General features: G+C 68.5%; 171 protein-coding genes, 2 tRNA genes, 2 pseudogenes and 1 riboswitch (1 of these 176 cut by a window edge). Of the genes and pseudogenes, 110 read left to right on the forward strand and 65 right to left on the reverse strand.

Features of this window, described 5'->3' with window-relative positions:
- Together IG75_RS0119960 and IG75_RS0119965 are read right to left on the reverse strand one after the other, a co-directional pair.
- A protein-coding gene (locus IG75_RS0119960; RefSeq protein WP_051714737.1) for an STM4014 family protein crosses the window boundary here: on the reverse strand, nt 1–1,078 show its 5' portion. 68 nt of this gene lie to the left of the window's left edge; only the first 1,078 of its 1,146 coding nucleotides appear in the window; it begins with the start codon at nt 1,076–1,078; the stop codon falls past the left edge of the window.
- On the reverse strand, nt 1,075–2,058 hold the full coding sequence (locus IG75_RS0119965; protein WP_030522556.1) for an STM4015 family protein: 984 nt from the start codon (nt 2,056–2,058) through the stop codon (nt 1,075–1,077). Before IG75_RS0119965 ends, IG75_RS0119960 begins: the two co-directional genes overlap by 4 nt.
- A gap of 308 nt (nt 2,059–2,366) precedes the next feature.
- Here IG75_RS0119965 and IG75_RS0119970 point away from each other — a divergent pair, with 308 nt between their 5' ends.
- The 3 genes from IG75_RS0119970 to IG75_RS0119980 all read left to right on the forward strand — a co-directional run bounded on the left by IG75_RS0119970 (nt 2,367) and on the right by IG75_RS0119980 (nt 4,148).
- The gene (locus IG75_RS0119970) at nt 2,367–2,693 is read left to right on the forward strand and encodes a hypothetical protein (RefSeq protein ID WP_030522555.1); all 327 of its coding nucleotides are present in this window, start codon (nt 2,367–2,369) and stop codon (nt 2,691–2,693) included.
- A gap of 45 nt (nt 2,694–2,738) precedes the next feature.
- Entirely contained in the window at nt 2,739–3,794 is a 1,056-nt protein-coding gene (locus IG75_RS0119975; RefSeq protein ID WP_030522554.1) for a DUF6745 domain-containing protein, read from the forward strand.
- 108 nt (nt 3,795–3,902) lie between these two features.
- Nucleotides 3,903–4,148 (forward strand): DUF3017 domain-containing protein, encoded by a 246-nt coding sequence (locus IG75_RS0119980; RefSeq protein ID WP_081877005.1) that lies wholly within the window; start codon nt 3,903–3,905, stop codon nt 4,146–4,148.
- 25 nt (nt 4,149–4,173) lie between these two features.
- Here IG75_RS0119980 and metX read toward each other — a convergent pair whose 3' ends face one another.
- A complete protein-coding gene (gene metX, locus IG75_RS0119985; protein WP_030522552.1) occupies nt 4,174–5,319 on the reverse strand; it encodes a homoserine O-acetyltransferase MetX in 1,146 nt (381 codons plus the stop codon).
- A gap of 251 nt (nt 5,320–5,570) precedes the next feature.
- Nucleotides 5,571–5,681, reverse strand: a riboswitch (SAM riboswitch).
- Nucleotides 5,682–5,956: 275 nt separating this feature from the next.
- Here metX and IG75_RS0119990 point away from each other — a divergent pair.
- A complete protein-coding gene (locus tag IG75_RS0119990) occupies nt 5,957–7,174 on the forward strand; it encodes an NADP-dependent isocitrate dehydrogenase (RefSeq protein WP_030522551.1) in 1,218 nt (405 codons plus the stop codon).
- A 302-nt stretch (nt 7,175–7,476) separates the two neighbouring features.
- The gene (locus IG75_RS0119995) at nt 7,477–8,724 is read left to right on the forward strand and encodes an acyl-CoA dehydrogenase family protein (RefSeq protein ID WP_030522550.1); all 1,248 of its coding nucleotides are present in this window, start codon (nt 7,477–7,479) and stop codon (nt 8,722–8,724) included.
- A gap of 17 nt (nt 8,725–8,741) precedes the next feature.
- On the opposite strand, the gene IG75_RS0120000 is transcribed toward IG75_RS0119995, so the two are convergent.
- Nucleotides 8,742–9,566 (reverse strand): alpha/beta fold hydrolase, encoded by an 825-nt coding sequence (locus IG75_RS0120000; RefSeq protein ID WP_030522549.1) that lies wholly within the window; start codon nt 9,564–9,566, stop codon nt 8,742–8,744.
- Nucleotides 9,567–9,647: 81 nt separating this feature from the next.
- Between IG75_RS0120000 and IG75_RS0120005 the strand changes: the two genes are divergently transcribed.
- From IG75_RS0120005 to IG75_RS0120015, 3 genes are read left to right on the forward strand one after another with little or no spacing between them, the layout of a single operon-like run.
- Nucleotides 9,648–10,430 (forward strand): exodeoxyribonuclease III, encoded by a 783-nt coding sequence (locus IG75_RS0120005; RefSeq protein ID WP_030522548.1) that lies wholly within the window; start codon nt 9,648–9,650, stop codon nt 10,428–10,430.
- Between the two features lie 10 nt (nt 10,431–10,440).
- Entirely contained in the window at nt 10,441–10,935 is a 495-nt protein-coding gene (locus tag IG75_RS0120010) for a guanyl-specific ribonuclease (protein WP_030522547.1), read from the forward strand.
- The gene (locus IG75_RS0120015; protein ID WP_030522546.1) at nt 10,935–11,414 is read left to right on the forward strand and encodes a barstar family protein; all 480 of its coding nucleotides are present in this window, start codon (nt 10,935–10,937) and stop codon (nt 11,412–11,414) included. Before IG75_RS0120010 ends, IG75_RS0120015 begins: the two co-directional genes overlap by 1 nt.
- A gap of 19 nt (nt 11,415–11,433) precedes the next feature.
- Here IG75_RS0120015 and IG75_RS0120020 read toward each other — a convergent pair whose 3' ends face one another.
- The gene (locus tag IG75_RS0120020; protein WP_030522545.1) at nt 11,434–12,069 is read right to left on the reverse strand and encodes a TetR/AcrR family transcriptional regulator; all 636 of its coding nucleotides are present in this window, start codon (nt 12,067–12,069) and stop codon (nt 11,434–11,436) included.
- A gap of 210 nt (nt 12,070–12,279) precedes the next feature.
- Between IG75_RS0120020 and IG75_RS0120025 the strand changes: the two genes are divergently transcribed.
- From IG75_RS0120025 to IG75_RS0120045, 5 genes are all read left to right on the forward strand, one after another.
- Complete coding sequence (locus IG75_RS0120025; protein ID WP_051714740.1) at nt 12,280–13,233, forward strand: oxygenase MpaB family protein; 954 nt, start codon at nt 12,280–12,282, stop codon at nt 13,231–13,233.
- Nucleotides 13,234–13,315: 82 nt separating this feature from the next.
- The gene (gene trpS, locus IG75_RS0120030) at nt 13,316–14,350 is read left to right on the forward strand and encodes a tryptophan--tRNA ligase (protein ID WP_030522543.1); all 1,035 of its coding nucleotides are present in this window, start codon (nt 13,316–13,318) and stop codon (nt 14,348–14,350) included.
- A 43-nt stretch (nt 14,351–14,393) separates the two neighbouring features.
- Nucleotides 14,394–15,422, forward strand: a complete 1,029-nt coding sequence (yhjD, locus tag IG75_RS0120035) for an inner membrane protein YhjD (RefSeq protein ID WP_030522542.1) — start codon at nt 14,394–14,396, stop codon at nt 15,420–15,422.
- A gap of 428 nt (nt 15,423–15,850) precedes the next feature.
- A complete protein-coding gene (locus IG75_RS0120040; RefSeq protein WP_030522541.1) occupies nt 15,851–17,092 on the forward strand; it encodes an MFS transporter in 1,242 nt (413 codons plus the stop codon).
- Nucleotides 17,082–18,350: an ATP-grasp domain-containing protein gene (locus IG75_RS0120045; protein WP_030522540.1), complete on the forward strand. Its 1,269-nt coding sequence runs from the start codon at nt 17,082–17,084 to the stop codon at nt 18,348–18,350. The genes IG75_RS0120040 and IG75_RS0120045 overlap by 11 nt, the downstream gene beginning before the upstream one ends.
- 60 nt (nt 18,351–18,410) lie before the next feature.
- On the opposite strand, the gene IG75_RS0120050 is transcribed toward IG75_RS0120045, so the two are convergent.
- From IG75_RS0120050 to IG75_RS0120070, 5 genes are all read right to left on the reverse strand, one after another.
- Nucleotides 18,411–19,712, reverse strand: a complete 1,302-nt coding sequence (locus IG75_RS0120050) for a D-alanyl-D-alanine carboxypeptidase family protein (RefSeq protein ID WP_036514487.1) — start codon at nt 19,710–19,712, stop codon at nt 18,411–18,413.
- 223 nt (nt 19,713–19,935) lie between these two features.
- Entirely contained in the window at nt 19,936–21,033 is a 1,098-nt protein-coding gene (locus tag IG75_RS0120055) for an adenosine deaminase (RefSeq protein WP_030522538.1), read from the reverse strand.
- Nucleotides 21,034–21,106: 73 nt separating this feature from the next.
- Nucleotides 21,107–22,528: a thymidine phosphorylase gene (locus tag IG75_RS0120060; protein ID WP_081876975.1), complete on the reverse strand. Its 1,422-nt coding sequence runs from the start codon at nt 22,526–22,528 to the stop codon at nt 21,107–21,109.
- 223 nt (nt 22,529–22,751) lie between these two features.
- Nucleotides 22,752–23,753, reverse strand: coding sequence for an LLM class flavin-dependent oxidoreductase (locus IG75_RS0120065; RefSeq protein WP_030522536.1), 1,002 nt, complete (start codon nt 23,751–23,753; stop codon nt 22,752–22,754).
- A gap of 64 nt (nt 23,754–23,817) precedes the next feature.
- Nucleotides 23,818–24,213: a cytidine deaminase gene (locus IG75_RS0120070; protein WP_030522535.1), complete on the reverse strand. Its 396-nt coding sequence runs from the start codon at nt 24,211–24,213 to the stop codon at nt 23,818–23,820.
- 179 nt (nt 24,214–24,392) lie between these two features.
- On the opposite strand from IG75_RS0120070, the gene IG75_RS0120075 reads away from it, so the two are divergent.
- The 8 genes from IG75_RS0120075 to IG75_RS0120110 all read left to right on the forward strand — a co-directional run bounded on the left by IG75_RS0120075 (nt 24,393) and on the right by IG75_RS0120110 (nt 31,433).
- Complete coding sequence (locus tag IG75_RS0120075; protein ID WP_030522534.1) at nt 24,393–24,653, forward strand: GreA/GreB family elongation factor; 261 nt, start codon at nt 24,393–24,395, stop codon at nt 24,651–24,653.
- Between the two features lie 652 nt (nt 24,654–25,305).
- Nucleotides 25,306–25,704, forward strand: a complete 399-nt coding sequence (gene sdhC / locus IG75_RS0120080) for a succinate dehydrogenase, cytochrome b556 subunit (RefSeq protein WP_081876974.1) — start codon at nt 25,306–25,308, stop codon at nt 25,702–25,704.
- 3 nt (nt 25,705–25,707) lie between these two features.
- Complete coding sequence (locus IG75_RS0120085; RefSeq protein ID WP_030522532.1) at nt 25,708–26,139, forward strand: succinate dehydrogenase hydrophobic membrane anchor subunit; 432 nt, start codon at nt 25,708–25,710, stop codon at nt 26,137–26,139.
- A 16-nt stretch (nt 26,140–26,155) separates the two neighbouring features.
- Nucleotides 26,156–27,955: a succinate dehydrogenase flavoprotein subunit gene (gene sdhA / locus IG75_RS0120090; RefSeq protein WP_051714741.1), complete on the forward strand. Its 1,800-nt coding sequence runs from the start codon at nt 26,156–26,158 to the stop codon at nt 27,953–27,955.
- Nucleotides 27,955–28,728 (forward strand): succinate dehydrogenase iron-sulfur subunit, encoded by a 774-nt coding sequence (locus tag IG75_RS0120095; RefSeq protein WP_030522530.1) that lies wholly within the window; start codon nt 27,955–27,957, stop codon nt 28,726–28,728. The genes sdhA and IG75_RS0120095 overlap by 1 nt, the downstream gene beginning before the upstream one ends.
- A 142-nt stretch (nt 28,729–28,870) precedes the next feature.
- The gene (locus IG75_RS0120100; RefSeq protein WP_030522529.1) at nt 28,871–29,788 is read left to right on the forward strand and encodes a metal ABC transporter substrate-binding protein; all 918 of its coding nucleotides are present in this window, start codon (nt 28,871–28,873) and stop codon (nt 29,786–29,788) included.
- Nucleotides 29,785–30,519, forward strand: a complete 735-nt coding sequence (locus IG75_RS0120105; RefSeq protein ID WP_030522528.1) for a metal ABC transporter ATP-binding protein — start codon at nt 29,785–29,787, stop codon at nt 30,517–30,519. Before IG75_RS0120100 ends, IG75_RS0120105 begins: the two co-directional genes overlap by 4 nt.
- A gap of 5 nt (nt 30,520–30,524) precedes the next feature.
- Nucleotides 30,525–31,433, forward strand: coding sequence for a metal ABC transporter permease (locus tag IG75_RS0120110; RefSeq protein WP_030522527.1), 909 nt, complete (start codon nt 30,525–30,527; stop codon nt 31,431–31,433).
- 114 nt (nt 31,434–31,547) lie between these two features.
- On the opposite strand, the gene IG75_RS0120115 is transcribed toward IG75_RS0120110, so the two are convergent.
- The 8 genes from IG75_RS0120115 to IG75_RS0120150 all read right to left on the reverse strand — a co-directional run bounded on the left by IG75_RS0120115 (nt 31,548) and on the right by IG75_RS0120150 (nt 37,649).
- On the reverse strand, nt 31,548–32,231 hold the full coding sequence (locus IG75_RS0120115) for a JAB domain-containing protein (RefSeq protein ID WP_030522526.1): 684 nt from the start codon (nt 32,229–32,231) through the stop codon (nt 31,548–31,550).
- 91 nt (nt 32,232–32,322) lie between these two features.
- Nucleotides 32,323–32,520 (reverse strand): type II toxin-antitoxin system VapB family antitoxin, encoded by a 198-nt coding sequence (locus IG75_RS0120120; RefSeq protein WP_030522525.1) that lies wholly within the window; start codon nt 32,518–32,520, stop codon nt 32,323–32,325.
- A 186-nt stretch (nt 32,521–32,706) separates the two neighbouring features.
- The gene (locus tag IG75_RS0120125; protein ID WP_030522524.1) at nt 32,707–33,957 is read right to left on the reverse strand and encodes a hypothetical protein; all 1,251 of its coding nucleotides are present in this window, start codon (nt 33,955–33,957) and stop codon (nt 32,707–32,709) included.
- Between the two features lie 138 nt (nt 33,958–34,095).
- Nucleotides 34,096–34,443 carry a hypothetical protein gene (locus tag IG75_RS0120130; protein ID WP_030522523.1) on the reverse strand — a complete coding sequence of 116 codons (348 nt, stop codon included), beginning with the start codon at nt 34,441–34,443 and terminating at the stop codon, nt 34,096–34,098.
- 58 nt (nt 34,444–34,501) lie between these two features.
- Nucleotides 34,502–34,858 (reverse strand): hypothetical protein, encoded by a 357-nt coding sequence (locus IG75_RS0120135; protein ID WP_245713333.1) that lies wholly within the window; start codon nt 34,856–34,858, stop codon nt 34,502–34,504.
- 95 nt (nt 34,859–34,953) lie between these two features.
- Complete coding sequence (locus IG75_RS0120140) at nt 34,954–36,099, reverse strand: RNA-guided endonuclease InsQ/TnpB family protein (RefSeq protein WP_030522521.1); 1,146 nt, start codon at nt 36,097–36,099, stop codon at nt 34,954–34,956.
- 139 nt (nt 36,100–36,238) lie between these two features.
- Nucleotides 36,239–37,330 (reverse strand): C40 family peptidase, encoded by a 1,092-nt coding sequence (locus tag IG75_RS0120145; protein WP_030522520.1) that lies wholly within the window; start codon nt 37,328–37,330, stop codon nt 36,239–36,241.
- A gap of 4 nt (nt 37,331–37,334) precedes the next feature.
- Nucleotides 37,335–37,649 (reverse strand): type VII secretion target, encoded by a 315-nt coding sequence (locus tag IG75_RS0120150; RefSeq protein ID WP_030522519.1) that lies wholly within the window; start codon nt 37,647–37,649, stop codon nt 37,335–37,337.
- Between the two features lie 152 nt (nt 37,650–37,801).
- Between IG75_RS0120150 and upp the strand changes: the two genes are divergently transcribed.
- Nucleotides 37,802–38,425 carry a uracil phosphoribosyltransferase gene (gene upp / locus IG75_RS0120155; protein WP_030522518.1) on the forward strand — a complete coding sequence of 208 codons (624 nt, stop codon included), beginning with the start codon at nt 37,802–37,804 and terminating at the stop codon, nt 38,423–38,425.
- Between the two features lie 7 nt (nt 38,426–38,432).
- On the opposite strand, the gene IG75_RS0120160 is transcribed toward upp, so the two are convergent.
- Both IG75_RS0120160 and IG75_RS40320 read right to left on the reverse strand, forming a co-directional pair.
- Nucleotides 38,433–39,932, reverse strand: a complete 1,500-nt coding sequence (locus IG75_RS0120160; protein ID WP_030522517.1) for a phospho-sugar mutase — start codon at nt 39,930–39,932, stop codon at nt 38,433–38,435.
- Nucleotides 39,933–40,712 carry a purine-nucleoside phosphorylase gene (locus tag IG75_RS40320; RefSeq protein ID WP_030522516.1) on the reverse strand — a complete coding sequence of 260 codons (780 nt, stop codon included), beginning with the start codon at nt 40,710–40,712 and terminating at the stop codon, nt 39,933–39,935.
- A 103-nt stretch (nt 40,713–40,815) separates the two neighbouring features.
- Between IG75_RS40320 and IG75_RS0120170 the strand changes: the two genes are divergently transcribed.
- Together IG75_RS0120170 and IG75_RS0120175 are read left to right on the forward strand one after the other, a co-directional pair.
- A complete protein-coding gene (locus IG75_RS0120170; RefSeq protein ID WP_030522515.1) occupies nt 40,816–41,520 on the forward strand; it encodes an enoyl-CoA hydratase-related protein in 705 nt (234 codons plus the stop codon).
- 246 nt (nt 41,521–41,766) lie between these two features.
- Nucleotides 41,767–42,963 carry a M20 family metallopeptidase gene (locus tag IG75_RS0120175; protein WP_245713327.1) on the forward strand — a complete coding sequence of 399 codons (1,197 nt, stop codon included), beginning with the start codon at nt 41,767–41,769 and terminating at the stop codon, nt 42,961–42,963.
- Between the two features lie 451 nt (nt 42,964–43,414).
- On the opposite strand, the gene IG75_RS0120180 is transcribed toward IG75_RS0120175, so the two are convergent.
- Entirely contained in the window at nt 43,415–43,894 is a 480-nt protein-coding gene (locus IG75_RS0120180; RefSeq protein WP_030522513.1) for a gamma-glutamylcyclotransferase family protein, read from the reverse strand.
- 265 nt (nt 43,895–44,159) lie between these two features.
- Between IG75_RS0120180 and IG75_RS0120185 the strand changes: the two genes are divergently transcribed.
- From IG75_RS0120185 to IG75_RS0120200, 4 genes are all read left to right on the forward strand, one after another.
- Nucleotides 44,160–45,563 (forward strand): NAD(P)H-quinone dehydrogenase, encoded by a 1,404-nt coding sequence (locus tag IG75_RS0120185; RefSeq protein WP_030522512.1) that lies wholly within the window; start codon nt 44,160–44,162, stop codon nt 45,561–45,563.
- A 520-nt stretch (nt 45,564–46,083) separates the two neighbouring features.
- Nucleotides 46,084–46,989, forward strand: coding sequence for a hypothetical protein (locus IG75_RS0120190; protein WP_245713409.1), 906 nt, complete (start codon nt 46,084–46,086; stop codon nt 46,987–46,989).
- A 73-nt stretch (nt 46,990–47,062) separates the two neighbouring features.
- Nucleotides 47,063–48,163, forward strand: coding sequence for a DUF8176 domain-containing protein (locus IG75_RS0120195; RefSeq protein WP_030525864.1), 1,101 nt, complete (start codon nt 47,063–47,065; stop codon nt 48,161–48,163).
- An 84-nt stretch (nt 48,164–48,247) separates the two neighbouring features.
- Nucleotides 48,248–49,453, forward strand: coding sequence for an aminotransferase-like domain-containing protein (locus IG75_RS0120200; RefSeq protein ID WP_030522509.1), 1,206 nt, complete (start codon nt 48,248–48,250; stop codon nt 49,451–49,453).
- On the opposite strand, the gene glpK is transcribed toward IG75_RS0120200, so the two are convergent.
- The gene (gene glpK / locus IG75_RS0120205) at nt 49,435–50,931 is read right to left on the reverse strand and encodes a glycerol kinase GlpK (protein ID WP_030522508.1); all 1,497 of its coding nucleotides are present in this window, start codon (nt 50,929–50,931) and stop codon (nt 49,435–49,437) included. The two genes, IG75_RS0120200 and glpK, sit on opposite strands and share 19 nt — an antisense overlap.
- Before the next feature lie 357 nt (nt 50,932–51,288).
- On the opposite strand from glpK, the gene glpD reads away from it, so the two are divergent.
- Nucleotides 51,289–53,019, forward strand: coding sequence for a glycerol-3-phosphate dehydrogenase (gene glpD / locus IG75_RS0120210; RefSeq protein ID WP_030522507.1), 1,731 nt, complete (start codon nt 51,289–51,291; stop codon nt 53,017–53,019).
- 28 nt (nt 53,020–53,047) lie between these two features.
- On the opposite strand, the gene IG75_RS0120215 is transcribed toward glpD, so the two are convergent.
- The 4 genes from IG75_RS0120215 to vapB all read right to left on the reverse strand — a co-directional run bounded on the left by IG75_RS0120215 (nt 53,048) and on the right by vapB (nt 59,155).
- Complete coding sequence (locus IG75_RS0120215; protein WP_030522506.1) at nt 53,048–53,236, reverse strand: hypothetical protein; 189 nt, start codon at nt 53,234–53,236, stop codon at nt 53,048–53,050.
- Between the two features lie 113 nt (nt 53,237–53,349).
- Nucleotides 53,350–54,129: a DNA-formamidopyrimidine glycosylase family protein gene (locus IG75_RS0120220; RefSeq protein WP_030522505.1), complete on the reverse strand. Its 780-nt coding sequence runs from the start codon at nt 54,127–54,129 to the stop codon at nt 53,350–53,352.
- A gap of 120 nt (nt 54,130–54,249) precedes the next feature.
- Entirely contained in the window at nt 54,250–58,797 is a 4,548-nt protein-coding gene (locus tag IG75_RS0120225) for an ATP-dependent helicase (protein ID WP_156058977.1), read from the reverse strand.
- Nucleotides 58,798–58,876: 79 nt separating this feature from the next.
- Nucleotides 58,877–59,155 (reverse strand): type II toxin-antitoxin system VapB family antitoxin, encoded by a 279-nt coding sequence (gene vapB / locus IG75_RS0120230; RefSeq protein ID WP_051714743.1) that lies wholly within the window; start codon nt 59,153–59,155, stop codon nt 58,877–58,879.
- 104 nt (nt 59,156–59,259) lie between these two features.
- On the opposite strand from vapB, the gene IG75_RS0120235 reads away from it, so the two are divergent.
- Complete coding sequence (locus IG75_RS0120235) at nt 59,260–59,811, forward strand: histidine phosphatase family protein (RefSeq protein ID WP_030522502.1); 552 nt, start codon at nt 59,260–59,262, stop codon at nt 59,809–59,811.
- Between the two features lie 10 nt (nt 59,812–59,821).
- Here the strand turns inward: IG75_RS0120235 and IG75_RS37425 are convergent, their stop codons facing one another.
- Complete coding sequence (locus IG75_RS37425; RefSeq protein WP_051714744.1) at nt 59,822–61,666, reverse strand: serine/threonine-protein kinase; 1,845 nt, start codon at nt 61,664–61,666, stop codon at nt 59,822–59,824.
- Between the two features lie 203 nt (nt 61,667–61,869).
- On the opposite strand from IG75_RS37425, the gene IG75_RS0120245 reads away from it, so the two are divergent.
- Entirely contained in the window at nt 61,870–62,214 is a 345-nt protein-coding gene (locus IG75_RS0120245) for a hypothetical protein (RefSeq protein ID WP_030522500.1), read from the forward strand.
- 18 nt (nt 62,215–62,232) lie between these two features.
- Here IG75_RS0120245 and lat read toward each other — a convergent pair whose 3' ends face one another.
- On the reverse strand, nt 62,233–63,591 hold the full coding sequence (gene lat / locus IG75_RS0120250) for an L-lysine 6-transaminase (protein WP_030522499.1): 1,359 nt from the start codon (nt 63,589–63,591) through the stop codon (nt 62,233–62,235).
- An 85-nt stretch (nt 63,592–63,676) separates the two neighbouring features.
- On the reverse strand, nt 63,677–64,129 hold the full coding sequence (locus IG75_RS0120255; protein WP_030522498.1) for an Lrp/AsnC family transcriptional regulator: 453 nt from the start codon (nt 64,127–64,129) through the stop codon (nt 63,677–63,679).
- A gap of 112 nt (nt 64,130–64,241) precedes the next feature.
- Here IG75_RS0120255 and amaB point away from each other — a divergent pair, with 112 nt between their 5' ends.
- Nucleotides 64,242–65,777: an L-piperidine-6-carboxylate dehydrogenase gene (gene amaB / locus IG75_RS0120260; RefSeq protein ID WP_030522497.1), complete on the forward strand. Its 1,536-nt coding sequence runs from the start codon at nt 64,242–64,244 to the stop codon at nt 65,775–65,777.
- A gap of 12 nt (nt 65,778–65,789) precedes the next feature.
- Here amaB and IG75_RS0120265 read toward each other — a convergent pair whose 3' ends face one another.
- From IG75_RS0120265 to IG75_RS0120275, 3 genes are all read right to left on the reverse strand, one after another.
- Nucleotides 65,790–66,734, reverse strand: a complete 945-nt coding sequence (locus IG75_RS0120265) for a patatin-like phospholipase family protein (RefSeq protein ID WP_051714745.1) — start codon at nt 66,732–66,734, stop codon at nt 65,790–65,792.
- A gap of 127 nt (nt 66,735–66,861) precedes the next feature.
- Nucleotides 66,862–68,649 (reverse strand): acetyl/propionyl/methylcrotonyl-CoA carboxylase subunit alpha, encoded by a 1,788-nt coding sequence (locus IG75_RS0120270; RefSeq protein ID WP_030522495.1) that lies wholly within the window; start codon nt 68,647–68,649, stop codon nt 66,862–66,864.
- A 645-nt stretch (nt 68,650–69,294) separates the two neighbouring features.
- Nucleotides 69,295–70,152 (reverse strand): sulfurtransferase, encoded by an 858-nt coding sequence (locus IG75_RS0120275; RefSeq protein ID WP_030522494.1) that lies wholly within the window; start codon nt 70,150–70,152, stop codon nt 69,295–69,297.
- Between the two features lie 166 nt (nt 70,153–70,318).
- On the opposite strand from IG75_RS0120275, the gene IG75_RS40325 reads away from it, so the two are divergent.
- Nucleotides 70,319–71,299: a helix-turn-helix transcriptional regulator gene (locus IG75_RS40325; protein ID WP_030522493.1), complete on the forward strand. Its 981-nt coding sequence runs from the start codon at nt 70,319–70,321 to the stop codon at nt 71,297–71,299.
- Here the strand turns inward: IG75_RS40325 and IG75_RS0120285 are convergent.
- From IG75_RS0120285 to IG75_RS0120295, 3 genes are all read right to left on the reverse strand, one after another.
- On the reverse strand, nt 71,228–71,866 hold the full coding sequence (locus tag IG75_RS0120285) for a Maf family protein (RefSeq protein WP_030522492.1): 639 nt from the start codon (nt 71,864–71,866) through the stop codon (nt 71,228–71,230). The two genes, IG75_RS40325 and IG75_RS0120285, sit on opposite strands and share 72 nt — an antisense overlap.
- 25 nt (nt 71,867–71,891) lie before the next feature.
- Nucleotides 71,892–72,221 carry an acyl-CoA carboxylase subunit epsilon gene (locus tag IG75_RS0120290; protein ID WP_030522491.1) on the reverse strand — a complete coding sequence of 110 codons (330 nt, stop codon included), beginning with the start codon at nt 72,219–72,221 and terminating at the stop codon, nt 71,892–71,894.
- Between the two features lie 120 nt (nt 72,222–72,341).
- Nucleotides 72,342–73,982 carry an acyl-CoA carboxylase subunit beta gene (locus tag IG75_RS0120295; protein WP_030522490.1) on the reverse strand — a complete coding sequence of 547 codons (1,641 nt, stop codon included), beginning with the start codon at nt 73,980–73,982 and terminating at the stop codon, nt 72,342–72,344.
- Between the two features lie 284 nt (nt 73,983–74,266).
- Between IG75_RS0120295 and IG75_RS39205 the strand changes: the two genes are divergently transcribed.
- The 5 genes from IG75_RS39205 to IG75_RS0120320 all read left to right on the forward strand — a co-directional run bounded on the left by IG75_RS39205 (nt 74,267) and on the right by IG75_RS0120320 (nt 78,309).
- Nucleotides 74,267–74,449, forward strand: coding sequence for a hypothetical protein (locus tag IG75_RS39205; protein ID WP_156058976.1), 183 nt, complete (start codon nt 74,267–74,269; stop codon nt 74,447–74,449).
- 61 nt (nt 74,450–74,510) lie between these two features.
- On the forward strand, nt 74,511–75,311 hold the full coding sequence (locus IG75_RS0120305; RefSeq protein WP_030522489.1) for a biotin--[acetyl-CoA-carboxylase] ligase: 801 nt from the start codon (nt 74,511–74,513) through the stop codon (nt 75,309–75,311).
- Nucleotides 75,312–75,735: 424 nt separating this feature from the next.
- The gene (locus tag IG75_RS0120310) at nt 75,736–76,248 is read left to right on the forward strand and encodes a PH domain-containing protein (protein ID WP_036514478.1); all 513 of its coding nucleotides are present in this window, start codon (nt 75,736–75,738) and stop codon (nt 76,246–76,248) included.
- A 71-nt stretch (nt 76,249–76,319) separates the two neighbouring features.
- Entirely contained in the window at nt 76,320–76,997 is a 678-nt protein-coding gene (locus IG75_RS0120315; protein ID WP_030522487.1) for a response regulator transcription factor, read from the forward strand.
- A gap of 1 nt (nt 76,998) precedes the next feature.
- Complete coding sequence (locus tag IG75_RS0120320; RefSeq protein ID WP_030522486.1) at nt 76,999–78,309, forward strand: sensor histidine kinase; 1,311 nt, start codon at nt 76,999–77,001, stop codon at nt 78,307–78,309.
- Between the two features lie 18 nt (nt 78,310–78,327).
- On the opposite strand, the gene IG75_RS0120325 is transcribed toward IG75_RS0120320, so the two are convergent.
- Complete coding sequence (locus tag IG75_RS0120325) at nt 78,328–78,879, reverse strand: GtrA family protein (protein WP_030522485.1); 552 nt, start codon at nt 78,877–78,879, stop codon at nt 78,328–78,330.
- A gap of 87 nt (nt 78,880–78,966) precedes the next feature.
- Here IG75_RS0120325 and IG75_RS0120330 point away from each other — a divergent pair, with 87 nt between their 5' ends.
- The 8 genes from IG75_RS0120330 to IG75_RS39215 all read left to right on the forward strand — a co-directional run bounded on the left by IG75_RS0120330 (nt 78,967) and on the right by IG75_RS39215 (nt 85,229).
- Nucleotides 78,967–80,139, forward strand: a complete 1,173-nt coding sequence (locus IG75_RS0120330; RefSeq protein WP_030522484.1) for a 5-(carboxyamino)imidazole ribonucleotide synthase — start codon at nt 78,967–78,969, stop codon at nt 80,137–80,139.
- Complete coding sequence (purE, locus tag IG75_RS0120335) at nt 80,132–80,659, forward strand: 5-(carboxyamino)imidazole ribonucleotide mutase (RefSeq protein WP_232330484.1); 528 nt, start codon at nt 80,132–80,134, stop codon at nt 80,657–80,659. Before IG75_RS0120330 ends, purE begins: the two co-directional genes overlap by 8 nt.
- A 77-nt stretch (nt 80,660–80,736) precedes the next feature.
- Nucleotides 80,737–82,017, forward strand: coding sequence for a cytochrome P450 family protein (locus IG75_RS0120340; RefSeq protein WP_156058974.1), 1,281 nt, complete (start codon nt 80,737–80,739; stop codon nt 82,015–82,017).
- A gap of 33 nt (nt 82,018–82,050) precedes the next feature.
- Nucleotides 82,051–82,755: a TetR family transcriptional regulator gene (locus IG75_RS0120345; RefSeq protein WP_030525868.1), complete on the forward strand. Its 705-nt coding sequence runs from the start codon at nt 82,051–82,053 to the stop codon at nt 82,753–82,755.
- Between the two features lie 117 nt (nt 82,756–82,872).
- Nucleotides 82,873–84,033 (forward strand): acyl-CoA dehydrogenase, encoded by a 1,161-nt coding sequence (locus IG75_RS0120350; protein ID WP_030522480.1) that lies wholly within the window; start codon nt 82,873–82,875, stop codon nt 84,031–84,033.
- A 301-nt stretch (nt 84,034–84,334) separates the two neighbouring features.
- A complete protein-coding gene (locus tag IG75_RS0120355) occupies nt 84,335–84,640 on the forward strand; it encodes a hypothetical protein (RefSeq protein WP_030522479.1) in 306 nt (101 codons plus the stop codon).
- A 247-nt stretch (nt 84,641–84,887) separates the two neighbouring features.
- The gene (locus IG75_RS39210; RefSeq protein ID WP_156058972.1) at nt 84,888–85,040 is read left to right on the forward strand and encodes a hypothetical protein; all 153 of its coding nucleotides are present in this window, start codon (nt 84,888–84,890) and stop codon (nt 85,038–85,040) included.
- Between the two features lie 6 nt (nt 85,041–85,046).
- Nucleotides 85,047–85,229: a hypothetical protein gene (locus IG75_RS39215; RefSeq protein WP_051746262.1), complete on the forward strand. Its 183-nt coding sequence runs from the start codon at nt 85,047–85,049 to the stop codon at nt 85,227–85,229.
- A gap of 224 nt (nt 85,230–85,453) precedes the next feature.
- Here the strand turns inward: IG75_RS39215 and IG75_RS0120365 are convergent, their stop codons facing one another.
- Nucleotides 85,454–86,293: a hypothetical protein gene (locus tag IG75_RS0120365; protein ID WP_030522478.1), complete on the reverse strand. Its 840-nt coding sequence runs from the start codon at nt 86,291–86,293 to the stop codon at nt 85,454–85,456.
- Nucleotides 86,294–86,762: 469 nt separating this feature from the next.
- Between IG75_RS0120365 and IG75_RS0120370 the strand changes: the two are divergent.
- Nucleotides 86,763–87,014, forward strand: a pseudogene (locus IG75_RS0120370) (alpha/beta hydrolase); the annotation flags it as partial.
- A gap of 152 nt (nt 87,015–87,166) precedes the next feature.
- On the opposite strand, the gene IG75_RS0120375 reads toward IG75_RS0120370, so the two are convergent.
- Nucleotides 87,167–87,994: an SDR family NAD(P)-dependent oxidoreductase gene (locus tag IG75_RS0120375; protein WP_030522476.1), complete on the reverse strand. Its 828-nt coding sequence runs from the start codon at nt 87,992–87,994 to the stop codon at nt 87,167–87,169.
- Nucleotides 87,995–88,065: 71 nt separating this feature from the next.
- On the opposite strand from IG75_RS0120375, the gene IG75_RS0120380 reads away from it, so the two are divergent.
- Complete coding sequence (locus IG75_RS0120380; protein ID WP_051714747.1) at nt 88,066–88,500, forward strand: winged helix-turn-helix transcriptional regulator; 435 nt, start codon at nt 88,066–88,068, stop codon at nt 88,498–88,500.
- Nucleotides 88,501–88,761: 261 nt separating this feature from the next.
- Here IG75_RS0120380 and IG75_RS38365 read toward each other — a convergent pair.
- A pseudogene (locus IG75_RS38365) lies at nt 88,762–89,271 on the reverse strand (oxidoreductase); the annotation flags it as partial.
- Between the two features lie 156 nt (nt 89,272–89,427).
- Between IG75_RS38365 and IG75_RS0120390 the strand changes: the two are divergent.
- Nucleotides 89,428–89,811 (forward strand): MerR family transcriptional regulator, encoded by a 384-nt coding sequence (locus IG75_RS0120390; protein ID WP_245713407.1) that lies wholly within the window; start codon nt 89,428–89,430, stop codon nt 89,809–89,811.
- Here IG75_RS0120390 and IG75_RS0120395 read toward each other — a convergent pair.
- Nucleotides 89,765–90,994 carry an MFS transporter gene (locus tag IG75_RS0120395; RefSeq protein ID WP_030525869.1) on the reverse strand — a complete coding sequence of 410 codons (1,230 nt, stop codon included), beginning with the start codon at nt 90,992–90,994 and terminating at the stop codon, nt 89,765–89,767. The genes IG75_RS0120390 and IG75_RS0120395 overlap by 47 nt on opposite strands.
- A gap of 87 nt (nt 90,995–91,081) precedes the next feature.
- Between IG75_RS0120395 and IG75_RS0120400 the strand changes: the two genes are divergently transcribed.
- Nucleotides 91,082–91,531: a winged helix-turn-helix transcriptional regulator gene (locus IG75_RS0120400; protein ID WP_030522472.1), complete on the forward strand. Its 450-nt coding sequence runs from the start codon at nt 91,082–91,084 to the stop codon at nt 91,529–91,531.
- Between the two features lie 202 nt (nt 91,532–91,733).
- A complete protein-coding gene (locus tag IG75_RS0120405; protein WP_030522471.1) occupies nt 91,734–92,609 on the forward strand; it encodes a hypothetical protein in 876 nt (291 codons plus the stop codon).
- Between the two features lie 16 nt (nt 92,610–92,625).
- Here the strand turns inward: IG75_RS0120405 and IG75_RS0120410 are convergent, their stop codons facing one another.
- Entirely contained in the window at nt 92,626–93,102 is a 477-nt protein-coding gene (locus IG75_RS0120410; RefSeq protein ID WP_030522470.1) for a hypothetical protein, read from the reverse strand.
- Nucleotides 93,103–93,204: 102 nt separating this feature from the next.
- Entirely contained in the window at nt 93,205–93,804 is a 600-nt protein-coding gene (locus IG75_RS0120415; protein WP_030522469.1) for a TetR/AcrR family transcriptional regulator, read from the reverse strand.
- Between the two features lie 63 nt (nt 93,805–93,867).
- Between IG75_RS0120415 and IG75_RS0120420 the strand changes: the two genes are divergently transcribed.
- On the forward strand, nt 93,868–94,326 hold the full coding sequence (locus IG75_RS0120420; protein WP_307689097.1) for a VOC family protein: 459 nt from the start codon (nt 93,868–93,870) through the stop codon (nt 94,324–94,326).
- A 3-nt stretch (nt 94,327–94,329) separates the two neighbouring features.
- Here the strand turns inward: IG75_RS0120420 and IG75_RS0120425 are convergent, their stop codons facing one another.
- Nucleotides 94,330–94,764, reverse strand: coding sequence for a hypothetical protein (locus IG75_RS0120425; RefSeq protein WP_030522467.1), 435 nt, complete (start codon nt 94,762–94,764; stop codon nt 94,330–94,332).
- A gap of 111 nt (nt 94,765–94,875) precedes the next feature.
- On the opposite strand from IG75_RS0120425, the gene IG75_RS0120430 reads away from it, so the two are divergent.
- The gene (locus IG75_RS0120430; protein ID WP_030525870.1) at nt 94,876–95,529 is read left to right on the forward strand and encodes a hypothetical protein; all 654 of its coding nucleotides are present in this window, start codon (nt 94,876–94,878) and stop codon (nt 95,527–95,529) included.
- Nucleotides 95,530–95,543: 14 nt separating this feature from the next.
- Here IG75_RS0120430 and IG75_RS0120435 read toward each other — a convergent pair whose 3' ends face one another.
- Complete coding sequence (locus tag IG75_RS0120435; RefSeq protein ID WP_030522465.1) at nt 95,544–96,110, reverse strand: Uma2 family endonuclease; 567 nt, start codon at nt 96,108–96,110, stop codon at nt 95,544–95,546.
- A 230-nt stretch (nt 96,111–96,340) separates the two neighbouring features.
- Here IG75_RS0120435 and cutA point away from each other — a divergent pair, with 230 nt between their 5' ends.
- Nucleotides 96,341–96,667, forward strand: a complete 327-nt coding sequence (cutA, locus tag IG75_RS0120440) for a divalent-cation tolerance protein CutA (protein ID WP_245713406.1) — start codon at nt 96,341–96,343, stop codon at nt 96,665–96,667.
- Nucleotides 96,668–96,714: 47 nt separating this feature from the next.
- On the opposite strand, the gene IG75_RS0120445 is transcribed toward cutA, so the two are convergent.
- The 3 genes from IG75_RS0120445 to IG75_RS0120455 form a co-directional block, all read right to left on the reverse strand.
- Nucleotides 96,715–97,002 (reverse strand): GNAT family N-acetyltransferase, encoded by a 288-nt coding sequence (locus IG75_RS0120445; RefSeq protein WP_030522463.1) that lies wholly within the window; start codon nt 97,000–97,002, stop codon nt 96,715–96,717.
- Between the two features lie 41 nt (nt 97,003–97,043).
- Nucleotides 97,044–98,402, reverse strand: a complete 1,359-nt coding sequence (locus IG75_RS0120450) for an FAD-binding oxidoreductase (RefSeq protein ID WP_030522462.1) — start codon at nt 98,400–98,402, stop codon at nt 97,044–97,046.
- Between the two features lie 63 nt (nt 98,403–98,465).
- Nucleotides 98,466–99,485 (reverse strand): NAD(P)/FAD-dependent oxidoreductase, encoded by a 1,020-nt coding sequence (locus IG75_RS0120455; RefSeq protein WP_030522461.1) that lies wholly within the window; start codon nt 99,483–99,485, stop codon nt 98,466–98,468.
- Between the two features lie 206 nt (nt 99,486–99,691).
- On the opposite strand from IG75_RS0120455, the gene IG75_RS0120460 reads away from it, so the two are divergent.
- On the forward strand, nt 99,692–100,138 hold the full coding sequence (locus IG75_RS0120460) for a GtrA family protein (RefSeq protein WP_030522460.1): 447 nt from the start codon (nt 99,692–99,694) through the stop codon (nt 100,136–100,138).
- A gap of 7 nt (nt 100,139–100,145) precedes the next feature.
- Here the strand turns inward: IG75_RS0120460 and IG75_RS0120465 are convergent, their stop codons facing one another.
- From IG75_RS0120465 to IG75_RS0120475, 3 genes are all read right to left on the reverse strand, one after another.
- Nucleotides 100,146–100,787, reverse strand: coding sequence for a Type 1 glutamine amidotransferase-like domain-containing protein (locus IG75_RS0120465; protein ID WP_030522459.1), 642 nt, complete (start codon nt 100,785–100,787; stop codon nt 100,146–100,148).
- Between the two features lies 1 nt (nt 100,788).
- A complete protein-coding gene (locus IG75_RS0120470) occupies nt 100,789–101,625 on the reverse strand; it encodes a maleylpyruvate isomerase family mycothiol-dependent enzyme (RefSeq protein ID WP_030522458.1) in 837 nt (278 codons plus the stop codon).
- A gap of 148 nt (nt 101,626–101,773) precedes the next feature.
- Nucleotides 101,774–102,229: an HIT family protein gene (locus IG75_RS0120475; RefSeq protein ID WP_030522457.1), complete on the reverse strand. Its 456-nt coding sequence runs from the start codon at nt 102,227–102,229 to the stop codon at nt 101,774–101,776.
- A 279-nt stretch (nt 102,230–102,508) separates the two neighbouring features.
- Between IG75_RS0120475 and IG75_RS0120480 the strand changes: the two genes are divergently transcribed.
- From IG75_RS0120480 to IG75_RS0120520, 8 genes are all read left to right on the forward strand, one after another.
- Nucleotides 102,509–103,642, forward strand: a complete 1,134-nt coding sequence (locus IG75_RS0120480; RefSeq protein WP_030522456.1) for a Re/Si-specific NAD(P)(+) transhydrogenase subunit alpha — start codon at nt 102,509–102,511, stop codon at nt 103,640–103,642.
- Nucleotides 103,642–103,962: an NAD(P) transhydrogenase subunit alpha part 2 gene (locus tag IG75_RS0120485; RefSeq protein WP_030522455.1), complete on the forward strand. Its 321-nt coding sequence runs from the start codon at nt 103,642–103,644 to the stop codon at nt 103,960–103,962. The genes IG75_RS0120480 and IG75_RS0120485 overlap by 1 nt, the downstream gene beginning before the upstream one ends.
- A 3-nt stretch (nt 103,963–103,965) precedes the next feature.
- Nucleotides 103,966–105,384 (forward strand): NAD(P)(+) transhydrogenase (Re/Si-specific) subunit beta, encoded by a 1,419-nt coding sequence (locus tag IG75_RS0120490; protein WP_030522454.1) that lies wholly within the window; start codon nt 103,966–103,968, stop codon nt 105,382–105,384.
- A gap of 76 nt (nt 105,385–105,460) precedes the next feature.
- Nucleotides 105,461–105,910 carry a nitroreductase family deazaflavin-dependent oxidoreductase gene (locus tag IG75_RS0120495; protein ID WP_030522453.1) on the forward strand — a complete coding sequence of 150 codons (450 nt, stop codon included), beginning with the start codon at nt 105,461–105,463 and terminating at the stop codon, nt 105,908–105,910.
- 93 nt (nt 105,911–106,003) lie between these two features.
- Complete coding sequence (locus tag IG75_RS0120500; protein ID WP_030522452.1) at nt 106,004–107,143, forward strand: DUF5925 domain-containing protein; 1,140 nt, start codon at nt 106,004–106,006, stop codon at nt 107,141–107,143.
- 111 nt (nt 107,144–107,254) lie between these two features.
- A complete protein-coding gene (locus IG75_RS0120505) occupies nt 107,255–108,202 on the forward strand; it encodes an AraC family transcriptional regulator (protein WP_030522451.1) in 948 nt (315 codons plus the stop codon).
- A 19-nt stretch (nt 108,203–108,221) separates the two neighbouring features.
- Nucleotides 108,222–108,656, forward strand: a complete 435-nt coding sequence (locus IG75_RS0120510; protein WP_245713405.1) for an acyl-CoA thioesterase — start codon at nt 108,222–108,224, stop codon at nt 108,654–108,656.
- A gap of 536 nt (nt 108,657–109,192) precedes the next feature.
- Nucleotides 109,193–109,759 (forward strand): hypothetical protein, encoded by a 567-nt coding sequence (locus IG75_RS0120520; RefSeq protein ID WP_051714748.1) that lies wholly within the window; start codon nt 109,193–109,195, stop codon nt 109,757–109,759.
- Between the two features lie 49 nt (nt 109,760–109,808).
- Here IG75_RS0120520 and IG75_RS0120525 read toward each other — a convergent pair whose 3' ends face one another.
- The gene (locus IG75_RS0120525; RefSeq protein WP_245713404.1) at nt 109,809–110,846 is read right to left on the reverse strand and encodes a glycoside hydrolase family 113 protein; all 1,038 of its coding nucleotides are present in this window, start codon (nt 110,844–110,846) and stop codon (nt 109,809–109,811) included.
- Nucleotides 110,847–110,966: 120 nt separating this feature from the next.
- Between IG75_RS0120525 and IG75_RS0120530 the strand changes: the two genes are divergently transcribed.
- Complete coding sequence (locus tag IG75_RS0120530; protein WP_030522446.1) at nt 110,967–111,623, forward strand: TetR/AcrR family transcriptional regulator; 657 nt, start codon at nt 110,967–110,969, stop codon at nt 111,621–111,623.
- Between the two features lie 169 nt (nt 111,624–111,792).
- Here the strand turns inward: IG75_RS0120530 and IG75_RS0120535 are convergent, their stop codons facing one another.
- The 3 genes from IG75_RS0120535 to IG75_RS0120545 form a co-directional block, all read right to left on the reverse strand.
- Nucleotides 111,793–112,509 (reverse strand): TetR/AcrR family transcriptional regulator, encoded by a 717-nt coding sequence (locus IG75_RS0120535; RefSeq protein WP_081877002.1) that lies wholly within the window; start codon nt 112,507–112,509, stop codon nt 111,793–111,795.
- A 153-nt stretch (nt 112,510–112,662) separates the two neighbouring features.
- A complete protein-coding gene (locus IG75_RS0120540; protein ID WP_030522444.1) occupies nt 112,663–113,508 on the reverse strand; it encodes an SDR family oxidoreductase in 846 nt (281 codons plus the stop codon).
- A 35-nt stretch (nt 113,509–113,543) separates the two neighbouring features.
- A complete protein-coding gene (locus IG75_RS0120545; protein WP_051714749.1) occupies nt 113,544–114,071 on the reverse strand; it encodes an Lrp/AsnC family transcriptional regulator in 528 nt (175 codons plus the stop codon).
- A gap of 144 nt (nt 114,072–114,215) precedes the next feature.
- On the opposite strand from IG75_RS0120545, the gene pdhA reads away from it, so the two are divergent.
- The 4 genes from pdhA to IG75_RS0120565 all read left to right on the forward strand — a co-directional run bounded on the left by pdhA (nt 114,216) and on the right by IG75_RS0120565 (nt 118,720).
- Nucleotides 114,216–115,346, forward strand: coding sequence for a pyruvate dehydrogenase (acetyl-transferring) E1 component subunit alpha (gene pdhA, locus IG75_RS0120550; RefSeq protein WP_051714750.1), 1,131 nt, complete (start codon nt 114,216–114,218; stop codon nt 115,344–115,346).
- On the forward strand, nt 115,343–116,317 hold the full coding sequence (locus IG75_RS0120555) for an alpha-ketoacid dehydrogenase subunit beta (RefSeq protein ID WP_030522441.1): 975 nt from the start codon (nt 115,343–115,345) through the stop codon (nt 116,315–116,317). The genes pdhA and IG75_RS0120555 overlap by 4 nt, the downstream gene beginning before the upstream one ends.
- Before the next feature lie 93 nt (nt 116,318–116,410).
- Nucleotides 116,411–117,802, forward strand: coding sequence for a dihydrolipoamide acetyltransferase family protein (locus IG75_RS0120560; RefSeq protein WP_030522440.1), 1,392 nt, complete (start codon nt 116,411–116,413; stop codon nt 117,800–117,802).
- A 102-nt stretch (nt 117,803–117,904) separates the two neighbouring features.
- The gene (locus tag IG75_RS0120565) at nt 117,905–118,720 is read left to right on the forward strand and encodes a sulfurtransferase (RefSeq protein ID WP_063045409.1); all 816 of its coding nucleotides are present in this window, start codon (nt 117,905–117,907) and stop codon (nt 118,718–118,720) included.
- A gap of 9 nt (nt 118,721–118,729) precedes the next feature.
- Here the strand turns inward: IG75_RS0120565 and IG75_RS0120570 are convergent, their stop codons facing one another.
- Nucleotides 118,730–119,440 (reverse strand): HNH endonuclease family protein, encoded by a 711-nt coding sequence (locus IG75_RS0120570; RefSeq protein WP_030522438.1) that lies wholly within the window; start codon nt 119,438–119,440, stop codon nt 118,730–118,732.
- Nucleotides 119,441–119,490: 50 nt separating this feature from the next.
- A complete protein-coding gene (locus IG75_RS0120575) occupies nt 119,491–119,853 on the reverse strand; it encodes a hypothetical protein (protein WP_030522437.1) in 363 nt (120 codons plus the stop codon).
- Nucleotides 119,854–120,172: 319 nt separating this feature from the next.
- Between IG75_RS0120575 and IG75_RS0120580 the strand changes: the two genes are divergently transcribed.
- The gene (locus tag IG75_RS0120580; protein ID WP_030522436.1) at nt 120,173–122,980 is read left to right on the forward strand and encodes a DEAD/DEAH box helicase; all 2,808 of its coding nucleotides are present in this window, start codon (nt 120,173–120,175) and stop codon (nt 122,978–122,980) included.
- Nucleotides 122,980–123,744 (forward strand): SWIM zinc finger family protein, encoded by a 765-nt coding sequence (locus IG75_RS0120585; protein WP_030522435.1) that lies wholly within the window; start codon nt 122,980–122,982, stop codon nt 123,742–123,744. The genes IG75_RS0120580 and IG75_RS0120585 overlap by 1 nt, the downstream gene beginning before the upstream one ends.
- Here the strand turns inward: IG75_RS0120585 and IG75_RS0120590 are convergent.
- Nucleotides 123,741–124,364 (reverse strand): isochorismatase family protein, encoded by a 624-nt coding sequence (locus IG75_RS0120590; protein WP_051714751.1) that lies wholly within the window; start codon nt 124,362–124,364, stop codon nt 123,741–123,743. The two genes, IG75_RS0120585 and IG75_RS0120590, sit on opposite strands and share 4 nt — an antisense overlap.
- A gap of 134 nt (nt 124,365–124,498) precedes the next feature.
- Between IG75_RS0120590 and IG75_RS0120595 the strand changes: the two genes are divergently transcribed.
- Nucleotides 124,499–125,491 carry a GlxA family transcriptional regulator gene (locus IG75_RS0120595; protein WP_245713403.1) on the forward strand — a complete coding sequence of 331 codons (993 nt, stop codon included), beginning with the start codon at nt 124,499–124,501 and terminating at the stop codon, nt 125,489–125,491.
- An 80-nt stretch (nt 125,492–125,571) separates the two neighbouring features.
- Here the strand turns inward: IG75_RS0120595 and IG75_RS0120600 are convergent, their stop codons facing one another.
- The gene (locus IG75_RS0120600) at nt 125,572–126,630 is read right to left on the reverse strand and encodes an amidohydrolase family protein (RefSeq protein ID WP_030522432.1); all 1,059 of its coding nucleotides are present in this window, start codon (nt 126,628–126,630) and stop codon (nt 125,572–125,574) included.
- A gap of 124 nt (nt 126,631–126,754) precedes the next feature.
- Here IG75_RS0120600 and IG75_RS37430 point away from each other — a divergent pair, with 124 nt between their 5' ends.
- From IG75_RS37430 to IG75_RS0120660, 12 genes are all read left to right on the forward strand, one after another.
- The gene (locus IG75_RS37430; protein WP_051714752.1) at nt 126,755–127,888 is read left to right on the forward strand and encodes a DUF2157 domain-containing protein; all 1,134 of its coding nucleotides are present in this window, start codon (nt 126,755–126,757) and stop codon (nt 127,886–127,888) included.
- A 183-nt stretch (nt 127,889–128,071) separates the two neighbouring features.
- Nucleotides 128,072–129,571, forward strand: a complete 1,500-nt coding sequence (locus IG75_RS0120610; RefSeq protein WP_030522430.1) for a CoA-acylating methylmalonate-semialdehyde dehydrogenase — start codon at nt 128,072–128,074, stop codon at nt 129,569–129,571.
- Between the two features lie 5 nt (nt 129,572–129,576).
- Entirely contained in the window at nt 129,577–130,728 is a 1,152-nt protein-coding gene (locus tag IG75_RS0120615) for an acyl-CoA dehydrogenase family protein (protein ID WP_030522429.1), read from the forward strand.
- A 37-nt stretch (nt 130,729–130,765) separates the two neighbouring features.
- Nucleotides 130,766–131,854 carry an enoyl-CoA hydratase/isomerase family protein gene (locus IG75_RS0120620; protein WP_030522428.1) on the forward strand — a complete coding sequence of 363 codons (1,089 nt, stop codon included), beginning with the start codon at nt 130,766–130,768 and terminating at the stop codon, nt 131,852–131,854.
- Nucleotides 131,851–132,753 carry a 3-hydroxyisobutyrate dehydrogenase gene (gene mmsB, locus IG75_RS0120625; protein ID WP_030522427.1) on the forward strand — a complete coding sequence of 301 codons (903 nt, stop codon included), beginning with the start codon at nt 131,851–131,853 and terminating at the stop codon, nt 132,751–132,753. Before IG75_RS0120620 ends, mmsB begins: the two co-directional genes overlap by 4 nt.
- Before the next feature lie 348 nt (nt 132,754–133,101).
- Complete coding sequence (locus tag IG75_RS36440; RefSeq protein ID WP_036514472.1) at nt 133,102–136,701, forward strand: WXG100-like domain-containing protein; 3,600 nt, start codon at nt 133,102–133,104, stop codon at nt 136,699–136,701.
- 34 nt (nt 136,702–136,735) lie between these two features.
- Nucleotides 136,736–137,056, forward strand: coding sequence for a hypothetical protein (locus tag IG75_RS0120635; protein ID WP_030522426.1), 321 nt, complete (start codon nt 136,736–136,738; stop codon nt 137,054–137,056).
- Between the two features lie 205 nt (nt 137,057–137,261).
- The gene (locus IG75_RS0120640) at nt 137,262–137,741 is read left to right on the forward strand and encodes a YbaB/EbfC family nucleoid-associated protein (protein ID WP_051714753.1); all 480 of its coding nucleotides are present in this window, start codon (nt 137,262–137,264) and stop codon (nt 137,739–137,741) included.
- A 78-nt stretch (nt 137,742–137,819) separates the two neighbouring features.
- The gene (locus IG75_RS39900; RefSeq protein ID WP_051714754.1) at nt 137,820–140,366 is read left to right on the forward strand and encodes a WXG100 family type VII secretion target; all 2,547 of its coding nucleotides are present in this window, start codon (nt 137,820–137,822) and stop codon (nt 140,364–140,366) included.
- Nucleotides 140,363–141,190 (forward strand): ESX secretion-associated protein EspG, encoded by an 828-nt coding sequence (locus IG75_RS0120650; RefSeq protein WP_030522424.1) that lies wholly within the window; start codon nt 140,363–140,365, stop codon nt 141,188–141,190. Before IG75_RS39900 ends, IG75_RS0120650 begins: the two co-directional genes overlap by 4 nt.
- 6 nt (nt 141,191–141,196) lie before the next feature.
- Nucleotides 141,197–141,943 (forward strand): ESX secretion-associated protein EspG, encoded by a 747-nt coding sequence (locus tag IG75_RS0120655; RefSeq protein WP_030522423.1) that lies wholly within the window; start codon nt 141,197–141,199, stop codon nt 141,941–141,943.
- A gap of 107 nt (nt 141,944–142,050) precedes the next feature.
- Nucleotides 142,051–142,827, forward strand: a complete 777-nt coding sequence (locus IG75_RS0120660; protein ID WP_030522422.1) for an enoyl-CoA hydratase — start codon at nt 142,051–142,053, stop codon at nt 142,825–142,827.
- Nucleotides 142,828–142,932: 105 nt separating this feature from the next.
- On the opposite strand, the gene IG75_RS0120665 is transcribed toward IG75_RS0120660, so the two are convergent.
- Together IG75_RS0120665 and IG75_RS0120670 are read right to left on the reverse strand one after the other, a co-directional pair.
- Nucleotides 142,933–143,931 (reverse strand): DUF7159 family protein, encoded by a 999-nt coding sequence (locus IG75_RS0120665; RefSeq protein ID WP_051746257.1) that lies wholly within the window; start codon nt 143,929–143,931, stop codon nt 142,933–142,935.
- A gap of 217 nt (nt 143,932–144,148) precedes the next feature.
- Complete coding sequence (locus IG75_RS0120670) at nt 144,149–144,691, reverse strand: MarR family winged helix-turn-helix transcriptional regulator (protein WP_036514564.1); 543 nt, start codon at nt 144,689–144,691, stop codon at nt 144,149–144,151.
- A 179-nt stretch (nt 144,692–144,870) separates the two neighbouring features.
- Here IG75_RS0120670 and IG75_RS0120675 point away from each other — a divergent pair.
- Nucleotides 144,871–144,942, forward strand: a tRNA-Cys gene (locus IG75_RS0120675).
- 64 nt (nt 144,943–145,006) lie between these two features.
- Here the strand turns inward: IG75_RS0120675 and IG75_RS0120680 are convergent.
- Together IG75_RS0120680 and IG75_RS0120685 are read right to left on the reverse strand one after the other, a co-directional pair.
- Nucleotides 145,007–146,419, reverse strand: coding sequence for a metallophosphoesterase (locus IG75_RS0120680; RefSeq protein ID WP_030522419.1), 1,413 nt, complete (start codon nt 146,417–146,419; stop codon nt 145,007–145,009).
- A gap of 16 nt (nt 146,420–146,435) precedes the next feature.
- Complete coding sequence (locus tag IG75_RS0120685) at nt 146,436–146,975, reverse strand: Rv0361 family membrane protein (RefSeq protein WP_081876969.1); 540 nt, start codon at nt 146,973–146,975, stop codon at nt 146,436–146,438.
- 161 nt (nt 146,976–147,136) lie between these two features.
- Between IG75_RS0120685 and IG75_RS0120690 the strand changes: the two genes are divergently transcribed.
- The 3 genes from IG75_RS0120690 to IG75_RS0120700 all read left to right on the forward strand — a co-directional run bounded on the left by IG75_RS0120690 (nt 147,137) and on the right by IG75_RS0120700 (nt 149,793).
- Nucleotides 147,137–148,168 carry a hypothetical protein gene (locus IG75_RS0120690; RefSeq protein ID WP_030522417.1) on the forward strand — a complete coding sequence of 344 codons (1,032 nt, stop codon included), beginning with the start codon at nt 147,137–147,139 and terminating at the stop codon, nt 148,166–148,168.
- A 25-nt stretch (nt 148,169–148,193) separates the two neighbouring features.
- A complete protein-coding gene (locus tag IG75_RS0120695) occupies nt 148,194–148,493 on the forward strand; it encodes a hypothetical protein (protein WP_030522416.1) in 300 nt (99 codons plus the stop codon).
- Between the two features lie 91 nt (nt 148,494–148,584).
- Nucleotides 148,585–149,793 (forward strand): FAD-dependent oxidoreductase, encoded by a 1,209-nt coding sequence (locus IG75_RS0120700; protein ID WP_245713402.1) that lies wholly within the window; start codon nt 148,585–148,587, stop codon nt 149,791–149,793.
- A gap of 576 nt (nt 149,794–150,369) precedes the next feature.
- On the opposite strand, the gene IG75_RS0120715 is transcribed toward IG75_RS0120700, so the two are convergent.
- The 3 genes from IG75_RS0120715 to IG75_RS0120725 all read right to left on the reverse strand — a co-directional run bounded on the left by IG75_RS0120715 (nt 150,370) and on the right by IG75_RS0120725 (nt 152,220).
- Nucleotides 150,370–150,442, reverse strand: a tRNA-Arg gene (locus IG75_RS0120715).
- A 93-nt stretch (nt 150,443–150,535) separates the two neighbouring features.
- Nucleotides 150,536–151,267 carry a DUF305 domain-containing protein gene (locus IG75_RS0120720; RefSeq protein WP_081876967.1) on the reverse strand — a complete coding sequence of 244 codons (732 nt, stop codon included), beginning with the start codon at nt 151,265–151,267 and terminating at the stop codon, nt 150,536–150,538.
- Nucleotides 151,267–152,220 (reverse strand): thioredoxin-like domain-containing protein, encoded by a 954-nt coding sequence (locus tag IG75_RS0120725; protein WP_030525879.1) that lies wholly within the window; start codon nt 152,218–152,220, stop codon nt 151,267–151,269. The genes IG75_RS0120720 and IG75_RS0120725 overlap by 1 nt, the downstream gene beginning before the upstream one ends.
- Before the next feature lie 92 nt (nt 152,221–152,312).
- On the opposite strand from IG75_RS0120725, the gene argS reads away from it, so the two are divergent.
- The 23 genes from argS to murA all read left to right on the forward strand — a co-directional run bounded on the left by argS (nt 152,313) and on the right by murA (nt 177,545).
- The gene (gene argS, locus IG75_RS0120730; RefSeq protein WP_030522411.1) at nt 152,313–153,971 is read left to right on the forward strand and encodes an arginine--tRNA ligase; all 1,659 of its coding nucleotides are present in this window, start codon (nt 152,313–152,315) and stop codon (nt 153,969–153,971) included.
- A 58-nt stretch (nt 153,972–154,029) separates the two neighbouring features.
- Complete coding sequence (gene lysA, locus IG75_RS0120735; protein WP_030522410.1) at nt 154,030–155,445, forward strand: diaminopimelate decarboxylase; 1,416 nt, start codon at nt 154,030–154,032, stop codon at nt 155,443–155,445.
- A gap of 24 nt (nt 155,446–155,469) precedes the next feature.
- Nucleotides 155,470–156,831 carry a homoserine dehydrogenase gene (locus tag IG75_RS0120740; RefSeq protein ID WP_051714774.1) on the forward strand — a complete coding sequence of 454 codons (1,362 nt, stop codon included), beginning with the start codon at nt 155,470–155,472 and terminating at the stop codon, nt 156,829–156,831.
- A 131-nt stretch (nt 156,832–156,962) separates the two neighbouring features.
- Nucleotides 156,963–158,024, forward strand: coding sequence for a threonine synthase (thrC, locus tag IG75_RS0120745; protein ID WP_030522408.1), 1,062 nt, complete (start codon nt 156,963–156,965; stop codon nt 158,022–158,024).
- Nucleotides 158,025–158,050: 26 nt separating this feature from the next.
- Entirely contained in the window at nt 158,051–158,998 is a 948-nt protein-coding gene (gene thrB / locus IG75_RS0120750) for a homoserine kinase (protein WP_156059035.1), read from the forward strand.
- A gap of 312 nt (nt 158,999–159,310) precedes the next feature.
- Complete coding sequence (rho, locus tag IG75_RS0120755) at nt 159,311–161,386, forward strand: transcription termination factor Rho (protein ID WP_036514468.1); 2,076 nt, start codon at nt 159,311–159,313, stop codon at nt 161,384–161,386.
- A gap of 556 nt (nt 161,387–161,942) precedes the next feature.
- Entirely contained in the window at nt 161,943–162,173 is a 231-nt protein-coding gene (gene rpmE / locus IG75_RS0120760) for a 50S ribosomal protein L31 (RefSeq protein WP_030522405.1), read from the forward strand.
- A gap of 99 nt (nt 162,174–162,272) precedes the next feature.
- On the forward strand, nt 162,273–163,349 hold the full coding sequence (gene prfA / locus IG75_RS0120765) for a peptide chain release factor 1 (protein WP_030522404.1): 1,077 nt from the start codon (nt 162,273–162,275) through the stop codon (nt 163,347–163,349).
- 318 nt (nt 163,350–163,667) lie between these two features.
- Nucleotides 163,668–164,555: a peptide chain release factor N(5)-glutamine methyltransferase gene (gene prmC / locus IG75_RS0120770; RefSeq protein ID WP_030522403.1), complete on the forward strand. Its 888-nt coding sequence runs from the start codon at nt 163,668–163,670 to the stop codon at nt 164,553–164,555.
- Nucleotides 164,556–164,884: 329 nt separating this feature from the next.
- On the forward strand, nt 164,885–165,550 hold the full coding sequence (locus IG75_RS0120775; protein ID WP_030522402.1) for an L-threonylcarbamoyladenylate synthase: 666 nt from the start codon (nt 164,885–164,887) through the stop codon (nt 165,548–165,550).
- A gap of 61 nt (nt 165,551–165,611) precedes the next feature.
- Nucleotides 165,612–166,778 (forward strand): MraY family glycosyltransferase, encoded by a 1,167-nt coding sequence (locus IG75_RS0120780; protein ID WP_030522401.1) that lies wholly within the window; start codon nt 165,612–165,614, stop codon nt 166,776–166,778.
- A gap of 10 nt (nt 166,779–166,788) precedes the next feature.
- On the forward strand, nt 166,789–167,256 hold the full coding sequence (locus IG75_RS0120785) for a Cg1360 family ATP-synthase-associated protein (protein WP_030522400.1): 468 nt from the start codon (nt 166,789–166,791) through the stop codon (nt 167,254–167,256).
- Nucleotides 167,257–167,600: 344 nt separating this feature from the next.
- A complete protein-coding gene (gene atpB, locus IG75_RS0120790) occupies nt 167,601–168,377 on the forward strand; it encodes a F0F1 ATP synthase subunit A (RefSeq protein WP_157106330.1) in 777 nt (258 codons plus the stop codon).
- A 77-nt stretch (nt 168,378–168,454) separates the two neighbouring features.
- Nucleotides 168,455–168,703 carry an ATP synthase F0 subunit C gene (locus IG75_RS0120795; protein WP_030522398.1) on the forward strand — a complete coding sequence of 83 codons (249 nt, stop codon included), beginning with the start codon at nt 168,455–168,457 and terminating at the stop codon, nt 168,701–168,703.
- Between the two features lie 5 nt (nt 168,704–168,708).
- A complete protein-coding gene (locus IG75_RS0120800) occupies nt 168,709–169,269 on the forward strand; it encodes a F0F1 ATP synthase subunit B (RefSeq protein WP_030522397.1) in 561 nt (186 codons plus the stop codon).
- Between the two features lie 19 nt (nt 169,270–169,288).
- A complete protein-coding gene (locus IG75_RS0120805; protein WP_030522396.1) occupies nt 169,289–170,098 on the forward strand; it encodes a F0F1 ATP synthase subunit delta in 810 nt (269 codons plus the stop codon).
- Nucleotides 170,099–170,180: 82 nt separating this feature from the next.
- On the forward strand, nt 170,181–171,818 hold the full coding sequence (gene atpA / locus IG75_RS0120810; RefSeq protein WP_030522395.1) for a F0F1 ATP synthase subunit alpha: 1,638 nt from the start codon (nt 170,181–170,183) through the stop codon (nt 171,816–171,818).
- Between the two features lie 58 nt (nt 171,819–171,876).
- On the forward strand, nt 171,877–172,848 hold the full coding sequence (locus tag IG75_RS0120815) for a F0F1 ATP synthase subunit gamma (RefSeq protein ID WP_030522394.1): 972 nt from the start codon (nt 171,877–171,879) through the stop codon (nt 172,846–172,848).
- Between the two features lie 24 nt (nt 172,849–172,872).
- On the forward strand, nt 172,873–174,321 hold the full coding sequence (atpD, locus tag IG75_RS0120820) for a F0F1 ATP synthase subunit beta (RefSeq protein ID WP_030522393.1): 1,449 nt from the start codon (nt 172,873–172,875) through the stop codon (nt 174,319–174,321).
- Between the two features lie 6 nt (nt 174,322–174,327).
- Nucleotides 174,328–174,708 (forward strand): F0F1 ATP synthase subunit epsilon, encoded by a 381-nt coding sequence (locus tag IG75_RS0120825; protein ID WP_030522392.1) that lies wholly within the window; start codon nt 174,328–174,330, stop codon nt 174,706–174,708.
- Nucleotides 174,709–174,969: 261 nt separating this feature from the next.
- Nucleotides 174,970–175,392, forward strand: a complete 423-nt coding sequence (locus IG75_RS0120830) for a DUF2550 domain-containing protein (protein ID WP_030522391.1) — start codon at nt 174,970–174,972, stop codon at nt 175,390–175,392.
- Nucleotides 175,393–175,498: 106 nt separating this feature from the next.
- Nucleotides 175,499–176,131, forward strand: coding sequence for a cob(I)yrinic acid a,c-diamide adenosyltransferase (locus tag IG75_RS0120835; RefSeq protein WP_051714758.1), 633 nt, complete (start codon nt 175,499–175,501; stop codon nt 176,129–176,131).
- A 154-nt stretch (nt 176,132–176,285) separates the two neighbouring features.
- Nucleotides 176,286–177,545: a UDP-N-acetylglucosamine 1-carboxyvinyltransferase gene (gene murA / locus IG75_RS0120840; protein ID WP_030522389.1), complete on the forward strand. Its 1,260-nt coding sequence runs from the start codon at nt 176,286–176,288 to the stop codon at nt 177,543–177,545.
- The last annotated feature ends 408 nt before the right edge of the window (nt 177,546–177,953 follow it).

The following is a 177,953-nucleotide window of genomic DNA, read 5'->3' on the forward strand; positions in this document are numbered from 1 at the left end:
CCGCGATCTGGGCCGCGTAGGTGTCCATCCCGACCGCGGGCGAACCGGGTAGACCGGTGACCCGGGGCAGCAGATCGCCGAACGCGTTCACCTCGCCGACCACGAATTCCCGCCAGTGCGCGGTGGGCAGCAGATCCACTCCGACACAGAGGGTGCGCGGAAAACACGCGGCCGTCCGCTCCGCCAGTTCGAGCGCCCGGGCCCAGTACTCGCCGGCCGCGGCACGCACCGCATCCGGATCGCCGCGCTCACCGCCGAGGTGCAGATTGGTGATGGGCACCGCCGAACACCGCGCGACCAGATGCGTCGCCCGCCCGGCCACGACCAGGATCCGCAGATCACACGACCGGCCCCGCAGCGCGGACTTCGGTATCCACTGTTCGATGTGCAGGCCGTCCGGGGCGAGCCGGTCCACGATCGCGGCGATTTCGGACTCGGCGTGGTAGCGGCGCACGCGCAACGAATTGTGCAGGGCGCCGGAGGGACCGACCTCGACCGAGGTCGTGGCGCGGAGCCGCCCCGCGGAGTGTGTTTCCAGGGCGAGCACCCCGGAGGCCGACGAACCGTGCGCGATCTTCACGAACACGCGCGCCAGGCCGGCCGCCCGCATCCGTGCCCGCAGATCGCCCCAATCACGTACCGGTGTGCCGGGCCCCGAGGTGGGTGAGGCCGGCACGGGCAGGCCCGCGGCCGCCAGCCGCGCGTGGCACAGTCGTTTGTCGAAGAGCACGCCCAGTTCCGCGGGATCGTCGAGCGGGCAGCCGCCGCGCAGCGACGCGACCGCCGCCGCGAAACCGGCGTACCAGCGTCCGGTTCCCTCCACCCGGGTCGGATCGGTGACCCCGCGCAGGACGCGATCCACCTCGGCGTGTTCGCCGGGTGAATCCAGCCGTACCAGTTCGTCGTCGGCGAAGCCGTGCCCGCCCTCGCGCAGTACGTCGAGCCACTCCACCACGCGCGGTGCGGGCAGCCCGGCCGCCACCACTGCCGCCCGGAACGACCGGACCCGCCGGTTCTCCCCGTTACCGACCACTACCCAGCGGTACCCGCCGGAGCGTGCCGGTGCCGCGGAGGTCATTCGCCGATGGAGACGTAGCGCCACACTTCGCCGTTGTGTGCGTGGGTCTCGGCGCCCCCGGAATCCAGATCGAGTCGGACCTTCGGGGACAGGGTGTCGCGCAACCGGTCGCGAATCTCCTCGCTGAGGTAGTTGTGGTGCAGGTCCAGCCGTTCCAGGTGGGTGAGCGGCTGTCCGCCGAGCAGGGCGGCGGCACCCGCATCGGTGAGGATCCCCAGCGACAGATCCAGGCTCTCCAGCCGCGCCACCACCGGGGCGGCGGCCAGGGCGGCGCAGATGTCGTCCTGGATCTCGCTGTTGCGCAGGCCCAGATGCCGCAGCGCGGGCAGCCGGTCGCCCGCCAGGACCGGCGCCAGATCGGCGACCTCGGCATCGCCGTTGTAGTTGGGTGTACCCAGCCACAGCTCGAGGTGGGTGAGGGCCGGGAAGTCGCCCGCCGCCACTCCCCGCACCACCGTCGCCGGCAGGCCACCGGTCTGGATGGTCAGCTTTTCCAGCCGTTCGTGCCGGACGGCCGGGAAACTCAGCTCTTCCGAACCCCGCACCACGAATTCGGTGAGCTCGGGGAAGGCGTCCAGTAGATCGGTGACGCGGCCCTGGCAGATCCAGGAGATCTCGTTCTCCTCCTGGGTGATATCGCCGAGGAACAGCGCGCGCAGCGCCGGGAACCGATCGCGGGCGGCAACGAGCCGTTCTATCACCGCGTCCACCGGCTCCGCGCTGTCCTCTTCGATGTCCACCCAGGACCCGACCACGAAGGCCCGGACGCGGGTGGTGTCCACGAGATCCAGGAAGCGGTCGAACAAGTCGGCCCAGGATGCCTCCGAATCCCAGCCGATCCGGCCCACCCGCCAGGCCACCGAATCCACCGCGGGGTGGTCGAAGCTCGTGGCGTCCGCGTGCTCCGGTGCCACGAGGCGCTCGGGGAAGTCGAATACCGGCAGGCCGCCGAATTCGGACAGGTGGTCGTCGTTGATCATCGAGTGTGCCTTTCCGCGACCGGGTCGTCCCCGGGTGTCGCGATCGTTCTACCAAGACCGGCCGACACCCGCGGGCCGGGTGCGCCGCTCACTCGCGGCGGGCAGTCCGCCGAGTTCCGCGAGATGCTTTCCGATTGCCATGACGCCCTCTCGGCCGTGTCGATGACGAGAAGTACCAGCGTCCGATGACCTGTGGGCGACAGCGCCGGCCCGGGCGCCCGGGTGGCGGGCGCGCCGAACCTGTCGGTCCGCGGCGCTATGGTCCCGGCATCACACGGCGCGAGATCGCCGTCACGGGAGGAAATCACATGTATCGCCAGGGAGATGTCCTGATCGTTCCGGTCGCCGGGGGCGCGGTCGCCGAGGCCGCGGCCACGTGGCGGCCGGCCCGCCGGGACGCCCGCGGCCGGATGGTGCTCGCGCTCGGCGAGGTGACCGGTCACGCGCACGCCATCGCCGCCCCCGGCACGCTGTTCCCCGACCCGCACCGCTCGGACGGCATGGTCCTGCACCTGCCCGAGGGCGCCCGGCTGGTGCACGAGGAGCATTCCGCGATCACGTTGCCCAAGGGCTGGTACCGCGTGGTGCGCCAGCGCGAATACGTACCGGGGTCGGTGCGCATCGTCGCGGATTGATTCCGGCCGCCGAAACCACGACACGAGAACAGGATCGAGACAACTGTGACCGAATACGCCGAGTGGCGGGCTCTTTCCGCCGCGACCGGTCCGGGCGATCGGGCAGCCGCCGAACGAGGGGTGCGGCTCGCCTACGAACGGGCCGGTCTGCGCGCACCCGAACGAATCCGCTGGGCCCGCTCGCCGTGGGAAGCGGTGCGCATGCTGTCGGAGGAGGTCTTGCCGGGGGAGGCGGGCGCCTCGGTCCGGGAGCGGGTACGCAGTGCTCCTTGGGCCGCCGAACGCGACCGGTTGCACACCGAACTGGGCGCCCGCGAATTCGCCCGGCACTGGCAGGCCACCGGTGCGAGGCTGTGGGATCTCACCGAACCTGTCGTGAGCCGCATCCGAGACGGCGTGGTCGCCGCGATATCCCCAGAATCGGCAGCATCCGCCGGGGAGCCGGGAACCGCCCGTCCGGCGGGACGGGAAGAACTGCGGGCCCGGCTGTTGCTACTGGACGCGGTGCTGGGGCAGCACGACGCGGCCTGGTTGTGTGCCTTCGACACCGGTGCCGGTACCCCGTTGGAAGGGCTTGCCGCGGTGGCGCGCGAGGCAGGCTGGTGGTGGCCGTACGAGAAGCTCGCGGTCATCAGTGAACGGCCCACCGCGCTGTCTCGCGACGAGGCCGGCCGGCTGGACCGCGGCGACGGGCCGGCGGTGGGTTACTCCGATGATTTCGCCCTGTACGCCTGGCGGGGGATGCCGGTACCCGGCGAATTCATCGCCGAGCTCGCCGCGCTCACCGCCGACCGCATCCGCGACGAGGAGAACGCGGAGCTGCGCCGGGTGATGCTCGAGTTCTACGGGTACGACCGGTACCTGTCGGAATCGGGTGCCGAACCCGTCCAACGCGACGAGACCGGAATCCTGTGGCGGATCCCGCTGACCGGCGACGAGGACGTCGTCATGGTCGAGGTGGTCAATTCGACGCCCGAACCGGACGGCACCAGCCGCACCTATTGGCTCCGGGTGCCCCCGGCGACCCGCACCGCCCGCGAGGGCGTCGCGTGGACATTCGGCGTCTCCGCGGCGGACTACGAACCGCTCGTGCAGACCTGATCGGCCGGATCTGGAACAATCGCCCCCGTGACCGACGCCGCGACCCCGACCCACGACGATCCCGGCACCGGCAGCCGATGGGCCGGTTTCCTACGCTGCCATCTGCCGATGGTCGTGGTGGCGGTGGTGGTGCTGATCGCCGTGGTGTTCGTCGCGCAGGATCGCTGGCGCCGTGGCGCCTTCTTCTTCGGCGGCGCGACCCTCATCGCGGCCGCGTTCCGGCTGTGCCTGCCGACCGCCCGGGTCGGCCTGCTCGCGGTCCGCGGCAAACCGTTCGATGTGGGCGCGCTGACCCTGCTGGGCGGCGCCGTGATCTTCCTCGCTGCCACCATCAACACCCTCGGCGTGGGCTGACCGGGCCGGCCGCCCCGGCCGGCGCTCAGCGTCCGGCGCGGGCCAGGTTCATCGTCTGGGCCAGCAGTTTGCCGATGGCCGCAGCCTCGGTGAGGAAGGCATCGTGGCCGTCCCGCGAGGAGATCACCTCGAAATGCCGGCAGCCGGCCAGCCCGTCGGCCAGTTCCTGCTGGGTGTGCAGCGGGTACAGCCGGTCGGAATCGATACCGCCCACGATGCACGGCACCTCGGCGGCGGCCATCGCCGCCGCGATCCCGCCGCGGCCACGGCCGATATCGTGCCGGTTCATCGCCTCGCTCAACAGCACATAGGTCGCCGGGTCGAAACGCCGGCCCAGTTTCTCGGCCTGGTACTCGAGATAGCTCTGCACCGCGTACCGGCCGCCGTCCCAGGGGTCCTCGCCCTCCTGCGGGCTGTTGGCGAACCGGCTGTCCAGTTCGACCTCGGTGCGGTAGGTGAGGTGCGCGATCCGGCGCGCGATACCCATTCCGGCCATCGGCGCGCGCCCGGTGCCGTGGTAGTCGCCGCCCTGCCAGTCCGGGTCGCTGGTGATCGCCGCGATCTGGGTGCTCTGGGTGCCGATCTGGTCGGCGGTGGCCCGCGGGCCCACCGCGAGGACCAGTGCGGCGGCCAGGCGCTGCGGCGCGAGCAGCATCCATTCGAGGACGCGCATACCGCCCATCGAACCGCCGATCGCCGCGGCCAGCCGGGGCACACCGAGCCGGTCGAACAACTTCAGTTCGGCCGCGACCTGGTCGCGGATGGAGATCCCCGGGAACCGCGAACCCCAGGGTGCGCCATCCGGTGCGAGCGAGGCCGGGCCGGTGCTGCCCTGGCAGCCGCCGAGGACATTGGTCGCCACCACACACCACTCGTCGGTATCGATCGGCGCCCCCGGGCCGACCATCCCGTTCCACCATCCGGCCTGGGGGTGGTCGTCGTCCGGGTCGCCCGAGACGTGGGAGTCACCGGTCAGCGCGTGCTCGATCAGGACGATGTTGTCCAGGGCCGGGGACAGTTCCCCCCAGCGCTGCACGGCCAGCCGGACCTGCGGCAGCCGAGCGCCGTTCTCGAGGGTGAGTTCGCCGATATCGACGTATCCGAGGGTGCCGTCGGGCGGCGGTAACTGGGCCACCGGCCGAGCGGTGGTCGATTCGGTGCCCACGTTCACGTGAGCGATTCCGCTGAACCGGCGAACGGTACTGATGCCCGGAGCGTATGAATCGCCGCTGTGGATCCGGCGGTGCGGGCGCGGAGACCGCCGGAGGCGTCCGCCGGTCGCCGGCGGATAGCTCCGGCAGCGGTCGCACCACGGATACTGTGATCGCTCATATCGTGCTCCAGAAAATGGGGGATTTCTCGTCGAGTCGTGAGAACGCCGCGGTCAACGCGACCAGTACCGGCACAAATCGACGACCTCCTGACGTGCGCTTGCTCCCGGCTCCCGGGAGCCAGGTCATCACCCGGAGCACCCCACCGCAGCAGGAGGGTTGCCGGCCAGCGAGCCGGGGCTTGGTGCTGACACTCATGACCTGCCGAACATCGTAACCGGGCACCGATTCGGATCGAAATCGGCATACGTGCCGACCAGGTAATCTTGTGGCGTGTCTCACCTATGTGAGATCTCACGAACGGGGCTGGCTGCACCGTGAGACCGCCACAAGCAGTACGCTCGTCTTGGTTACACCAGACGTCTCGTGGACAACGCGGGATGTATACGTTGTCTGTTGAACAGCTGGGGTCCGCTCACAAGCGTGTTCGCCTGGCCGTGCAATGAGGGCACCAGTCTTAGGAGGACACGAAGATCCATGTCCAAGATCAAGGTTGAAGGCACCGTCGTTGAACTCGACGGCGACGAGATGACCCGGATCATCTGGCAGTTCATCAAGGACAAGCTGATCCACCCGTACCTCGATGTGAACCTCGAGTACTACGACCTCGGCATCGAATACCGCGACAAAACCGACGACCAGGTCACCGTCGACGCCGCCAACGCCATCAAGCAGCACGGTGTCGGCGTCAAATGCGCGACGATCACCCCCGACGAGGCCCGCGTCGAGGAATTCGGCCTCAAGAAGATGTGGCGGTCGCCCAACGGCACCATCCGCAACATTCTCGGCGGCACCATCTTCCGCGCGCCGATCATCATCTCCAACGTTCCGCGCCTGGTACCGGGCTGGACCAAGCCGATCATCATCGGCCGTCACGCCTTCGGCGACCAGTACCGCGCCACCGACTTCAAGGTTTTCCAGGCCGGCACCGTCACCCTCACCTTCACCCCCGAGGACGGCAGCGAGCCCATCGTGCACGAGGTCGTGCAGATGCCGGAGGACGGCGGCGTCGTGATGGGTATGTACAACTTCAAGAAGTCCATCGAAGACTTCGCGCGCGCCTCGTTCAACTACGGGCTGCAGCAGAACTACCCCGTCTACATGTCGACGAAGAACACCATCCTCAAGGCCTACGACGGCATGTTCAAGGACACCTTCGAGGCGGTCTTCGAAGCCGAGTTCAAGAGCCAGTTCGCGGCGGCCGGGCTCACCTACGAGCACCGGCTGATCGACGATATGGTCGCCTCCTCCATGAAGTGGGAGGGCGGCTACGTCTGGGCCTGCAAGAACTACGACGGCGACGTGCAGTCCGACACGGTCGCGCAGGGCTTCGGATCGCTCGGCCTGATGACCTCGGTGCTGCTGACCCCGGACGGCCGGACCTGTGAAGCCGAGGCCGCGCACGGCACGGTCACCCGGCACTACCGCCAGCACCAGCAGGGCAAGCCGACCTCGACCAACCCGATCGCGTCGATCTTCGCCTGGACCCGCGGCCTCGAGCACCGGGGCAAGCTGGACAACACCCCCGAGGTCATCGGTTTCGCCCAGACCCTGGAAGATGTGGTCATCAAGACCGTCGAGGGCGGGCAGATGACCAAGGACCTCGCGGCGCTGGTCGGCGGGGACCAGGGCTACCTCACCACCGAGGAGTTCCTGGCCGCGCTGGACGCCAACCTGGCCCGCGCCCTGAGGTAGGACGCCCCACCTTGTCGATGCCCCTGCCCGTGATGGGTGGGGGCATCGCCATGTGTGGCGGGGTGGCCCAGGGCGGGGCGGGGTGGATTCACGTTGGGACTCGGGTGGGGGCTCGCTCGCCAAGGCGGGACGTGGGGGCTTGTCCGTGAACGGTCGAGGGAGTGCCTGGGTCCGGAGTCGTGATTTCCCGGTTTCGGTGCCGTGTTCGCCGAGAACTGGCAGGGTGTCAACAAGGCGGATGCGACGGTGTGTCCGCTCGGTGGTTTACACCGTAATGCTGCTGGTGATTCCGGAGGACGACGATGTTCGAATGGTCCGATACCGACCTGATGGTCCGCGACGCTGTACGGACGTTCATCGATAAGGAAGTGCGACCCCACCTGGACGCATTGGACAGCGGGGAAATGCTGCCCTATCCGATCCTGCGCAAGCTGTACGCGGATTTCGGTATCGGCGCCATGGCCGAAGAGGCCCTGAACAAGCAGCTGGCGGCTAGGCAGGCGGCTGCCGACGGGGCGGAGAAGCCGGCCGCGGCGGACAAGGACGGGTCCGGCGGCGGTTTCGATCAGCAGACGATGATGGCCGTGCTGACCAGCGAACTCTCCGGCGTCTGTATGGGTCTGTGTAGCTCGCTCGGGGTGAGCACCGGACTCGGCGGCGCCACCATCCTCTCCCGGGGCACGCTCGCCCAGCAGCAGCGATGGGTGCCCGATATCGTCAGTCTCCGCAAGATCGCGTGCTGGGCCATCACCGAACCCGATTCCGGATCGGACGCGTTCGGCGGGATGAAGACCTACGTGCGACGTGACGGTGAGGACTACATCCTCAATGGTCAGAAGACGTTCATCACCAACGGTCCCTTCGCCGACACCTTGGTCGTCTACGCGAAACTGGACGAGGGCGACGGCACCCCGTCCCGCGACCGCAAGGTGCTCACCTTTGTGCTCGACGCGGGGATGGAGGGGCTCACCCAGGGCAAACCCTTCAAGAAGATGGGCCTGCACGCCTCGCCCACCGGGGAGCTCTTCTTCGACAACGTCCGTCTCGGCCGCGACCGGTTGCTCGGCGAAACCGAGGAGCACCGCGGCGGCGACGGCCGGGAGAGCGCCAAATCCAGTTTCGTGGCCGAGCGGGTCGGCATCGGGTTCATGGCCCTGGGTGTGATCAACGAATGCCTGCGCTTGTGCACCGATTACGCCCGCAACCGGAAACTGTGGGGCCAGGAGATCGGCCGCTTCCAGCTCATCCAGCTCAAACTTGCGAAGATGGAGGTCGCCCGGATCAATGTGCAGAACATGGTGTTCAACATCATCGAGCGCGGGCGGGCCGGTAAACCGCTGAGCCTTTCGGAGGCCTCGGCCGTGAAGCTGTACTCGTCCGAGATCGCGACCGAGGTGGCGATGGAGGCGGTGCAGCTGTTCGGCGGTAACGGCTACATGTCGGAATACCGGGTGGAGCAGCTGGCTCGCGACGCGAAATCACTCATGATCTACGCGGGCAGCAACGAGATCCAGGTGACGCACGTGGCGAAGGGCCTCCTCGGAAACTGAGACTCGACCGGCGCCGATTACACAGCGCGCAGGTGGTCGCGGCTGGCGTAGATGTGTTCGGCTATGAGATTCGCGATCCGGTCGGGCGCCTCCAGCATGGGCACATGCCCTGCCCGGTTGAGCATGATCCGGTCCGCGGCCGGCGGCAGCTCACGGAGGAACCGGCCACCGTGGGCCCGGGCCGGAAGAACCCGATCGGAATCGGCGAGGATCAGCCGGACAGGGGTCGTGATGTCGGACATATCCGCCAGCGACGGCCCGCGCAGCGTGCCGAGGGTGAGTGCGGGTAGCGCCGGGCAGTGCAGCGCGGCCAGGATCACCGCCGTGATATCCGCCCGGGAGACCGCCCGGGTGTCCTTGGTCAGCAGCTGGGCCATGGCCCACCGCAGGATCCGGCTCTCGGTCGGGAAATCGCCCAGCCGCCGGAGGATTTCGGCGAGCGGGATCATCGGCGCGATCTTGGCGGCGGCGCGGATCTGGAGCGGCGACGGGGTCTTCCAGCCGCCGGCCGGGGCGATCGCGGTGAGTGTGCGCGCCCGGCCGCGGCGGGCCAGTTCGAACCCCACCCAGCCACCCAGCGAATTGCCGGCGATATGGCAGGTCCGCCAGCCCAGATCGTCCAGCTGCGCTTCGACCCGGTCGGCCAGGGTGGCGGCGGAGTACCCGCCATCGGAGAACTCCGGCCCGCCCCAGTGCCCGGCCAGGGCGGGAGTGAAGACCTCACAGCGGGCGGCCAGGAGGGTGGCGGTCCGCTCCCAGCAGTGCGGTGAGAGCAAAACGCCGTGGAGCAGCAGCAGCGGAGCGCCTGAGCCCAGGTGCAGAGCCTCGACCGGCTCGGGCATTGCGGTTGCGGAGGTGCCTGACATCGATGTCGTCACCCCTTCCTGGCAAGTAGCGGTGACTAGTCATTGTACGGTCGATCGGTGCCGTACATCCTTTCCACTGTCAATGTCAACGGGGTCCGGGCGGCCGCGGGCAAGGGGCTGCTCGCCTGGCTGGCCCGAACCGAGGCCGATATCGTCTGCCTGCAGGAAACGCGTGCCGACGATGCCCAGGTGGCCGCCGCGCTCGCGCCCGCACTGGACGACGGGTGGTCGCTGGCCCACGCCGAACCCGGTGCCAAAGGGCGGGCGGGGGTGGGGGTGCTGGCGCGGCGTCCGATGCGATCGGTGCGGATCGGGATCGAACCGGACAGCGAGTTCGTCACCACCGGCCGCTACCTCGAGGTCGAGTTCGACGAGGTGACCGTCGCGAGCGTGTACGTCCATACCGGAGAGGCGGATACGCCCCGGCAGGACGAGAAGTACCGGTTCCTCGACGAACTCGCCGCCCGGATGTCCACCCGCACCGATGCTTTCGTCATCGCGGGCGATTGGAATATCGCGCACACCGAACGAGACCTGAAGAACTGGAAGGGAAACCTGAAGAAATCCGGTTTCCTGCCCGCCGAACGGGCCTGGCTGGATCGGCAATTGGCGGCCGGATACGTCGATGTCGTCCGGGAACTTCACCCGGAGGGCGACGGTCCGTTCAGCTGGTGGTCGTATCGTGGGCGCGCGTTCGACAACGACACCGGCTGGCGGATCGATTACCAGCTGGCGACACCGCAGGCCGCCGAACGGGCGAAGCAGGCGGTGGTCGAACGTGCCGCGACCTACGCGGAACGCTGGTCGGACCATGCTCCGGTGACAGTCCAGTATCGATGAAGGGGTAGTCGTGCGTGCGAAAGTTGTGAAGGTCCTGTCGGCGGTGGGCGCGGTGCTGGTGGCCGTCGTGGTCGCTCTGCTCAGCAGTCAGGGCGGGGACGACAGCGGTTCCACCGCCGCGGCGGCACGGTCGGAGACGGCGGCGGCCGCCACATCGGTCGCGCCGAAGCCCGCACCGGGCCGGACCACGGCGTCCGATGCCCCGGTGGTGTCGAAGGTGGCCGGGGTCCCCGACCGTGCCTACACCACACTCACGGAGATCGATGCCGGACGCTGGCCCGATTCGGCGAACGCGCCGGGCACCAAAGGCGGTGTCCCCTTCGGAAACCGGGAGGGCCGGCTGCCCGTCGCGGACTCCGTGGGCAAGGGGATCGAATACCAGGAGTGGGATGTGAACCCGAAGAAACCGGGGCAGTCCCGCGATGCCGAACGCATCGTCACCGGCAGCGACGGCTCGGCCTGGTACACCGGTGACCACTACGACACCTTCACCAGGATGCGCTGATGGCCGAATCCGTGCTGCTGGCCGATTTCCTCACCCTTGCGCACCACGAATCGTCGGCCGGCGCCGCACCGCCGGCCGTGGGAGTGGCGACCGTGGACGCCGCCGAGTTCAGCCGGGTGCGCTACGGCGCGCCCGCCGGCTACCGGGTGCGCGAAGTCCGCGGCAGCCGGATGCGCACGGTGGCGGCGTTGTTCGACGAATTCGCGGCGGCGCTGCAGTTCCCGTACTACTTCCGGCCGAACAAGGACGCGTTCGACGAATGCCTGTTCAACCTCGAGGACCTGCTCGGGGACGCCACCGGCTATGTGGTGGCCGTCCGAGAGGCCGAGCAGTTGCTCGCGGACGCACCTGGGGAGCGGGAGTGGTTCGATTCGGTGCTCGCCGAATGCGCGGAATTCTGGACCTCGCGAGAGGTGGCGTTCCGGGTCGTGCTGCAGGGGGCGCCGGAGGGGCTGACCGCGGTTCCAGTCCGCGTCTGATTGCCTCGCGGCGGCAGGTTCAGTTGCCGCGGTGCGCGAAATCCTCACCGAGCAGGACGAAGACGTCGGTGGTGTAATCGATCAGCTCGTCCCGGCCGATCGGCAGATCACCGCGCACCCAGCCGGTCAGCGTCTGGACCAGCCCGCCCACCAGATAGGTGGCCCGGAAATCGATCACCGGGTCCGGCGCCGGGTCGGTGACCCCGTAGAACTCGATCCCCTCACTGGCCACCAGCCGGGCGAAAACCCGGATCGTCTCGGTGGTGCGCGCCCGTAACTGCGGGGTCGCCATCGCGGCGACCATGGTGACCTCGGTTTTGCGGGGATCGTCGGTGAGCAGATGGATACCGGCGGTGATGGCCGCGTGCGCCTTGGCCCGCGAATCGTCACCGGCGGTCTGCAGGGCCGCCGCGATCGCGATCACCAGTTCCTCGGCGATACCGTCGACCAGCGCGGTGAGCACATCGTCCCGGCTGCTGAAACTCTCGTAGTAGTAGCGCTCGTTGAGCCCCGCCGCCGAGCACATCCCGGACACGGTGAGCTTGTCCAGTCCCTGGGTTCCGATGATCTCCAGCGCCGCGTCCAGGAGCGCGGACCGTCGTTGGGCCTGCCGTTCCTCCGCGGACAAACCGCCATAGGTGCGCTGCGCTGCCATAGCCCGAGTTTATTGGTCCGCGCCGGGTGAGCAGGTGCCGGTCGTGCGGTGCAATCGGCTCACCGCAACCCCCCGCCGGCGCCGCCTCCTCACCGCCACGGAAACCGCCGCAATTTGGGAACACCTCTTGCCAGAAATGCTCGAACTGGTGGATGCTATTGCCAGATGCGGGTGCGCAGTGCTCGACGTGGAGCGGACCAGGAGGCTGAGATGGCCGTGGACACCGGATACTTTTCCGACGACTCGATGATCAGGCGGGTGATGCGGAAACGCGCTGTAGGCCTCACCTACGGGCTGCGGGCGCTGGTGATCGGCGCGGTGAACCCCCTGCTCTATGTGGGGACCGCCGAATCGACCGAGCATCGCGACACCCCCTACACCCGGCTCGCACTCACCGGGAAACTCTTCGAAGCCGTCTTCTTCGGCAGCCGGGAGGACGCCGACCGGGCGCTGGAGTTCACCGGGAAGAAGCACGCGAAGGTGCGGGGCCGGCTACCCGAGGACGCGGGGGCGCACCACCCGGCGGGGTCGGCCTACTCCGCCTACGACCCGCATCTGAGCTTCATGACCATGGCGTTCACCTTCGAATCGGCCGAGGTCATGTACGACCTGCTGGTCCGGCGGCTCAGCGATACCGAACGCGAGGACCTGTACCAGGACTATGTGCGCTGGGGTGAGCTGTTCGGCATGCCGCGGGAGGCGGCGCCGGCGGATTACCGGGCGTTCCGGGCGTACTTCGACAGCTACCTGGCCTCCGACGAGCTGTTCCTCACCGACGAGGCCCGCAAGGTGGGCAACTATCTGTCCGGGCACACGGTGCCCTACCCGCAGCGTGCGCCGGGCCGGCAGGTGAGCTCGGCGTACTACCTGCTGGTCCAGGGCAGCCTGCCGGGGCGGATCCGCGAAATGTACGGGATCGAGTGGAAACGTACCGACGAGATCGCCTACCGCGGGCTGGCGCAGTCGGTGCGCAATGCGCACAGCGTGCCTTCGGTGCTGGTACCGCGGCCGGTGAAAACCGCGCTCAACGGGCCGAGCGCACCGGTGTACCGGCTGATCACGAAGCAGGAGCAGCGGCTGGCCCGAGAGGGGAAGCGCAGTATGCCCGGGATCGATCCGCGTCCGCACGGGCGAGTCAGGCCCGGAGGCGGTAGCGCAGCGTAACCACGTAGGGCCCTCGCCAGTGCCCGATGGATACAGCGGGCGGAGCGAAATTCGGCTTGAGCCACATGCCAAAATCATGGGCATGTCCAGTCCTGCGCAGACCCCGGCCGCCGGGGAACGTAAACAGCGGGTGCTTTCCGGTATCCAGCCGACCAGTGCCTCGTTCCACCTCGGGAACTATCTCGGTGCCCTGCAGTACTGGGTCAATATGCAGGACGAATACGACACGCTGTACTTCATCCCGAATATGCACGCGATCACGGTGGCGCAGGATCCCAAAGAACTGCGCCGCCGCACCCGGGTCGCCGCGGCGCAGCTGCTGGCGCTGGGTATCGACCCCCAGCGCTCGACCCTGTTCGTGCAATCGCAGGTGCCCGAGCACGCCGAACTGACCTGGGTGCTGAATTGCCTCACCGGCTTCGGCGAGGCGAGCCGGATGACCCAGTTCAAGGACAAGTCGGTGAAACAGGGGTCGGAGAACACCACCGTCGGCCTGTTCACCTATCCGGTGCTGATGGCGGCCGATATCCTGCTCTACCGGGCCCACCAGGTGCCGGTGGGGGAGGATCAGCGTCAGCATCTCGAGCTCACCCGCAACCTCGCCCAGCGGTTCAACACCCGGTTCAAGAAGACCTTCGTGGTCCCGGAGGCCCATATCGTCAAGGGCACCGCGAAGATCTACGACCTGCAGGATCCAACCGCGAAGATGAGCAAGTCCGCGAGTACGGACGCGGGTCTGATCAATCTCCTCGACGATCCCAAGGTGACGGCGAAGAAGGTGCGCTCGGCGGTCACCGATACCGAGCGCGAAATCCGCTACGACGTCGAGCACAAGCCGGGTGTCAGCAATCTGCTGGTGATCCTGTCGGCGCTGACCGAGACGCCGATCGTGACGCTGGAGAAGGATTACGCCGGCCGCGGGTACGGCGATCTGAAAGTCGACGTCGCCGACGCACTGGTCGAATTCGTCACGCCGCTTCGTGCGAAAGTGGAAGAGTACATGGCGGATCAGGGTGAACTCGATCGCATACTCGCCACGGGAGCCGAGCGTGCGCGCGAGATCGCCGGCAACACTCTCGCACAGGTTTACGACCGGGTCGGGTTCCTGACCCACTGATATCGGTCCGCGGCCGTGCGTGTGGCGATGAGGGGCGCGAACAGTGCAGGTGATCGACAACGGCAAGGCCGCAGTCCAGCGCATGATCGGACAGCGGCCGTGGCTCGACCATCTGGTGCGCGCGGCCGGTAGATATCAGAGTCAGCGCGGCGACTACTACGCGGCGGGCATCACGTATTTCACTGTGCTGTCCCTGTTCCCGCTGCTCATGATCGCCTTCGCCATCGCGGGCTTCGTGCTCGCGGGCAACGCCGACCTGCTGGGCGAACTGCAGGAGAAGGTCGTCGAGAACATCCCGGGCGAGATGGGGGATCAGCTCAACGATCTGATCGACCAGGCGGTGAACTCGCGCGGGACGGTGGGTGTGCTGGGTCTGCTCACCGGGTTGTACTCCGGTCTCGGCTGGATGGCGAACCTGCGCAAGGCGCTCACCGAACAGTGGGAGCAGCCCTCGGACGAGGACAACTGGCTGCGCACCAAACTGTCGGACCTGGGTGCGCTGCTGGGTCTCTTCCTCGCCCTGGTGGTGTCGCTCGGGTTGTCGGCGGTGGCGTCGAGCCGGCTCGGCGTGCAACTGCTCGAACTGGTGGGGCTCGACGAGATGCCCGGGGTGCGCTGGCTGCTGTGGCTGCTGTCCACGGTGCTCGCCATGGTGTCCTCGTGGGCGCTGTTCGCCTGGATCATCGCCCGGCTGCCGCGGGAGCCGGTCACCCTGCGCAGTGCATTGAAGGCGGCGGCGCTGGCGGCGGTGGGCTTCGAGATCTTCAAGAACATCGCCGGGATCTATATGCGGTCGGTGTTGAACAGCCCGGCCGGTGCCGCCTTCGGCTCGATTATCGGCATCATGGTGTTCAGTTATGTGGTCTATCGGATCATTCTGTTCGCCACGGCCTGGGCGGCGACCGCGCGCGAGAACGAGCAACTGGCCTCGGTGCCGGTCCCCGCGCCGGCGCTGATCCGGCCGCGAATGGACAGCGGCCGGCCGGGGTTCGCCGGCGGTGCCGCGCTGTTCGGCGCGGGCGCGCTCGCCACATTGGGAATAACCCGGTTGCGTCGCCGCCGGCGCGACTGAGCGGCGCGCCCGGACGCGTGTGGCGCGCGTGAGTCGGCGGAGCACCAGCTGTTCGGCCGTATTTCACCTCGGCGGCCCGGGCCCGAACGGCGGGCGGCCGGTGGGCGACCTATGCGAATACGCCGACGCAGAACCGCCTCTTTTGCGCGGGATCACGCGGTCATAATCGCCCGGGGAAGGTACGTACGTATATCCGGGGATAAGTGCCTACGCACCGGAATGCGGATATTTCGGCTCGCGTGACGGATGTTCCGGGGCGGCCCTTGTCTTATGGTCCGATTCGAGGCAGCTCGATACTCGGAAATTTACCGGGGCGCAGAGCATTTGGCATGCTGCCGAGTAGAGGAGGACCCGGTGGATTCCGAGGCGTCGACCCGGCATCCCGCACCAGAGGTGGTGCGCCCGGCGGATTCGAGGCGGAGTACCCGTTGGCCGTCGCGTTAGCAGGCAAGCGGAAACCACCGACGTTTCCCGCGGAAGTATGGATCATTTCGATCACCACCTTTCTGAGCAGGTCGGTCGGCTTTCTGGCGCTGTTCTCCACGGTGTTCTACAAATCGATGGGGTTGAGTCCCTCGGCGCTGACCCTCGCATTGTTCGCGGGGGGTTTCGCCGGTGTACTCGGCTCGGTCGCCGGCGGCTGGTTCGCCGCCCGTTTCGGATCCACCGATGTGCTCATCGCCGGGTCCTTGCTCAATGTTCCGCTGCTGTACATGCTCGGTATGTCGACGAATGATCCGGTACCGGCCATTGTGTTGGCCTCGCTGAGTGTGGCGTTGACGCAATCGTTCTCGGGGCCGGCGGCGGCGCTGGTGACGGGATCGGCCTACGAGGGAAATACCGTCACGGTGGTCGCTTTCCACCGCATTTTCCTCAGCAGCGGTGTCACGGTGGCTCCGATCATGGTTTCCGCGGTGGGCGAGCACAACTTCTCGATGCTGTTCTTTCTGTCCGCGCTCGGTTCGGCGGGTACTGCCGCGTTCCTGTTCTCCGAGCGCGCCAGACTCCGGGGTGCCGAGGCACTGGCGGCGGCCCGGGAACGAAACGCACCCGCGCCCGATCTCGTCTCCGATTCCGCCACGGCGGTATCGTACGACCCGTCCCGCGTATCGCGGCTGTGGGCGGTGGTCGTGGTATTCGGCGCGGCCATGGCGGTCTACGCGCAGAGTATGAGTGGAATTCCCCTGTCGGTCGGGAAGATTTCCGACGGTGGTCAGCTCTACAGCGTGCTGCTCGTCATCAATTCACTCTTCATCATCTTCTTCGAGCTGCCGATCAGTACGTTGACGGCCAGGCTGAAGTGGAACTACGCGCTGGGGCTGGGGATCTTCGTCACCGGGCTCGGGCTCGCCGTCTGCGGCGCCGGCTCGAGCTGGACCGTGTGCATTGTCGGATTCGTGCTCTTCTCCCTGGGCGAGGCCATATTCATCCCGCAGGCGAGCGCTTCGATAGCCAATATCTCGACACCTTCGGAGAACCCCAGATACCAGGGATACCTGTCGGCCGCCCAGTCCTTCGGTTTCGCGGTGGGCCCGGGCCTCGGCGCCTTCGGGGTGCTGCACGACAGCGCGCTGTACTGGACGCTCGTCATCCAGATCTCGTTCGCCGCGGGTGCGGTGGCGGTAGTTGCAGGAATGTCCAAGGACAGGAGTTCGGTTCATGTCGGATAATTCGGTATTGATCGTGGATCCCGTGAGCTCGGGGAAGCTGTATCCCCGCGTGCTCCAGCGGTACGGGATCGAACCCATCCTCCTGGATACCGATCATGCGCTGGTATCGGAATTCCGTACCGTCCCCACTCCGGGGGCCCTGGATTTCGCCGCCGATCTCGGTAATTCGTATGAGGCGCTGCTGCGTATGTGCACGGAGCGGTCGGTCGCCTATGTCATCGCCGGGTCCGAACCCGGTGTCGAATTGGCCGAGCGGCTACGCGCCGATATTCCGGGTTGTCCGGGCGGTGAGACGGTGCTGCCGCAGCGAAGATGGGACAAGCAGTACATGTTCGAGGCACTGGCCGCCGCCGGGGTGCCGACACTGACCACCCGGGCCGTCCCCGCGGGTCACACCGCCGTACCGGCCGAAGCGGTGGCCGAGCTACGCGCGGGCCGCAAGCTGGTGGTGAAACCGGCCCGGGGCGCGGCCTCTGTCGGCGTCCGGCTGGTCGAGACCCCTGGCCAGCTGACCGAAGCGGTCACCGCGATTACCGACAACGCCGGACTGTTCGGCGGTGCCTCGGCCGCTCTCATCCAGGAGATGTATCCGGGCCCCCGGGTGGAATACGCCGTGGACACCTTCTCCACCCCGGCCGGACACGAACTCGTCTGCGTCACGGTGTATGACAAATGGGTCTCGGAGTCCGGTGATTTCATCTACGAGAAGGGCCGGTGGCTCGACCACGACGACCCGATCGTGCGGGAGCTGGCCGAGTACGCACGGCGGGTGCTCGATGCCCTGGGTATGCGGATCGGGCCCGCGCATATGGAGATCATGTCCGGTCCGCTGGGGCACCGGCTGATCGATTTCGGGGCGCGCGCCCACGGCATCGGTCACCCGCAGCACACCCATGTGCTGACCGGTACCTCGCAGATCCATCGCGAGAGCGAATACATCGCCGAACTCTTCGGCATGCGCGCGCCGGCCGAACGTGGCGGCGGCTATGTACTGTCCCGGCACGGTGCGCTGGTGCTGCTCAGTGTCGAGCGGGAGGCCCGGTATCTGGGCGGCGCCGAGGCGGAACTGGCGGACCTGCCCGGTGTGCAGGAGGTCCGGATGGCGGCCGAGCCGGGGAAGACCTATCCGGCGACCAAATCCATGATGGATTCGGTGGCGCTCGGCCTGGTGTTCGTGGTCGCGGACAGTGCCGACGAACTGGATTTCCGGTGCACCGAAGTGCGCAAGCGGGCCGGCGACTTCTTCACCACGGATTGAACTCAGGCCGGCCGGGGGCGGTGAGGACCCCCGGCCGGCGCTATCGGTGGGAGACTCGGGTCAACGCTGACGGGTGCGTACGTGCCAGGTGCCGAGGAGCAGAATCGGCACCAGTATCAGACCCCCGACCATGAGCAGCATCCACAGTTCGTCGAAGTCACCGCCGCCCGGGCCCTGCGCCGAATACGCCACCGAGTCCTCCGCCGGCGGCACCGCGAGCCCCGGTGCGGCGACCACCGATTCGTCGTCGTCACCGGGGATATCGCCGACCTGCGCGCCCGGGACGAGCGCGAAACCGTAGTCGAGCAACCGGGCCGCCTGCTCCCACGGGCGGATCGGCAGCACATCGGCCTGGAGCAGGGTCACCGCCAGTCTGCGGCCGTCGCGCTCGGCGGCGGCGACGAAGGTCTGGCGGGCGTCGTCGGTGTAACCGGTCTTTCCGCCCAGTGCCCCGGGATAGTTGTAGAGCAGTCCGTTGTCGTTCGCGATCGGGAAGCCGGGATGGTCCTGGTCGCCGGGGATACGCGGATCGGGCGGGTAGCCGGGGAAGTCGAACTGTTCGGTGTTGATCATCTCCGCGAACAGCGGGATCGACATGGCCTCCCGGAACAGCAGCGACAGGTCGTAGGCCGAGGTGCTCATGCCGGGCCCGTCCAGACCGGAGGGAGTGGCCGCGCGGGTGTCGTAGGCGTGCAGCGATTTCGCGAGGTCGTTCATCTTCACCACCGCCACGTCGTCGCCGCCCAGTTGAGCGGCCAGCGCGTGGGCGGCATCGTTACCCGATGCCATCACCAGGGCGTGCAGCAATTGCCGGTTGCTGTAGCGGCCGCCCGGACCGATCCCGACCCTGGTGCCCTCGACATCGGCGTCGGCCTGGGTGCCCAGGACGACCTTGTCCAGGTCCAGGGTGCGTAGCGCGACGATCGACAGCAGCACCTTGATGGTGCTGGCCGGGCGGTACCGGCCGTGCGGGTCCTTGGTGGCCAGGACGGCGCCGGTGTCCAGGTCGGAGACCATCCAGGCGGTCGCGGAGATATCCGCGGGCAATGCCGGCGCACCGGTGGGCAGGACTACGCCGCATTCGCCGAGCCGTTTGCCGCCGATCGGGGAATCGGGGACCGACAGCGGCGTCGGCGCCGATTCACCGGGTTCCGGGACCTCGGAGGCGTCGATCGCCGGCGGCGGTTGTGTCTTCTGCGGGCACGTATCGGTGACCGGGGTGGTGAACGGAGTGGTTGTGGGTGGCGCGGGCTGCGCTGCCGCGCTCCCGCAGACGGTGAACGGTCCGGCCGCGAGAACCGCGGCGGAGAGCACCGAACCGAGGAGCCGGGCGGTGCGCTGGTGTAGCAACCTGTTGTACATATCGACGCCGAGCCTAGAGGGCACCGCCGGGCATGGCCCGTCCACAGTCCGCGCACGGCCGGAGCGAAGGCGGAGGTACGCCTAAAGGGCACTGCCGGGCGTGGCCCGTCCACAGTCCGCGCACGGCCGGAGCGAAGATGAAGGCACACCCGGTATTCCGGCGCGCGAGACGTGCGGCACGGGCTTCCACCGCCGGTTTCCGGACAGACCGGTATTCGCCGGTTCAGCCCAGCAGTACCGCGTATCCCGGTTTGATGATGTCGTCGATGATCCGCAGCCGCTCCGGGAACGGGATGAACGCCGATTTCATCGCATTGATGGTGAACCGTTCCAGATCGCTCCAGCCGTAGCCGAAGGTCTGGTGCAGTTTGAGCATCTCCCGGCTCATGCTGGTATCGCTCATCAGGCGGTTGTCGGTGTTCACCGTGACCCGGAAGCGCAGCCGTGCCAGTAGGTCGAACGGGTGTTTGTCCAGCGAGGGCACCGCGCCGGTCTGCACGTTCGACGAGGGACACAGTTCGAGCGGCACCCGGGTGTCGCGCACATACGCCGCCAGCCGCCCGAGCCGGGCCTCTTCGACCGCGCCCGGCACCTCGATATCGTCGACGATCCGGACGCCGTGCCCGAGCCGGTCGCAGCCACAGAAGGCCAGCGCCTCGTGAATGGACGGCAGGCCGAAGGCCTCACCGGCGTGGATGGTGAAATGCGCGTTGTTGACCCGCATGTACTCGAAGGCATCCAGATGCCGGGTGGGCGGGTATCCGGCCTCCGCGCCCGCGATATCGAATCCGCACACCCCGCGGTCGCGGAAGCGGACCGCCAGTTCCGCGATCTCCCGGGACCGTGCCGCGTGCCGCATGGCGGTCAGCAGACAGCGCACCACGATGGGCTGTCCGGCCGCGGCGGCGGCCGCCTCCCCCGCGGCGAACCCGGCCAGAACGTGTTCGACGACCTCGTCGAGGGTGAGGTCCTTGTCGAGGTGTTGTTCGGGCGCGAATCGCACCTCGGCGTAGACGACCCCGTCCGCGGCCAGATCCTCGGCGCATTCGCGGGCCACCCGGTGCAATCCCTGCGGGGTCTGCATCACCGCGACGGTATGGGTGAAGGTCTCCAGATAGCGCTCCAGCGAGCCGCTGTCGGCCGCGTCCCGGAACCAGCGCGCCAGGGCTTCGGCATCCGCGGCGGGGAGCCGGTCGTATCCGCAGTCCGCGGCCAGTTCGAGCACGGTGGCGGGCCGCAGGCCGCCGTCGAGATGATCGTGCAGCAGCGCCTTCGGTGCCCGGCGCAGTGTGGCGAGATCCAGCGGCAGAGGTCCGGTCATATGCCGACGGTATCGCCGAATCTCGCGGCGGTCAGCCGGACGGTCGGAAAGGTTCCACCTCTTCGGCGGACGCTCACCTCGAATTCCCTTCGTGGTCAGCGGCCGGATGCGGACGATTGTGCGCGGTACCCAGGCCGGACCGGGCGGGCGGGTGACCGGAATGCCGGTGCGGCGACCAATGCTGTCCGGGGTGGTGCGCGTCGCCGGCGACCCGGTCGAGGACGAGCGGGCCGGGGGCGGGCCGGTCGGTGGATCCGGTCTCGACGGTGATCGCCTCGGCCAGGGCCTCGAACGCGCGGGGGAATGCCTCCGGGGTGTCGGTGTGCAGGGTGAGCAGCGGTTGTCCGGCGGTGACCCGATCGCCGGGGCCCGCATGCCACTGCACGCCCGCGGCGGCCTGGACCGGGTCGCCCTGCCGGGCGCGGCCGGCGCCCAGGCGCCAGGCGGCGATACCGACCCCGCGCGCATCGAGGTGGGTCAGGGTTCCCGACGCGGGGGCGGGCAGCGTTTCGGTGTGTGCGGCCGTCGGTAGCGGGGCATCGGGGTCACCACCCTGGGCGCGGATCATGGCCGTCCAGCGGTCCATGGCGCGGCCGTCGGCGAGCGCGTCGGCGGGATCGGTGTCCAGACCCGCCAGCGTGACCATCTCGCGCGCCAGGGCCAGCGTCAGCTCCACGATATCGGCCGGTCCGCCGCCCGCGAGCACCTCGACGGCCTCGGCGACCTCGAGCGCGTTGCCCGCGGTGCGGCCCAGCGGGGTGTCCATCGCGGTGAGCAGGGCGACGGTCCGCACACCCGCGTCGGCGCCCAGTTCGACCATGGCGGTGGCCAGCGCATGGGCCTCCTCGCGAGTGCGCATGAACGCGCCGGATCCGACCTTCACATCCAGTACCAGGGCGGCGGTGCCCTCGGCGATCTTCTTGCTCATGATGGAACTGGCGATCAACGGGATGGATTCGACCGTGCCGGTGGTATCGCGCAGTGCGTAGAGGCGTTTGTCGGCGGGCGCCAGATCGGCACCGGCCGCACAGACCACGCAGCCCGCGGCCGGGTCGGTGAGGATCTCGCGCATCCGGTCCGGGTCGATATCGGCCCGCCAACCCGGAATCGATTCCAGTTTGTCCAGCGTGCCGCCGGTGTATCCCAATCCGCGGCCGGACAGCTGCGGTACCGCCGCGCCACAGGCGGCGACGAGCGGAGCCAGCGGCAGGGTGATCTTGTCACCCACGCCGCCGGTGGAATGTTTGTCGACCGTCGGCCGCGGGAGATCGGTGAAGTCCAGCCGCCGCCCCGACCGCAGCATCGCCTCGGTCCAGCGTGCGGTCTCGCGCCGGTTCATCCCGCGCAGCACGATCGCCATGGCCAGCGCGGCCATCTGCTCGTCGGCCATCTCGCCGCGGGTGAACGCGGCTATGGCCCAATCGATCTGCGCGTCCGACAGCTCGCCGCCGTCGCGTTTGGCCCCGATGATCGATACCGCGTCGTGTGCCGTCACGCCACCAGTCTGGCAGCGCCGCGGCGGTCGTGCCGGGGCCGCACGACGGTGACCTCCTGCGACATGGTGTGTCGACCTCCGAGACCGGCCGGCCGGGGTGACGGGGCGTGCGCTGCGGCGAACTCGGGGGTGCGCCGAGCCAGGCCGCGCGGCCAGCCGGCCTTACCATGCCGAGCCGGGGTGGCGGCCCGCCGGCGGGCAGGCCGTCCGAGGTGACCGGAACCTACTCCTGGAGCGCCCGCAGGGTCTCGAGGCGGTGCTGCACCGTGGGCCCGGTGGGGGTCACGATGATCTCGTCCGCGCCGGTGTCCTTCACCAGCGTGTCGAGCCGGTCGAGGACCTGCTCGCGGGTGCCGATCGCCTGGTCGGCATTGCGGTCGTCGACGAAGGCGTTCTCCGCGTCCGACCAGGGGTACTCCTCCGCCTCGGCCAGGGTCGGTATCCGCTGCGGCAACTGACCGGTGCGCATCCGCAGCTGGACCAGGCTCTGGGGCAGGGTGCGCCGGCGGGCCTCCGCGGCGGAGTCGGCGACCACGGTCGCCACGGCCAGCATCGAATGCGGTTCGCTGAGCACCTCGGAGGGGCGGAACTCGCTGCGGTACAGCTCGAACACCAGCGGGGTGTTGCGTCCACCGGCGAAGTGATGGGCGAACGCGAACGGCAGACCCATCATCGCGGCCAGCCGGGCACTGAAATCGCTGGAACCGAGCAGCCACATCTCGGGGGTGTCGCCCTTACCGGGCACCGCCTGGATACGGTCGCCCTGCCCGCCGCGCAGCGGCGGAATCGTCCCGAAGTAGGCGAGCAGTTCCACCACCTGTTTCGGGAAATCCTCCACCGCCTCGGCCGCCGCGCCGCGCCGGATGGTGGCCGAGATGAGCGGATCGGTCCCGGCGGCCCGGCCCAGCCCCAGGTCGATGCGGTCACCGTAGAGCGCGACCAGGGTGCCGAACTGTTCGGCGACCACCAGCGAGGAATGGTTGGGCAGCATCACCCCGCCGGAACCCACCCGGATCCGTTCGGTTGCCGCGGCCACCCCGGCGATCAGCACCGGCGGCGCCGAACTCGCGATACCCGGCATGCCGTGGTGCTCGGCCACCCAGAACCGGCGGTACCCGAGTCGCTCGGCCTCGCGGGCGACGGTCAGGGTGTCGGCGAGCGCCTGCCGATGTGATCCGTCGGCGGCGACGGCGGCCAGGTCGAGCACGGAGAGCGGAACTGTCATACCCGGACCAACCCGTTCGGTGCCGCCGGGATTCCACGCCGTCGGGGGCCGGGCGGAGAAAGGGTCAGGTCCGGCCGGCGGCGAGGTCGTCGGGACCGAAGGCGTCCGCCAGCAGCCGGCCCAGGGGTACCGGGCCGTCGGGGTGGTCGATGAGCAGTTCCGTCCCGCCGAACTCGTAGAGCACCTGGCGGCAGCGGCCGCAGGGCAGCAGGATCGCGCCGCGGGAATCGCAGACCGAGACGGCGAGCAGCCGGCCGCCGCCCGCGGTGACATTGTTGCCGGCCAGCACGCATTCGGCGCAGAGACCCAGCCCGTAGGACACGTTCTCGACATTGCAACCGACCGAGACCGTGCTGCCGTCCCAGCCGGCCGCGCCGACCGGAAATCGAGAATAGGGGGCATAGGCGCGTCGCATGGCGGTGTGCGCGCTGGTGCGAAGAAGATTCCAGTCGATATCCATAGCTGCTCCCGCGTCCGTGGGCGACCCACCGGGTCCCCGCCCAGCCTGCCGCATCACCGTGTCCGCCGCGCGCCTGCGCGCACGATCTGTTCCGAGCGGATGTGAAACACGTCGTTCCGCTCGGAGATATGTAGATTGCCCGGCCACTCGGTCCGGGGCCCCTCACCAGGAAGGTGCGAATGACGCTTCCGAAGTTCCTCATCGTCATGGTGTATTCGAAGTTGCTGCTGTCCAGGCTCGACGCCTTCGACAAGGTCGAGGTACGGATGGAGTACCAGATCGTGCCCGATCACGAGGCCGATCCCGCTGTCGGCAAGTACCCGCAGAGCGCGCCGGCGAGTCAGGCCCTGCTGGGTCGGGTGCCGGGCGATGTCGTCGAAACCGTCTTCAACTACGAGGCCGTGCGGCTACGGGTCGATTCGATCCACGAGGGCGACTGATCCGGCGTGGTTCCACCGGCGGCCCGCTCCGGGTGGGCGGCGGCCGGTGGGCCCGGCTCCTTCGCTCGATCCGGGCGCCGGGCCGGGCCGGCGTGCGGTCCGTGCGCAATTCCGGGGGTATCCAGGAAAGTCTTTCGACGCCGCGGGATCTGTCCGCTACTCTTGAGTAACTTCGTCTCCCGTACTGAGACATTTTGCACATTGCCGCTGTGCGCAATGGCGAGATCGGCATTGTGGGCCGGCGTGCGCAACGAAAAACGCGTGGTGCGCGCGTGCGCTGCGGACCGGATGTGAAATCCGCTGCACACCAAGGTTTTGCGGAACAATCCGATGTCGCCGGAGGGTTCTGTAAGTGGGCGATCGAGGGCGCGACGAACCCGCCGCGGAACCCCTTCGCCGCCCTACAAAGGTAAACCTAACCTGTGTGATCTGGGCGCAACGCGCGGCACGCCGAATTAGTTCCCCGATTGTCAGAGGATTAGAGTCCAGAACAGATCGGTTCAGGTTCGGCGGCGGCGAGCCCTATCGACAGCGGCCCCGGAGTCGGTCCCTGTCGGCCGCGGGTTGGTACGCCACCGAATTTCCGGCCCGCCACACCGGTGCCGGGATCTGCGACCGGGTCCATCAACGATGTTGGAGGCACCGAAACTCTATGGCCACGATAGAAGCTCCGGCTCAGCCGAAGCGCAAAACGCTGTACCGAGGCGACCCCGGAATGTGGTCCTGGGCCCTGCACCGGATCACCGGTGTCACGGTTTTCTTCTTCCTTTTCGTGCACGTCCTGGACACCGCGCTCGTACGGGTCAGCCCGCAGATGTACGACGAAGCGATCGAGATCTACAAGACGCCGATCGTCGCGCTCATGGAGATGGCACTCGTCTTCTGTGTGCTGTTCCACGCGCTCAACGGTGTGCGGGTGATCCTGGTGGACTTCTGGTCCCAGGGGCCGCGCTACCAGAAGCAGATGCTCTGGGGCATTATCGGGCTCCTGGTCGTGCTCCTGGTGCCCTCGATCGGCCGCATGTTCTACCTACTGTTGACGGAGCACTGAGCCATGTCTGCACCCGTTCTCGGCAAGTCCTACGACCGTCCGGCGAGCCTGGACCTGCCCCGCTCGCCGCGTTCGCACGCCAGCGGGAACTTCGAGAAGTACGCGTGGCTGTTCATGCGCTTCTCCGGTCTCGCGCTCATCGTGCTGGTCTTCGGCCATATGGCGATCATGCTGCTGCTCGACGGCGGCGTGAAACGGCTGAACTTCGCCTTTGTGGCCGGCCGGTGGTCCAGCCCGTTCTGGCAGATCTGGGATCTGGCCATGCTGTGGCTGGCGCAGCTGCACGGCGGTAACGGTGTGCGCACCGTGATCGCCGACTACTCGCGCAAGGATTCGACCCGGTTCTGGCTGAACACGCTGCTGGTGCTGTCGATGATCCTGATCATGGGCGTGGGCACCTACGTCATCTTCACCTTCGACCCCAATATCAGTTAGGAACGGGCCCCCTCGCATGAGTGAGAGCAGCGAACGAACCAGCGAAACTGTTGAGTCTCGACCTGTTCAGGAGCACCGCTACGACGTCGTGATCGTCGGTGCCGGTGGCGCGGGCATGCGGGCGGCCATCGAGGCCGGCCCGCGGGCGCGGACCGCGGTGCTGACCAAGCTGTACCCCACCCGCAGCCACACCGGCGCGGCCCAGGGCGGTATGTGCGCGGCCCTGGCCAACGTCGAAGAGGACAACTGGGAGTGGCACACCTTCGACACGGTCAAGGGTGGCGACTATCTGGTCGACCAGGACGCGGCGGAGATCATGGCCAAGGAGGCCATCGACGCGGTGCTGGACCTGGAGAAGATGGGTCTGCCGTTCAACCGCACGCCCGAGGGCAAGATCGACCAGCGCCGCTTCGGCGGGCACACCCGTGACCACGGCAAAGCGCCGGTCCGCCGTGCCTGCTACGCCGCCGACCGGACCGGTCACATGATCCTGCAGACGCTGTACCAGAACTGCGTCAAGCACGATGTCGAGTTCTACAACGAGTTCTACGTGCTGGACCTGGTGCTGACCGATACCGATCGCGGTCAGGTCGCCACCGGTGTGGTCGCCTACGAGCTGGCCACCGGTGAACTGCACGTCTTCCACGCGAAGTCGATCGTCTTCGCCACCGGCGGTTCGGGCCGCATGTACAAGACCACCTCCAACGCGCACACGCTGACCGGTGACGGTATGGCGATCGTGTTCCGCAAGGGGCTGCCGCTCGAGGACATGGAATTCCACCAGTTCCATCCCACGGGCCTGGCAGGCCTGGGCATCCTCATCTCCGAGGCGGTTCGCGGTGAGGGCGGCATCCTGCGCAATGCCGACGGCGAGCGGTTCATGGAGCGCTACGCGCCCACCATCAAGGACCTCGCGCCGCGCGATATCGTCGCCCGCTCCATGGTGCTCGAGGTGCTCGAGGGCCGTGGCGCCGGACCGAACAAGGATTACGTCTACATCGATGTGACCCACCTCGGCGAGGATGTGCTCGAGGAGAAGCTGCCCGATATCACCGAGTTCGCCCGCACCTACCTCGGTGTGGATCCGGTGAAGGAACTGGTGCCGGTGTTCCCGACCTGTCACTACGTGATGGGCGGCATCCCCACCCGCATCCAGGGCGAGGTGCTCCGGAACAACACCGATATCGTGCCCGGCCTGTACGCCGCCGGTGAATGCGCCTGCGTCTCGGTGCACGGCGCCAACCGGCTCGGCACCAACTCGCTGCTCGATATCAACGTGTTCGGCCGCCGCGCCGGTATCGCCGCCGCGGAATATGCCCACCGCGCCGAATTCGTCGAGATGCCGGAGAGCCCGGCGCGGATGGTGCAGGACTGGCTGGCCCTCATCCTGTCCGACCACGGCAACGAGCGGGTCGCCGATATCCGCACCGAACTGCAGCGGTCGATGGACAACAACGCGTCGGTGTTCCGCACCGAGGACACCCTCAAGCAGGCCCTCACCGATATCCACGCGCTCAAGGAGCGCTACGCCCGGATCACGGTGCAGGACAAGGGCAAACGCTACAACAGCGATCTGCTCGAGGCCGTCGAACTCGGCTTCCTGCTGGAGCTTGCCGAAGTCACGGTGGTCGGGGCGCTCAACCGCAAGGAGTCGCGTGGCGGGCACGCGCGCGAGGACTACCCGGACCGCGACGACGTGAACTTCATGCGGCACACGATGGCCTACAAGGAGGGTGCGGATCTCCTCTCCGATATCCGCCTCGACTTCAAGCCGGTGGTGCAGACCCGTTACGAGCCGATGGAGCGTAAGTACTGATGACCGCTGTAGCCGAGAATCCGACGGCCGCGAACCCGGCACCGGTCCCCGAGGGTTCGACCATGATCACCGTCAAGGTGGCGCGGTTCAACCCGGAGGACGGACAGGGACAGCGCTGGGAGTCGTTCCAGGTGCCGGCCCTGTCGACGGACCGGTTCCTGAACATCCTCATCTACATCAAGTCCTACCTGGACGGCACCCTCACCTTCCGGCGCTCCTGCGCGCACGGGGTGTGCGGGTCCGACGCCATGCGGATCAACGGCGTGAACCGGCTGGCCTGCAAGGTTCTGATGAAGGACATGCTGCCGAAGAGCGGTAAGCCGGTGACCATCACCGTCGAGCCCATCCGCGGTCTCCCGGTCGAGAAGGACCTGGTCGTGGATATGGAGCCGTTCTTCGACGCGTTCCGGGCGGTGAAGCCCTACCTCATCACCTCCGGCAACGAGCCGACCTACGAGCGGATCCAGAGCCAGGCCGACCGCGCCCGGTTCGACGACACCACCAAGTGCATCCTGTGTGCCTGCTGCACCACGTCTTGCCCGGTGTACTGGCACGACGGCAGCTACTTCGGCCCGGCCGCGATCGTGAACGCGCACCGCTTCATCTTCGACAGCCGCGACGAGGCCGCCCGGGAGCGCCTGGACATCCTCAACGAGGTCGACGGTGTGTGGCGCTGCCGCACCACCTTCAACTGCACGGATGCCTGCCCGCGTGGTATCGAGGTCACCAAGGCCATCCAGGAGGTCAAGCGGGCGTTGCTGTTCGCTCGCTGACCCCCGGCTGCTGCCGACAGAACCGCTCCCGTGCCCCGCGCGGGGGCGGTTTTGCATTACCGGTCATCTGTATTTCGTCACACGAACTTGATAATTCGGGTACCCGAACTTACCATTCTGACTGGAAGGCGGGTGGTTCGGTATGCAGGTGTTTCCCCGGATCGCCGCCGTGCTTGCGGCCTGCGGTCTGACCGTCGTGCTCACCGCCTGCGATACGTTCCATCTGCCGCGTACCGGCGAACCGGTCGTCGTCACCTCTTTCACCGTGCTGGCCGATATCGCGTCGAACATCGCGGGCGGCCACCTCGAGGTGCAGTCGCTCACCAAGCCCGGTGCCGAGATCCACGGCTACGAGCCCACCCCGGGTGATATCAAACGCGCTGCCAAAGCGGATCTGATCCTGGACAACGGCATGAACCTGGAGGCCTGGTTCGGACAGTTCGTCGCCGACCTGGACGCCGAGCACAGCACCGTGAGCGACGGGGTCGCCTCGGTTCCGATCACCTCCGACGCCTACGCCGGGAAACCCAATCCGCACGCCTGGATGTCGCCACTGAACGTGCGCACCTATGTGGACAACATCGTCGCGGCCTTCTCCCGGCTCGTGCCCGAGCACGCGGCGGATTTCCACAGCAACGGTGCGGCCTACAAACAGCGACTGCAACAGGTCCACGACGAACTCGTCGCCGACCTCGCCGGCCTGCCCCGCCGCCAGCGCGCCTTGGTGACCTGCGAGGGCGCCTTCTCCTACCTGGCCCGTGACGCGGGCCTGTCGGAGTACTACCTCTGGCCGGTCAACGCCGAGCAGCAGGCCACCCCGCAGCAGATCACCCGGGTCATCGAATATGTGCGTGACCACGAGGTCCCGGCGGTGTTCTGCGAATCCACCGTCTCCGACGCCCCGATGCGCCGGGTCGTCGAGGCCACCGGGGCGAAATTCGGTGGGGTGCTCTATGTGGATTCGCTGTCGGCGGCCGACGGCCCGGTACCGACCTATCTCGACCTCATCCGGCACGACGCCGAAACCATAGCCGCAGCACTCACCGGGAGCAGGCCATGACAGTCCCCGCGATCGACGTCGACGGCGTCACCGTCTACTACGGCGAGGTTCAGGCACTCGACCAGGTCCGGCTGACGCTGGACGCCGGCCGCGTCTGCGCGCTCATCGGGATGAACGGGTCCGGGAAATCGACCCTGTTCAAAACCCTCATGGGAATGATCACCCCCGACCGCGGCACCGTCCGGATCGGCGGAGCCGCCCCGGTCGCGGCCCGGCGGGCCGGGCTCCTCGGTTATGTCCCGCAGAACGAGGCCGTGGACTGGTCGTTCCCGCTGTCGGTGCGCGATGTGGTGACCACCGGCCGGTACGGCCGGATGGGGTTCACCCGGCGCGCGAGCCGGGCCGACCGGGCAGCCGTGGACGAGGCGCTGGAACGGGTCGAACTGACCGATCTGGCCGACCGCCAGATCGGCCGGCTCTCCGGTGGCCAGCGCAAACGCGCCTTCGTGGCCCGCGGTATCGCACAGGGCGCCCGGATCCTGCTCTTGGACGAACCGTTCGCCGGGGTGGACAAACGGTCCGAGGCCACGATCACCGGACTGCTACGCGAACTCGCGGCCGACGGGGCAACCGTACTGATCTCCACCCACGATCTGCACGCCCTGCCCGGCCTGGCCGACGAAGCCGTACTGCTGATGCGACGGGTGCTCGTCCACGGCGACCCCGAACAGGCACTGCGGCCGGAGAACCTCGCCCTCGCCTTCGGCCTCGACGTCATCGGACAGCGGTGAGCACGATGGACCTCATCGAATTCCTGCTCGAGCCGATGCGCTACGCGTTCATGGTGCGCGCGCTGACCGCCAGCCTCGTCGCGGCCATCGTCTGCGGACTGCTGTCCTGCTGGCTGGTTCTGGTGGGCTGGTCGCTGATGGGGGACGCGGTCTCGCACGCGGTGCTGCCGGGCGTGGTACTGGCCTATATCGCGGGGGTGCCGTTCGCCGTCGGGGCGGTGATCTTCGGGTTCCTGGCGGTCGGGTTGATCGGCCTGGTCCGGGACACCAGTCGAGTGAAGGAGGATGCCGCCATCGGCATCGTGTTCACCACGCTGTTCGCCTTCGGCCTGGTACTCGTCTCGGTGACCCCCAGCAATACCGACCTCAACCACATCATCTTCGGCAATCTGCTGGGCGTGAGCCAGGAGGAACTGATCCAGATCGCCGGGCTGGCCGCCCTGGTCTTCGTCGCCCTCGTGCTCAAACGCCGCGATTTCACGCTCTACGCGTTCGATCCGACCCACGCCTACGCGCTCGGACTGAACCCGCGCCTGCTGGGCGCGGCTCTGCTCGGCCTGCTCGCGCTGACCTCGGTGGTGGCCCTGCAGGCGGTCGGTGTGATCCTGGTGGTGGCCATGCTGATCATCCCCGGTGCTACCGCCTACCTGCTCACCGACCGGTTCGGGCGGATGCTGGTGATCGCCCCGGCGCTCTCGGCGATCTGCGCGGTCACCGGCCTGTACGTGAGCTATTACGCTGACACCGCACCCGGAGCCACCATCGTGCTGGCCCAGGGCGTCGTCTTCACCGCGGTCTACCTGTTCGCGCCCCGGCAGGGACTGATCGGTTCCCGGCTGGCGGCCGGCCGCCGCCGGGCACGTGAGGTGTCCGGAGAGCCGACGGCGGCCGTGGCCGTCGAACCGCCCACCTGACGGCCCCGGGGCGGCAGGGAAAACGTTCACGAACGGAGGCCCGCTGGGGTGCGGCGACCGAGGGCCGCAGCTCACCGCTACCGAGCCGACGGTGCGCGGCCCGCGTGGGTGGCTTCACGGGAAGGCATCCTCGAACGGGGCGGCCCGCCGCCAGCAGTCGCCCGCGATCACCACATGGTCCAGGAATCGCAGGCCGACCGTTTGTGCCGCCGCGGCGAGCAGTGTGCTGGCCCGGCGATCGTCCGGGCTGGGAGTCGGGTCACCCGAGGGGTGATTGTGCGCCAGCGCGAAGGCGCGACCGTCGTGCCGCAGGACCGTGTTCAGGATCTCGCGCACCGGAACCGCGACCTCGTCGATGGCGCCCTCGGCGACGAAGACCCGCTGCCGTGGCCGGTTGCGCGCATCGCAGATCAGCACCAGCAGCCGCTCCACCCGGGCCCCGGCGAACAGCGGGGCGGCCTCCCGGGCCACATCCTCGGCGCGCAGCAAGGGCACCGGGGCCTGCGTGCCGCTGCGGGCCCGGGCGGCGAGCTGGAACGCGGCGGCGATGGCCGTGGCCTTGGCCACTCCCACGCCGGGCCGGCGCAGCAGTTCCTCGGGCCGTGCCGAGGCCAGTCCACCGACTCCGCCGAAATCGGTCAGCAGGGCGAGAGCGAGTTCGACCGCGCTCTCGCCGCGGCGGCCCTGACCGAGCAGCAGGGCGAGTAGTTCACCGTCGTTCAACGCCTGCGGGCCGAGTGCGCACAGGCGTTCCCGCGGCCGCTGTGCCCTGGGCAGATCGGTGATCGGTACCGGCATGATTCCCCCTCTAGATTCCGTGGTCATCATGCCAGCGGGTACCGACAGTTCCGGAGGGTTCGGCCGGGCCCGGGGCGGATACCCGGCCGGATCAGCCGTCGACCACCGCGGGCTGCGGGGGCCGGCTCAGCGCCGACGCCGCCAGCCGCTCGAAATGCCGTAGCTGTCGCTCGTGCACCACGATCCGGCGCAGTGCCTCGTGAATGGTCGCCTTGTTCGACGCCGTGCCCATGATGGCCCCGGCGGCCGCCAGCAGATCCTGATCGAGCTCGATCCGCACTGTCGGCATGCGTCCTCCTTAGTACATCCGCCCTGGTGCGGCGGCAAGTCACCGCCGCCCGAGACGAACCGGGCAGCGGCTGCGCAACGACAATGCCGCTGGCCAGTCAGTTTGCCCAGTCGCTGCCGGTTTATCGACCGAATGTCACGCCGTGTGTCCACATCGAGACCTGGGCCCGGGCCGACGCGGGACGGGTCAGCTCGGAGACAGGCGCGATTCGAAATTGCGTTCGAGTTCGCGCCAGGCACTTGCCTCGGCGTCGAATGGCGGGTTGGGCGCCATCCGGGTCGGGTCCGGGTGCAGCAGGTAGGACACATACCAGCCGAGAGGCGTCGATTTGGCCAGCGCCTGTTCCACCGCGTCGTCGTCGGCGTAGTCGGCGGCATCGGAGAACAACTCCAAGACCAGGTCGAGCTGCTCGGTATCGACCGCTTCCGGTCCTTCGGCCAGGTCATCGGCCAGGCCGGGGAGCACGTAGACGTTCTCCTCGGTGACCTCCACCTCGAGCGATCCGTCGATGGCGGCGGTCTGTACTTCGGCGAAGGTACTGATCCGCGCCAGATCGTGTTCGTGGTCGTCGGCGAGATACCGGGCAAGTGCACGTTCACTGGGGAACACCGAGATGGCCTTCTTGGCGCCGAGGAAGATCGGCTCGTCGTCGAGATAGCACCGCAGGGTGAAGTATTCGGTATCGGCCGTCACGATCTTGACGGGGTCGATCCCGACTTCTTCCCAGAACGTGAGCTCGGCGTCGTCTTCGTCGTCCTCTTCGTCCAGGTCGACCGGTTCGAAATCGCTGTCGTCGTCGGTATCGGCCGCGTCGTCGGCGTCGACCTCGTTCTCCTCGGCGGCCAGCAGTTCGGCCTCGGCCAGGGCGACCGCCTCGGCGTCGACCTCGGGTACCCGCACCACCGAATCGATGGCGTCGAGCACGTCGTCCCAGCTCTTGGCCACCGCGGCACCGATCTGATCCCACAGTTCCTCGCCGTCGCGGCCCGCGAACATATGGGTGCCGCCGGCCAGGGCGCCCAGCGACGGGTGCGAACCGAAGAATTTGGTGACCGTTTCGAGCTCACAGACCTCGCCGATATTGCGCACCATGGCCAAGGTGTCCTCCAACTCGGCGACGGTGTCCACATCCGGGTCACCGGCGGCCAGTTCCGGCACACCGACCAGATCGAAGGAGTAGTTGTCGCCGGGCTCGAGTTCGGCGGCCGAGAGGCCCGCGACCACCTTCCACGCCGGATGATCGATCAGGTCGTTGTCGGAGTCGGTCCGGATGAAGGCCGCCAGTTCGGCCACGGACTCGAAGCCGTAGAGGGCGTCCTCATGTCCTAGGAACGCCTCCCACTCGTCGTCACCGTCACGCCAGCGCGGTGCCCACAGGGTGACAAGATCGCCGTCGGTCAGACCGAGCTCGATCGGGACGATGTCTCCAGAAGCCATACGCGGAAGCCTAATAGGTCCGGCCGAGCGGAGCCCACCCCTGGTCCACGCATAGTTGCCGCGGAGTCGGAGTATCCCGCGCCGCGGTCGGCGCACAACCGCGCGGCGTCGGGCAGGTGTGCGGGGCGAGCTGCCCGATCAGGCGCCGTCCGGTGCGGTTCCGGTCGGGTCGACCACTCCCGAAGGCGCCGGAGCGAACGACTCGTTCAGTGCGGCAACGACCTCCGAACGCCGACCGCCGGCATCCTCGGCGGCCTGCCGGCAGGCCCAGATGACGAGCTGAGCGGCTTCGGCGGGTGGTAACGCGGTCACCGCCTCGGTGAGCTGCAAACTCACCAGGGCGCCTTCGCTGTCGACCTCGGCGGTGACCATTCCGTCCTCGGTACCGAACCGGCCGCGGACCTGTTTGAGTCCGTACAGCGCCGCTTCCAGCGCTTCCAGTTTCCGCGTGGCGTCGGCGACCAGGGCATCCATTTCCGCGCTCATACATCTCTCCTGGGTCGGAGCGGGAATCCGCTGTGGTGGTGTCGCGCGTGCGGGCCGCTCATACCGGCCTCATCCAGCTCGTCGGGCCGGTATCGGCGTCGTCCATCCGGTCCAGTTCATCGACCGCCTGCTGCCGGGTGGGCAGACCGAGCTGGTCCAGGATGTCGTTCGGCATGCCGTTCTCCGCCAGCAGTTCCCGCCGCTTGGCCTTGGCCGCGATGGTGGAGCGACGGGTCAGCCGCAGGATCTCGTCGGCGAGAGCCTGTGCGCCGTAACGGTATTCACTGCGCTCGAATTTGATCTCCACCGGCATACCCTGGTCGGTGGCGCGCACCGACAGCGTGCCGGCCCGGTTGCGGCTGACCGCCATCGTGACATTCGGTACCTCGGGAAGCTGCTGCTCACCACTCATCATTCTGTCCACTCTTGACCTCCTCCCGGCCCTGAGAGGGCGGGATTCCCTGACTCACGACAGGGCCTTCCTGTTTCACCGAGATCGCCTCCTCGCGCTTACGCGCGGGAAGGTCTTACACCATCTCCGCAGGCTGACACCGCCAGCCCGGCGGCCAGAATATTTTTCGCGGCGTTGTGGTCCCGGTCGTGCACCGCCTCGCATCGCGGGCAGCTCCACTGCCGAATATTCAACGGCAGCGCATCGACGATGTGCCCGCACGCTGAGCACGTTCTCGACGACGGATAGAACCGGTCGACCGCGACGACCTCCCGCCCGTACCACTGCGCCTTGTACTCGAGCATCGACCGGAACTCCGACCAGCTCGCATCCGACACCGCCCGCGCCAAGCTGTGATTGCGGACCATGTTCCGCACGCTCAGATCCTCGATGGCGATCGCTTGGTTCTCGCGCACCAGCCGAGTCGAAACTTTGTGCAGATGGTCCCGCCGCCGGTCGGCGATACGGGCGTAAACCTTGGCGACCTTCGTTCGTGCCTTGGCCCGGTTGTTCGATCCTTTCTGCGTGTGCGCGAGCCTGCGCTGCGCCTTGGCGAGTTTCTCGCGGTCCCTGCGCTCGTGCCGCGGGTTGACGATTTTCTCTCCAGTGGAGAGCGTGTAGAGGCTGGCGATCCCCGCGTCCAAGCCGACCGTCGCCGTCGTCGGGACGTGCTCGACGATCGTGTCCTCGACCAGGATCGAGATGTGGTACCGGCCCGCCGAGTCGCGGGAGACGGTAACCTGCGACGGGTCTGCACCCTCCGGTAGCGGACGGGACCAGCGGATGTCCAGTGGCTCGGACTGTTTGGCGAGCGTGATTCGTCCGTTCCGGTAGCCGAAGCACCCCCGGTAGTAGGTGGCCGAGTCGAGGCTCTTCCCCTTCTTCTTGAACTTGGGGTAGCCGGTTTGCTTGCGCCAGAACTTGTCGAACGCGGCTTGCAAATTCCGCAGCGCGGCCTGCAACGGCCCCTTCGACGGTTCGGCGAGCCATGCCGTGCCGGGGTCGCGTTTCCAGCTCGTGAGCAACTTGTCCGTCTCGGCATGGGTGACCCGCCGCTGCTCCTGCGTCCAGGCGCGGGACCGCTCGTCCAAGGCGCGGTTGTAGACGTAGCGGACACAGCCGAAGGTGCGGGCGAGCTGCTCGCATTGCTCGTCCGACGGATAGAAACGGAACTTGTACGCCCGCTTCACCACCTTCGATGCCATACCTGACAGAATACCAATCGATTCTGTCAGGATGCCGTTGATGCGCTGACCCGGTCCTGAAGGACCGGGCTTGCGCGCTACGTTTCCGGGCCATGGTCGGATGCTTGCCCCGATACGGGGTGCCATTGCTGCGGGTGGTTCATTCCGTGGGCCGGTAGAACCCGAGGAATTCCATCCCGCTGTTCTCCGTCCGGACCGAGCTGATCTGCACCGGATCGCCGGCTTCGATCAGCTGGCCGTTGCCGATCACCATCGCCACATGGCCGTCCCATACCGCGAGATCGCCGGGCATGAGATCGCCCGGCGACACCGGGGTGGCGCCGTTGGCCTGTTCGTGGGCCAGCCGAGGTAGCTCCACGCCGGCCTCGCCGTAGGCGTATTTGGTCATCCCGCTGCAGTCCAGCCCGGCCCCAGGGGTGTTGCCGCCCCAGACATAGGGGGTGCCGAGCGTGCCCAGGGCCGATTTCACTGCGGTGGCGGCCTTCTCGTTGGGCGCCTCCACCACACTGCCGTCCGGCAGGGTGACCTTCACGCCCTCGCCCGTGGTGGTACCGGTCGAGGTGGCGGTTTTCTGCGGGGTCCCGGAGCTGGTGGTGGTGCCGCTCGGGCTCGACGACATAGCGGTGCTCATCATCGATCCGGCCATCCCGGCCGCGGTGCTCAGCCCCGACGCCACCGTCGAAACGGCCTGGGTGCTCACCGGCGCGGTACTCGCCGCCGACGGGGTGGGCGGCGGCGGGGTGAGCTCGTTCATCGAGGAGGTCTGGGTCTGCAGTTCGTTCTGCACCCGGCCCACCACGCCCAGCGCCTGGCCCAGATGATCGATCGCGGATCCCACCAGCAGCGACATACCCGCCGGCGTGCCCAGGGCGGGCGCGGCCGCGGCGGCGGTGTTCACGAACGACTGCGCGATGGTGGTGAGGTCCTTGTTGCCGGTCTCCACATGGGCCGCGGCCTGGCCCATCACGGTCGCCATCTCGTTGCCGCGGTCGGAGATGCTCGCGGCCGAGGTCTGCACGCGCAGCGCCTTCGAGGTCGCGGCGTCCGCGCCGGTCCCGTCCCATGCGGTGTTCATCTGATTGATACCGCCGCGGCCCAGCGCATGGACCTGGTCGATGGCCGTGGACGCGGTACGCAGTGCGTCGCCGGGGCCGCCGGTGGCCAGGACGCCGGTGCCGAAACTGGCGAGCAGTTCGAGAATCGGCCTGGCAAGCGTATTGATATCGATCACCGGGTCACTCCCCGGCAGCACCGCGCAGGGCGGCCGCATTGCTGATGTCGGCCTCGGCGTAACTCACCGCGGCCACGCCGGCCGCCCCGCTCATCGTGCCCAGCACCGCGGAAAGCTGGCCGATCGTCGCCACATGGCCGGCATGCGCGGCCGCGTACGCCGCGAGGAAATCGCCGCCGATCAGACCGAAGATCGGCCCCAGAACCGTGGGCGCCGCACCCGCGGCCCCGGTCCCCGCCACCGCGAGTTCGGAGGCCATCACCCCGGCGGTGGTGCCGTAGGCCGCGATGCCCTGGGCATCGGCTGAGATGTTCACCATCAGAGGTTCCCCCATCGACTTCGTTAACGGGCAGAGTATGTCATCTACCGGTTTCGACGCGTCGGCTTCCCGCGCGGTTCCGCGGAATTCGATTTCCGCGGAAAGTCACGGCGCGACGGCCGCCGCTACCCCGTCGACTTTATCGTTCCCTCATGCGCACGCACACGCTGGATCATCCGCTCGTGGCGATACTGCTCACCGCACTCCGCGACGAACGCACCCCCGACCCCGCCTTCCGGGCCGCCCTGCGGGACCTGTCCAGACTCCTGGTCTACGAGGCGCTACGGGACGCGCCCGTCGCACATTTCGACATCACCACGCCGGTCGCGGCCACCCGCGGCGTGCGACTGGCCCGGCCGCCGCTGCTGGTACCGGTCCTGCGGGCCGGACTCGGCATGGTCGACGCCGCCACCGACCTCATTCCGGACTCGCAGGTGGGTTTCGTCGGTGTCGCCCGGAACGAGGAGACCCACCGGCCGGTGCCGTATCTGGAATCGCTGCCCGACGACCTGTCGGCCACACCGGTGATGGTGCTGGACCCGATGCTGGCCACCGGCGGATCCATGCTGCACACGCTGGGGTTGCTGGCCGACCGGGGCGCGCTCGACATCACCGCCGTCTGCGTGGTGGCGGCGCCGGAAGGTATCGCGGCGCTCGCGGGTTCGGGATATCCGGTCCGGCTGGTGACGGCGGTGATCGACGACCGGCTCAACGACGACGCCTATATCGTGCCCGGACTCGGCGACGCGGGGGACCGGCAGTTCGGACCGCGCTGAACCCGCCTCAGCCGGCCAGTGTGCGGCAGTACCCGCGCAACTCCGAAAGCCGCTCCTGCGCGGTAGTTCTGGCGGCCCGCAACCCGGCCGGGCCGGAAACCGGATGCACCACCTCCAGGTAGCACTTGAGCTTCGGTTCGGTGCCCGAGGGGCGGACGACCAACCGCACGCCGTCACCGGTGAAGACCAGCGCGTCGGTACGCATCCGGCCCCGCAGCGCGGCCATATCGGTGTAGTCGACCGCGGTCCCGGCCAGTGTTCCCGGTGGTGCGGCCCGCAGCGCCTCCACCACCGCGGCGGCCGCCCGCTGATCGGGGAGGCGCAGCGAGACCTGATCGCCGGCGTGCACACCGAACTCGACGGCCAGATCGTCCAGTTCGTCGTGCAGTGTGCGGCCGCGGGCACGCAGCCGCGACACCAGATCGGCGGCCATGACCGCCGCGGAGACACCGTCCTTGTCGCGGACGGTCGCCGGATCCACACAGTGCCCGATCGCCTCCTCGTACGCGTAGACCAGGCCGTCGCCCGCGCGCGCCAGCCATTTGAACCCGGTGAGGGTTTCGGCATAGCGGGCGCCGCGCGCCGGCGCCAGCCGGGAGAGCAGACGGGACGAGACGATCGTGGTGGCCACCAGCGGGTCCGTGGTCGCCGTGCGCAGCACATCATCGGCCAGCAGCACCCCGGTTTCGTCCCCGCGCAACATGCGCCACCCGTCCGGTGTGGGGACACCCAGCGCGCAGCGGTCGGCGTCGGGATCCAGCGCCACGGCCAGATCGGCGTCCACCCGCTCGGCCAGCCGTAGCAGCAGATCCGCCGCTCCCGGCTCCTCCGGGTTCGGGAAGGCCACTGTGGGGAAATCGGGGTCGGGTGCGAACTGTTCGGTGACCGCGTGGATATCGGTGAAACCGGCGGTGGTGAGCGCGTGCACGGCGGTGGCGCCGCCGACACCGTGTAACGGCGTGAACGCGATCCGGATTCCCGCGCGTTCCCCGTCCCCGCCGATCAGCCGGGGTAGCTGCGCGACCCGCGCCAGATAGTGCGACAGGACCGCACCCCCCGACGCGGCGACGGGCTCGCGTCCGATCGGTTCGGTGACCGTCGTGATCCGCTGCTCGATCTCGGTATCTGCGGGCGGCGCCAGCTGGGTGCCGCCGTCGACGAAGACCTTGTAGCCGTTGTCCCCGGGCGGATTGTGCGATGCGGTGATCTGCACACCCGCCACCGCACCCGATTCGCGCACGGCGAAGGCGGTGACGGGGGTCGGCAGCGGTTCGGGCAGCCGGGTCACCGCGAAACCGGCCGCGGCCAGCACCTCGGCGGTGACCGCCGCGAATTCCGCGGATCCGTGCCGGGCGTCCCGGCCGACCACCACCGTGCCGCCACCGAGGCAGCGGTCCCGCAGCCAGGCGGCGAGCCCGGCGGTCGCGCGCGCCACCGTGGTCTCGTTCATTCCATCCGGGCCGGGGGCCAGCGGCCCGCGCAGACCCGCCGTGCCGAAGGTCAGCATCTACAGCTGCTCCAGCACACCGCGCAGTAATTTGCCCAGGCGCGGCGCCGCCGCGCGCCCCTCCGCGAGCACCTCGGCATGGGCCAGCGGCGCGCCAGTGACCCCGGCCGCCAGGTTCGTGACCAGGGAGATGCCGAGCAGCCGGACGCCGAGAGCGCGCGCCGCGATGGCTTCCAGCACCGTCGACATCCCCACCAGATCGGCCCCGATCGTGGCCAGCATGCGGATCTCCGCGGGTGTCTCGTACTGCGGTCCGGTGAGCCCGGCGTACACGCCCTCGGTCAGGTCCGGGTCGACGCGCCGCGCGAGATCGCGCAACCGCGGGTCCCAGGTGTCGACCAGATCGACGAAGGTGGGCCCGGTCAGCGGCGTCGTACCGGTGAGATTGAGGTGATCGCGCACCAGCACGGCCTCCCCGACCCGCATACCCGGGCGGATCCCGCCGGCGGCGTTGGTGAGGATCACCGTCTCCGCGCCCGCCGCCACCGCGGTCCGCACCGGATGTACGACCTCCTCGGCGGAATGCCCCTCGTACAGGTGCTGGCGTCCCATGAGCACGAGGGCGTGGATATCGCCGATCGACACCGACACCACCCGGCCCACATGCCCCTGCGCGGTGGGCGCGGCGAATCCGGGCAGCTCCGGCATCGGTATCTCGGCATTGGGGGTCCCGAGTTCGGCGGCGGCGTCCTGCCAGCCCGAACCCAGCACCACCGCGACCCGGTGTCGATCCACGGACGAACGGGCCGCGATCTCCTCGGCAGCCTCTTCGGCAAGCATGGCGGCCAGTGTATGGCCTCCCGCGCCGCCGGCCCGCCCGAACCGCGTGCGCCGGTGGGGCCTCCGGCGGCCATCCCTGATTCGTAGCCGATACGCTGCACAGATGCCGTACCTGGAACGTGATGGAAACGTTTTCGTGCTGTCGCTGGGCAACGAGGGCCAGACCGACAGCGAGAACCGCTTCAGCCACGAGTGGATAGACGAGACGCACGCGCTACTGGACACCGTGGTGGCCGTCGAGGGGCCCGCCGCGCTGGTGACGACCGCCACCGGGAAGTTCTTCAGCAACGGACTCGACACCGACTGGCTATTCGCGAATCTCGACCGGATGCACGGCTACCTCGACCGCGTGCACAGCGTGTTCAGCCGGTTGCTCGCGTTTCCGCTGCCCACCGTCGCGGCCGTCAACGGTCACGCCTTCGGCGCCGGCGCCATGCTCGCCACCTGCCACGATTTCCGGGTGATGCGCGCCGACCGCGGATTCTGGTGCCTACCCGAGGTGCATCTGGGGATGCCGTTCACCGTCGGGATGAACGCCCTGCTCACCAGCCGGTTGACCAACCAGGTGGCGGTCGCCGCGATGACCACCGGCCACCGGTTCGGCGCCGCGGAAGCCCGGGCGGCGGGTATCGTGGACGACGTCGCCGACGCCGAGGCACTGCGCGCCGCCGCGGTGGAGCGGGCTGCCGGACTGGCCGCCAATCGGACTCCTAGCCTGCCCGCCATCAAACGCGCCCTGCACGCCACGGCGCTGGCCGGCCTCACGGTGCCGACCACTCCGGATAACCTGGCATTCGCCTCGAACTAGCCGCGAGCGAGCCGGTCGGGCGTCGACCGGAACGCGCACGCCCCACCGGAGACGCGGATGCGGCACGGATGCCGCCGCGCACGGATAGGGCAGCGGTGCGAAACTGGTGGATACGGCCGTTCCCCGGGGGATAGCGGAACCGCCGGTATGTACCGCGGCCACGGCCGCGGACGATACGTGTACGGGCGATCCGCGCACGTGGAGAAGTGGTTCACAGCTGCTCGTTCTACGACAGGAGGACATTCGGTGAGCACAACCGGCCGTACGGTGCGAGACGGACAGGACGCGGTGACGGCGTGGCTGGCCGAGCACACGGTCGATCTCGTTCAATGGCGCCGGCACATCCACGCCAACCCGGAATTATCCCGTACCGAGTTCGCGACCACCGAATTCGTCGGCACCTGGCTGACGAAGGCCGGACTCTCGTTCCGGGTGCTGCCGACCGGAACCGGTCTGATCTGCGATATCGGTCCCGAGGACGCGCCGCGGATCGCGTTGCGCGCCGATATGGACGCACTGGCGCTCCAGGAGTTCACCGGCCGACCCTTCGCCTCGACGGTGCCCGGCGTCTCGCATGCCTGCGGCCACGACGCGCACACCAGCATCCTGCTCGGTACCGCGCTGGCCCTCGCCGACCTCGATCTCCCGGTCGGCGTACGGCTGATCTTCCAGCACGCCGAGGAGGTCATGCCCGGCGGTGCCATCGATATGGTCGCGGCCGGCGCGATGACCGGAGTGGACCGGGTCTTCGCCCTGCACTGCGATCCGCGGCTGGAAGCCGGCAAGGTCGGCATCCGGGTCGGCGCCATCACCTCCGCCGCCGATACCGTCGAACTGGTGCTGGATTCGCCCGGCGGGCACACCTCCCGACCACACCTCACCAGTGACCTCGTCTACGCGATCGGCACCGTCATCACCGGTCTGCCCGGCCTGCTCACCCGCCGGATCGACCCGCGTACCAGCACGGTCATGGTGTGGGGCGCGGTCAGCGCCGGCAAGGCCCCGAACGCGATCCCGCAGACCGGCATGCTCACCGGCACCGTCCGCACCGGCGACCACGCCACCTGGTCCCTGCTCGAACCGATGGTGCGCGAGATCGTCGACGGCCTGCTCGCACCGACCGGTGTGCGCTACCAACTCGACTACCGGCGCGGCGTGCCACCGGTGGTCAACGACGAACACTCGGTCCGCATGCTCAGCGACGCGGTCCGCGCCATCGGCCCCGACGCTCTCGCCGACACCCCGCAATCCGGCGGCGGCGAAGATTTCTCCTGGTACCTGGAAGAAGTTCCCGGCGCCATGGCCCGCCTCGGCGTCTGGCCCGGCGAAGGCCCCCAGCTCGACCTGCACCAGCCGACGTTCGATCTCGACGAACGGGCGTTGCCGGTGGGGGTGCGGACGTTCACCAACATCGTTCTACAAGCGGGGCAGGAGCTGGCCTGACCCGGGGCACGGACCGCGAAGGTGGGTACGTGAGCTCGCTCGTGAAGGTGCTGTGTTTTTTGGCGGCGCCTCCGGCGCCGTGGGGTTGAGGCCCCCTTTGGTCTCGCCGTTTCGGCCTCGAGACTCGCGCCTGCGGCGCATGCGCTTCGAGGCCGAAACGGCGAGACGGGCCTCAACCCTTTGAGGTGTCTCGTAAGACTCGACGCATGCGGGTTGCGTCGGCACTCGAAGGCCGGAACGGATGCCGACTCGACCGCCCGGCCGGCCTGGCGTCCGGACGCCTTCGCGAACAGGAGTACCCGCTCGGTGCTGAGCTCGGCGAGGTCCATAAAGGGTCGAGGCCCGTCCCGTCGTTCAGCGTCCGAAGTGCATGCGCCGCAGGCGCGAGTCTCGGGCGCTGAACGACGGGACCGAGGGGGCCTCGACCCCGCGCGCCGGAGGCGCGCCAAAATTAACTGAAGTTGTTTCCGGGGCCTACGTTCCGGCTGTTGCGGGTGCGCAGGGCGTGTACGTACTCCTCCGGGGCGCCCGCCTTCTCGGCGGCGTCGGCCATCACGCCGATATAACGCGCCGACGGGAGTCCGCCTTCGTAGGCGTCGAGGACGTACAGCCAGGCGAGGATCGGGTCGCTGCCGCTTCCGGGACTGGGGGTCACGCGGAGCCGGATCTTGCGGTGGATTCCGAAATCGGATCCCTCCCAACGGTCGAGCCGCTGCTCGTCCTCGGGCGAGACGTCGTAGAGCACGACGAAGACCCGGGAGCCGGGTTCTTCCACGACGGTGGCGAGCGGACCTTCCCAGCCGATGTCGTCCCCGCTGAAGGTGAGGCGCCAGCCCTCCAGCCAGCCCGTCCCGGACATGGGGGAGTGCGGACAGCGCTCGAGCATCTGGGTCGAATCCATATTGGACCCGTAGGCAGCGTAGATCGGCACACCGGCAGCTTAGTTGTGTGCTCGCTCTCACCGGTACGGGGCGTCGTAAATCGCGTTCCGGGATGTGCTTCTGGCCGCCGGCGGGCCGGTGCGACCAGGCCGGGAGCGGGAGCGGGACGCGCGCCGGGCTGCCTCCGGCGGCGCCGCGGTCCTGCGCGGAATGCCGATGGGGTGCGCTCGGCAGCACCTACTAGGCTGGTCTCGGCGAGTGAAGGCCGCGAAGCTGCCGCGCGCCGCGCGCGGGTGATTAGGACAAGGGGAATGTATGACCCGCATTGCGATCATCGGTGGCGGACCGGCAGGCTACGAAGCGGCGCTGGTCGCGGCCCAGCACGGGGCGCAGGTGGTGCTGATCGATTCCGACGGTATCGGCGGGGCATGTGTGCTCTGGGATTGTGTGCCGTCGAAGACCTTCATCGCCTCCACCGGTGTTCGGACCGATCTGCGGCGCTCCCGGAACCTGGGGATCACGCTCGACCCGAGCCAGGCCGAGGTGCGGTTGCCGGAGGTCAACGAGCGGGTGAAGGCGCTGGCGCTGGCACAGTCCTCGGATATCCGGTCCAAGTTGCAGGCGGCGGGGGTGCGGGTGCTGCCGGGTCGGGGCCGGCTGGCGGGTCCGGGATCGGGCCGGGCGACGCATCAGGTCGTGGTGTCGTTCCCGGACGCGACCGAGGAGACCGTCGAGGCGGAGGTGGTGCTGATCGCCACCGGTGCCTCCCCGCGAGTGCTGCCCGGGGCCGAGCCGGACGGGGAGCGGATCCTGAACTGGCGGCAGCTCTACGATCTGCCGGAGCTGCCGGAGACGCTGGTGGTGGTCGGTTCCGGGGTGACCGGTGCCGAATTCGTCTCCGCGTACACGGAAATGGGCGTGCGGGTGATCCTGGTGTCCAGCCGGGACCGGGTGCTGCCCGGGGAGGACGCGGATGCCGCGCTGGTGCTGGAGGACGCCTTCGCCGAACGCGGCGTGGAACTGGTGAAGCACGCGCGGGCCGACAAGGTGGAGCGCACGGGTGATTCGGTACTGGTCACCCTGGCCGACGGCCGTACGGTGTCGGGTTCGCACGCGTTGATGACCGTCGGATCCACGCCGAACACCGGTGGGCTGGGCCTGGAACAGGCCGGTATCGAACTGGACCGCGGCGGATACCTGCGGGTGGACCGGGTCTCGCGGACCGGGGTTCCCGGTGTCTACGCCGCGGGTGACTGCACCGGTCTGTTGCCGCTGGCCTCGGTGGCCGCCATGCAGGGCCGGATCGCCATGTACCACGCGCTGGGTGAAGGAGTCAGCCCGATCCGGCTCAAAACGGTGGCCTCGGCGGTGTTCACCCGCCCGGAGATCGCGACCGTGGGGGTGAGCCAGACGGCCATCGACAACGGGGAGACCCCGGCGCGCACGGTGATGCTGCCGCTGAACACCAATCCGCGGGCGAAGATGTCGGGTCTGCGTCGTGGTTTCGTCAAGATTTTCTGCCGACCGGCGACGGGTGTGGTCATCGGCGGTGTGGTGGTCGCCCCGATCGCCTCGGAGCTGATTCTGCCGATCGCGCTGGCGGTCCAGAACAATCTGACGGTCAACGATCTGGCACAGACCTTTTCGGTGTACCCCTCGCTCACCGGCTCGGTCATGGAGGCCGCCCGCCAGCTCATGCGCCACGACGACCTCGGCTGAGTTCTCGGCGGCGCCGGTGGGTACGGGTATGAATACCGGCCCGTCCGGGAAATGCGGCCGTAATCGAAAATCGCTTGCCCGAATCGGCCCGAGTTCCTGGTCGCGTCACTGCTTTTTCACCCGCGTTTCACCCGTGAGTGTTCCTGCCCGTGGTGAGTTTTCGTCACATTGCCGGAATTGCTCGAGTGTGGTTCACTTCCGAGGCAGAGATGCGATCGACGGGCGGTCGTGGAGTTTGGTGCCGGGGGGTTCGTCCTTTCGGACTCGGACAGCGAACGGCCCACTATCGGGTGAACCGCTGGAGTTCGTGTCTCGGATGAGACGGAACTGGACGCGGACCGCAGGTGGCGCCGCATCCGGGAAAGGGATTGGGCGAAAAGTGAAACATCGTAAGCCGAACCGGGCGGGCCGGGCGGTGGCGAGCACTTCGCTGCCTCTTGCGACTGCCGCGGCCATGGCCATTTTCGCGTCGCCGGCGGGGGCCGTTCCGAGCGACCAGCCGGCTACCCCGACGACGCCGGTGCCCGCGCCTTCGCAGCCGGGTACGAATAATCAGCAGCAGCCCGGCACCGAGGGCCAGCAGAACGGGCCGGAGACCACGCCGAGCCAGCCCGGTGTGCAGAACAACGAGGAAAAGCCGGAGAGCAGCCCGACTCCGAGCCCGAGCCAGCCCGGTGTCACCACCCCGGAGCAGGGTCAGGACGATCAGGGCCTCACCGGCCCGACCCAGCCCGGTGTCACCACGCCGCGTGTGGCGCCGCTGCCCGTCCCGGGGCAGCCCGCCCCGGCGCAGCCGGCCATCTCGCCGAATACGCCGCAGGGTCAGCAGCCGCCGGCGCAGCCGGGTGACGCGCCCGCCCCGGCGCCGGAGGCCGACGGGGAGAACGCGCAGCCCAGTGCTCCGCAGACCGATACCCTGATCGAGCCGCAGAGCCCGCAGTGGCAGGCGCCGAGTCTGGACGAGGCGCCGGTCGCGCCGGTCGTCGAGATGCAGGGTCCGCATATGGAGATCGGTGCCGCCCTCGACGGCGGTTCCCTGGCTCCCGGACATTTCGCCAACACCCACCACTTCTCCAATCAGTCCGGCTATGTCGGCACCGCCGGCTTCCGTACCCCGACGGGTACGGGCGAGGCCGGTATCTCGGTGGAATTCGTCGACGAGAACACCATCAACGTCTCGACGTTCACCGGTGGGAACGGGTTGCCGGACAACCGGCTCGACCACGTGATCGACACCACCCCGGTGAACACGGCGAAGGCAGCCGTGGAGCACTGGATCGCTCAGCAGCCGGGCGGCGCGGCCGCGTTGGACGCCGCGGCCAAGATTCCGCCGCCCCCGCCGCTGCTGCCCCCGGGCAACTACCCGGAGCAGGCGCTGAACCTCGGTGGCGTCAATACCCAGTGGGGTGGTTCACTCCAGTACTGACGCGAGTGAAATCTTGCCGGGTGGGGCGGTCGTGCACGGCCGCCCCACCCGCGTGTCTCGGAAGGGATGGGCTGTGACCGGCGAGGGCGAAGGTAGAGAGCGCGAACCCGAACGGGCGGATTTCGGACCCCCTACCGGCGATTTCGGTCCGCCGGTATCGGAGTTCGGGCCGCCGACGGGCGAGCTCTCGATGCCGGGCTGGAAGCCGAATACGCGTCCGGAGGATTCCGGCTTGACCTGGCGCCCGGCACCCGGTGCCGGCGCGGCCGAGCCGCCCGCTGTTCCTCCGCCGCCGCCCCAGTACCGGGCGCCGGACAGCTCCACCCCGGTCCAGCGACCGGCGCCGGCCGAGTCCCGGCCGGTGACTCGGCCCGCGCCCGACGCAGACTCCACCACGGTCCGCCACCAGATTCCACCGGACCCGGCCCCGCGCACCTCGCCGGCCGGCGAACGGGCACCGGAACCGGATCAGGCCACGGTCCGCCACACCGGTCCGGACCTGCGTTGGCCGGCGTCGGGTCAGCCGAACCAGTCCGGTGGGTCCGAGTCGGCCGCAGGTTCGGTCCGGCCGCGGGCGGGTGGCCTGTCCTGGGACAGCGATCCGATCGCCCAGAAGCTCACGCCGCAGTCGGTAGCGGGGGCGCTGGCCGCGAAACCGCGCCGCGGTCTCCCGGTCGGCCGGATCGTGACCGCGGTCGCGGTGCTGGTGGCATTGGTCGCGGTGGGGGTGGCGATCGTCGTGGTGAGCGGCGGTGACGACGCGCCGGCAGGGCCGCCGGTCGCCGATTCCGGTTCCGCGCTGAGCTGTCCGGCGAGCCAGGAGGGCGGGGTGATCGTCGGCGACGGGGTCGGGGATACGACCAGCGGCGCGGGCGCCATTCTCGGTTTCCAGCATCAGTTCTATGTGGAGCGCAGCGGCGTGGGTGCCCGTCAGTTCGTCGCGGTGGATTCGCCTGCTATTTCTTCCGCGGAGACGATCCAGTCGGCGATCGATACGCATATTCCGGCGGGTACCGAGCATTGTGTGCGGATCACCGAACGGGCATCGAACTCTTTCGATGTCGACCTGACCGAGCTGCGCCCGAACGGTAAGACGACGGTGTACAAGCAGACGGTGACCACGGTGGATCGGGACGGGAAAACCGTGCTCTGGGTGATCGCGGACCGCCGCTGATCCCAGTATGTGAAATCACAATGTCATATGGTGATAATTCATGGGATGATTGGGTTTATCAGCAGGTAATTCCCGGAGGCCCCTATGTCGCATCTCGAACCGCCGCTGGCCGGCAAGCTGGCCGGCCTCACCAGCTCCGTCATTCGTGACCTGCTGAAGCTCACCGCCGACCCGAATATCCTCAGCTTGGCCGGCGGCCTGCCCGATGCCGAACTCATGCCCGGCACACGCATCGCCGCCGCGGCCGAATCGGCGTTGCGGGGCAGTGCCGCGCTGCAGTACACGGAGTCCCCCGGGTGGGGCCCGCTGCGCGAAGTCCTGGCCGGCCGGGAATCGGACCGGCTCGGTCGCCGGGTCGATATCGCCGAGATCTTCGTGACCCACGGTTCGCAGCAGGCACTGTCGCTGCTCGCCGAGGTGCTGCTCGACCCGGGCGCGCTGGTGGTGGTCGAGGATCCGGCCTATGTCGGCGCGATACAGGTGTTCCGGGCGGCCGGTGCGCGGATCGTGGCGGTGCCGCTGGACAACGAGGGTCTGCGAGTGGACCGGCTCGCGGAGTTGCTCGCCGCCGGAGAGCGTCCGGCCCTGGTGCACACCGTGAGCAATTTCCACAACCCCGGTGGCGTGACCATGAGCCCCCGCCGCAGGCAGGCGCTCGCCGCGCTGGCCGAGGAACACGGGTTCTGGGTGATCGAGGACGATCCATACGGCGAACTGTGGTTCGACCGGCCCGCGCCCGCGCCGGTGGCCTCGTATTCATCGACGGTCATCCGGTTGTCCTCGGCGTCGAAGATCATCGCGCCCACGCTGCGGGTGGGCTGGATGGTGGCCCCGCAACGGGTATGCCGGGCGGTCGAACTGTTGAAGCAGGGAGCCGATCTGTGCGGTTCGGCGCTCACCCAGCAGATCGCCGCCGAACTGCTCGCCGACAGCGCCTGGCTCACCGGTCATATCGACACGGTCCGCGGGGTGTACGCCACCCGCGCCACCGCCCTGGTCGACGCGGCCCGCGACCATTTCGGCGACCGGTTGCGCTGCACGGAGGCATCCGGGGGCATGTTCGTCTGGGCGGAGTTCACCGACGGCACCGACACCGGTGAACTGCTGCCCCGGGCACTCGAGACGGGTGTCGCCTTCGTCCCGGGCGGGGCGTTCGCGGTGAGCAACCCCTATTCGAACGCCATGCGGATGTGCTTCACCACCGCCGCGCCGGAGATGCTCACCGAGGCGATGGCACGGCTGGCCCGGGCCGCCGGCGCCCGGGCACCGGTTCACTCGGCCCAGTTGTAGGTGCGTTCGACCGCCTTGTTCCAGTCGGCGAGGCGGGAGTCGCGGTCGGCGGTGGACATACTCGGGTTCCAGGTCTTGTCGGCGGCCCAGTTGGCCCGGATATCGTCGGTGCCCGACCAGTATTCGACCGCAAGCCCGGCCGCGTAGGCGGCCCCGAGCGCCGTGGTCTCGTTGACCAGCGGCCGGACGACCGGTAGATCGAGAATATCGGCCTGGAACTGCATGAGCAGATCGTTGGCGACCATACCGCCGTCGACCTTGAGGGCTGTCGCCTCGAGGTCCAGCGAGCGGGATTCGGCGTCCGCGCGCATCGCGTCCATCACCTCGCGGGTCTGGAAGGCGGTCGATTCCAGGATCGCGCGGGCGAGATGGGCCTTGGTGACGAATCGGGTGAGCCCGGCGATCACCCCGCGGGCGTCGGGCCGCCAGCGCGGGGCGAACAGCCCGGAGAACGCCGGGACGATATAGGCGCCGCCGTTGTCGTCCACAGTGCGCGCGAGATCCTCGATCTCCGGCGCCGAGGAGATGATGCCCAGATTGTCGCGGAACCACTGCACCAGCGCGCCGGTGACGGCGATAGACCCCTCCAGCGCGTACACCGGCGGCTGGTCACCGAGCCGATAACACACCGTGGTCAGCAGGCCGTGCTCACTGAATACGGGAGTGGTGCCGGTGTTCAGCAGCATGAAGTTGCCGGTGCCGTAGGTGTTCTTGGCCTCGCCCGGCGCCAGACACGCCTGCCCGAACATCGCGGCCTGCTGGTCGCCGAGGATGCCCGCGACCGGCACTCCCGCCAGCGGACCCGCCCCGATCTCCGCGTAGACCTCCGAGGAACTCCGGATCTCCGGCAGCACGGCCGGCGGTACCCCGATCTCCGCGCAGATCTGTTCGTCCCAGGCCAGCGTGCGCAGATCCATGAGCAGGGTGCGTGAGGCATTGGTGACATCGGTGATGTGCCGGCCGGTCAGCTTCCACAGCAGCCAGCTGTCCACGGTGCCGAAGCACAGTTCGCCCGCCTCCGCCCGCTCGCGCGCGCCCGGCACGGTGTCCAGGATCCAGCGCACCTTGGGCCCGGAGAAATACGTCGACAGCGGCAGGCCGGTGCGCTCGGCGTAACGCGCCGCGCCCGAGGAGCCGGCGAGTTCGGTGCACAACCGGTCGGTGCGGGTGTCCTGCCAGACGATCGCGTTGTGTATGGGCCGACCGGTGTCGCGTTCCCAGACGACGGTGGTCTCACGCTGGTTGGTCACGCCCACGGCCGCGATATCGCCCGCGCTGATCCCGGCCTCGTCCAGTACCGCGCCGAGCACGAATTCGGTATTGCGCCACAGCGTTTCCGGATCGTGCTCGACCCAGCCCGGCTTCGGGAAGATCTGGTCGTGCTCGCGCTGGGCGACCCCCGCGATCTTTCCCTGCCGATCGAACAGTATGCATCTGCTCGAGGTCGTGCCCTGGTCGATGGCGGCCACATAGCGCATGGCAGGAGGCTAGCGCAATCCGGCCGATCGGTGACGGGTGTCTCCCTGCCGAGGTTTGCCAGAGGTTGCCCCGTAGGCGTACCTCCGCCTTCGCTCCGGCCGTGCGCGTGTACAGGCGAACCCACCGTCCCCAATACCAACCACCGCAAGCCTCGGCGTACCTCCGCCTTCGCTGCGGCCGTGCGCGGGCTGTCGGCGGGTGTCGCCCGGCTGTGCCATTAGGCTTGGACACCGAACGCGCAAACCCCCAGCCGACCCCGATCGCGTACTCGAGGAGTCGATACCGATGATGCGATACCTACGCCCACGCTTCGGCCGCCGCGGACCGCATGTCCTCGCTCCGGAGGGGGGACGGTGATGTTACAGCCGGGATCGCAGTTCCTCGGACCCGAACAGCGCCGTTCCGCATGGGAGCGCTTGAACAAGGACCACTTCGATGTGATCGTGGTGGGCGGCGGTGTCGTGGGGGCCGGGATCGCCCTCGATGCCGCGACCCGCGGCCTGAAGGTGGCGCTGGTGGAGGCGCGCGATCTGGCCTCGGGGACCTCCAGCCGGTCGTCCAAGATGTTCCACGGTGGCCTGCGGTATCTGGAACAGCTCGAATTCGGTTTGGTTCGCGAGGCGTTGAAGGAACGCGAACTGTCCATGTCGCGTCTGGCGCCGCACCTGGTGAAACCCCTGCGGTTCCTCTACCCGCTCACCCGGCGGGCGTGGGAGCGGCCCTATGTCGCGGCGGGACTGTTCCTCTACGACACCATGGGCGGGGCGAAATCCGTACCGGGGCAGCGGCATCTGTCGCGGCACGGGGCGCTGCGGCTGGCCCCGGGTATGCGGCGTAACTCGATGATCGGCGGGATCAGCTACTACGACACGGTGGTGGATGACGCCCGGCACACCATGACCGTCGCCCGTACCGCCGCCCACTACGGCGCGGTGCTCCGTACTTCCACCCAGGTGGTGGGGTTCCTGCGGGAAGCCGACCGGGTGGTCGGCGTGCAGGTGCGCGATAGCGAGGACGGAACCACCGGTGAGGTCCGCGGTCACGTGGTGATCAACGCGGCCGGTGTGTGGACCGACGAGGTGCAGGCGCTGTCGCTGCAGCGTGGCCGGTTCCATGTGCGGGCCTCCAAGGGCGTGCATATCGTGGTCCCGCGCGATCGGATCGTCAGCGACGCCGCGATCATCCTGCGCACCACCACCTCGGTGCTGTTCGTGATCCCGTGGGGCGCGCACTGGATCATCGGCACCACCGATACCGACTGGAATCTCGACCTGGCCCATCCGGCCGCCACCAAGGCCGATATCGACTATCTGCTGGAACGGGTGAACGAGGTGCTGGTCACCCCGCTGACCCATGCGGATATCGACGGGGTGTACGCGGGCCTGCGACCACTACTGGCCGGGGAGAGCGACGAGACCTCGAAACTGTCGCGTGAGCACGCCGTCGCGCGGATCGCGCCCGGACTGGTCGCCATCGCCGGCGGCAAGTACACGACCTACCGGGTGATGGCCTACGACGCGGTGGACGAGGCCGCCCAGGACATCCCGGCCCGGGTCTCGCCCTCGATCACCGAGAAGGTGCCGCTGCTCGGCGCCGACGGCTATTTCGCGCTGGTCAACCAGACCGTACAGCTGGCCGAAGACTACGGAATACACCCCTACCGGGTGAAACATCTGCTGGACCGTTACGGTTCGCTCGTCGACGAGGTCATGGCGCTGGCCGCCGACCGGCCCGACCTGAAGCAACCGATCGCCGCGGCCCCCTCTTATCTGCGGGTGGAAGCGGTGTACGCCGTGGCCGCGGAGGGTGCGTTGCACCTCGACGATGTGCTCGCCCGGCGCACCCGGATCTCCATCGAGTATCCGCACCGCGGCGCCGAGTGCGCCGACGAGGTCGCCGGGCTCATCGCCCCGGTGCTCGGCTGGAGCGACGCGGAGACCGACCGCGAGGTCCGGACCTATCTGGCCCGGGTGGACGCCGAGGTGCGGTCACAGACCCAGCCCGACGATGCCTCCGCCGATGCGCTCCGGATCGCCGCGCCCGAACCCCGGCCGGAAATCCTGGAACCGGTGCCCACCGAGGGCTGAACCGTCCCGCGCCGCCGCGGACCCCCGCTCAGTGGGCGGCGGGGTAGTGGTTCGGTGTCGTGGTGGTCGCCGGTCCGAGCGGTACGGGGGCCGGCGCCTGCGGGGTCGCGGCGGGATGCAGCAGGAAGTAGCAGAACGCCGCGGTCGCCACGATGGCCAGTACCGCGGAGAGCAGTTTGCCGGTGAGGGCGGCCAGTCGGACGGTTCGGGTGTACATGGGACCTGCTTCCGGTGCGGTACCCGTGTGTCGTCGGAAAGCGGCCGATCATTACTGCGCTCATGGCGGCCGTCACAGAAGAGGCGACGGCCGGTATGCGACAGCGTACGTGCTCAGACGGGTGGGACCTGGCATTTGGGGCAGTAGTAGATACCGCGTTCCCGGTAGCTCACCCGGTCGTTGCGCGGCATCTTCTCACCCAGCATGTCGACCCGCAGGGAGGTCCCGCACCGGCGGCAGGGCCGGTGGGCCAAGCCGTAGACCAGCGGTCGCCAGGGCGGCCCGTGCGCGGCCCGATACATGACGCGCTGCGCTTCGTTCACCAGCGCCGGCAGATCCTCCACTTCACCCACCGGGCGAGCCGGATGGACCCGGCGCAGATAGCAGATCTCGCTGCGGTAGATATTGCCGATCCCGGCCAGGTTGCGCTGATCGAGCAGGGCGACACCGATCGGCACATCCGGTGCGCGGGTGAGCCGGTCCAACGCCTCGGCGGGATCCCAGCCGGGACCGAGCAGATCCGGCCCCAGATGATCGATGGCGGTGTGCTCGTCCCGGCGGCGCAGCACCTCCACGAGGCCGAGATCGAATCCGACGGCCTCGGCCTCCGCGGTGCCGAGCACGATCCGGGCGGCGACCCGCGGTTTTGTCCAGCGCTGCCCGCAGTGGAAGACCCGCCAGCTGCCCTCCATTTTCAGATGGGTGTGCACACTGACCGTCTCGGTGCGGATGAACAGATGCTTTCCGTAGCTGCCCACGCTCTCCACGACCTGGCCGCGCAGATCGACGCTCGCGTATCGGGGCACACGGAAATCGCTACGGGTCAGCGTCGCGCCCTCGAGTGCGGCGCGCAGCCGCCGCGCGGCGCGGAACACGGCATCACCCTCGGGCATGAGCGCCAGTATCCCTCGGCGTCGCCTCCGGCGCCGCGGGGTCGGGCCGGTGTCCGTGGCCCCGCCTCCGGGAGGTCGGGTCGAGGCTCACACTACGGTAAGCGCTCAATGGTCGCCTCGCTATCGGCGCCCGACCGCACGCCGTAGGCGCAGGCCCCGCGGGGTGGTGGCGAAACCGGCCGCGGTGAGGAACTCGGCGAAGGTGTTGCCGTGCACCGATTCGCCGTCGACCCGATCGATGACCAGTGAATCCGCCCGGCCGGTCCGGACGAGATCGGCCAGCGCGCCGGCCGCCGCCTGCCGGGCGGCGGGATCCTCGGTACAGGTGAGCAGGGTTTTTCCGCCGCGTTCCAGATAGAGGACCAGCTCGCCGTCGACCAGTACGACCAGCGCGCCCGCCTTGCGGCCCGGCCGGTGACCGACCCCGCCCTCGGTTTTGGGCCAGGGCAGGGCGGCGCCGTAGGGGTTGGCCGGATCGCAGGCCGCCAGGGCCAGCGCCGCCCCGGCGGGCCGCCGGTCGCCGTCGAACGAGCGCAGCCGGTCCACCACGTCGGTGGTGGAGAACTGCGCGCCGCCCAGCGAGTCGACGAAGTATCCGCGGCGGCAGCGGCCACGGTCCTCGAATTCGCTGAGCACGCGGTACATCAGTGCGAAACCGCCGGGTACGCCCTCGCTCTGTACCGAACCCTTGGTGAGCACGCCGTAGCGCTCGAGCAGCAGGTCGGCGGTGGCGTGCGCGCGGACCGTATTGTCGGTCGCGCGCTCGGGTAGCAGGGACCAGCGCCCGGCCACGGTGGGCGGACCCGACCGGCTCGGCATCGCGGGCCGGGGCAGGTAGGTGCGTCCGCGGGGTGCGCGCCGTGGTGTGCGGTGTGCGGTCGGGGTCCGGGTGGAGCCGGAGAGCCGGGCGCGCACCGGGGCGAACGTATCGCCGGAGACGAGGCCCGCCCACACCAGGTCCCACAGGGCGGCCGCGACCGCGGCATCGTCCAGTAAGCCCGTCGCGTCCGACAGTTGGCGGAAGAAATACGCTCCGCCACTGTGCGACACCGAAGGCGTGGGCTCGGCTTCGGTCCGGTGGCCCGGCGGTGTGGTGAGCGCGGGTCCGGCGCCGAGCGCGGTCAGCAGCGTCAGGTGGGTTCCGGTGAACTCCGGTTCGTCGGCCGGCGGCAGGGTGAGCGGAGCCTGATCGGCCGGATGCAGCGCGATCCAGCCGTCCTTGGCGTTGATGGCGCCGTGGCCGGACCAGCGCACCTCGCCGGTGGCCATCAGCTCGTCGAGGAAGGCGGGGGAGTAATCGCGGACCCGGGCCGGGAACACCAGCGATTCCCACGCCGACGCCGGCACCGGGACGCCGGCGAGCTGTTCCACCACCGTCGCCACGCCGTCGATTCCGTGCAACTCGCCGGTCCCGATGTGTTGCCAATCGGGCAGGAACCGGCCGAAGGTCGCGGTGGACACCGGTTCGACCTCGTGCCGGGCGGCGGCGAGACTGCGCCGGCGCAGCCGCCGCAGCACCTGGGCGTCACACCACTCCGAACCGCCGGTCTCCGGGGTGAACTCACCCTCCACCACGCGTTTCTCGAGACCGAGACGGTGTAGCGCCGCCGCCGCGACCGCGGTGCCCAGACCGAACCGGTGCGCGACCGATTCGGTGGTGAAGGGCCCGTGCGTGCGGGCGTAGCGGGCCACCAGATCGCCGAGAGGATCGGGTACCGGTTCGATGAATGCGGCGGGGGTGCCGATCGGCAGGGGCACCCCGAGCGCGTCGCGCAGGCGGGACGCGTCCTCGATGGCGGCCCACCACGTCTGTCCCGCGTAGGAGACCTCGAGCGCGCGCCGGGCGCCGGCGAGTTCGGCGAACCAGGCCGCGGGGTCCTCGCGGCAGCGCTCCCGCGCCTCGGCGGGGGTCAGCGGGCCGAGCAATCGCAGGAGATCGGCCAGACCCTCCATATCCCGCGCGTGGCGTTCCGGCGTGCGGCGCTGGAGTTCCGATTCGACCTGGGCGATGACCTCACTGTCCAGCAGTTCCCGCAACTCCACCCGGCCGAGCAGTTCGGCGAGCAGTGCGGAGTCCAGGGACAGCGCCGCGGCGCGCCGTTCGGCCAGCGGACTGTCGCCGTCGTACATGAACTGGCCGATGTAGTCGAACAGCAGCGCGTTGGCGAACGGGGACGGGGTGGCCGTCTCCACCTCGACCAGCCGCACCTGGCGGCGCGCCACCGCGGCGAGCAGTTCCCGTAGCGCCGGCAGATCGTACACATCACGCAGGCATTCGCGCACCGTCTCCAGCAGGATCGGAAAGGCCGGGAATTTCCTTGCCACATCCAGTAATTGGGCCGATCGCTGCCGCTGCTGCCACAGCGGCGCGCGCCGTCCGGGATCGCGGCGCGGCAGCAGTAACGCCCGGGCCGCGCACTCCCGGAAACGGGACGCGAACAGTGCCGACCCACCGACCTGTTCGGTGACCAGGTCGTCGATCTCGTCGGGTTCGAAGACGAACAGTTCCGCACCCGGCGGTTCGTCGGTGGTGTCGGGCAGCCGGACCACGATGCCGTCGTCGGAGGCGTTCGGGGCGGCATCGACGCCGAAGCGTTCCCGCAGGCGGGCGCCCACGGCCAGCGCCCAGGCCGCGTGCACCGGCATTCCGTAGGGCGAGTGCAGGACCAGCCGCCAGTCACCGAGCTCGTCGCGGAAACGTTCGACCACCAGGGTGCGGTCGGTGGGCAACCGCCCGGTCGCGTTGCGCTGGTCTTCCAGCAGCGCACGCAGGTTCGCGGTCGCGTTCTCGTCGAGCCCGGCCGCGGTGGTCTGCTCGGTGAGGGTTTCCGGGGAGGTCTGCGCACCGGCGCGGCGGACGAATTCGCCCAGCGCGGCACCGAGTTCGGCCGGGCGGCCGAGTGAATCGCCGTGCCAGAACGGTAGGCGCCCGGGGTGGCCGAAGGCGGGGGTCACCAGGACGCGGTCGTAGGTGATTTCCTCGATCCGCCAGCTGGTGGCGCCGAGCGCGAAGACATCGCCGACGCGTGACTCGTAGACCATCTCCTCATCGAGTTCGCCCACCCGCGAAGCCTTCTCGCCGACCATGTACACCGCGAACATGCCGCGATCCGGGATCGCGCCGCCCGAGGTCACCGCCAGCCGCTGGGCGCCCGGGCGACCGGTGAGGGTGCCGGCGTCGCGGTCCCAGACCAGGCGCGGCCGGAGTTCGGCGAACTCGTCGGACGGGTAGCGGCCGGCCAGCAGATCCAGTACCGCCTCGTAGGAGGAACGGGGGAGCGCGGCATAGCTGCCGGTGCCGCGCACGGTGTCGAACCAGGTGTCGACATCCAGCGGTTCCAGGGCGCAGGCCGCGACCGTCTGCTGGGCGAGGATGTCCAGTGGATGCGCGGGTATCTTCAGCGCCTCGATCTGCCCGGCCAGCATCCGCTGCGAGGCCACCGCGCAGTGCACCACATCGGTGCGGTGCTTGGGGAAGAGCACTCCGCGCGATATCTCGCCCACCTGATGGCCGGCCCGGCCGATGCGCTGCAACCCGCTCGCCACCGAGGGCGGCGCCTCGACCTGCACCACGAGGTCCACCGCGCCCATATCGATACCGAGTTCGAGACTGCTGGTGGCCACCACGCAGCGCAGCCGGCCGCTTTTGAGGTCGTCCTCGATCAGGGCCCGCTGTTCCTTGCTGACCGAACCGTGGTGCGCCCGGGCCAGCAGCGGTTCGGCGCCGTGGTTGACCTCCGTGGACGGGCCGAGCTGGGCGGGCGGGGCATGGGCGGTGTCGACGGATTCGCCCAGCCGTCCGGCGTAGGCCTCGTTCAGCCGGGCGGTCAGCCGTTCGGCGAGCCGGCGTGAATTGGCGAACACGATCGACGAACGGTGTTCGAGTACGAGTTCGACGATCGCCTCGTCCACATGCGGCCACAGCGATCCGAGCTGGTCGGACTCGCCCGGCTCGGTCATATCCGGGACCGGGACCCGTACCGAGAGGTCGAAGGTCTTGGGTGCGGGCGGGTTGACGACGGTGATCGGCGCCGATCCCACCAGGAACCGGCCCACCTCCTCGGGCGGCCGGACGGTCGCCGACAGGCCGATCCGCTGCGCGGGCCGTTCGGTGAGGGTGTCCAGCCGGGCCAGGGACAGCGCCAGATGCGACCCGCGCTTCGAACCGGCGATGGCGTGTACCTCGTCCACGATGACCGTGCGCACGCCGCGGAGGGTTTCCCGGGCCGCGGAGGTGAGCATCAGGAACAGCGATTCGGGGGTGGTGATGAGGATGTCGGGCGGGGTGCGCTGCAATCGGCGGCGCTCCTGCGCGGTGGTGTCCCCGGAACGGACGCCGACGCTGATCTCCGGGGCCGGCAGACCGAGGCGACGGGCCGTCTGGCGCACCCCGACCAGCGGCGCGCGCAGATTCCGCTCCACGTCCACGGCCAAGGCCTTGAGCGGGGAGATGTAGAGCACCGAGGTACCCGAATCCGGCGGATCGGCCGCGGCCAGCCGGTCGATGGCCCACAGGAACGCCGACAGGGTCTTGCCGGACCCTGTCGGCGCGATCACCAGGGTGTGCTCACCGGCCGCGATCGCCTGCCACGCACCCAGCTGGGCAGCCGTCGGCGCGGGGAACGCACCGTCGAACCACTGCTGGGTGGCGGCGGAGAACTCGGTCACGGAAACCAGTGTGCACCGGAGCACCGACACCGGGACGATCGCGACCCGGCCGGCGCGGGCCGGCCGGGTGATCGACCGGTCAGGCGGGGGCTCCGTCGACCAGATCGGGCCCGGCGAACCCCGGGCCGGTGAATTCTGTTTCGGCGAGGTCGGGCGAGAGCAGGTCGGGGGTCCGGTTCTCGGTGACGAGTCCGGCCAGCCGAATCAGGTCCTCGGTGGTCACCCCGCCGATCGGCCGGAACTCCCGGCTGAGTCGGCGGCGGAGGAATTCGGTACGGGATATACCCAGGCCATTGGCTTGCCGGTCGATCTCGTCGATGACCGCACCGGGCACGGCGCGGATGAGTATGTCTGTCATTCCTCGATCACCTCCTGGCTGGCAGCGGGGCACGATGGACCGGCAGCCGTTATGGTGCTTCGAGCCGGCTACCGGTGACAGTCCGGCGTTTCTATGCTTCGACGGTGCCTGGTGTTCGGAAACTCGATCTGATCTCCCACGGTGTCACCGAGGCGTCACGGGCGGCGCGGTTCCCGGCCGATGAACCACTCACCCCGGCGGGGCGGGCGATGCTGGCGGACCGGACGGTCGAACCACCGGCAGGCGCACGGATAGTCGCGGGCCCGGAGCGGCGGACCAGAGAGACTGCCCGACTATTGGGCTTGGATGCCGCACCACTATCGAGATTACGCGATCTCGACGCGGGCGCCTGGCGTGGTACGGATCCGGGCCTGCTGCCGCCGGAGGAAGTGGGCCGCTGGCTCACCGATCCCCGATACCGCGGCCACGGGGGAGAGTCCGTCCTGGACCTGCTGGACCGGGTCCGCGGGTGGCTCGACGAGCCGGCGGCCGGCGCAGCGCCGCATACGATCGCGGTGACCCATCCGGCGGTGATCCGGGCCGTGCTGGTCGTGGCCCTGGCGGCCGCGCCGGAATCGTTCTGGCGTTTCGATGTGGCGCCGGGCGCCCGGGTCCGGCTGCACCACCGGACCGCGTGGACGCTGCGGCTGAACTGATCCTCCCAGGCTACTGGGCGTTCAGGGCGACCGTGGTACCGAACGAGAGCGGGAAATCGCGGAAGGTCATGCTCGCGGGCACCGATTCGGGGGGTATCTCGAAGACCAGGTGCGTGCCCAGCGACTCATCGGGTTGCAGGGTGCGCGGGGCGGCCGCGGCGGCCGCGCGCTGCGCGGTGGCGGTCACATCGGGGGCGTGCTTCGCGCCCGCCGTATCGCGGAGTTCCTGCCCGAGCGGCAGGTAGGTCTTCGGCTGGGCCGCGATATTGCGCACGGTGAAGCTGACCACCACGAACGTCCCCTGGGCACGTTCGATACCGACCGCGCTCACTCCCGACTCCACGTTGCGTACCGCGAACTCGAAGTTGCCGTCCCGGACCGGAACACCGGGATCGGCGATGCTCCCGGCCGCCGGCGTGTCGTCGCCGCCGAAGAACCGGATCGAACCGGCGCCGCCGACCAGCGCGGCCACACAGCCGCCGATCAGCAGCAGTGGCACGACCACGAGCACGAGCGGCCACAGCACCAATCGGCGCACGAGGCTCTTGCGGCGCCGCGGCGGTTTCGCCCGGGCGCGCGGTGCGCGGCGGCCGGGCGGGGGCGCGGGACGGTGGGGCGCGGGACGGTTCGGCGAAACCGCCGCGCCCGCACTGCCCCCGCTGTACGGCGGGGGCCCGGCGGCCTGCGCCGGACCGCTCCCGGACCCGGGCCGAGGCCTGCTCTCGAGACGGGTGTAGGCCCGGGTCGGGGGGTGGGGCGCCGGAGGCACCGGCGCCGGGTCGCCGGGAGTGTGTCCGGTGTAGGCCCGGGTGGCCGGGTGCGACGGGGACCGCCGCAGCCCAGGGTCGCCGGGAGCGTGCTCGGTGTAGGCCCGGGTGGCGGGGCGCGCGGGGGACGCCGGGTCGCCGGGTGCGTATTCCGTGTAGGCCCTGGTGCCCGGAGGGCCCGCGACCGCTGCGGCGGGCCGGTCGTCCAGTTCGTAGTGGCGGGTTCCGGGATGCTCCATCGCGCCGGGGGGCGGTACCGCCGCCGCACCCGGGAGAGCGCCCAGCGCGGCCCGCGCGAACTCCCCGGCGGTGCGGTAGCGGTCGTCCGGGTTCTTGGCCAGCGCCCGGGTGATCACCCGGTCCAGTTCCACCGGGATTCCCGGGACCAGCGCGCGCACACTGGGTGGCGTGGTCGTGAGATGGTCGTGCATCTGCCGCGCCGGATCGGTATCGCCGAACGGGCGGGAACCGGCCAGGCATTCGTAGAGCACACAGCCCAGGGAGTAGATATCGGCGCGGGCGTCGGTACTTCCGGTGAACCGTTCCGGAGCCATGTACGCCCAGGTCCCGACCGCCAGTCCGGAGGCGGTGAGGGCGGTGCTGCCGGCGCCGTGGGCGATACCGAAGTCGATGAGGTACACGAAACCGTCGCGCCGGACGACGATATTGGACGGTTTCACGTCCCGGTGCACCAGTCCGGCCCGGTGCGCGGCATCCAGCGCCGCCGCGGTCTGGGCGACGATATCGACCGCGCGCCGTGCCGTCAGCGGGCCGTTCGTGCGCAGGACACGGCCCAGATCGTCGCCCTCGACGTATTCCATCTCGATGAACAGGCGGCCGTCCAGCGCACCGTGGGCGTGGATCGGCACGATATGACTGTCGTGCAGGCGGGCGGCGAGTTCGGCTTCGCGTTCGAACCGGCTGCGATAGGTCTGGTCGGCGGCGAGTTCGACGGGGAGCAGCTTGAGCGCGACCCGCCCGCCCGGGCGTCCGGCGGCGGGTTCGGCGTGGGCGAGCCATACCTGGCCCATCCCACCCTGGCCGAGCAATCGCTCGAGCCGGTAGCGGCCCAATCGCTGCCCGGTCATGACGCATCCTTCCCTGTCCCGGCCCACGGTCCGGGCGGTTGCGGAGATCCGGGACCTGCCCGGGGCCGGACTGTACCCCGACCCTATCCGCGGTCGGCGGCGCGGCACAGTGTGAGGTCGCCGACCGATAGCGTCCGCGACCGTGACCCCGCGAAGGCGAACCGGCGTCGGCCGGGCCCGCCGGGCTGTGCGAGGGTGACCGGATGGAGGCGATCGAGATCAACGCGGGCACATGGTATCTGCGCGCGCTGCGGGCCGATGACCGGATCGACGACCGGCCCGCGCTGGCCGCGGGCGGGATCACCGACCCGGACTACGTGGCCCGCCGCGGCGCCGAGTGGGCGGCGGAATCCCATTTCTCCTGGGCGGTGTGCGAACCGGCCACCGCGGAGCTGGTGGCCGAGATCGGGGTGACCCCGCGACCGGACGGGACCGCCGCGGTCGAGGGCTGGGCCCGGCCCGGTCAACAGGCGGCGTTGGTCGCCGCGGCGGAGGCGGTGCGCCGGTTCGCCGCGGGCGCGCTGGGGTTGCGCCCCGACGCGGGGTGATCGTTCACCGGGGCGGTATCAGCCGAGATCGGTGAGTACCCGGTCCAGCGCGGTCACCGCCTCGACGAGTTCGCCGGGTTCCACCGTCAGCGGTGGCCGGAATCTGATGCCGCGTTCGCCGGAGCCGATCATGAGCACCCGTTCGCGTTCCCGCAGCGTGGTGAGGACGGCATCGCGGAAGGCATTGTCCGACAGCGTGACAGCGCACATGAGACCGCGCCCGCGCGGTTCGGTGACCGCGGGCTGCCGCTCGGCGAGGTCACGCAGCAGATCGAGCAGCAGGTCACCCAGTTCGCCGGCCCGCGCGATGAGATCGTCGCGTTCGATGACCTCCAGGATCCGGGTGGCCCGCACCATATCGGTGAGATTGCCGCCCCAGGTGGAATTCAGGCGCGAGGGCACCGTGAACACGGTGTCGCCGAGCTCGTCCACCCGGCCGCCGGCCATGATCCCGCACACCTGCGTCTTCTTCCCGAAGGCCACCACATCCGGTTCCAGCCCGAGTTGCCGGTAGGCCCAGGTGCTTCCGGTGATGCCGACCCCGGTCTGCACCTCGTCGAGGACGAACAGCGCGTCGTTGGCGTGGCACAGTTCCTGGACCGCGCGCAGGAATTCCGGGCGCATATGCCGGTCGCCGCCTTCGCCCTGGATCGGTTCGGCGATGAAGCAGGCGATTCCGTGGGGCCGTTCGGTGAAGGCGCGGGCGGCCTGGTCGAGCGCACGTCGTTCCGCCGCCTCGATATCGATATCCGGACCGAGCCAGGGCGTTTCGATCCGCGGCCAGTCGAAGGCGGGGAAGCGCTCGGTTTTGACCGGGTCGGTGTTGGTCAGCGACAGTGTGTATCCGCTGCGGCCATGGAAGGCGCCGGTCAGATGCAGCACACCGCCCTCGTACCCGGGTCGCGGTGTGCGTCCGTGGAGTTCGTTGTGCCGGCTCTTCCAGTCGAAGGCGGTTTTGAGCGCGTTCTCCACCGCGAGGGCGCCACCGTCGATGAGGAACAGGTGCGGTAGGCGCGGATCGCCGAGCACCCGGACGAAGGTGTCCACGAAACGCGCCATCTCGACCGTGTAGATATCGGAGTTGCTCGGCTTGTTCATTGCGGCCGTGGTCAATTCGGCGCGGAACCCGGCGTCCTCGGTCAGCGCGGGATGGTTCATCCCGAGTGCGCTGGAGGCGAAGAAACCGAACATGTCGAGGTAATCGCTGCCGTCGCGGGCGTCCACCAGATGGCGGCCGCGGGACGCGCGCAGATCGAGTACCAGGTCGAAACCGTCGGCGAGCATACTGGCCGACAGGGTCTCGAACACGCGAGAGGCGGGGATGCGGCCATCTGTCCTGCCATCGCCCGTGCCGGAGTGCTCCAGTTCGATGGTCACACTCCGACGGTACGGGACCGGGGACCGGCTTGTCAGGAAGATTTACTGACAAGTCCGTAACTAATAAGAGTTGTTACGGTATCGGCTACTTTTCGTAGAATGTCTGAAGGATTATGGTGCTCCGGGTTCGGACATTGGCCGTCGCCCGGATCTGCTGCAGCAACTGTTCCAGATGCCGCGGCGAGGCCACCCGGACCAGCAGGATGTAGCTCTCGTCGCCCGCCACCGAATGGCAGGCCTCGATCCCCGGCATGTTCTGCAGCGCCGCCGGGGCATCGTCGGGCTGAGAAGGGTCGAGAGGAGTGATCGCCACAAATGCCGACAGCAGCTGTCCCAGCGCTTCGGGATCGACGTTCGCGGTGTAGCCACGGATCACGCCGCGCGCCTCGAGCCTGCGCACCCGTGACTGCACGGCGGATACCGAAAGACTCGCCTTCTCGGCCAGATTGGACAGGGTCGCCCGTCCATCGGCCATCAGTTCCCGGATCAGCAGGCGATCGATCTCGTCCAGGGTTGGTTTTGCCGGTGTTTCCGCCATCAGCGAAGGCTAACGTAGCGGACACACCGCCGGAACACTGTTGTGAACGTTCATTCTCCGGCCGTGCCATTCGCACAGCGTATTTCGTCCGGCCGAACCCGAGGAGTTCGTGATGACCGAGACCGAACAGAAGACCGTCCCCGCCGGATACGCCGGCCGGATCGGCGCGCTGCTGCGCGCACTGGAGATCGCGGACCCGGCGCACGGCGATATGTCCGTGCGCTGCCCGATCGACGGCGGGGTGCTGATCGGCCTGCGGCCCGACGGCCCCGCCGAAATCGACACCGCGATCACCGAAGCGGCCGCCGCCTTCGCCTCCTGGCGGCTGGTCCCGGCCCCGCAGCGGGCGGCCGTAGTGCGCGAACTCGCCATACTGCTGCGCCGCCACCAGGACGAACTCGCCGAACTCGTCACTCTCGAAGTGGGCAAGATCCCCGCCGAGGCGCGCGGCGAGGTCCAGGAGATGATCGATATCTGCGAGTTCGCGGTGGGGCTGTCGCGCCAGCTCTACGGGTACACGATGGCCTCGGAGCGGCCGGGCCACCGGCTCATGGAGACCTGGCATCCGCTCGGTGTGGTCGGCGTGATCTCCGCCTTCAACTTCCCGGTCGCGGTCTGGGCCTGGAACACCGCCGTCGCGCTGGTCTGTGGCGACACCGTGGTGTGGAAACCCTCGGACCGTACCCCGCTGACCGCCCTTGCCTGCCATACGCTGCTACGCCGCGCGGCGACCGCCGCCGGGGCGGACGGCCGGATCCACCAGTTGATCCTGGGGTCCACGGACGCCGGAGTACAGCTGACCGATGACGAACGGGTCGCACTGGTCAGCGCGACGGGCTCGGTCGCCATGGGTCGCGCGGTCGGCCCGCGCGTGGCCGCCCGATTCGGCCGCTGCCTGCTGGAACTGGGCGGGAACAACGCGGCCGTGGTCGGCCCCTCCGCCGACCTGGACCTGGCGGTCCGGGGCATCGTCTTCGCGGCCGTCGGCACCGCCGGACAGCGCTGTACGAGTCTGCGCCGGCTCATCGTGCACTCCTCGGTCGCCGACGAACTGCTGGACCGCCTGGTGCGCGCGTACCGGCAGTTGCGGGTGGGCAACCCGCTGGACCCGGGTATCCAGGTGGGGCCGCTGCACGGGCCCGGCGCCTGGGCCGGGATGTGGGACGCGCTGGCGCGCGCCCGCGGTGACGGAGGTGAAGTGTTGTGCGGCGGTGAGCGGGTCGAACCCGAGGGTGTGGGGTCCGAGGCGTACTACGCCGACCCGGCGATCATCCGGATGCCCGCCCAGACCGAGGTGGTGCGCGAGGAGACCTTCGCCCCGATCCTCTACGTCCTCACCTACGACGATTTCGACACCGCCCTGGCTCTGCACAACGGCGTACCGCAGGGCCTGTCCTCGGCGATCTTCACCACCGACCAGCGGGAGGCCGAACGCTTCCTCGCCGCCGACGGGTCGGACTGCGGTATCGCCAACGTCAATATCGGCACCTCCGGCGCGGAGATCGGCGGCGCGTTCGGCGGCGAGAAGCACACCGGCGGCGGCCGCGAATCGGGTTCGGACGCATGGAAGGCCTATATGCGGCGCGCCACCAACACCATCAACTACTCCACCGAGTTGCCCCTCGCCCAGGGCATCCGCTTCGATTGACCGCGGCCCCGGTCAGCAGGGTTCGGCGGATACGGGACTGAACTCCGAGAAGAGTTCGGCCACCACGCGGCGGCCGATCTCCATACCGCGCGCCAGAATGCCGGGATCGGTTTCGACGCTGCTGATATCCGGTGACCCGGCCGGCGGGTGGACCTGGCAGGCCGTCGCACCCATCCCGGCGATCACCACGTCCTCCAGCGCCTGCTGACCCGGCCGCAGCTTCCATGCCCGGTAGGCGCCGGGGGCGATGAACCGCATATAGGTGCCGCCGACCACGTCGTGCAACCAGGGCGGCGGTGGCCGGCGTTCGTCGGCCCGCCGGGTCCGCAGGATCAGGGCGTGGGTGGCCCCGGCCTGCAGTGCGCTGCGTACCGGGACCGTTTCCGAGAGGCCGCCGTCGAAGTAGCGGCGTCCACCCAGTTCCACCGGCGGGCCGGCCAGTAACGGCAGACCGGAGGACGCCCGGAGCGCGGTCTGCAGCGTCGCCTTGTCGACGATGAACGGATGCAGGTCCACCGGTTCGCCGGTGCGGATATCGGTGGCGATGGGATGAAAGGTGGTCTCGTTGGCCAGGATGGCGGGGAAGTCCATGGGATGCAGCCCGTCGTACACCTTGTGCACCAGATAGTTCAGATCGAACGCGGGCCGCCCGCGCAGCATCCGGGCAGGGTCGATGGCCCGGCGCATGATCGCGGCGTCGGTCCAGGCCTTCATACCCCGTCCGGCCCGGCCGCACAGCAGCCACGCCGCATTGATGGCACCCGCCGAGGTGCCGTACACCGCGTCGAAGACCCGGGTCATGCCGAGCTGCTCCAGCGCGTGCACCATCCCGCTGGAGTACACGCCGCGGCTGCCGCCACCCTCGACGACGAGTACGAGCCGATGGCCGTCGGCCCGGCTGTCGGATGCGAAACGGCCGCGGATCACCTCCGCGACCGTCGGTTGTACTGCGCTCACCAGGTCACCATACGCCGGAGCGGGTGGCGGCAATCGGCCGCGCACCCGCTCCGGAGCAGTGTGCATCTACTGTTGGCTCACCGGTCGGCATGCCTTCGCATACCGGTCGCGGCCCCAGCGGGGCGCGCTACTTGATCTCGGCGAGAACGGTGCCCTGGGTGATGGCCGCGCCGGCCGCCACGTTCAGTCCGGTGACCACGCCGGCCTTGTGCGCGTTGACCGGGTTCTCCATCTTCATGGCCTCGAGCACCACGATCAGATCGCCCGCCTCGACGGTCTGGCCTTCCTCGACCGCGACCTTGACCACGGTGCCCTGCATGGGGGCGGTGACAGCGTCACCGGAGGCGGCGCCGCCGCCCGCGCCACCCCGCGTACGCGGCTTCGGCTTCTTACGCACCGCGCCACCGGCCGCGGGAGCACCCGAACCGATCGAGAACTGACCCGGCAGCGAGACCTCGACCCGGCGGCCGCCGACCTCGACCACGACCTTCTGCCGCGGTTCCTCGTCCTCGTCGGCCGGGGCACCGCCGGTGAACGGCTCGACGGTGTTCTTCCACTCGGTCTCGATCCACTTGGTGTAGACGTCGAACGATTCGCCGTCGCCGATGAAGGCCGGATCCTCGACGATGGCCCGGTGGAACGGGATGACCGTGGCCAGACCCTCCACGTGGAACTCGGCGAGCGCACGCCGCGCCCGCTCCAGGGCCTGGGTCCGGTTCTCACCGGTGACGATCAGTTTGGCCAGCATCGAGTCGAACTGGCCGCCGATCACGCTGCCGGCCACCACGCCGGAGTCGACGCGCACACCCGGGCCGGTCGGCTCGGAGTACGCGGTGACCGGGCCGGGGGCGGGCAGGAAGCCGCGACCGGCGTCCTCGCCGTTGATCCGGAACTCGAAGGAGTGGCCGCGCGGGGTCGGATCCTCGGTGATCTCCAGCTTCTCGCCGTTGGCGATGCGGAACTGCTGGCGGACCAGGTCGATACCGGAGGTCTCCTCGGTGACCGGGTGCTCGACCTGCAGGCGGGTGTTGACCTCGAGGAAGGAGACGGTGTCGCCCTGCACCAGGTATTCGACCGTGCCGGCGCCGTAGTAGCCGGCCTCCTTGCAGATGGCCTTGGCCGAGGCGTGGATGCGAGCCCGCTGATCGTCGGTCAGGAAGGGGGCCGGAGCCTCCTCGACCAGCTTCTGGAAGCGGCGCTGCAGCGAGCAGTCGCGGGTGCCGGCGACGATCACGTTGCCGTGCTGGTCGGCGATCACCTGTGCCTCGACGTGGCGGGCCTTGTCCAGGTACTGCTCGACGAAGCATTCCCCGCGACCGAAGGCGGCGACCGCCTCACGGGTCGCCGACTCGAACAGTTCGGGGATCTCCTCGATGTTGTGCGCGACCTTCATCCCGCGGCCACCGCCACCGAACGCGGCCTTGATCGCGACCGGCACGCCGTACTTCTTCGCGAACTCGACGACCTCGTCGGCGTTCTTCACCGGGTCCTTGGTGCCCGCGGCCATCGGTGCCTTCGCCCGCTCGGCGATATGCCGCGCGGTGACCTTGTCCCCGAGATCGCGGATGGACTGCGGCGACGGGCCGATCCAGATCAGCCCGGCGTCGAGGACGGCCTGGGCGAAGTCGGCGTTCTCGGAGAGGAAGCCGTAACCCGGATGGATGGCATCGGCGCCGGATTTGGCGGCGGCATCCAGGATCTTGTCGAAGACCAGGTACGACTCGGCAGAGGTCTGCCCGCCGAGGGCGAAGGCTTCGTCGGCGAGCTTGACGAAGGGTGCGTCGGCATCGGGTTCCGCGTAAACCGCGACACTGCCGAGGCCGGCGTCCTTGGCCGCCCGGATAACGCGCACGGCAATCTCGCCTCGGTTAGCTACGAGTACCTTCGTGATCCGCGCGCTGGCATGGCTGGGCACTGAGCCTCCTGTGTGCAATCTCTGTGTTCGCTGTGCGGGATGGGCCGCGCTTCGGCTCCGCTCCCGCGGATCGGGGTCCGCTGTCCGGCTTCCGAAGAGGATCGGATCGCTTGGTGGGCTCCGGGTCCGTGGGTTCGGATCCGCTACGCGGGCTCCGCGCCCGTGGTCGACACTATCTGTCTCGGGGCGAGTGTAGGCAGTCTGCCAACAAAGCCGGAACTCGGATAGGGCTACCGGGCAGTAGGTCGCAGATCACAATGGGTCCGCCGGGACTATGTGGAACACTGTCCGGCCCTCGGAAGGTGCTGAGCCCGCGGCCCTCCGAGCCGGGCCGTCGGCGTGGGGTGCTGGTTGGTGAAGGCGCTGTGTTTTTTTGACGCCGCCTGCGGCGGCGCGGGGTTGAGGCCCCCTTGGTCTCGCCGTTTCGGCCTCGAGACTCGCGCCTGCGGCGCATGCGCTTCGAGGCCGAAACGGCGGGGGCGGTCGTTCGAAGGTGCGATCTCCGGTCATGCCCCGCCGGTGGCGATGGGCATACGGACCGAGGCGGGGCGGTCGTTCGAAGGTGCGGTCTCCGGTCATGCCGCGCCGGTGGCGATGGGGCATACGGACCGAGGCGGGGCGGTCGTTCGAAGGTGCGGTCTCCGGTCATGCCGCGCCGGTGGCGATGGGCATACGGACCGAATTTCCCCATTCGGTCCAGGAGCCGTCGTAGTTGCGTACGGTCTCGCGGCCGAGCAGGTACTTCAGGACGAACCAGGTGTGGCTGGAGCGTTCGCCGACCCCGCTGTAGACGGTGACCGGGCCCGGCTCGACCGCGCCGTAGATCTCGTCCAGTTCGGCGCGGCCGCGGAAGCGGGAGCCGGAGGTGAGGGCACTGGTCCACGGAATGTTGACGGCGGTCGGGATATGCCCGCCGCGCAGGGCCGTGCCCGGCCCGCCCTCGCCGGGATCACCCGCGTACTCGTGCGGCGAGCGCACATCGACCAGCGGGTCGCCCAGGCGGTCGAGTACCTCTTCGCGGAAGGCGCGGATCGACATATCGTCCCGCTCGACCTGCGGGTATCGGCTGCGGGACGGTTCGGGGGTTTCGAAAACGGTGTCGCGGCCCTCGCCGATCCAGGCGTCGCGGCCGCCGTCGAGCAGCCGGACGTCCCGGTGGCCGAACATGGTGAAAAGCCACAGCGCGTGCGCGGCGTGCGAGTTACCGTCATTGCCGTACAGCACGACGGTGTCGTCGTGTTCGACGCCCTGGGAGCGCATGAGTTCGGTGAACCGCTCACCATCGATATAGTCACGGGTCACCGGGTCGTCGAGGTCGCTGCGCCAGTCGAGCTTGCTGGCCCCGGGAACATGGCCTATGCCGTAGAGGAGGACGTCGGCATTACATTCGATGATCTTCAAACCGGGCGTGCCGAGGTTTGCCGACAGCCATTCCGTGGTTACCAAACGGTGTGGGTGAGCGTAGGAAGCGAAGGCGGGATATGGGTCCGGGGCGACGGGCACGTTCGGGTTCCTTCACAGGAGGCGGGCAGTGCTGACGACAGGTTCGAGCCGCACTGTGGATAGTAAGTGTGACTTGACGTGAACTTGTTGATGAGCACAGAGTCGGTGCAATGGGCGATTTAATCGCACATGTCTCCGATAAAGTCTCCCCGAAGGAGGGGTGAGCATGTCTGATTCTTGGCCGCGGCGGCGCCTGCTCGCGATCCTCCGCGGCGCGAGCGAGCCCCTGGACGCACAGCAGCTGGCACAGATCACCGGCCAGCATGTCACCACGGTGCGGTTCCATCTCGACATCCTCACCCGGGAGTCACTGGTCCGGCAGTTCCAGCAGCCGCCCCGTGGCCGGGGACGGCCACGGATCGGGTACCGGGCGGTCCAGCGGACCATCGGCTATCAAGACCTGGCCCAGGTGCTGGCCGACCAGCTGGGGCCCGATCCGGAGCAGCAGGCGGCCGCCGGCCGGGCGGCCGGACGGGCCTGGGGAGACAAACTCGACACCGCCGGTGAACCCGTCGAGTCGGTGCGCGATGCCAAGGACCGTGTCGTCTCGCTGATGTCGGAGCTGGGCTTCGCCCCCGAACGGGACGGGCGGGAGAGCGCCGTGCGTGACCCCGACCAGGGCGCGGTGGTCCGGTTGACGGCTTGCCCGCTGCGCGATCTGGCGCGAACACATACCGAAGTGGTGTGCGGGGTACATCGCGGGCTGCTGGCGGCGCTACTGGAGCGTTCCGGGGCGCAGGGCGTGGTCGAGGCCGAACTCGTGCCGTTCGTGACCGAGGAGATGTGCGAGGTGCGGCTGCGGCAGGTGGGCCCACCGGCCGCGCAGGCTCCGGCCGCGGAAGCGGCCGACTCCGCGACGACGGCCGCGCGCAGGCGCCCGCAGCCCGGCCGCATCGATGCGGCCGCCGGGCAGGCGGCGCGGTTGTCGCGGGCGTCGGGTCAGACGGTGCCGCCGGGTAGTCAGTTGCCGCCCGCGTCCGCGTCCCTGGAGTCGGATCCGTTCCCGCCCGCTACCGGGCCGGTGGCGCCGTCCGCGGGGCAGCAGGGTGGCCGGGTGTTCCGCGGCGCTCCGCCCTCAGGTGCGGTCGGCCCACAGCTGGGCGACACCAACACCCACTTCCTGGAGCAGTCGGCGCAGCAGTGGTAATCCGATCCCGACGACGCTGGAGGGGTCACCGTCGATCCGGTCGACGAACCAGCCCCCCAGCCCGTCGAGGGTGAACGCGCCCGCCACCTGCAGCGGTTCGCCGGTGGCGATATAGGCGTCCAGCTCGGCGGGATCGGGTTTACCGAAGTGCACGGTGGTGGCGCTGCAGTCGATCGCCTCGGTGGTGACGACGCCGTCGCGTACACGCAGCACACAGTGCCCGGTGACCAGGTCCGCGAAATGCCCGGCCATGGCCTGCCAGCGCGCCAGCGCCACCTCCGGCGTATGGGGTTTGCCCTGGAGTGCACCGTCGATCAGCAGCATGGAATCGCAGCCGACGACGACGAGATCGGGATCCGGTGCGTCGTCGGCCAGGGTGGACGCCACGGCCCGGGCTTTCGCCCGGGCCAGTTCGACGACGACTTCCCGGGGGCCGGTATCGGCCGGTAGGGCCGCCGCTACGGCGTCCTCGTCCACGTCGGAGACCCGGACGATGGGTTCGATGCCCGCGGCCCGCAGTACCGACCGGCGGGCGGGTGACGCGGACGCGAGTACCAGCCGGGTCACGTCTGAAGTTCTCCTGGGGTCGGTGTCAGAACCGCAGATGCGACAGCTGCGGATAGGAGTACGGCGAGAACGGGGAGTTGCCGCGGTGCATCATCGTCGGCTTGCCCCACAGATCCTGCGGGCCGGAATCGGCGGATCCCGAACCCGCGGCGGCGGCAGCGGTGAACACACACACGAGTGCGGCGATCTCCGCGTCGCTCGGCGCACCTTTCTCGATCACGAGGAACGGCTTCTCCCCGTTCGTCGCGGCGGCAGTGCCCGCAGCGGCTTCGGTCGCGGTATCGACCGGCACATCCCTGGTGGCGAGGTCCAGTTCCGCTGCGGCCAATACTTCTTCTTCTGCCACAATCGTCACAGTGCCAGATCCTCTCTCTTGCCTCGAGCGGGCTCGCGCGGTTCAGCGGAACCCGGTCGGTCTTTTCTCACCGATCGCATACCCGAAATCAGTGTGCGGCCTACAGAGCGTATCGCCGGATCACAGCGGGATGTTGCCGTGTTTCTTCGGAGGCATGGTCACCATCTTCCGCTCCAGCAGCCGCAGCGCGGAGACGATCTGGCCGCGAGTGTGCGACGGAGGGATCACCGCGTCCACGTATCCGCGCTCGGCGGCGACGTACGGATTGACCAACGTGTCCTCGTACTCGTTCTGCAGTTCCAGCCGCAGTTTGTCCACGTCGGACCCGTCGCTCGCGGCATCGGCCAGCTTCTTGCGGTACACGAAACCGACCGCGCCGGAGGCACCCATCACGGCGATCTGGGCGGTGGGCCAGGCCAGGTTCACATCGGCGCCCATATGCTTGGAACCCATGACGTCGTAGGCGCCACCGTAGGCCTTGCGGGTGATGATCGTGATTTTGCCCACAGTGGCTTCGCCGTAGGCGTAGAGCAGCTTGGCGCCGCGCCGGATGATGCCGTTGTACTCCTGGTCGGTACCGGGCAGGAAGCCGGGCACATCCACCAGGGTGATGATCGGGACATTGAACGCGTCGCAGGTGCGGACGAACCGCGCGGCCTTCTCCGAGGCGTCGATATCGAGGCAGCCGGCGAACTGGGTGGGCTGGTTGGCGACGATGCCGACACTGCGGCCGTCGACCCGGCCGAAGCCCACGATGATGTTCATGGCCCGCTCGGCCTGGATCTCCAGGAATTCGTCGTCGTCGAGCAGCCGGCGGATGACCTCGTGCATGTCATAGGGCTGGTTCGGCGAATCCGGGATCAGCGTGTCGAGTTCGATGTCCTCTTCGGTGAGCGATTCCTCGATCGCGCCGGTGATCGGGTCCGAGGCCGGGAAGCGCGGCGCCTCGGCGCGGTTGTTGCTCGGCAGGTAGGACAGCAGGTCCTTGACGTAGTCGAGGGCGTCCTGTTCACCCGAGGCCACATAGTGCGCCGAACCCGATTTCACCATGTGGGTGTGGGCGCCGCCCAGCTCCTCCATGGTGACCTCTTCGCCGGTGACGGTCTTGATGACGTCCGGCCCGGTGATGAACATCTGGCTGGTCTGGTCGACCATCACCACGAAGTCGGTGAGCGCGGGGGAGTACACGTGCCCACCCGCGGCGGCACCCATGATCAGCGAGATCTGCGGGATGACGCCGGAGGCCTGGATATTGCGGTGGAAGATCTCGCCGTAGAGGCCGAGCGAGACCACGCCCTCCTGGATACGCGCGCCGGCGCCCTCGTTGATGCCGATCAGCGGCCGGCCGGTCTTGAGCGCCAGGTCCATGACCTTGACGATCTTCTCGCCGTACACCTCGCCGAGGCTGCCGCCGAACACGGTGACGTCCTGGCTGAAGATGCACACCTCGCGGCCGTCGATGGTGCCGTATCCGGTCACCACGCCGTCGCCCAGCGGGCGCTGCTTGTCGAGGCCGAAGTTCACGCTGCGGTGGCGGGCCAGGGCATCGAGTTCGACGAAGGAACCCTCGTCGAGCAGGGCGAGAATGCGCTCCCGCGCGGTCATCTTGCCCTTGGCGTGCACCTTGTCGATTGCGGCCTCGCCCATCGGATGCTGGGCTTCTTCCAGCCGATTCCGCAGGTCAGCCAGTTTGCCGGCGGTGGTGTGGATATCGGGCGCACCTGCCGAATCCGGCGTGGGCTGCTGCTGGACACTCGTCATGGCTCGGAGTGTAACCAGAGCCGCACCGCGCTGTTAACCCAGATCCTGCTACTGGTGAGTAGAACCCGGTCCAGAAAACCCCAGGTGGACAAGTCGTCACCGGTTCATATGTGTACCGCGAATCGCGGCAAACGTCCACACGACACGCCACGGTGATCCGTCACAAGCCTAACCTGTCCAGTTCGTGAGCGCGCGGGCCACGATTAATTCGCTTTCGCTCTACGGCGCCGGGCAATACCCTTGCAGCAGGCCACTTTTGGAACACAGAGGGGAGGTGGCCTGCTATGTGGCACTGGACAACTCGAGACGGCCGATTCCCGGAGGCCTTGGCGTTCACCCGGGTGACCGAGCCGGAACCGACCATCACCGAAACAGTCGCCGAGAACGAATCCGAAGAGACCGACACCGTGGAGAACGAGGCGATGTCCGCGGTTTCCCGGCCCATCGGCTACGACCTCGCCGGCTAGACCCGGTGGTCACCGCACCCGCCGTGCGGTGACCGCCGGCCCCGGCCAGTACCCTGCCCTGGTGCAGAGGCCACCGTTGGACGTCGAACATCTCCGGCGAGCGCTGACCGGAACTCCGGAACTGGCGTTCTACACCGGAATCGATGTGATCGAATCGACCGGATCCACCAACGCGGACCTGATCGCGCGCGCCGGAGACCCGGATATAGACCGTGTCGTACTGGTCGCGGAAGCGCAGGAGAGCGGGCGCGGCCGGCTCGCCCGCGCCTGGGCCAGTCCGCCGCGCGCGCAGATCGCCCTGTCTCTGCTCGTCCGGCCCGCGGGCCTCGACCCCGAAGCGCTCGGCTGGTTGCCGCTGCTCACCGGGATCGCCGCGGTCGACGCGCTCACCACGACCGCCCGGGTGCCCGCCGCCCTGAAATGGCCCAACGATGTGCTGATCGAGGGTCGCAAGGTCGCCGGCATCCTGGCCGAAGTCGCCGCCGCGGGGCCCCGCCCGGCGATCGTCGTGGGTATCGGCATGAACGTGAGCCTCACCGCCGACGAACTCCCCGTCCCGCACGCCACCTCGCTGCTCCTCAGCGGCGCCACCGATATCGACCGCACCCGCTTGGTGCTGTCCTTCCTGACCGAGTTCGCCCGCCGCTACGCCCGGTGGCAGGAATCCGGATGGGCCGCGGAGACGCTCGCCGACGCCTACCGGGAACGCTGCGCGACGCTGGGCTCCCGGGTCCGGGCGGAACTGCCGGGAGGCGGGGTGCTGACCGGGATCGCGCGCGATATCGATTCGGCGGGGCGGTTGCTCATCGAGGACCGGGCAGTGGCGGCGGGGGATGTGACGCATCTGCGGCCGGGGGACTGAGAGTTCCGGCGGGGAGGCCGGGTTTCATAGGTCGGGCGGTCCGGGTTGATGAGGCGGAGTTGGTTGCGGAGGCGGAGGGGTGGGCTCGTTCGTGAAGGCGCTGTGTTTTTCGGCGGCGCCCGCGGCGCCGCGGGGTTGAGGCCCCCTTGGTCTCGCCGTTTCGGCCTCGGGACTCGAGCCTTCGGCTCGTGCGATGTGCGGTGGGCCGTCCAGAGAGGGTGACCGCTGAGCGCCTTCGGCCAAAGGGCGAGACGGGCCTCAACCCTTCGAGGTGTCTCGTAAAACTCGACGCATGCGGGTTGCGTTGGCATTCGAGGTACTGGTCGGGAGGCGGTCTTCTTCGTGCATGGCCGAGCGCGACGAGTGCTTTCCGTACCCGGCCTGGATCGGGTGTTTCGGGTGTATTTGGGGGTAATGTGCGCTCATGGGTTATCCGGAGGATGCGCTGGCGCCCGACGAAGAGCTGATCCTGCACACCCATCCGCATTGGAAGATGCTGTTCTGGCCCATCGTCACGTTGATCGTGGTGACCGCGGTGGCCGGCTTCCTGGGCGGTCTGGTGTGGCGTACCGCCGACGAGTCGTGGCGGACGATCCTGCTGCTCGTCGTCCTGGTCGTATGGCTGTTGCTGCTGGCGTGGCGCAGTATCGCGCCGATCGTGACCTGGAAATCCACCCATTTCATCGTCACCGATCGCCGGGTGCTGGCCCGTGAGGGTGTGATGACCCACACCGGTATCGATATCCCGATGAGCCGGATCTCGAGTGTTCAGTTCCGGCACGGGCTGGTCGACCGGATGTTCGGGACCGGGGAACTGATCATCGGGTCCTCGTCCGAAGAACCCCTGGAATACAGCGATATCCCGAATGTGGAACAGGTGCACGCGCTGCTCTATCACCAGGTCTTCGAGGCGGCGCCCCGGTACGGCGGCTTCTGATCTCGCCGCCGCGGGCTGCTGCCCGGGCGTGAGGAGGCCGGTACCGGACCGGTGGACCGTAATCTTGTCGCATGACCGCCGTATTGCTGGGCGAAGACGACGAGGCCATCGCGGCGCCGCTCTCGCGGGCGCTGGGCCGCGAAGGGTATTCGGTGACCGTGGAGAGCTTCGGTCCCGCGGTGTTGGACCGCGCACTGGAAGGACACCATGATCTGCTGATCCTCGATCTCGGGTTGCCGGGAATGGACGGGCTGGAGGTGTGCCGGCAGGTGCGGGCCCGCGGCGCCGAGATGGCGGTGCTTATGCTCACCGCCCGTACCGACGAAGTCGATTTCGTGGTCGGGCTGGACGCCGGGGCCGACGACTACGTCGGGAAGCCCTTCCGGTTGGCCGAACTGCTGGCCCGGGTCCGCGCCCTGCTGCGGCGCAGCGGGATCGGTGACGACACCGTGGAGGTCGGCGGGATCCGCCTGGAACCGGCGGCCCGGCGGGTGCTGGTCAACGGGGTGGAAGTCGGGTTGGCGAACAAGGAGTACGAACTGCTCAAAGTGCTGATCGATCGGGCCGGCCAGGTGGTGCCCCGGGAGACGATCCTGCGCGAGGTCTGGGGCGACGCCGAACTGCGCGGATCCAAGACGCTGGATATGCATATGTCCTGGTTACGGCGCAAGATCGGCGACGAGGGCCCGATGGCCGAACGCCGGATCGTCACCGTGCGCGGTGTCGGTTTCCGGTTGAACACCGACTGACGTGCGGCGGCGGATTCTGCGGTCGATGCTGACCGTGCTGATGCTCACCACGGTCGTGCTCGGGGTGCCGCTCACCTATACGGCGTGGCTGTGGGTGGAGGACATCACCCGCAACGATCTGCGCAGCCGGCTGGAGCTGATCTCCGCGGAGGTCATCGGGCAGGAACACGGCAGCGGGGTGATCAGCGGCGGCCTGGATCTGCACACCGTGCAGCCACTGGTGCCCGAGGGCGGGCGGCTGACCGTCGTGTATCCGGCACCGGAGGATACGGCGGTGAAGGTCGAGGTCGGCGCCGGGACGGTGACCGACCCGCTGGTGGAATCGCTGTCGATGGGTACCGATGTATCGCTACGACTGGAGGTGCCCGCGACCCCGATGCAGGCCCGGCAGCGACAGGCGGTGGCCGGGGTGGCGCTGGCCGTCGCGATCTCGCTGGGCGCGGCGATCACGGTCGCCATCGTCACCGCGCGCCGGGTCGCCGACCCCATCCGTGATGTGGCCGCCCGGGCCGCCCGGCTCGCCATGGGCGATTTCCGCCCGGATCCGCGCCGCCACGGCATCGCCGAACTGGACCGCGTCTCCGATGTGCTCGATTCGGCCACCGTCGAGATCGCGGGCCGGCTGCAACGCGAGCACGCGCTGGTCGCCGATGTATCCCATCAGTTGCGCAGCCGGTTGACCGCGGTCCGCCTGCGGCTGGACGAACTGTCCGCGCATACCGATCCGGCGGTGGTGCACGAGGCCGAGGAGGCCATGGCCCAGGTCGACCGGCTGACCGAGGCCATCGATGATCTCGTCCGGGCCTCGCGCGACGAGGACGCCACCGATCGCGATCCGGTACCGGTGATGGACGAACTGCGCGGCATCGTCACCGAGTGGACGCATCCGTTCCGGGAGGCCGGCCGCACTCTGTACCTGACCGGTGACGAATCGCTGCGGGCACCCATTTCCGGGTCCCGGTTGCGGGAAGCGGTGACCGTGCTGGTCGACAACGCGCTGATGCACGGCGGCGGCACCTGCACGGTCTCGGTGCGCACCGTACGTCCCGGACAGGATCGCGAACCGCTGGTGTGTGTGCAGGTCGCCGACGAAGGCGAGGGGGTCAGCGACGAGTTGGCGCCGCATATCTTCGATCGTGGTTTCTCCGGCGCGGGATCCACAGGTGTGGGCCTCGCGCTGGCGCGTGCCCTGATCGAGGCCGACGGCGGCCGGTTGGAGTTGCAGCGGCGGCGGCCCGCGCTGTTCGCGGTATTCCTCGGCAAACCACTGGCTGCGCGAGTGGAGACGCGGGTGGTGGGGGAGCCGCGGTGATCGGTCGCGGCGGCGGACTCAGCGGCCGAGAGTGCGCCGGTCGTGTTCCTCTTCCACATACTCTTCGAGCTGTTCGAGCATCTGGTCGACCTCGTCGGGGAAGACCCAGCGCCGCATCGCCCAGTACCGGAACGCCATCTGCAACAGGTTGCCGATGATGTAGGCGCTGATGAAATCGGCGATGTTCTCCACCATGAAGCTGACCGTGGGCTGGTGCAGCTGGAAGACGTAGCGCGAAAGGTACAGCGGCGCCATGCTCAGCACCACGCCCACTCCGCTGACCGCGAAGAACAGCAGTGCCTCGTGATGGCGCTCCCGGCCACCGCGGTTCTTGAACGACCATTCGCGGTTCAGGATGTAGGAGGCGATGACCGCGATGACACCCGAGATGATCTTCGCGGTGACCGGCTTCTCCTCCAGCACCGTCCACTTCAGGATGTAGAAGATGCCGCCGTCGATCACGAATGTGGTCGCCCCGACAATGGCGAACTTGATGAGCTCGCGCTGGCGGTAGGCGATCTCCTGAAGAGATTGCGGTAGGACGCTGACCACGTCGTCGACGAATGACACAAGTCCGGAGCATACCGCCAGCTGCCGTTCGCGCAGGACGTGACAGTATTGACCGACGTGAACGCACGTAGTTTCGACCCTGCCGCGATGCCGACCGTCGCCATGATCGGTGGCGGACAGCTGGCGCGGATGACGCATCAGGCGGCCATCGAGCTGGGGCAGCGGCTCCGGGTGCTCGCCGAACGGCCGGACGACCCGGCGGCTCAGGTGAGCCCCGATGTGGTGCTCGGCAGCCATTCCGACCTCGGCGCGTTGCGCCGGGCCGCGACGGGCGCCCACGCGCTCACCTTCGATCACGAGCATGTGCCCACCGAGCACCTCGAGGCGCTGGTCGCGGAGGGGGTGAATGTGCTCCCGCCGCCGCACGCGCTGCGTTTCGCCCAGGACAAACTGGCCATGCGCACGGCACTGTCCGCGCGCGGGTTGCCCGTACCCGCGTTCACCGTGGTCGAGTCCGAGGCCGCGGCGGTGGGCTTCGGCGAAGAACACGGCTGGCCGATCGTGCTCAAGGCGATCCGCGGCGGTTACGACGGGCGCGGCGTGTGGATGCCCGAGGACGCCGATGCCGCGGCGAAGATCACCGCCGAGCAGCTCGGCGCGGGCGTGCAACTGCTGGCCGAGGTGCGGGTTCCGCTGAAGCGTGAGCTGTCGGCCATGGTGGCCCGCTCGCCGTACGGTCAGGCCGCGACCTGGCCGGTGGTGGAGACCGTGCAGCGCCGCGGTCAGTGCGCCGTGGTGATCGCCCCGGCGCCCGATCTCGACGAGGAGCTGGCCGCCGAGGCCGAGGAACTCGCGCTGCGGCTGGCCGCGGATCTCGGGGTGGTCGGCGCGATGGCGGTCGAACTCTTCGAGACCACCGACGGAACCCTGCTGATCAACGAGCTGGCCATGCGCCCGCACAATTCCGGGCACTGGGGGATGGACGGCGCCCGCACCGGCCAGTTCGAACAGCATCTGCGCGCGGTACTCGACTACCCGCTCGGCGATACCCGCCCGCTCGCACCGGTGACGGTGATGGCGAATATCCTCGGGGCGCCCGAGGCGCCGGCCATGTCGATGGACGAACGCCTGCACCACCTGTTCGCCCGGATGCCGGACGCCAAGGTGCACCTGTACGGCAAGGGCGAGCGCCCGGACCGCAAGATCGGGCATGTGAACGTGCTCGGCGATGATGTCGCGGTGGTACGGGAACGAGCCGAGCGCGCGGCGCACTGGATGTCGCACGCGGTATGGACCGATGGATGGGACCCGCATGAGTGACGTGGTGGAAGGCAGTGTTCCGGGCTCCCCGGCGGTCGGATTGATCATGGGCAGCGATTCCGACTGGCCCACGATGGAGGCCGCCGCCGAGGCGCTGGCCGAGTTCGGGATCCGGTTCGAGGTCGGTGTGGTGTCCGCGCACCGGACCCCGCAGCGCATGCTCGACTACGCCCGCGACGCCGCCGGCCGAGGTCTGCGGGTGCTCATCGCGGGCGCCGGCGGTGCCGCGCATCTACCGGGCATGGTCGCTTCGGCGACCCCGCTGCCCGTGATCGGTGTGCCGGTCCCGCTGAAGTACCTCGACGGCATGGATTCGCTGCTCTCGATCGTCCAGATGCCCGCCGGAGTCCCGGTGGCCACCGTGTCGATCGGTGGTGCCCGGAACGCGGGCCTGCTGGCCGCCCGGATTCTCGGCGCGCACGAGACGGCGCTGCGCGAGCGGATGGAACAGTTCCAGGCCGGACTCGAGACGATGGTGCTGGAGAAGGACGAGGCGCTGCGCGCACGCCTGCTGGGCTGATCGCCCTTCCCGGGGACGACCGCGGTCTCGCCGTTCCCGGGAAGCGCCCTACATTTGCTCGGCCTACGATCCTGACGGTGTACAGGGTCGACAATCAGGCGGTTCCCATGGCGGAGTTCCCGTTCGCCGAGGTGACCGCGAACGAGATGTCCTTCGCCGAGCGCGACGAGGGCTACCGCCGGTTGCACGAATGGCCGCGGCGCTCCTACGCGCACCGGTCGGGACTACGGATGATCTGGAAGTACGACGATGTCCGCGAGGTTCTGGCTGCCGGGAAGGCGGAGATATCCCGGGACAACTCGCTGGAGCCGTTGGTCGGGTATCCGCGCGTCGCCGCGACGCCGCGAGCGCTTCCGCATCTGTTCCGGCATCTGATCCCATTGCCCGCGAAAGCGACCGCCGATCTGGCCGACGAACCCCTGCACGACCGGGTGTGGAACACCATGGCCGGTCCGGCCGGGCACTTCACGATCCGGGCCGCGGACAGGCCGCAGCACCTCGCGGCGATGACCGAGCATTTCCACGCCGCCCTCGCCGCGACGGCGCCGTTCGGGGCAACGCTGGATGTGACCGCGCTGTCCATCGCGTACGCCACCAGGGTGACCGGTTCCGCGGTGGGACTGCCGCCCGAAATGTGGCCGCGGGTCGCGGTGTGGAGTGGCGCCCAGTCGGGATTGCTGGGCCGATCGATGCGCGGCGGGGAACTGGCCGGCGCGGTGGCGGCGCTCGGGCAGTTGTTCACCGTGAGCGGGCGTGCCGTCGACTACGGTCTGCGCAGCGACACGGCCGGTTTCGCGACCCGCCTGCGCGATGCGGGGATCCCGCGCCGGGTGGCGGTTTCGGCGGTGGCGAATTCGCTGGCGGCCGGGGTGCATACGGTGAGCGGCAGTATCCAGCAGGGTGTTCAGCGACTACTGCACGACCCGGATCGGGAATGGTGGCGGCTGCTGGCCGAACCCCGGACCGCGGCCGATGTGGCGGTCGAAGTGCTGCGGCTGGACCCGGGACTGGTGGCCTGGAAGCGGCGTATCCGGCGCCCGGTCGTGTTGACCAGTGGGACCGAGTTGCCCGCGGGACCGGTGCTGGTCATGTTCGCGGCCGCCAACCGCGATCCCGCGGCCTTCCCGGACCACGGGAGCCTGCGGCGGGGTGGAAAACTACCGCTGACCTTCGGGTTCGGTGCACACATCTGCCCGGGTAAGCAACTCGCGACGCTCGCGGTGGAGGTGTTCCTGCACCAGCTGTACCTGCTCGCCCCGCAGGCCCGGTCCGTCGAGAGCGGACCACCCCCACCGCGCGGCGCGGACCTGCTGTTCAGCGGAGCCGACCTCCATATCGCGCTCGACGGACGACGCTGAGGGCAGCGCGGCCCCGCTCGCTACGGTGTCGCCATGGACAACGAGGAAACCGCCCGCCGAGTCGGCGGCGCCGAGCTCGTCCGTTTCCGGCTCGGTGTCGTGGACGAGGCGTTGCGTTTGTTCGCCGATCAGGGCTACGAGGCGACCTCGGTGGACGAGATCGCCGAGGCCGCCGGGATATCGCGTCGTACGTTTTTCCGGCAGTTCCGGTCCAAGGAAGATGTGATCTTCGCCGACCACGAGGCCCAGCTGGCCGCTGCGCAGGAATACCTGCAGCAGGCGCAGCTCGACCCGTGGGACGCGGTCTGCGAGGCGGCGGTCGGGGTGTTCGAACGGTTCACCCGGTGGCGCGATATCGCCGAGCGGCGGTACCGGGTGGTGCGCCGGGTCCCGGCGCTGCGGGACCGGGAGATCGTGACCGTCTTCCGCTACGAGCGTCTGTTCACCGATTACCTGCGTGAGCGGCTGCCCGATTCCCCCGACCTGGCGCGCGTGCAGTTCGCGGCCGCGGTGACCGCCACCCACAACTATCTGCTGCGCCGGATGATCCGCGGTGAATCGGCGGCGGGCCCGGGTGATCTGCGGACCGCGCTCGGCGAGATCCCCCGTGGTGGCCGGCGCCCGGGCGGTGAGGACGATCTCGTGCTCGCCGTGTTCCGCCGGGACCTGCCCGTACGGCATGTCGCCGAACTGCTGCGGCAGCGGCTGGGTAGTTTGGCAGAAGCGCCGGCCGATTGACACCGAGTGCCATAACGCGACGCCCGAGCCCGGGTGAGCGCACGGTATACTGGGCGGAGGTCTTGACACTGAGTGCCGATTATCGGCGCTACCCCGTACGCAACAGGAGTGAACCCAATGGCGGGAAACCCGGATTTCGATCTGTTCAAGCTGGCGGACTTCCACGATGAGCTGCGTTCGGCCATCCGCGCCCTGTGCGAGAAGGAAATCGCCCCGTACGCCAAGGACGTCGACGAGCACGCCCGGTTCCCCGAGGAAGCCCTCTCCGCGCTCAACGCCGCCGGCTTCAACGCCGTGCACGTCCCCGAGGTCTACGGCGGCCAGGGCGCCGATTCCGTGGCCACCTGCATCGTCATCGAAGAGGTCGCCCGCGTCTGCGGGTCCTCCTCGCTGATCCCGGCCGTGAACAAGCTCGGCACCATGGGCATGATCCTCAATGGCTCCGAGGAACTCAAGCAGAAGGTGCTCGCCGATATCGTCGACGGCGAAATGGCCTCCTACGCGCTGTCCGAGCGGGAAGCCGGCTCGGATGCGGGCAGTATGCGCACCCGCGCCCGCCAGGAGGGCGACGACTGGATCATCAACGGGTCCAAGTGCTGGATCACCAACGGCGGCAAATCCTCCTGGTACACCGTCATGGCCGTCACCGACCCCGACAAGGGCGCCAACGGTATCTCCGCGTTCCTGGTGCACAAGGACGACGAAGGCTTTGTCGTGGGCCCGCTCGAGCACAAGCTCGGCATCAAGGGTTCCCCGACCGCCGAACTGTACTTCGAGAACTGCCGGGTCCCCGGCGACCGCATCGTCGGCGAACCGGGCACCGGCTTCAAAACCGCGCTGCAGACCCTCGATCACACCCGCCCCACCATCGGCGCGCAGGCGGTCGGCCTGGCCCAGGGCGCCCTGGACGCCGCGCTGGCCTACACCAAGGACCGCAAACAGTTCGGCAAGTCCATCGCCGACTTCCAGAACACCCAGTTCATGCTGGCCGATATGGCGATGAAGATCGAAGCCGCCCGGCTGATGGTCTACACCTCCGCCGCCCGCGCCGAGCGCGGCGAACCGAACCTCGGTTTCATCTCCGCCGCCGCCAAATGCTTCGCCTCGGATGTGGCCATGGAAGTGACCACGAACGCGGTACAGCTGTTCGGCGGGGCCGGCTACACCACCGATTTCCCGGTGGAACGCATGATGCGCGACGCCAAGATCACCCAGATCTACGAGGGCACCAACCAAATTCAGCGGGTGGTCATGTCCCGCGCCCTGCTCAAGGGGTAACTCTCCGGATCACGGCTTTCGGATGGCGGCCTGGGATTCACGCTCGGGCCGCCGCCGGGCCGTCGGACGGTCCAGGCGAGGAGAGCTCCGCCGAGGATCGTTTGGTCACGGTCGACTGCGGGATTGTCGTGCTCGATGGGGCGACCTCGCACGATCCTGAATATCCGTCTGCGCGTACAGGTATAGCCGTCGTCCGCCCCGGTGCGAGCGAGTGAACACGGCCCGGTTCAGCGGCCGGCCGGCACTCCCCGCCGACGGCACATAGCGGGGAGCGAAGGATTTCGTCGGTACGCTCGTGGGCATGGGCGGGGACCTGTTACTACTGATCGCCACCATCGGCCCGTTGGTGCTGTTCGGGTGGGCGGCTGTCCGGGCGAAGCACCACGGCCTCGGGGGGTCGTTCGCCGGGCCGTTTCAGGAGATGTTCGATCCCGGCGCGGCGCGGGCACAGATCGTTCTCGAGGAGAGGGCGGAACTGCCGGATCCGGGGGACTCCGGCGACCCGGATGACGACGATGCGCCGAACACAGCGGTGTATGAGGGTGGGCGGTTCTACATCAACGCTGATAAGGCTCGGCGGCGCGGAAACGGCGGGACCACCGGGTGAGCTCGGTGAGCACCTGCCTGGCCACCCAGGGGAGGCAGGCGGGGAAGCCGCCCGTGTATGCGCAGGATATCGGGGGGTCCGGGCGGCGATCGCCGACCCTTGTGACCCGTCGCAACGGCCTGTCGACCTGGCAATCGGCACTGGCACCATCCGTCGCGATCCGGATACAGGCGGTAAATCGCTCCTGCTGCATTGGCGAGACCCTCGTAAGGTCGGTCATGCAGGCGGGATCTACCAGGTCGTTTCGATGGGGATCTTTCAACCTTTCGGCTACGCCGAGTGGAACATCGGCGACGTTTTCTCGCTGTGGCGCAGTATGCTTCGTGAGTTCGCCGAAGAGTTGGGTGGCGCCGGCGAAGACCACGGTAGCGAAATCGCTCCGATCGCCTATGAGACCTAGGAGTTCGTGGCACGCTTCGACAGGTCCCGGCGGGACGGTTCCGTAGCGGTGTACTGCCTCGGCCTCGGCGTCGAGCCGCTGAGCTTCGCGACCGATCTCCTTACCGCCGTCATCATCGACGCACCGGTTTTCGACGACCTCTTCGGTAATGCGCTGGGCAGCAACGCCGAGGGATGCATCCTCGAATGACAGCCGGTTCACTGCGGAGCTTGTGCAGAGCGTCGTCACCGGGCACCCGGTGCAGGCCGCCGGAATTGCCGCGCTGCGGCGGGCAGTCTCGCTGTTGGGCTGACCGGTACAACTGCCTGTGCAGCAGGCAGTTGTCAGCCTCGATATTTCGTGCGTTCAGCTGAACAGGAGGTCGCCTCTGGTAGGTGATCGGTTTGTAAGCTCGTCGTTCGCACAGGCCGTAGTCAAGAAACCGGCACGCTGCTGGTATCGATGACGGCGCTGGTGGGGGTCGCGGGGGTTTCGTGCCGTTCGTAGCGGCACGGGCGTGGAAATCGCTCGGCGAGGAAGCGTTGCAGGTCCGGGCCGAACGCCGGGTCGTCGAAGTTGAGGAACCTCGCGTCTGCCGCGCAGGCAAGGGAGACGACCTCGTCGTATGCCGGGGGTTTGCCGTGGAAGCCCACCCGGCTGCCCTCCGTTTTGAGATGCACCAGCGGTCGCGGGTGGTGCTTCTGGATGTGGCTCAGAATGGCGGTGATGCCCATCGGGCCCTGCCAGCGGTCCTCGGTGACGAAATCCCGTAGATCGCGATAGGCGTCCAGCACCCACTGCTTCCGGAACCAGGTCGGCGCGTGCGTTTCATAGTTGAGCGTACCGTAGCCGAGGCGTTTGAGCAGGTCATGCGTCCGCCACAGGCTGTCCATCCACAGGCCCTTGCCACGACTGTTGAGGGTCGCCAGATCCTGCAGATAGCGGTTCCGCTGGGCCTCGTCGGGCGTGAGATCACGGAGCAGAATGAAGTCGTCGCTGAAGAAGATGTATTCCTCGTCCAGTTCCGGCAGCAGGGCCGTGAGATAGAACAACAGGAACCAATTCGTGACGGGCGTTCTGTAGGGGCCGATCCAGGCGATCGCCTCGTGTGGAACATGGAAGATTCCGCTCTCCGGACCCGCCAGCCATTCCGGCCGATCGCCGAACACCACCACCCGCCTCACCCACGGCATGTAACGTTCGACGCTCCGCAGCGAATACCTCAGTTCGAGGTCGCCGCATGGACTGTGTTTGAGGAAATAAAGAACATCCACCGCCTGGACTTTACTTTCGGAGGAGGGCGAAGGGCAGGGCTCAGTCGGAGTCGTGAACCGAGGATGGCCGAGGCTATTCGACAGGTGTGGCATTCGGGTCCCAGGAGACTCCGGTCGCGCTTGCCGCGTCACCGACGGGCTGCTCGGCGGAATCACAGGGGGTTTCGCCCGCGTTATCAGCGGTGGTCGCGCGGTCCCGGGAGTTTCGCCGGAGGCGCTGTTGACGAACCCTGCCATACGTCGACTTCCTCCCTGAAATGCTCCCTGCGAATGCGTTTCGTTCTCTTCAGTGGCAAGCGCGGAGAATTGGGGGCATGCCCACGCGAGCAGCGAAGGCAGAAGGGGTGAACCCGTCCCATGGCACCCGGACCGACCGTCGAGACCGAACAGCTCATAGCACTGACCGTGGTGGTGGGCCGGCCATAGCCAGCGGTGCAGTCCTCGAGAAGGTTGTGTCGCCACCACCGCTCACCCTGGTTCCCGACTCGACGAGAAGTTCGGCGAGCGGTCGCGGCTGGTGGATGTCGACGGGAGCGGTCACGGCGTGTACCTCCTCGGCAAGAACCCCTGCGCGTTCGATATCGCGACGAATTACCTGGTCGCCGGCACCATGCCCGAAAAGGATCCGACCTGTGGGAGCGTCCCGGCCGATGGGTGGGAAAGCCGCGGCTCCGGTCATCGGCCCGGAGTGCAGCCCCGGCGGCCGAAGCATTGCCGGTAATCCCGGCGGCTCTGCCGGCCGCTTGCGACGCGCTCCGGGATTTGCCGACGCCGGGCGGTAGCGCCGGGCACGATACCCTTCGTGCTACCGCGATGCGGAAACGTCGTGACCACCGGTGATCCCACGCGACGGGCAGCCGAGCCGGTGGCAGTTCAGGCTCGCGCGGCCAGGAGATCCGCGGTGAACCGTGCGAGGCGGCGGGCGTTGCCGGGATCGAGTGAGGGGAGCGAGAGGTCCAGGATGCGGCCGCGGTCCACGGCGGTGAGCGGTTCCGCGGGCGGGTTGTCGATGAAATCGTGTAATGGGCGGATCGATTCGCGCACCGGGCGTGCGGCGACCGCGGCGAGGGAACGGATCGCGGTGCGGGTGAGGAAGCCGAGCGGGGAGAGATCGCCGCTCCTGGTGAAACCCGGGTGGTAGAGGACGACCCTTATCTTGTCGCCGTGCTCTTCGGCAAACGACACACCGAGCAGGTCGTTGGCCCGCCCGGCCTGCAGCTGGGCGCCGACCACGCTGTAGCCGCGAGTCAGGTGGGGATCGTCCCAGTGGACCGCGCCCTTCTGCACACCGACACCGGCGATATTGACGATCACCGGTCGCGGGGCGCGCGCCAGCAGTGGAACCAGCTCGTGCGAGAGCAGATACCGGCTGAGGTAATACAGCGCGAAGGTGCGCTCGAAACCCTCGGCGGTCTGGACGCGTGTCCGTGAGGTGCGGTTGGCGAAGAGTAGGAGCGCGTCCAGAGTGTCGTAGGCCGCGCCGATTTCGCCGACCACCCGCTCCACCTCCGCGACGGAACTCAGGTCGGCGCGGACGAAGTGGAGGCGGTCCGCGTCCGCCCCGGCCGCGACGGTGAGTTGCCCGCCTTTGGCCGGGCTGCTGCCGATCGCCACGACCCGGTCGCCTCGGGCGAGGCGTTCCAGGGCGATCGCGCGACCCATACCGTCCGTGCCGCCGCTGATAAGAATGGTTCTGGACATCACACCTCCATGGACCCGACTGCTGTACTCATCCTCGGCAGCGGCCACCGGAAGCGAAAGAAGGCACTTTTATGTCCAGTACGCACACGGATGTGCCCTCCATCGCCGCCGCCGCACTTCCCACGCCGGTGCCGGTGGCGGAGTACGAGGCCTGCCCGGTGTCGGGGCTGATGGGTCGTATCGGCGACAAATGGGTTCTGCTGGTGATCGCGCTGCTGGCCGAACGCCGCCACCGCTACAACGAACTGCACCGCTCGATCGAGGGCATCAGCCAGCGCATGCTGACCCGGACCCTGCGCGCGCTCGAGGACGACGGGCTCATCGATCGCGTGGTGTACCCGACGGTTCCGCCGGCCGTGGAATACGGGCTCACTCCGCTGGGGGAAACGCTGCTGGTCCCCCTTTCGGCGCTGGCCGATTGGGCGGTGGACCATGCCGTCGATATCACCGCCGCGCGCTCGGACCGGACCGGAGGTCGTATGGCGGGTACGTCCGGGAAAGCGTGATCGGCGACCGGTCCGGCCCGATCCGCGGCGGCCCGGGTCCGCTCGGCCGCCTCCGGGATCAGGCCGGGTACCGGTACGCCGGGTAGGTCGGATAGCCGCGGTCACCGCCCTGGAAGTAGGTGTCTTCGTCGGCGGGGGTGATCGGGAGCGTATTGCGCAGTCGCTCGACGAGGTCGGGGTTGGCGAGGAAGGCGCGGCCGAAGAGACCGCTTCGACCGCGAACCGGATCCGGTTGCGGAGGGAGCCGCCGTAGCGGTCGGTGCGCAGATTGGCGTTCGAGGAGAGGAACTGGGAGATCAGATAGCCGTTGGCGCCGTGCAGTTCCACACCGTCGAAACCGGCGTCGACGGCGCGGCGGGCCGCGTCGGCATAGGACTCGGCGTGCGCGGGGATCTCGGCGGTGTCCAGGGCGCGTGGTACCGGAGCGGGGATACGGCCGGTGGGCACGAAGACATCGCCGACCGCGGCTACGGCCGAAGGGCCGACCGGTTGCAGGCCGGTGGTGTCGGGATGGGAGACCCGTCCGCCGTGCATGATCTGCGCGAAGATCCGTCCGCCGTTGGCGTGCACAGCGGCGGTCACCGGACGCCAGGAGTCGACGTGTTCGTCGGTGTACAGCCCGGGTGTCCCCGGATTGGATTGACCGACCGCGTTCGGCTGTACCCCTTCGCTCACGATCAGACCGGCAGTCGCCCGCTGCGCGTAGTAGGTCGCCATCGCGGGTGTGGCCAGACCACCGGTGGCGGCCCGCACCCGGGTCATGGGAGCCATCACCACGCGGTTGGGCAGCGCCGGATCACCGAGTCGGTAGTTGTCGAAAAGGCTGGTCACCTCAGGTCTCCTTCATCTTCGGTGTACCCGGTTCGGGCCTATCGGCTACCGTAAAACCTCACATCGATGTCAGAGGCAAGGCCTGTGGCGTGAGTCATGCGAGAGGACGCGATGCGCATCGGCGACCTGGCGGCACGCACCGGGGTCGGCATCCGATCCCTGCGCTACTACGAAGAGCAGGGACTACTCACCAGCACCCGCAGCGGCGGCGGGCAGCGGCACTACACGGCCGATCAGGTCGAACGGGTCGAATTCATCCAGCGGATGTACGCGGCGGGCCTGTCCAGCCGGACAGTCGCCGACGTACTGCCCTGCGTCGAATCACCGAGCGAGGAGACCTCCGACGCCGCGATGGCACGGATGGAACAGGAACGCGACCAGTTGTCCGCGCATATCGACGAACTGATCCGGACCCGCGACGCGCTCGATCGGCTCATGGCCGTGAACAGGGAGCACCACGCGAGTCTGCGAGGGGCGTAGCCGAATCGGCTTCGGTCCGGCGGGCGGCCGCCACCGACCGGGTGACTCCCCAGGTGACCAACCCACCGAGCGCGTAGAGCGCGCCGGTCAGGCAGGAAGCCTGCCATCCCCATGTCGTGTAGGCCCAGGTCGTCGTGATCGCGCCCAGGGCCGAGCCGAGGGAGTAGAACGCCATATAGGCGCCGATGACACTGCCGGTGCGGTCCGGATGCGCCGCGGTCAGCAGGTGCTGGCTGCTGACATGTACGGCCTGAACGGCGAAGTCGAGCGCCACGATACCGATGACGAGCAGCCACAATGTCAGTTCGGTCCGGGCGATCAGAAGCCAGGACGCGGCCAGTAGGACGAGTGACCAGCCGGTGACCGATTGGGCGCGACCGGAATCGGCCCAGCGTCCGGCCCGGGCGGCTCCGGCGGCTCCGGCGAGCCCGGCCAGGCCGAAGAGCCCGACCTCGGTGGTGCCGAGCGTCCAGGGTTGCGCGCCGAGCGGCAGGGCCAGGCCGCTCCACAGGGTTCCGAACGAGGCGAAGACGAAGAAAGTGATGACGCCTCGGCCGAGGAGTAGCGGGTCTTTCGCGGCCGATCGCCCCATGGACATCAGGACCTGCGGGTATCGGCCGCCGGATGATCTGGGGTCGGGCCGGAGTCTCGTCCGGACCGTGACCGCGAGTGCGGCGCAGGCCGCGGCCAGCAGGACATAGACGGCGCGCCAGCCGATGGTGTCGCCCAGGAGCCCGGCCAGGACGCGGACTCCGAGGATGCCGATCACCACGCCCGAGGTGACCGCGCCGATATTGCGTCCCCGCTCGTGTGGTGCGGAGATCGCCGCGACATAGGCGACGGTGACCTGAACGACGACCGCGAACAGGCCGGCCATCGCCAGGCCCGCCACCGCGATGATCGCGTTCGGTGCGACCGCCGCGGTCGCGGCTCCGGCGCCGGTGAGCAGCAGGTGGCCGGTGATGAGCCGCCGGCGATCCAGTATGTCGCCGAGCGGTACGAGCAGGACCAGGCCCGCGAAGTACCCGATCTGCCCGGCCGCGACCAGCCGGCCCAGTGATTCCGGTGCCAGTCCGAGTTCGGCACCGGCTTTCTCGAGAACCGGCTGGATCGCGTAGATCGTGGACACCGCCACGGCGCAAACCATGGCCAGGACGAGCCGCGGTGACTTCGCGACAACCATAACCGCCTCCAATTGGTAGCAATATGAAACCATTTGACGGTATGGCAAAATGGTTTCGAATTGCAACCGAAGGGGTGAAGTGGATCGATGGAACTCGGCGCCGGCCGCGAATGGACCGACCCCACCTGTCCGGTGGCCCGGACGGTCGACCTCGTCGGCGATCGGTGGAGCCTGCTCATCGTTCGGGACGCCATGGACGGCGCGGCGTCGTTCACCGAGTTCCGGCAGCGGCTCGGGATCGCCCGCAATATCCTCGCCGACCGGCTCCGCCGGCTCGTCGACAACGGGATCCTGGCCACCAGCACGGCCCCGGGCGGGAAGCGGCACGTCTACGAGCTGACCGCCGCGGGCAAGGATCTGTTCACGACCATCGTGGCGTTGCGGCAGTGGGGTGAGCGCAACGCGTTCACCGCCGGTGAGGCCCGGTCGACACTGACCGATCTCGCCGGGAACGAACTCGCCGAGCTGGGCCCGCGCACCCGGGCCGGCCACGAAGTCGGTGCGGACACTTCGCAGGTGCGACGCCCGGTGGCCTGAGCAGGGGCCGGGACGGCAGCGCGAGGCGGCCGGGGTGGGCGCCGTGTCGGGGTGCTCTCGGCCCGGCGACCGACTCGAAGGGACCGGCCTGGTGTCAAGGACCTTGTGCACAATTCGGTCGCGGCTCGGATTGCCCTGCGCGGGAGCCCCACTGCGGATATCGTGACCGAATAAGGGGTTCAGTGGGTGAAGCGGGGGCCGAATGGTCAGCGGCGCCGTGCGGGCGCTGCAACAGGTGCTCGCCGGGACGAAGAATTTCATTGCAGGCAACAGGGATGTCCGGATTTCGGCACTCCACGGACACGCCGGCAAATCCCGCGCGGCCGCCGACCGGTTCGAGCGTCTGGACCCGCGGCTCGCCGACGGGATCCGCAGTCCCGACTTCCGTCGTGCCGACGACGGTCCGACTGGGGAGTACCCGTTGCCCGGCCGCGTGGATGTGCCGCGGTTCGAGACGACCGGGCTCGGTGACGAGGTCGATCGATTGGCCGGGTTGTCGCCGACGCTGCAGGAATTGCTCCGGGAACTGAAGCAGGACGGGTGGACGATCGGGTACGGCGATGTGGGCGGTGGCGCGCATACGAAGCGCAGCGACGTGCGGATAACCGTGCACAGTGCCGACCGCGACGATCCGGAGAAGGGCCTCGGCGCGCTGGCTCATGAAGCCGGGCATGCGTATCGCGGGGCCTACGAGCCGCAGGCGGTGGCCTATAGCGGGCAGGGCCGTACGAGCTGGGTACGTGAGAGTGCCTTCGAACACCTGCGGGACGAGGGCGAGGCCGCGCTCATGGAAACGCAGATCCTGCGCGAGATCGCCGCGGCGGGTGGTCCCCGGTTGCGTACCTCCGGTGAGTTCGGGGAGCTGTACGAGAACCACTACGACCGGTATCGGCGCGGGGAATTGACCCGAGACGGCGCGCGGGACGAGAACGCCCGCGGTTTCATGAAGGAATACCGCAGCGGCAGTGGGGAGTCCGGCACCCCGGAGACCTATCTGGCCCATTACGAGAGCATTTACCACAATGTCTTCGACGCGGACGAGGCGCTACAGATTGCGCGGATGATGTACGGCGAATGAGTGGAAGCAGAAGTCTTTATCCCGCTGAGCTTTCGGGTCCCCGATCCGACGATGCGTGGCGGTGCAGGGCGACGGTGGTGAGCGTTCTGGACTTCGCGGTGAGATCGAGGAACACCACCGTATCGCCGATCTCCTCCCGGAACGATATGACTCCCTCCGGCGGCGTATGGGGTTCGAGCGCCATGCCCTGCCTCGGCATGGCGAAGTACCCGCGTAATTCGTCCTGGCGCACGACCACACCCGCCCGGACCGACAGCGCTGTCAGGTGTAGCGAAGCCGGTGTGTAGGGGCGTGGTATTCGCACGGTGAGGCCTTCGAACGGGCCGGTGCTCGGGGACCCGGTGAATTCCCGCATGAAGCTGTTCGAACACAGAATCTCGCGCAACTCGGTCGCGAAGGCGGCGGCAACCGTGGCCGGGTCGAACGGGTCGGCCGCGGCGAGCAGTTGATCGACCGATGCTCGGATCGCGTACGCCTGCGATGTATCGGTCATCGCGTATCCCCTCGGAGGTGTGGAAGCGAACCGGTATCAGCATCGCCCAACCCGGCCCGGGCCGCTAGTGCGAATTTCGTTGTGGAAGGTGCCTATCGTTGTTCAGGGCACCGGCGCGGTGCGGAGGGCTTCGAGGATCCGGCGCAGGGATGCCAGGGTGTCGGACAGGGCGCCGGGGCCGGGGGAGGTGGCGAGCCAGAGGGCGGCTTCGTTCATGGCGCCGGACAGCAGGTGGGTGAGCGGCGGTATGGGCTGGGGCGGGATGACTCCCGCGGTGACCAGTGTGGTGAGGGCGTCTTCGAGGTGGCGGGCGGAGGCGGATTCGTCCATGGCGCGCCATTCCTGCCAGCCGAGCACCGCGGGGCCGTCGATCAGCATGATGCGCTGGATATCGGGGGTGGTGCAGATGGTCAGGAAGGTTTCGCAGCCGGTGACGAGCTGGGTCCACGGGTCCGATTCGGTGTCCGCGGCGGCGGCGACGCGGTCGCCGACCTCGGATTGCACGTCCTCCAGGACCGCGCGGAACAGCGTGAGTTTGCTGTCGAAATTATGGTAGAGCGCGCCCTTGGTGACGCCCGCCGCGGTAACGATCTCCGAAAGACCCACGGCGGCATAACCTTTGGTGGCAAAAAGCTTCCTGCTCTGGTGTAGCAGCGTTGCGCGGGTCTGTTCCCGCTGCTGGGCGCGCAGCGATCCGGCCATCGCGAACCTTCCGTTGACATACCGACGGTATGCGGCCTAGCCTAGTTCGCATACCGTTGGTATGTGAAATTCGGCGCGAAAGAGGCAGGTATGGCACTCGGCAGCTTCTACCCGGTCATCGGCACCACTCGGATCGCGCAGACGCGCGATTTCTACACCCGCTGGTTCGGTTTCGAGATCATCTTCGAAGCGGACTGGTACGTCAGCCTGCGACGGACCGAAGGCGAGCGGTACTACGAGCTGGCACTACTCGACCCCACACACCCGACCGTCCCCGCCGGCTACCGCAAACCGGTCCAGGGCCTGCTGCTGAACTTCGAGGTCGACGATGTCGACGCGGAATGGGAACGGCTGATAGTGCGGGGCGGATTGCGGGCCGAACTCGATATCCGCTCGGAGGATTTCGGGCAGCGGCATTTCCTCCTCGCGGATCCGAGCGGCGTGCTGATCGATGTCATCACCGAGATACCGCCCACCGCCGAATACGCCGGACAGTTCGCCGCCGGATCCACGGCGGTATGAGGCTCAGTCCCTGTCGCCGCCGGGGTGCGGCTCGGCGGATCCGGTTCTCCGGAAGAGCAGGGGCGGGGGAAAGTCCCTGGACACGATCCGCGTACCGGACCACGGGCACACCGTGCGACTGTCACGCAGGTGTTCGCCGACGAGTCCCTCCACGATGGTGACATTGCGGACGGGGCACAGTCCGGGGCAGCCGATGGTGGTGATCGCACCGCCGCGGTCGCGGTGGACGGCGCTGCGCAGGTGCCGCGAGCTGATCCAGGGCCGGTGGCCGAGCGGACAGACGGCCTGACCGGTGACCTTCATCCCCACCCAAGGACATTCACCGGGGACATTGCGCCAGTGTTCGGCCACTCTGCCGTCCAGCACGGCCGTCCCGTGTAGGCAGTGCAGGGTTTCCGGGCACCGATACAGACCGGAAGAGGTCTTGGTGATGAGCATCCCGAGATGGATCCAGGGCTCGATCCGGCAATCGCAGGCAGAACCGGCTGACTGTGGCATGCGGTGTGATTCGGCCCGCCGGTGTTGCCGGATGGGCGCACAATGGATCGGATGACATCCGGTGCGCGTACGCAGTTCGACGACCCGGCCGATCTCCGGTCGCGACTACGGCACGTCTACTGGATCGGTGGGGGGAGCGGCGCCGGGAAGTCGGCCGTCGCGACCGCTGTCGCCGCCCGGCACGGTCTGCGGGTGTACTCGACCGATGACGCCATGGCCGAGCACGCGGCGCGCGGCGCGCCCGGCGACGCGCCGTATCTGTCGGCGTTCCTCGGGATGAGCATGGACGAGCGCTGGGTGCACCGGACCCCGGAGACGATGTTCGACACGTTCCACTGGTTCCGGGGCGAGGGTTTCGGTGCGATCATCGACGACCTGCTGGGCATCCCCGAGCCGACCGTCGCCGAAGGGTTCCGCCTGCTGCCGCACCTGGTCGCGCCGCTGCTGGCCCGGCCTGCCCAGGGGATCTGGATGCTGCCGTCACCACAGTTCCGTCGCGACGTCTTCGCCGGCCGCGGCTGGGAGATCCCGCGCCGGACGAGCGACCCCGCCCGCGCCCGGCGCAACCTGCTGCGCCGCGACGAAATGTTCACCGACCACGTGCGCGCGGAAACGGCTCGGCTCGGGCTGCCCGTGCTCGAGGTCGACGGATCGATGACCGAACACGACGCCGCGGACCATGTAGGACGTGCCTTCGGCCTGTGATCCGCCGCGGCGGTTCAGATCCGGCCGAGATCGATCTTCACGGGGAACGGGGCGGAAGCCTCGACGACTCCGGTGAACATCTCGCCGGTTCGGTAGGACCCGGTCGCCGGATCGAGGATATAGGTGTAGATCAGCGGGACTCCGGTGGCGGCCTGTTCGATCCGCCAATAGAACGCGATACCGGCCCGGGCATACTGCTCCACTTTCACTATGCGATCGGTGGTTTCGGAGCCGGGCGAGACGACTTCGGCCACCAGGAGCACGTGCTCGGGGCGGGTCGGCGTGATATCGATCGTGTCCGCGCGATACACCACGACATCCGGACGCCGATTGTTGAGCGGTACGTCCTGGAGCCGGACATCGAAATCGGTATCAGCGTTCCAATCGGGCCCGGCCGCGGCGTCCAGCGCGTTCGCCAGGATCCGGGCCAGGCGGTTGTGCCGCTTGGACGCGCTCGGACTCACGGCGACCATCCCGTCCACGATTTCGATCCCCGCACACTGCTCCTCGGTCCAGGAGTCGTACTCCTCGGGCGTGATCTGCTCGTGCATCCACGCGGGGGCAATCGTCTCGGTGGTCATGACGCTCCTCCCGGATACCTGTCGAGCGGGTCCGATCCCGCTGAATGGAGTCTACTTCGTCGTCCCATGCCGTGGCCTGCTCGTTCCGGGGGTGTACCCGGGGGAAAAGCCTCGCTCCGACTCGGTCGCGCGTCGTGCCGGCGGAGGACGCCGGGGCGGGATCCCCGGCTCGGCAATGCGGTCGCGGGTCGGCTCGGTGTGATCCGCCGGTCTGATGGATCATGTACGCCGTGAGCGATACCGATCTTGTGGACGTGACCATCAGTGGACCCGACGAAGAATGGCTGGCGGAGTTCACCCACCGGCTCGTCACGGATCGGTTGGCGGCGTGCGGGAACATCATCCCGGACGTGCGCTCGATCTACCGGTGGGAGGGTGCGGTGGAGGACGCCTCCGAGGCCGTGGTCGTACTGCACACGCGGGCGTCGCTGGTGCCCGCGATCGTCGAACGCGCCAACTCCGAACACCCCGACGAGGTCCCCCAGGTCGTCGCGGTACCGGTGGCGGGGGTGAACCCCGCCTACGGTCAGTGGATCCTGGACGAGACCGCGAGCTGATCAACGGCGCCTACCGCGCCCGGTCCGTCCGGCGCGGTATCCGGGGCTCAGCGGTGTACCAGGTCGGCGTACTCGGGATGGGCGCCGATGTAATCGTCGACGTACCAGCAGGTGGCCACGACCTCGAAGCCCGCGGCCCGGGTCTCGTCCAGCGCGTACCCGACCACCTGGCCCGCCACCCCTCGCCCCCGGAACTCGGGGAAGGTGATGGTGTGGTGGAAATTGCGGACCTTCGGCGATTCCGTCTCCGCGTAGTCGGCATAGCCCGCGAGGGTCCCGTCCAGGTAGATCTCGAAGCGGGTGTCGTCGGCATTGTGTCGCAGTTCGGTACTCACCTTCGGTGAAACGGCGGGCCCCGTGCGGTTTGTTCCGGTGTTCAGAGGACAGCGCCGGGGTTGAGGATGCCGTGGGGGTCGAGGGCCGTTTTGATCCGCCTGGTCAGGTCCATCACCTCGGGGCCCAGCTGATCCGGGAGCCAGGCCTTCTTGAGGCGGCCCACACCGTGTTCGCCGGTGATGGTGCCGCCGAGGGTGATGGCCAGTGCCATGATCTCGCCGAAGGCCCGGTGCGCGCGTTCGGTCTCGTCCGGATCGGACGGGTCGTGCACGATCAGCGGATGGGTGTTGCCGTCGCCGGCGTGCGCGATCACCGACACCGTGACGTCGTTGCGCCCGGCGATCTCGGCGATACCGGTCACCAGATCGCCGAGCCGGGGTAGCGGTACTCCGACATCCTCGAGGAGCAGCGGGCCGAGCCGTTCGACCGCGGGGATCGCGTAGCGGCGGGCCGCGGTGAAGGCTTCGCCCTCCTCCGGGTCGGCGGTGTGGAACGCCTCGGTGGCCCCGGCGGCCCGGCAGGCCTCGAGCATGATCCGGGCCTCCTGCGCGGCGTGGCCGCCCGGCGCGTCGGAGCGGGCCACCAGCAGGGCGGCGGCGTCGCGGTCCAGGCCCATCCGCAGTTCGTCCTCCACCGCGTTGATGGCGACGGAGTCCATGAACTCCAGCATGGCGGGGCGCAGCGCGCCGGTGACGGCGAGAATCGCCTCGGTGGCCGCGGTGAGAGTGGCGAAGGAGGCGACCACGGTGCTCTGCGCCGGCTGCGCGGGCAGCAGCCGCAGGGTGAGTTCGGTGATGACCCCGAGGGTGCCCTCGCTGCCGACGAACATTTTGGTCAGCGACAGCCCGGCCGAATCCTTCAGCCGCGGGCCGCCCAGCCGGACCGCGGTGCCGTCGGCGAGTACGACCTCCATACCCAGGACGTAGTCGGTGGTCACGCCGTATTTGACACAGCACAGGCCGCCCGCGTTGGTGGCGGCGTTACCGCCGATCGAGCACATCTCGAACGACGAGGGGTCGGGGGGATACCACAGGCCGTGGTCGGCGACCGCCCGTTTGACCTCGGCGTTGAGCAACCCGGGCCCGACGACCGCGGTCCGGGTGACCGGGTCGATGGCGATACCGCGCATCCGCTCGGTGCTCAGCACGATTCCGCCGTCCACCGCGGTCGCCCCGCCGGAGAGGCCGGAACCGGCACCGCGCGGGACAACCGGGACGCGATGCTCGTCGGCCCAGCGCAGGGTCACGCACACATCGGCGGTTCCGGTGGCGCGGACCACGGCAAGCGGGGTCCCCGCCGCGGGGTCCTTCGCCCAGTCCTGCCGGTATCCGGCGAGGACGTCGGGATCGGTGAGCACCGTGCCGGCGGGCAGGAGATCGATCAGTTCACGCAGGTCCACGCCCCAACGCTAACCGCTCGCGGCCCGGATGGGGTCCCGTCCGCGCAGACGGGACCCCGGTGATCACAGGCCGTGGCCGCGGGCGCCGTTCACCGACTGCGCGAGCTCGGCCTCGGTCTCCGCCGCGAACCCGCCGCGCGCCGCGGCGACCGCGGAATCGAATTCCTCCTCCACGAGATCGGCGTTGATCTGGGCACCGGCCGTCGCCCCGGCCGCGGCGGCCGCCCCGACCTGTGCGGACAGATCGGTGACATTGCCGGCGGCCCAGACCCCCGGTACCTCGGTGCGGCCGGTGGCGTCGCACGGGATGTACTGGCCGAATCCTGCCGGATGCTCGGTGGCCGTCAAGCCCAGCCCGGTCAGGAACCCGGCGCGGGCGACCATCCGCGAGCCCACGGCGACGGCCTCCCGGGCGACGACGGTGCCGTCGGCGAGCCGGACGCCGGTGATCCGGTCGTCGGTGATCTCGATTCCGGCCACCTCGCCCGGCACCACGCGGACGCCGCGCGCGGCGAGCCGTTCCGCGACCTCCGGTGTGGGATCGGGCTGATCGTGGGTGAAGTAGACGACGTCATCGCTGAGCTGGCGGAACAGCTGCACCTGGTGCAGGGAGATCGGCCCGCGGCTCAGCACGGCGATCGCCCGGTCGCGCACCTCCCAGCCGTGACAGTACGGGCAGTGCAGCACATCGCGGCCCCAGCGTTCCCGCAGGCCGGGAATCTCGGGCAGTTCGTCGGTCAGCCCCGTGGTCACCAGCAGCCGCCGTGCCCGCACCGCCCGGCCGTCGGCGAGCGTGATCGTGAAACGGTCACTGTCGCGGACCGCGCCGGTGATCTCCCCGGACACCACCCGGCCGCCGTAGCGGCGGACCTCGGCGCGGCCGGTCTCGAGTAGTTCCGCCGGGGGCGTACCGTCGCGCGCCAGCAGTCCGTGCACGCCGTCGGCGGGGGCGTTGCGCGGTTGTCCCGCGTCGATCACCACCACGCTGCGCCGCGACCGGGCCAGCATGAGCGCCCCGTTCAGACCGGCCGCCCCGCCGCCGGCCACCACCACGTCGTAGTCGTTGTCCAATTCTTCGGTCACCGTGACCACCTCCTCGGCGCCGACTATCCGCACCCTCGAACCAATTGGCAAACATATTTGCTGCAATGACAAATCCGCGGAGTCGGTGGGACTGCGGCATCCCCCGGGAAATCGCGCCCGAACTGTGGGTTTGCCGCGCGCTCACCTGCCGGACACCTGGTCCTGCGAGGCTGGCGAGCGTGCAGGACCTGGCGACGAACGCTGATATGTGGGAGATCCGGTTCGCCCGCTGGTGCGGCGCGGTGGTCGCGCGCCTGCCGTGGGGTCTGGACCACCTCGTCGCTCCCACCTTCCTCGGTTTCGCGCTGATCAACAGCTTCACCTTCGGGGTCGACCTACTGATCCTCACCGGGATGCGCAGCGGACTCGGGTTGCCGGGATGGTTGTCGGTATCGGTCGGCTACGTCTGTGCCTTCACGCTGGCGTTCTATCTCAACCGCCGGCTGAACTTCCGCTCCCACGCTCCTGCGGGAGGCCAGGCGGCGGTCTACACGGTCGTCGTGCTGATCAACTACCTCGCGTTCATCCTGGGCGTCGGCGCCGGACTGGCCGCGCTCGGTGTGCAGTACCACCTGTCGCGGATGCTGGCCGGGGTGTGCGAGGCGGTGTACATGTACTCGGCCATGCGCTGGGTGGTCTTCCGGCGCCGCTGACCGCCGATCAGCCCGTGTACACCCGGGTTCCGTCTCCGTCGCGGACCACGACATCGGCATCGGTGAGCGCCCAGTGCGGGGTACCCGCCGCCCGGAGGCGGTCGGCGAGGGCGTTACCCGTCCGCTCGGGGTCGGTGGGTGAGTCCAGATGCGGCACGATCGGACGATCGACCACCCCCAGACCCGTCCAGATCGGTTCGATACCGCAGGCCGGCCGTACCTCGGCGGGGTCGTCGGCGGTCTCCAGACCGTGCAGGTCCGGGCTCAGTACACAGGCGCCCGCGCTGTAACCCGCGTAGACGACCGAATCCGACGCCAGCAGTTCCGGGATCACCCGGTCCGCGCCGCTCCGTGCGAACTGGGCACGCAGGACGAAGGTGTTGCCCCCGCGGACCCAGAGGACGGGGAACCGGGCCAGCCGCCGCCCCAATTCCTCCGGACGCCCGGCATATTCGCGGAGATCCACCTCCTCGGGCCGGAACCCGAGTGCCCGCAGCGGTGTCAGTTCGCTGGTCACTGCGGCGGCACGGCCCCGCGGCCAGGAGTCGAAGGCATTGGCGATCACCGCGATCGGGCCCGGTGCGCCGACCATCGAAGCGAAGACGTCGTAGTGAGCGCCGAATCGGTAGCTCGCCAGGAACAGCCGCATCTCAGATGGTGAACGCCAGATTCCGGACCACCTGCCGGCCCAGATCCGCGTCCCCGTGGAAGGTGATCCGGCCCAGTGCCGAGTCGGCGTCCACCCGGCCGCCGCCGAGCCGCACCAGCAGGCCGGAGTCCAGTTCCAGTGTGACGGTGGGTTCGGTGGCGGGCGCGTCCACATAGCGGGCCCGGTCACCGACCTCTATATGCAGGGTCCGCGCGAGCGGACCCGTGAGTGCCAGGGTGATCAGCGAACCGGCCGGTGCCTTACCGCGTTTCGCGACCACCCGGGGCAGCGACGGCGCGAACTCGGCGAAGGCGAGTTCGCCGCGCGAACCTCCCTCGTCGACCCGTTTCCCGAGCGCGTCGGCGATATCGAGTTCGTGCATCCAGCAGTCGAACAACCGCACCCGCATGAACCGCGCGTAGGGCACCTCGCCGATGGGGGACGGTGACGGTGCCGACCACGCCGCATCGTCCATGGCGGCGAGCGCGGCCCGGCGGCGGCCGATCACTTCGCGATACAGGTCGAGCAGTTCGGTGCCCGCGCGCGGCCGCAGCCGCTGCACCCAGATCTCGTTGAGGGCGCCGATCTCGTTGCGCACGTGCGGCAGAGTCTTCACATCGACATCGGGCGCCTGCGGATCACGCGCTGGGGGCCTGTCCCCGAGCAGCAGCGATTCGGTGCCGATCACATGGCTCAGCACATCGAACACGGTCCACCCCGGCAGCGGTGAAGGTGTCCGCCACTGCTCCTCGCCGAGACCGGCGACCAGTTCGGCGAGGGCGTCGAACTGGTCCGACAATCGCGCGGTGAGTTCGGGACGGTCGAGGGTGTCGGTCATTCGGTCCTCCTTGGAAGCCGGTACCCGCGTACCGCGGAAGCCGGGGCGCAGGCGGGTACATGAGATCCGCGCAAGCCGCGGCGAAGGCGGAGATTTCGCATCGGCAGTGCCTTCCGTGGGTTGATCGGAATTCGTCCGGGCCCGGGGCTCAGGCCGGTTCGCCGTCGGCGCCGGGCCGCCCGTCGAGGGCGGCCAGGTCCGCGCGGAGCGTGGCGGCGACGCGGTCCGGCTCGTGTGCGCGGCGCAGCACGAGTCCGGTCGCGAACCGGAACTTGTCGCCGTGACTGCGCGGGATCACGTGCAGATGGACGTGCGCGACCGTCTGGAACGCGGCCTTGCCATCGTTGATCAGCAGATTCGCGCCGTCGGCGGCGAACCCGGGCCCCTGTACCGCCCGGGCGAGGCGATGGCCGACCCGGAACAGGTCCACTCCGGTCTCGGCATCGAGTTCGGACAGATCGGTGGCATGCCGCTTCGGGATCACCAGCGTGTGCCCGCGGGTGATCGGCCGGATATCCAGGAACGCGGTCACCGTATCGTCCTCGTACACCCGATGGGCCGGTGCGGTACCGGCCACGATCCCGCAGAAAACGCAGTCGCTCACACGGCGCACTCTACGGCGTAAGGGTGCGGCAGGTCCCGGAGTGGGCGTCGACTTGGCAAACTTTTCAAACTCCTGGGCATGCTTCGGCGGATATATCCCGCTATCAGGCTTTACCGATGCGAAGACATCCGGCTGTCGACTCGGAATGTGACGGGCATCTCAGCTAATCTCACTGCGGCCGATGTACGGTTGCCAGGATTTCGGGCGGTGGTGTCCCAGGACACCTCCGCCCGGCGCCGTTGATCGGCGGCCGAAACACCAGGAGAGGGAAGCAGACAAGTGGAGACAACGCAGGCCGTGAGCGATTCGTCGCCGCGCGGGGCGCGTGTCGGTGTCGTTCGCGAATCCGCCGCGGGCGAGCGGCGGGTCGCCTTGGTTCCGAAGATCATTCCCACGCTGGTGAAGCAGGGCGTGGAGGTCGTGGTCGAGGCCGGAGCCGGAGCGGGCGCGCTCATTCCCGATACCGCCTACGAGGAAGCCGGTGCGAAGATCGGCGACCCCTGGTCGGCCGATGTGGTCGTCAAGGTGGCCCCGCCCAACGATGCCGAGGTGGGCAAACTGTCCACGGGGCAGACTCTCATCGGATTCCTCGCCCCGCGCAACGCCGACAACCAGATCGCCGCGCTGAAGAAGGCCGGGGTGCAGGCGTTCGCGGTGGAGGCCATCCCGCGGATCTCGCGCGCCCAGGTGATGGACGCGCTCTCCTCACAGGCCAATGTCGCCGGGTACAAGGCGGTACTGCTGGCGGCGTCGGAATCGACCCGCTTCTTCCCGATGCTCACCACCGCCGCCGGCACCGTGAAACCGGCGACCGTGCTGGTGCTCGGCGTCGGCGTGGCCGGTCTGCAGGCGCTGGCCACCGCGAAACGCCTGGGCGGCCGGACCACCGGCTACGACGTGCGCCCCGAGGTCGCCGACCAGGTGCGTTCGGTGGGCGCCCAGTGGCTCGATCTCGGTATCGACGCCGCCGGTGAGGGCGGCTACGCCCGCGAACTCACCGACGAGGAGAAGGACAAACAGCAGCAGGCGCTCGAGGACGCGATCAAGGGTTTCGACGTGGTGATCACCACCGCGCTCGTACCCGGTCGTCCGGCGCCGCGGCTGGTGACCGCGGGCGCGGTCGCCGGGATGAAGCCGGGCAGCGTCATCGTGGATCTCGCCGGGGAGACCGGCGGCAACTGCGAACTCACCGAACCCGGCGAGACCGTGGTGAAGCACGATGTGACGATCTGCTCGCCGCTGAACCTGCCTGCCACGATGCCCGAGCACGCCAGCGAGCTGTACTCGAAGAATGTCGCCGCGCTGCTGGAACTGATGCTCGCCGAGGGCGAACTGAAACCCGATTTCTCCGATCAGGTACTGGCCGATTCCTGCGTCACCCGTGACGCCGAACCGACAACGAAGGCCGAATGATGTACACCGAACTGCTGGCGAATATCGCGATTCTGGTGCTGTCCGGTTTCGTGGGTTTCGCGGTGATCTCCAAGGTCCCCAACACCCTGCACACGCCGCTGATGTCGGGTACCAACGCCATTCACGGCATCGTGGTGCTGGGCGCGCTGGTCACGCTCGGGCGGATGGAGGACCCGTCCCTCGGGGTGCAGGTCATCCTGTTCGTGGCCGTGGTGTTCGGAACGCTCAATGTGATCGGCGGTTTCGTGGTCACCGACCGGATGCTGGGCATGTTCAAAGGCAAGAAGCCCGCCGCGGGTGCCGAGAAGGCAGGTAAGTGACCCATGGACAATCTGGTCGATATCCTCTACATCCTGTCCTTCGCCCTGTTCATCTACGGTCTGATGGGGCTGACCGGCCCGAAGACCGCGGTCCGCGGCAACTGGATCGCGGCGGCCGGTATGGCGATCGCGGTGATCGCCACCCTGATCGCCGTCCGTGACACCACCAACTGGATCCTGATCGTCGCGGGCCTCGTCGTGGGTGTGGTGCTGGGCGTGCCGCCCGCGCGCTACACCAAGATGACCGCGATGCCCCAGCTGGTGGCGGCGTTCAACGGCGTCGGCGGCGGAACGGTCGCCCTCATCGCCTGGGCCGAATTCATCGACACCACCGGCTTCTCGGTCTTCCACCACGGCGAAGAACCGACGGTGCACATCATCGTGGGCTCGCTGTTCGCCGCGGTCATCGGCTCGATCTCGTTCTGGGGTTCGCTGATCGCGTTCGGGAAGCTGCAGGAGATCCTGCCCGGCCGCCCGATCGGTCTCGGCAAACTGCAGCAGGTGGTGAATCTGCTGCTGCTGGTGCTAGCGGTCGCGGCGGCGGTCGTCATCGGGCTCGGTGCGTCCGATGGGGGCGTCTCGCAGTGGTGGATGGTCGGGCTGCTGCTGGCCGCCGGGGTGCTGGGCCTGATGGTGGTGCTGCCGATCGGCGGCGCCGATATGCCCGTGGTGATCTCGCTGCTCAACGCGCTCACCGGCCTGTCCGCGGCGGCGGCCGGTCTGGCGCTGAACAACACCGCGATGATCGTGGCCGGCATGATCGTCGGCGCGTCCGGCACCATTCTGACCAATCTGATGGCCAAGGCGATGAACCGGTCCATCCCGGCCATCGTGGCGGGCGGTTTCGGTGGCGGCGGCGCGGTCGCCGCCGCCGGTGGCGGCGAGCAGAAACAGGCCAAGGCCACCTCGGCGGCCGACGCGGCGATCCAGATGGCCTATGCCAACCAGGTGATCGTGGTGCCCGGCTACGGTATGGCCGTCGCGCAGGCCCAGCACGCGGTCAAGGAGATGGCGGGACTGCTCGAAGCCAAGGGCGTCGAGGTCAAATACGCCATCCATCCGGTCGCGGGCCGGATGCCCGGGCATATGAACGTGCTGCTGGCCGAGGCCGAGGTGTCCTACGACGCCATGAAGGAAATGGACGATATCAACGGCGAATTCGGCCGCACCGATGTCGCTCTGGTCATCGGCGCCAACGATGTCACCAACCCGGCCGCCCGTGAGGATTCGGCCAGCCCGATCTACGGTATGCCGGTCCTCAATGTCGACCAGGCCAAATCGGTGATCGTGCTGAAGCGCTCGATGAACAGCGGTTTCGCCGGTATCGACAACCCGTTGTTCTACTCCGACCACACCTCGATGCTCTTCGGGGATGCGAAGAAGTCGGTCGGCGCGGTCACCGAGGAGCTGAAGGCCCTGTAGCCGCACAGCAGTCACCACGGCCCCGGGCAGGTTCACCACCGCGCCCGGGGCCGTGGTGCTGTTGTACGGTCGGCTGATGGCGAGTCCCGGAGCGAAACTGCTGCAGTCCCGTTGGTTCGTCCGATCGCCGATCTGGTTGTTCCGGGCCCGGCTGGGTTTCCTGTTCGGTGGCCGGCTCCTGTTGCTGGAACATATCGGCCGCAAGTCCGGTGCCACCCGCTATGTGGCGCTGGAGACGGTGGACCGCCCGGACGCCGATACCGTGGTGATCGCTTCGGGATTCGGCGAGACCGCGCAGTGGTACCGGAACCTGCTGGCCGAACCGCGGTGCCGGGTGAGTATCGGTGGTCGGTACCGGGCACCCGCGGTGGCGCGCACCGTGGACCGGGAAGCGGCGGCCGCGGTACTGGAGGGTTATCGGATCAGGCATCCGAAGGCCTACCGGAAGCTGGGCGAAATCATCGAAGAAGCCACCGGCCGCGATATCGATACCGTGCCGCTGGTCGAGTTGTCGCTGCGCTCCTGAGTGCTCCGGCGCGGGCGCGGAGCACGGTTCACCGGCCGGTTTCGCGGAAAACGGGTGGACGCCGTCGTGACGGTGGGCAGATCATGGTCGGCGATGCCAGAACGCAACGAACCCCTGCGCTTGATCGAGTTCGACAGCACCGCCGCCGAACCCGCCGACGCCCTCCCGTGGTCGGCCGTCCTCGATTCCTATTCCACCCCGCGTGACCTGCTGGACATGCTGGCGCTCAGCCTCTTCGGCCGGGGCGTGCAGCCCTTCTACCGGAAGAGTCAGCTGGAGCGGGTGCGGGCCGACGCGCCCTTGCGCCCGCCGGGTTCGGTGATCGCGCGACAGGTGGTCGAAGCCGACGCGCTGTCCATCCTGGTGCTCGGGGACGGCTGGGCATTGCGCGCCGATCGGTGGGCGGACAAATCGGCCACTGTGGAAGTGACCGCGATCAGCGACGAACTGGCCGAACGCATAGTCGCGGAAGCGACGCGCGGTGCCGAGGAGGCGGCCCCTGCCGACCTGGCCTCGGTGAAGATGGGGTTCTGGCACCAGAGCGACCGCGGGGCCACCCGGCGGGTTCTCACCGTCACCACGCCGGAGTGGCCGGAGATCCGCGGGAACTACAGCAGAAGCGTGGCCGATGCCCTGGACCGCCTGATGGCATTGCGTCCGGGCGATATTCGTGGCCGGCTGCTCCTGCTGCACGGTCCGCCCGGAACCGGCAAGACCACCGCGCTGCGGGCGCTGGCCAGATCATGGTCCGAGTGGTGCCAGGCCGATTGTGTACTCGATCCCGAGATGCTGTTCGCCAAGCCCGGCTATCTGATGCGCGCGGCGATGGGAGCCGAAGGCGAGGACGAACAGGCCGACCGCTGGCGGCTGCTGATTCTGGAGGACTGCGACGAGCTCATCCACGCGGAGGCGAAGAGCTCTTCGGGACAGGGGCTTTCCCGGTTGCTCAACCTCACCGACGGGATGCTGGGGCAGAGTCGCGATGTGCTGGTGGCGATCAGCACCAACGAGGATCTGTCGCGACTGCACCCCGCGGTCACCCGGCCCGGGCGCTGTCTGGCCCAGTTGGAGATCGGGAAGCTGTCGGCCGCCGAAGCCCGGACCTGGTTGGGGGATCACCCCGCCGCCGGGTCCGCCACGGAGTCGACGCTCGCGGAGCTGGTCGCGCTCCGCGACGGCCGGGGGGATATCGCGGTCACCGCGGCTGCTCCCGATTCCGGCATGTACCTGTAGGCCCGCGACTGCGGAGTCGAGAGCGGGGACGAGCCGGGCCGTAGCCACCCTTCCCGCCACCGGGCGGCCCGGAGCCGTCGTGGGCCCGGCGCCGCGGCTATCGTTGGGCGAATGGATGCGTTGGCCGGGCTGCTGGAGGGTCCGCGGGCGCGGGGCGCGTTCCTGCTGCGTTCACTGCTGAGCCCGCCGTGGTCGCTACGCATCCAGGACGAATCGCCGTTGACGCTTGCCGCGGTGATCCGGGGGCATGCGTGGATTCTCACCGAGGACGGCGGCCGGTATCGGATGGGCGCCGGGGATGTGGCGGTGTTCCGGGGACCGCAGCCCTATACCGTCGCCGACGACCCCGCCACCGAGCCGCAGATCCTGATCAACCCGGGCCAGATCACCACCACGGTGGACGGTGAGGTGCTCTGCGAGACGATGAGCCTGGGTGTGCGGCAGTGGGGTAACGACCCCGCCGGGGAAACCGTGCTGGTCACGGGGTCCTACGAGCAGGCGGGTGCGGTGAGTCGGCGCCTGCTGCGCGCGCTGCCGCAGACCCTGGTGGTGCCGCGTGGACGTTCCGACGAGCGGGTGCTGAGCCTCCTGGTGGAGGAGACCGTGAAGGATCGGCCCGCGCAGAGCGCGGTGCTGGACCGGTTGCTGGACCTGCTGCTCATCGCGACCCTGCGCACCTGGTTCGCCGGGAACGAGGCACCGCCCTGGTATCACGCCTACAGCGATCCGCTGGTCGGTAAGGCGTTGCGGTTGCTGCAGCACAATCCCGCCCACGGCTGGACGGTGGCCGATCTGGCCCGGGAAGTGGGGTCCTCGCGGGCGGCCCTGGCCCGGCGGTTCACCGAACTCGTCGGCGAACCGCCGATGGCCTTCCTCACCGAGTGGCGGCTGGACCTGGCCGCCGATCTGTTGCAGGGCACCGACGAGACGGTGGAGACCGTCGCCCGCCGGGTCGGGTACGGCAGCGCCTTCGCGCTGAGTACCGCGTTCAAACGGCAGTTCGGGGTGAGCCCGCGTGATCACCGGCTCGGGGCCGCCGCGGTGCCCACGGCCGGCTGACCCCGGTATCGTCGGCCGGGTGACGCAGCAGTATCCGGTGCTCTGGCCGGTGCCCACCCGCTGGGCCGACAACGACCACTACGGGCACGTGAACAACGTGACCTACTACGCCTACTTCGATACCGCGGTCAATGCCTGGCTGATCGACGCGACGGGTACCGATATCCGGGAACTGCCCGCCATCGGGATCGTGGCGGAGACGTCGTGCCGCTTCCATGCCTCGCTGAGTTTCCCCGACCTCTTGCGAGTGGGCCTGCGGATCGCCCGCCTCGGCCGGTCCAGCATCACCTACGACCTCGCGATCTTCCGGGAGGCGGGCGACGATCTCGAGCTCGCCGCCACCGGGACTTTCGTCCACGTCTACGTGGACGAGAAGACGCGCAAACCGGTCGAGATCCCCGGGGTGATCCGCAAGGCCGCCGCGGGTCTGGTCACCGACGCCACCGAGCAGTAGCCGGAAACCGTCTCTCCGGAGGCCTCCCGGAGAGCACCCGGTTTCCGGGCGCCCGCGAATGACCCGCGGGCATTTCCGGTCGCCCTTCGTGATCTGCGCAGTGCGTTCCCCGGTGTTCCGTTAGCTCGTGCGGGGCACGGCGCACGGCCGCGGACAGTTCTTCGGCGGGACTGTCGAATTCGGCCATGAACAGGCGATAACCGTGTTACTGTCGTGCCGCGCCGCGCTGCGGAGTAGGTGCGTGAGCAGCGCGGCAGGGTGGTCGAGGTGTCTTCTCGATCGCACGGAAGGACAGGCCTGTGCAGGTAGTCGTCGGTGGTCGAGCGGCGTCGGTGAAATCCGGTGGCGGCGGGTCGCCGCAGCGGATCCGGCCGGTGCCCGGCGACGGCCGGCGGACCCGGCCGACCTCACTCACCCGGGCCGCGGCCGGTGTTCTCCGGCGCGCGAACGGGATCTCTTTCGGTATGCCCGTGGTCTCCGCCCGCGCGCGGGACGCGGCAGCCGACGGTGTAGTTCGATAGAACGGAATGGCAGATATGGCAGTGCAATTCGCTGTTTCCGGCGACTTCGGAGCCGATTCCACCCGCCCGGCCGCCCGCTGGGCGGACAGCCCCGGGCGCCGATCGATCCGGAACCGTGCCGCGGTCGTGGCGTCCACCGTCGCCGCCACGGTGGACTGCCTGGGCGGTTGGATCTTCGATCGAACCGCGGCGGGCTGCGAGACCGTCGTCCTCCTGCCGGATCCCGGTGAGACCCGAGCTCTGGACATTCTGGGCGCGAAAGCGATCGCACTCGCCGATGTGCCGGTCCGCGCCGGGTGGACCGCCGACCTCGACATACTCGCCGCCGCCGCGGATATCTACCTGGCCGACGCCCGGCTCCGCGACGAATTCCTGGCGCGGCGTGACCACCGGACCCGGCAGACCTACCTGTGGGGCCGGGGCCCCGCTGTCGAATACGGTGACGGGTTCGCGTTGGTGAACACCCATAAGGTCAGCCTGGCGGCACAGGCTTTCAAGCGAGCGGCACTGGACGCGGCCGGTGTCCCGGCCGGATCGCCGTCGGCCGCGGAGACACTCTGGGCGGACCCAGGTCGGCGGTAACGGGCGGCAATTCCGGTAGTAGCCGCGCGGAAAACGGCGGATAAACGGTTCATTGTTGCTCTCGACCCGTGTTGTCCCCGCCGCCGTAGTATCCGGCGACGGCGGAGAATGCCGCTTTGGGCTCCCATGCCATGTCCGGATAGGTCGTGCCTCGGCGGCCGTCGAGAACTTTGACGATGCCGAGACTGGCGAGGTCCAGATCGTCTCGCGGGTCGCCGTCGGGGCGGTGGGGATGGTTGTGGAGCGCGAACAGGAACACGAATGCGCTGTCGACACCTTCGCTGTCGAAGATCTCCAGCAGTTCGGTGAGGTACGCGGCCTGCCCGGCCTCGTCCCGGATGTAGTCCCCGGTCAACCGGATCGGATCACCGGTCGCAGGGTCGTATTCGACGATCTCGTTGCTGCGCGGCGCCACATCGGCGGCGCCGTGCCAGGTGGCCGTGCCGAAACCGGTGATCGCCAGCGGCTTGTCCTGTGCCGCCAGCCTGCGCACGCCCATACGGAACTGGTCGGCCACCTCGGCGGAGCGGATGAGCTCGATCGATATGATGTCGAACGGTGTCCAATCGATCCGCTCGAGCGGTATGGCGCAGTAGGTGAGTTTGCCGCGGAAGTACTCGCGGACCACGGTTACCGCCTTTTCGAGGAAGTCGTCGAGGCGAGTGATCAGCTCGGCGAGGCGCTCGCTGCGGCCATCGGGGTGTCCGAGCAGGAACTCGAGCCGCTCCCAGACGGTGTCGCCGGGCAAGAATTCCCGGTTCATCAAGCTCAGTTCCACGCCGGTGACGAACACGACCTCGGCTCCCGTCTGCCGCAGTCGCTCGGCCCGCCGCGCGCAGTCGGCGAACAGGGACAGGATCTCCGTGGTGGTCAGTTCCAGGGGGTAGGGCGAAAACCACACCTCGAGCCCCAGTTCTGCAGCGCACCGGGCCGCCAGTTCCAGCCGGTCGGCATCGCCGCCGACGATCTGAACAGCAGTGCAGTGCAGATCGTCTCGGATGATGGCCAGCTCACGCCGGACGACCTCGAGGTCGAATTCGTTCCGTGACGCCCGGCCGTTCCGGATGAAACCGGTGTCGTAGGTCATCCCCTTGCCTCGCATAGTGATCCCTTCTGTCGATCGGGTTTCGGTCGCCGTCAGCCTAGCCACAGAAAATGCGTGCACGCAATATTTCTTACACGCAGATTTCTGTGGCAGGATCGGATCGTGACCACGAGACCGGCTGGATTGCGCGAGCGCAAGAAACAGGCCACTCGCGAGGCGCTGCGGGATGCGGCGCTGCGCCTGGCTCTGGAGCGGGGGCCGGACAGCGTGCGGGTCGAAGACATCGCCGAGGCGGCCGGTGTCTCACCGCGTACCTACAACAACTATTTCTCCAGTCGTGAGCAGGCGATCGTCGCCGCCGTCACCGCCGAGCGGGAGGCGCGAGTCGCCTCGGCGATAGCGGCGCGGTCCTCAGCGGATCGCCTCGCCGACGCCGTCCTCGAGGCGATCCTGGCGCAATACACCGATCCGGGTGAACGTCATCGCGAGGCCCTGTTGTTGATCACCACGCACCCGGCGCTGCGCGAGGCGTTCCTCGGTGCCACCGACGCGATTTCGCAACCCCTCGCCGCTGCAATCGCCGAGCGTCTCGGTGCGGCAAGCGAATTCGCCGCCCCCGTGCTCGCGGCCAGTGCGGCCGCCGCCCTCCGCGTCGCACTGGAAAAATGGCTACAGCCGACGGCCGGTACACCGGCCACCGCGGGCTTCGTCGTCGTATCCGGCTCGCTGCCCGATCTGCTTCGCGCCGCGCTCGCCCCGCTCGTACCGGCCTTCGACGCGGCCGAGGAGGAAGCGTCGCAACGCCCCGGACCTCGGTGAGAGAGGCGTTCTGCCCGGATATCAGCAGCCTGGTGGAGCCGACGGCCGAGTCTCGCGCACCGCGAAAGGGCACTACCGGAACCCGGGCCGCGCCGGTCCGATCGGTTTACCGAGATGGCCGGGCGTGAGCAACTCCGCGACGTCGGTGGGGCGGGGCAATCGTGGTCGGCTACCGGGTTGTCCGCTCGACGCCGGGGCCGCCTGGTCCGCCGCCGCTCACGGAACCGTTCGGCTCGCCGATACCGGGGCCGAACAGCGAGAACAGCGAGAAGTCCAGTGCCGGTGCGCCCGTTTGCGCTCCCGGCGCCGGTCGCTGTGTCGCGAGTCGGGTGTTGTCGCTGGTCAACCGGTGCATCACCCGGTCCAGCGAGGACAGGATCGTGGGCACGTCGGCCGTCCCGTCGACCAGTCGGCCGACCATCGCGTAGCAGAGATTGACCATGACCAGTGCGATATCGGTGACGTAATCGCGGTCCAGCCCGGCCAGAAGGTGCGCGGCGGCGGGCAGGACGGCCTCGAACCCCTGGCGGTCCAGCCGGTGCCCGCCCGCGGTGGCGCGGGCGCGGAAGAAGGCCAGCGCCATGCGCGGGCTCTGCTCCCACGGCTGGAACACCTGCCGGATCAGGCGCATCAACCCGTCGGCCAGCGGCTCCTCCCGCGGATACAGCGCCAGTTCGTCGTAGGAGTGCGCGGCCATCCACGCCGCCACCGCGGCCACGATCAGCTCGTCGCGACTGCTGTAGAGGCCGTAGATCGTGGTGAGTGATACCCGGGCCCGTTTGGCGACCGTGCGTAGCTGCACCGCGTCGTAACCGTCGGCTTCGATGATCTCGACCACGGAATCGAGGATTCGCGCCGCCGTATCCACCTCACCGGGCCCATTCACCGAGTTATGGTAACCCGGCATTTCGGTACGTCCCGCGCGTGACCACCGCTTCCGGTGGCCGTATCGGCAGCGGCCGCCGCGACTCCGCCGGCCGGGCGTGGGGAGTGTGACTGCGGGAGGAGCGTCACCGCGGAGCCCGGTGCGCGGCGGGAGTCACCGCGAGGAGTCGGGGCTCTCCAGCGCGTGCTGGAATCGGCGCATACCGCGGATCCAGCGGTCGTAGTCCGACCCCTTGTGCTGGTACATCGTCAGCACTTCCGGGTGCGGCAGGATCAGGAACTGTCCGGCCGCCATTCCGGCCAGCACCGTATCGGCGACTTCCTCCGCAGTGAGCACCGCGCCCGCGGATTTCACGGCGTTGATGGCCAGCCGCCCGGCGGCCTCGTTGTCCGGCGGGATCATTCCCTCGCGCAGCAGCGCCGTATCCACGCCCATCGGGCATACACAGCTGACCCGGATACCTTTGTCGCCGTAAGTGATCGACAGCCACTCCGCGAAACCCACCGCGGCGTGCTTGGACACCGAGTACGGCGCGGAACCCAGCTGGGTGAGCAACCCGGCCGCCGACGCGGTGCTCACGAAGTAGCCCGTACCGCGCGCCAGCCAGCCGGGGACGAGCAGGCGGGCGGCGCGGATATGGGCCATGGTGTTGATCTCCAGGGCGGCCGCCCACTGCGCGTCGGTGCTGTCCAGTCCGGCGCCGCCGCCGATCCCGGCATTGGCGAAGTACAGGTCCACCGGGCCGAAGGCGGATTCCGCGGTATCGATCAGCCGCTGGATCACCGCGGGATCGGCGGCGTCCCCGCCGGCGGCGACGGCGCTTGCGCCGATCTCGCCGGCCACCTGCTCCGCGGTGGCCGGATCGAGGTCCGCCACGACGACCCGCGCCCCGTGGTCGGCCAGCCGTCGTGCCAGCGCCGCGCCGATACCGGATCCGCCGCCGGTGACGATGGCGGTCCGGCCCGAGAAAGTGTCCGCTACTGTGCCTGAGAGCTCCATGTCGGCACTCTAACGCTTACATGCGACATATGCCCTTATGTGTCGCTTAATCGGCGCCCGTCGGCGGGGCGCGCCTGCTCGGCGAGCCGGCGCAGCAGCGGGGCGGTGCGCGGCCCCACCGATTCCTGCATCACCAGGGCCATATTCGTGCGGACCACCCCGGGAATCTTCAGGATCTGCCCGGTGATGCGGTAGAGATCGTCGGCGTCGCGGGCGACCACCCGGACCGTGAGATCGGTGGGGCCGGTCATACCGCACACCTCGGTCACCTCCGCGATCTCGGCCAATTCGCCGACCACCGCTTCCAGCCGGTGCTGGTCCACGACCACCGCGACGAAAGCCGACAGCCGGTAGCCCAGCGCCCGCAACTCGACCCGGCGTTCGAAACTGCCCAGTACGCCGGTGGCTTCCCAGCGGGTGAGCCGCGCCTGCACGGTATTGCGGGACAGCCCGAGCCGGGCGGCCAGTTCCACACCGGTGGCCCGGGGGTTGGCGATCAGTTCCAGCAGCAGGCGCGCATCGGTGGCGTCGACCACCGCATCGGAAGGCTCCGGATTGGTCATGTAACGCAGTATGACAGGGGAAGCGGCGGCAAAACCGTGCAATCTGCTCAGTTGTCGGATCGAGACTTGCGCAGATCGCTTAAGCGTGGATGCTATGTGTTACAGGCCACATCGACGCGTGACCCGCGTGAGGAGGCGAGGCCGATGCCCGGCACAACCGAGTATCCGGTGCAGTTGATCCAGCCCGACGGCGCTCGGGTGCACCACCCCGAATATCAGGCCCTGGTCGCCGATATCGGGCCCGATGAACTGCGTCGACTCTACGAAGACCTGGTGGTCACCCGGCGGATCGATACCGAGGCCGTCGCACTGGCCCGGCAGGGGCAACTCGGCCTCTGGGCGCCGTGTCAGGGACAGGAGGCGGCCCAGGTGGGATCGGCGCACGCACTCCACCCCGACGACTATGTGTTCGGCAGCTACCGGGAGAGCGCTGTCGCCTATTGCCGCGGTGTGCGGCCGAGCGCCATCACCAGGATGTGGCGGGGTGTCTCGCATTCCGCCGGGGATCCGGCGGTGGCCAATATGGCCAACCCGGCGATCGTGGTCGGCGCCCAGGGGTTGCACGCCACCGGTTATGCCTATGCCGCCCACCTCGACGGCGCCGAGATCGCGACCGTCGCCTATTTCGGGGACGGCGCCACCAGCCAGGGCGATATCGCCGAAGCGCTGACCTTCGCCGCGAGCTGGAGCGCCCCGGTGGTGTTCTTCTGCCAGAACAATCACTGGGCGATCAGCGAGCCGGTGCAGTTGCAGAGCGCCACCCCGATCGCCCAGCGCGCGATCGGTTACGGGATCCCCGCGATCCGGGTGGACGGCAACGATGTGCTGGCCGTACTGGCTGTCACCAGGCAGGCGGTCGCGCGTGCCCGCAGCGGGGGTGGGCCCTCGTTCATCGAGGCCATCACCTACCGCATGGGTCCGCATACGACCGCCGACGATCCCACTCGCTACCGCGCCGCGGCCGAGACCGAGGAATGGGCGCGGCGGGACCCGATCCTGCGGATGCGGCGGCTACTGGAACGCGAGGGCCTGCTCGACGCCGAGACCCGGCGGCGAGTGGAGGACCGCGCCGACGAGGTCGCCCACCGGATGCGCACCGAGACCCTCACCATGGCCGACCCCGAACCCGGGGAACTCTTCGAGCACGTCTACGCGACCGCGCACCGGGGCCTCGACGAGCAGCGCCGGGACTATCTCGCGTACCTGGCCGACGACCCGGCCGGGGCGCTCGCCACCGTCGCGCCCACCCCGCGCGAGGAAGGAGTCCGCTCATGATCACCACCTTCGCCGCGGCGCTCAACGCCGGGCTGCGCAGTGCGCTCGACGAGGATCCGAAAGTGGTGCTGATGGGTGAGGACATCGGCCGGCTCGGCGGCGTCTTCCGGGTCACCGACGCGCTGCAGAAGGATTTCGGCGACCGCCGCGTGATCGATACTCCGCTGGCGGAGTCGGGGATCATCGGTACCGCGTTCGGGATGGCGCTGCGGGGTTACCGCCCGGTGTGCGAGATCCAGTTCGACGGGTTCGTGTATCCGGCGTTCGACCAGATCGTCTCCCAGGTCGCCAAGATCCACTACCGGACCCGTGGCGCGGTGCGGGCGCCGCTGACCATCCGCATCCCGTTCGGGGGCGGCATCGGCTCGGTCGAGCATCATTCCGAATCGCCGGAGGCGTATTTCGCGCACACCGCGGGGTTGCGAGTGGTGGCGCCGAGTAATCCGGCCGACGCCTTCACCATGATCCGGCAGGCCATCGCCCTGGACGACCCGGTGATCTTCTTCGAACCCAAGCGCCGGTACTGGGACAAGGCCGAGTTCGACCCGGCCGCCGAACCCGACCTGCCGTTGGACCGGGCCCGGGTGTGCGTGCGCGGGACCGATGCCACCGTGGTCGCCTATGGGGGCACGGTCGCCACCGCGCTGGCCGCCGCGAAGACGGGCGCCGAGGAAGGCATCTCGCTGGAGGTCGTGGATCTCCGGAGCCTGGCACCGCTGGACGTGGACACCGTCGCCGAATCGGTGGACCGGACGGGCCGGCTCATCGTGGTGCACGAGGCGTCGCGCACCGGCGGTATCGGCGCCGAGATCGCCGCCCGGATCACCGAGCGGTGCTTCTACCGGCTCGAGGCGCCGGTACTGCGGGTCGCCGGGTTCGATATCCCCTACCCTCCGGCTAAGCTCGAGAAGCATCATCTGCCCGACCCGGATCGGATCCTGGAGGCGGTCGATCGAACGCTTGCCGCCTGACGTGTGATCCCGCCCTGATGCCAGCCGGAGGTGCCCGAAACCGTGGACGACGACGCCCGCGCCGACGAAGGTCGTGCCGCAGATACCGGCGAGATCCTGGAGTTCCGTCTCCCCGATCTCGGCGAAGGACTCACCGATGCCGAATTCCAGAACTGGACGGTGGCGGTGGGCGACGAGATCGCGTTGAACCAGACCATTGCCGAGGTCGAGACCGCGAAAGCGGTGGTCGCGCTACCGTCCCCGTTCGCGGGGACCGTGGTGGAACTGCTCGCCGAGCCCGGCGAGACCATCGACGTCGGCGCGCCGCTACTCCGGATACGCACGACCGCAACGGAAACGGGCGCCGAGGGGCGGCCCTCGGTGCTGGTCGGTTACGGCCCGTCGGAGGAGCAGGTCTCGCGGCGGCGGCGCGGTGGGCAGCGCTCCGGCGGTGCGGCCGCACCGCCGGCGGAGCCGTCCGCGGGCAACGGGATGTCCTACGACGGCGGCGTGATCGGCGGACCACCCGGCGAGACGGCCCGGACGGTGCCGGAGCCACCGGAACACGGGGGTGACCCGGCGCGTGGAGCCACGGCCGAATCGCAACGGGTGGCCGCGACGCCGGGAGCCCGCAAACTGGCCCGGGAGCTGGGCATAGACCTGTGGTATGTGGCCGGTTCCGGACCGGAGGGGGCGGTCACCGTCGCGGATGTCCGTGGTGCGGTGCCGGTTTCGGAACCCGATACCCGCGATCGCGGTCCCGGTGACGAGGCCGCGCCGGCCGGGGAACGGGCCGCCGGGTCGGTCCGGGAGGAGCGCACGCCGATCGCCGGGGTCCGTAAGCGGACCGCGGCGGCCATGGTGACCAGTGCGCGCACGATCCCACAGGCCGATACCTCGATCACGGTGGATGTCACGGCCTCGCTGGAGCTGCTGGAACATCTGCGCGCCACCCGATCCTTCGAAGGAATCACCCCGACCCTGCTCGCGCTGGTGGCGAAATCGGTACTCGCCGCGCTGGCCGAATTTCCCGTGATCAACACCTTCTGGGACGAGGCCAACGGGGAGATCGTCACCCGGCACTACGTCAACCTGGGTATCGCGGTGGCCGCCCCGCGCGGGCTGCTGGTGCCCAATATCAAGGACGCCCAGACCCTCGGCCTGCGGGAACTGTGCCGCGAGATCGGGTGGCTGGCCCACACCGCGCGGGACGGCCGGGCGGGCCCGGCCGATCTGCGCGGGGGCACGTTCACCATTTCCAATGTCGGCGTCTTCGGTGTGGAATCCGGTACGCCGCTGGTCAATCCGGGCGAGGCCGCGATCCTGTGCCTGGGTGCGGTGGTGAAACGGCCGTGGGTATTCCGGGACGAATTGGCGATCCGCTCGGTGGTGACACTGACACTGAGTTTCGATCACCGGATGATCGACGGTGAGGCGGCGGCCCGCTTCCTGGCGACCGTCGCCGGCCTGCTGGAGGACCCGCTGACGCTGCTCGCCCGGATCTGACACCGAAATTCACCCGCGGAAATCCGTGTACGCATGGACTTCGCGGACCGCCCGCGCGTACGGTGGCGAAATCTGTTCCAGACCCTTGGACGAGGAGCTGCGTTGAACGCGGTATTGATCTCGGCTGAAGAACTCCGGGAATCAACAGAGAAAGATCTGCGCCTGCTGGATGTGCGCTGGCAACTCGGCGATCCCGATGGGCCGCAGCATTATCAGAACGGTCATATACCCGGAGCGGTGTTCGTCGACCTGGATACCGAACTCGCCGCCCTGCCCTCACCCGCCCGCGGCCGGCATCCGCTGCCGGACCCGAGCCGGCTCCAGAAATGCGCGCGCAGCTGGGGTTTGTGCACGGGCGATCCGGTGGTGGTCTACGACGCGATCGGCGGAATGTCGGCGGCGCGGGCGTGGTGGCTGCTGCGCTGGGCGGGCATCGCCGATGTCCGGATCCTGGACGGCGGGCTCCCGTCGTGGATCCGGTGCGGCGGCGAATTGGCCACCGGGGTGGAACCCGATCCGGCGCCCGGTGATATCGAATTCCGGCCGGGCCGGCTGCCGGTGATCGACGCCGACGCGGTCGCCCGCTGGGAGGGGGTCCTGCTGGATGCCCGCGCGGCCGAGCGCTACCGCGGCGAACAGGAACACCTGGATCCCCGCGCCGGGCACATACCCGGCGCGATCAGCGCGCCGAGCAGCGAGAACCTCGATCAGGACGGCTGTTTCCTGCCCGAAGACCTGCTGCGCGAGCGGTTCGGTGAGATCGGCGAGGCCCCGGTCGCGGTGTACTGCGGTTCGGGTGTCACGGCCGCACACGCGATCGCGGCGCTCGCCGTGGTGGGGGTTCAGGCGGCGCTCTATCCGGGTTCTTGGTCGCAGTGGGCCCACGATCCGAAGCGGCCGGTCGCCACGGGGGTGTAGGCCGGATGATCATCCGCAGGTCGCGGCCACCCGGCGCAGCGCCGCGTGGTCGGCGGCGGTGACCGGCAGCCCGTAGCGCACCGCGACCGTGAGGTAGCGGCCCGCGTAGTAGCAGTGCCCGGGCCGGGACGGCGGTAGCCAGTCCGCGGGTGTGCCGTCGCTCTTGTCGGTATTGGCCGCGTCATCGGTGGCCTGCAGGTTGTAATCGATATCGTTGGCGAACCGGATCCGCTGCGCGACCGGCCACCCGGCCGCCCCGAGATCCCAGGCCGCGGCCAGCGGAAAGATGTGGTCGATCGGTATCCGCCGGGCGTTCTCCTTGCTGAACACGATGACGGCGCCGGTGTAGGGGTCGGCCAGGGTGCCGGACTGTACGACGCACCGGTGGCTGCCGGGCCGGTAGCCGACTCCGGTGAGTTGGCGCGCGAGCACATTGTTCCGGGTATCGCAGCCGTCCCGGCCGCCGGGGCCGTCGTGGTCGTCGGACCAGGCAGGGCCGAAAACGCACCCCTGCCCGGCCCCGCAGCCACGTTCGTATCCGCCCGGATGCGGGCGTTGCGGCACCACCCGGACCGCGCCGAGCAACTGTTCGAGCTGCGCCCGCCCCGGACTGCCCGGTGCGGGCCGCTGCCCGGTGACCGCCGCGCATCCGGCCCCCGAAATCAGTAGCAGAAAGGCGGCACACAGAGCGGTGACCGCGTGAATCGTCCCCCGTGTCATCACGGATACCGGTATACCGGACCCCTCCGACAGCTATCGGGGTTCCGGAGTCAGAGCCAGGCCCGGGCCAGCAGTTCGTCGTTGTCGACCCGGCTACTGCGAGGAGGGAAGCGCGTGGCGACCAGGGATTCGATATGTACTCCGTCGTGACCGATCACCCAGGACCCACTGCTGTCGGTACATTCGGCGATCTTGGCGAAGGCGGTGAGGAGGAAGGTGACCGCCTCTTCGGGCACGGTGGTGTGGGCCAGACGCTGTGACTCGCCGGGCCGGGACAGGTCCAGCCATACTCCACACTGCCCGTCGAGCCGCATGCCGACGATCTTGTCGGCATTCACGAAGGTGAACTTGCGCCGTTCCCACGGGGTCGTCGGCGTGTAGCTCTGCTCGAGAACCTGGAGCAGAATCGTCATACTGCTGCCCTCCGCTTTTCGATGGCACCGCGGTGCCGGGATGCCGCTGTGTGATGGGACCGCTGCTCGCGGGCCGGGCTGCGCCGGGCGCCGCGCGTGGCCGCCGGAGGCAGCCCGAGCCGCCCGGCGGGGCTGCGCTCGACGGGAATGGATATCAGCGGTGACCAGCGGATATTTCCCAGTATGTGCCGTCGCGGGGGATAAATCCAGAGACAGCCCGGGTGCGCCGGGCCGGTATCGCGTCCCCCGGCCCGCGCCGCGGGACGCCGAGGTGGGGGACCGTGCGCGGGCTGTCGCACCCGGCTGATTTGATGGGGCAATGTTGCACGGACTGTGGTCGCCCGGTTCCGGGCTGCTGCTGTGGCGTGCCGCCGGCGGCGCGGACGGACCGCCCGTGCCGGGGCTGCTCGGGTCGGTACTGGCCGAATCGCGCTTCCGGCACCGGGCCGAGGTGCTCGTGGTGGACGACGCGGGCACCCGGCGGGAGACGGTGCGGGCGCACGCGCTCGCACCGGGTCCGGCCGCCGCCGCGCTGCGGCAGCGGTTGCCGGCCGGTGCCGTGGCCGGGGATCTGCGCTTCCTGGGCCATATCGCCCAGGGGATCGAACGCTGGGTGCGGGCCGGCGCGGTGGTTCCCGAACTACGGCGCGACGACGCCGAATGGTGGGCGCGCTGGCGCTTGTCCGGCGGGTCGGGCCAGCGCGCCTGGCTCGCCGAACTCGCCGCCCTGCTGCCGCCGGCGCTGCGGGTCGCCGGGCCGCCCGGCGATGTGCTCGACGATATGGTCACCGAGCTCACCGATCCGATGGTGCGGGAACTGATCGCGGCGGGTCCGCACCCGCATCCGCTGATACACGGTCTGCGCACGGATGTTCCCGTGGAGACCGGCAGTCATCAGGTGGCCGAGGTGCTGCGGCAGTGGCGGGAGAGCCGCGTCTCCGACGAGACCGGGCTGGTGCTGCGGCTGCGCGAACCCGACGGGGAGTTCGCCGATACCGCGGACACGTCCGCGCTGTGGCGCCTCGAGGTCTGCCTGCGGGCCGACGGGACGGCGCCGCGGCCGATCCCGGTTCCCGGTGCGGCCGACGAGGTGCGATCGGGCCTGGAATGGCTGGGCCGGGCGCAGCGCGCCTATCCCCGGCTGCGCGATGTCCCGGGCGACCCGCACAGCCTCGATCTGCTGCTGCCGACCGAGGTGGTGGCCGATCTGGTCGCGCACGGTTCGCAGGCGCTGTCGGCCGCGGGTATTCCGCTGCTGCTGCCCAGAGCCTGGAACATCACCGAGCCGAGCCTGCGGCTGCGGGTCGAGGGCGCCGCGGTACCCGCCGCCGAGAGCACGGTGGGGCTGGACGGGCTGGTCGGCTACCGGTGGGAACTGGCACTCGGCGACACCGTGTTGTCCCAGGACGAGATGCAGCGGTTGATCTCGGCCCAGTCCGATCTGGTGCGCCTGCGTGGCGAATGGGTGCAGGCCGATCACACCGTGCTCGCGGCCGCCGCGAAGTTCGTGGCCCTGCACCACGGCGACAACGAGATCACCCTCTCCGATCTGATCGGTGAGATCAGCGAGAACCGGGCCGGGGACGTGCCGCTGACCGAGGTCACCGCGAGCGGCTGGCCCGCCGCGCTCTTCGACCCCGAGCGCCCGGTGGATCCGGTACCCGTGCCCGGACGGTTGAAGGCCCAGTTGCGCCCCTATCAGGAACGTGGCCTGGCCTGGCTGGCGACCATGAACCGGCTCGGGTGCGGCGCGGTCCTCGCCGACGATATGGGTCTGGGTAAGACGGTCCAGGTGCTGGCCCTGCTGCTGCACGAACGCGAGGGTGACCGCGCACCCGGGCCGACCGTGCTGGTGTGCCCGATGTCGGTGGTCGGCAACTGGCAGCGCGAAGCCGAACGGTTCGCGCCCGACCTGCGGGTCCTGGTGCACCACGGCCCCGGGCGCACACAGGGCCGTGACCTCGACGCGGCGGTGGCCGCAGCGGATCTGGTGGTCACCACCTACGCACTGCTCGCCCGCGATATCGCCGAGCTGTCCCGGCAGCAGTGGGAACGGGTGGTGCTCGACGAAGCCCAGCACATCAAGAACGCGGCGACCCGGCAGGCCCGGTCCGCCCGGGCGCTGCCCGCCCGGCACCGGCTGGCGCTCACCGGTACGCCGGTGGAGAACCGGCTGGAAGAACTCCGCTCGATCTTCGATTTCGCGGTACCGAAACTACTGGGCAGCCCGCAGACCTTCCGGGCCCGCTTCGCCGTACCGATCGAGCGGGAGAACGACGAGAACGCGGTGGCCCGGTTGCGCACCGTGACCTCCCCGTTCCTGTTGCGCCGGGTGAAAACCGATCCCGCCGTGATCAGCGATCTGCCGGACAAACTCGAGATGACCGTCCGGGCCAACCTCACCGTCGAACAGGCCGCGCTGTATCAGGCGGTGGTCGAGGATATGCTCGAGAAACTGCGCGATGCCAAGGGAATGGCCCGTAAGGGTGCGGTGCTCGGCGCGCTCACCCGATTGAAGCAGGTCTGCAATCACCCCGCGCATTTCCTCGGCGACTCCTCCGCGGTGCTGCGGCGCGGCGCCCACCGATCCGGCAAGCTGGCGCTGGTCGAGGATGTGCTCGACGCCGTCCTGGCCGAGGGGGAGAAGGCGCTGCTGTTCACCCAGTTCCGCGAGTTCGGCGAGCTCATCGTCCCGTACCTCGCCGAACGGTTCGGTGGCGAGATCCCGTTCCTGCACGGTGGAGTCGCCAAGAAACGACGTGACGGGATGGTCGCGGCGTTTCAGGGTGCGGGGGGCCCGCCGATCATGCTGCTCTCGCTCAAGGCCGGGGGTACCGGACTGAATCTGACCGCCGCCAATCATGTCGTGCATCTGGATCGCTGGTGGAATCCGGCCGTGGAGAACCAGGCGACCGACCGCGCGTTCCGGATCGGGCAGCGCCGGGCGGTGCAGGTGCGCAAACTGGTCTGCGTCGACACCATCGAGGAACGTATCGACGAGATGATCACGGGTAAGAGCGAACTCGCCGATCTGGCGGTCGGGGTCGGCGAGAACTGGATCACCGAACTCGGCAACGACGACCTGGCCCGGCTGTTCACCCTCGGCGCCGAGGCGGTGGGTGAGTAATGGCCGACTTCGGCGAGTACGGCAGGCGCCGAGCCGTTTCCGGTGGTGTCGGCGCGCGCAGCCGGCGCGGCGCCTTCGCCCGCACCTTCTGGGGCAAGGCCTTCGTGGAGGTGGTCGAGCGGCTCGCCGAACCCGGTCGGCTCGCCCGCGGCCGCACCTATGCCCGGGCGGGGCAGGTGGTGAGTTACCGGATCGAGCCCGGTGTCGTGGCCGCCGAGGTGCAGGGCAGCCAGCCGCGCCCGTTCGCCACGACCTGCGATTTCCGGCGGCTGCGCGACGAGGAGGTGGAGCTGCTGGTCGAGCTGATCCGGGGCTCGCCCGGCATGCTCGCCCGCGTGGTCTCCGGGGATCTGCCCCGCGAACTCGCACCCCACCTGCTCCCGGAGACCGCGGCCGATATCGATTTCGGATGCACCTGCCCGGATCCCGGGTGGCCGTGTAAACACGCGGTCGCGGTCGCCTGTCTGCTCGCCGAACGCTTCGACGACCATCCGCGGGATCTGCTGACCCTGCGTGGGCTGAGCCTGGACACCCTGATCAGCGGGGTCGAGGCGGCGGCGCCGGAGGGGGAAGAGTTCGCCGACCCCTACGGCGAGAGTCTGGAACTGCCCGCACTGCCGGCACCGGAGATCCGCCCGGCCCCCGACGATCTGGATCCGGCGCTGCTGCGGCGGGCCCTGCGCATGCTGTCCGCGGACGAGTCGACGGCGGCGGAGGCGGGGCGGGCGCTGGTGGCCGTGTACTCGGCGCTGACCGGCCGCTAGCGATCCACCTCGGCCGGATGAGCGAACATGCTCTGGCCGAGATCGGCTGCGGAGAGCACCACGGTGCCGTAGAGGTCGGCGATCGTGGCGAGGGCGCTGTGGTGGAGTTGGGTCGCGGAGACCTCGGCCGCGGGGGTCCGCAGGGAGCGGGTGGCGCACGCGTCGGCTACAACGGTGGCTTCGTTTCCGCGCAGGAAGGCGCCCTCGGCGGTGAAGGTGACACACATATGGGTCATGAATCCGGCAATGACGACCCGCTTGTTTCCGGCCGCGTCGACATGTGCGGCGAGATCGGTGTCCACGAAGGAGTTCGGCGCGGTTTTGATCACGACCGGTTCGCCGTCGACGGGTGCGACCGCCGGATGGATCCGGCCGACCTCGGCGTCGATGTCGTAGGCGGAGCCGGCGCCGCCGTTGTGGACGATATGGATGACCGGCGCACCGGCTGCCCGGGCCTGCGCCAGCAGGTCGGCAGCCGCCGCGAGCGCGGGCTCCCAGCCGTCGAGTTCCATTACCCCGCGGGTGTAGGTGTTCTGGTAGTCGACGAGAAGCAGGGTGGCCTCGGCCAGTGTGGCCGGGGTCCGGTCGAGACCGTTGAGCTCACGCAACGTGGTGGCCATCGAGGTGGTCCTTTCGCGAGGTTCCGCCGGGTTTCCGGCGCGTCTTCCACGCTAGGAACTCGCGGTTATGTCGGCAATGTCAGGTAACCTGCAAAAACCGACATGCGCGGTGTCTGGATCCGGAGGGCGAAATAGTGATCGAACGGTTCATCGTCGTCGTCTTGTTCGACGGTGTCGATCTGCTCGACGTGACCGGGCCGCCGGAAGTGTTCTCCCTGCTGCAACGCGAGATGGGCGAACCCACCGGCTATCGCGTCGTGCTCGCTGCCGAGACGGCGGCGCCGGTGACGACGTCCGCCGGGGTCCGGGTGCTCCCGGATGTCACCTTCGACGAAGTCTCCGGCCGGAGTATCGACACCCTGATCGTGCCGGGCGCGGTCGAGGTCGACGCGCGCCGGCAGGTACGCGCGGTGGCCGATCCGGTGGTGGTCGACTGGGTTCGCCGGACGGCCGGCCGCGTCCGGCGGGTGGCATCGGTCTGTGTCGGCGCGCATATCCTCGCCCATGCCGGTCTGCTGGCGGGTAAACGCGCGACCACGCACTGGTCGACCGCCGCCCAGCTCGCCGCCGAACATCCAGGGGTCATGGTGGACGCCGACCCGATCTTCATCCGCGACGGTGACGTGTGGACCGGTGCCGGGCTCACCGCCTGCCTGGATCTGACCCTCGCGCTGGTAGCGGAGGATTTCGGCCGGGAGCCGGCGATGCGGGTGGCCCGGCAATTGGTGATGTACCTGCAGCGTCCCAGCGGTCAGAGCCAGTTCAGCGTATCCCTCGATCCGGTGTCGAGCACGCGACGCATCGACGATCTGCGACATCACATCGCGCAGAACATCTCCCGGCCGCTCACTGTCGCGTCCCTGGCCGCCCACGCGCATATCGGTGACCGTCAGCTCACCCGGATCTTCAAGGCCGAATTGGGTATGACGCCGGCGGCCTACATCGAAGCCGCCCGAGTGGAAGTCGCCCGCCATCGTCTGGAGACCACCGACGACACACTCGACCGCGTGGCCGGTGAATGTGGTTTCGGGACAACCGATACGCTCGCCCGCGCCTTCCGTCGCTCTCTCGGTATCACCCCGGCCGCCTACCGGGACCGCTTCCGAGTACGCACCGAGGTTCCGTAAGCGGCTGTCCGCGGCCGATATCCGGGTACGGGCTCGCGCGGATCGCCGGCGTACGGACGCCGCCCGCGCCCGGCCCGGGGTCATTCCAACCGGTACACCCGCTGGGCATTGGCGCGGAATACCTTCTCCAGGAACTCCGTGCCGCCGAGATGGTCGGCCAGCACCGTCGCCACCGCCTCGGCGCTGCCGGTGATCGAGGTGATCGGCCGGTCGACCGGGAAATTCGATCCCCAGACGAGTCGTTCGGCGCCGAAGACGTCGGCCGCGTGCCGCAGCAGCGGGCCGATCCGGTCGGTGAGGCGGGCCACCGGCGTCGGATGGCCGGGTCTGGGTACCGGGTGGCCCAGGATCGGCATCATCAACCCGCTGACCTTGGCCACCACATTCGGAAACTCGGCCAGCGCGGTGATATCGGCGCGCCAGCGTTCGAATATCGCGGCGCGTTGCCGGGCGTCGTTCCCGGTGTACTTGCCGATCGGCCCGAAGATCCCCGCCGGCGTACCCAGGTGGTTCAACACGATCTTCGCCTCGGGGTAGCGCCGGGCCAGCGCGATCAGTTCCGGCAGCTGGTTCGAGTACACCCAGGCCTCGAAGATCAGCTCGCGGTCGACCAGTGCGGCGAAGCCGTCCAGGAACGCGTTGCTGTGCAGGGCGCCCGGGTCGGTGGTGAAACTGCGGATGCCGGTGTCCGGATGGTGGGCGACCATACTGCGCACGCCGCGTACCAGGGGTGAGGCGGATAGATGCGCGTCGAGCAGTTCGGCGAACCCCGGGGCGCCGGGGAAGCCGCTCGCGCTCACGGCGGCGAGCGCGGGGGTGTCCACCCCGAACGGCAGGGCGGTGACCCAGCGGGTCTCCTCGACCTTGGGGCCGGTCCACTCGACCTCGATGTGCACCACCGATTCGACCGGCAGGTCGCCGGCGTCGGTCCGGTAGTCGGCGGGCAGGTACGGCGCCAGATAGGCCGAGGGTTCGCCGATGAACTCCCGGTCCTTACGCGGCGCGAGACGTACCGCGAGCGGGAGCGGGACCGGGACGGCACGCAACAGTTTCGCTGTGCGGCTGAACTCGCGCGCGGTGGTGAACGGGTCCCACTGGTGGATGTGGGCGTCGATGATCCGGATCTCGCCGATGTCCATTGCGCTCCGGCACCTCCTGCGATCGTCTGTGGTCTGGTCGCCGAGGGTAGCGCGTGACCAGGGCCCGGGGGAGCCGTTCGGCTCGCGTCGGACGAGTCGGCGGATCCGGCGTCATACTGGGTCTGTGGCCGAACAGGATTCGGCGCCGCGGGCGCCGGTGTCGGGAGCCGATACGGTTCCCGACCGCGTCGTGACGGAGAAATCCGCTCCGGCCGCCGCGCCCCGCCCGGTCGGCGGCCCGGCGGCGGAGCCGCAGAGTGCCGGTGCGGCGGCGCCGGAACCGGGTCGTGCGCCCGCCGCGCTGCGCGATCTGGTCGAGCAGGGTGTGCTCGACGAAACCCAGCTGACCGCGGTGGTCACCGCGCTATGGCACGAACGGCCGCGGCCCACGCCGGCCCGGCTGCTGGCCGAGATCGCGGCCTACGCCGGGGCGGGTCTGTTGCTGAGCGGACTGGTGCTGATCCTGGTGGAGTCCTGGGACGATATGGCCAAACTGGGCCGTTTCGTCCTGTTCGCGCTGGTCGCTCTCGGCTTGATCGTGGCCGGTGTGGCGACGGCGGGCGGTCGCTCGGTGTTGTTGCGCGCGGCGTGGCGGTCGATACCCGATACCGGGCACACCGCGCGGACCCGGCTGGCGGTGGTCCTGTTCGTACTCGCGTCGGCGAGTGTGGCCGCGGCCGCGGGGTCGGCTTTCGACAACGGGGATGTCGGCAGCGACACCACCTGGGTCTATGCCGCGGGGGCGGGTCTGCTGGCGGCGGCCGCCGGGTATGCCGCGTTGCCGTCGCTGCTCGGCCTGCTGGTGTGCACCGCGTTCAGCGTGGCGCTGGTGGTGGGCGTACTGGACGAGGTCTTCGACCTCGACGACAGCTGGATCGGCGGCGGGGTGCTGGTGCTGGGTATCGGCTGGCTCGGTCTCACCCGCGCCCGGGTGGTGCTCGAGGTGTGGGCCGGATATCTGGCGGGCGTGGTCCTGGCGGTGGCGGGGGCGCAGACCGTCGACGCGTTCGACGGGAGGTGGCCGGCCTACGCGCTCACCGCCGTGGTCGCAGTGGTGTGCTTCGGGGTCTACGCCACCGATCGGTCCTGGGTGCTGGTTCTCGGTGGCGCCGCGGCGCTGACAATGGCGGCGGTGGAGGCGGTCGCGGAGTGGACCGGTGAGTCGGCCGGTGCGTCCGGGGCGATCCTGGTGATCGGCGCGGTGGTCCTGGGGATCGGCAGCTATCTGCTGGCCCGGTCCACGAAAACCACCGGTTAGCTGGGTAGATTCCGAGTCACGCGGACGTGGTCGGCGTGTTTGCGGGCAAGTCTGGTTTCGGCCGAAGTCCGGGTGTATCGTTTTGCTTGGACGTCCAACTATTGGAAGCCCGCAAAACGATCTTCGTGTGACGGACGGCCGCAGCGCCGCGCCCGCCACCCCCGACACGAGGCAGGGAATCGCATGGTTCGAGAACTCACACATTTCATCGGCGGGCAGCACGTCCCCGGCACCTCCGGCCGGTTCGGCGATGTCTACGACCCGAATATCGGCGAGGTGCAGGCCCGGGTGCCGCTGGCGAGCCGGGCCGAAGTCGAGGCCGTTATCGCGAACGCCGAAGCCGCGCAGCCGGCCTGGGCCGCGACCAACCCGCAGCGCCGGGCCCGGGTGCTGATGAAGTTCTTGACCCTGGTCAACGATGAGATCGACTCGCTGGCCGCGCTGCTGTCCAGTGAGCACGGCAAGACCATCCCCGACGCCAAGGGCGATATCCAGCGCGGCCTCGAGGTCATCGAGTTCGCGGTCGGTATCCCGCACCTGCTCAAGGGCGAGTACACCGAGAGCGCGGGCACCGGGATCGATGTCTACTCGATGCGCCAGCCGCTGGGTGTGGTCGCCGGCATCACCCCGTTCAACTTCCCGGCCATGATTCCGCTGTGGAAGGCCGGTCCCGCGCTGGCCACCGGTAACGCTTTCGTGCTCAAGCCCTCCGAACGCGACCCGTCGGTGCCGCTGCGGCTGGCCGAACTGTTCCTCGAAGCCGGTCTGCCCGAGGGCGTGTTCAACGTGGTCAACGGCGACAAGGAGGCCGTGGACACGATCCTGCACGATCCCCGGATCAAGGCGGTCGGCTTCGTCGGCTCCACCCCGATCGCGCAGTACATCTACGAGACCGCCACCGCGAACGGTAAACGCGCCCAGTGCTTCGGCGGCGCCAAGAACCACGCCATCGTCATGCCCGACGCCGATCTCGACGATGTCGCCGATCAGCTTATCGGCGCGGGCTACGGTTCGGCCGGTGAACGCTGCATGGCGATCTCGGTGGCCGTGCCGGTGGGCGAGGAGACCGCGGACCGGCTGGTCGAGAAGCTCACCGAACGGGTGCACAAGCTCAATGTCGGCAAATCCGATGATCCGGGCGCGGACTTCGGGCCGCTGGTCGGCCTCGACGGTGTGGACCGGGTGAAGAAGTACATCCAGCGGGGCATCGACGAGGGCGCCGAACTGGTGGTGGACGGCCGCGGCCTCACCGTCGACGGTGCCGAGAACGGGTACTTCGTCGGCGCGACCCTGTTCGACCGGGTCGGCAAGGAGATGTCCATCTACAAGGAGGAGATCTTCGGCCCGGTGCTGACCGTCGTGCGCGCCGCGGACTACGAGGAAGGCCTGCGGCTGGCCAACGACCACGAATACGGCAACGGCGTAGCCATCTTCACCCGCGACGGTGACACCGCCCGCGATTTCGCGGCCCGCGTACAGGTCGGCATGGTCGGTATCAATGTCCCGATCCCGGTGCCGATCGCGTACTACACCTTCGGCGGCTGGAAGCGGTCCGGGTTCGGTGACCTGAACCAGCACGGCCCGGATTCGATCCGCTTCTACACCAAGACCAAGACGGTGACCCAGCGCTGGCCGGCGGGATTGAAGGAGAGCAACAGCTTCGTCATCCCGACGATGGAATGACGGCCGTGTTCACGCTCGACGAAGACGAGCGGGCCATCCGCGATACCGCCCGGGAATTCGCCGACGAATACCTGGCGCCGCACGCCGTGGAATGGGACCAGAACAAACACTTCCCGGTGGATGTGCTGCGGAAATCGGGTGCGGTCGGGCTCGGCGGCATCTACGTGGGTGAGGAGTTCGGTGGATCCGGGCTGCGCCGGCTGGACGCGGTGCGGATCTTCGAACAGCTCGCCACCGGATGCCCCACCGTGGCGGCCTATATCTCGATCCACAATATGGCGGCCTGGATGATCGACGCCTACGGCGACGACGACCAGCGCCGGCAGTGGCTGCCCGGGTTGACGGCGATGGACCAGCTGGCCAGTTACGCGCTCACCGAACCCGGTGTGGGTTCCGATGCCGCCGCCATCACCACCCGCGCGGTGCGTGACGGTGACGACTACCTGGTCAACGGCTCCAAGCAGTTCATCTCGGGCGCGGGTAGCAACGACCTGTACGTGATGATGGTCCGCACCCAGGACACCGGGGCACGGGGTATCTCGACGCTGGTCATCCCCGCCGACACGCCTGGTCTCGAGGTAGGGCCCAACGAGAAGAAGATGGGCTGGAACGCCCAGCCCACCCGGCAGGTGATCCTCACCGACGCGCGGGTGCCGGTGGCCAACCGGCTCGGCGCCGAGGGCGACGGGTTCCGGATCGCCATGAACGGGCTCAACGGCGGGCGGCTCAATATCGCCGCGTGCTCGGTGGGCGGGGCGCAGGCCGCGCTCGAGAAAACCGTGCCCTACCTGGCCCAGCGCAATGCGTTCGGCGCTCCGCTGCTGAACAACCAGGCATTGCAATTCGAGCTGGCCGATATGCGGACCGAACTCGAAGCCGCCCGGACCCTGCTGTGGCGGGCCGCGGCGGCGCTGGACGCGGATGCCCCGGACAAGGTCGAACTCTGCGCCATGGCCAAACGGTTCGCCACCGACGCCGGTTTCGAGGTCGCCAACGCCGCGCTGCAACTGCACGGCGGATACGGTTACCTGGCCGAATACGGCCTGGAGAAGATCGTCCGCGACCTGCGGGTGCACCAGATCCTGGAGGGCACCAACGAGATCATGCGGATGGTCGTCGCCCGGTCGATGACAGCGTCCGTGGCGGGTGTGTCGTGATCGGCGGACGCCCGGCGGCGAGCGCGAAAGGAAATGAATGAGCGACGAACCCGAAGTCCTGGTCGAACAGCGCGGCGGCCTGGGCCTGATCACCCTGAACCGGCCCAAGGCCATCAACGCCCTCAACCACGCGATGACGCTCACCATCACCGAGCGGTTGCGCGCCTGGGCCACTGACGATTCGGTGCGGACGGTGGCCATCACCGGCGCCGGTGAGCGGGGCCTGTGCGCGGGCGGCGATATCGTCGCCATTCACCACGACGCCAAGGAACAGCAGGCGGCGGGGCATGTGGGCGCGGCGGCGGATTCGGCGACCGGGAAGTTCTGGCGCGACGAGTACATTCTCAACGCGCTCATCGGCCGCTATCCGAAGCCGTATGTCGCGGTGATGGACGGGATCGTGATGGGCGGCGGGGTCGGCCTGTCGGCGCACGGCAGCCATCGCATCGTCACCGAACGGTCCAAGGTCGGCATGCCGGAGGTCGGTATCGGATTCATCCCCGATGTCGGCGGCACCTATCTGCTGTCCCGGGCGCCGGGTGAGCTGGGCACGCATATCGCGCTCACCACCGCGCGGCTCGGGGCCGGCGATGCCGTCGCCACGGGGTTCGCGGACTACTACGTTCCGGCCGACCGGATCCCGGCGCTGCTGACCACCCTGGAGACCGAGGCCGCGGATGTCGCCATCGCGAAATTCGCCGCCGAGGCACCGGAATCGAGCCTGATCGCGCAACGCGACTGGATCGATGCCTGCTACAGCGCCGATACCGTCGCCGAGATCGTGGCCCGCCTACAGGCCCACGAATCGCCGGAGGCGAACAAGGCCGCCGCCGACGTACTGGGCAAATCACCGGTCGCGCTGCAGGTGACGCTGCGGTCGCTGCGTTCGGCGAAGGGCACCGGCAGCCTGGAAGCGGTGCTGAACGAGGAGTACCGGGTGTCGATCGCCTCGCTGGCCTCGCACGACCTGGTCGAGGGCATCCGCGCACAGGTGGTCGACAAGGACCGAAACCCGCGGTGGTCGCCCGCCGCCCTGTCCGATGTGACCACCGCGCAGGTCGACGGATATTTCGCCGAGCTCGGTGCGCGGGAACTGGGTTTGACGATTCCGGAGGACAAACAATGAGCAAGACGATCGGCTTCCTCGGCCTCGGCCATATGGGCGGCCCCATGGCGGCCAACCTGGTCAAGGCCGGGTACGACGTCCACGCGTTCGACCCCTCGCCCGCGGCACAGGAACAGGCCCGCGCCGACGGGGTCGCGCTGGTGGATTCCGGTGTGGCCGCGGCCACCGGTCGTGACATCGTGATCACCATGCTCACCAACGGCAAGCTGGTGCGCACCGTGTACGACGAACTGCTGCCGGCCGCGAACCCGGGCACACTGTTCATCGACTGTTCGACCATCGATGTGGCCGACGCCCGGGCCGCGGCCGTTGCCGCGGCGGCGGCCGGGCACCGGGCCCTGGACGCGCCGGTCTCCGGTGGGGTTTCCGGCGCGGCCGCCGGAACGCTGACCTTCATGGTGGGCGGTGCGGATACCGATTTCGCCGAGGCGCTGCCGGTGCTCGAGGTGATGGGCGCCAAGGTGGTGCACACCGGTGCCGCCGGGAACGGGCAGGCCGCCAAGATCTGTAACAACATGATCCTCGGCATTTCCATGATCGGCCTGTCGGAAGCGCTGGTGCTGGGTGAGAAACTGGGCCTGAGCCATCAGGCGTTCTTCGATGTCGTCTCCACGGCCTCGGGGCAGAGTTGGTCGCTCACCACCTACTGCCCGGTTCCGGGCCCGGTGCCGACCAGCCCGGCGAACAACGACTACAAGCCGGGGTTCGCCACCGCGCTGATGAACAAGGATCTGGGGCTGGCGGTGGAGGCGTTGCGCGCCAACGGTGTCGAGGGCCGGATCGGGCAACTGGCCGCCGAAATCTATCGTGAGTTCAACGAGACCTCGGGCGACCGGGATTTCTCGGCCATCATCACCGACGTACGCGAACGCAGCGGCGGAACCGGTCCGGCCGAATAGCCGGTCCGGCGGAGCGCCGCATCTCACCGTCCACCGTGAGCCGGTAGCGGAGCCATGGGTCTGTCCCGTGGCGAAACAGGGACCTGTCGTGTGACAAGCACGGCAGGTCCCTGCTCGTCGAGGCGGCGAATCCGGCCGGCCCGGGCCGGCCGCGCGGCTACAGCCACTGTTTCGGTTCGGCGGCGCGGCAGAACGGGGTCCGGCCGGAGGCCCATTCGCCGGGATCTCGTATGGAGTTCAAGGCAGCGCTACTGCCAGTTCAGCCGAATACGCTGAGATAGCACTGGTATCGGCCGTCAGGGAGGTAGCGGTGAGCCAGCAAGATCGAACTGTTGCGGCTTCGCCGGTATGACGCTCTACCTACCCGAGGAGTTGCGCTGGCTCGGCTGGATCGCCGGGGCCCCGTGGCCGGACGGGGACGAAGACAAGGCCTGGGAGGTGGCCCGGGCCTGGGAGGAGGCGAGCAAGGAGCTCACCGCTCTGCTCGCCAAGATCGACGAGGCTCGTCAGGCGACCATGGCCGCGTATCCGGCGGGCGCCGCGCGTGAAGAGATGGGTGGGCGGTTCGACGAGCTGCGCACCGGCGAACACTCCTTGGAGCAGATCGCCGAATACATGATGACGCAATATGATTCGGCGTTCGATATGGGCACCGAGTTACAGGCCACCAAACTCACCATCATCCTGACGCTGTGCTGGCTGGCGATCGAGATCGCCTGGGCCTGGCTGTTCCCCCCGACCGCGCCCGCCGTCGAAGCGGCCGCGATCGTCTCGACACGCTCGGCTCTCAAGTTCATACAGGATTTCGTGCAGAAGACGATCACGAATATCGCGGCGCGAATGGGTGCGCCGAACTTGAAGCACAGTCCCTTCTGGAAAAACCTCGTCGGGGCAGGACGCACTGCCCACTGGCCGACCGCGAAAGGCTGGGGTGTCTACATCTCCCGCGCCATCGAGGGCGCGGTGGTGCCGATGGCGATCAACGGCAGTGTTCAGGCCGGCCAGATAGGCCAGGGTAAGCGGCACGAGTTCAACGGTAAGGAGTTCGGCCTGAGCGCGCTGGGCGGTGCCGCCGGCGCGGTCCCCGCCCGCGAATTCGGCAAGTATCTAGGCGAATTCATCGACAAGGGACTCAACAAACTTCCCGCCAAAGTGGTGTACAACCCTGCCATGGGTGCGTTCCGCGGGATGTTCATCGGCGCCACCGCCGATGCCTTCGGCGCCATCTTCGGCAATCTCGCCACCGCGCTGGCCTCCGGCGCGGATTTCTCCGCCTTCGGCAACGCCGCCGGCTGGGTCGGCAATATCGCGCAGGGCGGGATAGTCGGCGGGGTGCGCGGCGGGGCGGCGTTCAACAGCTATATCCCGAAGGGGGCGGACGGGTTCAGCAACCCGGCCGGATTCCGGAGCGACCACTGGCGGGGTTTCGCGTGGCGGCTGCCGAAGTACGAAGGGCCCGGGCTGTTCGCCCCTACCCCGACTCCTGCGCCGGAGAGCTCGGCCGGTAGCTCGAGCGACAGTTCCAGCACTGTGACGACTGCCTCTTCGACCAATATCCCGGCACCGCCGCCCGGTATGGCGCCGGATGACATCGCACTACAGAACCTGAACTCGACTGCCGCACCGAACTCGGCCGGTGGGCCCACTTTCGGTTCAGGAGCCTCCGGTCACGGGCAGGCCGGCCTGGGTGGGCAGTTCTCTGGCGGTGATGGTCAGTACGGGGTCAACCAGCAGCCCACTCGCCTGCCGGGGGAATCCGGGACGTTCGGTCCCGCGGCATACGGTGGCGCTTCCGGCTCCCAAACCCCCGGTGGGTTCGGCAGTGAGGGTGGCAGCCAGGGCAATTACGGCGGCCGATACGGCGAGGGCGGTGGGGGCCGGTTCGGCAACGAGAGCAATGGTGGCTTCTACGGTGGCCGCGATGACGACAGCAGCATCTTCTACGGTGGCCGGGACGACGACAGCGTCTACTACGGCCGTGACGACGACAGCACCTACGGTGGCCGGGACGATGACAGCATCTTCGACGGTCGTGACAACGACAGCACCTATGGTGGCCGCGATGACGACAGCATCTTCTACGGTGGCCGGGACAACGAGCAAGGTTTCGTCGCCGGTGGGCGCTATGGGGGCTCGGGTGCGCCGTGGACATTCGTCGGCAACAGCGGGTCCATGCCGCAGCACGCCTGGTTCGGCGGTTCGGACGACGGTATTTCCATCCACAATGTGAGAGGCGACGTTTATATGTCGGGTGGTGCCGGTCCGCCCGGCACCGTATCCGGTGGGCAGTTCAGAACGGATTCGCCGACGCTGGGCGGCGGCTACCAGGGGCAGCCGGGACCGTCGGCGGGCCAGCAGGGACCGGTGAATCCCACCTCGCAGCCATCGTCCGCGCAACAGCAGTTCTCGTCGCAGTCCCATCAGTCGCAGAATCAGCCGGCGGGGCCCGCGTCCCGTCAGCCGGTGCCGCAGCCGGGGCTGCACGACAATTCGTCGGCCACTTCGATCGACTCCACTCCGATGACCGATCCCGATGCCTCGCCGGTACCGCCCGGCGGCAGGGACGATATCTTCGGCGGCCCGCTGGACGCCACGGGGCAGCCCCTTCGAACGGAATGGTTCGACACCGACTCCGACGCCACGTCGGTGACCAGTATCGAAACCGGATCGGATCTGCGGTCCGACAATGTTTCGCTGTCGGACTTTCCGCTGCCACCGGCCGGTATGTACGGCCCCACGACGACTCCGGGAATACCCGGGAGCAGCGACTGGGGGGCAGGCTCGCCGCGGCCCGCGCCGGGAATCAACCAACCCGGCCTGCCCGCGCCGGGCGCATCGCAATCCGGCCCGGCCAACTTCTCCCGCCCGTTCGGCCTAAACGGTCCGGCGGCCCCGCCGACCAACTTCTCGCGTCCGTTCGGCGGGCAGAACCCGCCGGCTCCGCCTTCCCTGCAGCAGAACCCGCAGCAGCGACAGGAGGACAGCGACGCGGAGACAATCTTCGAGACTTCCTCGGACGGCTCGATATCGGAAGTCGGCTTCTCCGGAGGTCCGCTGGGGCAGCCGGGGCAGGCGCCGGGACTGTGGCAGCGGCCGCAGTTCAACCAGTCGGAGACCTCGTTCGAAACCTCGTCGGACAGTGCGTCGGTCTACAGCGCGGATTCCGCGGCGCAGGGTGGGGGCCCGCCGATCCAGTCGTTCTGGTCGGATACTACCTCGGACAGCGGCAGGCCGCCGTCCCAGTCGATGTGGTCGGACAACACCTCGGAGATGTCGTTCGGGTCGGAGCTCGCGCATCGGCTCGGCGTGCCACCCGGCTCCCGCGAAGCCTACGAGCTCTTCCGCGACAGGTACGCCGAGTCGAGGACCGAGCACCATGGGACCCACCACGGTGCCCACGCCATCAGCCATTCGCTGGGCGAAGGTAAGGATGTGCGCGGTAAACCGCGACCCCAGCGCTGGCCGATGCGGGTGCCGTACCCGATCCTCGAGTTCCGTGGCCCCGAGGTGGTGACCGACGGATGGCTGCCCGACGGTGCTGTTCCGAAGGGCGGCGACGACCCGGCGGATCCGGGGGGAGGACCGGCCGCGCCGGAGCCGATCGTGAGTCCGGAGGCGGTGGTCGATCCCTCGGCAAGCATCGGGCCGGGGGCGGAGGTCCAGGCGGGCGCCACGGTGGGCAAGAGCGCCGAGATCGGCGCGGGCGCCATCATCCACGGGGGAGCGGCGGTGCAGGAGGGGGCCGTGGTGGGCGAGGGCGCGCAGATCCACGCGGGCGTCATCGTGCACCCGGGAGCCGTGGTGGGCGCGGGGGCCATAGTGAACGAAGGGGCGGTGATCCTGCCCGGCGCGGTGGTACCCGACGGCGCGACGGTGGCAGCGGGCGAAGTGGTCGGTGGGACCCCGGGGACACAGTCCTCGGAAGTAGATGTGCCGTTCAGGTTGTAACGATCCGGCGGCACCCGGATGAGAGGTGAGGACGATGGTGGATCGCGTAGAGGTGGATCCGGACGGGTTGGCGATCGCCGCGGGAATAGCGCAGGAGCTCGGCGATTCGATTCTGGGTGTCGGTAGCCGGTTGCGGGAGCGGCTCGGCGCACTCGAGGACGAGCAGAACAGACAGCCGTGGGGTAACGATAGTTACGGCGAGAAGTTCGTCAACGGCAACAACAACGACGGTTACGGCACCTCCAAACCGAACCTGCTCGACGGCGTCGACGGGATCGGCGGCACCTTTGTTGCCATCGCCACCGGTCAAACCGATGCTGTCAACGAGCTGCGCAGGATGGACGGGCAGGTCTGAACGGAGGCGGGCGGCCGTGTCCGCAGACCGGGACCTTTCGTCTATCAACTGCGCTCGATGGACAGCCGGTTCGGAGGCACGCCCGGGAGCTGGTATTACACCGAATTCGCGTGCGCGCCATCGGGTATTCAACCTCTTGCGCTGTAATCCCCGGGGGTGGTCTTCGCGGAGGTCACTCCCGGACCGGAAGGACTGAGGTAGCACCGTGGTGAACGAACGCCTGCAGGAAGATATGGCGACCATGCTGTCGGGCTTGAGCCACCAGATGCGCAGTATCGCCGAGGTACAGAAAAAACGTTCCCTGCTCACCGCCACGGTTCTCGCCGAGGAGAAACGGATCGAGGTGACGGTGAACGCCGACGGTCTGCTCATCGACACCAAATTCGCCGACGACATCCTCGATCTGACGCCGGACGAGATCGCCGCGGCCATCACCAAGGCCGTGCAGGATGCCGCGGCGCAGGTGCAGCTGAGGGCCCGCGAACTGATGGAGCCGTTGCTGGCGCACCGGGATTCACTACCGAAGCTGTCCGAGATGATCGAGGGTGCGCCGGACCTGGCCGGACTGATACCCCAGCCGCTGGAAACACCGACCGTGTCGCCCGATTCGCCGGACTGGCCGGGGAACAAGCCGGAGGAGCCCGACGATCCGGGGCCGGCGTCCGTTGTCGCGGATCGAGACTGACACCACGTGATCACGCAGAGCCCGGTCGCGGTATCGCAGCAGGTTCCGGTCGACGGTTACGACGGAAAGTGAACGCTCATGGCATTGGACCCGAACACGCTGACCGATCTCACGACCCAAGCGAACGAGGGGCATCTGCAGTTCACCCCGAAGGACGCGATCACAGCGGCCCGGGCGGCCGCCGATCTGGTCGATGATCTGCGGGGTATGGCCAATGCCATCACCCAGCACAAGCTGGACATGCTGGATCCGGCGATGTTCGGGGCGCTGTCGTCCGGTAATCAGCTGGCTGGGGTGTACAGCAAGAAGGCCGGTCGCCTGTACGAGATCCTGCGCGAGCACGCCACGGTGCTCGAGGGTTTGACCCAGCTGTTCATTGCCGCAGGTAAGGCCTACGACGATGTCGATCAGGCGTCGAGCGACGAACTGGGCGCGATCAAGCCGGGCGAGGGCGCGGCGGAGTACAAGCCCGCGACAGTGGCCGACCCGATGGCACCACGGGACCCGACGCTCGTGTTCACCAACCAGAGTCCCGATATTCCGAGCGGTGTGAAGAACTACGGTGGCAACAAGGACCCGGGCGATGCCATCAAGGTCGAAGCCCAGGATGCGGTGTCCTGGCGGGAGATGTACGACCACGGCCAGTACATCGATGCACAGGCCGTGATGAACCGCTCGGCGACCTGGGGTTCGCTGGCGAGCGATCTGGGCTCCAAGTTGAACGGCTTGGTGGACAAGATTTTCCCGTTGGCCGAGTCGTGGAAGGGCGAGGGTTCGGCGGGCGCGCAGGAAGCGGTACGCAACTACCGCAACGGCGTCCAGCCGCTGATCGACTCCATCGAGCAGGTACGCGACAATATGGCCTGGGCGGCCACCTTCTTGGCGTACACGAAGCCGCAGATGCCGGGTATCCCTACGGAGCCCGGCGGGTGTCACGAGCCGGACCTGGGGGATTACCGCTGGCGGCTCAACGAGTACTACCTCGAGCCGATGAAGGAAACGGTGAAGGTGATGCCCGTACTGGACGGGCCCATCGCCAAGCCCGGGGGTGACGGTTCGGGTAGTGGGAGTGGGAGCGGCTCGGGGAGCGGTAGTGGGAGCGGCTCGGGGAGCGGTAGTGGGAGCGGCTCGGGTAGTGGGAGCGGCTCGGGGAGCGGCTCGGGCAGTGGAAGCGGAAGCTCCTATCAATCCGGCTACGAGGACGGTTACGCGGACGGCCTCGAAGACGGTCAGGGTAGTAACACGGGGTCCGGTAGCGGTGGTGGTCCCGGCAGCGGCGGACCGGAATACACCGGACAGAGCGGTTCGGGTGGCGGTCCCGGCGCCGGCCTGGGCAACGGGTCGAGGGGATCCAGCTCACCCATAACCGCAGGTTCGCGAGGCAGTGGGTCCGGTAGCGGCGGCGGACCGTCCGTACCGTCCATGCCCGAAACGGCGTCCGGTGGTCCGTCCATGCCGTCCATGCCCGAGAGAGCATCCTCGGGTGGTACCGGGTCCAGCGGTGGAAGCCCGGCCGGCGGCAGCGGCTCGAGCCCGAAAGGCGGCAGCAGCCCGGCCTACACCGGTCAGCAGCAGCAGTCCCCGACGCTCCCGACAATGCCTTCGGCCGAGGATCTGCTGGGCAACAACAGCCCCGGCGAACAGGTCTCCAACGGGGGCCCCGGTTCGACCGGCGGGAACGGTCCGGGGTCGGAAGGCGGACCCGGCTCGGACTCCACCGGCGGTGGCAACGAGATGCCGGAGAACCCCACGGCTGCGGATATCCTGAGCAAGCTCACCGGTATACCTACCTCCGAGCTGCCGGAGGCGCTGAAGAACCGGAAGATCACGGCCTCGGACGGTTCGGGCAAGCCGTCACTCGCGGACGCGCTCTCGCAGCTCACCGGTATCCCGCTGGACGAGATGCCCGAGGCGCTGAAGAACACCCCGCTCTCCTCGCTCTACGACGAGAATTCGCCCTACGGTTCGGCGGATACGCTGTTCGGCGACGACTCCGGCTCCGGGAGCGGTGACGGTGCCGGTTCCGGCAGCGCGGGCGACCGCTTGGCCGGCCTGTTGGGCGGCGACGGCTCCGGCGGCAGTGGGAGCGGAGCCGGCAGTGGTGGCAGCCAGGACCCGCTGGGTCGGATCGCCAACCTGCTGACGCAGGGTATCCAGGCGTTCGCGCAACTCGGCAGCGGCCTTCCGGGAATGGACGAACTGGCTCGAATGCTGGATCCCAGCCAGATACAGCAGCATTTGCAGGGCATGCTGGATCCGGCCCGGGAGCAGCTCGACCAGTTGGCCGGTGCGCTGGGTGGTGGCGGTGCCGGTGCGGGCCTGCCGGGCGGCATCACTCCTCCGGAACCGCCGCTGTCGCCCTACCCCGAACCGCAGCAGGCGCAACTGTTCCCCCGGGCCGCGCTGGCCGGCCCCGGCTTGGACCCGGCCGGCCACTATCAATCGCCCACGGGTTCCTCCCAGCCGATGGGGGGAGCGCCGATGGGCGGTGCTCCGGGGGCGGGCGCCGCTAACTCCGGCGGGCAGAACAACGACTACAAACCGTCGAAGTACCTGCAGGGCCGCGAGAACATGGAGGATGTCTTCGACATCCCGGACCGGGTGAAACCGGTGATCGAACCATGAGGAGCTGGGAGCTCACCGGTCTGGAGTTCCGGGCACTGTGTGCGGACCACACCGAGGGCAGGTTGCCGCGGCCGCTGGTCTTCACCAGTTCGATCCGGTGGGCGGACGAATACGAATGGGAGCTTTCGAAGACCGCCCGGGATCTCCGGGGCCGCTACAACGGTGAGCTGGACGCATTCGGCGTCGCGCTCGCCAAACCCGACGTATTCGTCAGCCTGCAGGCTTTCGGCGGCGACGGGGATTTCGACAACCCGGAAGTGCGTACCCGCGTCCATGCCTGCCGGCAGCGGGCACGGGGTTTCGTGATCACCCAGCGGCCCGGCGAGACGGTGCACCATGCGGCCGGCTTCGATATCGTCGAATGCGATCCGCATGCGCTGGGCGATATCGTGCTGTCGCGGATACCGTTCGCGCGGGCCGGGCGATTGCCGGATACCGCCATCCCCGATACGACCCGAGATCCCAGGTTCGAACCCGGGTACAGCACGTCCGGATCGATGATCTCCGATTACGACGAGGACGAAAACGAGAACGAGGACGCCGGTAACGAATACGACCGGGCCCTGACCTTTCTGCGTACGTCCGCCGTACGCAGCGGCTCCATCCGGGTGGTTCAGGGTCGTTCGAAGTACGGTCCCCGGGGCCGTGTCGAGATGGGAATGCTGTGGCGCGATGTCGAGGGCGACGGCCGGTATGCGATCCCCATGCACCATCCGTCACCGTCCGCGCGGGGAATGGGCACCGCGGATCTGACCGAGTGGATCGATGAGCAGGTGGATCTGGTGGTGGCCCGGCTCGATCGGAATATGGAAATCGAGGAATGACCGCCTGTGTCCGAACCGATCGTCTACCGCTGGCATCTCACCGGTCTGCAGTTCAAGGTGCTGTGCGACGACCTCCGTCTCGGCGGCCTGCCGCGTCCGTTCACCTTCACCAGTGACACCAGGTTCGCCGACGACTACGAATGCGAGCGGAACGAGGTACGCGCGGGCCTGCGCGAAGTGACCGATCCGCGGTTCGACGCAATGGTCCGTGCGCTCACCAGGCCCGACATCATGGTTCTGGCGAATTTGTGGAACGAACGGCACCATACCGATCCGCAGCAATGTCTCCGGGTGCACGCGGTTCGTCGTGATGATCGGGGCTATGTGATCACGCAGCGGCCGGGCGAGACCGTGGCCCACTCGGGCGGCTTCGACATCGCCGAATGCAGTCCCGCGTTCCTGGCGCGGACGGTGGTCGGTCTGTTGCCCGAAGCCGGTGCGGGCCGCGACCCGCAGTCGGTGTCGGCCGGGCTCACCGCCGGGGGCGCGAACCCGGATGTCCGCGGGTTCCCCTCGTCCGGCGCCCCCTCCGTGTCGTCCGGACCGGATGCCGGGGTCCTGAAAGTGATCCAGGGCCGGCTGGGTTTCCGGGCGCGGGGAATCATCCATGTGGGTCTGGTCTGGCGAGATCTCCCGGGGGACGGCCGGTACGTGCTGGGTCCGGAAGCGGAACTGGTCGGTATGGACGGCGCCGCGATGTGTGACTGGATCGAGGCGCGGATGGCGGAGATCATGGTCCGACTGGAGACGTAGCCACCGCCGTAACCGTCGCGCCCCGCCCTCGAGCCGTGTCGATACCGCTCGTCCGGCGCGCGGTATCGTCACCGATGTTCATGACCTTTCGAACCAGAGGATGCGCCGTGACCGACTTCGAGACGATTCTGCTGGAGCGCAAGAATGGGGTCGCCCTCATCACGCTGAACCGGCCCAAGGCGCTGAACGCCCTCAACGCGCAGGTCCTCGACGATGTGATCGCCGCGCTCGACGAGGTCGAACGCGACGACGAGATCGGCGCCGTGGTGATCACCGGCTCCGATCGGGCCTTCGCCGCCGGCGCGGATATCAAGGAGATGCAGCCGAAGTCCTATATGGACATGTTCATGGACGACTATTTCGCCCGCTGGGAGCGGCTGGCCCAGTTCCGTAAGCCGACCATCGCGGCGGTCGCCGGTTATGCGTTGGGCGGTGGCTGTGAGCTGGCCATGATCTGCGACATCCTGATCGCCGCGGATACCGCCAAGTTCGGCCAGCCCGAGATCAAACTCGGCGTCATTCCCGGTATCGGTGGTTCGCAGCGGCTGACCCGGGCGGTCGGTAAGGCCAAGGCCATGGATCTGGTGCTCACCGGCCGCAATATGGATGCCGAGGAAGCCGAGCGCGCCGGCCTGGTGGCGCGGATCGTGCCCGCCGCCGAACTGCTGGACACCGCGCTGGAGGTCGCTGCCACCATCGCGTCGATGTCACTGCCGGTGGCCATGATCGCCAAGGAGGCGGTGAACCGGTCCTTCGAGACCACGCTGGGCGAGGGCCTGCGGTTCGAGCGGCGGGTGTTCCACTCGCTGTTCGCGACCGCGGACCAATCCGAGGGGATGGCGGCGTTCGTGGACAAGCGGCCCGCGAAGTTCACCAACCGCTGATCTTCTCAGCGCGCGGGCCGGGCCCCGAGGCGACCGGTTCGGTACCCGGCGGCAGCGCACCCCGGAGACCGCGGCCCGCTTCGCCGGTGGCGGTGCGGGCCCGGTTCAGGGCGCGGGCGGCGCGTCCAAGATGTCGGTGGGCACGAAATTGGTCCGGGTGGGTTGCGCGGCCCCGTTCTGGGCCGTGAGCAGTCCGGCCACGGTCGCGCCGAGCCCGATCGTCACCGCCGCGGCCGCGTAGACCCTGCGCCGCCCGACCGCGGGCGGGGCCAGCGGCACCACCTGACCGCCCGCCCGGATATGCGCGGTGCGGATACCGGCGGCGGGCCGTTCGGCCGCGAACAGCAGCGCGCCGCGCGCCGAGACGTACTCCGGTTCGGAATCGCACACCACCGGCAGGTCCAGCAGTTCGGTCAAGCGGGTGCGCAGGGCCGGGTTACGGGCGCACCCGCCGAGCAGGGCCACCGCGTCCGGTGCCGCCTCCGTCTGTTCGGCCACCCGGTGTACCAGCGTGGCGGCCGACTGCACCGCGTCCGCGCAGAGTTCGGCGAGGTCACTACGGGTGATCACCGCGCGTTCGGCGGTATCGGGGTCGGCGGCGGTCACGACACGGGCGCTGCTCAGCGCTTCCCGGTACCGGCGGGCCGCGGTTTCATCGGTGTACACACCGGCGGAGTCCAGCCATTCGCACAGCAGTTCGTTGTAGCCGTCGCCGCCCAACCCCGGGCAGTGGGCCCCGGCCAGCACGGTATCGGTGCGGCAGTCGATCTGGGTGAGGGTCAGACCCGAGGAGCCCAGGTCGAACAGGGAGACCACCCCGGTTGTCGGCAGTTTCTCGGTGAACCTGAGGTAGCGCAACTGCGCCAGCGGCTCGTCCACCAGGGTGACGCGGCCGGTGCCGAGGGCATCACCCACCACGTCGGCCTGCTCCCGGTTGTGGCAGGTCACCGCCGTCCCGGTGATGTACTCGTCGCGCCGGTCGGCGGCGCCGTACATCCGGCGGATCGCGATGAGGGCCGGTTCGGCCACCGAGGCGCGGGCCGGGCGGGGGATATGGCATCGATCGATCGGCGGCAGGTGCGGTTGATCCGAATGGGTGAGCACCGCACGCGCACCTGAGGCGCCTACTGATACCCCGAGAACCAGCACCATAAACATATGGTGCGCCGCGGGCCGGTCGTTGCCAAGCCGAACCCCCGAGAAATTCGCTGAACGGGTGCCCGGCTGTGATGTTCTCGCTGCCGATCCGGCCCGGCAAACATCCGATATGACCTGGTCGAAGCCTGGTTTTCCGGGCCCGCGCCGACCGGCCGGGATACGGTCAGGGTTCGGCCCAGCGGGCCGGTTCCTCGCCGGTGTCGAAGTCGCCCGCGGTGTGCCGGAACTCGGTGAGCAACTGCAGCAGCGTCCGCAACCGGTCGGGCGGCAGCTCGGGCCGCGCGAACACGCGCTCGTTCAGATAACCGGTGGCCTCGGCGACGAGAGCCCTTCCGGCATCGGTGATCTCGATGAGCGTGGCCCGCCGGTCGTTGGGATGCGGTACCCGGTTCACCAGCCCCGCCGCCTCCAGCCGGTCGACCGAATTGGTGACGCTGGTCGGGTGCACCTGCAGCCGGGCACTGGCCACCGCCATCGGCAGCGCACCGGTCGCGCTGAAGTTCAGCAGTTGCAGCAGTTCGTAGCGCGAGAAGGTCAGGCCGGTCGGGCGCAGCGCTTCGTCGACGCGCGCCATGACGATCTGCTGGGCGCGGACCAGTGAGGTCACCGCGGCCATCCCGTCGGCGACCGCACCCCATCCGTGGCCGACCCATTGACGGTGGGCCTCCTGGATCGGGTCGAGGGGTAGCGGGCGGGGGCGAGACATGTGTTCGATCATTGCACGGCGCCTCGCCGGTGAGCCGCGTCGTGGGCGCCCGCCGGTGGCGGGTGTCACCCGCGGCACCGGGCCGCGCTGCCACCGGTCCGGGCGCTGTCACCGGTTGCGATCCGGCTGAGCGCAACTGTGTGCCGTGCGGCGGCGGCGCGCAATGATCATCTGGTCACGCGGGCGTGGCTGAGTGGTTCAGGCAACGGTCTGCAAAGCCGTTTACGCGGGTTCGATTCCCGCCGCTCGCTCGGTATGCGGGCCCGGGCCGGAATCGTTCGCGATTCCGGCCCGGGCCGCGCGCGGGCCGGGCCGTCAGGTGATGCCCGAGAAATCCCGCAGCACAACGTGATTGCGATCGGCGAAGGTGCCGAGCGTGTACTCGGGAAGCAGGCCGAAGTATTCGGCGCGGGTCAGTGTGCTCCAGCGCCGGGATTCCGGGGTGCGGGTCTTGTAGAAGTTCACCGTGTAACCACCCTCGTAGATCCGCAGCAGGCCGTACCCGCCCGGATACTCCTTGATCGCGGCGACTTCCAGGAATTCCACCGCGCAGGCGGTATCCGGCCGGGTCCGGCGGGTGCGGTGGGTATGGCCGCTGTGCTGCAGGAAGACCCCCGGCGCGTCCTCGTACAACCGCTGTAACCGCAGCGCGGTCTCGCGGTCGAGTACGAAACCGGGCCCGGCCGTATTGGTGAGCCCGGCCTCCACGGTGACCGGATGATGACCGAAGACCAGTGTGGGACGGTCCGGTTCGGCGCGCAGCAGTTCGGCGACCCGGTCCAACTGCGCGGCGTCGAGTACCCCGCCCGCGCCGTCCAGAGCGCTGGTATCCAGGCCGAGGATGCGCAAACCGCCGAGTTCGTGTTCGACCACCTGTTGCCGGGGTCCGAAAACCTCACTCCAGCAATCACGGTGGTCCGCGGCGCCGGGAACCGCCGGGCAGTCCGCGTACTCCGCGCCCGTGTGCGGGCGGTCGTGGTTCCCGCGTACGGCGAGACAGTCCTGACCGTCGATGCCCCAGTGGTCCAGCCGGGAGCGCACCGCGCGCACCTGCGCGGGTGTGGCCTCGGCGGTCAGGTCACCGGCCAGCAGCAGTAGTTCCGCGCCGCGATCGGGGCGGCGCAGATCGCCGAGGACGGCGTCGAACATGACCTCCGGATACGGCGGCACGCCCGGTTCCTGGCGAATACCGGGCGGCAGCCCACCCGCCACCAGGCCGCTCACGGTCTCCCCGTAGTGGACGTCGTTGGCCAGCGCCAGGGTGCGCAGCAGCCGTCCCGGCGGCGGTACCAGGGTGGTGAACGTCGCGGTGGATTCCGGAGTGCCGGGCGCGCCGGTCGCGACCGATAGCGCGGGCGTCGCCCGAACCCCGGCCGATCGTGCCTCGAACCGGTAGGCGCGGCCCGGTTCGAGACCGTCGATCTGCGCGTAATGGAAGGGGGTGGCGCTCGCGGAAGCCCAGACCGGCCGGAGCGGGCGGGCACTGTCCGCCGGGCCGAGCAGTAGCTCACCGTCGGTGGGTACCGGGGTCGCGCTGCCGGGGTCGCGGCTGGTCCAGGTGAGCACGGCGGCGGTATCGGTGACCGTGACGACTTCCAGGTCGGTCGCCCGCACCGGGCCGGGCGCCGCGGCCGCTCGGCCCGCGCCGGAGAGTCCGGCGGCGGGCAGCAGTGCCGCGAGGCCGAGCGCGCCCAGTACGGTGCGGCGTGAGGGCCCGCAGCAGCTCATCGGCGCCCGCCGTCGATCATTTCGGGCCGCTGTCGGAGGAGGAGCAGACCCGCCAATCGCCGTCCTCTTTCACGAGGCTCTCTTCGGAACTGTCGTCCATCTGCTCGTCGTCGCCCCCGCCCGGCGCCGACAGGCTGAACTTGCCCTTGATCTCGGCTTTCGCGCGGTCACCGGTCACGACGATATTGTCGACCGAGTCGATATGGACAGTGAATCCGAGCTTCTCGGCCTCGGACTTCTCCGCGTCCGACATGGCATCGAATTCGTCCCGGTCGGCCTTGCAGGCCAACCCGGTGGCGGCCGCGAAACCGTCGTCGCTGAGCGTGTCGTAGAACTCGCGCAGCGAGGCCTCGATCTGCTGGTCGTCGGAGGACAGCGGGGTCCGTCCTTGCAGAGTCAGCACCACCACGGCGGCGATGGCGGCGACGACCACGAGCGCGGCCACTACCCCGCCCACGATGAGGCCGGTCCGGCGCTTCCGCGGCGGCCGGGGGTGGCCGGGCCGAGTGCCGTCGGGCGGCTGCGGCCCGGTCGGGCCTGCCGGTGGCTGAGTCAAAACATTCTCCGTTCCCGGGGGATTTTCCCGAACACTACGACACCGCCCGCGTCGAAGTCCGGTACGGCGGGTCGCGCGGGCCGAGTGCTCCGCGCGCGCAACCGCGTCGGCGCTCCTACACTCCTTTCGGCGGTATCCGACGATGCGTGGAGGTTCGTTCTATGTCCGGTCGTGGTGTCCATCTGTGCGGCAGTGTGCCGCTCCCCGACGCCGCGGCGGTCTTCGCGCAGGTCGCTACCCGTCTGGGTGGGCATATCACCCGAGTCCCCGACGGTGAGACCGGCGAGCGCGACAACTTTGTGGTGTGGCAGCTGCCCCGGCTGCAGGCGCACCCCGGCCTCGTCACTGTGCCGCCGCCGAGCCCGGAATACGGACCGAGCGAACGGGTGCAGCCGGCACCCGGTATCGACGCGGCGACAATCGATTTCGGCACGCTCGGATATGCGCAGGCCGCTCGCGCGTCATGGCGGGTGTTCGAACAGCTCCGCGCGCAGGGCGTGCTCCGGCCCGGCGTCCGATTCCAGGTGGGTCTACCGACCCCGATCTCGGTGATCGGCGCGTTCGTCGCGGGCCCCCAGGCGGAACTGGAGATCCGTTACGAGGCAGCGATCCTGGCCGAATTGGATCAGATCACCTCGGCGATTCCCCATGAGGATCTGGCGATCCAATGGGACGCACCGGTCGAATTCGCGCTGTTCGAAGGTGTCTTCCCGTGTTGGTTCGGCGACGACTATCCAGCCCGGCTGGGCGGCGTGATCGAGCGGCTCTCCCGTCTCGGTGATGCGGTTCCCACCGGGGTGGAGCTGGGCTATCACCTCTGCTACGGCGATTTCGGCCATCGGCATTTCGTCGAGCCCGCCGACACTTCGAAATTGGTCGATGTGGCCTCCGGTGTCGCCACCGTGCTGAAGCGCCCGTTGAACTGGATCCACCTGCCCGTCCCGAAGGGGCGCACGGACGCTGCGTATTTCGCCCCGCTGACGGGCCTGGCGACAGAACCGGAGACCACACTCTACCTGGGCCTGGTGCACGCCTCCGATGGTTTCGACGGTGCTCGCCGCCGCATCAAGGCCGCGGCCGAGTTCGTGCCCGAGTTCGGTATCGCCACCGAATGCGGTTTCGGCCGCCGACCGGCCGCCCAGGTTCCGGAGCTGCTGGATTTGCACGCTCGTCTGGCGAATTCATTGGATTGAGGCGTTCCGCGAGATCGCCGAGACGGTGCATTTCGCACTGTGCCGGGCCGGCTTCGACAGCTCCTATCTCCGCGCCAACGGCATCTTCGTCGTCTCGGAGAACGGTGCCGATATCGAGGAGTCGTCTCCGTTCGCCCCGGCCGTCGCCTTCGACGACTACGAGAACCTGGTCCCCACCTGCCTGCGCTACCTGTCGCGCCCTACCGAGCGTGCGGCCCGGACCAAGGTGGGCCGGGCGATCATGCGGAGCCGATCGGCCACCGAATACATCGCCGCGGCGGTGGCGGCACTCCGCCCCGGCGATCCGGCAGCGGCCGAGGCCTGACCCTCCGATCGTCAACCCAGGGTTGACGAAGCTGATATCGTCAACTAGAAGTTGACGATATCAGCCGAGTGGCAGACCTCCAGGAGTGGCAGTGGACGATCACAAGAACGCGGTGCGCAACCCCAGCGGTCGCGGGACGAAACGCGCGGTGGTGGTGGGCGCCGGCATCGCCGGGCTGGCCGCGGCATTGCGGATGCACCGGGCAGGCTGGGAAGTCGTCGTGCTCGAGCGGGCACCCACGCGGCGCAGCAGCGGCTATCTGCTGAACCTGCACGGGCCCGGATACGACGCCGCCGAGCGACTCGGTCTCGTGCCCGCGCTCGCTCCGCGCGATATCGGGTTCTTCACCTCGGTGCTCGTCCACGCCGACGGCCGGGAGAAGTTCACCGTTCCCGCCGCCGTCGCGCAGGCCGCGGTGGGGGACCGGGCGCTGAGCCTTTTCCGCGGCGACCTGGAATCGGCGCTGTACGACGCGGTGGCCGAACACGTCGATATCCGATTCGGCACCACGGTGCGGGCGGTGACCCAGGAACCCGGTGCCGTCGAGGCCACCCTGAGCGACGGCAACCGCCTGCGGGCCGATCTGCTCATCGGCGCCGACGGTGTGCACTCCCGGATCCGTGACCTGGTCTTCGGTCCCGAATCCGACTATCTGGTCGAGCTGAACCACATGGTGGGCGCCTTCCCGCTCGACACCGTGCCCGAGCATGTGGCCGAAGGGGTCGGCACGACCTTCCTCGGGCCCCGGCGCACCGCCGCGGTGATGAACCTGGGCCCGGACCGGTCCTCGGCGTTCTTCACCTACCGCAGCCCCGACCCGGCGGCCGAGCTCGCCCTCGGCGCCGCACCGGCGCTCACCGCGGCGTTCGGTGATCTGGGTCGTGGGGTGGCCGAAGCTCTCCGGCAACTCGCCGCCGACCCGGCCGACGCCTACTTCGACTCGGTCGGCCAGATCGTCATCGACCGGTGGAGTAGCGGTCGGGTCGTGCTTCTGGGCGATGCCGCCTGGTGCGTGACGGTCTTCGCCGGCTACGGCGCGGCCCTGGCCCTCGATGGCGCCGACCGGCTCGGTGCCGCACTCGCGGCCCACGGCGACGACCTCACCACCGCCCTCGATACGTGGGAGCAATCGCTGCGTCCGGAGGTCCGCAAGCGGCAAGCTCTCGCTCGTAAGGGGATCAGCCGATTCGCCCCACCCACTCGCGCGCATGTCTGGGCCGGGGATCTCATGCTGCGCGCCATCCAACTCCCGGGTATCCGAGGACTCGTTCAGCGCTCGATCCAGCGCGCGAACAACTAGCCGCCGCCCGCCGGGCGCCGCGCCGACCTGGGGCCGGGCTCGGGTGGATATGCCCGCGGCGCGGGCCGCGTCGGTACCGCGAGGCGCGGACCATCGGTGTATCCCATTTCGAAAGTGGATAGAAATCGCTGTTTGCTTGTTTCCGGTCGCGGGGATGCGGTACGCGGCGAATGAGTCGGGGGCCAGGAGAAAATTCGCGGTGAAGGAGATGGGAACGATGGGTTCGTTCGAACCTTATCTAGGCGTCGGCATGGAAATGCTGCAAAGGATGTTCGGGATGATGTTCGGGATGATGCCCGGCATCGGCCCCGGCCGGTGATGGAGGAGTGGACAGCGGGCCGCCCGTCGGCGATCTCGCCGGCGGGCGGTTCCTGGTGGAGGCTGTATTCCCGCTGTACAACGGTGTGGCCTGAGCGGATCGGTGCCACCGCCCGGGTCCGCGCGCATACGTGGAACGGTGCGCTGAGGAGCGGCGAAGACTTCGAGTGGAGTGGTGCCGACTCGTGACACTCGGGCGGCCGAGAACGAGAAAGGCCCCCGACCAGAACCCAGCTGGTCGGGGGCCTTCCTCTTGCGTGCCCTCGGCAGGAATCGAACCTGCGGCCTTCTGCTCCGGAGGCAGACGCTCTATCCCCTGAGCTACGAGGGCGGGGATCCACCCGGTGCGACCGGGAGCCGGTCGATCGGGCGGACCACAGCGTATCGCATCATCGCCGATGCGGCCAAAACGAGTGGTGGCGGTTCAGTTCAGGGGCAGCGGCCGGCCACCGCGGGCGGCGAGCATATCGGTGATGAGCCGGGCCTCACCCTGCTGCGCGGCGAGCATCTGCCCGGCCAGGATGCCGATCTCGCCGGTTTCGGCGTGTTCGGCACCGTATTCGAGCATCGGGACCCCGCCCTGGTGGTGGCGCAGCATGAGTTGCAGGAACAGCACATCGAGGTCGGTACCGCGTGCGTCGCGCAGCCGTTGGATGTCCTCGGTGGTCGCCATACCCGGCATCGCGGCCACGGCCCCGGAAACCGGTGCCCCGGAGCCGTGGTCGTGGCCGCCGCTGTGCTGGTCGTCACCGTGCCCGGGCTCGTGCATCCAGCCCATGTAGCCGTCCGTGCCGCGCGCGGGGGCGCCCCACATCTGCAACCAGCCCTGCATCCGCCCGATCTGACTCTGCTGGGTGGTCAGGATGTCGTAGGCGAGGCGCTGCACCGCGGGATCGGCCGAACCCAGCAGCGCCATCCCCGACATCTCCACGGCCTGCGTGTGGTGCGCCGACATATCCTGCGCGAACCCGATATCGACCGGACCCGGCTCGGACCCGCCGGACTCGTCCGGCGAGAACAGCACACCCGCGCCGAACCCGACCACGAGCAGGGCGATCGCGGCGATGATCAACAGCGGGGTGCGCTGGCCGCGCAGCTGTGCGCGCAACCCGGACTCGGGCCGGTGCCCGGTCTCGGGGGTTTCCGTTTCCGGCATTACTGTCCGGCCCCGGGCGCCTGCTGGTCGGCCGCGGCGCCGGGCGCCTGCGGGTCGGGCACAGCGCCGGGCGCCTGTGGGTCCGGCAGGGTGCCGGGCATCCCCGGAATCGCCGGGATACCGCCGGGCAGACCGCCGCCGGGCACTCCCATACCGCCGAGCTCGCCTTGGTCGGGCTGCAGGCCGGCGCCGTCCATCGGCACGGCGTCGGGGCCCGGTTCGCTCGGGTCGTAGGGGGGCGGGTTCTGGGTGTCGAAGGCCACCGTCGCGCAGTCCGCGCCGACCTCGGGGTAGGCGAAGTTGTTCAGCCGCAGCGCGGTGATGAACTGACCGACCCGTTCGTCGTCGGCGCTGTTCACGGTGAGCTGATGTCCCCAGGACTGCAGCGAGACGGGGGCTTCCTGGCCGGGGTGCGGCGACATGAGCATGTACTGCTCACCCTCGACCTTCTTCTTCAGCGTGTCGATCCCGGCCTGGTCGATCTTGTCCGGGTTGTAGGTGATCCACACCGCGCCGTGCTCCAGCGAATGCACCGCGTTCTCGTCGCGCAGCGCCTTGTCGTAGACGGTGCCCATGCAGTTGGCCCAGGAGGAGTCGTGCGGACCGCCGAACGGCGGGGTCTGGTCGTAGGCCACCCGCTTGGTCGCGTCGACGTGCAGACCGGCCGGGTACTCCTTCTTCACCACACCCTCGATCTGGTCGGAGGGGTCCTTCTGCTGCTCGGAAGGGGTGAACTTCTCCAGGGCGGCCTTCTCCTGGTACTTGGGCACCAGGTTCACCGCCAGCGCCGCGACCAGCCCGACGAGCACCACGACCGCGCCGATGGTGAGCCAGGGGATTCGCTGCGTGATCGGCGGTTTGCCCTTGTTCCTGCTGCTGCTCGCGCGCGCGCCCGCGACTTTGCCCGCCGCCTTCACGGCCTTCGCCGATTTGGCGCTCGTCCTGTTCGGCATACCGGTCCCAGTTCTTTCCACGTCGATGAACAGTGCCGAGCTGCGGTGCCCACTCGCGGCGCGCACCCACTCGGACCATAGGATAGAGACTCGTGACTCCAGCCGACCTTGCAGATCTCCTTCACGCCACCGCGGCGAAGGTCCTCGCCGAACGTGGACTGGATGCCGCGGTGCTGCCCGACACGGTCGATGTGGAGCGTCCCCGGAATCCGGAGCACGGTGACTACAGCACCAATGTAGCGATGAAGGTGGCGAAGAAGGCCGGGGCCAACCCGCGGGATCTGGCCGGCTGGCTCGCCGAGGCGCTGAGCGATACCGAGGCCGTCGCCGCCGCGGAGGTCGCCGGGCCCGGCTTCCTCAACATCCGGGTCGCCGCGTCCGCGCAGGGTGCGGTGCTCGAACAGGTGCATACGGCCGGGGCCGCCTACGGCACCGCCGACGCGCTTGCCGGTACCAGGATCAATCTGGAATTCGTCTCCGCCAACCCGACCGGCCCGGTGCACCTGGGCGGCACCCGCTGGGCGGCGGTGGGTGACGCGCTGGGCCGGATACTGGCCGCGCAGGGTGCCGAGGTCACCCGTGAGTACTACTTCAACGATCACGGCGCCCAGATCACCCGGTTCGCCGAATCGCTGGTCGCCGCCGCCACCGGCGCGCCGACCCCGGAGAACGGGTACGCGGGCGCCTATATCGGCGAGATCGCCGACCGGATCGTCACCGCCCATCCCGGCGCGGCCGAACTCGAACCGGAGAAGCGGCTCGAGTTGTTTCGCGCCGAGGGCGTGGAACTGATGTTCGCGCACATCAAGGAAACGCTGCACGAATTCGGCACCGATTTCGATGTGTATTTCAACGAGAGTTCGTTGTTCGCCTCGGGTGCGGTCGAACGCGCGGTGGACACCCTGAAGAATTCCGGTGACCTGTATTCGAAGGACGGCGCCTGGTGGATCGCCAGCTCCGAATATGGTGACGACCAGGATCGGGTGGTCATCAAGAGCGACGGGAACGCCGCCTATATCGCCGGCGATATCGCCTATCTGCAGGACAAGCGGTCGCGCGGTTTCGACCTGTGTATCTATATGCTCGGCGCCGACCATCACGGCTACATCGGCCGGTTGAAGGCCGCGGCGGCCGCGTTCGGTGACGACCCCGACAGTGTCGAGGTGCTCATCGGCCAGATGGTGAACCTGCTGCGCGACGGTGTGGCGGTGCGGATGAGCAAACGCGCGGGCACCGTGGTCACGCTCGACGATCTGGTGGAGGCCATCGGCGTCGACGCCGCCCGTTACTCGCTGGTGCGCAGCTCGGTGAACTCGAGCATCGATATCGACCTGGACCTGTGGGCCAAACAGGACAGTGTGAACCCGGTGTACTACGTGCAGTACGCGCACGCCCGTGCCGCGTCCATCGCGCGCAATGCCGCCGAATTCGAATATGACACGGTGACACCGGATTTCGCCCTGCTGGATTCGGAGTTCGAGGGCGCGCTCATCCGCACCATCGGTGAATTCCCCCGGGTGGTGGCGAGCGCGGCGACCCTGCGGGAACCGCACCGCATCGCGCGGTACCTGGAGGAACTGGCCGGCGCCTACCACCCGTTCCAGACCAACAAAGCTCTGCGGGTACTGCCGCTGGGCGACGAACCCGTCTCGCCGGTCAACGCCGCCCGCCTGGTGCTGGTGAACGCCACCCGCCAGGTGCTGGCCAACGGTCTGGCCCTGCTCGGCGTCACCGCCCCGGAGCGGATGTGACCGCGCCCCGCAATCGTATCGACCGACTGTTCCGGCAGTGGACGAGGAAGGAAGACCGATGAGTGTCCATCCCGCCGGGCCCCGGCACGCCGAGATACCGCACGCCCCGAACCTGCCGGAACGCCCGGCCGATCCGCGGCAGTTGATCGACCTGCCCGCGCAGGTGTGGCCGCGCAACGCCACCCGCGGCGCCGACGATGTGGTCCGGCTGGCGGGCGTGCCCGTCACCGAGCTCGCCGCGCAGTTCGGGACGCCGCTGTTCGTGGTGGACGAGGACGATTTCCGGTCCCGCTGCCGCGATATGGTGCGCGCGTTCGGGTCCGATTCCCGAGTCCACTACGCGTCCAAGGCTTTTCTGTGCGGTGAGATCGCGCGCTGGATCCGCGACGAGGGACTTTCACTGGACGTGTGCTCCGGCGGTGAACTCGCCGTCGCGCTGCACGCCGGCTTCCCGGCCGAGCGGATCGCCCTGCACGGCAACAATAAATCCGTGGCCGAACTCGAGGCCGCGGTGGCGGCCGGAGTGGGCCATATCGTGGTCGACTCGCTGATCGAGATCGACCGGCTGGAAGCCGTTGCCGGTGCCGCCGGGGTCGTGCAGGACGTCCTGGTCCGGGTCACGGTCGGCGTCGAGGCGCACACGCACGAATACATCTCCACCGCGCACGAGGACCAGAAATTCGGTTTCTCCATTTCCGGTGGCGACGCCATGGAAGCGCTGGCGCGGGTATTCGAGGCCGATAATCTGCGGCTGGTCGGGCTGCACAGCCATATCGGATCGCAGATCTTCGAAATCGACGGTTTCGAAATCGCCGCGCATCGGATGCTGGGCCTGCTGCGCGAAGCGGTCGACAAATTCGGTGTCGAGCGCACCTCGCAGATCTCGCTGCTCGACCTGGGCGGCGGTCTGGGTATTTCCTATCTGCCCTCCGACGATCCGCCGCCCCTGGACCTGTTCGCCGAGAAACTCCGCGCGCTGGTCGCCCGCGAGGCCGAACGCGCCGGGCTGCCCGTTCCGCGTATCGCCGTGGAACCGGGCCGCGCCATCGCCGGCCCCGGCACCGTGACCGTCTACGAGGTGGGCACCGTCAAGGACGTCTCGCTCGACGGTGGCCTGCGCCGCCGCTACGTGAGCGTGGACGGCGGGATGAGCGACAATATCCGGCCCGCGCTCTACCAGGCCGACTACCACTGCCAGCTGGTGTCCCGCGGTTCCGAGGCGCCGCCGGTGGTCGCCCGCGTTGTCGGAAAACATTGCGAGAGCGGCGATATCATCATCCGTGACACCTGGATGCCGGCCGATGCGGGTCCGGGGGACCTCATCGCGGTCGCCGGCACGGGTGCCTACTGCTATTCCATGTCGAGCCGGTACAACATGCTGACCCGTCCCGCCGTCGTCGCCGTGAGCGACGGCGCGGCCCGGTTGATCCTGCGCCGGGAAACGGTCGAGGACCTGCTCGGCCTGGAGGTCTGAATGGACGCGACGAAAGGGACGAGCATGCCAGAGGGGGCCGAGGTGGTACCCGGTCGATGGGGGCCGGACCGCCCGATCGGTATCGCGGTACTGGGAATGGGCAATGTGGGCCGTGAGGTCGTGCGGATCCTGCGGGATCACGCCGACGATCTGCAGTCGCGGGTCGGTGCGCCGCTGACCCTGCGCGGAGTCGCGGTGCGCAGCCTCGACCGCGACCGCGGACTACCCGCCGAACTGCTGACCACGGATGCCGAGGCTCTGGTGGCGCGGCCCGATGTGGACCTGGTCGTCGAGGTGATCGGCGGTATCGATCCGGCCCGCAAACTCATCCTGGCCGCGCTCAACGCCGGGAAGTCGGTGGTCACCGCCAACAAGGCGCTGCTGGCCGATTACACCGGTGAACTGGCCGCCGCCGCCGAACGCAGCCGCGCCGACCTGTACTTCGAGGCCGCGGTGGCCGGTGCCATCCCGGTGGTCCGGCCGCTCATCCAGTCGCTGTCCGGCGACCGGGTGAACCGGGTCGTCGGCATCGTCAACGGCACCACCAACTTCATCCTCTCGGCCATGGACGAGACGGGTGCCGACTACGGCGACACCCTGGCCGAAGCGACCCGTCTCGGCTACGCCGAAGCCGATCCGACCGCCGACGTCGAGGGCTTCGACGCCGCCGCGAAGGCCGCCATCCTGGCCTCGCTGGCCTTCCACACCCGCGTGACGGCCGCCGACGTCTACCGCCAGGGCATCGCCACCATCACCGCCGAGGACCTGGAGACCGCGTCCGCGCTGGACTGCACCGTCAAACTGCTGGCGATCTGCGAGCGGGTACCGGCGGGTGCGGGCGAACCCACCCGGGCCGAAGGCGGCAAGGACCGGGTGTCGGTGCGCGTCTATCCGGCGCTGATCCCGCGCAAGCATCCGCTGGCCGCGGTCACCGGAGCGTTCAACGCGGTGGTCGTGGAGGCCGAGAACGCCGGTCGGCTCATGTTCTACGGGCAGGGCGCCGGCGGGGCGCCGACCGCGTCGGCCGTACTGGGCGACCTGGTCATGGCCGCCCGCAATAAATTCTTCGGTGGCCGGGCACCGGGCGAATCGGTCTATGCTGAGCTTCCGATCGCGCCGATCGGCGACACCCCGACGCGCTATCACGTGAATCTGAAGGTCGAAGACCGTCCCGGCGTACTGGCCAGGGTGGCGGGCGAATTCTCCAACCACGGAGTGAGCATCTCGACCGTCCGGCAGGAGGGTCACGATGACAAGGCGCGACTGGTGGTCGTGACCCACCTGGCGACCGAGGCGGCGCTCTCGGAGACCGTCGCCGCGCTGTCGGGTATGGAATCCGTCACATCTGTCACCAGCGTTCTGAGATTGGAAGGCACCGAGGAATGACTACAGCATCGCGCAGCGATTCCGTCAGGGGCGGCGGTGGGGCGACGGGTGGGCCTACAGCATCGCGCAGCGATTCGGTGAGGGCCGGCGCGACGGGTGGGCCCACGGCCGGAGTCGCCCCGCAGGCCGGAGTGCACTCCCGCTGGCCCGGGCTCATCGCTGCCTACCGCGACCGCCTCGCGGGCGCGGCCGACTGGGAACCGGTCACCCTTTTCGAGGGCGGGACCCCGCTGGTTCCCGCGCCGCATCTGTCGCAGCTCACCGGCTGCGAGGTGTACCTGAAGGTCGAGGGCGCCAACCCGACCGGTTCGTTCAAGGACCGCGGGATGACCATGGCCATGACCGATGCCAAATACCGCGGTCAGCAGGCGGTGCTGTGCGCCTCCACGGGTAACACCTCCGCCTCGGCCGCCGCCTACGCCACCCGCGCGGGGATGACCTGTGCGGTGCTCATCCCGCAGGGCAAGATCGCCATGGGCAAACTTGCCCAGGCCGTGATGCTCGGCGCGAAGGTCATCCAGGTCGAGGGCAATTTCGACGACTGCCTGGAACTGGCCCGCAAGGTCACCTCGGATTTCCCGTCCATCGGCCTGGTGAACTCGGTGAACCCGGCGCGGATCGAGGGACAGAAGACCGCGTCCTTCGAAATCTGCGATGTGCTCGGCCGGGCCCCCGATGTGCACGCGCTGCCGGTGGGCAACGCCGGAAACATCACCGCCTACTGGCGGGGCTACCGCGAATACCGGGCCGACGGCGTGACCGAAACACTGCCCCGCATGCTGGGTGTCCAGGCCGCCGGGGCGGCCCCACTGGTCAACGGCGCCCCGGTGAGCCACCCGGAAACCATCGCGACCGCCATCCGGATCGGCGCGCCCGCCTCCTGGAACGGCGCTGTGGCGGCCAAGGAGGAATCCGGCGGCGCGTTCCGCGCGGCCACCGACGAGGAAATTCTGCACGCGTACCGTCTGGTCGCGGCCGAAGAGGGCGTTTTCGTGGAGCCCGCGTCCGCGGCGAGCGTCGCGGGTGTGCTGGCCGCCCATGCCGAGGGCTGGCTGGAGCCCGGGCAGACGGTGGTCTGCACGGTCACCGGAAACGGTCTCAAGGACCCCGATACCGCGCTGCTCGGCATGCCCGAGGTGCAGGCCATCCAGGTCGACCCGGTCGCCGTGGCCGCACGACTCGAACTGGCCTGATGGTGGATACGCGCGAAAGCCGGCTGGTGGCTCCGACTCTGCCGGCCGGTATCACGGTCTCGGTCCGGGTGCCGGCCTCCACCGCGAATCTGGGGCCCGGGTTCGATTCGCTGGGTATGGCCCTGGGGATCTACGACGAGATCGAGGTGCGCAGTACCGATTCCGGCCTGAATATCCGGATGGAGGGCGAAGGCGCCGACGAGGTGGCCTGGGGGCCACAGCATCTGGTGGTGCGTGCGATCGAACGCGGACTGGAATCGGCCGGTATCTGGGCCGACGGCCTGGACGTGCTGTGCCGGAACGCGATTCCGCATTCCCGCGGATTGGGTTCCTCCGCCTCGGCCGTGGTCGGCGGCCTGGCCGCCGGGCGTGCGCTGGCCGCGCAATTCGATCCGTCCCTGGCGGTGGACACCGATCAATTGGTGCAGCTCGCCTCGGAATTCGAAGGCCACCCCGATAATGCCGCCGCCAGTGTGCTCGGTGGAATCGTCGTGTCCTGGACCGAGGCCGGCCCCGGACCGGATACCGATATCGGCGCACCGCAACGGCTGTACCGGGCGGTCCGCCTCGACGGGCATCCCACGCTGCGTCCGGTCGTCCTGGTCCCCGAGGAACGGTCTTCCACCGCGCAGACCCGCGGGCTGCTGCCCGAGCTGGTGCCGCACCGGGACGCGGCGTTCAACGTGAGCCGGGCCGCGCTGGCGGTGGTCGCGCTGACCCAGCGCCCGGACCTGCTGCTCCCGGCCACGGCCGACCGGCTGCACCAGACCCAGCGCGCCCCCGCGCTACCGTTGACCACCGCCTGGATCCAGCGGTTGCGCGACGCCGGCATCGCGGCCATGGTCTCCGGCGCCGGGCCCACTGTGCTCGCCCTCACGACCAGCGCGTTTCCCGAAGAACTACGGCTTCGGGCCGCCGCGGACGGGCTCCGGGTCATCGAGCCGGGCATCGCGGAAGGCGTGCAGATCAGCTGACGGGCGCGTCCGCCTTGCCGACCTTCCTACTTGCCCGCTATCCTGGGCAAGTCCGTACATCGCGCGCATCAGACGCCGGTGCTTCATCAGGGCAATCGCTCCAGCAGGCTCCAGGCTCGAGCCCTCATGCCATGGGGGTGCCGCGCAGCCGCTCAACTGGAATGATCTCTTCCACCTTTTCCAGCGGTGGCGAAGCACCCGGTCCCGGAGGGGCAGGCGATACGGCTACAAATCCGAGTCCGGCAGCGAGATCGGGCTACGGAACGAACCCTCGACACAGCACACGGCCATCGAGGGAAGGAAAGGATCTCCGTGACAGATACGGACCTGCTCGCGACACCCGGGGTGGAATCCGACTCCGAACCCTCGGGCAACCGCGAAAGTGACTCCGGACAGATTTCTTCGAAGATGAGCGAGAACACCGACATCGGATCGGGGCTGACTGGAATGTTGTTGCCGCAGTTGCGCGCACTGGCAGGGGAACTCGGAATTCGAGGCACCTCCGGTATGCGTAAGGGTGATCTCATCACCGCCATCAAGGAAAACCAGGCCGGCAGACCCGCCGCCGCGGAGCGCAGCACCCGCGCGAAGGCTGCCAAAGAACGTAAAACCGCAGACCAGCCTGCCGAGGCCGGGACCGCGGCGCCTGCCGTCCAGGCCGCGCCCGCCGCCGCGTCGGTTCCGGCGGTCGAAGCGCCCGCCGCCGATACTGCGGCGCACAAGGACTCCGCGGCCGCGGACAAGGGCAAGCCCGACCAGGCCGCCACCAACGGCTCGGCGACCGCCAACGCCACCGCAGGTACGGCCGCGGACACCGAATCCGGCGCCAAGACCGACGGCAGAGCCGACAACAAGCCGGCCGAGGGCGCCGAGGATTCGGGCCGCGATTCCGGCCAGCGCGGCCGCGGCCGCCAGCGTCGTGGTCGCGACCAGCAGCCCAAGAACGGCGAGCCCGCCGGCGAGGACGCCAAGCAGCAGGACGGCGCGAAGAACGACGCCGTCAAGCAGCAGGACGGCAAGGACGGCGAGCAGGGCGAACGCCGTCGCGACCGCAACCAGGGCCAGCAGGGCCAGGGCGGCGATCAGCGCGGTTCCGGCGGCAACCGGGGCGGCGCCGATCGTGGTGGCGACGACGAGGAAGGCGGCCGTGGCCGCCGTGGCCGCCGGTTCCGCGAGCGTCGACGGGGCCGCGACCGCGAAGGTGGCGGCGGTGAAGCGCGCGAGCCCGAGATCCGCGAAGACGATGTGCTCCAGCCGGTCGCGGGAATCCTCGACGTGCTGGACAACTACGCGTTCGTGCGCACTTCCGGCTACCTGGCCGGGCCGAACGACGTCTACGTCTCGATGAACCTGGTCCGCAAGAACGGCCTGCGTCGCGGTGACGCGATCACCGGCGCGGTCCGCGCGCCACGCGACGGCGAACAGAGCAACCAGCGGCAGAAGTTCGATCCGCTGGTGCGGCTGGACACCGTCAACGGCGCCGAAATCGATTCGGCCAAGCGCCGCCCCGATTTCAACAAGCTGACCCCGCTGTACCCGAACCAGCGGCTGCGCCTGGAAACCCAGCAGAACAAGCTGACCACCCGGGTGATCGACCTGATCATGCCGATCGGTAAGGGCCAGCGTGCGCTGATCGTGTCCCCGCCGAAGGCCGGTAAGACCACGATCATGCAGGACATCGCCAACGCGATCGCGATCAACAACCCCGAGTGCTACCTCATGGTGGTGCTGGTCGACGAACGTCCCGAAGAAGTCACCGATATGCAGCGTTCGGTGAAGGGCGAGGTCATCGCCTCCACCTTCGACCGGCCGCCGTCCGACCACACCTCGGTCGCCGAACTGGCCATCGAGCGGGCCAAGCGCCTGGTCGAGATGGGCAAGGACGTCGTGGTGCTGCTGGACTCGATCACCCGTCTGGGCCGCGCGTACAACAACTCCTCGCCGGCTTCCGGGCGCATCCTGTCCGGTGGTGTCGACTCCACCGCGCTGTACCCGCCCAAGCGGTTCCTCGGTGCGGCGCGCAATATCGAGAACGGCGGGTCGCTCACCATCATCGCCACCGCCATGGTGGAAACCGGCTCGACCGGTGACACGGTGATCTTCGAGGAGTTCAAGGGCACCGGTAACGCCGAGCTCAAACTGGACCGCAAGATCGCCGAGCGGCGCGTGTTCCCCGCGGTGGACGTCAACCCGTCCGGCACCCGTAAGGACGAGCTGCTGCTCAACCCGGACGAGGCCGCGGTCCTGCACAAGCTGCGTCGTGTCCTGTCCGGTCTGGACTCGCACCAGGCGATCGACCTGCTGATCGACCGCCTGCGCAAGAGCAAGAACAACCTCGAGTTCCTGATGCAGGTCTCCAAGACCGCCCCGGGTGCGCTCGACGAGTAGCTGTGCCTATGGCCCCGCCTCCGGCGGGACGGGCCTCGACCCTTCGGGGCCTCGCTGGACTCGGCGCCGAGCGGGTCGACCTTCCGAGAAGGTCGGCCCGCTCGGCGTTTCCGGGGTGGGAGCGTGACGGCCGTCCGTTCCCCGGCAAGCCTGCCTCCGCCCGCGACAAGTGATAGAGCGCCGGGCCGCCGGACGACTCTCAGGCCGCCCGTCGTGGGTGGCGACGGTACGCGCAGGTGTCGGACGTCGCGCAGGTGCCCGGACGCCCCGATTGCCCCGTGGAGTATGCGAGCGGCACGCGGTCCGGCGCACTGCTGGTCCATCGGCGTTCCAGCGACCTTTTGGGCCCGATCCGGGCAACGCCCGGGTGTATGAGCAACGAGGGCGTGCGGAACAAATCCCGGGGTGGGGGCGTTGCAGCAGGCATCGGTGGTTCTGGCATACTTGACCGCCGTGCGTCTGCGATTCGCGCAGACAATCCCGCCTGAAGTCGGTTCCGGTTCACGTTCGAGGTAGATGCCCGAGCGACCCGGCGACCAATATCGAGAGGACACCCATGAAGGCAGGAATTCACCCGACCTACGTCGACACCACGGTGGTCTGCGGTTGCGGTAATACCTTCCAGACCCGCTCCACCAAGGAATCGGGACACATCACCGTCGAGGTCTGCTCGCAGTGCCACCCGTTCTACACCGGCAAGCAGAAGATCCTGGACACCGGTGGTCGCGTGGCCCGCTTCGAGGCCCGCTACGGCAAGCGTGCCAAGAAGGAAGCCGACGCCAAGTAGCTTTCTCGCCAACGCCCGGTCCTGCCCAGTCGCAGGCCGGGCGTTGGTGTTTTTCTGCCCACCCTCCCCGCGTCGTCCTTTCGAGTAGGAGCCACGTTCATGGCCGAGAAAACCGCACCGTCCGCGATCGACGATGTGCTGGCCGAATACGCCGGACTGGAAACCCAGCTGGCGGACCCGGCCCTGCACAACGACCCGGACGCCGCGCGACGGGTCGGGAAGCGGTTCGCCGAACTGGCCCCGGTGATGACCACCTTCAAGAAACTCTCCGCCACCCGCGACGACCTCGAAGCCGCCCGGGAACTGGCCGCCGACGATGCGGCATTCGCCGCGGAGATCCCCGGCCTCGAGGAACAGCTCGAAGAACTCGAGAAACAACTCGCCGATCTACTCGCCCCCCGCGACCCGCACGACGGTGACGATGTGGTGCTGGAGGTGAAATCCGGTGAAGGCGGCGAAGAATCGGCACTGTTCGCCGCCGACCTGGCCCGGATGTACGTCCGGTACGCGGAACGCCGCGGCTGGAAGGTCGAAATCCTCGATGCGGCCGTGTCCGACCTCGGTGGTTACAAAGAAGCGACACTGTCCATCAAGAGCCGCGACGCCGCCCGCGACGGTGTGTGGTCGCGGTTCAAGTTCGAAGGCGGCGTGCACCGGGTGCAGCGGGTGCCGGTCACCGAATCGCAGGGCCGTGTCCATACCTCGGCCGCCGGCGTCCTCATCTACCCCGAACCCGACGAGGTCGAAGAAGTACAGATCGACGAGAGCGATCTGCGCATCGACGTCTACCGCTCCTCCGGCAAGGGCGGTCAGGGCGTCAACACCACCGACTCGGCGGTCCGCATCACCCATCTGCCCTCCGGGATCGTCGTCACCTGCCAGAACGAACGCTCGCAGCTGCAGAACAAGGCCCGCGCCATGCAGGTCCTGGCCGCCCGCCTGCAGGCATTGGCCGAAGAACAGGCCGAACAGGAAGCCGCGGAGGGCCGGGCCGGGCAGATCCGCACGGTCGACCGCTCCGAACGCATCCGCACCTACAACTTCCCGGAGAACCGCATCGCCGACCACCGCATCGGCTACAAGGCCCACAACCTCGACGCGGTACTCAACGGCGAGATGGACGCCCTCCTGGATGCCCTGGCCACCGCCGACCGCGCCGCCCGCATGGCCGAGTAGCTGTGTTTATTGGCGGCGCCTGCGGCGCCGCGGGGTCGAGGCCCCCTTGGTCCCGCCGTTCAGGCCTCGAGACTCGAGCCTTCGGCTCATGCGCTTTCGAGGCCTGAACGGCGGGACGGGCCTCGACCCTTTCAGGGCCTCGTAAGACTCGGCCCGCAGGCGGCCCCAAAAAAGCGCTGCCTTCATCAGCAAGTCCGAATCCCAAGCGCCTCCGAAGTCCCGGCGTGAGCTCACAGCCCCATGTAGCGAGTGCGCCCTGACCTTCACAAACCGGCCCTCTCCTCGTCACCGCGTCCGCCGACCCGCCAGAATGTCACGGTGACCCGCGTTCAGCTCCGCCCCGTACTCGTCGAAGCGACGGAAGTTCTCGATGCGGCCGGGGTGCCCAGCCCGCGCGTCGACGCCGAGCAGCTGGCAGCGCACGTGCTGGGGGTGGAGCGCTCCAGGCTCCTGCTGAACCCGCTGATCGGGGCGCAGCAGCTCGCCGACTATCGGGCGCTGGTGGCGCGCCGGGCCGAGCGGGTGCCGCTGCAGCATCTGACCGGGCGCTCGTATATGGGTGAGATCGACCTCACGGTGGGTCCCGGCGTTTTCGTGCCCCGCCCGGAGACCGAGTTGTTGTTCGCCTGGGCGCTCGCCCACCTGGAGGCGGTCCGCCACGATCACACGCCGGTGGTGGTGGACCTGTGCACGGGTTCGGGCGCGCTCGCTCTCGCACTCGCCCATGCCCGGCCCGATGCCGATGTGCACGCGGTGGAATTGGACCCCGGCGCGCTGGGCTGGGCCCGCCGCAATGCCGACCGGTGCGTCGCCGACGGCGATACCCCGATCACCCTGCACCACGACGACGTGACCGACCCGCATCTCCTCACCGAACTCGACGGTTACGTCGATCTCGTCGTCGCCAACCCGCCCTATATCCCCGACGGCGCCGAACTGTCCCCCGAGGTGGCCCGCCACGACCCGCACCGCGCCCTCTTCGGCGGCCCCGACGGCTTGGACGTGATCCGTCCTCTGGTGCCGCTCATCGGCCGCCTGCTCCGGCCCGGTGGGGGAGCGGCGATCGAGCACGACGACAGCAACGGCGCGGAACTCGCGCGCCTACTGGCGGCGGACGGGCGGTTCACCGGGATCGTGGAGCACCCGGATCTGGCAGGGAAGCCACGGTTTGTGGCGGCCGTGCGATGTGCGGTGGGCCGTTCATAGAGTGCGGCTGTCGAGCACCCTCGGTCAAGGGCGAGACGGGCCTCGACCGAGGGGGCTCGTAGGACTCGGCGCTGGGCGTACTGCTGTTGACGAAGGGACCGGATACGAGGTCACACCAGGCGGCTGCGTCAGCATCCGACCAGGACATCGAGATGCCGACGCAACCCGCATGCGTCGAGTTTTACGAGACACCTCAAAGGGTTGAGGCCCGTCTCGCCGTTTCGGCCTCGAAGTGCATGCGCCGCAGGCGCGAGTCCCGAGGCCGAAACAGCGAGACCAAGGGGGCCTCAACCCCGCCCCGCCGGAGGCGGGGCCATACCATGGTGCGCGTGAGTACCGTCTACGACTGCGCCGATCCCGACTCGCGCGCCGCCGGCCTGGCCGCGGCTACCAGTGCTCTGAGATCGGGGCGATTGGTCGTGGTGCCCACCGATACGGTTTACGGTCTGGCTGCCGACGCTTTCGATTCCGCTGCGGTCGCGTCGTTGCTGGCGGCCAAGGGCCGGGGGCGGGATATGCCGGTGCCGGTGCTGGTGGGTTCGTGGAACACGATCGACGGACTGGTGTTCTCGGTGCGGCCGCAGGCTCGTGAGCTGATCCGGGCATTCTGGCCCGGGGGGCTGAGTATTGTTGTGCAGCAGGCTCCTTCGCTGTCCTGGGATCTCGGTGAGGCGCGTGGCACGGTGATGCTGCGGATGCCGTTGCATCCGGTGGCGCTGGAGTTGTTGCAGGAGGTCGGTCCGCTGGCGGTGTCCAGTGCCAATATTTCCGGTAAGCCGGCGGCCGAGAATGTGTCGCAGGCGCGGGAGCAGCTCGGCACCCAGGTGGGTGTATTCCTGGACGGCGGTCCGGCCCAGCACGCGAAGCCGTCCACCATTGTCGATCTCACCGCTGATCAGCCGCGGATCCTGCGCGCGGGCGCGGTGCCGACCGCGGCGGTCGCCGAAGCGCTGGGAGTCACCGCCGAGTCGTTGACCGGGTCCGTCGCGCGGTGAATGTAGCGGTTTCGATGAGGGTACGGGCGGTATCCCCGGCCGCGGGGTGGTGGTCGGCGCGATGACCGGTTACGGTGCGGTCGTCCCGCTACGCGAGCTCCTGCTGGTGTTGCTGATTTCGGCGGTGGTGACCTTTCTGGCCACCGGCGGGATCCGGACGCTGGCGATCGGGTTCGGCGCGGTGGCCATTCCGCGTGACCGCGATGTACACGTGAAGCCGATCCCGCGAATGGGCGGGGTGGGTATGTACATCGGCGTGGTGGCGGCCGTTTTGTTCGCTCATCAGTTGCCGGCGCTGCGCCGCGGCTTCGATTACCGGCCCGATATCGCCGCCGTGCTGGTCGCGGCGACGATCATCGTCGGGGTCGGGATCGTGGACGATCGGTGGGGCCTGGACGCGCTCACCAAGTTCGCCGGTCAGGTCACTGCCGCCGGGGTGATGGCGGTGATGGGTCTGGGCTGGTATCTGATCTACGACCCGTTCAACAACAGCACCGTAGTCCTCGACGGATTGCAGGGCGGCCTGGTCACCGTCGCGGTCGCGGTGACCCTGATCAACGCCATGAACTTCGTCGACGGCCTGGACGGTCTGGCCGCCGGCCTGGGGCTGATCGCTTCGTTCGCGGTGTTCGCTTTCGCGGTCGGCCTGCTCACCGAACAGGGCGGTTCGGTGGACAGCTATCCACCCGCCCTGCTGGCCGCCGCCATGGCCGGTGCCTGCCTCGGGTTCCTGCCGCATAATTTCTCGCCGGCCCGGATCTTCATGGGTGATTCGGGATCCATGCTGATCGGGTTGGTGCTGGCCGCGGTGTCGACCAGCGCGTCCGGCCGGATCCCGTTGCAGGGTTACGGGCCGCGCGATATCGTCGGCCTGCTCTCGCCGTTGTTGCTGGTCGGCGCGGTGATGTTCATCCCGGTGCTGGATCTGCTGCTCGCGATCGTGCGCCGGGTGCGCGCCGGGGTCAGTTTCTCCACACCCGACAAGATGCATCTGCACCACCGGCTGCTGCAGATCGGGCATTCGCAGCGCCGGGTGGTGCTGGTGATCTATCTGTGGGTCGGCATCCTCGCGTTCGGTGCGGTCGGCACCTCGGTGATGGACCGCCGGGTGGTGGTGCTGATGATGGCCGCCGGCCTCCTGTTCGCGCTGGTCGTGACCGCTGTTCCGGGGTTGTGGCGGCGGCAGGCCCGCCGGGACGCGGCGGGCTCGGCTTCCGACTCCGGGTAGAGTTCGGGCCGTGTCCACGAGTTCTGCCGGCCCCAGCACCCCCGATAGCGCCGATGCCCCGCTCCGTGCGGCGTTGCGCTATGGACTGATCGGTCTGGTTGTTTTGACGGTGCTGGCGGCGGCCATCGCGACAGCGCTGGCCGGAACCGCCGGACTGTGGGGCGCGCTGCTGGGTGCCGCGATCGGTGGGGGTTTCATCCTGACCACGGCGGTGGTCGTGCTGCTCGGCGCGAAACTCCCGCCGTCCACCGCCGGGCTGATCATGCTGGTCAGCTGGGTCGGAAAGCTGCTGGTGGCGTTGATCGTGGTCGCCGTTCTGCAACGATTCGAGTTCTACGACCGGGTGGCACTGTTCCTGACCGTCGTGGGGGCCCTGGTCATCGTTCTGGGAGCCGAAACTTACGGTGTATTGCGACAGAAGGTCCCCTATGTAACCGTCCCTGAGCAGGGCGGGAAAGAGGAGCCTGACCAGGGTTGACCAGGGTCTACGACAATTTGTCGTAGATTACATCTCCCCCGCTACACGTTGTCGTAGTTCTCTTGGTAAAGTATTGGTAAGCAAGCGACTAAGCCAGGGGTGCCGACCCGGTCCGACCAGCTACCGCTATGCTACTGCCGTGCCGTGCTCGTAAAGGGTTCGGTTCTGCATGTCGACGATGTCGCCGACACACGTACAGACGCCAGCGCGGATCGCCGCTACAGCTGCTGACGACCTCGAGCCGACCTCAGTCGACCCACATTGATCGTCAATGTCCGATCGAACCGCGGGAGCGAAAACATCCCGCGGCCCGAACACGGGAGAGAACGCTGAGCGTCACTACCTTGGCCGCGGAGTTTCACGCGCCGTCGCTAACCGACTTCTTCCCTCCGGCGGTGCTGTTCGAAGGGACCCCCTTCGAACTCGATCGGCTGATGCTGGTCCGGCTCGTGATGACCGCCGTCCTGATCGCATTCCTGTTCCTGGCGTTCCGGACCCCGCGAATCGTGCCGAAACGACTGCAGAACGTCGGCGAAATGGGTCTGGTCTTCGTCAAGGAGCAGATCTGTGACGAGATCCTCGGCAAGGAAAACGGCCGCAAGTTCTTCCCGCTGATCGCGACGATCTTCTTCACCGTCCTGTTCCTGAACTTCTCGGGTGTGATCCCCGGTCTGAACATCTCGTCGAACGCGCGTATCGGCATGCCGCTGGTACTGGCCGTGATCGCGTATATCGCGTTCAACTACGTGGGCATCAAGAAGTACGGCTTCTTCACCTATATGCGCAGCAGCATCGTCGTTCCGAATGTTCCGCCGGCCATGCACGTGCTGCTCATTCCGATCGAGTTCATCTCGACCTTCGTGCTGCGGCCCTTCACGCTGACCGTCCGACTCATGGCCAATATGCTCGCCGGTCACATCATGTTGGTGCTGTTCTTCAGCGCGACCCAGTTCTTCCTCTTCGACGCGGACGCCTGGATGAAGGTGTTCTCGCCCTTCTCGCTGCTGGGCGGGCTCGCATTCACGCTGTTCGAGCTGCTGGTCATCTTCCTGCAGGCCTATGTGTTCGCGTTGCTGACCGCCGTGTACATCAGTCTTGCCCAGCACGCCGACGAACACTGACCGACCGGAACAACCGATAAGGACCTGCTGCACCACGCCGTCCGGCGGGTGAGCAACAGAAAGGGAATGGAAGACTCATGAGCCTCTCGTACCTGGCCCAGGAAGCTGCCACCAACGAATCCACGCTGAAGGGCCTTGGCGCTGTCGGCTACGGCCTGGCCGCCATCGGCCCCGGCATCGGCGTCGGTATCGTCGTCGGTAAGGCGATCGAGGGTATTGCCCGCCAGCCCGAGCTCTCCGGCACCATCCGGACCAACATGTTCCTCGGCATCGCGTTCACCGAAGCCCTGGCGCTGATCGGTCTCGTCGCCGGCTTCATCTTCTGATTCCGATGAACGAGTTCATTCTGCTCGCAGCGGCTGAGGGAGAGGATGTGAATCCTCTCATCCCCGCGACGTACGACATCGTCTGGTCGGCGGTCTGCGTGGCGATTATCGCCTTCGTGGTCTACAAATACGCCGTTCCACGCCTGATGAAGGTGCTGGACGAGCGCGCCGACAAGATCGAGGGTGGCATCGATCGGGCCGAGGCCGCGCAGGCCGAAGCCCAGGAGACGCTGCAGCAGTACCAGAAGCAGCTGGCCGACGCACGTCTGGAAGCCGCGAAGATCCGCGAAGACGCCCGCACCCAGGGACAGCAGATCCTCGCCCAGATGAAGGCCGACGCCCAGGCCGAGAGCGACCGTATCGTCGCGGCCGGGCACACCCAGCTGGAAGCCCAGCGCCAGCAGATCCTGACCGAGCTGCGTGCCGAGGTCGGCCGCACCGCGGTGGACCTGGCCGAGAAGATCATCGGGCAGTCGGTATCGGACGAGGCCAAACAGGCCGCGACGATCGAGCGATTCCTCGACGAGATCGACCGTTCGGACGCCGGTATCGGGGTCGGAAGGTAACGACGGAGGAGTGAAAACCATGTACGCAGCGAGCCGTGAGGCCAGCTCCCGGTCCAAGGAGGCGCTTCGGGCCGCGCTGACCGGAAGCAACGGTGTTGCGGCCACGACGGGGTCCGAACTGTTCGCCGTTGTCGACGTACTGGACGACCAGCGTCCGCTGCGTGTGGCGCTCGCGGACGTATCGGTGCCCGGTTCGGCCCGCGCCGAACTGTGCGAGCGGATCTTCGGGAGCCAGGTCAGCGCTGCCACTCAGGCGGTGCTGACCACTGCGGTCGCCCAGGACTGGTCGCGTGCCCGGGACCTGGTCGACACTCTGGTGCTGCTCGGTCAGCTGGCATACCTGGAATCGGCCTCCGAAAAGGGCCGGTTGACCGCCGTCGAGGACGAACTGTTCCGCTTCGGCCGGATCATCGCCGACAACCCGGAGCTGGAACAGGCCCTGTCCGATCGCGCCGCCTCGGCGGCGGCCAAACGAGAACTGCTCGAGCGGCTGCTGTCCGGTAAGGCCGAGCCCATCACCCGGGCTCTCGCCGAACAGGTGGTGACCAGGCAGCGTGCCGGGATCGGTGTGGCCTTCGACGAACTGTCCGACCTGGCCGCGGCCCGGCGCGAACAGATCGTCGCGCACGTCCGGTCGGCGATCGAGCTGACCGACTCCCAGCGTGAACGGCTGGGCGGCGCCCTGGCACGTATCTACAACAAGGCTGTCACCGTGCATGTCGAGGTCGATCCCGAACTGTTGAGCGGGCTCGTCGTGCGCATCGGCGACGATGTGATCGACGGCAGCGCGATCGGCCGACTGGACCGGTTGCGCCGCTCGCTGACCTAGCGGCGGGGCGCCGGGCACCGGTCCGGCGCGAACCGCTCAACACCCCCGACATTCCAGACCAGAGACCGAGAGCAGGAAGAACATGGCGGAGCTGACGATCTCCTCCGACGAGATCCGTAGCGCGATCGAAAGCTACACCCAGAGCTACACCCCGGAAACCTCCATCGAGGAAGTCGGTGTCGTCACCGATACCAGTGACGGCATCGCGCATGTGAGCGGCCTGCCTTCGGCTATGGCCAACGAGCTGCTCGAATTCCCGGGCGGTGTGCTCGGTGTCGCGCTGAACCTCGAGGACCGTGAAATCGGTGCCGTCATCCTCGGCGAGTTCGCCGAGATCGAAGAGGGCCAGCAGGTGCGCCGCACCGGCGATGTGCTCTCGGTCCCGGTCGGCGACAACTTCCTCGGCCGCGTCGTGAACCCGCTCGGCCAGCCGATCGACGGTCTGGGCGAGATCGAATCCGACGACCGCCGCGTCCTGGAACTGCAGGCCGCGACAGTACTGGAGCGGCAGCCGGTCGAGGAGCCGATGGCGACCGGCATTACCGCCATCGATGCGCTCACCGCGATCGGCCGGGGTCAGCGTCAGCTGGTCATCGGCGACCGCAAGACCGGTAAGACCGCGGTCTGCATCGACACGATCCTGAACCAGAAGGCCAACTGGGAGTCGGGCGATCCGGCCAAGCAGGTGCGCTGCATCTACGTGGCGATCGGCCAGAAGGGTTCCACCATCGCGGGCGTGAAATCCGCCCTCGAGGAGCACGGTGCGCTGGAGTACACCACCATCGTCGCCGCCCCGGCCTCCGACTCCGCCGGCTTCAAGTGGCTGGCCCCCTACACCGGCTCGGCCCTCGGCCAGCACTGGATGTACCAGGGCAAGCACGTCCTGATCGTGTTCGACGATCTGACCAAGCAGGCCGAGGCCTACCGCGCGATCTCGCTGCTGCTGCGCCGTCCGCCGGGCCGCGAGGCCTACCCGGGCGACGTTTTCTACCTGCACTCGCGTCTGCTGGAGCGTTGCGCCAAGCTCTCCGATGAGATGGGCGGCGGTTCGATGACCGGTCTGCCGATCATCGAGACCAAGGCCAACGACATCTCGGCCTTCATCCCGACCAACGTCATCTCCATCACCGACGGCCAGGTCTTCCTCGAGTCCGACCTGTTCAACAAGGGCGTCCGCCCGGCGATCAACGTCGGTACCTCGGTCTCCCGTGTCGGTGGCGCCGCCCAGACCAAGGGTATGAAGAAGGTCGCCGGTTCGCTGCGTCTGGAAATGGCCCAGTACCGCGAGCTGGAGGCGTTCTCCGCCTTCGCCTCCGACCTGGACGCCGCCTCGCTGGCGCAGCTCGAGCGTGGTGCCCGCTGGGTGGAACTGCTCAAGCAGGACCAGTACTCGCCGATCGCGGTCGAGGATCAGATCGTCTCGATCTATCTGGTCGACGGCGGCTACTACGACTCCGTACCGGTGGCCGATATCCGCCGCTTCAATGTCGAGCTGCTCGAGGATCTGCACAGCAACGCCGCGGACGCCTTCACCGCCATTGCCGGTGGCAAGGTGCTCGACGGTGATGCCGCCGAGCAGATCAAGACCGCTACCGACAACTTCAAGCAGGGCTTCCTGGCCTCGGACGGCACCCGCGTGGTGAACGAGCCCGGCGCCGACGAGCTCGGCCACGAAGAGGTCGAATCGCTGTCGGTCACCCGCAAGCACGTCGAGAAGTAGACCGGGCGAACCATGCGCTGTTTTCCTGTCACGCCGCGAATGAGGGGAGTGTGAACCGATGGCTACCTTGCGCGAGCTGCGCTCCCGTATTCGTGGTATCAACTCGATCAAGAAGATCACCAAGGCCCAGGAACTGATCGCCACCTCGCGGATCACCAAGGCCCAGGCTCGGGTCGCGGCCGCCAAGCCGTACTCCGAGGAGATCACCAAGGTGGTCGCGGAGCTGGCGAGTGCGTCGAAGAATCTGTCGCACCCGCTGCTCACCGAGCGCTCCGATCCGAAGCGTGCCGCGGTGCTGGTGATCACCAGCGACAGCGGCCAATGCGGTGGTTACAACTCCAATGTGCTCAAACGCGCCGAGGAGTTGATGACCACCCTGCGCGACGAGGGCAAGGAACCGGTGCTCTACGTCATGGGCAACAAGGGCCTGACGTACTACACCTTCCGCGATCGTCGGCCGGTGGCCTCGTGGACCGGGTTCTCGCAGCAGCCGACCTATCCGGATGCCTCGGCGGCCTGCAACCACCTGGTGGACAGCTTCATGGCCGGGTCCGCGGGCGAGGTCCCGGCACCGGACGGTACCGGTTCGATCGCGGGCGTGGACGAACTCCATATCGTCTACACCCGGTTCGTGAGCATGCTGTCGCAGACGCCGGAGGTGCGCCGGATGGCGCCGATCCAGATCTCCTTCGTCGACGAGAACTTCGATCTGGGCAAGGACATGCTGTCCGATTCGCCCACGGCCGAGGTGAGCGCGCAGTACGAATTCGAGCCCGACGCCGATGTGCTGCTGGCGGCGCTGCTGCCCAAGTACATCAACACGCGGATCTACGCGTCGTTGCTCGACGCAGCGGCATCCGAGCACGCCGCTCGGCGCACCGCAATGAAGGCGGCCACCGATAACGCCAACGAATTGGCGAGTTCCCTGTCTCGCCAGGCCAACTCGTTGCGGCAGGCCAACATCACGCAGGAAATCAGCGAAATCGTCGGCGGCGTGAATGCCCTGGCGGCCAGCTCGGAACGCGACTGAGACGCAGGAAGAGAAACCAGACAAATGACCGCAGCTGTTACTCGAGAAGAGTCGAGCCGGACCGGCGCCGCCACGGGCCGCGTGGTCCGCGTCATCGGCCCCGTCGTGGACGTCGAATTCCCGCGGGGCTCCATTCCAGAACTGTTCAACGCTCTTGCCGCCGACATCACTCTGAAGTCGGTAGCCAAGACGCTGACCCTCGAGGTCGCCCAGCACCTCGGCGACAACATCGTGCGCACCATCTCGATGCAGCCCACCGACGGCCTGGTCCGTGGCGCCGAGGTCCGTGACTCCGGTAAGCCGATCTCCGTGCCGGTCGGCGATGTCGTCAAGGGGCACGTGTTCAACGCCCTGGGCGACTGCCTCGACAGCCCCGGCCTCGGCCGCGACGGCGAGCAGTGGGGCATCCACCGCAAGCCGCCGAGCTTCGACCAGCTCGAGGGCAAGACCGAGATTCTCGAGACCGGCGTCAAGGTGCTCGACCTGCTGACCCCGTACGTGAAGGGCGGCAAGATCGGTCTGTTCGGTGGTGCCGGTGTCGGCAAGACCGTGCTGATCCAGGAGATGATCACCCGTATCGCGCGGGAGTTCTCCGGCACCTCGGTGTTCGCCGGCGTCGGTGAGCGCACCCGTGAAGGCACCGACCTGCACCTGGAAATGGAAGAGATGGGCGTCCTGCAGGACACCGCCCTCGTCTTCGGCCAGATGGACGAGCCGCCGGGCACCCGTATGCGCGTCGCCCTGTCCGCGCTGACCATGGCGGAGTACTTCCGCGATGTGAAGCACCAGGACGTGCTGCTGTTCATCGACAACATCTTCCGGTTCACCCAGGCCGGTTCCGAGGTCTCGACCCTGCTGGGTCGTATGCCCTCCGCGGTCGGTTACCAGCCGACGCTGGCCGACGAGATGGGTGAGCTGCAGGAGCGGATCACCTCGACCCGCGGCCGGTCGATCACCTCGCTGCAGGCCATCTACGTGCCCGCCGACGACTACACCGACCCGGCCCCGGCGACCACCTTCGCCCACCTGGATGCGACCACCGAGCTCTCCCGCCCGATTTCGCAGAAGGGTATCTACCCCGCCGTCGACCCGCTGACCTCGACCTCTCGTATCCTCGAGGCCTCGATCGTCGGCGACCGGCACTTCGCGGTGGCCAACGAGGTGAAGCGGATCCTGCAGAAGTACAAGGAACTGCAGGACATCATCGCCATCCTCGGTATGGACGAGCTCTCCGAGGAGGACAAGGTCCTCGTCGGCCGTGCCCGCCGGCTGGAGAAGTTCCTCGGCCAGAACTTCATCGTGGCCGAGAAGTTCACCGGTCAGCCCGGTTCTGTCGTGCCGCTGGAGCAGACCATCGACGACTTCGACCGGGTCTGCAAGGGCGAATTCGACCACTTCCCGGAGCAGGCGTTCAACAGCTGCGGTGGTCTCGACGATGTCGAGGCGGCCGCGAAGAAGATCGCCGGAAAGTAGTCCTTCATGGCGGATATGTCAGTTGATCTCGTCGCGGTCGAGCGGCGGCTGTGGTCGGGCCGGGCGAGTTTCGTCAGCGCCCAGACCACCGAGGGACAGATCGGCATCTTGCCCGGGCACGAGCCGCTGCTCGGCCAACTGGTCGAGGGTGGCACGGTGACCATCGTCGATACCGACGGCAGCCGGATCGTGGCCGCGGTCCACGGCGGCTTCTTCTCGGTCACCGCCGATACGGTGCGAGTCTTGGCGGAGTCCGCAGAGTTCTCCACCGAGGTCGATATCGCGGCCGCACGTCAGGTGCTGTCCGACGGGTCGGCGTCCGCGGAGGCCCAGCTGGCCGCACAGGGCCGGGTCCGCGCGGTGGAACAGGCCGGCGCGGCGTCCTGATCTCCCACGGGAGCACAACAGAATGATCTCGGCTCCGGCCGGCGACGATCCCTCGTCGCCGGCCGGAGCCGTTCTATCGGTGTCCCGGTTCACACCGGCGTTGCCCACGGGCGCCCCCGGGATCGATGACGTCGCATTATCCGAGACATCCCCGTGCCATTTGTAAACTGGTTCGTGGTTGAATGGCCGCGGGTGCATCTGCCGGTCCGATCCGGCGATCGCCTCGGATGAGCGAAGGGATGTGCAGCATTGCGGACCGGGATGGTGCTTCTGATCATTCTGGTGCTCGTGCTGGTCGCATTGGCTCTGGTTTCCACGTATCGCCTGGTCATGTTGCGGCGCGGTGGCACCGCGGCCATCCTGCGCGTACTCCCGGCTCGCGGCGGGGAACGCTGGCGGCACGGCGTCATCCGCTACGACGAGGATCACCTCGTCTTCTTCAAACTCACCAGCCTCCGGCTCGGCGCCGATTCGGTGATCCGCCGGCGCGGTATCGAGATCGGTGAACGCCGCGGTCCGCAGGGCGACGAGTACGACATCATGACCGACGGGATCGCGGTGATCGGGGTGTCCGATCGCCACGGCGATTACGAGCTGGCACTGGATCGCGCGGCGTTGACCGCGTTCCTGTCCTGGGTCGAGTCACGGCCTTCGGAGCGGGCCCGCCGGCTACGCGGCCACTGAGGCCGTAGGCCCGTTCCTCGCACGGGCCTTCTCGAGCGGGCAGTACGGCGCAAATGCGCATCCGCCGCAACCTCGCGGCCGGTCGGATGGACGTTAGGGTGGTCCTGTGAGCGTGCATTTGACGCGGATCTACACCCGCACCGGCGACGACGGGACCACCGGTCTCAGTGATTTCTCCCGGGTGCCGAAAACCGATCCGCGGCTGATCGCCTACGCGGACTGCGATGAGGCCAATGCCGCCCTCGGGGTCGCGATCGCCCTCGGCGGCCCGGACCCGGAACTGGCAGCGGTCCTGCGCGGAGTCCAGAACGACCTCTTCGACGCGGGCGCGGATCTGTCCACTCCGGTGGTGGAGAACCCGAAGTATCCGCCGCTGCGCATCACCGCGAGCTATATCGAACGCCTGGAACACTGGTGTGACCGGTTCAATGCCGAGCTGGCTCCGCTCGATTCGTTCATCCTGCCCGGCGGGACCCCGCTCGCCGCGCTGCTGCACACCGCACGCACGGTCGTCCGGCGCGCCGAACGCTCGGCGTGGGCGGCCGTGGAAGCGCATCCCGGCGACACCAGCGCGCTACCGGCCAAATATCTCAACCGGCTGTCGGATCTCCTGTTCATCCTCAGCCGCTACACCAATCCCGACGGTGATGTCCTCTGGCAGCCCGGCGGTGGCCGCAAGGACGAGGCCGGTGCGGCGACTCCGGACGGACCGGGCGCGGATCCCGCGTCCGAAAGCTGACGGATTCCGTCCGGACGGTGGAAACTGCTCCTGGCGATCGGGTGGCCGAGCCGCCGCGCGCGAGGGCTCGGCGTTGTCTCGACCGGCAGCGCAATGCGATCGTGGGCGCTCTATCCTTGCACTCACTGGTGCGCCGAATACTCGGAGAGGCGGCATGGAACGGTTTTTGGTAACTGGCGGCAACCGGCTGGTCGGTGAGGTCTCGGTAGGAGGCGCCAAGAACAGCGTCCTGAAACTGATGGCCGCTGCTCTGCTCACCGAAGGCAAGACCACCATCACGAACTGTCCGGACATCCTCGATGTGCCTCTGATGGCCGAGGTCCTGCGCGGTCTCGGATGCGACGTCGAGGTCTCCGGCGATGTGGTGACGATCGATACCCCGGCCGAACCCAAATACCACGCGGATTTCCCGGCGGTGACCCAGTTCCGTGCCTCGGTCTGTGTCCTCGGCCCGTTGATGGCCCGCTGTAAACGTGCGGTGGTGGCGCTGCCCGGTGGTGACGCCATCGGTTCCCGGCCTCTCGATATGCACCAGGCCGGGCTGCGGTTGCTCGGCGCGACCAGCGAGATCGAGCACGGATGCGTGGTCGCGCGGGCCGACGAGCTGCAGGGCGCGCGTATCCGGCTGGATTTCCCGTCGGTCGGTGCCACCGAGAACATCCTCATGGCCGCGGTGCTGGCGCAGGGGGAGACGGTGATCGACAACGCCGCGCGCGAACCCGACATCGTCGACCTGTGCACCATGCTCACCCAGATGGGTGCGCGTATCCGCGGTGCGGGCACCTCGGTGCTCACCATCCACGGCGTGAAACGACTGTCGCCGATCACGCACCGGGTGATCGGCGACCGGATCGTCGCGGCCACCTGGGGTATCGCCGCCGCCATGACGATGGGCGATGTGCGGGTCACCGGGGTCAATCCCCAGCATCTGGCACTGGTCCTGGACAAGCTGCGGTCGGCCGGCGCGCGGATCTCGTTCGAACCCGAGGGTTTCCGGGTCGTGCAGCCCGATCGCCCGCGCGCGGTCAACTTCTCCACTCTGCCGTTCCCCGGCTTCCCCACGGATCTGCAGCCGATGGCCATCGGCCTGGCGGCGATCGCGGATGGCACCTCGATGATCACCGAGAACGTCTTCGAAGCGCGCTTCCGGTTCGTCGAGGAGATGATCCGGCTCGGCGCCGATGCCCGGACCGACGGGCATCACGCGGTCGTCCGCGGTATTCCCCGCCTCTCCAGCGCACCGGTGTGGTCCTCCGATATCCGCGCCGGCGCCGGACTGGTTCTCGCGGGCCTCGTCGCCGACGGGGTGACCGAAGTGCACGACGTTTTCCACATCGACCGCGGATATCCGAACTTCGTGGAGAAACTCCAGGCGCTCGGAGCCGGCGTGGAACGGGTGGGAGTGGGAACATGACCGTTCTCGGCGGCCCGGGTTCGGAAACGGTCTCGGAAACAGTCGCCGAAAAGTTGCTTTGACCAGGCGATTTGACATTGAATTAGATGCCACGTAACTTTATCCAAGTCAGAGCGACACGGACACCGACCCGGGGCCCGGAGCGAGGCGGAAACGCCGAGCCGGAGGGACCAGGGAAACGAGGTAGGACGAGGAGCGCCTGGCGATCACACTGGCTCGACCGGGACGCCGATTTGCAATCGGGAAAACGGATGAGCTAAGCTTGAGAAGTTGCCTCACCGATCGAATGACTTAAAAGTCACCAGATGGTGTGTGCGTGTGTTCTTTGAGAACTCAATAGTGTGTTGATGAATGTCAGTGCCAAATATTTAATTTGGTTTCGGTTCTTCATACCCCCGTGTGGAGGAT

The sequence above is a fragment of the Nocardia rhamnosiphila NBRC 108938 genome (genome assembly GCF_000720425.1).
Lineage (GTDB): Bacteria > Actinomycetota > Actinomycetes > Mycobacteriales > Mycobacteriaceae > Nocardia > Nocardia rhamnosiphila.

Excerpts from the sequence above, each read along its gene's own strand:
- IG75_RS0120805 (WP_030522396.1), top strand. The coding sequence starts at position 169,289 with ATGTACGCAGCGAGCCGTGAGGCCAGCTCCCGGTCCAAGGAGGCGCTT.
- IG75_RS0120345 (WP_030525868.1), top strand. The coding sequence starts at position 82,051 with ATGGACAACGAGGAAACCGCCCGCCGAGTCGGCGGCGCCGAGCTCGTC.
- IG75_RS0120540 (WP_030522444.1), bottom strand. The coding sequence starts at position 113,508 with ATGGAGCTCTCAGGCACAGTAGCGGACACTTTCTCGGGCCGGACCGCC.
- IG75_RS0120495 (WP_030522453.1), top strand. The coding sequence starts at position 105,461 with ATGGCGAGTCCCGGAGCGAAACTGCTGCAGTCCCGTTGGTTCGTCCGA.
- glpD (WP_030522507.1), top strand. The coding sequence starts at position 51,289 with ATGTTACAGCCGGGATCGCAGTTCCTCGGACCCGAACAGCGCCGTTCC.
- IG75_RS0120135 (WP_245713333.1), bottom strand. The coding sequence starts at position 34,858 with ATGATGAGTGGTGAGCAGCAGCTTCCCGAGGTACCGAATGTCACGATG.
- IG75_RS0120100 (WP_030522529.1), top strand. The coding sequence starts at position 28,871 with ATGCAGGTGTTTCCCCGGATCGCCGCCGTGCTTGCGGCCTGCGGTCTG.
- IG75_RS0120065 (WP_030522536.1), bottom strand. The coding sequence starts at position 23,753 with ATGACAGTTCCGCTCTCCGTGCTCGACCTGGCCGCCGTCGCCGCCGAC.
- IG75_RS0120585 (WP_030522435.1), top strand. The coding sequence starts at position 122,980 with ATGGCCGACTTCGGCGAGTACGGCAGGCGCCGAGCCGTTTCCGGTGGT.
- IG75_RS0120575 (WP_030522437.1), bottom strand. The coding sequence starts at position 119,853 with ATGACGATTCTGCTCCAGGTTCTCGAGCAGAGCTACACGCCGACGACC.
- IG75_RS0120295 (WP_030522490.1), bottom strand. The coding sequence starts at position 73,982 with ATGACGAGTGTCCAGCAGCAGCCCACGCCGGATTCGGCAGGTGCGCCC.
- IG75_RS0120120 (WP_030522525.1), bottom strand. The coding sequence starts at position 32,520 with ATGCCGACAGTGCGGATCGAGCTCGATCAGGATCTGCTGGCGGCCGCC.
- IG75_RS0120350 (WP_030522480.1), top strand. The coding sequence starts at position 82,873 with ATGGCGGGAAACCCGGATTTCGATCTGTTCAAGCTGGCGGACTTCCAC.
- IG75_RS0120130 (WP_030522523.1), bottom strand. The coding sequence starts at position 34,443 with ATGAGCGCGGAAATGGATGCCCTGGTCGCCGACGCCACGCGGAAACTG.
- IG75_RS0120545 (WP_051714749.1), bottom strand. The coding sequence starts at position 114,071 with ATGACCAATCCGGAGCCTTCCGATGCGGTGGTCGACGCCACCGATGCG.
- IG75_RS0120050 (WP_036514487.1), bottom strand. The coding sequence starts at position 19,712 with ATGTACAACAGGTTGCTACACCAGCGCACCGCCCGGCTCCTCGGTTCG.
- IG75_RS39210 (WP_156058972.1), top strand. The coding sequence starts at position 84,888 with ATGGGGATCTTTCAACCTTTCGGCTACGCCGAGTGGAACATCGGCGAC.
- IG75_RS0120800 (WP_030522397.1), top strand. The coding sequence starts at position 168,709 with ATGAACGAGTTCATTCTGCTCGCAGCGGCTGAGGGAGAGGATGTGAAT.
- IG75_RS0120415 (WP_030522469.1), bottom strand. The coding sequence starts at position 93,804 with ATGGCCGGATCGCTGCGCGCCCAGCAGCGGGAACAGACCCGCGCAACG.
- IG75_RS0120635 (WP_030522426.1), top strand. The coding sequence starts at position 136,736 with ATGGTGGATCGCGTAGAGGTGGATCCGGACGGGTTGGCGATCGCCGCG.
- IG75_RS37425 (WP_051714744.1), bottom strand. The coding sequence starts at position 61,666 with ATGACCGGGCAGCGATTGGGCCGCTACCGGCTCGAGCGATTGCTCGGC.
- IG75_RS0119980 (WP_081877005.1), top strand. The coding sequence starts at position 3,903 with ATGGTCGTGGTGGCGGTGGTGGTGCTGATCGCCGTGGTGTTCGTCGCG.
- IG75_RS36440 (WP_036514472.1), top strand. The coding sequence starts at position 133,102 with ATGACGCTCTACCTACCCGAGGAGTTGCGCTGGCTCGGCTGGATCGCC.
- IG75_RS0120435 (WP_030522465.1), bottom strand. The coding sequence starts at position 96,110 with ATGACCACCGAGACGATTGCCCCCGCGTGGATGCACGAGCAGATCACG.
- trpS (WP_030522543.1), top strand. The coding sequence starts at position 13,316 with ATGTCCAGTCCTGCGCAGACCCCGGCCGCCGGGGAACGTAAACAGCGG.
- IG75_RS0120330 (WP_030522484.1), top strand. The coding sequence starts at position 78,967 with ATGCCGACCGTCGCCATGATCGGTGGCGGACAGCTGGCGCGGATGACG.
- IG75_RS40325 (WP_030522493.1), top strand. The coding sequence starts at position 70,319 with ATGTCTGATTCTTGGCCGCGGCGGCGCCTGCTCGCGATCCTCCGCGGC.
- IG75_RS0120600 (WP_030522432.1), bottom strand. The coding sequence starts at position 126,630 with ATGGACATCGGCGAGATCCGGATCATCGACGCCCACATCCACCAGTGG.
- IG75_RS0120520 (WP_051714748.1), top strand. The coding sequence starts at position 109,193 with ATGGCAGTGCAATTCGCTGTTTCCGGCGACTTCGGAGCCGATTCCACC.
- IG75_RS0120425 (WP_030522467.1), bottom strand. The coding sequence starts at position 94,764 with ATGCTCATCACCAAGACCTCTTCCGGTCTGTATCGGTGCCCGGAAACC.
- IG75_RS0120465 (WP_030522459.1), bottom strand. The coding sequence starts at position 100,787 with ATGCGGCTGTTCCTGGCGAGCTACCGATTCGGCGCTCACTACGACGTC.
- IG75_RS0119990 (WP_030522551.1), top strand. The coding sequence starts at position 5,957 with ATGTCCAAGATCAAGGTTGAAGGCACCGTCGTTGAACTCGACGGCGAC.
- IG75_RS0120125 (WP_030522524.1), bottom strand. The coding sequence starts at position 33,957 with ATGGCTTCTGGAGACATCGTCCCGATCGAGCTCGGTCTGACCGACGGC.
- IG75_RS0120045 (WP_030522540.1), top strand. The coding sequence starts at position 17,082 with ATGTCGGATAATTCGGTATTGATCGTGGATCCCGTGAGCTCGGGGAAG.
- IG75_RS0120500 (WP_030522452.1), top strand. The coding sequence starts at position 106,004 with ATGCCAGAACGCAACGAACCCCTGCGCTTGATCGAGTTCGACAGCACC.
- IG75_RS0120245 (WP_030522500.1), top strand. The coding sequence starts at position 61,870 with ATGGAGGCGATCGAGATCAACGCGGGCACATGGTATCTGCGCGCGCTG.
- purE (WP_232330484.1), top strand. The coding sequence starts at position 80,132 with ATGAGTGACGTGGTGGAAGGCAGTGTTCCGGGCTCCCCGGCGGTCGGA.
- IG75_RS0120680 (WP_030522419.1), bottom strand. The coding sequence starts at position 146,419 with ATGAGCTGCTGCGGGCCCTCACGCCGCACCGTACTGGGCGCGCTCGGC.
- IG75_RS0120740 (WP_051714774.1), top strand. The coding sequence starts at position 155,470 with ATGCCAGAGGGGGCCGAGGTGGTACCCGGTCGATGGGGGCCGGACCGC.
- IG75_RS0120490 (WP_030522454.1), top strand. The coding sequence starts at position 103,966 with ATGGACAATCTGGTCGATATCCTCTACATCCTGTCCTTCGCCCTGTTC.
- IG75_RS0120070 (WP_030522535.1), bottom strand. The coding sequence starts at position 24,213 with ATGGATATCGACTGGAATCTTCTTCGCACCAGCGCGCACACCGCCATG.
- IG75_RS0120570 (WP_030522438.1), bottom strand. The coding sequence starts at position 119,440 with ATGACACGGGGGACGATTCACGCGGTCACCGCTCTGTGTGCCGCCTTT.
- IG75_RS0120375 (WP_030522476.1), bottom strand. The coding sequence starts at position 87,994 with ATGTCCAGAACCATTCTTATCAGCGGCGGCACGGACGGTATGGGTCGC.
- IG75_RS0120160 (WP_030522517.1), bottom strand. The coding sequence starts at position 39,932 with ATGCTGACCTTCGGCACGGCGGGTCTGCGCGGGCCGCTGGCCCCCGGC.
- IG75_RS0120220 (WP_030522505.1), bottom strand. The coding sequence starts at position 54,129 with ATGCCCGAGGGTGATGCCGTGTTCCGCGCCGCGCGGCGGCTGCGCGCC.
- IG75_RS0120380 (WP_051714747.1), top strand. The coding sequence starts at position 88,066 with ATGTCCAGTACGCACACGGATGTGCCCTCCATCGCCGCCGCCGCACTT.
- IG75_RS0120020 (WP_030522545.1), bottom strand. The coding sequence starts at position 12,069 with ATGGCAGCGCAGCGCACCTATGGCGGTTTGTCCGCGGAGGAACGGCAG.
- IG75_RS0120485 (WP_030522455.1), top strand. The coding sequence starts at position 103,642 with ATGTACACCGAACTGCTGGCGAATATCGCGATTCTGGTGCTGTCCGGT.
- IG75_RS0120580 (WP_030522436.1), top strand. The coding sequence starts at position 120,173 with ATGTTGCACGGACTGTGGTCGCCCGGTTCCGGGCTGCTGCTGTGGCGT.
- mmsB (WP_030522427.1), top strand. The coding sequence starts at position 131,851 with ATGAGCAAGACGATCGGCTTCCTCGGCCTCGGCCATATGGGCGGCCCC.
- atpD (WP_030522393.1), top strand. The coding sequence starts at position 172,873 with ATGACCGCAGCTGTTACTCGAGAAGAGTCGAGCCGGACCGGCGCCGCC.
- IG75_RS0120555 (WP_030522441.1), top strand. The coding sequence starts at position 115,343 with ATGATCACCACCTTCGCCGCGGCGCTCAACGCCGGGCTGCGCAGTGCG.
- IG75_RS0120055 (WP_030522538.1), bottom strand. The coding sequence starts at position 21,033 with ATGACCGGACCTCTGCCGCTGGATCTCGCCACACTGCGCCGGGCACCG.
- IG75_RS0120725 (WP_030525879.1), bottom strand. The coding sequence starts at position 152,220 with ATGCCGAACAGGACGAGCGCCAAATCGGCGAAGGCCGTGAAGGCGGCG.
- IG75_RS0120075 (WP_030522534.1), top strand. The coding sequence starts at position 24,393 with ATGACGCTTCCGAAGTTCCTCATCGTCATGGTGTATTCGAAGTTGCTG.
- IG75_RS0120825 (WP_030522392.1), top strand. The coding sequence starts at position 174,328 with ATGGCGGATATGTCAGTTGATCTCGTCGCGGTCGAGCGGCGGCTGTGG.
- IG75_RS0120815 (WP_030522394.1), top strand. The coding sequence starts at position 171,877 with ATGGCTACCTTGCGCGAGCTGCGCTCCCGTATTCGTGGTATCAACTCG.
- IG75_RS39205 (WP_156058976.1), top strand. The coding sequence starts at position 74,267 with ATGTGGCACTGGACAACTCGAGACGGCCGATTCCCGGAGGCCTTGGCG.
- IG75_RS0120025 (WP_051714740.1), top strand. The coding sequence starts at position 12,280 with ATGGCCGTGGACACCGGATACTTTTCCGACGACTCGATGATCAGGCGG.
- IG75_RS0119965 (WP_030522556.1), bottom strand. The coding sequence starts at position 2,058 with ATGATCAACGACGACCACCTGTCCGAATTCGGCGGCCTGCCGGTATTC.
- IG75_RS0120780 (WP_030522401.1), top strand. The coding sequence starts at position 165,612 with ATGACCGGTTACGGTGCGGTCGTCCCGCTACGCGAGCTCCTGCTGGTG.
- pdhA (WP_051714750.1), top strand. The coding sequence starts at position 114,216 with ATGCCCGGCACAACCGAGTATCCGGTGCAGTTGATCCAGCCCGACGGC.
- IG75_RS0120095 (WP_030522530.1), top strand. The coding sequence starts at position 27,955 with ATGACCGCTGTAGCCGAGAATCCGACGGCCGCGAACCCGGCACCGGTC.
- murA (WP_030522389.1), top strand. The coding sequence starts at position 176,286 with ATGGAACGGTTTTTGGTAACTGGCGGCAACCGGCTGGTCGGTGAGGTC.
- IG75_RS0120215 (WP_030522506.1), bottom strand. The coding sequence starts at position 53,236 with ATGTACACCCGAACCGTCCGACTGGCCGCCCTCACCGGCAAACTGCTC.
- IG75_RS0120830 (WP_030522391.1), top strand. The coding sequence starts at position 174,970 with ATGGTGCTTCTGATCATTCTGGTGCTCGTGCTGGTCGCATTGGCTCTG.
- IG75_RS0120390 (WP_245713407.1), top strand. The coding sequence starts at position 89,428 with ATGCGAGAGGACGCGATGCGCATCGGCGACCTGGCGGCACGCACCGGG.
- IG75_RS0120505 (WP_030522451.1), top strand. The coding sequence starts at position 107,255 with ATGGATGCGTTGGCCGGGCTGCTGGAGGGTCCGCGGGCGCGGGGCGCG.
- IG75_RS0120170 (WP_030522515.1), top strand. The coding sequence starts at position 40,816 with ATGCCGTACCTGGAACGTGATGGAAACGTTTTCGTGCTGTCGCTGGGC.
- IG75_RS0120430 (WP_030525870.1), top strand. The coding sequence starts at position 94,876 with ATGACATCCGGTGCGCGTACGCAGTTCGACGACCCGGCCGATCTCCGG.
- IG75_RS40320 (WP_030522516.1), bottom strand. The coding sequence starts at position 40,712 with ATGCTTGCCGAAGAGGCTGCCGAGGAGATCGCGGCCCGTTCGTCCGTG.
- IG75_RS0120410 (WP_030522470.1), bottom strand. The coding sequence starts at position 93,102 with ATGACCGATACATCGCAGGCGTACGCGATCCGAGCATCGGTCGATCAA.
- IG75_RS0120085 (WP_030522532.1), top strand. The coding sequence starts at position 25,708 with ATGTCTGCACCCGTTCTCGGCAAGTCCTACGACCGTCCGGCGAGCCTG.
- IG75_RS0120400 (WP_030522472.1), top strand. The coding sequence starts at position 91,082 with ATGGAACTCGGCGCCGGCCGCGAATGGACCGACCCCACCTGTCCGGTG.
- prfA (WP_030522404.1), top strand. The coding sequence starts at position 162,273 with ATGGCCGAGAAAACCGCACCGTCCGCGATCGACGATGTGCTGGCCGAA.
- IG75_RS0120670 (WP_036514564.1), bottom strand. The coding sequence starts at position 144,691 with ATGTCTCGCCCCCGCCCGCTACCCCTCGACCCGATCCAGGAGGCCCAC.
- vapB (WP_051714743.1), bottom strand. The coding sequence starts at position 59,155 with ATGACAGACATACTCATCCGCGCCGTGCCCGGTGCGGTCATCGACGAG.
- IG75_RS0120590 (WP_051714751.1), bottom strand. The coding sequence starts at position 124,364 with ATGGCCACCACGTTGCGTGAGCTCAACGGTCTCGACCGGACCCCGGCC.
- upp (WP_030522518.1), top strand. The coding sequence starts at position 37,802 with ATGCGCACGCACACGCTGGATCATCCGCTCGTGGCGATACTGCTCACC.
- IG75_RS0120315 (WP_030522487.1), top strand. The coding sequence starts at position 76,320 with ATGACCGCCGTATTGCTGGGCGAAGACGACGAGGCCATCGCGGCGCCG.
- IG75_RS0120690 (WP_030522417.1), top strand. The coding sequence starts at position 147,137 with ATGTCCGGTCGTGGTGTCCATCTGTGCGGCAGTGTGCCGCTCCCCGAC.
- amaB (WP_030522497.1), top strand. The coding sequence starts at position 64,242 with ATGACCGAGACCGAACAGAAGACCGTCCCCGCCGGATACGCCGGCCGG.
- IG75_RS0120185 (WP_030522512.1), top strand. The coding sequence starts at position 44,160 with ATGACCCGCATTGCGATCATCGGTGGCGGACCGGCAGGCTACGAAGCG.
- IG75_RS0120525 (WP_245713404.1), bottom strand. The coding sequence starts at position 110,846 with ATGACCTACGACACCGGTTTCATCCGGAACGGCCGGGCGTCACGGAAC.
- IG75_RS0120115 (WP_030522526.1), bottom strand. The coding sequence starts at position 32,231 with ATGCCGGTACCGATCACCGATCTGCCCAGGGCACAGCGGCCGCGGGAA.
- IG75_RS0120620 (WP_030522428.1), top strand. The coding sequence starts at position 130,766 with ATGAGCGACGAACCCGAAGTCCTGGTCGAACAGCGCGGCGGCCTGGGC.
- IG75_RS0120405 (WP_030522471.1), top strand. The coding sequence starts at position 91,734 with ATGGTCAGCGGCGCCGTGCGGGCGCTGCAACAGGTGCTCGCCGGGACG.
- sdhA (WP_051714741.1), top strand. The coding sequence starts at position 26,156 with ATGAGTGAGAGCAGCGAACGAACCAGCGAAACTGTTGAGTCTCGACCT.
- IG75_RS0120015 (WP_030522546.1), top strand. The coding sequence starts at position 10,935 with ATGGCCGAATCCGTGCTGCTGGCCGATTTCCTCACCCTTGCGCACCAC.
- IG75_RS0120000 (WP_030522549.1), bottom strand. The coding sequence starts at position 9,566 with ATGCCCGAGCCGGTCGAGGCTCTGCACCTGGGCTCAGGCGCTCCGCTG.
- IG75_RS0119995 (WP_030522550.1), top strand. The coding sequence starts at position 7,477 with ATGTTCGAATGGTCCGATACCGACCTGATGGTCCGCGACGCTGTACGG.
- IG75_RS0120460 (WP_030522460.1), top strand. The coding sequence starts at position 99,692 with ATGTGGGAGATCCGGTTCGCCCGCTGGTGCGGCGCGGTGGTCGCGCGC.
- IG75_RS0119970 (WP_030522555.1), top strand. The coding sequence starts at position 2,367 with ATGTATCGCCAGGGAGATGTCCTGATCGTTCCGGTCGCCGGGGGCGCG.
- IG75_RS0120720 (WP_081876967.1), bottom strand. The coding sequence starts at position 151,267 with ATGCCGGAAACGGAAACCCCCGAGACCGGGCACCGGCCCGAGTCCGGG.
- IG75_RS0120795 (WP_030522398.1), top strand. The coding sequence starts at position 168,455 with ATGAGCCTCTCGTACCTGGCCCAGGAAGCTGCCACCAACGAATCCACG.
- sdhC (WP_081876974.1), top strand. The coding sequence starts at position 25,306 with ATGGCCACGATAGAAGCTCCGGCTCAGCCGAAGCGCAAAACGCTGTAC.
- IG75_RS0120150 (WP_030522519.1), bottom strand. The coding sequence starts at position 37,649 with ATGGTGAACATCTCAGCCGATGCCCAGGGCATCGCGGCCTACGGCACC.
- IG75_RS0120200 (WP_030522509.1), top strand. The coding sequence starts at position 48,248 with ATGTCGCATCTCGAACCGCCGCTGGCCGGCAAGCTGGCCGGCCTCACC.
- IG75_RS0120310 (WP_036514478.1), top strand. The coding sequence starts at position 75,736 with ATGGGTTATCCGGAGGATGCGCTGGCGCCCGACGAAGAGCTGATCCTG.
- IG75_RS0120650 (WP_030522424.1), top strand. The coding sequence starts at position 140,363 with ATGAGGAGCTGGGAGCTCACCGGTCTGGAGTTCCGGGCACTGTGTGCG.
- IG75_RS0120355 (WP_030522479.1), top strand. The coding sequence starts at position 84,335 with ATGGGCGGGGACCTGTTACTACTGATCGCCACCATCGGCCCGTTGGTG.
- IG75_RS0120610 (WP_030522430.1), top strand. The coding sequence starts at position 128,072 with ATGGTTCGAGAACTCACACATTTCATCGGCGGGCAGCACGTCCCCGGC.
- IG75_RS0120110 (WP_030522527.1), top strand. The coding sequence starts at position 30,525 with ATGGACCTCATCGAATTCCTGCTCGAGCCGATGCGCTACGCGTTCATG.
- glpK (WP_030522508.1), bottom strand. The coding sequence starts at position 50,931 with ATGCGCTATGTGGCCGCCATCGACCAGGGCACGACCTCGAGCAGATGC.
- IG75_RS0120140 (WP_030522521.1), bottom strand. The coding sequence starts at position 36,099 with ATGGCATCGAAGGTGGTGAAGCGGGCGTACAAGTTCCGTTTCTATCCG.
- IG75_RS0120255 (WP_030522498.1), bottom strand. The coding sequence starts at position 64,129 with ATGGCGGAAACACCGGCAAAACCAACCCTGGACGAGATCGATCGCCTG.
- IG75_RS39900 (WP_051714754.1), top strand. The coding sequence starts at position 137,820 with ATGGCATTGGACCCGAACACGCTGACCGATCTCACGACCCAAGCGAAC.
- rpmE (WP_030522405.1), top strand. The coding sequence starts at position 161,943 with ATGAAGGCAGGAATTCACCCGACCTACGTCGACACCACGGTGGTCTGC.
- atpA (WP_030522395.1), top strand. The coding sequence starts at position 170,181 with ATGGCGGAGCTGACGATCTCCTCCGACGAGATCCGTAGCGCGATCGAA.
- IG75_RS0120105 (WP_030522528.1), top strand. The coding sequence starts at position 29,785 with ATGACAGTCCCCGCGATCGACGTCGACGGCGTCACCGTCTACTACGGC.
- lysA (WP_030522410.1), top strand. The coding sequence starts at position 154,030 with ATGAGTGTCCATCCCGCCGGGCCCCGGCACGCCGAGATACCGCACGCC.
- IG75_RS0120470 (WP_030522458.1), bottom strand. The coding sequence starts at position 101,625 with ATGACCGACACCCTCGACCGTCCCGAACTCACCGCGCGATTGTCGGAC.
- IG75_RS0120395 (WP_030525869.1), bottom strand. The coding sequence starts at position 90,994 with ATGGTTGTCGCGAAGTCACCGCGGCTCGTCCTGGCCATGGTTTGCGCC.